At 42.5% G+C, this 230,686-nt stretch carries 201 protein-coding genes, 8 tRNA genes, 1 other RNA gene, 2 pseudogenes, 1 CRISPR repeat array and 1 riboswitch (2 of these 214 running past the window's edge); of the genes and pseudogenes, 128 read left to right on the top strand and 84 right to left on the bottom strand.

Translation table 11 applies throughout. The annotated features are described in order from the left end of the window. The 4 genes from rlmD to ACAX20_RS02780 all read left to right on the top strand — a co-directional run. Positions 1 to 341 carry the 3' portion of a 23S rRNA (uracil(1939)-C(5))-methyltransferase RlmD gene (gene rlmD / locus ACAX20_RS02765; RefSeq protein WP_371188409.1) on the top strand. 991 nt of this gene lie to the left of the window's left edge, so only the last 341 of its 1,332 coding nucleotides appear in the window; its start codon lies off the left edge, out of view; it ends in the stop codon at positions 339 to 341. Positions 342 to 429: 88 nt separating this feature from the next. Further along, positions 430 to 2,622, top strand: coding sequence for a GTP diphosphokinase (relA, locus tag ACAX20_RS02770; protein ID WP_371188410.1), 2,193 nt, complete (start codon positions 430 to 432; stop codon positions 2,620 to 2,622). After that, positions 2,622 to 3,443: a nucleoside triphosphate pyrophosphohydrolase gene (gene mazG / locus ACAX20_RS02775; RefSeq protein ID WP_371188412.1), complete on the top strand. Its 822-nt coding sequence runs from the start codon at positions 2,622 to 2,624 to the stop codon at positions 3,441 to 3,443. The genes relA and mazG overlap by 1 nt, the downstream gene beginning before the upstream one ends. 180 nt (positions 3,444 to 3,623) lie before the next feature. After that, complete coding sequence (locus ACAX20_RS02780; RefSeq protein ID WP_371188414.1) at positions 3,624 to 4,763, top strand: DUF3083 family protein; 1,140 nt, start codon at positions 3,624 to 3,626, stop codon at positions 4,761 to 4,763. 46 nt (positions 4,764 to 4,809) lie between these two features. Here ACAX20_RS02780 and ACAX20_RS02785 read toward each other — a convergent pair whose 3' ends face one another. After that, positions 4,810 to 5,229, bottom strand: a complete 420-nt coding sequence (locus ACAX20_RS02785) for a secondary thiamine-phosphate synthase enzyme YjbQ (RefSeq protein WP_371188416.1) — start codon at positions 5,227 to 5,229, stop codon at positions 4,810 to 4,812. Between the two features lie 275 nt (positions 5,230 to 5,504). Here ACAX20_RS02785 and ACAX20_RS02790 point away from each other — a divergent pair, with 275 nt between their 5' ends. The 12 genes from ACAX20_RS02790 to rpoS all read left to right on the top strand — a co-directional run bounded on the left by ACAX20_RS02790 (position 5,505) and on the right by rpoS (position 15,970). Continuing rightward, the gene (locus tag ACAX20_RS02790) at positions 5,505 to 7,142 is read left to right on the top strand and encodes a CTP synthase (RefSeq protein ID WP_371188418.1); all 1,638 of its coding nucleotides are present in this window, start codon (positions 5,505 to 5,507) and stop codon (positions 7,140 to 7,142) included. A gap of 93 nt (positions 7,143 to 7,235) precedes the next feature. Beyond that, positions 7,236 to 8,528, top strand: a complete 1,293-nt coding sequence (gene eno, locus ACAX20_RS02795; protein ID WP_371188420.1) for a phosphopyruvate hydratase — start codon at positions 7,236 to 7,238, stop codon at positions 8,526 to 8,528. Between the two features lie 228 nt (positions 8,529 to 8,756). Further along, positions 8,757 to 9,401 carry a hypothetical protein gene (locus tag ACAX20_RS02800; protein ID WP_371188422.1) on the top strand — a complete coding sequence of 215 codons (645 nt, stop codon included), beginning with the start codon at positions 8,757 to 8,759 and terminating at the stop codon, positions 9,399 to 9,401. 186 nt (positions 9,402 to 9,587) lie between these two features. Beyond that, positions 9,588 to 9,866 (top strand): cell division protein FtsB, encoded by a 279-nt coding sequence (gene ftsB / locus ACAX20_RS02805; protein ID WP_371189560.1) that lies wholly within the window; start codon positions 9,588 to 9,590, stop codon positions 9,864 to 9,866. A gap of 2 nt (positions 9,867 to 9,868) precedes the next feature. Continuing rightward, complete coding sequence (ispD, locus tag ACAX20_RS02810) at positions 9,869 to 10,579, top strand: 2-C-methyl-D-erythritol 4-phosphate cytidylyltransferase (RefSeq protein WP_371188424.1); 711 nt, start codon at positions 9,869 to 9,871, stop codon at positions 10,577 to 10,579. Beyond that, positions 10,570 to 11,067, top strand: coding sequence for a 2-C-methyl-D-erythritol 2,4-cyclodiphosphate synthase (gene ispF, locus ACAX20_RS02815; RefSeq protein ID WP_371188426.1), 498 nt, complete (start codon positions 10,570 to 10,572; stop codon positions 11,065 to 11,067). The genes ispD and ispF overlap by 10 nt, the downstream gene beginning before the upstream one ends. Next, positions 11,060 to 12,112, top strand: a complete 1,053-nt coding sequence (gene truD / locus ACAX20_RS02820) for a tRNA pseudouridine(13) synthase TruD (protein ID WP_371188428.1) — start codon at positions 11,060 to 11,062, stop codon at positions 12,110 to 12,112. Before ispF ends, truD begins: the two co-directional genes overlap by 8 nt. Then, positions 12,090 to 12,845, top strand: coding sequence for a 5'/3'-nucleotidase SurE (gene surE / locus ACAX20_RS02825; RefSeq protein WP_371188430.1), 756 nt, complete (start codon positions 12,090 to 12,092; stop codon positions 12,843 to 12,845). Before truD ends, surE begins: the two co-directional genes overlap by 23 nt. Next, positions 12,842 to 13,498: a protein-L-isoaspartate(D-aspartate) O-methyltransferase gene (locus tag ACAX20_RS02830; protein WP_371188431.1), complete on the top strand. Its 657-nt coding sequence runs from the start codon at positions 12,842 to 12,844 to the stop codon at positions 13,496 to 13,498. Before surE ends, ACAX20_RS02830 begins: the two co-directional genes overlap by 4 nt. Then, the gene (locus tag ACAX20_RS02835; protein ID WP_371188433.1) at positions 13,495 to 14,073 is read left to right on the top strand and encodes a YqaA family protein; all 579 of its coding nucleotides are present in this window, start codon (positions 13,495 to 13,497) and stop codon (positions 14,071 to 14,073) included. The genes ACAX20_RS02830 and ACAX20_RS02835 overlap by 4 nt, the downstream gene beginning before the upstream one ends. A 50-nt stretch (positions 14,074 to 14,123) precedes the next feature. Further along, on the top strand, positions 14,124 to 14,966 hold the full coding sequence (locus tag ACAX20_RS02840) for a peptidoglycan DD-metalloendopeptidase family protein (protein WP_371188435.1): 843 nt from the start codon (positions 14,124 to 14,126) through the stop codon (positions 14,964 to 14,966). A gap of 77 nt (positions 14,967 to 15,043) precedes the next feature. Then, on the top strand, positions 15,044 to 15,970 hold the full coding sequence (gene rpoS, locus ACAX20_RS02845; protein ID WP_371188437.1) for an RNA polymerase sigma factor RpoS: 927 nt from the start codon (positions 15,044 to 15,046) through the stop codon (positions 15,968 to 15,970). A gap of 73 nt (positions 15,971 to 16,043) precedes the next feature. Here the strand turns inward: rpoS and mutS are convergent, their stop codons facing one another. Then, complete coding sequence (gene mutS, locus ACAX20_RS02850; protein ID WP_371188439.1) at positions 16,044 to 18,608, bottom strand: DNA mismatch repair protein MutS; 2,565 nt, start codon at positions 18,606 to 18,608, stop codon at positions 16,044 to 16,046. Positions 18,609 to 19,028: 420 nt separating this feature from the next. Between mutS and recA the strand changes: the two genes are divergently transcribed. From recA to ACAX20_RS02870, 4 genes are all read left to right on the top strand, one after another. Then, positions 19,029 to 20,057, top strand: a complete 1,029-nt coding sequence (gene recA / locus ACAX20_RS02855) for a recombinase RecA (protein WP_371188440.1) — start codon at positions 19,029 to 19,031, stop codon at positions 20,055 to 20,057. 377 nt (positions 20,058 to 20,434) lie between these two features. Next, positions 20,435 to 21,346, top strand: a complete 912-nt coding sequence (metA, locus tag ACAX20_RS02860; protein ID WP_371188442.1) for a homoserine O-succinyltransferase — start codon at positions 20,435 to 20,437, stop codon at positions 21,344 to 21,346. A 35-nt stretch (positions 21,347 to 21,381) separates the two neighbouring features. Further along, the gene (gene metH, locus ACAX20_RS02865) at positions 21,382 to 25,071 is read left to right on the top strand and encodes a methionine synthase (RefSeq protein WP_371189561.1); all 3,690 of its coding nucleotides are present in this window, start codon (positions 21,382 to 21,384) and stop codon (positions 25,069 to 25,071) included. A gap of 137 nt (positions 25,072 to 25,208) precedes the next feature. After that, positions 25,209 to 25,595, top strand: a complete 387-nt coding sequence (locus ACAX20_RS02870; protein WP_371188444.1) for a GNAT family N-acetyltransferase — start codon at positions 25,209 to 25,211, stop codon at positions 25,593 to 25,595. Between the two features lie 59 nt (positions 25,596 to 25,654). On the opposite strand, the gene ACAX20_RS02875 is transcribed toward ACAX20_RS02870, so the two are convergent. Then, on the bottom strand, positions 25,655 to 28,948 hold the full coding sequence (locus tag ACAX20_RS02875; protein WP_371188446.1) for a S41 family peptidase: 3,294 nt from the start codon (positions 28,946 to 28,948) through the stop codon (positions 25,655 to 25,657). A 236-nt stretch (positions 28,949 to 29,184) separates the two neighbouring features. Here ACAX20_RS02875 and ACAX20_RS02880 point away from each other — a divergent pair, with 236 nt between their 5' ends. The 14 genes from ACAX20_RS02880 to ACAX20_RS02945 all read left to right on the top strand — a co-directional run bounded on the left by ACAX20_RS02880 (position 29,185) and on the right by ACAX20_RS02945 (position 39,649). Continuing rightward, a complete protein-coding gene (locus ACAX20_RS02880; protein WP_371188448.1) occupies positions 29,185 to 29,646 on the top strand; it encodes a regulatory protein RecX in 462 nt (153 codons plus the stop codon). Positions 29,647 to 29,657: 11 nt separating this feature from the next. Next, a complete protein-coding gene (gene alaS / locus ACAX20_RS02885; protein ID WP_371188450.1) occupies positions 29,658 to 32,282 on the top strand; it encodes an alanine--tRNA ligase in 2,625 nt (874 codons plus the stop codon). A gap of 29 nt (positions 32,283 to 32,311) precedes the next feature. Next, positions 32,312 to 33,523, top strand: a complete 1,212-nt coding sequence (locus ACAX20_RS02890; RefSeq protein WP_371188452.1) for an aspartate kinase — start codon at positions 32,312 to 32,314, stop codon at positions 33,521 to 33,523. 135 nt (positions 33,524 to 33,658) lie between these two features. Then, positions 33,659 to 33,853 carry a carbon storage regulator CsrA gene (gene csrA, locus ACAX20_RS02895; RefSeq protein WP_371188454.1) on the top strand — a complete coding sequence of 65 codons (195 nt, stop codon included), beginning with the start codon at positions 33,659 to 33,661 and terminating at the stop codon, positions 33,851 to 33,853. A 174-nt stretch (positions 33,854 to 34,027) separates the two neighbouring features. Continuing rightward, positions 34,028 to 34,120: transfer RNA gene (locus ACAX20_RS02900), tRNA-Ser, on the top strand. An 18-nt stretch (positions 34,121 to 34,138) separates the two neighbouring features. Then, a tRNA-Arg gene (locus ACAX20_RS02905) sits at positions 34,139 to 34,215 on the top strand. 63 nt (positions 34,216 to 34,278) lie between these two features. Next, positions 34,279 to 34,355, top strand: a tRNA-Arg gene (locus tag ACAX20_RS02910). A gap of 88 nt (positions 34,356 to 34,443) precedes the next feature. After that, a tRNA-Arg gene (locus ACAX20_RS02915) sits at positions 34,444 to 34,520 on the top strand. A gap of 61 nt (positions 34,521 to 34,581) precedes the next feature. Continuing rightward, positions 34,582 to 34,658, top strand: a tRNA-Arg gene (locus tag ACAX20_RS02920). 212 nt (positions 34,659 to 34,870) lie between these two features. Beyond that, a tRNA-Arg gene (locus tag ACAX20_RS02925) sits at positions 34,871 to 34,947 on the top strand. Between the two features lie 476 nt (positions 34,948 to 35,423). Beyond that, a complete protein-coding gene (locus tag ACAX20_RS02930; protein WP_371188455.1) occupies positions 35,424 to 35,675 on the top strand; it encodes an OadG family transporter subunit in 252 nt (83 codons plus the stop codon). A 14-nt stretch (positions 35,676 to 35,689) separates the two neighbouring features. Continuing rightward, positions 35,690 to 37,480: a sodium-extruding oxaloacetate decarboxylase subunit alpha gene (gene oadA / locus ACAX20_RS02935; protein WP_371188456.1), complete on the top strand. Its 1,791-nt coding sequence runs from the start codon at positions 35,690 to 35,692 to the stop codon at positions 37,478 to 37,480. A gap of 10 nt (positions 37,481 to 37,490) precedes the next feature. Further along, a complete protein-coding gene (locus ACAX20_RS02940; RefSeq protein WP_371188458.1) occupies positions 37,491 to 38,621 on the top strand; it encodes a sodium ion-translocating decarboxylase subunit beta in 1,131 nt (376 codons plus the stop codon). 176 nt (positions 38,622 to 38,797) lie between these two features. Next, complete coding sequence (locus tag ACAX20_RS02945; RefSeq protein WP_371188460.1) at positions 38,798 to 39,649, top strand: peptidylprolyl isomerase; 852 nt, start codon at positions 38,798 to 38,800, stop codon at positions 39,647 to 39,649. Positions 39,650 to 39,795: 146 nt separating this feature from the next. On the opposite strand, the gene ACAX20_RS02950 is transcribed toward ACAX20_RS02945, so the two are convergent. The 6 genes from ACAX20_RS02950 to ACAX20_RS02975 form a co-directional block, all read right to left on the bottom strand. Continuing rightward, positions 39,796 to 41,193: a DEAD/DEAH box helicase gene (locus ACAX20_RS02950; RefSeq protein WP_371188462.1), complete on the bottom strand. Its 1,398-nt coding sequence runs from the start codon at positions 41,191 to 41,193 to the stop codon at positions 39,796 to 39,798. A gap of 494 nt (positions 41,194 to 41,687) precedes the next feature. Continuing rightward, complete coding sequence (locus ACAX20_RS02955) at positions 41,688 to 42,953, bottom strand: AmpG family muropeptide MFS transporter (RefSeq protein WP_371188464.1); 1,266 nt, start codon at positions 42,951 to 42,953, stop codon at positions 41,688 to 41,690. 107 nt (positions 42,954 to 43,060) lie between these two features. Further along, a complete protein-coding gene (locus ACAX20_RS02960) occupies positions 43,061 to 43,396 on the bottom strand; it encodes a hypothetical protein (protein ID WP_371188466.1) in 336 nt (111 codons plus the stop codon). Between the two features lie 254 nt (positions 43,397 to 43,650). Further along, entirely contained in the window at positions 43,651 to 44,259 is a 609-nt protein-coding gene (locus tag ACAX20_RS02965; RefSeq protein ID WP_371188468.1) for a peptidylprolyl isomerase, read from the bottom strand. Between the two features lie 18 nt (positions 44,260 to 44,277). After that, positions 44,278 to 44,844 (bottom strand): YajG family lipoprotein, encoded by a 567-nt coding sequence (locus ACAX20_RS02970; protein WP_371188470.1) that lies wholly within the window; start codon positions 44,842 to 44,844, stop codon positions 44,278 to 44,280. Further along, positions 44,844 to 45,986: a methyltransferase gene (locus ACAX20_RS02975; protein ID WP_371188472.1), complete on the bottom strand. Its 1,143-nt coding sequence runs from the start codon at positions 45,984 to 45,986 to the stop codon at positions 44,844 to 44,846. Before ACAX20_RS02975 ends, ACAX20_RS02970 begins: the two co-directional genes overlap by 1 nt. A gap of 54 nt (positions 45,987 to 46,040) precedes the next feature. Between ACAX20_RS02975 and ACAX20_RS02980 the strand changes: the two genes are divergently transcribed. The 15 genes from ACAX20_RS02980 to ACAX20_RS03050 all read left to right on the top strand — a co-directional run bounded on the left by ACAX20_RS02980 (position 46,041) and on the right by ACAX20_RS03050 (position 60,331). Further along, the gene (locus ACAX20_RS02980; RefSeq protein WP_371188474.1) at positions 46,041 to 46,640 is read left to right on the top strand and encodes an alpha-ketoglutarate-dependent dioxygenase AlkB; all 600 of its coding nucleotides are present in this window, start codon (positions 46,041 to 46,043) and stop codon (positions 46,638 to 46,640) included. 41 nt (positions 46,641 to 46,681) lie between these two features. Beyond that, a complete protein-coding gene (bolA, locus tag ACAX20_RS02985) occupies positions 46,682 to 46,999 on the top strand; it encodes a transcriptional regulator BolA (protein ID WP_371188476.1) in 318 nt (105 codons plus the stop codon). 111 nt (positions 47,000 to 47,110) lie between these two features. Then, positions 47,111 to 47,680, top strand: coding sequence for a TRAP transporter small permease subunit (locus tag ACAX20_RS02990; protein WP_371188478.1), 570 nt, complete (start codon positions 47,111 to 47,113; stop codon positions 47,678 to 47,680). Further along, a complete protein-coding gene (locus ACAX20_RS02995) occupies positions 47,680 to 49,062 on the top strand; it encodes a TRAP transporter large permease subunit (RefSeq protein WP_371188480.1) in 1,383 nt (460 codons plus the stop codon). Before ACAX20_RS02990 ends, ACAX20_RS02995 begins: the two co-directional genes overlap by 1 nt. Before the next feature lie 80 nt (positions 49,063 to 49,142). Next, positions 49,143 to 50,231, top strand: coding sequence for a TRAP transporter substrate-binding protein (locus ACAX20_RS03000; RefSeq protein WP_371188482.1), 1,089 nt, complete (start codon positions 49,143 to 49,145; stop codon positions 50,229 to 50,231). Positions 50,232 to 50,351: 120 nt separating this feature from the next. Next, positions 50,352 to 51,542 carry an enoyl-ACP reductase FabV gene (gene fabV / locus ACAX20_RS03005; protein WP_371188484.1) on the top strand — a complete coding sequence of 397 codons (1,191 nt, stop codon included), beginning with the start codon at positions 50,352 to 50,354 and terminating at the stop codon, positions 51,540 to 51,542. Between the two features lie 377 nt (positions 51,543 to 51,919). After that, entirely contained in the window at positions 51,920 to 53,254 is a 1,335-nt protein-coding gene (locus tag ACAX20_RS03010; protein ID WP_371188485.1) for a Na(+)-translocating NADH-quinone reductase subunit A, read from the top strand. 2 nt (positions 53,255 to 53,256) lie between these two features. Then, on the top strand, positions 53,257 to 54,462 hold the full coding sequence (locus tag ACAX20_RS03015) for an NADH:ubiquinone reductase (Na(+)-transporting) subunit B (protein WP_371188487.1): 1,206 nt from the start codon (positions 53,257 to 53,259) through the stop codon (positions 54,460 to 54,462). Then, positions 54,455 to 55,225: a Na(+)-translocating NADH-quinone reductase subunit C gene (locus tag ACAX20_RS03020; RefSeq protein ID WP_371188489.1), complete on the top strand. Its 771-nt coding sequence runs from the start codon at positions 54,455 to 54,457 to the stop codon at positions 55,223 to 55,225. The genes ACAX20_RS03015 and ACAX20_RS03020 overlap by 8 nt, the downstream gene beginning before the upstream one ends. Then, on the top strand, positions 55,225 to 55,851 hold the full coding sequence (locus ACAX20_RS03025; RefSeq protein ID WP_371188491.1) for an NADH:ubiquinone reductase (Na(+)-transporting) subunit D: 627 nt from the start codon (positions 55,225 to 55,227) through the stop codon (positions 55,849 to 55,851). Before ACAX20_RS03020 ends, ACAX20_RS03025 begins: the two co-directional genes overlap by 1 nt. A gap of 5 nt (positions 55,852 to 55,856) precedes the next feature. Beyond that, on the top strand, positions 55,857 to 56,480 hold the full coding sequence (gene nqrE, locus ACAX20_RS03030) for an NADH:ubiquinone reductase (Na(+)-transporting) subunit E (protein WP_371188493.1): 624 nt from the start codon (positions 55,857 to 55,859) through the stop codon (positions 56,478 to 56,480). A 58-nt stretch (positions 56,481 to 56,538) separates the two neighbouring features. Further along, positions 56,539 to 57,765: an NADH:ubiquinone reductase (Na(+)-transporting) subunit F gene (gene nqrF / locus ACAX20_RS03035; protein WP_371188495.1), complete on the top strand. Its 1,227-nt coding sequence runs from the start codon at positions 56,539 to 56,541 to the stop codon at positions 57,763 to 57,765. A gap of 160 nt (positions 57,766 to 57,925) precedes the next feature. Continuing rightward, positions 57,926 to 58,957: an FAD:protein FMN transferase gene (locus ACAX20_RS03040; RefSeq protein WP_371188497.1), complete on the top strand. Its 1,032-nt coding sequence runs from the start codon at positions 57,926 to 57,928 to the stop codon at positions 58,955 to 58,957. A gap of 26 nt (positions 58,958 to 58,983) precedes the next feature. Further along, entirely contained in the window at positions 58,984 to 59,205 is a 222-nt protein-coding gene (nqrM, locus tag ACAX20_RS03045) for a (Na+)-NQR maturation NqrM (protein WP_371188499.1), read from the top strand. 547 nt (positions 59,206 to 59,752) lie between these two features. Continuing rightward, positions 59,753 to 60,331, top strand: coding sequence for a CAP domain-containing protein (locus ACAX20_RS03050; protein ID WP_371188501.1), 579 nt, complete (start codon positions 59,753 to 59,755; stop codon positions 60,329 to 60,331). A 142-nt stretch (positions 60,332 to 60,473) separates the two neighbouring features. Here the strand turns inward: ACAX20_RS03050 and ACAX20_RS03055 are convergent, their stop codons facing one another. From ACAX20_RS03055 to ACAX20_RS03065, 3 genes are all read right to left on the bottom strand, one after another. Beyond that, positions 60,474 to 62,072 carry an AbgT family transporter gene (locus tag ACAX20_RS03055; protein WP_371188503.1) on the bottom strand — a complete coding sequence of 533 codons (1,599 nt, stop codon included), beginning with the start codon at positions 62,070 to 62,072 and terminating at the stop codon, positions 60,474 to 60,476. Between the two features lie 765 nt (positions 62,073 to 62,837). Then, positions 62,838 to 63,389, bottom strand: a complete 552-nt coding sequence (locus tag ACAX20_RS03060) for a DUF4136 domain-containing protein (RefSeq protein WP_371188505.1) — start codon at positions 63,387 to 63,389, stop codon at positions 62,838 to 62,840. A 251-nt stretch (positions 63,390 to 63,640) separates the two neighbouring features. Next, a complete protein-coding gene (locus tag ACAX20_RS03065) occupies positions 63,641 to 64,441 on the bottom strand; it encodes a MaoC/PaaZ C-terminal domain-containing protein (protein ID WP_371188507.1) in 801 nt (266 codons plus the stop codon). Between the two features lie 435 nt (positions 64,442 to 64,876). Here ACAX20_RS03065 and dinB point away from each other — a divergent pair, with 435 nt between their 5' ends. From dinB to ACAX20_RS03080, 3 genes and pseudogenes are all read left to right on the top strand, one after another. After that, positions 64,877 to 65,959, top strand: a complete 1,083-nt coding sequence (dinB, locus tag ACAX20_RS03070) for a DNA polymerase IV (RefSeq protein WP_371188509.1) — start codon at positions 64,877 to 64,879, stop codon at positions 65,957 to 65,959. A gap of 168 nt (positions 65,960 to 66,127) precedes the next feature. Beyond that, positions 66,128 to 66,979 (top strand): MBL fold metallo-hydrolase, encoded by an 852-nt coding sequence (locus tag ACAX20_RS03075; RefSeq protein ID WP_371188511.1) that lies wholly within the window; start codon positions 66,128 to 66,130, stop codon positions 66,977 to 66,979. A gap of 135 nt (positions 66,980 to 67,114) precedes the next feature. Next, positions 67,115 to 68,439: pseudogene (locus ACAX20_RS03080) on the top strand (IS4 family transposase). A gap of 50 nt (positions 68,440 to 68,489) precedes the next feature. Here ACAX20_RS03080 and ACAX20_RS03085 read toward each other — a convergent pair. The 3 genes from ACAX20_RS03085 to serB form a co-directional block, all read right to left on the bottom strand. Continuing rightward, a complete protein-coding gene (locus ACAX20_RS03085; protein ID WP_371188513.1) occupies positions 68,490 to 70,757 on the bottom strand; it encodes a DPP IV N-terminal domain-containing protein in 2,268 nt (755 codons plus the stop codon). Positions 70,758 to 70,888: 131 nt separating this feature from the next. Continuing rightward, positions 70,889 to 72,250, bottom strand: coding sequence for a DNA repair protein RadA (radA, locus tag ACAX20_RS03090; protein ID WP_371188515.1), 1,362 nt, complete (start codon positions 72,248 to 72,250; stop codon positions 70,889 to 70,891). A 125-nt stretch (positions 72,251 to 72,375) separates the two neighbouring features. Further along, positions 72,376 to 73,365 (bottom strand): phosphoserine phosphatase SerB, encoded by a 990-nt coding sequence (gene serB / locus ACAX20_RS03095; protein ID WP_371188516.1) that lies wholly within the window; start codon positions 73,363 to 73,365, stop codon positions 72,376 to 72,378. A gap of 183 nt (positions 73,366 to 73,548) precedes the next feature. Between serB and ACAX20_RS03100 the strand changes: the two genes are divergently transcribed. Further along, positions 73,549 to 74,175 (top strand): AhpA/YtjB family protein, encoded by a 627-nt coding sequence (locus ACAX20_RS03100; RefSeq protein ID WP_371188518.1) that lies wholly within the window; start codon positions 73,549 to 73,551, stop codon positions 74,173 to 74,175. A gap of 208 nt (positions 74,176 to 74,383) precedes the next feature. On the opposite strand, the gene ACAX20_RS03105 is transcribed toward ACAX20_RS03100, so the two are convergent. The 6 genes from ACAX20_RS03105 to ACAX20_RS03130 form a co-directional block, all read right to left on the bottom strand. Beyond that, the gene (locus ACAX20_RS03105; protein WP_371189562.1) at positions 74,384 to 75,202 is read right to left on the bottom strand and encodes a TatD family hydrolase; all 819 of its coding nucleotides are present in this window, start codon (positions 75,200 to 75,202) and stop codon (positions 74,384 to 74,386) included. A gap of 188 nt (positions 75,203 to 75,390) precedes the next feature. Next, a complete protein-coding gene (gene argS, locus ACAX20_RS03110; RefSeq protein WP_371188520.1) occupies positions 75,391 to 77,130 on the bottom strand; it encodes an arginine--tRNA ligase in 1,740 nt (579 codons plus the stop codon). A 23-nt stretch (positions 77,131 to 77,153) separates the two neighbouring features. Then, entirely contained in the window at positions 77,154 to 78,734 is a 1,581-nt protein-coding gene (prfC, locus tag ACAX20_RS03115; RefSeq protein ID WP_371188522.1) for a peptide chain release factor 3, read from the bottom strand. 229 nt (positions 78,735 to 78,963) lie between these two features. After that, complete coding sequence (gene rimI, locus ACAX20_RS03120) at positions 78,964 to 79,416, bottom strand: ribosomal protein S18-alanine N-acetyltransferase (protein WP_371188523.1); 453 nt, start codon at positions 79,414 to 79,416, stop codon at positions 78,964 to 78,966. Positions 79,417 to 79,461: 45 nt separating this feature from the next. Beyond that, positions 79,462 to 79,977 (bottom strand): DNA polymerase III subunit psi, encoded by a 516-nt coding sequence (locus ACAX20_RS03125; RefSeq protein WP_371188525.1) that lies wholly within the window; start codon positions 79,975 to 79,977, stop codon positions 79,462 to 79,464. Positions 79,978 to 80,231: 254 nt separating this feature from the next. Continuing rightward, positions 80,232 to 80,308 (bottom strand) — tRNA-Trp (locus tag ACAX20_RS03130). Between the two features lie 375 nt (positions 80,309 to 80,683). On the opposite strand from ACAX20_RS03130, the gene ACAX20_RS03135 reads away from it, so the two are divergent. From ACAX20_RS03135 to secF, 6 genes are all read left to right on the top strand, one after another. Further along, positions 80,684 to 80,857 carry a hypothetical protein gene (locus ACAX20_RS03135; RefSeq protein WP_371188527.1) on the top strand — a complete coding sequence of 58 codons (174 nt, stop codon included), beginning with the start codon at positions 80,684 to 80,686 and terminating at the stop codon, positions 80,855 to 80,857. A gap of 428 nt (positions 80,858 to 81,285) precedes the next feature. Beyond that, positions 81,286 to 82,341, top strand: a complete 1,056-nt coding sequence (gene queA / locus ACAX20_RS03140) for a tRNA preQ1(34) S-adenosylmethionine ribosyltransferase-isomerase QueA (protein ID WP_371188529.1) — start codon at positions 81,286 to 81,288, stop codon at positions 82,339 to 82,341. 124 nt (positions 82,342 to 82,465) lie between these two features. Next, positions 82,466 to 83,593, top strand: a complete 1,128-nt coding sequence (gene tgt, locus ACAX20_RS03145; RefSeq protein ID WP_371188531.1) for a tRNA guanosine(34) transglycosylase Tgt — start codon at positions 82,466 to 82,468, stop codon at positions 83,591 to 83,593. A 59-nt stretch (positions 83,594 to 83,652) separates the two neighbouring features. Next, positions 83,653 to 83,985 carry a preprotein translocase subunit YajC gene (gene yajC, locus ACAX20_RS03150; RefSeq protein ID WP_371188533.1) on the top strand — a complete coding sequence of 111 codons (333 nt, stop codon included), beginning with the start codon at positions 83,653 to 83,655 and terminating at the stop codon, positions 83,983 to 83,985. Positions 83,986 to 83,994: 9 nt separating this feature from the next. Continuing rightward, complete coding sequence (gene secD / locus ACAX20_RS03155) at positions 83,995 to 85,842, top strand: protein translocase subunit SecD (protein ID WP_371188534.1); 1,848 nt, start codon at positions 83,995 to 83,997, stop codon at positions 85,840 to 85,842. Positions 85,843 to 85,904: 62 nt separating this feature from the next. Next, complete coding sequence (gene secF, locus ACAX20_RS03160; protein ID WP_371189564.1) at positions 85,905 to 86,816, top strand: protein translocase subunit SecF; 912 nt, start codon at positions 85,905 to 85,907, stop codon at positions 86,814 to 86,816. A gap of 80 nt (positions 86,817 to 86,896) precedes the next feature. On the opposite strand, the gene cobA is transcribed toward secF, so the two are convergent. Continuing rightward, on the bottom strand, positions 86,897 to 87,751 hold the full coding sequence (gene cobA / locus ACAX20_RS03165) for a uroporphyrinogen-III C-methyltransferase (protein WP_371188536.1): 855 nt from the start codon (positions 87,749 to 87,751) through the stop codon (positions 86,897 to 86,899). A 321-nt stretch (positions 87,752 to 88,072) separates the two neighbouring features. On the opposite strand from cobA, the gene ACAX20_RS03170 reads away from it, so the two are divergent. Then, a complete protein-coding gene (locus ACAX20_RS03170) occupies positions 88,073 to 89,023 on the top strand; it encodes a sulfotransferase (protein ID WP_371188538.1) in 951 nt (316 codons plus the stop codon). Positions 89,024 to 89,108: 85 nt separating this feature from the next. On the opposite strand, the gene suhB is transcribed toward ACAX20_RS03170, so the two are convergent. Continuing rightward, a complete protein-coding gene (gene suhB, locus ACAX20_RS03175; protein WP_371188540.1) occupies positions 89,109 to 89,915 on the bottom strand; it encodes an inositol-1-monophosphatase in 807 nt (268 codons plus the stop codon). Positions 89,916 to 90,271: 356 nt separating this feature from the next. Here suhB and trmJ point away from each other — a divergent pair, with 356 nt between their 5' ends. The 14 genes from trmJ to ribBA all read left to right on the top strand — a co-directional run bounded on the left by trmJ (position 90,272) and on the right by ribBA (position 102,526). After that, positions 90,272 to 91,012, top strand: a complete 741-nt coding sequence (gene trmJ, locus ACAX20_RS03180; RefSeq protein WP_371188542.1) for a tRNA (cytosine(32)/uridine(32)-2'-O)-methyltransferase TrmJ — start codon at positions 90,272 to 90,274, stop codon at positions 91,010 to 91,012. A 66-nt stretch (positions 91,013 to 91,078) separates the two neighbouring features. Then, a complete protein-coding gene (gene cysE / locus ACAX20_RS03185) occupies positions 91,079 to 91,885 on the top strand; it encodes a serine O-acetyltransferase (protein ID WP_371188544.1) in 807 nt (268 codons plus the stop codon). Positions 91,886 to 92,107: 222 nt separating this feature from the next. Beyond that, on the top strand, positions 92,108 to 92,623 hold the full coding sequence (iscR, locus tag ACAX20_RS03190; RefSeq protein WP_371188545.1) for a Fe-S cluster assembly transcriptional regulator IscR: 516 nt from the start codon (positions 92,108 to 92,110) through the stop codon (positions 92,621 to 92,623). 33 nt (positions 92,624 to 92,656) lie between these two features. Beyond that, on the top strand, positions 92,657 to 93,871 hold the full coding sequence (locus ACAX20_RS03195; RefSeq protein ID WP_371188547.1) for an IscS subfamily cysteine desulfurase: 1,215 nt from the start codon (positions 92,657 to 92,659) through the stop codon (positions 93,869 to 93,871). Positions 93,872 to 93,915: 44 nt separating this feature from the next. After that, positions 93,916 to 94,299, top strand: a complete 384-nt coding sequence (iscU, locus tag ACAX20_RS03200; RefSeq protein WP_371188549.1) for a Fe-S cluster assembly scaffold IscU — start codon at positions 93,916 to 93,918, stop codon at positions 94,297 to 94,299. A 3-nt stretch (positions 94,300 to 94,302) separates the two neighbouring features. Continuing rightward, positions 94,303 to 94,626 carry an iron-sulfur cluster assembly protein IscA gene (gene iscA, locus ACAX20_RS03205; RefSeq protein ID WP_371188550.1) on the top strand — a complete coding sequence of 108 codons (324 nt, stop codon included), beginning with the start codon at positions 94,303 to 94,305 and terminating at the stop codon, positions 94,624 to 94,626. A 19-nt stretch (positions 94,627 to 94,645) separates the two neighbouring features. Further along, on the top strand, positions 94,646 to 95,170 hold the full coding sequence (hscB, locus tag ACAX20_RS03210) for a co-chaperone HscB (RefSeq protein WP_371188552.1): 525 nt from the start codon (positions 94,646 to 94,648) through the stop codon (positions 95,168 to 95,170). Between the two features lie 23 nt (positions 95,171 to 95,193). Next, positions 95,194 to 97,059: a Fe-S protein assembly chaperone HscA gene (gene hscA, locus ACAX20_RS03215; RefSeq protein WP_371188554.1), complete on the top strand. Its 1,866-nt coding sequence runs from the start codon at positions 95,194 to 95,196 to the stop codon at positions 97,057 to 97,059. Positions 97,060 to 97,061: 2 nt separating this feature from the next. Further along, complete coding sequence (fdx, locus tag ACAX20_RS03220) at positions 97,062 to 97,400, top strand: ISC system 2Fe-2S type ferredoxin (protein WP_371188556.1); 339 nt, start codon at positions 97,062 to 97,064, stop codon at positions 97,398 to 97,400. Between the two features lie 201 nt (positions 97,401 to 97,601). Then, positions 97,602 to 98,858, top strand: coding sequence for a serine hydroxymethyltransferase (gene glyA / locus ACAX20_RS03225; protein WP_371188557.1), 1,257 nt, complete (start codon positions 97,602 to 97,604; stop codon positions 98,856 to 98,858). Positions 98,859 to 99,033: 175 nt separating this feature from the next. Beyond that, positions 99,034 to 99,486, top strand: a complete 453-nt coding sequence (gene nrdR, locus ACAX20_RS03230; RefSeq protein ID WP_371188559.1) for a transcriptional regulator NrdR — start codon at positions 99,034 to 99,036, stop codon at positions 99,484 to 99,486. A gap of 74 nt (positions 99,487 to 99,560) precedes the next feature. Next, positions 99,561 to 100,703 (top strand): bifunctional diaminohydroxyphosphoribosylaminopyrimidine deaminase/5-amino-6-(5-phosphoribosylamino)uracil reductase RibD, encoded by a 1,143-nt coding sequence (gene ribD / locus ACAX20_RS03235; RefSeq protein WP_371188561.1) that lies wholly within the window; start codon positions 99,561 to 99,563, stop codon positions 100,701 to 100,703. A gap of 46 nt (positions 100,704 to 100,749) precedes the next feature. Then, the gene (locus ACAX20_RS03240; RefSeq protein WP_371188563.1) at positions 100,750 to 101,412 is read left to right on the top strand and encodes a riboflavin synthase; all 663 of its coding nucleotides are present in this window, start codon (positions 100,750 to 100,752) and stop codon (positions 101,410 to 101,412) included. Between the two features lie 4 nt (positions 101,413 to 101,416). Next, complete coding sequence (gene ribBA / locus ACAX20_RS03245; RefSeq protein ID WP_371188565.1) at positions 101,417 to 102,526, top strand: bifunctional 3,4-dihydroxy-2-butanone-4-phosphate synthase/GTP cyclohydrolase II; 1,110 nt, start codon at positions 101,417 to 101,419, stop codon at positions 102,524 to 102,526. 156 nt (positions 102,527 to 102,682) lie between these two features. Here ribBA and ACAX20_RS03250 read toward each other — a convergent pair whose 3' ends face one another. The 5 genes from ACAX20_RS03250 to ACAX20_RS03270 form a co-directional block, all read right to left on the bottom strand. After that, on the bottom strand, positions 102,683 to 103,081 hold the full coding sequence (locus ACAX20_RS03250; protein ID WP_371188567.1) for a hypothetical protein: 399 nt from the start codon (positions 103,079 to 103,081) through the stop codon (positions 102,683 to 102,685). Between the two features lie 276 nt (positions 103,082 to 103,357). Then, entirely contained in the window at positions 103,358 to 104,281 is a 924-nt protein-coding gene (locus ACAX20_RS03255; protein WP_371188569.1) for a DUF808 domain-containing protein, read from the bottom strand. Positions 104,282 to 104,505: 224 nt separating this feature from the next. Next, on the bottom strand, positions 104,506 to 106,368 hold the full coding sequence (gene dxs, locus ACAX20_RS03260; RefSeq protein WP_371188571.1) for a 1-deoxy-D-xylulose-5-phosphate synthase: 1,863 nt from the start codon (positions 106,366 to 106,368) through the stop codon (positions 104,506 to 104,508). Positions 106,369 to 106,381: 13 nt separating this feature from the next. Next, positions 106,382 to 107,269, bottom strand: a complete 888-nt coding sequence (gene ispA, locus ACAX20_RS03265; RefSeq protein ID WP_371188573.1) for a (2E,6E)-farnesyl diphosphate synthase — start codon at positions 107,267 to 107,269, stop codon at positions 106,382 to 106,384. Continuing rightward, positions 107,269 to 107,514, bottom strand: a complete 246-nt coding sequence (locus tag ACAX20_RS03270; RefSeq protein ID WP_371188575.1) for an exodeoxyribonuclease VII small subunit — start codon at positions 107,512 to 107,514, stop codon at positions 107,269 to 107,271. The genes ispA and ACAX20_RS03270 overlap by 1 nt, the downstream gene beginning before the upstream one ends. A gap of 180 nt (positions 107,515 to 107,694) precedes the next feature. Here ACAX20_RS03270 and thiI point away from each other — a divergent pair, with 180 nt between their 5' ends. The 3 genes from thiI to ACAX20_RS03285 all read left to right on the top strand — a co-directional run bounded on the left by thiI (position 107,695) and on the right by ACAX20_RS03285 (position 110,424). Then, positions 107,695 to 109,158, top strand: a complete 1,464-nt coding sequence (thiI, locus tag ACAX20_RS03275) for a tRNA uracil 4-sulfurtransferase ThiI (protein WP_371188577.1) — start codon at positions 107,695 to 107,697, stop codon at positions 109,156 to 109,158. Between the two features lie 169 nt (positions 109,159 to 109,327). Continuing rightward, complete coding sequence (locus ACAX20_RS03280) at positions 109,328 to 110,023, top strand: MaoC family dehydratase (protein WP_371188579.1); 696 nt, start codon at positions 109,328 to 109,330, stop codon at positions 110,021 to 110,023. 314 nt (positions 110,024 to 110,337) lie between these two features. Next, positions 110,338 to 110,424: transfer RNA gene (locus ACAX20_RS03285), tRNA-Leu, on the top strand. Positions 110,425 to 110,668: 244 nt separating this feature from the next. On the opposite strand, the pseudogene ACAX20_RS03290 reads toward ACAX20_RS03285, so the two are convergent. Together ACAX20_RS03290 and ACAX20_RS03295 are read right to left on the bottom strand one after the other, a co-directional pair. Beyond that, positions 110,669 to 111,610: pseudogene (locus ACAX20_RS03290) on the bottom strand (tyrosine-type recombinase/integrase); the annotation flags it as partial. After that, positions 111,591 to 113,369, bottom strand: a complete 1,779-nt coding sequence (locus ACAX20_RS03295; protein ID WP_371188581.1) for a tyrosine-type recombinase/integrase — start codon at positions 113,367 to 113,369, stop codon at positions 111,591 to 111,593. The pseudogene ACAX20_RS03290 and the gene ACAX20_RS03295, both read right to left, overlap by 20 nt. A gap of 896 nt (positions 113,370 to 114,265) precedes the next feature. Here ACAX20_RS03295 and ACAX20_RS03300 point away from each other — a divergent pair. The 4 genes from ACAX20_RS03300 to ACAX20_RS03315 all read left to right on the top strand — a co-directional run bounded on the left by ACAX20_RS03300 (position 114,266) and on the right by ACAX20_RS03315 (position 119,554). Beyond that, complete coding sequence (locus tag ACAX20_RS03300; RefSeq protein ID WP_371188582.1) at positions 114,266 to 114,784, top strand: hypothetical protein; 519 nt, start codon at positions 114,266 to 114,268, stop codon at positions 114,782 to 114,784. A gap of 121 nt (positions 114,785 to 114,905) precedes the next feature. After that, positions 114,906 to 115,310: a LexA family protein gene (locus ACAX20_RS03305; RefSeq protein WP_371185648.1), complete on the top strand. Its 405-nt coding sequence runs from the start codon at positions 114,906 to 114,908 to the stop codon at positions 115,308 to 115,310. Beyond that, positions 115,307 to 116,545 carry a Y-family DNA polymerase gene (locus ACAX20_RS03310; RefSeq protein WP_371188584.1) on the top strand — a complete coding sequence of 413 codons (1,239 nt, stop codon included), beginning with the start codon at positions 115,307 to 115,309 and terminating at the stop codon, positions 116,543 to 116,545. Before ACAX20_RS03305 ends, ACAX20_RS03310 begins: the two co-directional genes overlap by 4 nt. 198 nt (positions 116,546 to 116,743) lie before the next feature. Further along, on the top strand, positions 116,744 to 119,554 hold the full coding sequence (locus ACAX20_RS03315) for a TrlF family AAA-like ATPase (RefSeq protein WP_371189566.1): 2,811 nt from the start codon (positions 116,744 to 116,746) through the stop codon (positions 119,552 to 119,554). A gap of 310 nt (positions 119,555 to 119,864) precedes the next feature. Here the strand turns inward: ACAX20_RS03315 and ACAX20_RS03320 are convergent, their stop codons facing one another. The 3 genes from ACAX20_RS03320 to ACAX20_RS03330 all read right to left on the bottom strand — a co-directional run bounded on the left by ACAX20_RS03320 (position 119,865) and on the right by ACAX20_RS03330 (position 125,565). Beyond that, positions 119,865 to 120,416 (bottom strand): recombinase family protein, encoded by a 552-nt coding sequence (locus tag ACAX20_RS03320; RefSeq protein WP_371188586.1) that lies wholly within the window; start codon positions 120,414 to 120,416, stop codon positions 119,865 to 119,867. A 250-nt stretch (positions 120,417 to 120,666) separates the two neighbouring features. Next, complete coding sequence (locus ACAX20_RS03325) at positions 120,667 to 123,756, bottom strand: immunoglobulin-like domain-containing protein (protein ID WP_371188588.1); 3,090 nt, start codon at positions 123,754 to 123,756, stop codon at positions 120,667 to 120,669. Positions 123,757 to 124,239: 483 nt separating this feature from the next. Next, positions 124,240 to 125,565 carry an IS4 family transposase gene (locus tag ACAX20_RS03330; RefSeq protein ID WP_371185183.1) on the bottom strand — a complete coding sequence of 442 codons (1,326 nt, stop codon included), beginning with the start codon at positions 125,563 to 125,565 and terminating at the stop codon, positions 124,240 to 124,242. A 414-nt stretch (positions 125,566 to 125,979) separates the two neighbouring features. Here ACAX20_RS03330 and ACAX20_RS03335 point away from each other — a divergent pair, with 414 nt between their 5' ends. From ACAX20_RS03335 to ACAX20_RS03345, 3 genes are all read left to right on the top strand, one after another. Further along, the gene (locus ACAX20_RS03335) at positions 125,980 to 127,890 is read left to right on the top strand and encodes an aminotransferase class I/II-fold pyridoxal phosphate-dependent enzyme (protein ID WP_371188590.1); all 1,911 of its coding nucleotides are present in this window, start codon (positions 125,980 to 125,982) and stop codon (positions 127,888 to 127,890) included. A 169-nt stretch (positions 127,891 to 128,059) separates the two neighbouring features. Continuing rightward, positions 128,060 to 128,557 (top strand): TIGR00645 family protein, encoded by a 498-nt coding sequence (locus ACAX20_RS03340; RefSeq protein WP_371188592.1) that lies wholly within the window; start codon positions 128,060 to 128,062, stop codon positions 128,555 to 128,557. A 362-nt stretch (positions 128,558 to 128,919) separates the two neighbouring features. Then, complete coding sequence (locus ACAX20_RS03345) at positions 128,920 to 129,441, top strand: peptide-methionine (S)-S-oxide reductase (RefSeq protein ID WP_371188593.1); 522 nt, start codon at positions 128,920 to 128,922, stop codon at positions 129,439 to 129,441. Positions 129,442 to 129,557: 116 nt separating this feature from the next. Here the strand turns inward: ACAX20_RS03345 and ACAX20_RS03350 are convergent, their stop codons facing one another. Next, positions 129,558 to 130,427 (bottom strand): EamA family transporter, encoded by an 870-nt coding sequence (locus ACAX20_RS03350; protein WP_371188594.1) that lies wholly within the window; start codon positions 130,425 to 130,427, stop codon positions 129,558 to 129,560. A gap of 98 nt (positions 130,428 to 130,525) precedes the next feature. Next, positions 130,526 to 132,373 (bottom strand): TonB-dependent receptor plug domain-containing protein, encoded by a 1,848-nt coding sequence (locus tag ACAX20_RS03355; protein WP_371188595.1) that lies wholly within the window; start codon positions 132,371 to 132,373, stop codon positions 130,526 to 130,528. A gap of 159 nt (positions 132,374 to 132,532) precedes the next feature. Between ACAX20_RS03355 and ACAX20_RS03360 the strand changes: the two genes are divergently transcribed. The 3 genes from ACAX20_RS03360 to ACAX20_RS03370 all read left to right on the top strand — a co-directional run bounded on the left by ACAX20_RS03360 (position 132,533) and on the right by ACAX20_RS03370 (position 133,520). Then, positions 132,533 to 132,682, top strand: a complete 150-nt coding sequence (locus ACAX20_RS03360; RefSeq protein ID WP_371188596.1) for a hypothetical protein — start codon at positions 132,533 to 132,535, stop codon at positions 132,680 to 132,682. A gap of 71 nt (positions 132,683 to 132,753) precedes the next feature. Continuing rightward, a complete protein-coding gene (locus tag ACAX20_RS03365) occupies positions 132,754 to 133,155 on the top strand; it encodes a hypothetical protein (protein ID WP_371188597.1) in 402 nt (133 codons plus the stop codon). Further along, complete coding sequence (locus tag ACAX20_RS03370; RefSeq protein ID WP_371188599.1) at positions 133,152 to 133,520, top strand: hypothetical protein; 369 nt, start codon at positions 133,152 to 133,154, stop codon at positions 133,518 to 133,520. Before ACAX20_RS03365 ends, ACAX20_RS03370 begins: the two co-directional genes overlap by 4 nt. 107 nt (positions 133,521 to 133,627) lie before the next feature. On the opposite strand, the gene ACAX20_RS03375 is transcribed toward ACAX20_RS03370, so the two are convergent. Further along, on the bottom strand, positions 133,628 to 134,050 hold the full coding sequence (locus tag ACAX20_RS03375) for a hypothetical protein (RefSeq protein WP_371188601.1): 423 nt from the start codon (positions 134,048 to 134,050) through the stop codon (positions 133,628 to 133,630). Positions 134,051 to 134,072: 22 nt separating this feature from the next. Further along, positions 134,073 to 134,624 (bottom strand): hypothetical protein, encoded by a 552-nt coding sequence (locus ACAX20_RS03380; protein WP_371188603.1) that lies wholly within the window; start codon positions 134,622 to 134,624, stop codon positions 134,073 to 134,075. 235 nt (positions 134,625 to 134,859) lie between these two features. On the opposite strand from ACAX20_RS03380, the gene ACAX20_RS03385 reads away from it, so the two are divergent. Together ACAX20_RS03385 and ACAX20_RS03390 are read left to right on the top strand one after the other, a co-directional pair. Continuing rightward, entirely contained in the window at positions 134,860 to 135,816 is a 957-nt protein-coding gene (locus tag ACAX20_RS03385; RefSeq protein WP_371188604.1) for a DUF4382 domain-containing protein, read from the top strand. A 203-nt stretch (positions 135,817 to 136,019) separates the two neighbouring features. Next, positions 136,020 to 137,009, top strand: coding sequence for a rhodanese-related sulfurtransferase (locus tag ACAX20_RS03390; protein WP_371188606.1), 990 nt, complete (start codon positions 136,020 to 136,022; stop codon positions 137,007 to 137,009). Between the two features lie 78 nt (positions 137,010 to 137,087). Here the strand turns inward: ACAX20_RS03390 and ACAX20_RS03395 are convergent, their stop codons facing one another. Beyond that, the gene (locus ACAX20_RS03395) at positions 137,088 to 139,265 is read right to left on the bottom strand and encodes a S46 family peptidase (RefSeq protein WP_371188608.1); all 2,178 of its coding nucleotides are present in this window, start codon (positions 139,263 to 139,265) and stop codon (positions 137,088 to 137,090) included. Positions 139,266 to 139,671: 406 nt separating this feature from the next. Here ACAX20_RS03395 and ACAX20_RS03400 point away from each other — a divergent pair, with 406 nt between their 5' ends. Then, a complete protein-coding gene (locus tag ACAX20_RS03400; RefSeq protein ID WP_371188610.1) occupies positions 139,672 to 139,902 on the top strand; it encodes a bacterioferritin-associated ferredoxin in 231 nt (76 codons plus the stop codon). A gap of 14 nt (positions 139,903 to 139,916) precedes the next feature. Here the strand turns inward: ACAX20_RS03400 and bfr (ACAX20_RS03405) are convergent, their stop codons facing one another. Together bfr (ACAX20_RS03405) and bfr (ACAX20_RS03410) are read right to left on the bottom strand one after the other, a co-directional pair. Continuing rightward, positions 139,917 to 140,390 (bottom strand): bacterioferritin, encoded by a 474-nt coding sequence (gene bfr, locus ACAX20_RS03405; RefSeq protein WP_371188612.1) that lies wholly within the window; start codon positions 140,388 to 140,390, stop codon positions 139,917 to 139,919. A 9-nt stretch (positions 140,391 to 140,399) separates the two neighbouring features. Continuing rightward, positions 140,400 to 140,891: a bacterioferritin gene (gene bfr, locus ACAX20_RS03410; RefSeq protein ID WP_371188614.1), complete on the bottom strand. Its 492-nt coding sequence runs from the start codon at positions 140,889 to 140,891 to the stop codon at positions 140,400 to 140,402. Positions 140,892 to 141,424: 533 nt separating this feature from the next. Here bfr (ACAX20_RS03410) and ACAX20_RS03415 point away from each other — a divergent pair. The 14 genes from ACAX20_RS03415 (at position 141,425) to ACAX20_RS03480 (ending at position 155,963) form a co-directional block, all read left to right on the top strand. After that, a complete protein-coding gene (locus tag ACAX20_RS03415; RefSeq protein ID WP_371188616.1) occupies positions 141,425 to 142,225 on the top strand; it encodes an alpha/beta fold hydrolase in 801 nt (266 codons plus the stop codon). Positions 142,226 to 142,307: 82 nt separating this feature from the next. Then, the gene (locus ACAX20_RS03420) at positions 142,308 to 143,156 is read left to right on the top strand and encodes an acyl-CoA thioesterase (RefSeq protein WP_371188618.1); all 849 of its coding nucleotides are present in this window, start codon (positions 142,308 to 142,310) and stop codon (positions 143,154 to 143,156) included. Positions 143,157 to 143,643: 487 nt separating this feature from the next. Then, the gene (locus ACAX20_RS03425) at positions 143,644 to 145,464 is read left to right on the top strand and encodes a fasciclin domain-containing protein (protein ID WP_371188620.1); all 1,821 of its coding nucleotides are present in this window, start codon (positions 143,644 to 143,646) and stop codon (positions 145,462 to 145,464) included. A gap of 585 nt (positions 145,465 to 146,049) precedes the next feature. Beyond that, positions 146,050 to 146,631, top strand: coding sequence for an LON peptidase substrate-binding domain-containing protein (locus tag ACAX20_RS03430; RefSeq protein ID WP_371188622.1), 582 nt, complete (start codon positions 146,050 to 146,052; stop codon positions 146,629 to 146,631). Positions 146,632 to 146,761: 130 nt separating this feature from the next. Continuing rightward, positions 146,762 to 147,391 carry a sigma-70 family RNA polymerase sigma factor gene (locus ACAX20_RS03435; RefSeq protein ID WP_371189567.1) on the top strand — a complete coding sequence of 210 codons (630 nt, stop codon included), beginning with the start codon at positions 146,762 to 146,764 and terminating at the stop codon, positions 147,389 to 147,391. Beyond that, positions 147,388 to 148,077, top strand: coding sequence for a ChrR family anti-sigma-E factor (locus ACAX20_RS03440; protein WP_371188624.1), 690 nt, complete (start codon positions 147,388 to 147,390; stop codon positions 148,075 to 148,077). Before ACAX20_RS03435 ends, ACAX20_RS03440 begins: the two co-directional genes overlap by 4 nt. A gap of 136 nt (positions 148,078 to 148,213) precedes the next feature. After that, a complete protein-coding gene (locus tag ACAX20_RS03445) occupies positions 148,214 to 149,158 on the top strand; it encodes a YbgA family protein (RefSeq protein ID WP_371188626.1) in 945 nt (314 codons plus the stop codon). A 103-nt stretch (positions 149,159 to 149,261) separates the two neighbouring features. Further along, positions 149,262 to 150,665 carry a deoxyribodipyrimidine photo-lyase gene (gene phrB, locus ACAX20_RS03450; protein ID WP_371188627.1) on the top strand — a complete coding sequence of 468 codons (1,404 nt, stop codon included), beginning with the start codon at positions 149,262 to 149,264 and terminating at the stop codon, positions 150,663 to 150,665. 103 nt (positions 150,666 to 150,768) lie between these two features. Then, complete coding sequence (locus ACAX20_RS03455; RefSeq protein WP_371188629.1) at positions 150,769 to 151,224, top strand: nuclear transport factor 2 family protein; 456 nt, start codon at positions 150,769 to 150,771, stop codon at positions 151,222 to 151,224. Then, the gene (locus tag ACAX20_RS03460) at positions 151,224 to 151,931 is read left to right on the top strand and encodes an SDR family NAD(P)-dependent oxidoreductase (RefSeq protein ID WP_371188631.1); all 708 of its coding nucleotides are present in this window, start codon (positions 151,224 to 151,226) and stop codon (positions 151,929 to 151,931) included. The genes ACAX20_RS03455 and ACAX20_RS03460 overlap by 1 nt, the downstream gene beginning before the upstream one ends. Positions 151,932 to 151,937: 6 nt before the next feature. Further along, complete coding sequence (locus ACAX20_RS03465; protein ID WP_371188633.1) at positions 151,938 to 153,191, top strand: NAD(P)/FAD-dependent oxidoreductase; 1,254 nt, start codon at positions 151,938 to 151,940, stop codon at positions 153,189 to 153,191. Positions 153,192 to 153,203: 12 nt separating this feature from the next. Next, the gene (locus tag ACAX20_RS03470) at positions 153,204 to 154,031 is read left to right on the top strand and encodes a DUF1365 domain-containing protein (protein WP_371188634.1); all 828 of its coding nucleotides are present in this window, start codon (positions 153,204 to 153,206) and stop codon (positions 154,029 to 154,031) included. Between the two features lie 101 nt (positions 154,032 to 154,132). Next, the gene (locus tag ACAX20_RS03475) at positions 154,133 to 155,368 is read left to right on the top strand and encodes a class I SAM-dependent methyltransferase (RefSeq protein WP_371188635.1); all 1,236 of its coding nucleotides are present in this window, start codon (positions 154,133 to 154,135) and stop codon (positions 155,366 to 155,368) included. Positions 155,369 to 155,525: 157 nt separating this feature from the next. Continuing rightward, positions 155,526 to 155,963, top strand: coding sequence for a hypothetical protein (locus ACAX20_RS03480; protein WP_371188637.1), 438 nt, complete (start codon positions 155,526 to 155,528; stop codon positions 155,961 to 155,963). 17 nt (positions 155,964 to 155,980) lie between these two features. On the opposite strand, the gene ACAX20_RS03485 is transcribed toward ACAX20_RS03480, so the two are convergent. The 4 genes from ACAX20_RS03485 to folX all read right to left on the bottom strand — a co-directional run bounded on the left by ACAX20_RS03485 (position 155,981) and on the right by folX (position 158,206). Next, positions 155,981 to 156,247, bottom strand: coding sequence for a DUF5062 family protein (locus ACAX20_RS03485; protein WP_371188638.1), 267 nt, complete (start codon positions 156,245 to 156,247; stop codon positions 155,981 to 155,983). Positions 156,248 to 156,336: 89 nt separating this feature from the next. Next, the gene (gene folE / locus ACAX20_RS03490; RefSeq protein ID WP_371188639.1) at positions 156,337 to 157,023 is read right to left on the bottom strand and encodes a GTP cyclohydrolase I FolE; all 687 of its coding nucleotides are present in this window, start codon (positions 157,021 to 157,023) and stop codon (positions 156,337 to 156,339) included. Positions 157,024 to 157,072: 49 nt separating this feature from the next. Then, positions 157,073 to 157,795 (bottom strand): dihydromonapterin reductase, encoded by a 723-nt coding sequence (folM, locus tag ACAX20_RS03495; protein WP_371188641.1) that lies wholly within the window; start codon positions 157,793 to 157,795, stop codon positions 157,073 to 157,075. Between the two features lie 3 nt (positions 157,796 to 157,798). Continuing rightward, entirely contained in the window at positions 157,799 to 158,206 is a 408-nt protein-coding gene (folX, locus tag ACAX20_RS03500) for a dihydroneopterin triphosphate 2'-epimerase (RefSeq protein ID WP_371188643.1), read from the bottom strand. Between the two features lie 312 nt (positions 158,207 to 158,518). On the opposite strand from folX, the gene ACAX20_RS03505 reads away from it, so the two are divergent. Next, positions 158,519 to 159,235 carry a GAF domain-containing protein gene (locus ACAX20_RS03505; RefSeq protein ID WP_371188645.1) on the top strand — a complete coding sequence of 239 codons (717 nt, stop codon included), beginning with the start codon at positions 158,519 to 158,521 and terminating at the stop codon, positions 159,233 to 159,235. A gap of 344 nt (positions 159,236 to 159,579) precedes the next feature. On the opposite strand, the gene ACAX20_RS03510 is transcribed toward ACAX20_RS03505, so the two are convergent. The 3 genes from ACAX20_RS03510 to ACAX20_RS03520 all read right to left on the bottom strand — a co-directional run bounded on the left by ACAX20_RS03510 (position 159,580) and on the right by ACAX20_RS03520 (position 162,885). After that, positions 159,580 to 161,142, bottom strand: coding sequence for a glycogen synthase (locus tag ACAX20_RS03510; protein WP_371188647.1), 1,563 nt, complete (start codon positions 161,140 to 161,142; stop codon positions 159,580 to 159,582). An 8-nt stretch (positions 161,143 to 161,150) separates the two neighbouring features. Further along, positions 161,151 to 162,491, bottom strand: coding sequence for a glucose-1-phosphate adenylyltransferase (gene glgC, locus ACAX20_RS03515; RefSeq protein WP_371188649.1), 1,341 nt, complete (start codon positions 162,489 to 162,491; stop codon positions 161,151 to 161,153). Between the two features lie 97 nt (positions 162,492 to 162,588). Then, positions 162,589 to 162,885: an isoamylase early set domain-containing protein gene (locus ACAX20_RS03520; RefSeq protein WP_371188650.1), complete on the bottom strand. Its 297-nt coding sequence runs from the start codon at positions 162,883 to 162,885 to the stop codon at positions 162,589 to 162,591. A 330-nt stretch (positions 162,886 to 163,215) separates the two neighbouring features. On the opposite strand from ACAX20_RS03520, the gene ACAX20_RS03525 reads away from it, so the two are divergent. Continuing rightward, positions 163,216 to 164,019, top strand: coding sequence for an SDR family oxidoreductase (locus ACAX20_RS03525; protein ID WP_371189568.1), 804 nt, complete (start codon positions 163,216 to 163,218; stop codon positions 164,017 to 164,019). A gap of 146 nt (positions 164,020 to 164,165) precedes the next feature. On the opposite strand, the gene ACAX20_RS03530 is transcribed toward ACAX20_RS03525, so the two are convergent. Then, on the bottom strand, positions 164,166 to 164,516 hold the full coding sequence (locus ACAX20_RS03530; RefSeq protein ID WP_371188652.1) for a DUF2750 domain-containing protein: 351 nt from the start codon (positions 164,514 to 164,516) through the stop codon (positions 164,166 to 164,168). Between the two features lie 297 nt (positions 164,517 to 164,813). Between ACAX20_RS03530 and ACAX20_RS03535 the strand changes: the two genes are divergently transcribed. Both ACAX20_RS03535 and ACAX20_RS03540 read left to right on the top strand, forming a co-directional pair. Beyond that, positions 164,814 to 165,296: an LURP-one-related/scramblase family protein gene (locus tag ACAX20_RS03535; protein WP_371188654.1), complete on the top strand. Its 483-nt coding sequence runs from the start codon at positions 164,814 to 164,816 to the stop codon at positions 165,294 to 165,296. Positions 165,297 to 165,386: 90 nt separating this feature from the next. Beyond that, entirely contained in the window at positions 165,387 to 166,235 is an 849-nt protein-coding gene (locus tag ACAX20_RS03540; RefSeq protein WP_371188656.1) for a co-chaperone YbbN, read from the top strand. 135 nt (positions 166,236 to 166,370) lie between these two features. Here ACAX20_RS03540 and msrA read toward each other — a convergent pair whose 3' ends face one another. Then, positions 166,371 to 166,910 (bottom strand): peptide-methionine (S)-S-oxide reductase MsrA, encoded by a 540-nt coding sequence (msrA, locus tag ACAX20_RS03545; RefSeq protein ID WP_371188658.1) that lies wholly within the window; start codon positions 166,908 to 166,910, stop codon positions 166,371 to 166,373. A 72-nt stretch (positions 166,911 to 166,982) separates the two neighbouring features. On the opposite strand from msrA, the gene ACAX20_RS03550 reads away from it, so the two are divergent. Beyond that, on the top strand, positions 166,983 to 167,198 hold the full coding sequence (locus ACAX20_RS03550) for a DUF3820 family protein (RefSeq protein ID WP_371188660.1): 216 nt from the start codon (positions 166,983 to 166,985) through the stop codon (positions 167,196 to 167,198). Between the two features lie 411 nt (positions 167,199 to 167,609). Continuing rightward, positions 167,610 to 167,783: a ribosome modulation factor gene (gene rmf, locus ACAX20_RS03555; RefSeq protein WP_371188662.1), complete on the top strand. Its 174-nt coding sequence runs from the start codon at positions 167,610 to 167,612 to the stop codon at positions 167,781 to 167,783. Between the two features lie 117 nt (positions 167,784 to 167,900). Here rmf and modC read toward each other — a convergent pair whose 3' ends face one another. The 9 genes from modC to moaA form a co-directional block, all read right to left on the bottom strand. After that, positions 167,901 to 169,034: a molybdenum ABC transporter ATP-binding protein gene (modC, locus tag ACAX20_RS03560; protein ID WP_371188664.1), complete on the bottom strand. Its 1,134-nt coding sequence runs from the start codon at positions 169,032 to 169,034 to the stop codon at positions 167,901 to 167,903. Further along, a complete protein-coding gene (gene modB, locus ACAX20_RS03565) occupies positions 169,031 to 169,720 on the bottom strand; it encodes a molybdate ABC transporter permease subunit (RefSeq protein WP_371188666.1) in 690 nt (229 codons plus the stop codon). The genes modC and modB overlap by 4 nt, the downstream gene beginning before the upstream one ends. An 8-nt stretch (positions 169,721 to 169,728) precedes the next feature. Next, on the bottom strand, positions 169,729 to 170,547 hold the full coding sequence (modA, locus tag ACAX20_RS03570; protein ID WP_371188668.1) for a molybdate ABC transporter substrate-binding protein: 819 nt from the start codon (positions 170,545 to 170,547) through the stop codon (positions 169,729 to 169,731). Continuing rightward, positions 170,541 to 170,996 carry a molybdopterin synthase catalytic subunit MoaE gene (gene moaE, locus ACAX20_RS03575; RefSeq protein ID WP_371188670.1) on the bottom strand — a complete coding sequence of 152 codons (456 nt, stop codon included), beginning with the start codon at positions 170,994 to 170,996 and terminating at the stop codon, positions 170,541 to 170,543. The genes modA and moaE overlap by 7 nt, the downstream gene beginning before the upstream one ends. A 2-nt stretch (positions 170,997 to 170,998) precedes the next feature. Continuing rightward, a complete protein-coding gene (locus ACAX20_RS03580) occupies positions 170,999 to 171,250 on the bottom strand; it encodes a MoaD/ThiS family protein (RefSeq protein ID WP_371188672.1) in 252 nt (83 codons plus the stop codon). After that, positions 171,251 to 171,751: a cyclic pyranopterin monophosphate synthase MoaC gene (gene moaC / locus ACAX20_RS03585; protein WP_371188674.1), complete on the bottom strand. Its 501-nt coding sequence runs from the start codon at positions 171,749 to 171,751 to the stop codon at positions 171,251 to 171,253. It lies immediately after the preceding gene. A 1-nt stretch (position 171,752) separates the two neighbouring features. Continuing rightward, complete coding sequence (moaB, locus tag ACAX20_RS03590; RefSeq protein WP_371188676.1) at positions 171,753 to 172,292, bottom strand: molybdenum cofactor biosynthesis protein B; 540 nt, start codon at positions 172,290 to 172,292, stop codon at positions 171,753 to 171,755. Next, a complete protein-coding gene (locus ACAX20_RS03595; RefSeq protein ID WP_371188678.1) occupies positions 172,293 to 172,889 on the bottom strand; it encodes a molybdenum cofactor guanylyltransferase in 597 nt (198 codons plus the stop codon). Between the two features lie 96 nt (positions 172,890 to 172,985). Further along, complete coding sequence (gene moaA / locus ACAX20_RS03600) at positions 172,986 to 173,957, bottom strand: GTP 3',8-cyclase MoaA (RefSeq protein ID WP_371188680.1); 972 nt, start codon at positions 173,955 to 173,957, stop codon at positions 172,986 to 172,988. Continuing rightward, positions 173,944 to 174,107, bottom strand: a riboswitch (molybdenum cofactor riboswitch). (Overlaps the previous gene by 14 nt.) A gap of 237 nt (positions 174,108 to 174,344) precedes the next feature. Between moaA and moeA the strand changes: the two genes are divergently transcribed. Beyond that, positions 174,345 to 175,577 carry a molybdopterin molybdotransferase MoeA gene (gene moeA, locus ACAX20_RS03605; RefSeq protein WP_371188682.1) on the top strand — a complete coding sequence of 411 codons (1,233 nt, stop codon included), beginning with the start codon at positions 174,345 to 174,347 and terminating at the stop codon, positions 175,575 to 175,577. A gap of 161 nt (positions 175,578 to 175,738) precedes the next feature. On the opposite strand, the gene ACAX20_RS03610 is transcribed toward moeA, so the two are convergent. From ACAX20_RS03610 to napE, 6 genes are read right to left on the bottom strand one after another with little or no spacing between them, the layout of a single operon-like run. Continuing rightward, complete coding sequence (locus ACAX20_RS03610) at positions 175,739 to 176,326, bottom strand: cytochrome c3 family protein (protein ID WP_371188683.1); 588 nt, start codon at positions 176,324 to 176,326, stop codon at positions 175,739 to 175,741. A 17-nt stretch (positions 176,327 to 176,343) separates the two neighbouring features. Then, the gene (locus ACAX20_RS03615; protein WP_371188685.1) at positions 176,344 to 176,823 is read right to left on the bottom strand and encodes a nitrate reductase cytochrome c-type subunit; all 480 of its coding nucleotides are present in this window, start codon (positions 176,821 to 176,823) and stop codon (positions 176,344 to 176,346) included. 10 nt (positions 176,824 to 176,833) lie between these two features. Next, positions 176,834 to 179,335 (bottom strand): nitrate reductase catalytic subunit NapA, encoded by a 2,502-nt coding sequence (napA, locus tag ACAX20_RS03620; protein ID WP_371188687.1) that lies wholly within the window; start codon positions 179,333 to 179,335, stop codon positions 176,834 to 176,836. 6 nt (positions 179,336 to 179,341) lie between these two features. Next, positions 179,342 to 179,593 carry a chaperone NapD gene (locus tag ACAX20_RS03625; RefSeq protein WP_371188689.1) on the bottom strand — a complete coding sequence of 84 codons (252 nt, stop codon included), beginning with the start codon at positions 179,591 to 179,593 and terminating at the stop codon, positions 179,342 to 179,344. Beyond that, positions 179,590 to 180,105, bottom strand: coding sequence for a ferredoxin-type protein NapF (napF, locus tag ACAX20_RS03630; protein WP_371188691.1), 516 nt, complete (start codon positions 180,103 to 180,105; stop codon positions 179,590 to 179,592). The genes ACAX20_RS03625 and napF overlap by 4 nt, the downstream gene beginning before the upstream one ends. A gap of 3 nt (positions 180,106 to 180,108) precedes the next feature. After that, positions 180,109 to 180,270: a periplasmic nitrate reductase, NapE protein gene (gene napE / locus ACAX20_RS03635; protein ID WP_371188693.1), complete on the bottom strand. Its 162-nt coding sequence runs from the start codon at positions 180,268 to 180,270 to the stop codon at positions 180,109 to 180,111. Positions 180,271 to 180,511: 241 nt separating this feature from the next. Between napE and ACAX20_RS03640 the strand changes: the two genes are divergently transcribed. Next, a complete protein-coding gene (locus ACAX20_RS03640) occupies positions 180,512 to 182,854 on the top strand; it encodes a GNAT family N-acetyltransferase (protein WP_371188695.1) in 2,343 nt (780 codons plus the stop codon). Between the two features lie 42 nt (positions 182,855 to 182,896). Here ACAX20_RS03640 and ACAX20_RS03645 read toward each other — a convergent pair whose 3' ends face one another. The 12 genes from ACAX20_RS03645 to tal form a co-directional block, all read right to left on the bottom strand. Then, positions 182,897 to 183,976 (bottom strand): ketoacyl-ACP synthase III, encoded by a 1,080-nt coding sequence (locus ACAX20_RS03645; RefSeq protein ID WP_371188697.1) that lies wholly within the window; start codon positions 183,974 to 183,976, stop codon positions 182,897 to 182,899. Between the two features lie 149 nt (positions 183,977 to 184,125). Continuing rightward, the gene (trhA, locus tag ACAX20_RS03650; protein ID WP_371188699.1) at positions 184,126 to 184,779 is read right to left on the bottom strand and encodes a PAQR family membrane homeostasis protein TrhA; all 654 of its coding nucleotides are present in this window, start codon (positions 184,777 to 184,779) and stop codon (positions 184,126 to 184,128) included. Between the two features lie 353 nt (positions 184,780 to 185,132). Beyond that, positions 185,133 to 186,394: direct repeats of the CRISPR family, unit length 37 nt; unit sequence GTTTCAGTAGCAGGTCTTTTGAGATACGATCTGTTTG. Between the two features lie 125 nt (positions 186,395 to 186,519). Further along, positions 186,520 to 188,421 (bottom strand): GIY-YIG nuclease family protein, encoded by a 1,902-nt coding sequence (locus tag ACAX20_RS03655; protein ID WP_371188701.1) that lies wholly within the window; start codon positions 188,419 to 188,421, stop codon positions 186,520 to 186,522. 8 nt (positions 188,422 to 188,429) lie between these two features. Then, a complete protein-coding gene (locus ACAX20_RS03660; RefSeq protein WP_371188703.1) occupies positions 188,430 to 189,797 on the bottom strand; it encodes a DUF4041 domain-containing protein in 1,368 nt (455 codons plus the stop codon). A gap of 1,094 nt (positions 189,798 to 190,891) precedes the next feature. After that, a complete protein-coding gene (locus ACAX20_RS03665) occupies positions 190,892 to 191,896 on the bottom strand; it encodes a hypothetical protein (protein WP_371188705.1) in 1,005 nt (334 codons plus the stop codon). A 26-nt stretch (positions 191,897 to 191,922) separates the two neighbouring features. Next, positions 191,923 to 192,858, bottom strand: coding sequence for a hypothetical protein (locus ACAX20_RS03670; protein ID WP_371188707.1), 936 nt, complete (start codon positions 192,856 to 192,858; stop codon positions 191,923 to 191,925). 57 nt (positions 192,859 to 192,915) lie between these two features. After that, positions 192,916 to 194,256, bottom strand: coding sequence for a transglycosylase SLT domain-containing protein (locus ACAX20_RS03675; RefSeq protein ID WP_371188709.1), 1,341 nt, complete (start codon positions 194,254 to 194,256; stop codon positions 192,916 to 192,918). A 15-nt stretch (positions 194,257 to 194,271) separates the two neighbouring features. Then, positions 194,272 to 194,973: an ETEC_3214 domain-containing protein gene (locus ACAX20_RS03680; RefSeq protein ID WP_371188711.1), complete on the bottom strand. Its 702-nt coding sequence runs from the start codon at positions 194,971 to 194,973 to the stop codon at positions 194,272 to 194,274. A gap of 73 nt (positions 194,974 to 195,046) precedes the next feature. Next, on the bottom strand, positions 195,047 to 195,589 hold the full coding sequence (locus ACAX20_RS03685; protein ID WP_371188713.1) for a hypothetical protein: 543 nt from the start codon (positions 195,587 to 195,589) through the stop codon (positions 195,047 to 195,049). Between the two features lie 386 nt (positions 195,590 to 195,975). Continuing rightward, a complete protein-coding gene (locus ACAX20_RS03690) occupies positions 195,976 to 196,710 on the bottom strand; it encodes a hypothetical protein (RefSeq protein WP_371188715.1) in 735 nt (244 codons plus the stop codon). A 69-nt stretch (positions 196,711 to 196,779) separates the two neighbouring features. Continuing rightward, positions 196,780 to 196,944, bottom strand: coding sequence for a DUF3545 family protein (locus ACAX20_RS03695; protein WP_371188716.1), 165 nt, complete (start codon positions 196,942 to 196,944; stop codon positions 196,780 to 196,782). A 235-nt stretch (positions 196,945 to 197,179) separates the two neighbouring features. After that, positions 197,180 to 198,133 carry a transaldolase gene (tal, locus tag ACAX20_RS03700; protein WP_371188717.1) on the bottom strand — a complete coding sequence of 318 codons (954 nt, stop codon included), beginning with the start codon at positions 198,131 to 198,133 and terminating at the stop codon, positions 197,180 to 197,182. Between the two features lie 337 nt (positions 198,134 to 198,470). Here tal and yaaA point away from each other — a divergent pair, with 337 nt between their 5' ends. Continuing rightward, positions 198,471 to 199,247: a peroxide stress protein YaaA gene (gene yaaA, locus ACAX20_RS03705; protein ID WP_371188718.1), complete on the top strand. Its 777-nt coding sequence runs from the start codon at positions 198,471 to 198,473 to the stop codon at positions 199,245 to 199,247. Between the two features lie 156 nt (positions 199,248 to 199,403). Here the strand turns inward: yaaA and srmB are convergent, their stop codons facing one another. Together srmB and fldB are read right to left on the bottom strand one after the other, a co-directional pair. Then, the gene (gene srmB / locus ACAX20_RS03710; protein ID WP_371188719.1) at positions 199,404 to 200,678 is read right to left on the bottom strand and encodes an ATP-dependent RNA helicase SrmB; all 1,275 of its coding nucleotides are present in this window, start codon (positions 200,676 to 200,678) and stop codon (positions 199,404 to 199,406) included. A gap of 68 nt (positions 200,679 to 200,746) precedes the next feature. Then, positions 200,747 to 201,277 (bottom strand): flavodoxin FldB, encoded by a 531-nt coding sequence (gene fldB, locus ACAX20_RS03715; RefSeq protein ID WP_371188720.1) that lies wholly within the window; start codon positions 201,275 to 201,277, stop codon positions 200,747 to 200,749. Positions 201,278 to 201,783: 506 nt separating this feature from the next. On the opposite strand from fldB, the gene dsbC reads away from it, so the two are divergent. The 5 genes from dsbC to ruvX all read left to right on the top strand — a co-directional run bounded on the left by dsbC (position 201,784) and on the right by ruvX (position 207,803). Continuing rightward, positions 201,784 to 202,512, top strand: coding sequence for a bifunctional protein-disulfide isomerase/oxidoreductase DsbC (dsbC, locus tag ACAX20_RS03720; protein ID WP_371188721.1), 729 nt, complete (start codon positions 201,784 to 201,786; stop codon positions 202,510 to 202,512). Positions 202,513 to 202,660: 148 nt separating this feature from the next. Then, positions 202,661 to 204,382 (top strand): single-stranded-DNA-specific exonuclease RecJ, encoded by a 1,722-nt coding sequence (gene recJ, locus ACAX20_RS03725; RefSeq protein ID WP_371188722.1) that lies wholly within the window; start codon positions 202,661 to 202,663, stop codon positions 204,380 to 204,382. A 197-nt stretch (positions 204,383 to 204,579) separates the two neighbouring features. Then, positions 204,580 to 205,677: a peptide chain release factor 2 gene (gene prfB, locus ACAX20_RS03730; protein ID WP_371188723.1), complete on the top strand. Its 1,098-nt coding sequence runs from the start codon at positions 204,580 to 204,582 to the stop codon at positions 205,675 to 205,677. Between the two features lie 16 nt (positions 205,678 to 205,693). Further along, positions 205,694 to 207,232 carry a lysine--tRNA ligase gene (gene lysS, locus ACAX20_RS03735; RefSeq protein WP_371188724.1) on the top strand — a complete coding sequence of 513 codons (1,539 nt, stop codon included), beginning with the start codon at positions 205,694 to 205,696 and terminating at the stop codon, positions 207,230 to 207,232. Between the two features lie 133 nt (positions 207,233 to 207,365). Next, positions 207,366 to 207,803, top strand: a complete 438-nt coding sequence (gene ruvX / locus ACAX20_RS03740) for a Holliday junction resolvase RuvX (RefSeq protein ID WP_371188725.1) — start codon at positions 207,366 to 207,368, stop codon at positions 207,801 to 207,803. Between the two features lie 96 nt (positions 207,804 to 207,899). Here the strand turns inward: ruvX and serA are convergent, their stop codons facing one another. From serA to ssrS, 4 genes are all read right to left on the bottom strand, one after another. Further along, complete coding sequence (gene serA, locus ACAX20_RS03745; RefSeq protein WP_371188726.1) at positions 207,900 to 209,129, bottom strand: phosphoglycerate dehydrogenase; 1,230 nt, start codon at positions 209,127 to 209,129, stop codon at positions 207,900 to 207,902. 383 nt (positions 209,130 to 209,512) lie between these two features. Next, positions 209,513 to 210,172, bottom strand: a complete 660-nt coding sequence (gene rpiA, locus ACAX20_RS03750; RefSeq protein ID WP_371188727.1) for a ribose-5-phosphate isomerase RpiA — start codon at positions 210,170 to 210,172, stop codon at positions 209,513 to 209,515. 167 nt (positions 210,173 to 210,339) lie between these two features. After that, entirely contained in the window at positions 210,340 to 210,948 is a 609-nt protein-coding gene (locus ACAX20_RS03755) for a 5-formyltetrahydrofolate cyclo-ligase (protein WP_371188728.1), read from the bottom strand. 151 nt (positions 210,949 to 211,099) lie between these two features. Further along, a non-coding RNA gene (ssrS, locus tag ACAX20_RS03760) (6S RNA) lies at positions 211,100 to 211,279 on the bottom strand. Between the two features lie 355 nt (positions 211,280 to 211,634). Here ssrS and ACAX20_RS03765 point away from each other — a divergent pair. The 10 genes from ACAX20_RS03765 to gcvP all read left to right on the top strand — a co-directional run bounded on the left by ACAX20_RS03765 (position 211,635) and on the right by gcvP (position 227,680). Then, positions 211,635 to 212,204: a UPF0149 family protein gene (locus ACAX20_RS03765; protein WP_371188729.1), complete on the top strand. Its 570-nt coding sequence runs from the start codon at positions 211,635 to 211,637 to the stop codon at positions 212,202 to 212,204. A 103-nt stretch (positions 212,205 to 212,307) separates the two neighbouring features. Further along, on the top strand, positions 212,308 to 213,660 hold the full coding sequence (pepP, locus tag ACAX20_RS03770; RefSeq protein WP_371189570.1) for a Xaa-Pro aminopeptidase: 1,353 nt from the start codon (positions 212,308 to 212,310) through the stop codon (positions 213,658 to 213,660). Between the two features lie 49 nt (positions 213,661 to 213,709). After that, positions 213,710 to 214,912 carry a 2-octaprenyl-6-methoxyphenyl hydroxylase gene (gene ubiH / locus ACAX20_RS03775; protein WP_371188730.1) on the top strand — a complete coding sequence of 401 codons (1,203 nt, stop codon included), beginning with the start codon at positions 213,710 to 213,712 and terminating at the stop codon, positions 214,910 to 214,912. 25 nt (positions 214,913 to 214,937) lie between these two features. Beyond that, the gene (locus tag ACAX20_RS03780; RefSeq protein ID WP_371188731.1) at positions 214,938 to 216,164 is read left to right on the top strand and encodes an FAD-dependent monooxygenase; all 1,227 of its coding nucleotides are present in this window, start codon (positions 214,938 to 214,940) and stop codon (positions 216,162 to 216,164) included. Positions 216,165 to 216,598: 434 nt separating this feature from the next. Further along, entirely contained in the window at positions 216,599 to 218,086 is a 1,488-nt protein-coding gene (locus tag ACAX20_RS03785; RefSeq protein WP_371188732.1) for an efflux transporter outer membrane subunit, read from the top strand. Positions 218,087 to 218,106: 20 nt separating this feature from the next. Then, positions 218,107 to 219,414 carry an efflux RND transporter periplasmic adaptor subunit gene (locus ACAX20_RS03790; RefSeq protein WP_371188733.1) on the top strand — a complete coding sequence of 436 codons (1,308 nt, stop codon included), beginning with the start codon at positions 218,107 to 218,109 and terminating at the stop codon, positions 219,412 to 219,414. Between the two features lie 3 nt (positions 219,415 to 219,417). Then, on the top strand, positions 219,418 to 222,519 hold the full coding sequence (locus ACAX20_RS03795; protein WP_371188734.1) for an efflux RND transporter permease subunit: 3,102 nt from the start codon (positions 219,418 to 219,420) through the stop codon (positions 222,517 to 222,519). Positions 222,520 to 222,874: 355 nt separating this feature from the next. Next, positions 222,875 to 223,960 (top strand): glycine cleavage system aminomethyltransferase GcvT, encoded by a 1,086-nt coding sequence (gene gcvT, locus ACAX20_RS03800; RefSeq protein WP_371188736.1) that lies wholly within the window; start codon positions 222,875 to 222,877, stop codon positions 223,958 to 223,960. Between the two features lie 263 nt (positions 223,961 to 224,223). After that, positions 224,224 to 224,613, top strand: a complete 390-nt coding sequence (gene gcvH / locus ACAX20_RS03805) for a glycine cleavage system protein GcvH (RefSeq protein WP_371188738.1) — start codon at positions 224,224 to 224,226, stop codon at positions 224,611 to 224,613. Between the two features lie 172 nt (positions 224,614 to 224,785). After that, a complete protein-coding gene (gene gcvP, locus ACAX20_RS03810; protein ID WP_371188739.1) occupies positions 224,786 to 227,680 on the top strand; it encodes an aminomethyl-transferring glycine dehydrogenase in 2,895 nt (964 codons plus the stop codon). A gap of 210 nt (positions 227,681 to 227,890) precedes the next feature. Here the strand turns inward: gcvP and ACAX20_RS03815 are convergent, their stop codons facing one another. Together ACAX20_RS03815 and nhaA are read right to left on the bottom strand one after the other, a co-directional pair. Continuing rightward, on the bottom strand, positions 227,891 to 229,222 hold the full coding sequence (locus ACAX20_RS03815; protein WP_371188741.1) for a magnesium transporter: 1,332 nt from the start codon (positions 229,220 to 229,222) through the stop codon (positions 227,891 to 227,893). 538 nt (positions 229,223 to 229,760) lie between these two features. Continuing rightward, positions 229,761 to 230,686, bottom strand: partial view of a Na+/H+ antiporter NhaA gene (nhaA, locus tag ACAX20_RS03820; RefSeq protein ID WP_371188742.1) — the 3' portion only. It continues 277 nt past the right edge of the window; 926 of the gene's 1,203 nt are visible here — the last part of the coding sequence; its start codon lies off the right edge, out of view; its stop codon occupies positions 229,761 to 229,763.

The raw sequence follows: 230,686 nt of genomic DNA on the forward strand, positions 1-230,686 counted from the left end.
CTACGGCCAATGCCCAAGCCAATAACCTTGATAATTGCTGTTTTTTCCAAGCAGATCTGAATGATGAAAATGCGCCTTGGCCTTGGTTATCCAAATTTTCATCCGGCCGTGTCAATAAAGTGTTGCTTGATCCGGCTCGAGCGGGCGCGCCAGGGGCAATTAAACGTATTATTGAGTTGAGCCCAGACAAGGTGCTTTACGTATCTTGTGATGCGGCCACTATGGCTCGAGATAGTGCGGTACTGTTGGCAAATGGGTATCGCCTGATCAAACTATCGTTAATGGATATGTTTGCCCAAACAAGACATGTCGAAAGCATGGCCTTGTTTGTAAAGCGTTAGTAGTTATCAAATGCTGCTGTCGATTTTCACAAGAAAGTGATTCGCACCTTGTGATAAGTAAGTTGGTATTACGCAATTAGGAAGAATAATGGTATCGGTTCGTAAATCACACCCCATGTCAGAACAAGGCTTTAAGACCTTGCTGCACGACTTAAAACTTAGTGAAGATAAGCATCAAGCGTTAGTAAACGTGTTTGACATGCTGAGTTCTACCTACACTGAGCATGAGTCTCAATTGCAAAAAGGCTTGGAAATGGTGCACATTTTAGCCGACCTTAACATGGATTGTGACTCGTTATGCGCTGCTATGATCGTGCCTTTGCAAGAACAGCAACTTCTATCATTAGAGGACATCGAAGCGCAATTTGGTCAGTCTATTACCACCTTAGTTCAGGGTGTGCATCAAATGGATGCCATTCGCAGTTTACAACAACCGAGTGGCACGCATCATGCGAGTGCGCAAATCGAAAATATTCGCAAGATGTTGTTATCTATGGTGGAAGATGTACGGGCTGTGGTGATTAAACTTGCCGAACGGGTATGTAATCTTAATAGTGTTAAGAATGCTGATGAAGACGTAAAAGTATTAGCGGCTAAAGAAACGGCCAATATTTATGCGCCACTGGCAAATCGTTTAGGTATTGGTCAAATAAAGTGGGAGCTAGAAGATATAAGCTTTCGTTATTTGCACCCGCAAACCTATAAAAAAATCGCCAACTTGTTAGACGAAAAACGCATGGATCGCGAGCAATATATGCTCGACTTTGTCGCCGCCGTGCAACAGCAACTGGATAACTTAGGTATTCAAGGCACAGTTTACGGTCGCCCTAAGCATATTTACAGCATTTGGAAGAAAATGCAGAAAAAGTCGTTAGACTTTGAGCAGTTATTCGATGTTCGTGCAATTCGCGTTATCGTTGATAAGCTACAAGATTGTTATGGTGCGCTTGGTGCAATTCACACCAACTGGAAGCATTTGCCAAGCGAATTTGACGATTACGTTGCAACCCCAAAACCGAACGGTTACCAATCAATTCACACGGTAGTACTTGGGCCTGCTGGTAAGCATGTGGAAGTACAGATTCGTACTCAGCAAATGCATGACGATGCTGAGCTAGGTGTTGCCGCGCACTGGCGTTATAAAGAGGGCAGCGCCAGCGGCAAAAATGGCTTTGACGAGAAAATTAATTGGTTGCGCAAATTACTGCAATGGCAAGAAGATGTGCAGTCATCTGACGATTTGGTTGAAGAACTTCGCAACGAAGTATTTGAAGATCGTATCTATGTATTTACCCCAAACGGCGATGTGATTGATTTACCTAATGGCTCAACGCCGTTAGATTTTGCTTATTATATCCACTCCAATGTTGGTCATCGCTGCATCGGTGCTAAGGTCGATGGTCGTATTGTACCGTTTACTTATAAGCTAAATACCGCTGAGCAGGTGGAAGTATTAACCAGCAATAAGCCTAATCCGAGTCGTGATTGGACGAACCCAAGCTTGGGTTATATTCACACCGCGCGAGCGCGCTCTAAAGTACAAAGCTTTTTCAAATTACTCGATAAAGATAAGCATGAACAAGCAGGCAAAGAAGCGTTAGAAACAGAGCTACACAAGCATGAATTAGCAGAGCTTGATTACAAGCCGCTATACAAAAAATTCAATGTAAAGTCCTTAGCTGATTTGCATGTTGCTATCGGTAGTGGCCACGTTAAAGTTGCTCAGGTTATTAATCAATTAAACTTTGTTGCCAATAAAGATAAGCGCAAAGATGAAATTGATCCTAAGCTGGTTATCAAACAAGAGGGCGATAAACAGCGCATTGAAAAGGACGGCATTACAGTCTCTGGCGTTGGTAACTTATTAACCCATATGGCCAAGTGCTGTCAGCCCGTACCGGGTGACGATATTGAAGGCTTTATTACCCAAGGTCGTGGTATCAGTGTACACCGTCGCAACTGCGAGCAATTAAAGCATGCACTTGAGCAGTCACCTGAGCGTCAAGTTGATGTGCAGTGGGGGAAAACCTCTGCCAGAGACTATCAAGTCGATATTCGAGTGATCACCAGTGAGCGCCAAGGCTTATTGCGCGATGTGACCACGGTGATTGCCAATGAAAAAGTCAACGTGCTTGATATGTCATCGCGATACGATGTAAAAAACCGCAACAATGAGATGCGCTTTAAGTTGCAGGTTGCCAACACCGATGCTTTATCACGGCTAGTAAATCGTTTGGATCAAATTGATGATGTGATCAGTGTAGAACGGATCAATAGCTAATGAACAATGACAATGACACGCACATGTTAGACTCGCCGGCGAGTATTGAAAAGCTGGTATGGATCATGAGTAAGCTACGCGATCCTGAACAAGGCTGCCCATGGGATTTAAAGCAGTCTTATAAAACCATTGTGCCATACACTCTTGAAGAAGCATTTGAAGTTGCTGAAGCCATCGAAAACCAAGACTATCAAGAGCTGGAAAAAGAGCTTGGCGATTTATTGTTTCAGGTGGTTTTTTATGCCCGCTTAGCTGAAGAAGAGCAGCGTTTTGCGTTTAACGATATTATTGTCGCCATTTGCGAAAAGTTGATTCGTCGTCATCCACATGTATTCGCACAAGCTGAGTTTGCTGATGAACAAGCGATCAAAGCCAATTGGGAAGAGGAAAAGGCCAAAGAGCGTAAGCAAAAAAATAGCCAAACCTCGTTACTTAGCGACATCCCCAAAGCACTCCCGGCGTTAAGCCAAGCGGCGAAAATTCAAAAACGTGTCGCCCACGTTGGTTTTGATTGGGACAATATTCATGATGTTTTGGCGAAAATTAAAGAAGAGGTTGCCGAAGTTGAACATGAGTTGGCACAAACAACGGTTAACCAACAAGCTCTTTTAGAAGAGATCGGTGATTTATTGTTTGCCACCGTAAATCTAGCGCGTCATGCTAAAGGTGATCCTGAGCAGGCGTTGCGACAAGCCAACCAAAAGTTTACTCGCCGTTTTCAATATATCGAAGCTTATCACCAACAGCACCAGCTCGATATTAAGCAATCATCACTGGCATTCTTAGAAGAGCTTTGGCAACAGGCCAAACAACAAGGCTGAGTCGCTTGCTCAGCCGTAAGACTATGAATTCAGTTTGCCTAGTGCTTTATTGCTTACATTAGCTTTGCTTTTGCTACTCTTACCGCGTCATTAAATTATCATCGCTATGTCATGTATTTGACACATTAGCTCGTTACTGTGTGCTTAATTTTTAAGCTTATAGAGTAGCGGAGAGCTATCATGTTACAACATACAAACCGTATGACTTTGATGCGTAAACGTAGTGCACATCATAAAGTATTTGTACCGAGTAACGCCCGAGAAAACCAATATCTATTGGCTGAGTTCAAGCCCAATAACGCGCTTTTGCAGTTAATTACTGGTGAGTATCAAAGTGGTGTCAGCGTTGGTGATTTTTATCGCAAGTTATCACATCACTTTTTTAAACTGTGTGGCCAGCATGGCTTTGACAATGTAAGTCTTATTGGCAAGCATAAATTAGTACGGGTAATGTATAGCGAAGAGCAGCAGGTATTGGAAACAGAGCAACAAATACTGTTTATGTATAGCCCTATACAACACGTTGGCTTAACCACATTTTTTGATGAGCAACAACTTAGCGACAAAATCCAATTGTTATTTTTAGCCACGGGCGATGATCTGCGTCATCATGCACCTAAATTTCATAACCGTGTTGCTCGCTTGTTAACTGAATTTTCACGCATGCTGAGTGTAAGTGTTGGAAGCTTTAAAATTAGAGATCACCAACACCTCACCTTTGATGTATTTGCCAAGGCCAAAGGCGAGCGTAAAATAAAAACTCACGGTTTTCGGCCTGTTGCTGAGCGCTACAAGGCGCAATCATTTTTATTACCTAAAGAAAAACAAAGCATGACGTTTGCTGTGGTTAATTTGCCGATTCATCGCGGTCTTTTGGAATTTTGCGATATTGATGAAACAGCGCCAGATCCTTACAACCCGCTTTATATGTTTGTCAGTAATCAATTTATCAAAGTCGCCAAACAGTACAATCTGAATAATTTAGCCATAATTGCCAATGGCAAAACACCAATCATCCGCTGTGACAATGAGGACTATGTCCTACCCAAGGGCGAGTTAATTTATCTTGGCTATAAGCCCGCCTCAAATGACGGAATGTTCACTAGCCAGTGGGATAGTAGAAATTTAGTCGACAGCATTAAGCTGGTATTTGTTGCTAGTGACAATGATTGCCATAAAACTGGCTATGGGCGCTTTGTAAATCATATAAGCCAAGCAGTCAAAAAATTATGCGTTGAACTCAATTATCAAGCTGAGCATGATGCCGTGATGTTGCGTTTTCATCAACATTTAATGTACACCTTGTCAAAGGCCCTGTAGCACGGCAACGCACAGTCTATCTAAAAGACGAGTGACAGCGTTTACCCTATTCCCCTTGCATGGTTGCTATAATAGAACGTGCACCACCGTGGTTGCGATGCTCACATAGGTAAATACCTTGCCATGTGCCTAACGCAAGTTGGCCATTACTAATAGGAATGATTAGCTGATTACCAATGGTGGTTGACTTGATATGCGCCGGCATGTCATCACTACCTTCATAATCGTGCTGGTAGTAAGGTGCGTTTTCAGGAACAAAGCGATTAAAATGTTGTTCCAAATCGAGGCGTACGGTGGGATCTGCATTTTCATTTATACTCAACGAAGCAGACGTGTGTTGTAAGAACAAATGCAGCAGGCCAACGCGATAATTAGCGAGCTCAGGTAACTGTAGGTAGATTTCCTTATCGATTAAATGAAAACCGCGCGATTTAGGGGGAAGTGTTAAACGTGATTGCGCCCACATGATTAGGTATTCCTATGTTGAAAATTGCTACAAACGACTATTGTTGTCTAACTTTGCATTTGTTACAATAGCGCCCCGTCCTGCTAGACTGTACTTGTTACGGTTTATGTCTAAAAACATAACAACAACTTAACTGTGATTTTACACGCGGCTTGGTTTTACCATGTCCTGCGCTACAGTTTATTTGCTAGCAATCTATCGTGATGCTTAATTTGAATTTCCTAAGCGCACAATAGACACACAATTTCTGTTAATTCCTTAATTCCGGGTTTCACATGACAACGAGATATATTTTTGTAACAGGTGGGGTGGTTTCATCCCTAGGTAAAGGTATTGCTGCGGCTTCGATGGCAGCTATATTGGAAGCCCGAGGTCTTAAAGTGACCATGCTTAAATTAGACCCTTACATTAATGTTGACCCGGGTACTATGAGTCCTATTCAGCATGGTGAAGTATTTGTTACTAATGACGGCGCTGAAACAGACCTTGACCTTGGTCACTATGAGCGCTTTATTCGTACCAAAATGACCAAGAAAAATAACTTCACCACAGGTCGTATTTACCAAGACATTCTTGCTCGTGAACGTCGCGGTGAGTTTTTAGGTGCAACCATTCAGGTTATCCCACACATTACCAATGATATTAAGCGTCGTGTTATTGAAGGCGCTGAAGGTTATGACGTGGCCATGGTTGAAGTTGGTGGCACAGTAGGTGATATCGAATCGCAACCGTTCTTAGAAGCAATTCGTCAACTAGGTGTAGAGCTTGGTCGTGAGCGTGCAATGTTTATGCACTTAACCTTAGTTCCTTACTTAGCTGCAAGTGGTGAAATCAAAACCAAACCAACGCAACACTCGGTTAAAGAGTTGCGCTCAATTGGTATTTTCCCTGATATCTTAGTATGTCGTAGTGAAGGGGTTATCCCTGCGAATGAACGTGCGAAAATCGCATTGTTCTGTAATGTTGAAGAAAAAGCTGTTGTTGCTATGCGTGACGTTGACAGCATCTACAAAATCCCAGCATTGTTAAGGTCGCAAGGTACCGACGACATCGTATGTAAGCGTTTTGGTATTGAAGCACCAGAAGCTGACTTGAGCGAGTGGGAACAAGTTCTATTCCAAGAAGCCAATCCAAAAGGTGAAGTAACCATTGGTATGGTTGGTAAGTACATTGAACTACCAGATGCATACAAGTCGGTAAACGAAGCATTAAAACATGCAGGTTTGAAAAACCAATTAACCGTGAACATCAAGTACATTGATTCACAAAACGTTGAAGCCAAAGGCGAAGAAGAGCTTGCAGGCGTTGATGCTATTTTAGTGCCTGGCGGTTTTGGTGAACGTGGTGTTGAAGGTAAAATTTTAACGGCGAAATACGCACGTGAAAACAAGGTACCTTACTTTGGTATTTGTTTAGGTATGCAAGTTGCGTTAATTGAATACGCACGCAACGTAGCCGGTCTAGAAAACGCTCATTCAACCGAGTTTGATCCGCAGTCACCATATCCTGTGGTTGGTCTAATTGAAGAGTGGTTAGACGAAGCGGGTAATGTTGAAACACGTGACGAGAATTCAGACTTAGGTGGTACCATGCGCTTAGGTTCACAACTATGTCATTTAGTCGCAGGTACCAAAGCGGCTGACATTTACGGTAGCGACAGTGTATTTGAACGTCATCGCCATCGTTACGAAGTAAACAATAACTACCGTGACAAACTAGAAGAAGCGGGTCTTGTTTTCTCAGGCTTATCAGCAGATAAGAAATTGGTTGAGATGGTCGAGATACCTGAGCACCCTTGGTTTGTTGCCGGTCAGTTCCATCCGGAGTTTAACTCCACACCGCGTGATGGGCACCCACTATTCCAAAGCTTTATTGCTGCGGCATATGAAGCGCAAAAATCAAAAAACAACTAATTACCCAAAGCCGCAGTTAGTCTTAACTTGCGGCTTTTTAAATATCAATAATAATAATTTAGCAATACAGCCAACTAATCGTTAGAGGTAAACATGTCAGAAATAATTAAGGTTATTGCTCGTGAAGTTATGGACTCACGTGGTAATCCAACAGTAGAAGCCGATGTACGCTTAGCGTCAGGTGCGTTTGGTCGTGCTTGTGCGCCATCTGGTGCATCAACAGGTTCTCGCGAAGCGCTTGAACTACGCGATGGCGACAAATCACGTTATTTAGGTAAAGGTGTATTGAAAGCGGTTGCTGCTGTTAACGATAGCATTGCTCCGGCACTACTTGGCAAAGACGCTAACGCTCAAGCTGAAATTGACCAGATCATGATTGATCTTGACGGTACAGAGAATAAAGAAAATTTTGGTGCAAACGCTATTCTAGCGGTATCACTAGCCGTAGCAAAAGCAGCAGCGAATGATAAAGGCGTTGAATTATACGAGCACATCGCTGATCTTAACGGTACGCCTGGCCAATACTCAATGCCAGTACCGATGATGAATATCCTTAATGGTGGTGAGCACGCCGACAACAATGTTGATATTCAAGAATTCATGGTTCAGCCAGTTGGCGCACCAAGCTTTAAAGAAGCGTTACGTATGGGCGCTGAAATCTTCCATCAGTTGAAGAAAGAGCTAAGCGCGAAAGGCTTGAATACGGCTGTTGGTGATGAAGGTGGTTTTGCCCCTAACCTAGCATCAAACGAAGATGCATTGGCGCTTATTGAAACAGCGGTAACAAACGCTGGTTACAAAATGAATGAAGACGTAACTTTAGCGTTAGACTGTGCATCATCTGAGTTCTACAAAAATGACGTATACGATCTAGCAGGTGAAGGTAAGCAGTTTGATTCTGAAGGTTTCGCTGGTTACCTTGCCGATCTTGCTAACCGTTACCCAATCGTATCAATCGAAGATGGTTTAGATGAAAGCGACTGGGCTGGCTGGAAAGTTCTAACTGATATGATCGGCGATAAAGTTCAGCTTGTCGGTGATGACTTATTTGTTACCAACACCAAGATCTTAAAGCGTGGTATCGATGAAGGCATCGGTAACTCAATCTTAATTAAATTTAACCAAATCGGTTCACTGACTGAAACATTAAATGCAATTAAGATGGCAAAAGATGCAGGCTTTACCGCGGTTATTTCACACCGTAGTGGTGAAACAGAAGATGCAACTATCGCTGACTTAGCGGTAGGTACAGCTGCTGGCCAAATTAAAACGGGTTCATTATGTCGTTCAGATCGTGTTGCTAAGTACAACCAATTACTTCGTATTGAAGAGTTCTTAGGCGACAAAGCGGTATACAATGGCCGCAGTGAAATCAAAGGTCAATAATACGACCTTGCGATAAAATAAAAAAACCTGCTTCGGCAGGTTTTTTTATACCTAAAATTTTATCTGCTGTATATGCTGTGGCGGGGGATGGTTTCGATTGTCAGCTAAGGTGATAGCGGGCAGGGTAAATAACAATTTTGGCTTTTTTACGATGCTAGTGTAGTCTATTATTTCATCAGGTGGTGTTTTGCCTGTATTTTCATAATCTTATTCGAGCCGTTTGTTTATATGCAAGATTTACTGAGTAATGTCATTACGCATTCTCCACAGTTCTCCGAACTGTGCAGCGCTTTATATGAGCGAGAAGTAAAGCAACTTGCAGATACCACACCGGCAAGATGTTCGGCATTACCTGCTCGCTTAAAGAGCTTACCTCACTATGTTCGTCGCACTGCTGGTTCAATGTTGGCCAGTCAATCACCGCTCAGCATCGATGTGCAAAATGCCAGTTGGAGTGAAAAACAGGCGAGCAAATTACCATTGGCAGGGCAGAGTAGTGAACAAATTCGGCAGTGGTATAGCAAACACCCTCTCCCCCTAGGCTTAGTGGTACCAGTTTTAGAACAACACGAAAATAGGCAACGGATCATTATTGATTGTATTGATCGGGTTGATACCGCGGGACAACGAATTCGCTGTAATTACAGTGGCTGGTTTGCGCTAACCTCGCAACAAATCGACGCTCAATCACAATTAGTATTACTCAAACCCAATAAAAAAGTCTTTATAGCTGCCTGCTCAGGCCATCAGTGGCGAGGCGAGAAACAGACGCAACCACAGCCTTTAACCTTGCGAGAGTTATTGTTATCTTGCCAAATCAATTGGCAAGATATGGCCAAGACATTGCCACTAAGCTCTAATGCCGTAAATTAACGACATGGTGGCACGTTGTCATTGTCTGTTCTGATGGTGGGCTAAATATTTTAGTGATCTAATCATTTTATAACATTGCTTTACTGGCTAATCCCACAAATAATCGATCAAATTGCCGTTAGCTATGGACTTGTTTTACCTGCCTTTTATAATGTGGTTATTATTGATTATCACAGCGACCATATGATGCGAATCTTAACCGCGATATTGGCTATTTTTCTGATTTTGTTGCAATACCGTCTATGGTTTGGCAAAAACAGTGTGCCTGATTATTGGCAACAGCAAAAAAGTGTCGTTGCGCAACAAGACATTAATAAGCAATTGCAGCATCGTAATAAGTTACTCTGGGCAGATATTAAAGATTTGCGTAACGGTTTAGAAGCTGTTGAAGAGCGAGCTCGCAATGAGCTAGGCTTAATCAAGGAAGGTGAAACCTTCATCCGTGTTATCCCACAAGAGAAATAACCTTGAACAAACAACCTATGATAGCAGGCTATACCATGATATTGCCTGCGGCAGGTATTGGCAGTCGTATGCAACAAGCACTGGCCAAACAATACCTTACTATCGATAACAAAACCATTATCGAGCGCACTCTGGAGCGTGTGCTATCACACCCTAAAATTGCCCACGTGGTGGTGGTGATCAGTGCCGAAGATAACACCTTTGCGTCTTTAACAATCGCTAAACATGACAACGTTAGCATCGCTATCGGTGGTAAAGAGCGTGCTGATTCAGTGTTGGCTGGTCTTAAAGCAGCTGGCGAGCAAGATTGGGTATTGGTTCATGATGCTGCACGCCCTTGCGTTACTCATACAGATATCGATGCACTGATTGAGTTTTGTGAACAAAACCAAGAAGGGGCGATTTTAGCAACCCCAGTACGTGATACCATGAAGCGAACTAACGCCAGTGGACACATAGCGATTACCGAAGAGCGTGATAATTTGTGGCATGCATTAACCCCACAAATGTTTCCACACCGCTTATTGTTATCATCTCTTGAGCGGGGCATACAAGAGCACGCTAATATCACCGATGAAGCCTCGGCAATGGAATATGCTGGTCAATCTGCTCATGTGGTGTCTGGGCGAGAAGATAACATTAAAATCACAAGACCAGCGGATTTACCGTTGGCCGCGTTTATTTTGCAACAGCAGGAGTCAGCATGCGTATAGGTCATGGTTACGATGTTCATAAATTTGGTGGTGAAGGCCCTGTAATGCTTGCCGGTGTGGCCATCGATTATCCACAGGGCTTCCTCGCCCATTCAGATGGCGACGTTGCGATTCATGCGCTGTGCGATGCCATCTTAGGGGCATTAGCAATGGGGGATATTGGTAACCATTTCCCCGATACTGATAGTGATTATGAAAACATTGACTCGCGTATTTTGTTGCGTCACGTTGTGTCACTTATGCAACAACGTGGCTATATGGTCGGTAATGTAGATATTACCATTGCCGCCCAAGCGCCGAAAATAGCGCCACATTTATTGGCGATGCGTCAGGTATTAGCCAGCGATTTAAATACTGATATTGATAATGTTAATGTTAAGGCGACAACAACAGAAAAGCTTGGCTTTGTTGGTCGAAAAGAAGGGGTTGAGGTACACGCTGTAGCCTTGTTGCTAAGCAGTGGCACTGAGGAGCAGGCTAATGACTGAACTGGCTTATGTTTACGGGAAACCTTCTGCAACAGGTGACTTACGTACTGTACCTGAAGACTTTCAGGTTATTGAGCTACTGCCATTTACGGCTAGCGGTGAAGGCGAGCATTTACTGATTCGTGTGCGTAAAACTGGCGCCAACACCATTTACGTTGCCAAACAGCTTGCTCGTTATTTTAAAGTAAAACCACATTTTGTTACTTACGCCGGATTAAAAGATAGAAACGCGGTAACCGAACAATACTTTGGTGTCCATGTTCCAGGTAAAGCAGAGTATGACTTGTCAGACTTTGACTGTCCTGGCGTCGAGATCCTATCGTACAAACGCCACAATAAAAAATTGAAGACCGGTGCTTTGCTCGGCAATCGATTTACCTTGACGTTGCGTAACGTTAGCGACGTTGAACAAGTACAAGCTCGTTGGCAACAAATTGTCGAAGGCGGTGTTGCCAACTATTTCGGTGAACAGCGCTTTGGTATCGACGGTAATAACCTTGAGGGTGCAAAACAACTGTTTGCAGGGCGTCGTATCAACGATCGTAACAGGCGCGGCTTTTATTTATCTGCCGCTAGGTCGCATATTTTTAATCAAATGCTGGCTAAGCGCATTAATATGGGCGCCTTTGATACGCCGATGAATGGCGATGTGTTTATGCTATCCGGATCTCGCTCGGTATTTGCTGAAGCGACGATTGATGAAACGATTATACGCCGTTTGCAGGAACAAGATATTAACATCACTTTACCACTTTGGGGTAAAGGTGAATTAATGACGCAAGCTGACGCTGCTGACTTTGAAGCACAAGCCGCAAGCGAACACAGCGAGTTTTGTCGTGGTCTTGAAAAGTTTGGCTTAAAGCAAGAGCGACGAGCTTGCCGTTTAACCATGACAGCACCAGCATTAACGGTTAATGACGATACGGTAGTGGTGAGCTTTATCTTACCGGCAGGCTGCTTTGCAACCACGGTGTTAAGAGAACTTATCAATTATAACGATATTAGTGCACAGGAACGTGACCATGAACATACTGATCAGCAATGATGATGGCGTTAATGCCCCTGGCATTAAAGTACTTCACCAACACTTGTCGGCATTTGCCGAACAAACTCTAGTTATCGGTCCTGACCGAAACTGCAGTGGCGCTAGTAATTCATTAACGTTATTGAATCCACTGCGTGCCGAAGTACTGGAAAATGGTTTTGTATCAGTGAACGGCACGCCAACCGACTGCGTCCATTTGGGTATTAGCCAGTTGAGTGACACGCCGCCCGATTTAGTGGTCGCTGGCATCAATCATGGTGCTAACTTGGGGGACGATGTTCTTTATTCAGGTACCGTTGCCGCAGCCACGGAAGGACGTCACATGGGGTTGCCAGCTATTGCAGTGTCGCTTGTGGGTAAAGAGCAACAACATTACGATACAGCTGCAGTGGTTGTAACACGGTTTATCGAAAAGTTACAGCAACACCCGCTTGCCAACGATCAAATTATTAATATCAATGTACCTGACGTGCCGTTGTCAGAATTAAAGGGGATTCAGGTTACTCGCCTTGGTCATCGTCATAAAGCTGAGACCATGAAAAAAATGCAAGACCCATGGAAGCGCGATATTTATTGGTATGGCACCCTAGGTGGTGAGTTAGATGCTGGCCCTGGCACCGATTTTTATGCGGTTGCCAATAACTATGCATCTGTGACACCATTAACGGTTGATATGACAGCCTACAACAGTATGGCCAACATGAAGCAATGGATTAGTGATTTAGACATATGAATGCGACTCGACGTATTGGTGGAAAATCTTCGCGAAGCGGCGAGCTGCTAGCAAGACAATTACAAGCCCAGGGGATCAAAGACGAACGTGTACTGCAAGCGATTGCGAAAAGTCCACGACATATTTTTGTCCCAGAAATACTTGCTCATAAAGCCTATGACAACACAGCGTTACCTATTGGCCAAGGGCAAACTATCTCGCAACCGTATATAGTCGCTAAAATGACCGAACTGTTATTAGCCAACAATAGCAATGAAAGCGTGCTAGAAATAGGCACTGGCTCAGGTTATCAAACGTCCATTTTGGCGCAGCTGTTCGATAAGGTCTACTCCGTAGAGCGAATCAAATCTTTGCAATTTCAAGCCAAACGTCGCTTACAAAGTATTGATTTACATAACGTACAAATGAAGCATGGTGATGGCTGGAAAGGGTGGTCAAGCAAGGCGCCTTATAAGGCAATTATCGTTACCGCGGCTGCGAGTGAAGTACCACAAATGCTACTCGAGCAATTAGCGGATGGCGGTAAGCTAATCATCCCTGTTGGACAAAATTCCCAAGTATTAAAATTAATTCAGCGTCAAGGCGATCGTTTTGACGTTAAAGAAGTCTTAGCGGTTCGTTTTGTACCGCTTGTTGCTGGAGCATTACTGTGAAAATATTTTCACCTTTATATCAATGGACTATGAACTGGGCGCAGCATAAAGCAGCACCTAAAGTATTGGCAGTGTTATCATTTGCTGAATCGGTATTTTTCCCTATTCCGCCCGATGTCATGCTTGCACCAATGGTGCTATCAAAACCTCATAAAGCCTGGCATTTTGCCTTTATTACCACTTTGGCATCCGTCTTTGGCGGCATTTTAGGCTATTTTTTGGGGTATTGGTTATTTGAGCCTGTAATTAAGCCACTACTTATCGATTTTAACTATATGGATAAATTTCAACACGCCATGGACTGGTTCCAAGAGTATGGTGTTTGGGTTGTTTTCCTCGCCGGTTTTTCGCCAATTCCGTATAAAGTATTTACTTTGAGTGCAGGTTTTCTGCAAATGATGTTTTTGCCATTTTTGTTGGCATCAGCCATCGGCCGAGGATTACGTTTTTATTTAGTCGCAGGTTTAATTAAAGCGGGTGGCGCGAAAATGGAAGCCAAAATTCGTGGCAGTGTGGATATTATCGGTTGGGCAGTGGTGTTACTTGCCATATTGCTTTATGTACTATTTAAGTAGTACTCGATAATTGCGCGCAAGCTTATTTAGGTTACATCAATAGCAAGACTATGAAACAACAAAAGGCAAGCAAACAACCTTATTTGGTACTGGCATTAACAGCCTGCTGGTTGTTACTTTCGGCTTGTGCTGACCGTACTCGCCCAGCCCCTGTGGTTAACTTGAGCAATAAAAGTGGTCCACAACAGCAACCTATTTATGAGTCGTTAGAACGTATCTCTGGCGACTCATATAAAGTCCAAAAGGGGGAAACCCTATACTCTATTGCTTTTCGTGCGGGCAGTGATGTAAAAACTTTAGCAAAACTAAATAACATCACACCACCTTATAAAATTTACCCCAATCAATTGTTAATTATCAATAACAAAGCGACGGTAACGGTAGCTAAAGGGAATCTAAAAAAAGAAAAAAATCCCCAAGTAAAAAGTAAAAAAAATGTTGCAAATGACAATGCCGAGGAGTATGGTGGCGATAAGGGTGGGAAATTCTCTGCGGTGAAAGTACCATCTTTAAAGCAGCAAGTGAAGTCGTGGAAGTGGCCAGTAAAGGGGCCTGTTATCGCCACATTTTCTACTGCTGAAAAAGGCAACCAAGGCATCGATATTGCCGGTAAACGGGGGACACCTGTTAAAGCCGCCGCCGATGGGTTGGTTGTATATGCTGGTAATGCATTGCGTGGATACGGTAACTTGATCATTATCAAACACAATGATGATTACTTGAGTGCTTATGCTCACAACGATCAGTTACTGGTAAAAGAACAAGAAACCGTTAAAGCGGGCTCGACAATCGCAAAAATGGGTAACACTGGCACAGACCGTGAAAAGCTACATTTTGAGATTAGATTTAGGGGCAAATCGGTAAATCCTTTACGCTATTTACCGAAGCGATAAGTAGTAATTAAGAAAAAGAACGAGGCAAATGTGAACAATTAACAACAACTCCGTTATAGGGGGTTTGGGAGACATCGATGGAAAAAACCAAAGAAGTAGTCACTACAAGCGAAAAGCAAACTGCAAGTGACAATACGCTAGAGAAGGTTGCTAGTGAAGAATCACCATCAAGTTTAGATGCGACGCAGCTTTATCTGAGTGAAATTGGCTTTTCTCCCTTATTAAGTGCTGAAGAAGAAGTTTTCTTTTCTCGTAAGGCATTGAAAGGGTGTGAAGCATCAAGAGCGAGGATGATTGAAAGTAATCTGCGCTTGGTTGTCAAAATCGCCCGCCGCTATAATAATCGAGGGTTGCCGTTATTGGATCTCATTGAAGAAGGTAACTTAGGCCTCATCCGCGCTGTTGAAAAGTTTGACCCTGAACGAGGATTTCGTTTTTCAACCTACGCCACATGGTGGATTCGTCAAACTATTGAACGAGCCATTATGAATCAAACCCGCACTATCCGTTTACCCATTCATGTTGTTAAAGAATTAAACGTATATCTACGTGCCGCACGCGAGTTAGTGCAGCAGCTTGATCATGAGCCAACCGCTGAAGAAATTGCCGATAAACTTGAAGTCCCTGTCGCCGATGTCAGTAAAATGCTCAAACTTAATGAACGCATTACCTCAGTCGATACCCCGTTTGGTGGTGAGTCAGATAAGGCGTTGTTAGATGTCATTGCTGATGAAAAAAGCCAAGGCCCAGAATCAGACTTACAGGATTCTGATATTCGCCAAAATATTGTTCACTGGTTAGGAGAGCTTAACTCTAAGCAACGAGAGGTGTTAGCCCGTCGCTTTGGCTTGCTTGGCTATGAGCCAGCAACGCTAGAAGATGTTGGTCATGAAATTGGCTTAACCCGTGAGCGTGTTCGTCAAATACAAGTCGAAGCATTAAAGCGATTACGTGATATTTTGTCATCACAAAACTTATCAATCGAATCGTTGTTCCAAGCATAAACCTCGTCTGATATAGACAAACAAAAGACCCGCATTAATGCGGGTCTTTTACTTTACAATGATGCCATTAGTATTATAACGATTCTTTTAGTTTATATAATAAATCCAGCGCCTGTCGCGGCGATAAATCATTCACATCAACGGCCTGTAATTGGTCAACAACAGGGTGTGACGGAGCGAATAGGTCGGCTTGTTGTACCTCGCTGGCAGGCTTGATGATCGTTGGTTTTGACTGGCTTTCAAGCTCCGCTAAGCGCTGTTTTGCTCGAGCTATAACGCCTTTAGGTACACCAGCAAGTTGAGCCACTTGCAAGCCAAAACTTTTTGAAGCCGCACCCTCTTGCACGGCATGCATAAAGACAATGCTGTCGCCGTGTTCAACGGCATCAAGGTGCACATTAGCTAGGCTTGGCATTTGCTCTGCTAATTCTGTCAGCTCAAAGTAATGACTGGCAAATAACGTAAATGCCTTAGAATTAAGTGCGAGGTACTCTGCACAAGCCCAAGCCAGTGATAGGCCATCATAGGTCGATGTTCCTCGGCCGATTTCATCCAATAATACCAATGATTTTTCGCTGGCATTGTTTAGTATATTAGCTGTTTCAGTCATCTCAACCATAAAGGTTGAGCGGCCACTTGCCAAATCATCAGATGCACCAATACGGGTAAATATGCGATCGACAATACCAATGCGTGCACTGTCGGCAGGAACAAAACAACCAACGTGAGCAAGCAGCGTGATAAGCGCCGTTTGCCGCATATAGGTTGATTTACCGCCCATATTAGGACCGGTAATAATTAACATACGGCGGTCATTGTTAAGCATGACAGGGTTAGCGATAAAGGCTTCAGTACTGACTTGCTCAACCACTGGGTGGCGACCTGCATTTATTTCTATGCCAGGCTCATTGCTAAGCTCGGGTTGTTGATAATTTAAGGTGTCGCTGCGTTCGGCAAAGGTATTTAATACATCGATTGTGGCAATGGCTTGCGCGCAGGTTTGTAAGGTATCAATTTGCTCAGCCAATATATCGAATAGCTCATCGTATAAGCGTTTTTCTAAGGCTAAATAACGGCTTTGTGCCGTTAATACCTTTTCTTCATGGGCTTTTAGCTCTTCGGTAATAAAGCGCTCGTTATTTTTTAATGTCTGGCGCCGAATGTAGTGATCCGGTACATCTTGTGATTGGTTACGAGAAATCTCTATATAGAAACCATGCACTTTGTTGTAGCCAACTTTTAGCGTGCTGATGCCAGTGGTTTCACGCTCTCGTTGCTCCATTTGTGCCAAGTAATCAGTAGCACCTTGGCTTAAATCGCGCAGTTCATCGAGCTCAGCGTTATAACCTGTGGCAATAACACCACCATCACGGATTAATACCGGCGGGTTATCAACAATGGCTTCGCTAAGTAGTTGTTGAGTATCTGGTAGTGGTTTAACTTGCTCTGCTAATGTTTGCATCAATGGCGTCTGGCAAAGTTTGGCTAACTCATGTAGTTCGGGTAAGGCGGTAAGAGCATTACGCAAACGTGCAAAATCACGAGGGCGAGCGCTTCGCAAGGCCACGCGGGAAACAATACGTTCGATATCACCCATGCTTTTTATCACATCAAAGGTATCGTCTTTAATGTCTTCGGCTAGGATGGTGGCAATAGCCTCTTGGCGCTGTTGTAACGTATCAATATCCCTGAGAGGGAAGTGTAACCAACGCTTTAATAGGCGCGAACCCATTGGGCTTGCACTTTTATCTAACACTGAAGCTAAAGTGTTTTCGTAACCGCCGGATAAATTAACGGTGAGTTCCAAATTTTTACGAGTAGCGGCATCTAAAATTACACCAGAAGCATAACTTTCTGCTTTAATCGAACGAATATGTGGCAAGGCACTGCGCTGCGTATCGGTAACGTATTGTAATAAACAACCTGCGGCACACAGACCAAGTGGGTAATCTTGTACGCCAAAACCGGCTAACTCGCTGGTGCTAAACTGTTTGTTTAAGACTTTGTTGGCGGTTGCCAGATCAAACTCCCAATCGGGACGGCGACGCGTTCCTTTAATGGAATCGATTAAGCTAACATGGTTAAATGATTCAGGATAAAGCAACTCAGCTGGATTAAGTCGTTGCAACTCTGCTTGCAGTTGCTCAGCTGTATTTGGCTCAGCAATGACAAAACGGCCACTGCTCATGTCCAAGTAGGCCACACCAAAACCCGTTTTATGTTCAAATATGCTGACTAACAGGTTATCTTGCTTGTCATTTAATAACGCTTCATCGGATACCGTACCCGGTGTAACAATGCGCACTACTTTGCGTTCAACTGGACCTTTACTGGTCGCAGGATCGCCAATTTGCTCACAAATGGCCACTGACTCACCAAGTTGCACCAATTTGGCCAAATAGCCTTCTACGGCATGGTAAGGAACACCGGCCATCGGAATCGCATTACCCCCTGATTTGCCGCGAGCGGTTAGCGAGATATCCAATAAATCAGCCGCCTTTTTGGCGTCATCGTAAAATAGTTCATAGAAATCGCCCATGCGATAAAACAATAAAATATTTTGGAACTCAGATTTAATGGTCAGGTACTGGCGCATCATAGGCGTATGATTGCCATTGTTTAAAAGGTTGTCAGTCATCTATTAGCTTTTTGTTATGGATTCGAGGTGAAATAAGTGGCAAGCAAACTATTTTGTGTGCGCCAGCAAAGGCTTATTAAATTTACCTAGAAACCTTGAATATAGGAGTAAACGTTACAATGTAATGATGTTAAAATAATCTGTGTTAAAGAGCAAAAATGATTTCTTTAAACAGAGTCAGCTTTACTGCATAAACTACTGTATATAATAATGTATCAGTTACAGTAATGTACTGTATATGATATTAAAGTGATCATGTGTAACTAACGAAGGTTTTATTTGTTTTTCAATTAAATCAGTGTGTTACTGGGTTGTTTTGCGGTTTTTTAACGATTTTTAGAAATAACTGTTGATACTGTACGATTATACAGTATACTGTCATCAATTACTGGATACATATTAAAACTTCTGGAGACATTAATGGACGCGAATAAAGAAAAGGCGTTAGCCGCAGCGCTAGGTCAAATTGAGCGCCAATTCGGTAAAGGTTCAATCATGAAACTTGGTGAGAACCGCAGCATGGACGTTGAAACCATTTCAACTGGCTCTTTATCATTAGACGTTGCATTAGGTGCAGGTGGTTTACCAATGGGACGTATTATTGAAATTTACGGTCCTGAATCAAGTGGTAAAACAACACTAACCCTAGAAGTTATCGCTGAAGCACAACGTAATGGCAAAGTGTGTGCCTTCGTTGATGCTGAGCATGCACTTGACCCTATTTACGCGGAAAAGCTTGGTGTAAATATTGATGAGTTATTGGTATCTCAACCAGATACAGGTGAGCAAGCATTAGAGATTTGTGACATGCTAACCCGCTCTGGTGCGGTTGATGTTATCGTTGTTGACTCGGTAGCTGCGCTTACTCCTAAAGCTGAAATTGAAGGTGACATGGGTGACAGCCACATGGGCTTGCAAGCACGTATGCTATCGCAAGCAATGCGTAAGTTAACGGGTAACTTGAAGCAATCTAACACCATGATGATCTTCATTAACCAAATCCGTATGAAAATTGGTGTTATGTTTGGTAACCCAGAAACCACAACAGGTGGTAACGCATTGAAATTCTACGCGTCAGTACGTTTAGATATTCGTCGCACAGGTGCGGTTAAAGATGGTGATGCAATCACTGGTAACGAAACACGCGTTAAAGTAGTTAAGAACAAAATTGCTCCACCATTTAAGCAAGCTGAATTCCAAATCATGTACGGTGAAGGCATTAACAATATCGGTGAACTTATCGATTTAGGTGTACAGCACAAGTTAGTTGAAAAAGCCGGTGCTTGGTACAGTTGTAATGGTGAGCGCATCGGTCAAGGTAAAGCCAATGCTTGTAATTTCTTAAGAGAAAACAAGGCAATGGCAAAAGACCTAGACGCCAAACTGCGTGCATTATTACTAACATCCACTGTAGTTAGTGACGAAGAAGAGACAATTGAAGCTGAATAATCTCAGTTTCTAATCTTGTATTGTAAGGCCACTCAATGAGTGGCCTTTTTTGTACATGGATGTACTTATACTCCCGCGCCATGGATGGTGCTAGGAAGTGCTTGTCATGGATGTACTTATACTCCCGTGCCATGGATGGTGCTAGGGAGTGCTTGTAGCTGATTTATACTTCCTAGCCACAGGTAGCGTTAAAGAATATCGCTAAATAGTTTGGTCACTACAGACGTTGTTTTATTTAACTTATCAGCATAAACCCCTACCTTTAATTCTTTTTATAGAGGAATCTATAATATAAACTTTAGACGTCTAGATGTTTAAAGTTGACATTCTACGATGCTCACGTACTATGAATATGTTTATGTTAATAGAATGTTGTTATGCCAATAAAGATCCCTAATCAATTACCCGCACTGGCGGTGCTAGCGAATGAAAATATTTTCGTGATGTCGGAAACCCGTGCCATCAGCCAGGACATACGGCCGATGCAGGTGGCTGTACTCAATCTTATGCCGAATAAAATTGAAACGGAAATCCAGATTTTGCGCATGCTATCAAATACTCCATTGCAAATTCATATTGATTTGGTGCGTTTGCATCTCGACCAACCGAAAAATACTCCCAAGGCTCATATGGATGCCTTTTATGTATTATTCGATGATATTAAACACAAACACTATGATGGGCTTATTGTTACCGGCGCTCCGCTTGGCCAATTAGATTATCAGCAGGTTAACTACTGGGATAAAATAGAAGAAGTATTTCGCTGGGCCAACAGTAATGTCACCTCAAGTCTATATTCTTGCTGGGCAGCTCATGCGGCGTTGTATTTTCATTATGGGTTAGAGCGGCAGTTGCGTGATGACAAACTATCAGGGATATATCAGCACAAAACCTTAGATCCGATGGAGCAGTTAACGCGAGGCTTTGACGAGCATTTTAACGTACCACATTCTCGTTATGGCGAAATACCACTGCAGGATTATCAATCTATTGAAGAATTATCGGTATTAGCACACTCAGCACAAGCAGGTGTTTACTTGGCAGCAAGTAATGATAAACGCCATGTGTTTGTTACCGGCCATCCTGAATATGACTCTTACACACTCAAAGAAGAGTATCAGCGAGATTGTGACGCAGGTATTGACCCGCAAATACCGGTCAATTACTTTGATAATGACTGTATTGATAGCGAACCGGCCAATAATTGGCGAAGTCATGGCTGTTTATTGTTTAGTAATTGGTTGAATTACTACGTGTATCAAATTACGCCATATCATTTAAATCATTAATAAGAGCATGTTTAGTGCCGTAATCCTGGAAGTATATTGTGACATCATCTAGCCATACTTTATTAGAACAACAATTATCTGAGCGTATATTAGTTCTCGATGGTGCCATGGGTACCATGATCCAGCAGCATCAATTTAGCGAAGCCGACTTTCGTGGCGAGCGCTTTGCAAAATGGCCTTGTGATCTCAAAGGCAATAATGACTTATTGGTATTAACTCAGCCCGAAGTAATCAAAGATATTCATCGCCAATACTTGCTCGCTGGTGCCGATATTATCGAAACCAATAGCTTTAATGCCACACGCATTGCGATGGCCGATTATGATATGCAAGAGATATCGGCAGAAATTAACTTACAAGCGGCGCATATTGCTCGCCAAATTGCTGATGAGGTAACCAGTTTACAGCCTGACAAGCCACGCTTTGTTGCGGGCGTTTTAGGGCCGACCAATCGCACCTGTTCTCTGTCGCCAGATGTGAATGACCCAGCATTTCGCAATATCAGCTTTCATGAGCTCGCTGCGGCGTATCGTGAATCTACCATGGCACTTATCGACGGCGGTGTCGATATAATCATGATTGAAACCATCTTCGATACCCTTAATGCCAAAGCCGCCATTTTCGCGATAGAAGACGTGTTTGCTGAGCGCCAATTGCGTTTACCTATAATGATCTCCGGCACCATTACCGATGCATCAGGGCGGACACTATCGGGGCAAACTACCGAAGCGTTTTATAATTCGCTACGTCATGCTAACCCGATTGCGATAGGTCTTAATTGTGCGCTTGGGCCAGTGGAGCTGCGCCAGTACATTGAAGAGTTGAGAAATATCAGCGATTTTGCTATTTCAGCACACCCTAACGCGGGCTTGCCGAATGCCTTTGGTGAATACGACTTTACTGTTGCCGACATGAACGCACACATTAAAGAGTGGGCAGAATCGGGATTCTTAAATATCGTTGGCGGTTGCTGCGGTACCACGCCAGAACATATCAGAGGCATTGCCGATACGGTAAAAAACATTAAACCCAGAACGATTACGGCGCAGCCTATTGCCTGTCGCTTATCCGGTTTAGAAGCGTTAAACATTGATGACAACAGTTTGTTTGTTAACGCTGGTGAGCGAACCAATGTTACCGGCTCTGCTATTTTCAAGCGTCTTATTACCGAGCAAAAATACGATGACGCTATTGCTGTTGCTTTGCAGCAAGTAGAGAATGGTGCGCAAATCATCGATATCAATATGGATGAGGGCATGCTTGATAGCCAAGCTGCAATGGTGACCTTCCTTAATCTTATCGCTGGTGAGCCTGATATTGCCAAAGTACCGGTTATGCTCGACTCGTCTAAATGGGAGATTATTGAGGCAGGCCTGCAATGCATCCAAGGCAAGGGCATTGTTAACTCGATATCGCTAAAAGAGGGCGAGCAAGCGTTTAAACGCCAAGCTGAGCTTATTCGTCGTTATGGCGCGGCGGTGATCATTATGGCTTTTGATGAAGTAGGTCAAGCTGATACCAAGCAGCGCAAAGTGGAGATTTGTCAGCGCGCTTATCATATTTTGGTCGACGAACTGAATTTTCCACCCGAAGATATTATTTTTGATCCCAATATTTTTGCTATCGCCACCGGTATTGAAGAGCACGATAATTACGCCGTTGACTTTATTGAGGCGACCAAAGAAATAAAACAAACCTTACCGCATGCGATGATCTCTGGTGGTGTGTCGAATGTGTCATTCTCGTTTCGTGGTAATAATCCGGTACGCGAAGCCATTCATGCGGTATTTTTATATCACGCCATTAAAAATGGCATGGATATGGGCATTGTAAATGCTGGCCAATTGGCCATTTATCAAGATATTCCCAAAGATTTATTGCAAGCGGTTGAAGACGTTGTGCTTAACAGCGACAACGGCGCTACTGAACGCTTGCTTACCATTGCCGAGCAGTATCGCAATCAAGCATCAGGGCAAACCAGTAAGGTCGATTTAACATGGCGCGAGTTACCGGTTAACAAACGTTTAGAGCATGCGTTAGTAAAAGGCATTAATGAATATATCGTTGCCGACACCGAAGAGGCTCGCCTCGCCGCCGAGCATCCACTGCAAGTGATTGAAGGGCCACTCATGGATGGCATGAATGTCGTCGGTGATTTATTTGGCGAAGGACAAATGTTTTTGCCGCAAGTGGTGAAATCGGCAAGAGTGATGAAACAAGCGGTAGCCCATTTACAACCGTTTATCGAAGCCTCCAAAACCACCAGTAAATCCAATGGCAAGATCTTGCTCGCAACGGTAAAAGGCGATGTACATGACATAGGCAAAAACATTGTTGGCGTGGTATTGCAATGTAATAACTATCAGGTTATCGACCTTGGTGTAATGGTACCGTGCGATAAAATCCTACAAGTAGCCAAACAAGAACAAGTCGACATCATTGGCTTGTCAGGGCTTATTACCCCAAGCCTTGACGAAATGGTGCATGTTGCTAAAGAAATGCAACGCCTTGATTTTGATTTACCACTGCTTATTGGCGGAGCGACCACGTCAAAAGCGCATACGGCGGTAAAAATCGACCAACAGTACCAGCATCCCGTGGTGTATGTTGCCAATGCCTCGCGTTCGGTGTCTGTGGTCAATGCGCTATTAAATGACAAACTTAAAGCGGATTTGGTACAGCGCACCGAAAAAGAATACGAGACAGTTCGTCAGCGTCATTCGCAAAAAGGCCCTCGTAGCGAGTTGCACTCTCTAGCTGATGCTCGTGCTAATGCCTTTGTAGCTGACTTTAACGATTACACGCCTGTTAAACCGAATAAGTTAGGTGTAACGGTACTGGATAAGCTCGACTTAAATGTGGTGCGCAACTACATCGACTGGACGCCATTTTTTCTAACGTGGCAATTATCGGGTAAATACCCAGCCATTCTTGAACACGAACTGATTGGCGAAGAAGCCAGCAAGCTGTTTAACGATGCCAACCGCATGCTTGATGAGCTAATAGCCAAAGACACCATCAAAGCGCGTGCCATTTTTGGATTATACCCAGCGGCGAGTGATGGCGATGATATTTTGGTTTACGCCGATGAGAGTAAACAGCAGGTACTTAAAAGACTGGCCCATTTACGTCAACAAACTGCAAAACCAGCAGGTCAATTTAACCGTTGCTTAAGTGATTATGTGGCAAGCCACGATTCTGGTATTGACGATTACATCGGTGCGTTCGCCGTATCGTCGGGCTTTGGTGTTGATGACTTGGTGGCAAAGTATGACGCTGAGCATGATACCTATAACTCGATTTTGCTCAAAGCCGTAGCCGATAGGCTTGCCGAAGCCAGCGCCGAATATTTGCACGAACAAGTGCGTAAACATTACTGGGGTTATAGCGCCAACGAAGACTTTGATAATGAATCATTAATCCGCGAGCAATACCAAGGTATTCGCCCAGCACCAGGTTACCCTGCTTGCCCAGAGCATACCGAAAAACAATCCCTTTGGGATTTACTTGATGTTGAAAACAACATTGGTATGGAGCTCACCTCAAGCTACGCCATGTGGCCAGGAGCCGCTGTGAGTGGTTGGTACTTTGCCCATCCACAAAGTAAATACTTTGCCGTTGCTAAAGTTGATAAACAACAAGCTGAAAGCTATGCCGAGCGCAAAGGCTGGTCATTAAGCGAAGCGGAAAAATGGCTCGCGCCAAATTTGAATTACGAGCCGTAATGATGATTAAAGGGTTAATAAGGTCATATCTTCAATTTAGATAGAATAAACAATAATTTAACTGGATGGGTTAAATAGTAGTGATGTGCAAAGTTTTAACGGAGTGCGATAAAACTCTTCTTACGAAAGTTAATAATTTGAGAAGAAAAGTTTCATTGCAAGAAAAGAGTATTCTTAAGCAAGATTGCTTTTATTTAAGTGAGTTTATATTCGATAGGTTACTGATTTTTGAACAGAACGAAAAGCTAGAAGCATATTTAACACTTAGCTCTGAGGGACCAAACTTCCCTAGTAGTGAGATACATTTGAATATTTTTGTTGATCCGGATGTTCAGAATCAGGGGCATGGCACAAGATTAATTAACCAGGCAAAGCATGTAGCTGAAGAACTTGGTAAAAATAAAATTACGATTATGGTTAAGAAATATAGACCCGAGCTATATTCATACTATGAGAAGCATGGATTTAAGTTATCTAGCGAGAATAAATTTTGCTGGAATATGGCTTTTAACCTAACAGTTTAAATCGAGACAAAATAAAAGGGCATCTATGATGCCCTTTTACATTTCTAATTTACTAGCAATTACTGAATCTTAAACACATCAGCCGCTGGGCCCGTTTTCGGCATTGGCTTAGCGTTTAATGGCGCAATTGATTCCGCTTTTAGTTTGTAATTTAGGTATTCAATACCTTTTTCTAGCTGAGCATCAAAGCCGTTAAAGGTGGCGTACGGCAGATTATCTACTTCAATATCTGGCGATACACCGGTACCTTCTACTACCCATGTGCCATCCATTGAGTACTGTGGTAATTCCGCAACACGCGCCATGCCGTTATCGGTTAAGCGGTTACGACCCGTTAACCATACACCGGCACCTGCCGTTTGCTTACCAATCAGTGGGGCTAAACCAAGCGATTTTATCGCTGCTGAGAAGGTTTCACCGTCAGAGTAGGTTAGCTGATCGGTGAGGACCACTAAGTGACCTCGGAAGGTTTGCTGCATATTGGTGTATGGCGCGCTGTCACGCTCTTGCCAAAACATCCATGCTTTACGCAACAGTTTTTCAATTAGCCAGCTGTCAATGTTACCGCCACGGTTACGGCGCACATCAATGATTAAACCGTCTTTTTCTATGTTGTCGTAAAACTCACGGGCAAAGCTGTTAATGTCGCGCGAGGTCATCGCATTCATGTGCAAGTAACCAATATCGCTGTTGGCTTTAGTGACCAATTGCTTATTATGCTCTACCCAATCAAGGTAGCGCATATTGGCATCGCTACGTGTTGTTGCCGGCACAACAACGGTTTGGTGAGTTTTGCCTTTGCGCTCTAGGGTTAACAACACTTGCTTGCCCGCTTGATTGCGCAGTGCTTTGTGCATAGCGACTAGCGAATCAACCGCTTGGTTATTAATATGGGTGATAATATCGCCTTCAAGAGCATTAACTTCGGCTTTAGCTAAAGGCGACGCAAACGATGGAATATCTTTATCGGCATCGAATATATCATCAATGCGAATACCGTCTTTCACTTCGCTAAAGCGACCACCTAAGGTACTGCCTTTCGGTGCGTTGCTATTTTTTGGCATATCGCCGCCACGCACTTGTGAGTGCAGGGCATTTAGCTCGCCCATCATTTGCGCGAAAATATCGTTTAGTTCGCTGCGTGAGGTGATGCGATCAACCAGTGGTTGATACTTTTCTTTAACGGCTTGCCAGTCTAGGCCGCGCATATTGGCATCGAATAAAAATTCACGGTGCATAAGCCACGCATCTTCAAACATTTGTTGCCACTCATCGGCTGGCGAAAACGACAGTTGCCATTGCTTTGAATTGACTTGGTGATCAGCTAATGTTTTTGCTGCTTTTTCTCCAGCAGGAAGTAAATATAATGCGGTTTCATTACCCGCTTTTTTCGCTACCAGTATGGTTTTGCCATCGGCGGCAAGTTGGTAACCACGAACATCGCTAATAAAAGTATCGGCTTTAATGTTACGGTTGGCGTTTTTAATAAACTGGATATCGCGTTTGTTGCCATTTCTAACCGTGACATAGAGGCCTTTATCATTGGCGCTTAGATCACTGTAATTACCATTTGCAACGGGTACTTGGTAAAGCTTGTCGGTAATCGCTTGCCAGTTTACTTTGGCTTTGTCGTTATCCTTATTGTCCTGGTCTTTATCATTTTTGTTTGTTTCAGACGCCGCGTGATCAAGCTCGGTTAATGTTTTAAACGGGAAACTTGCTTGATCAGTCAGTTGATAGGCATAAATTAGACCACGCTTATCAAACGCCGGGCCTAAATTACGATCGCCCCAAGGCGAGCTTGGCGATGATGCAAAGTGACGATTCGAGATAAAATACAACCAGTTACCATCAGGCGAAAACGCAGGCGAGAATGCTTCGTATTTATCAGAGGTGATAAATTGCTCGGTTTGTTCCGTTAGTGAATATAAGCGTATGCTAGTGCGTTGGCGATCGGTGTGATCACCGCTAAAGGCGATAAGATTACTGTCGCTTGACCAAACCACAGAGTTATATGCCGAAAAACCACTGCCGTTGCTGGCAATTTTTTTGTTGGCTAACGTCTCAAGGTTTAATAACCATAAATCACCGTTACGATCGTCATGGGCTAAGTATTTGCCGTCTGGTGATGGATAAAGGTTCCAGCGATAGCTATCACCATTTTTGGTTAACTGCGTGCCGTTATCAGAACCATCGGCTGCAAAGCGCCAAATTTCATGTTCGCCACTGGCGTCATTAATGGTGAAGACATATTTACCATCACTGGATAATACCGCGGCACGGTTACGGCTTTGCGCAGGCGTGTTGATTTCCACTAAACGGCTTTGGTCGGCAGCAGCGACCGCCAATTTACCACGAGCGGTAATCACCACTTTGTTACCCGCTTTGGCAACGGCGGCATTATTAAAGTAATTGAGTGGCTTGTTATCCCAACGCTCTTGGCGTTCGCTAAAATCGGAAACAAGTGAAATGTCGATGCGCTTATCGCTGTTATCATCTAGGTTAAATTGATGAATATCCGCGCCCAACTGGTAAACAACAGTATTGTTGTTATTCGATGCTAAACGAATCGACCAATCTTGGTGCTTAGTAAGCTGCTTTTTGTCGCTACCGTCAATGTTCATTGACCATAAGTTATCGCTACCGCTGGCGTCTGATACAAAGTACACCTTATTGTTGTAATACATAGGCTCACGAACAGAACCTTGGTGATCTTTGCTTAATAACATTGCTTCTTGTTTGCTATCCATTTGCCAGCGCCATAGCTGGCCTTGCGCACCACCGCGATAAACCTTGCTATTATCACCGGTTACTTGTAATCCAAAGCGAGTGAAAAATAAATGCTTACCATCACTTGATACAGCACCTTCAATGGCATCTGCCAGCGGAATCTCTTTGGTTTTCAAGGTGTTTGGATTGACGGTTTTTAATGTCCAGTAATTGGCTGGGCCAAAGCCGGCATTGGTGGCGTAAATAACTTCGCCTGATGGCGTCCAACCTTGCACACGTACGCGGGAATTTTCATAGCTAAGGCGAGTTGGTGTACCACCGTTCAATGGCATAAGGTAAGCTTCGTCGGTGCCTTCATAGTTGGCCACATAAGCGATAAATTTACCATCGGGTGAAATGCTCGCCATGGTTTCATTACTAGCATGGGTCGTTAGGCGTTGAGCTTTAGCTACGTTGCTGTTATCTGCGCTGATTTTGCTATGCCATAAGTCACCTTCGGCGGTAAATACCAATGAATCGTTGTGTAACGCAGGTGAACTAAAATAACCTAATTTTTGTTCAGCGTAAGCGTTGGTTGTCGCCAAAGCAATCATGCCGGCAAGAATCGACTTCTTTAACCTCATTCTATCCCTCATCTAATGTCTTTATTGGTGTTTATTATTGTTGTTGCTCGCCATGAATATAGTGGTTAGCGCAACATTGATGTGTTTCGATTGTAGCGTTAATACGTTATGGTTTGGGAAAAAGTTAGTTAATTTGCCAATTTTTTTCAGTTTGCTAGAAATACTGAATTATTGAACTGTATTTTTATTTTTATGTCGGTAAAATAGGCGAGTTTTCAAACATTAAAAGGTTATCCGTGACAAGCCATACAGAGCCGAGTATCAATAAAGCGGTGAAGAAGGCAGCGTACAATTATTTGGCTCGCCGAGAACATTCGCGTGACGAATTAAAGCAAAAATTACGACAAAAAGAATTTGCTGACAGCGACATTGAACTGGTGCTCGATAAGTTACAAGAGCATGATATTCAAAGCGATTTACGTTATGCAGAAAGTATGTTGCGGCAACGGGTTGCCAAAGGCTATGGCTACGCCTACATCAACAATGAATTAAAACAAAAAGGCTTACACAGCCGTGTGATCCGCCAAGCATTTGCAAGCGAAGCGGTTGACTGGTTTGAATTAGCGCAGCAGGTTTATCAAAAACGTTTTGCTGATAACGCCATTGTTGATCAAAAAGATAAAGCCAAACGCATGAGATTTTTACAATATCGCGGATTTGATTTCGAACAGATTTCAGCTGCGATGAGCTTAGATTAAGTTGGACGAAGATGATGATTAAATCCAGTGCCCAAATCAGACAGGCATTCCTAGACCATTTTGCTAAACAACAACACCAAGTCGTTGCTAGCAGTTCGCTAGTACCTGGTAATGATGCCACCTTGCTATTTACTAACGCAGGCATGGTGCAATTTAAAGATGCATTCCTAGGCGCGGAAAAACGCAGTTATACACGAGCCACATCTTCTCAACGTTGTGTGCGCGCCGGTGGTAAACACAATGACCTAGAAAACGTAGGTTACACCGCACGTCACCATACCTTCTTTGAAATGTTAGGTAACTTCAGTTTTGGTGATTACTTTAAGCAAGACGCGATTCGTTTTGCTTGGTCATTCTTAACCGAAACGTTAAAGCTGCCAGTTGAAAAACTGATGGTGACGGTTTATGAAACCGACGATGAAGCATTCGATATTTGGAACAATGAGATTGGTGTTCCAGCGGAAAAGATCGTTCGCATTGGCGACAAAAAAGGCGGTAAAAAATACGAGTCAGATAACTTTTGGTCAATGGGTGATACCGGCCCTTGTGGTCCGTGTACCGAAATATTCTTTGACCACGGCGAGCACATTTGGGGTGGCCCTCCAGGTTCACCTGAAGAAGATGGCGATCGCTTTATCGAAATTTGGAACTTGGTATTCATGCAGTTCAACCGTCACGCCGACGGTACCATGGAACCATTGCCAAAGCCTGCGGTTGATACCGGTATGGGCTTAGAGCGTATTGCTGCGATTATGCAAGGCGTGCATTCAAACTACGAAATCGATATTTTCCAAGGCTTGATCAAAGCGACAGCAGAGGTGTTAAACGTTAGTGATTTAGACAATAAGTCGCTACGTGTTATTGCCGACCATATTCGTTCATGTAGTTTCTTAATTAGCGATGGTGTGATGCCTTCAAACGAAGGTCGTGGTTATGTATTGCGTCGTATTATTCGACGTGCGATTCGTCACGGTCACATCTTAGGCTCTAAAGACGTATTCTTCTACAAGCTTGTTGGCGCATTGATTGAGCAAATGGGCGACGCATACCCAGAGCTTGAGCAACAACGCAGCGTACTGGAAAAAATCCTTAAGGTTGAAGAAGAGCAATTTAGACGTACCCTTGATCGTGGTATGAACTTACTTAACGACGTTATCGCTAACCTTGAAGGTGATACCATTGCCGGTAAAGATGTATTTAAGTTGTACGATACCTACGGTTTTCCTGCCGATTTAACGGCGGATATTGCTCGTGAAAATAACATTGCTATCGACCAACAAGGTTTCGATAGCGAGATGCAAGCACAACGTGAGCGTGCACAAAAAGCCAGTAACTTTGGTGCTGATTACAACGAGTCGTTAAAGTCAGACAAAACATCGAACTTTGAAGGCTACGACAAGCACAGCTTTAATGCGACTGTGGTTGAATTATTTAACAGCGAAGGCGCAGTAAGCACGTTAGCAGCGGGCGAAAAGGGCGTGCTGATTTTAGATGCTACGCCATTCTACGCCGAGTCAGGTGGTCAAGTTGGCGATACCGGTGTGATCAAAACTGCCTCTGGTGAGTTTGTCGTAACAGATACACAAAAATTAGGTAACGCGATTGCACATCACGGTGAAGCAAAAGCGGATATCCAATTAAACAGCAAAGCTGAAGCGGTAATCGACAGCGAACGTCGCGCTAAAATCATTAAAAACCACTCAGCAACGCATTTGCTGCACTCTGCCCTGCGCACGGTATTAGGTGAGCACGTAACGCAAAAAGGTTCATTGGTTGATGATCAAAAACTGCGTTTTGACTTCTCGCATTTTGAAGGTGTAACAGCTGCGCAACTGCAACAAGCTGAGCGCATGGTAAACGAGCAAATTCGTGCTAACCACGGTCAACAAGCAGAATTGATGCATATTGATGCCGCCAAAGAAAAAGGCGCTATGGCATTATTTGGTGAGAAGTACGAAGACGAAGTGCGTGTTATCACCTTAGGTGATACCTCGACTGAATTATGTGGTGGTGTTCACGTTAATCGTACCGGTGATATCGGTTTGTTCAAGATTGTTTCTGAAGGTGGTATTGCTGCAGGTATTCGTCGTATTGAAGCGGTAACCGCAGACGCAGCGCTTGACTATGTTGACGAGCAAGCGGCGAAACTTGATGCCATTGCTGCTTTAGTGAAATCTGACGCAGCGAACACCTTAGGCAAAGTTGAGCAGATGATGAGCAAAACTAAGCAATTAGAAAAAGACCTTGCGGCCCTGCAGCAAAAACTAGCTGCTGCTGCCGGTTCTGATTTGCTGTCAAAAGCCATCGACATCAATGGCGTTAAAGCCTTGATTGCTGATGTCGAAGGTGCCGATCCGAAAGCATTACGCGATATGGTTGATGATCTGAAGAACAAAATGGGTTCAGGTATCGTTATGTTAGCGCTAGCCAACAACGGTAAAGTTAACTTGATTGCCGGTGTAACCAAAGACTTAATTGGCAAAGTAAAAGCTGGTGATTTAGTTAAAATGGTTGCTGAACAGGTTGGTGGTAAAGGCGGCGGTCGTCCAGACATGGCGCAAGCCGGTGGTAGCCAGCCAGAGAATATCCCAACCGCACTAGCCAGCGTAGAAGCTTGGTTGGCGGAAAAGTTATAAGCGAGTAACCTCTGTATGGCGCAAATCATATGGCGATAATCGTACAAAAATTTGGGGGAACCTCTGTAGGTTCCCCTTCTCGTATCGAACAAGTGGCAGACACCATAATAGCCACCAAAAATCAGGGACATGAAGTCGTTGTCGTGGTATCGGCAATGGCAGGGGAGACCAATCGTTTACAGTCACTGGCAAATGACATTGATGATAACCCGTCGGCACGTGAGCTCGATATGTTGTTGTCATCGGGTGAGCAAGTAACGACAGCCTTGTTGGCCATGGCATTGATCAAACGCGGTTATGCGGCAATTTCATTGCTTGGTCACCAAGCGGGTATTTACACCAATAACCGTTTTACCAAAGCCAGAATAAAAGACATTGACTGTACCCGTATGTTGCAAGAGCTACAACAAGGCCATGTGGTGATTGTTGCTGGTTTTCAGGGGGTTGACCGGGAGGGTAATATTACCACGTTAGGTCGTGGCGGCTCTGATACCTCAGCAGTAGCGATAGCCGCAGCCTTGCAAGCAAAAGAGTGTCAAATTTTTACCGATGTTGACGGTGTATATACCACAGATCCGCGTATTGATAGCAAAGCGACAAAACTGAAACACATCAGTTTTGATGAAATGTTAGAGTTAGCAAGTTGTGGTGCTAAGGTATTGCAATCGCGTTCGGTGGAATTTGCCGGGCAAAATAAAATGCCACTCCGGGTGTTATCAAGCTTTGAGTCAGGCTCTGGTACACAAATACGTTATGAAGACGATATTGACAATCGCAATCCTGTAACGGCGGTAGCTGCCTTGCGCGATGAGATATTGGTGAATGTTCGTGTGAGTAAAGAGTCTGCATTAATCCGTAACCAATTATTTAATGCGCTCGCCGCTGCGGATGTTGAAATTGATATGATCAGCGATTTTGATGGTGAGAATTTTAAAGATCTGAAATTAACCATGGCTCGTAAAGATCTTCATGTGACATCGGATTTACTGAGTACTTTGCAAAGTCGCCGTATTATTGACGCATTCAGTATACGTGATGAACTGACGAAAGTGTCTATAGTTGGCAATGGTATGAAGTCGCACAGTGGTGTTGCTGCTGATATTTTTAATTGTTTGCACGATGCTGGTGTTGATATTCATTTAATATCTACCTCAGAGATAAAAGTATCAGTGTTAATTAAGCAGCAGTTTACTGACGTAGCAGTGAAGGCATTGACCCAAAAATTTAATTTAAATGCTTAATTTATTAGGAATTTTTGTTTTTTTTGCTAAATTTAACATCAAGGCGTGTAAAAAACGGTCTAACGCTATGCTTAATGCAGTGTTATTGGTAAGATAACGCCCGTTTCTGACTAAACAAACATAGGGAGCATTAGGATGCTTATTTTAACTCGCAGAGTTGGTGAAACTCTGATGGTTGGTGACGATGTAACAGTCACTGTTTTAGGGGTAAAAGGGAACCAAGTACGCATTGGTGTGAACGCACCGAAAGAGGTTTCTGTACACCGTGAAGAAATTTATATGCGTATACAGGCAGAAAAAGGCGATCCGGATACTGCTGGTAACCAATAATTTTTGTTTTTTAGAAAGGCAACTAGTGTTGATTTTTGTTAACGCTATGTTGCCTTTCTTGCGTTTTAGACCGAAAAATATTCTGTTTGTTTGAAATGTCAGCAAACAGTAAAAAAAGATAAAAAAACCCTTTGACTTATTTTTCGAATCTATTAATATGCACTCCATCGAAACGGTGAGGTGGCCGAGAGGCTGAAGGCGCTCCCCTGCTAAGGGAGTATACAGTTTGTAGCTGTATCGAGGGTTCGAATCCCTCCCTCACCGCCATTTCGATAAATCGATTGCGGACACGTAGCTCAGCTGGATAGAGTACCTGGCTACGAACCAGGCGGTCGCAGGTTCGACTCCTGCCGTGTCCGCCACTTTCTAAAGGTATAGAAAGTGGTATGCAATCAAGTGAGGTATCACTTTAAACTACCGACCGCGGACACGTAGCTCAGCTGGATAGAGTACCTGGCTACGAACCAGGCGGTCGCAGGTTCGACTCCTGCCGTGTCCGCCACTATTATCAAGGAACCGACTTTATTTAAGTCGGTTTTTTATTCCCTGAAAATCAGGGCTTGCCTAGCAAGTAAACTAGTTTCGATTGCGGACACGTAGCTCAGCTGGATAGAGTACCTGGCTACGAACCAGGCGGTCGCAGGTTCGACTCCTGCCGTGTCCGCCACTTTCTTTAAATAAGAAGTGGCATGCAATCAAGTGAGGTATCACTTAAAACTACCGACCGCGGACACGTAGCTCAGCTGGATAGAGTACCTGGCTACGAACCAGGCGGTCGCAGGTTCGACTCCTGCCGTGTCCGCCATTATTTGAGAAAGCCCGACAGTCTGTCGGGCTTTTTACTTTTTAGCTCTTAAAAATATTTAGTATTTAAACTCGCCTAGTTCACCAGGTTTAGTACCTGGCGCTAGTATAAGAGCCCAGACGGTGTGGATTCATTTCTGCCGTGTCCACCACTTTCAAAATTTTGAAAGTGGTATACAATCAAGTGAGGTATCACTTAAAACTACCGACCGCGGACACGTAGCTCAGCTGGATAGAGTACCTGGCTACGAACCAGGCGGTCGCAGGTTCGACTCCTGCCGTGTCCGCCACTATTAAAGAAGCCCGACTTTTTAGTCGGGCTTTTTGCTTTTTGTTTTTTATTTTAAATCTTAATCTTTTTTTGCTATGCAACTCACCTGGTTCGCCAGGTCTAGTGCCTGGCGCTAACATAAGAGCCCAGGCGGTCGCAGGTTCGACTCCTGCCGTGTCCGCCACTATTAAAGAAGCCCGACTTTTTAGTCGGGCTTTTTGCTTTTTAGCGCTTTTCTTTCTCACCCATGCTCGACAATATAAATCCTTTTTAAACGCTCACGCTTGTTTTTATTCTACCTGTGCATGTTGGGATAGGCTCACTCTGTGCTTTGGTTATTAATGCTATAAATCAGATATATCAGTCGCTTATTTGGCTTAAACTATCTGCTTGATACGTTTTTGTGATAACTTGTTTCCAATATGTTTACAATAATCATTGCCAAAAAGAATTTGAGTTATTATTCTAATTCTTTTTAACCAAAAAGGATCAGCTATGGAAAGTCTCTCGGATGTATTTATTGAAGCTGGCGTACTTTTGCTGGTCGGTATGTGTTTTGTCTTTGCATTTTTAACCGTGCTTATTTTTGCTATTCAAGTGCTCGCTAAAATCGGCGAGCATTTCCCCGATACCATACCTGAGCCCATGCGAGTTCAAACATCGCAACCACAAGGTGACAAACCTTCCCCTCATGTCATCGCTGCGATTAGTGCTGCAATCGCTCAATATCGAAATAAGAATAACTAAATCAGGAGCCATCTATGTCTAGTGCTAACTCTAAACTAGGAATTACCGAGCTTGTTTTACGTGACGGCCATCAATCATTATTAGCAACGCGTTTTCGCTTAGAAGATATGCTGCCGATTGCCCAAAAAATGGATGAAATTGGCTTCTGGTCTATTGAATCATGGGGCGGGGCAACGTTTGATTCGTGTATTCGTTACCTTGGTGAAGATCCTTGGGAGCGTATTCGTGAATTGAAAAAGGCGATGCCAAACACCAAGCAACAAATGTTGTTTCGTGGCCAAAATATCCTAGGCTACCGTCATTATGCTGATGATGTGGTCACAAAATTTGTTGAACGTGCTCACAAAAATGGTGTTGATGTATTTCGTATTTTTGATGCGATGAACGATATTCGTAATTTAGAAACAGCCATCAAAGCAACTGTTGATGTTGGCGCACATGCACAAGCAACCTTATCGTTTACCGAATCGCCAGTGCACACCATTGATACATGGTTGGATATGGCGAAACGCTTGCAAGATATGGGGGCACATTCACTGTGTATTAAAGATATGGCCGGCTTACTTAACCCATACGATGGCCATGAGCTGATCACTAAACTGAAGCAGCAGGTCGGGCTACCAATCTCTTTACATTGTCATGCGACCACAGGTTTGAGTATGGCAACCCACATCAAGGCAATTGATGCCGGTGTAGATGTTATCGATACATCGATTTCTTCAATGTCGATGACTTATGGTCATTCCCCGACAGAGTCTATCGTGTCGACAGTACAAGGTCGTGAGCGTGATACTGGGCTAAATATGGAAAAGCTTGCAGAGGTGGCGACATACTTTCGTGAAGTCCGCGCTAAATACGCAAAATTTGAAGGCAGCTTAAAAGGCGTCGATGCGCGTATTTTATTAGCTCAGGTCCCAGGAGGCATGCTGACTAATATGGAAAACCAACTGCGCGAGCAAGGGGCATCGGATAAATTCGATCAGGTACTAGAAGAGATACCTCGCGTACGTAAAGAGCTTGGTTATATCCCTCTCGTCACACCAACATCGCAAATTGTTGGCACCCAATCCGTACTTAATGTACTCACGGGCGAGCGCTATAAGTCGATTACCAAAGAAACCGCCGGTGTATTAAAAGGTGAATATGGTGCAACGCCAGCGCCAGTAGATAGTGATTTGCAAGCTCGCGTATTAGATGGTGGCGAGCCGATTACTTGTCGCCCCGCTGATTTACTTGAACCGGAGTTAGACAAGCTTGAAAGTGAATTATTGGCAATAGCCAAAGAGAAAAGCATTAGTTTAGCTGACGATGTCATCGATGATGTTTTAACTTATGCGTTGTTCCCGCAAATTGGTTTGAAGTTTCTTGAAAATCGTAATAACCCAGAAGCGTTTGAACCAAAACCGAGCGCAGCAGATGTTAAGCCCGCAACAGAACAACAAACCGTTAACACTGGCAAAGTAGAAAGCTACGCGGTGAAAGTTGACGGTAAAGTATATGATGTCGTCGTTGCGCCAGGTGGTGACATTGAACAAATCAGCGCCGTAACCAGTTCATCATCCGCTAAAGCAAGTGATGCCCCTGTTGTAAGATCTGGCGCTAGCATTGATGCGCCACTTGCCGGTAACGTGTTCAAAATACTGGTGGATAATGGTGATTTTGTTAATGAAGGCGATGTGGTTGTTGTTATGGAAGCGATGAAAATGGAAACAGAAATTCGCGCCACGGCCTCTGGTACGGTGAGCTCAGTTCGAGTTAAAGAAGGCGATAGCGTCGCAGTAGGCGACGCATTGCTGCAGTTATAGGGATCGCAGTATGGACTCCATTTATATTCTGTGGCAATCCACAGGGTTAGCTAATTTTGAGCTTGGCCAAATTGTCATGATGCTGGTAGGCCTGGGCTTACTGTATTTGGCCATAGCCAAAAAGTTTGAACCGCTATTATTATTACCTATTGGTTTTGGTGCCATCTTAACGAACATTCCAGTAGCTGGTTTTAGTGAAGTCGGTGGTGTGTTGCATTACATTTACTACGCAGGTATCGATACCGGGATATTCCCATTATTGATATTTATGGGGGTAGGGGCGATGACCGATTTCGGTGCGCTTATCGCTAACCCTCGTATGTTATTGTTAGGTGCGGCCGCTCAATTTGGCATTTTTGCCACCTTATTTGGCGCAATTGCTTTAAATGCTATTCCTGGCTTTGATTTTAGTATTCAAGATGCGGCAGCTATCGCTATTATTGGTGGTGCCGACGGCCCAACTGCTATCTTCTTGGCATCAAAACTTGCTCCTGAGCTACTGGGAGCGATTGCCGTTGCCGCGTATTCATACATGGCGTTGGTACCAATTATTCAGCCACCTATTATGAAAGCGCTAACCAATGAAAAAGAGCGCGCTGTAGAAATGAAGCAATTGCGTCATGTTACTAAAATCGAGAAAATCTTATTTCCACTAGCGGTTCTGATGATGACGATTTTCTTTTTACCGGCTGCGACTCCACTCGTTGGTATGTTCTGTTTAGGTAACTTAATGCGCGAGTGTGGTGTGGTGGAACGACTAAGCTCGACGGCACAAAATGAGCTGATTAACATTGTGACCATTTTCCTTGGTTTAGGTGTGGGGTCTAAATTAAGTGCCGACTCGTTCTTAAATGTCGAAACTCTAGGTATCTTAGCGCTTGGTGCCGTTGCGTTTTCTATCGGTACTGCCGCAGGCGTTATCATGGCGAAAATTATGAGTAAATTCTCGGATGAACCTATTAACCCATTAGTTGGTGCCGCAGGTGTGTCAGCGGTACCTATGGCAGCGCGGGTAGTGAATAAAGTGGGCTTACAATCAAACCCACATAATTTCCTATTAATGCACGCTATGGGCCCTAACGTTGCCGGGGTACTCGGCTCCGCTGTAGCCGCGGGTGTGTTACTTGCCTTAGTTGGCTAACCCAATACCGTATTACGGTCATTTTTAAAGGGATCGTCTATCGATCCCTTTTTTATTGACGCTGAATACTGAGATATTAACTGGCTAAAGCTTTTCATTTGTTCTCAAGTTGGTTAGCGTAGTGTTATGAGTATCCCAAATATTTTGTAAGCATGGACAATACCATTAAATTTATAATGACCACTTTAGTTGGTTTGACTTTTTCTGTTAGCGCGGTGTCTGCCGAACAAACAGTGCAACAAAAGTGGCGAACGGTAGAGCAAGATAACATCCTGTACTTGCAAACCGAACATGGCACCATGACGTTTGAACTGGCCGAATTCTTTGCGCCAAAGCATGTCGACTATATTCGCCAATTAGTTAGTGATGGTTTTTACGATGGTTTGCCGTTTTACCGGGTTATCGAAAACTTTGTGGTGCAAGGTGGTGATGCTAGCCAAAAAAGGGTAAGCAAAGTTAAACAGGAGATGATAGCAGAGCAGCAACGCGCAATTGATAAAAACACAGCGCTTAATAGCTCTGAGTTTACCCTAGTGCAAACTCCAGATTTGCTTGCTGAACAAACTGGCTTTATTAATGGCTTTGCCGTGGGGCGCTCAATTAGCGAACAAAAGGAATGGCTTGTGCATTGCCCTGGGGTAATGAATTTAGCGCGTGGTAATGATTTAAATTCTGGCACCACAGATTTTGCCATCATGTTTGGTGTTTCACCACGTCATCTTGATAGAAACATGACCATATTTGCCCGTTTACTTGATGGCTGGCAAACGCTCTATCAAGTAACGCGTACTGACTCTGTAACCGAGTCGGATAACAAGCCAACCTTAATTAGCAAAGCTTACCTTGGTTCACAGCAACCCACTAAAGAGCAACAAACATGGCTCGTAGAAGATACATCAACTCAGCATTTTAAAGATAAGCTTATCAAGCGGCGCTTATATCAGCATGATTTTTATCATCACAAAGGTAATGGCAATCTTGATGTGTGTTATCAAAAAGTAGCTGTTAAAAAAGGCTCAAACGATTAGCGCTAATCACCCGAGGGCTCAGGGATACACCGTTGCTTGTTAACGGCGTTACAATGTAAATTCGGCCTGTAACATCATTGTTTATACAAGAGTATTACAGGCCTGGTTATTTCGTATGATCAGAAAGGTACGCCTATTAAAGGCTATTAACCCGTGATGCGTCGTCCAGAGCGACCCCGATTGGATGAGTTAGAGTTGGATGAACCTGAAGAGCGTCGGCCTTTACCGCCGGTATTTTTCGCATACGGGTTGTCACGTCGGCCACCGTGTTTACGGTTTTTCGCTGGCGGTTTATGGCCTTCGGCATTAGCTCCGCTTTTTTGCCCATCTTGATGCTCTGTTTTCGGGGTTTTAGGCTTCTTAGGTTTCTTCTCTTTAAACGGTCTAATGTCGTGTGACTTAGGCACAGGGTTAGCCGCTTCAAACCCTTCAATTTCTTCTCTATCTAATAGTTTTTGTGTTAATCGCTCTATTGCGACGAGCAGTTTAAATTCGTCAAAACACACTAATGAAATAGCGTTGCCAGCCTTACCTGCGCGGCCACTGCGACCAATACGGTGAATGTAGTCTTCGGCGACATGTGGTAAGTCAAAGTTAACGACTTGTTCTAGCTCATTAATATCAATACCACGAGCTGCAATATCGGTTGCTACTAATACACGAATATCACCGTCTTTAAACTGTGCTAATGCTTTAGTACGGGCCCCTTGGCTTTTGTTACCATGAATTGCTAAGGCTTTGATACCATCGGCTTCAAGATGGCGGGTTAGGCGATTGGCACCATGCTTGGTTTTAGTGAAAACAAGTACTTGTTGCCAATTGTTATGACCAATTAAGTACGATAATAAGCGTGGCTTTTTGTTTTTATCGGTAGTGATGATTTTTTGCTTAATGGTTTTAGCTGTGGAATTAGCCGGCGTTACTGAAATTTCCACAGGATCATTGACCAAGCCTTTGGCAAGCGCTCGAATATCATCAGAAAACGTTGCTGAAAACAACAAGTTTTGGCGATTTTTAGGTAACTGCTTAATGATTTTTTCAATATCATTAATAAAGCCCATATCAAGCATTCGGTCGGCTTCATCTAACACCAGTACTTCGACTTGGTTAAACTTAACGGCATTTTGTGAATATAAATCTAATAATCGCCCTGGTGTGGCAACTAAAATATCAACACCTTTACGCAGACGCATCATTTGCGGGTTGATTTTCACACCGCCGAAAACAACATAGCTGCTTAGCGAAAGGTTTTTAGAGTACGTAGCAATGTTATCGCCTATTTGTGCGGCAAGCTCACGAGTTGGCGTTAAGATTAGGGTTCTAATATGGTTGGCTTTAACTTGTTTACCGTTATCAAGTTTTTGCAAAATCGGTAAGGTGAAACCGGCCGTTTTTCCTGTGCCAGTTTGTGCCGCGGCCATAACATCATGACCTTCTAAAACCGCAGGAATCGCTTGTTGTTGAATTGGCGAAGGGGTTTGGTAGCCTTTTTCCGTTAACGCCGAAACGATGTTGTCGGATAGGCCTAGTGCATCAAAACTCATAGAGACTCTCTTAATATATGTATAAGTGAACGAGAGCGATTTGGTTGCGAACAATAATTATTGCTGTGACCCCCCACCCTCAAGGCGAGCGCACTTTACAGTATAGTCAATATGGATGCAATGAATTGCATTGTTTCCTGCTACTAAGTTGTTATCTACCCCTGTAGTTAGGAATTGCCTTATCAAGATGACAAGGCTGCCAGCATTAAGACGTGATTTGGATCATTAACGTAAAAAATGCTACTAAGATGAGGTTAAAACAAATGATGTAAGCAAACCCTTTAAGTCCTTGCTTAGCGGTATAGTTATTTGATTTCAAATACCACCACCAAATGAGGCACATGATAATTGGCAGGATAAAGAATAATCGTAACAGCATCTACTTACCTTTTGTTTTAATTGATGTTCTTATTGTTCGGCTTTCGTTTACAGCATAGAACAAAAACGCTGGTTTTTTAACTTAAATCTTTTTTTATGACATTTATACGCAGCGGTCACCTATTTGGTTTTTCATGCCACGGTGCTACTTTGAACAGCATTAACATGCCAGGGACTGCTAACGCTGTACAAACAAAGAAAAACGACGTCCAACCAAGTTGCTCAACAATAAAGCCAGTGCTGGCGTTTGCAAATGTCCGTGGCAGTGCAGTAAGCGCAGTAAATAGGGCAAATTGCGTGGCTGCAAATGTTGGGTTGGTATTTTTAGCGATGTAAGCGGTAAATGCAGCGGTACCCAAACCAACCCCTAAATACTCAAAACCCATAGCAAAGGCGAGGGCAATATTGTTATCACCAATTACCGATAACGCGGCAAAACCCAGTATAGAGATAATTTGTACAAAGCCAAATAACCACAGCGCACGGTTTATACTTAGCTTGATCATAATGATACCGCCGACAGCTAAACCAACCGTCATCGCCACTAACGAGGCCGTCTTGGCAATCACGCCGATTTCAGTATTAGAGAAGCCTAAATCAATAAAAAACGGAGTCTGTAAGGCGGTTGCCATGTTGTCGCCAAGTTTATAAAGGAACAAAAATGACAAGATAAACAGCGCGGATTTAAGTCCTTCGCGATTAATGAACTCTCTAAATGGTAACACGACAGCGTCGTGCAGTGATTTTGGCGGATTAGCTTCGATATGCGCTTCTTTTATACACAAGGTTAATATAATGCCAATGAGCATAAACGCTGCAATAACAAGAAACACCAAAGACCACGGCATGTGGTCCGCTAAAATAAAGCCGAGGGAGCCAGGAACTAAGCCAGATAAGCGATAAGCTTGCACGTGCACCGAATTACCTAAGCCGAGTTGCTGATCGGTGAGTAATTCGCGTCGGTAAGCATCGAGGACGATATCTTGGCTAGCACTGAAAAATGCCACGGCTGCAGCTAAATAGGCGACGCTCCATATGGACATAGCAGGGTCAATATAAGCAAAAGCCGCTATTGATAATAGTAGCGCTACCTGGGTAACGAGCATCCATCCACGACGACGACCAAGAAAAGGTAAGGTATAGCGATCCATAGCCGGTGACCAAATGAACTTCCATACATATGGGATCCCAATTAGTGAAAATAGGCCAATCTCAGCTAAGCTAACGCCCTCATTTCTCAGCCAGCCTGGAAGTAGTTGATATAAGAAAAATAGCGGTAATCCGGAACTAAAGCCGGTAAAAATACAGATGAAGATGCTCTTATTGAAAACATTATCGATAATGGAGCGGTTATCCGGCGATGATTGTTCTGAAGCGGACATGGAAACACCTAGTTATTACGATATCGTTAGGCTACCAAATCATTGACGGGGATACCAAGAGAATGTGCTGATTTGCACGATATTCCCTTGGTGTTGAACTTTGGTATTTAAAATGCTGCGACAGGACGCCAACCAACACAATGTTTTGGGTAGCTTGTTTTGTCTTTTAGAAAGTCGAGACAGGTTTTAATTTCGGTTTGTAACTCGCTATTGTCTTGAACACTTGCTAACGAGGATATCTGAATTTCATGAATCAAGTGCCAAAATACGCGCTCTTTGCTGCTCCCTGGTGTGTCATCAGTGACATTAAGTTGATTCCATTCTTCAAAGCAGTCCCAAATAAACGTTTCTACTTCAGTATAATGGACAGCATTATTTAAAAGGCCATCAAGAAAATAAACCAGTTGACCAATTTTTTCGTTGATAAAGTTTTCTACTAACACGTTGCTCTCTATGTATATTCCATTATGTTTTTTGGCTGTATTCGAGCGGAACTGCTCGATGTGTGGGGGAGGGGTTAGCCAAAGATCGGTGTAATTTTTTTGTTAATTGAATATGTTAGCTCAGATATTGCCAAAAATTAAATAAAAATGAAAGGCCTTACATTTAAAGTGATTAAATAGTTTATGGTTCGTTGACCAAAAACAAAAAAAGCACCGTTTGATGCTTTTTTATACGCAATATTGTCCACTTATCGTTATTCTATTGAGTGAATATAATCCGCTGGGAGTAACGTTGCTTTTAACAAAATAATCGGCTCTTTCGGCACATCGGGCCAACCTTGTCCTTCATGAAAGTCGGTTTCTACTGCAGCCATTTTAGTCAGCACCTCGTCACCAAAGGTAACGCTACCAAATACGGTATAGCCCCAACTACGCCCTGGATCTAGCTCAGTGTTGTCACCGACATTAAAATAAAACTGGCGATTAGCACTATGTGGATCATGTTGGCGTGCCATGGCGATGGTACCTACTTCATTCTTAAGACCATTGCCGGATTCATTAAAAATAGGTTCACCTTCTTTGCGCGGGATCCAATTCACATCGTAACCACCGCCTTGTACCACAAAGTCCTCTATGACGCGGTGAAAGACCGTATTATCATAGCCCTTGGTGATCACATACCACAAAAAGTTATTAACCGCTAAAGGTGCTTTTACGCGATCTAATTCGACAATAATGACTCCCATCGACGTTTCTAGCTTAACCTGAGGGTACAAATTATTGGGATCGATGATTTTTTGTTTTGCGGCAAAACTGCTAAATGATAGGAATAGTGTACTGATTAAGATAAACAATCGTTTCATAGCGTTTTGTCCTTTGAGTTAACCTTTGATAAATTGTTGCAATTGCTGGTCTTGCATCACTTGCACGATGATTTTTCCCAATTGCTGATTAAAGTCACGCTGTAATTCATCGATATCCGCTGTTAGTGCGCCACGGGTTGTAGCTCTTAGCGTATAGGTTTTAGATAACGTTTGCTTCGCGTTCTCGGCCTCTACCTTTAATTTGATAATGGTATTGGCACGATAATCAAGTACGTCTTGATTTACATAGGTGCGAGCGCGCTCTACTTGAAACTGCAATAATAAATCGTCGCCTTCACCTAGTGTTAAGCCTTGTGACATCAGCTGCTCGCTAAACTGGCTATTTAATACTGAAGATAACGAACCATTGGCATTAATGTACACTGAAGGTTTATTTGCCGATAATACCTCAACCACGTGCGCTGTTTTACGCAAGTCATAGACGGATACCTTGGTATTCAGTTGCTGATACACCTTGTTAGCATCCATTTTAACGATAGGGTTAAGGTTAATTTTGCTTGGTTCTTGTGCGCAAGCAAATAAACACATGGCCGATACAACGGCGATCAATAGATTTTTTTTCATTACTTCTTCGCTGACAATACGACAAACTTTTTATTACTAGCGATGGTTTGGCAGTTATTAAATAACCGCTTCAATTTTATATGATAACCAAGCTGGCGATTGCCTATTATCCTTAATTCACCACCATTTTTCAAAGACTTGTAACTTTCTTTAAACATTTGCCACGCAATATGATCGGTTACCGCACTTTGCTGATGAAAAGGCGGGTTACAAAGGATCAGATCAAATTTATTATTACCACTGCTTGCTAGACAATCACCAACGGTGAACTGACATTGTTGTTCAAGCTCAGGTACATTGTTGATGATGTTGTGTTTAGCCGATGCTACGGCCATGTGTGACTCATCAAAAAAGTGCATGTCACAACCAGGATTATTAGCCAGCATCATCAAGCCTAACATGCCATTACCACAACCTAAATCGGCTACTTGCGCACCGTCGTTGACCGCTGGTAAATGGTCTAATAAAAAGCCACCGCCAATATCCATACTATCTCTGGAAAAAACATTGGCCATATTGGTGATGTCAAAATTACTGTTTGGCAAACGCCAAACTTTGCTTTGCGTTAGTGAACGTTTATTGCTTGCATCGACTTGGCTAAACACTAAACGCGCTTTTTTGACCGCCAGAGACGTGGTTGTTTCACCGAGGTGTTTAGTAAACAGTTTTAGTGTTGAGGTATGAATATCTTTTGCTCGTGCGGTACTGATGACTTTGCTCGAAGCGCTTGCAATGCGCTGAATTTGTTGCAATTGATATTCTAAATAGCTATTACTTTTGGGGATTTTTAATAAAATTAAATCAATGGGTTCGCTCGTGTCTAATTCACTAACGCTATCAAGCAAGCGGATATCATCTGTGCTGACGTTGTTTTGCTCTAAGTTGTGCAAAATACCTTGTTGCGAAATAAATGAATCATTGACTAGCTGTAGCGAGTGTTCAGCAAGGTTCACTGCCAATGCACCAAAGCTGTCGTTAAAAATGACAATGCGTTGATTTTTTGCTAGTAGGTTATGGTCTTGCAAATGGCTAAGCAGATATTCATCGGCAGCATCCCAGGCTTGCAAAGAGCGGTTTACTTGCGCTAACGGGAAACGATCTAAATGAACAGGGGCATCGTTGATGATAAAAGGGCTTAACATGCATGACTCTCAATTTGGTATAATGGCGCCCATTATCGTATTAATGGTCTGTGCATGCAATTACAAGTCGACTTAAGTGAATCACGACAGTTATTCGCTGGACAGTTATGTTATTTTCCCAACTTTCTGGCCGGCTCTGCTGATACCTTGTATCAACAGCTTGAGCAGTCGCTTGATTGGCAACAAGGGCACATTAAAATGTTCGGTAAGGTGATAGCGATTCCTCGCTTGCAAGCGTGGTATGGTGATGATCAGGCATTCTATCGCTATTCAGGAGTTACCATGCACCCCTTGCCGTGGACACCGTTATTATGGCAACTAAAAGAGTTGTGTGAGCAGACATGTCGAGCACCTTTCAACTCAACACTGGCAAACTATTATCGTCATCAGCAAGATAGTATGGGCTGGCATAGTGATAACGAAAAAGAATTAGGTAGCGCACCTGTTATTGCCTCATTGTCATTTGGGCAAGCTCGGCGCTTTTGTTTGAAACACAAAAGCAGTGGAGAACGATTCGAAATATTATTACAATCTGGCAGCTTGTTGATTATGCAGGGACAACTACAACAACAGTGGCAACATGCATTACCCAAATCAAGTAAAGCAATGCAAGGCCGTATTAACTTAACCTACCGTTATGTCTTTCCTCGCTAATTGCATGCGGTATATTCACTCAATTACAGGTAGAAAAGATTATGACTGTCGCCAGTATCATCGAAACTAAATTAAACGATTACTTTCAACCCGTTCACTTGCAAGTGATTAATGAAAGTTACATGCACAATGTTCCTGAAGGCAGTGAGTCACACTTTAAAGTGATTGTTGTATCAGATAAATTCAATGGCCAACGTTTGCTGGCACGTCACCGTCAGGTGAATGAAGTGCTTGCTGACGAGTTGGCAAACACTATTCATGCGCTAGCAATGCACACCTACACGCCAGACCAGTGGCAGGAAATGAATCCGACGATGGTGCCAAACTCGCCGGACTGTCTTGGTGGTAGCAAAAAGTAATTTTGACTTTATTTACACAAAACGCCGGATCTACGGCGTTTTGTGTATTTCCAATTCGTTAATTTTTTGTTATCAATAAGCCTCGAATAATAAAAATCATCCAGAGGCTCGATGTCCCACTCTGCTTTTTGCTCATTGCTGCTGCGCTACACCCGCTTGGTGGATACCTTTACTGAGCATCTTGGTCGCGTTATTGCTTGGCTGACTCTCATCATCGTCTTGTTAACCTTTGCTATTGTTGTATTGCGCTATGGCTTTAACCTAGGCTGGATTGCTTTACAAGAAGCTGTTTTATATGCCCATGGCTGTATTTTTATGTTGGGGGCTGCGTTTACCCTAAAACATGACGGCCATGTTCGGGTCGATATTTTTTATCAACGCTTTTCCTATCAGAAAAAGGCCTTGGTCAATTTACTGGGAACGATTTTTTTATTGCTACCTGTATGTGTTTTTATTGGTTACATCAGTTTTGACTATATTGCCTTGTCTTGGCGCATTTTAGAAAAGTCTAATGAACCCGGTGGGCTGCCATTAGTATATTTAAATAAGACACTCATTCTTTTGTTGGTTGTCACCCTTTCTTTGCAAGGCCTTGCCGAGTTGTGCCGCAATGCACATATTTTGCTTACGCGCTCACAGTCGTCTTCAACAGCGGACGATGCAACGCAGGAGGGTCGCTGATGGAATTTTTAGCCTTAGTGATGTTTGCTTGTGTTTGTATTGTGTTGTTGTTTGGCTATCCAGTCGCATTAACGTTAGCAGGGACATCGTTATTATTTGCAGGTGTTTCGACGTTATTTGGTGCATTCGATAGTGCTTTTTTATCTGCATTACCGTCACGCTATTATGGCATTTTAACCAATCAAACCTTACTTGCTGTGCCGTTATTTGTGTTTATGGGCATGGTACTTGAGCGTGCCAAAATCGCCGAAGAGTTATTAACATCAATGGCACAGTTATTTGGCAGGTTTCGTGGCGGTTTAGCTATTTCGGTGATTTTCGTTGGTATGTTATTGGCTGCGAGTACCGGCATTGTTGGTGCAACCGTGGTGACTATGGGACTGTTGTCGCTACCAACCATGCTTAAAGCCGGTTACAGTCCGCGCTTTTCAACCGGGGTTATTTGTGCGACGGGCACTTTAGGGCAAATTATCCCGCCATCGATAGCCTTAGTATTGCTCGGAGATGTGCTATCGAACTCATACCAATTGGCGCAGTTGAAGTTAGGTAATTTTAACCCTGATACCATCAGTGTCGGTGATTTGTTTGCCGCAGCGGTATTACCTGGCTTGCTATTGGTGGCCATGTACACATGTTACACCATTTTCGTGACGCTGTTTGCGAGCGAAGGAGTACCAGCGCCTGCAGAGTCGAAAATATCAGAGCAGAGCAAGATTAACTGGTTGCGATTAATTAACGCGTTAGTGCCGCCATTGTTGCTGATGGTATTGGTGCTGGGTTCTATTTTGGCCGGTTATGCAACGCCGACAGAAGCTGCAGGGGTTGGTGCTTTTGGTGCGCTGTTATTAGCCTTGATTAATGGTGCGTTAACACTTGCTAACCTGAAACAAGTAACCATTGGCACGATGAAAATCACCTCAATGGTGTTTTTGATTTTAATTGGTGCCAGCTTGTTTTCTTTAGTGTTTCGTGGCTTAGGCGGCGACGAGTTGATCCATGACTTTTTTCAGCAGCTCCCGGGTGGTGCCATATCGGCGATGTTGATTGTTATGTTGGTGATCTTTTTACTAGGGTTTATTCTCGATTTTATCGAGATCACCTTTGTGGTCATCCCCATTGTCGCCCCGATTTTATTGATGATGGATATCAACCCACTATGGCTGGGCATCATGATAGCGGTCAATTTACAGACCTCATTTTTGACACCACCATTTGGCTTTTCATTATTTTATTTACGTGGGGTTGCCGATAAGGCGATTAAAACAGGGCAAATCTATAAAGGCGTGATCCCTTTTATCGTCATGCAGTTGCTGTTATTGGCGGCGCTAGCGCTATGGCCCGAGTTGGTTACCTGGTTGCCAGAGTTAATATATTCACGCTAAATTGATAATTTACAAGTGATTTGTGTCACCAATATGATCAAATCTATAACCGACAAGATAATAAGAATACAAGGAATGCTATGAAACGAATCAAACAGCTACTTGCTATTGCGTCACTGTTGGCAATCATAACAGGTTGCGGTGAACAACAGCAGACAACTAGCCAAGTGGCACCGCAACAAACATTTAAATGGAAGCTGGTTACCTCGTGGCCGAAAAACTTTCCGGGCCTAGGTGTTGGTCCAGAAAAATTCGCTGCGCATGTGAATAAAATGAGTAATGGACGGCTAACCGTTGATGTGTTCGGTGCCGGTCAGTTGGTCCCAGGTTTTGAAGTCTTCGATGCGGTATCTGAAGGTACCGCCGAAATGGGCCATTCCGGTGCTTATTATTGGAAAGGCAAAATGCCTGCAGCATCATTTTTTGCTGCCGTGCCTTTTGGTATGAACGCGCTAGAGACTAATGCTTGGTTACATTACGGTGGCGGTTTGGAGTTATGGCAAGAGCTATACAAACCGTTTGGTATTATGCCGTTGCCAGGTGGTAATTCGGGCGCACAATTTGCCGGTTGGTTTAATAAAGAAATCAATTCTGTGGAAGATTTGCAGGGCTTGAAGATGCGCATAGGTGGTATTGGTGGTGAGGTAATGAGTCGCGCCGGTGCCGTACCTGTGAATATGCCTGGTGGTGAGATATTTTCATCGCTGCAAAGCGGCGCACTTGATGCCAGTGAATGGGTTGGCCCATATAACGATTTAGCCTTTGGTTTTTATAAAGCGGCGAAATACTACTATTCAACGGCATGGCAAGAGCCTACCGCGACCTTGGAATTTTTGATTAACGAAAAAGCTTTTAATGAATTGCCGAGCGATTTACAAGAAATAGTCAAAGTGGCAGCCCGAGCAGTGCACGATGATATGTTAAGTGAATACACTGCCCGTAATAGCTCTTCTTTAACCGCGTTAATCGAACAACACGGTGTCGAAGTAAAAACGTTTCCATCAGAGGTTATCAACACCTTAAAACAGACAACGGCGACAGTGATTAATGACATGGTCAGTGAAGATGTAAGCGTTGCCAAGGTATGGGCGTCATATAATGACTTTTATCAGCAGATAAAGCGTTATCACCAAATTAGTGAGCAAGCATATTTGCAAAACCGACAATAACATACTCAGTCTATCGCAATTAAAAATTGCTGCTCTGACCTCATTTGTTGCCAATTGAGGTACAATAGTGGCAATTTTTAGTATTTACCGTTCAATTTAATAACAACGAAGGTTTTATCTATGGTTATCAAGCCGAAGGTACGTGGTTTTATCTGTACCAATGCTCATCCAGTTGGTTGTGCACAGCACGTTCAAGAACAAATCGATTACGTAAAATCTCAACCACAAGCCAACAACATGCCGAAAAAGGTATTAGTTATCGGTGCCTCAACGGGCTATGGTTTAGCATCACGTATTACCGCTGCCTTTGGTGGTGGTGCATCAACACTTGGTATTTTCTTTGAAAAAGAGCCGACAGAAAAACGTACTGCGTCTGCTGGTTGGTATAACACTGCGGCGTTTGAAAAAGCGGCTACGGCAGAAGGTTTATACGCTAAGCACATTAACGGCGATGCGTTTTCAAATGAGTTAAAAGAAAAAACGATTGAAACCATCAAACAAGACCTAGGTCAAGTTGACTTAGTAGTTTACTCTCTGGCCGCGCCTCGTCGCACCGATCCGGTAACTGGTGAAGTCCACGCATCAGCTCTAAAGCCTATTGGTAGTGGTTTTACGACCAAGAGTTTAAACACGTCTAAGCGTATTATTGAAGAAGTTGCGGTTGAACCAGCTAATGAAGAAGAAATCGCTGGCACCATTAAAGTAATGGGTGGTGAAGACTGGGAACTTTGGATGAACGCATTAAAAGATGCAGGCGTGTTAGCTGACGGTTGTAAAACAGTAGCGTATACCTACATTGGTAAGCAATTAACGTGGCCGTTATATGGTAAAGCGACGATTGGTCGTGCCAAAGAAGACTTAGACCGAGCTGCAAGCGAAATTCGTAGCGTAACCGCTGACCTGAACGGTGAAGCGTTTGTAACGTCATTAAATGCCGTGGTAACTCAAGCGAGCTCTGCGATTCCAATTATGCCATTGTACATCTCTGGTTTGTTTAAAGTGATGAAACAAGACGGTACGCATGAGAACCCGATTCAGCAAATTCAAGGTTTATTCCGTGACAATTTGTATAGTGCAAGTCGTGATCTAGATGAACACAACCGCATTATGCAAAACCTAAAAGAACTTGAAGACGATGTACAAAACCGTGTTCAGCAAATTTGGGATAGTGTTGATACTGATTCAATCGACGAATTAACCGACTATGTTGGTTATAATCATGAGTTTATGAAGTTATTTGGTTTTGAGGTGGATGGCGTAGATTATGACGCTGACGTGTCACCATTAGCACCAATTAATAACTTAGTGTAAGCAACACCTCTGCTGGCATTGTTTGCCAGAAAAGTGTGCTAAAATGCCCAACGTGCCAAGTTGCACGCTGGGCATTTTTTATTTTACAGTTGTAAAATGTCTTTACGCTTGCCCTTTCATACCGAAAACAGCTTGTTGCTATGCGGGGTTTCAACAGGCTTTGACTATAATGAGTCACAGTTCGGAAAATGCTATTTTTGTGTTTTGATCATAGATATCACCTTGGTTTTTGTGCTAAAATTCGCGCCGGAAAATTTTTGAACTTAAAGGCTTGCCGAAAAGTCGATCGTAACTGGTTGATTTGCCGTGCAAGATAGAATGGGTCGTATGGGAAACCGTATTGGCTCTTAACTCCTTTCAACGTAGTGCATGTGTTTATGATTACAATAAAAAAAGGTCTGGATATCCCTGTAAACGGGGCTCCCCAGCAAGTAATCCATGATGGTTCGGCCATCAAAACCGTTGCGGCATTAGGCGAAGAGTTTGTGGGTATGCGCCCAACCATGTTCGTAAGAGCTGGTGATAGCGTTAAAAAAGGTCAAGTTCTTTTTGAAGACAAAAAGAATCCTGGCGTTAAATTCACATCTCCAGTTGCCGGTGTTGTTAAAGAAATCAACCGTGGTGAAAAGCGTGTTTTGCAATCTGTTGTTATTGAAATCAATGGCGACGAAGAAGAAACATTTGCTGCATACGGTGCTGAGCAATTAGCATCTTTGTCACGCGACGATGTTGAAGCAAACCTAGTTAATTCTGGTTTGTGGACAGCTATCCGTACGCGTCCATTCAGCAAATCACCAATGCTAGGTTCAGTCGCTGCTGATATTTTTGTTAGTGCGATGGATACCAACCCATTGGCTGCTGATCCGCAAGTTGTTATTGCAGAGCAAAAACAAGCGTTTGAACACGGCTTAACGGTACTTTCTCGTCTTACTGAAGGTAAGGTTTTTGTATCAAAAGCACCTGGTGCGGATATTCCTGCGGGTAACGCAGTAGTAAACGAATTCGCTGGTAAACACCCTGCGGGTTTAGTGGGTACTCACATCCACTTCTTGTCACCGGCTTCGGCTAACAAAACTGTTTGGCACGTAGGCTACCAAGACGTTATCGCTATCGGTACGCTATTTACCACAGGTAAACTTGATTCTAACCGAGTTGTTGCCTTAGCGGGCCCTGCGGTTAAAGAACCTCGTTTAGTTCGCACAATTTTAGGTACAAGCACCAACGAACTTACTGCTGGTCAGTTGGTTGATGGTGAAGTACGTGTAATTTCTGGTTCTCCATTACAAGGTCAAGCGGCGTCAGGTGTTCATGCCTACTTAGGTCGTTTCCACGTTCAGGTTGCTGCGCTTCTTGAAGGTCGTGAAAAAGAGTTCATCGGTTACATGTACCCAGGCCCGAACAAATTCTCTGTTACTCGCGCCTACATGGCACACTTCTTCAAGAGCAAGTTGTTCAACATGACAACGACCACTAACGGCTCATCTCGTGCAATGGTACCAATCGGTAACTACGAGCGCGTTATGCCATTAGATATCTTACCAACCATGTTACTACGTGATCTTGCTGCCAAAGACACAGACAGTGCTCAACAGCTTGGTGCACTTGAGTTAGATGAAGAAGATTTAGCATTATGTACCTTCGTATGTCCTGGTAAAACGGATTACGGTGTATTGTTGCGTGACGTGTTAACCACCATTGAGAAGGAAGGTTAGTCATGGGCTTGAAAAAGTTTATTGAAGACATCGAGCCGCATTTTGAAAAAGGCGGCAAACACGAGAAGTGGTTCGCTTTATACGAAGCCATTGCTACGGGTTTATTTACCCCTGGTTACGTAACCAAAGGTAAAACTCACATTCGTGACAGCATCGACTTAAAACGTATCATGATCACTGTATGGTTAGCGGTTTTCCCTGCCATGTTCTTTGGTATGTTCAACATCGGTCATCAAGCGGCTGAAGCATTAGCGGCTGGTTACGCATTAGCTGATACTTGGCAGGTGAGTCTGTTCAGCATGTTTGGTGCAGAGTTAACCGCGCAATCGGGCTGGTTCGTTAAGATGCTTTACGGTGCGTGTTTCTTCCTACCTATCTACCTGACAGTATTCATTGTTGGTGGTTTCTGGGAAGTAATGTTTGCTGCAGTGCGCAAGCACGAAGTTAACGAAGGTTTCTTCGTAACCTCAATCTTATTTGCGCTAATTTTACCGGCAACCATTCCATTATGGCAGGCAGCCCTAGGTATTACCTTCGGTGTGGTTATCGCTAAGGAAATCTTTGGTGGTACGGGTAAAAACTTCTTAAACCCGGCGCTTGCTGGTCGTGCGTTCTTATTCTTCGCATACCCTGCAGAAATCTCTGGTGACCAAGTATGGGTTGCTGTTGACGGTTTCTCTGGTGCAACCGCTCTTGCGGCAGCTGCTGTAGGTACGTTTGAGTATGCACCTATCTTCTCACAAGATTGGTTAAACGCATTCTACGGTTTCATTCCAGGTTCAGTTGGTGAAGTATCTACCTTAGCAATCTTCATTGGTGGTGCATACATCTTGTACAAAGGTATTGCTTCATGGCGTATCGTATTGTCAGTGTTTGCTGGTATGGTAGCAACGGCGTTCTTATTTAACGCTATTGGCTCAGATACTAATGCTATGTTCGCTATGCCATGGTACTGGCACTTAGTATTAGGCGGCTTTGCTTTTGGTATGATGTTCATGGCGACCGACCCGGTAACTATGTCATTTACTAACACTGGTAAATACTTCTTCGGTGCCCTTGTTGGTATCATGGTGGTTCTAATCCGTGTAGTTAACCCAGCATTCCCTGAAGGTATGATGTTAGCAATCTTATTCGCTAACTTATTCGCACCGCTATTTGACTACTTCGTGGTTCAGTCAAACATCAAACGGAGACTTGCACGTGTCTAATAAAAAAGAAACTTTTGGCAAAACCGTTGGCTTTGTTGTTGCAGTATGTTTGGTTTGTGCTGCGTTAGTATCGATCTCTGCGGTACAGCTAAAACCACTACAAACAGCCAATAAGCTACTTGATAAGCAAACTAAAATCTTAGAAGCTGCTGGTCTACTAGACACTGCTGGTAAAGATATCGTTGGTACATACAACAAATACGTTGAAGCGAAAATGATTGACGTTGCAACGGGTGAGTATGTTGAAGGTAATCCAGAAATGTTCGACGAGCGTCGTGATGCTCGTGATAATGCATTATCTTCAAAGCCTGAAAACGATATCGCTGGTATCAACCGTCGTGCTGACTCACAAGTTGTGTACTTAGTGAAAAACGATGCGGGTACTGTTGAGAGCGTTATTTTACCAATCGTTGGTTCTGGTCTTTGGGATCTTATGTACGGTTTCATTGGTTTAGATACAGACCTTAACACCGTTAAATCTGTTGTTTACTCTGACCACAAAGAAACTCCGGGCCTAGGTGCGGAAGTTATGAATCCTAAGTGGAAGGCGCTATGGCCAGGTAAAAAGCTGTTTGATGAAAACGGTGACATTGCTATCCGTTTAGTTAAAGGCGGCGCAAAAGCGGGCGACATCCATGGTGTTGACGGCTTATCTGGTGCTACTTTGACCAGTGTTGGCGTAGAGAAAACAATCCATTTCTGGTTAGGCGATGAAGGCTACGGCCCATACATTGCTAAAACTCGCGAAAAGGGGCTTAACTAATGAGTGATGTATCAACAAAACAAGTGTTAACGAAACCTATCGTTGACAACAACCCAATTGCTTTACAAGTACTGGGTATTTGTTCTGCCCTAGCGGTAACCAGCTCAATGGCTAACGCTTTGGTAATGAGCCTTGCGGTAATTTTGGTAACAGCGTTCTCTAACTTGTTTATCTCTATTATTCGTAACCACATTCCATCAAGCGTACGTATTATCGTGCAAATGGCGATTATCGCGTCATTGGTAATCGTCGTTGACCAAGTTCTTAAAGCGTTCTCTTATCAGCTTTCTAAAGAACTATCGGTATTCGTTGGTCTAATCATTACCAACTGTATCGTAATGGGTCGTGCAGAAGCGTTTGCGATGAAAGAAAAGCCAGTGGTATCTTTCATGGATGGTATCGGTAACGGTTTAGGTTACGGTTTGATCCTAATGCTAGTTGCTTTCTTCCGTGAATTATTAGGTTTCGGTACCGTATTCGGTATTGAAATTCTTCCATTGATTCAAAACGATGGCTGGTATCAAGCTAATGGTCTTCTAGTACTACCATTTAGCTCATTCTTCATCATTGGTTTAATCATCTGGGCAATTCGCCAGTGGAAACCAGAGCAAGTTGAGAAGGACTAAGCGACATGGAACATTACATTAGCTTATTTATTAAAACGATTTTTATCGAAAACATCGCCCTAAGCTTCTTCTTAGGTATGTGTACTTTCCTTGCGGTATCAAAGAAAGTTAGCACAGCTATAGGTCTTGGTGTTGCGGTAGTTGTGGTTTTAGGTATCGCGGTACCTGCTAACCAAATCATCTACCAAGCGATTTTGGCACCAGGTGCGCTTGATGGCGTATTAGGTATCACAGATCCTGCTGAGTCGGTTGACTTATCATTCTTGTCGTTCATCACTTTTATCGGTGTTATCGCGGCATTAGTACAAATCCTTGAGATGGTACTAGATAAGTTCTTCCCACCGTTATATAACGCGTTAGGTATCTTCTTACCACTGATCACCGTTAACTGTGCGATCTTTGGTTCGGTATCGTTCATGGTTGCTAAAAACCTAACGTTAGGCGAGTCAGTAGTATACGGTATTGGTTCAGGTATCGGTTGGGCATTAGCTATCGTTCTTCTTGCGGGTATTCGTGAGAAGATGAAGTACTCTGATGTACCTGATGGCTTGAAAGGTTTGGGCATTACGTTTATCACGACTGGTTTGATGGCTTTTGGCTTCTTATCATTCGGTGGTATTTCGTTATAAGGTTAATGCGGCTAGGGAGTGCAAGCTCCCAAGCAAGATGTTTTAAAGGAAAACAACTATGCAAGAAATTATTCTAGGCGTAGGTATGTTCACCGCTATCGTTGTCGCTTTGGTATTGGTAATCCTATTTGCCAAGTCGAAGTTGGTAGCAGAAGGCGATGTAACAATATCAATTAATGGCGACCCTGAAAAAGCAGTAACGACTGCTGCAGGTGGCAAATTACTTGGCGCATTAGCTGACCAAGGTATTTTCATACCGTCTGCCTGTGGTGGTGGTGGTACTTGTGGCCAGTGTCGTGTACACGTTCATTCTGGTGGTGGTGATATTCTACCAACCGAGCAAGGTCATATCACTAAGCGTGAAGCGAAAGAAGGCTGTCGTTTATCATGTCAAGTTGCTGTTAAGCAGGACATGGATATCGAAATCGAAGATGAAATCTTCGGTGTTCAGCAATGGGAATGTGAAGTTATCTCTAATGATAACAAAGCAACATTCATTAAAGAACTTAAGCTTAAGATCCCTGACGGTGAAGTGGTACCATTCCGTGCTGGTGGTTACATTCAAATTGAAGCTCCTGCGCACCACGTTAAATACTCAGAGTTCGATATTCCTGAAGAATACCGTCCTGACTGGAACCACTTTGGTTTCTTCGACGTAGAGTCAAAGGTAGACACAGATACGTTACGTGCTTACTCAATGGCTAACTACCCAGAAGAAGAAGGCATCATCATGCTAAACGTTCGTATCGCGACACCGCCTCCGGGACGTTTACATTTACCTGCTGGTAAAATGTCTTCTTACATCTGGAGCCTTAAGGCTGGCGATAAAGTGACGATTTCTGGTCCATTTGGTGAGTTCTTCGCTAAAGATACAGATGCAGAAATGGTATTCGTTGGTGGTGGTGCTGGTATGGCGCCAATGCGTTCGCACATCTTCGATCAGCTTAAGCGTCTTCAATCTAAGCGTAAGATTTCGTTCTGGTACGGTGCTCGTTCTAAGCGTGAAATGTTCTACGTAGAAGATTTCGACGGCCTAGCAGCAGAAAACGACAACTTCCAGTGGCATGTAGCTCTTTCAGATCCTCAACCAGAGGACAACTGGGAAGGTTACACAGGTTTCATCCACAATGTATTGTATGAAAACTACCTGAAAAACCACGAAGCACCAGAAGATTGTGAATTCTACATGTGTGGGCCGCCAATGATGAACGCGGCTGTTATCGGCATGTTGAAAGACTTGGGTGTTGAAGATGAAAACATCCTACTAGATGACTTCGGTGGTTAATCGAACTTATCAATAAAAAGAGCGCCTTAGAGCGCTCTTTTTGTATCTACGGGATTTTATGTGTAAGCAAGTGAGGCACTAAGGTTATTGTGTTTCACTGTCTTCTTGTTATGTTTTCGCTTATAATCCGCTCGGTTTTTATTCACTGGAATTAATAGACATGCGCGCATTCATTCAAAATATTGTCTTAGCAACGATGCTGTTAATGCTTCTGGCTTGCTCCGAAGCACCCGAGCAGGCTAAGTTGCAAGAATTGCAGCTATCAGGTCGAACCATGGGGCCTATTGTTTATACGGTTAAGCTCGTCGCCAATAAACAACAGCTTGAAGACACACAAGTTGCAGAGCAGGTTGATCAGTTATTAAAGAAAATTAATGGCCAAATGTCGACTTATGATCCTAATTCGGAGTTATCGGCATTTAATCAATATCGTGGTTTTGAAGCGCGTTCAGTATCACCAGAGTTACATAAAGTGTTAGCCGAGTCGATTAGGCTAGCAGAGATTACTCAGGGCGCGCTAGATGTTACCGTTGGCCCATTGGTTAATTTATGGAGCTTTGGCCCTGAGAAGCGCCCTGAGCGCGTGCCAAGCGATGAGTTAATTGTTAGCACTAAGCAACATATTGGCATTGAGAAAGTTCAATTGAATAACGCTATGCTGGCAAAAACTGATGCGCAGGTTTATGTTGATTTATCGGCAATCGCCAAAGGTTTTGCAGTAGACATGGTTGCCGATTTTCTCGAAGAACAAGGATATCATAGCTATCTGGTTGATATTGGCGGTGAAATGCGCCTTAAAGGACAAAAGTTTAACGATAAAGACTGGCGTATTGCGGTTGAAAAGCCAATTTCTGGGACAAGGGCGGTACAAAAGGTTATAATCCCGGGCGATAATGCCGTGGCAACTTCCGGCGATTATCGTAACTATTTTGAAGACAATGGTGTGCGTTATTCTCACACCATCGATCCTGCAACTGGCTGGCCGATTAACCATAAATTGGTTTCGGTGACGGTGGTACATCCATCGGCGATGACTGCTGATGGTTTAGCAACAGCCATTGAAGTTATGGGCCCGGAAAAAGGCTTAGCTTTTGCCCAAAAGCACCAATTTGCGGTTTACTTAATTACGAAAGACGGTGACGATTTTATCGAAACCATGAGTGATACGTTTAAGCAGTATCTGGCTGAATAATGTTTGCCAGCTAAACGAGATATATTATGACCTTATTTTTATTAACATTCGGCTTTTTCATGGTTATCGTTGTCGCGATGGCTATTGGTTATATTTTGCAGAAGAAAACCTTAGCAGGTAGCTGTGGTGGTTTAGGCTCTATCGGTATCGATAAGGCCTGTAACTGTGATAACCCCTGTGAGAAACGTAAAGAGCGTGAACGCAAAGCAGCGTTGAAAGAAAACGCCATAGATATTAAAAATATCTAAGCTAATACAGTGAATCAATGAAAAAGCCCCGATAATTAACGTTGTCGGGGCTTTTTCATTGTGACTAGAGCGTGTTGATTTTTTGAGGTTGTTTTTGCAGCAATTTATGATGTTTTTATACAAGGCAGAGCTTATGTTGTGTGGTTACTCCACATAAGTAATTGATAAAACAGTAGAAAGGCGTCATAAAAGCTGTCCTTTGGATTCGTTTAAATGCATTTTTTTCATTGTTACTTGCTCTGTGCGTAGAATAACTATGCGTATCACAAGTGCCGCGATAAAAATGCATTTAATTCGAACAAAATTTAACCCTAAAAGATCAACACGCTCTAATTAATTTATGGCAATAAACGGCGACGCTATTAAGTAAACTTAATTAACAACGATGCGTTATTTAGAACACGTCAATTTATAAGCCGGGCATCGGCTCGATAATGGCCGACTATGCTTGCTTGTTGTTTATCTTTGCGCTCGGTGTTACGGTTGTATTTGGTTGACTGACACTAAGGTTTATATGCGTCGTAAAATGATAGGGGCTTGCTGCTCGATGCTAATGATATCAACGGCAGTGGCTGAGCAGTTGCCACGTTGCGGTAACAGTGAATCAGCGGCACGCCTGTTTGCCCTTGTTGTGGATGATTCAGAGCAGCGGAGAAAGGTGATTCGTTGCAATAATACCCTAACCCTACTAGCTGAGCAGAAAGCCGCTAAAATGGCGGATTTTGGCCTCGTTGCCCATAACTTAGGTGGAAGTCCTAACGTATATTTACGAGAGAACGGTTATGAGTTGCCGAGTTATTATGGTAATACATTTAACAGTAACCAAGTTGAAGCTATTGCAGGAGGCTACAGCTCAGCTGCTGAAGTATGGCAAGCATTTAAGCGCTCAAGTCAGCATCGTCAGCATCTATTGGGGGAGCATCCGTTGTACCTTGAGCAAGATGAAATAGGTGTCGCCTTTGTTAAAGATGTTAGCGCCCCTCATGTCGAATATTGGGTGGTGTATTTAACTAAATCAGGTGTCTCAAACAATAATGATGAGCAAGCGGCTGATAGCACATCGCAACAGTCTTTCAAAAATAGTGACTCAATACCCAATAAAAATATCGCTATTTTGACTCAATAATAAGTCGTAATTGTCACTCACAGAGCAACGTGAACATTTTGTAGCCTAGTTCTTTACGATTATCGGTCTAAATTTTTTGTCCCGTCCGCAAATACAAAAGCTCGCAAACTTGCGAGCTTTTTTAATGGTCAATTGACGACTGCTAACCTGCTGGATAGAAGGTTGGTGCACCTGGGCCTACAGGCATGCCAAACAAAAATACCCATAAGTAGAAAAGTGTCGACCAACCGATGATAAAGAATATGGTGTAAGGCAACATTGTCGCGATTAAGGTACCAATGCCAAGATCTTTCTTGTAACGAACCGCTACTGCTAGGATCAAACCAAAATAGCTCATCATTGGCGTGATAAGGTTTGTTACAGAGTCGCCAATTCGGTAAGCGGCTTGAATCACTTCTGGTGAATAACCTACCAGCATTAGCATTGGGACAAAAATTGGTGCAGTGACTGCCCATTGCGCAGAAGCACTACCTAACATTAGGTTGATAAAGCCGCACATCATGATGAAGATAATAAACAGCTCTGGACCGGCCAGTCCCATTGCTTGAATTAATTGAGAGCCTTTAATCGCTAAGATAGTGCCTAAGTTTGACCACTTAAATAAAGCGACAAATTGCGCAGCAAAGAACACCAACACGATGTACATACCCATGGTATTCATGTTGTCGCTCATAGCTTTTATCACGTCGCGGTCGGTGCGCATGGTGCCGGCAAAGCGGCCATATACGTAACCTGGAATAGCAAAGGTGACGAAAATAAAGGCAACAATACCTTTTAAGAATGGTGAGTTTTTCACTTCGCCTGTTTCAGGGTGACGCAAAATACCCCATTCAGGGACGATGGTTAATGCTAAAACACCACATAAGGCGATAAAGGTTAAACCGGCCATTTTGAGCGCTTTACGCTCTTTATCGGTTACATCTTCAATCTTTTGCGCATTAAGGTCGATTGATGCTTCATCTGGGTTATATTGACCTAAACGCGGTTCGACAATTTTTTCGGTAACAAAGGTACCTACAGCGGAGATCAAAAATACCGAAATAAACATAAAGTAATAGTTGGCTTCAGGACCGACATTGTAACCCGGTTCGATCAGTTGTGCTGCAGCACTGGTGATGCCTGCAAGCAACGGGTCTACTGTACCTAACAGTAAATTAGCGCTGTAACCGCCAGAAACACCTGCAAAAGCAGCAGCAAGACCCGCTAACGGGTGACGCCCTAGGGAGTGGAAAATCATTGCTGCTAATGGAATTAGTACTACGTAACCAAGCTCTGAGGCTGTATTTGAAACAATACCAGCAAAGACAATCGTAAAGGTTACCATCTTTTTCGATGAGCCCATAACTAACGTGCGCATCGCGGTTTCAAGTAAGCCTGATTTTTCAGCGATGGCAACACCAAGCAAAGCAACCAATACCGTTCCTAGCGGTGCAAATCCGGTAAAGTTAGTGACTAAGTTGGCTACGATTTTTTGTAAGCCTTCAGCACTGAATAAGTTTACAACGCTGATCACACCATCGGCAGCGCGGCCAGGTGTACCCTCAGGTCGAGGATCGATAACGCTAAGATCAAATAAACTGGCAATACCACTGACTGTAATAATGAAAAGACAAAATAAGGCAAACAGGGTGATTGGATGTGGTAAACAGTTACCAAGCCACTCTACGCCAGCTAAAAATTTATTAAATGCAGATGATTTCTTTTCAGAATTATGCAAATTACCTAGTGCTTCATTAGACATTGAGTTTCCTATGTTTACAGCGTTAGGGGTCAGATAAAAGCCTGTTACTCGTTGGTTTTCTTATCAGCAAATACGTGTGTCTTTATTATTTTTTGTTTTATGTGGTTGCTCATATATTAACCAAACGCTTACTTTATTGGCTTTTAATAAAAATATCGAGAGAATATACAAAATCCGACAAAGAACTACAAATTAACAACATCATTGTCATCTTCGGAGAAGTAGAGGGTAGTTGGCTTGTTTTGTTGATAAAATCAGCGATGTGCGGATAATTTATTGCATAAATAGTTGCTTTGTGACCTGCTCGTAATAACCCTGTGAGCATGGTGTAAATCTTTGTTTGCAAAGGTTGTGAGTTAAATATTTAACTTTTTTAACAATATTTTGTATTTTTTTAATCCAATCCCTGACTTTATTACTTTTAAGTTATGAATACCCCAAGAAAGCCCTATAACGCTAGCAATAATTAACACGACGAGGTTGAGCTCGGATATCTGCAGACAGACAATGCCAGCGATAACCAAACTGATGAATATCGGAGCTAACACAATATGTGCGGTCAACATTAATTTGCTGAATATCGGCATGGAATAGGGGCACCTATAATGGATTGTTACTTATGGCTGAATGTTTTAATACTAAGGTATAAATGTCGCTCTAGTTATATCTATATGTTATATGTTTTTCCAGCGATGCAGGGATGGTTAGCCAAGTTGGGTAACCATAATGGCGACTCTTCACCGTAACTTGCTAAAACGCTTATCGTTATAACGGTGGGAACTGCTTTAAGATATTGGCAACAGTTTTATTGATACGCAATTGTCGCTCTTCAGGGGTATCAGATTGCGGATAACTCATTTGATCATTGCCACGCCAAATCAGCTTACTGTTTTGATACATGGCAATAGAGATTTCAAGGTAGGCGTCATCGCCACCGATAGGGATCGTAGTGCCAATGCCGATACCCGTCGACATGCGTCCACTGCGACTGCCACTACCAATGCCAATACTAATGGACGAATTTGATGGCTTGTCGGTTGAGAAGCTACTGTAGCGTACTTGCATATCCGCGTTGGTATCAACTTGGCGGAATGATTTTTTGTCGAGCTCGCTGATAATAGCGAGCTGGATGCGTTCGTTTAACAACTCGTTCTGAAGTTGTTTTAGAGAGTTTTCATTGACGAATTGATATGACGTTAACTGGCTAAAGTCAAAATTAGCTTGGTAATCGGTGTCGGCATTATTGGCGGCGCAACCGACCATGATGAGCAGAAAACCAGTTAAGCCAATGACCCTGATACTCGATAGCTTGCCCATAATCATACTCTAATGAAATCAACTTATAGTTAGAGTATAGATAATAGGGCTGATTACGAGCATATTCGATAGTTTAATCGTTTAGAAAATTTAGTGGGCTAAGTCGTATAGTGGGGGAGGTGCATTGTAATGGCGTGCCTAAATCAATTTTACCGTGCGATGGTTATTAATCGTTGCGGCACGCGCTAAGATGTACAAGTTGCTAGATTTATAGATAACAAGGAGTGTCAGTACATATTCCTAAATATCGTCTATGCTGCGATATCCTTAGATTTTATCTCGTCAAATACTCGCATAGTTAAGTGCAAATCATCACATCCCGAAAATATTTGATATTGACCATCGTTGTTAGCAAAGCCAATATCGGTAGGCAATAGACAAGGCTTCTTAAACTCAAACTTTACTCGCTGGCTATCAATCTTATTGTTATGTAACAGTAAGTGGGCAAAATACATGCCGTGCATAATGGTCCCAGGTAAACCGAATAGTTTGGCAAGGTGATTGGATATATGAATCGGGTTATAGTCGTAACTTATTTTGGCATAGGCCCTAGCAAGTTTTTCATCGACATGCATGCTAGTTGGTTCAACAAAGCATTGTAGGCCTTTGGCAAGCGTTTTAGTGTTGGAGGCTTTAAGTTTTTTCAGCATCGTATTGGTGTTGATGATGCAAACTTGCTCATCTTGAATAAAGCGTGATTCAAGCTGTACCAACTTCCCCATTGGATGACGACGATTTTGTTTCACTTTAACTTCAACTAAAAATGGGCGTTGATAATCAATATCAGCAAGCGCTTTAAACTCAGCTGCTAGGTGGATCATGCCCAGGGGTGCAAATGCAAATTGCTTGTGCGCGAGTGCTTTCATCATCGCTTTAAAACCGGCAATAAAGGCAAAGCTTAAGGGGAGTGGCGCCGTGTCGTCAATCTTATAAAAGTTACGAAAAGCAGTGATTTTTTTCGCCGATAACGCAGCAACAGGGACCTCAACTGTAAATTCGTTAAAAAATACTTTGCGTGGTCTTTTGGTTAGTAATTGTAAATAGTGATACATGCACAGCCTTATCGATGTTTGCTATCCCTGCTTTTTTGAGCGAGTGATTATACGTTAAGCAATTATCAGGGTAAATCTGACCAGTCATATTGCCAACAGCAACTCTGTGTTTGATAACATTTAACACCTTCCGTTTTCATCTAAAGCAATTCTATATCTATAACTATGACAAGAGCTGGTCAATTGAGTTCATGTTGAATTAACCGTGTTTCTCTTTTTGGCGTCTATCCGGTGCTACAGTGCGCTCTCAATCAATTGGCTTTTTCTTTGCTGAGATCCTGTGGTAAGCCCCGAAGCTGTATATAGCAGTATTTGTCTAATTGCCATTATGGTTAGGTATGGTAATATACGGGTACTGTGTTTTTGTACAGCCTTTTGCTTGTGCGGTTATCGTTGTTGTGCAATATGTATTTTGTACAGATATCGGATCTTGTTATGGCGCATCATTTATTTAACAAAAGAAAAATTATCCACGTCGATCTTGACTGTTTCTATGCTGGCGTTGAGATGCGCGATGATCCGAGCCTGCGCAATATTCCTATCGCTATTGCCGGTCGTAGCGAGCGTAGCGTGGTATCAACGTGCAATTATCCCGCGCGTGAATATGGCGTGCGCTCTGCGATGTCGGTTAAACGTGCACTGCAATTGTGCCCTCACTTGACGCTAGTGCCGTCGAGAATGGATGAATATCAAAAGGCGTCAAAGCATATTCGCGAAATATTTCGTCGCTATACGCCCTTTATCGAGCCACTATCGTTAGATGAAGCATATTTGGACGTAACAGAGTGTCGTATATTTGCTGGCAGTGCCACCTTGATTGCCGAGCAAATCCGTCAAGATATTGCCAATGAATTGCAGTTAACGGCGTCAGCAGGTGTAGCGCCTAATAAATTTTTGGCGAAAATTGCATCCGATGAAAACAAACCGGATGGACTGTGTGTGATCAAACCCAGTGAGGTTGAAGCATTTATTAAAGATTTACCGCTGAGCAAAATCCCAGGTGTTGGACCTAAAACATTGGATAAGCTTAACCGCAAAGGATTTCATACCTGTGCCGATATTCGCTCGGCAGACGTGAAAAGTTTAGTACGCCAATTTGGGAAATTCGGTAGTAGCCTGTATCGTCGCGCGCACGGTATTGACGAAAGTCTTGTCGAAACTGAGCGTGAGCGAAAATCATTGGCGCTTGAAACGACACTTATGGAAGATGCTAAGTCGTTTGCAGAGTGTGCTGATGTATTACTGCAACTATTACCTAAATTTAGCGAACGATTAGCAAAACAAAGTGACCGACAAATAAAATCGCAAGGTGTAAAAATTAAATTTGACGATTTTACGCAAACTACTGTCGATAACACAGTCGATCAATTCCAACCTGAATTACTTCACAGCCAACTGAGTAAAGCCTTAGCGCGTGGTGATAACAAACGTGTACGCTTAGTTGGCATACATGTTGGCTTTAAAAGTGAGGTGATTACTGTCGAGGCAGAGCCTCAGCTAAGTTTACAGTTACTCTAATTGATACCGCCTAATAAACGGCTATTTCATTAATTTCTTTGATCTTTTTTTCTAGTTTGCACATAGTTGTTAAGACTCATAATAATTTCGTGTCGTGCAATCAACAGATCTTACCGACAATGACCAAGCGGCAGTCGGTATCTAAGTTAGATAAACTAAGGAACTCAAATGAAGAAATTAATCACATTGGCGACAACTATCCTGTTGAGCTTTCAGGTTGCTGCAGCTCAAGACTTTTCAAACGTGAAAATCAAAACTCAGCAGGTAGCAGGTAATGTTTATATGTTAGAGGGCATGGGCGGCAATATTGGTGTTTTAGCCACTGATGAAGGCTTGGTACTGGTCGATGATCAATTTGCCGGCTTAGCCGACAAAATTGAAGCCGCAATGAAAGACATCAACGATGCGCCGTTAAAGTATGTTGTCAATACTCACTATCACGGTGATCATACCGGCGCTAATGCACACTTTGCTCGACATGCACCAATTTTTGCTCATGAGAATGTTCGCAAGCGTGTTGCTGCCAACGATAAACAAAGCAAGGCTGATTTACCCGTTGTCACGTATGAATCAGGGGTAACGATTTACCTTGCAGATGAAACCATTGAGTTAATGCATTTACCGAAGGGACATACTGACGGTGATTCAATAGTTTATTTTAAAAATGCTAACGTTTTGCATATGGGCGATTTATTTTTTCAAGGTCGCTTCCCTTATGTTGATTTAAACGCAGGCGGTACGGTTAAAGGCTATTTAGCTAATATTAAGAAAATTGCCGAAAGTTACCCTGATGACGTTAAGATTATCCCAGGCCATGGCGCATTAGCCGATAAAACAGAATTAGCGAAGCTTATCGCGATGATAGAATACTCAATCGAACGGGTACAAAAGGCGCTTGATGCGGGGCAAACGGAAGAAGCTATTTTAGCGGCGGGTATTGGCGAGCAATATCAACAATGGAGTTGGGCATTTATTAATGAAGAGCGCTGGTTAAAAACGCTAATTAGCGACTTACAATAGCACTAATCGTGTTGTCGAAATAAAAAGGCTCAGCACTTGCTGTAATGCCGATCAGTTAGGCATTATTAAAAGGATCAGTTGAACGATCCGCACAGTATGTAAAAATCCGATAAACATCGTTTATCGGATTTTTTTATGCACGTATCTCAGGCTCTAGACATCATCAACAACTTCAAGCCCAATCAAGTTGAAACATTGGCAGACATGCTGCCGTTAAAACTCATCGAAGAGGCCTATCAGCTTTCGGATACTGTGACGCTGAGAAAGCGAAAGTTAACTTTAGAATCTATGGCATGGTTACTTGTCGGTATGGCTATTTATAACGACAAGTCTATGGCAGATGTAGTAAACATGCTTGATATTGTTGATAGAGAAGGTAAGCCTTTTGTTGCTCCAAGCGCGCTCACTCAACGTCGAAAGGATTTAGGAGAGGCGGCTGCCAAAGCTTTGTTTGAATGTACGGGACGTCATTGGTATGAACATGCAAAATTACCGACGTGGAATGGGCTAACGTTGTTAGGCGTAGACGGGGTAGTTTGGCGGACAGAAGATACGCCACAGAATAATGAATCCTTCCTTAAGCCAACTAACCGTGATGGTCTTGAAACCCAGTATCCACAAGTACGTATGGTCTGCCAAATGGAATTAAGCAGTCATTTAATTACCGGCAGCGCATTGATTGTTATAGCGTGAATGAAATGGTACTGGCCCAGCAATTAATTGAAACGACACCAGATAATAGTCTGACCCTATTTGACCGTGGTTTTTACTCGCTTGGCTTGCTGCACAAATGGCAAACAACGGGGACTGAACGCCATTGGCTTATACCGTTAAAAAAGAATACTCAATATGAAGTTATACGTAAGTTAGGTCGTCAGGATAAGCTTATCAAACTGACAAGCAATCCCCGAGCGAGAAAACTATTTCCTGAGTTACCAAAAGAGCTTATTGTCCGACTGATATCCAGAACGGTAAAGGGAAAGCAATATGATGTGCTTACATCCATGGTTGACCCTATGCGCTATCCTAGTGCGGACATAGCCGATTTATATAGTCATCGATGGGAAATTGAACTTGGCTACAGGGAGCAGAAGCAATATATGCTTGGCAACAGATTGACATTGAGAAGTCGTCTACCCGAACTCGTCAAACAGGAGCTCTGGGGCGTACTGTTAACCTATAACCTCATTCGGTATCAAATGGTCCAGATGTGCTACAGTCTCAAAGGCGACTATTTACCGTATCAGCTCAGCTTTAATGGCGCGCTTGCTCATATTATGAGATTGCTAGTCGGTCTTCCTTACTCATCGCCAGGCGCAGTTCCACAGCACCTTAAAAGCTTCTATAGTATGGCTGGAAGCCTCATATTAGAACCGAGAAGACAAAGAACATTCCCAAGGAGTGTAAAAAAACGACCTAGTCGTTATCCTAGAAAAAACAATGCCGCTCACCTTAAGTGAACGGCATTACAGCACTTGCTGAGCCTTTTTGTTTGCTGTCGTTGGCAAGTTTATTGCGTTTTTAAACGACGATTAAAGAAGTCTAGAATGGCATGGTTTAAGTGCGTTTTTACCTTCTTACCACGCATACTGTGCTTACTGCCAGGGTAGGTCATTAGCTCAAACTGCTTGTTTGCGTCTTGCATGGCTTTAATTAGCTTAGTTGAGTTGGTAAACAATACGTTGTCATCGGCCATACCGTGGTATAAAAACAACGAGTTTTGCTTATCGTTAAATTGTTCAACATACGGGAATACCGAGCTTAATTCATAACCTTTAGCGTTGGTTTGTGGATGTGATAAATAACGCTCCGTGTAATGAGTGTCGTATAACAACCAATCGGTTACCGGTGCGCCACTAACACCCGCTTTGAAGTAATCGCCGGCTTTAAATAATGCCATAATCGCCATATAACCACCATAACTGTGGCCATAGATACCAATGCGTTGTTTATCGACATACGGAAGGGTATGCAGGAATTTAACACCGCTGATCTGATCATCAAGCTCTACTTCGCCTAGGTGCTTATGAATAGCAAACTCAAACGCCGTACCACGATAGTTTGAACCGCGGTTATCTAATTGAAATACCACATAACCTTGCTGTACTAAGTACTGAGTAAAGTCTAAGCCTTGCCATGTATTGGTAACGCGTTGGGCGTGTGGCCCCCCATAAACGTTGACAATAACAGGGTATTGTTTACCTAACTCTAAGTCTTTAGGTTGATAAAGTTTGTAGTACAGATCGGTTGTGCCATCGCTGGCCTTAATTGAGCCAAACTTTGGTTGTACCAACTCATCCATGTATGGATATGCAGGGTGGCCCTCATCCAACTTATTCTCTTTTAAGAACGTGATCATTTCACCATTGGCTTGATGTAAGCTCACTTGCTTTGGTGTATTGATATTAGAGAACGTATCTATGTAGCTTTGTTTGTCGCTAGCAAAAGCAACAGAGTGGAAGCCACTGCGCTTGCTAACACGAATCGCATGCTTTGGTGATTTACCGTCTAGCGTTACTTTATACAAGTGTTTTTCTAGAGGCGTATCTGCACGACCGGTGAAATAGACATAACCTTGCTCTTCATCTACCGCAACGATTTCATCAACTACCCAGTTACCTTCGGTAAGGCGAGTAATTACGTCACCATCGTAGTCGTAAAGATACAAGTGCTTGTATCCATCGCGCTCAGATGCCCAAATAAACTGTTTACGCGAATCAAGGAAGGTTAAGTCGTCGTTTAAGTTAATCCAATGCTCAGAGGTCTCGGTAATAACTGACTTGCCACGTTTGCCTTTTTGACTCTGGAACATCAGTTTCAGTGTTTGCTGGGCACGATCTTGCCATTGATAAACAATGTGTCGTGAATCTGGAGTCCAGTTAACACGGGCGATGTAAATATCTTTTTCTTTACCCAATGAATAATCTTTAATATCACCATTGCTGACTTTAACGCTGTGCAGACTAACTTCTACATTGTTGGTACCCGTAGCTGGGTAGCGTTGTTCAAATAATTTAATTTCATCGGCATAGATTTCGTTGCGTATTTCAGTGTTAACACCTGATTCGTCGACTTTTAAAAAGGCGATGTGTTTCTCATTAGGTGACCACCAATAGCCGGTCATGCGATCCATTTCTTCTTGGGCAACAAACTCGGCCATACCATTTTTGATAGTACCTTCACCGTCGATTGTCAGCTGCATTTGACGATTGCTATCAAGGTCAATAACAAAAATATCTTGCTCTTTAATGAATGATACATAACGACCTGATGGTGAGAATTTAATGTCTGTTTCAAACGCTTCGTCATTGGTTAAGCGGGTGGCTTGGGCATTAGCTAAATCGTATAGATACAGATCGCCAGCAATAGGGAATAAAATATGCTTACCGTCGCTTGATAAAACATATTCCATAATGCCTGTACCATAGACACGCATACGCTCACGGCGGGCTTTTTCTTCGTCACTTAGCTCTTCTTTACCTTGTGACAAACTGTTTGAGTCAACCAGCAGGGCATGGCTATTCTTACGGATGTCATACTGCCATAAATCGTAGCGGTTAGTATCTTCTTGCTTCGCTTTTAGGTAGGTTACTTTCGTACCATCTGGGCTGTATTTTAATTGTTTGGTGCTTGCCCCGTTTAATGACGGTGCAGAATAAATGCGTTCAATGCTCAACGCAGGCTTGGTTGGTTGTTGGTTACTGGTTTCACTATTGGCATGGGCAGTGCTCAAACCAAATGACAGTAACGATAATGACGTTAACAGAAAGGTTTTCATAGTTACCAAGGTAGAATAATTATACGTAAAATGGCTATTCTACCTTGGCAAGATTGTACTGTCGAAAGCTGATTACAAATTGTTTATGCAATTGTTGTAAAACTTGCGAGACGATACCGACACGGCGCTAGTTAAATGGCTTCGAGTGCTTCGGCAAGTTTACTTACGCCAATTATTTCCATACCATCAGGTGCGTCTTTAGGCATATTCGCTTTAGGCACAATCGCTTTTTTAAAGCCGTGCTTAGCGGCTTCGTTAATGCGCTCTTGCCCCGATGGCACCGGGCGGATTTCACCTGATAAACCAATTTCACCAAAAACGACTAAGTCCCTTGGTAAACTGCGATCGCGAAAACTCGATACCAGTGCCAAAATCAGCGCTAAATCGATACTGGTTTCACTGACTTTGACACCACCTACGACGTTAACAAACACATCTTGGTCATTCATTTGCAAACCGCCATGGCGATTTAATACCGCAAGCAACATCGACAATCGATTTTGTTCTGCGCCCACCACGACACGTCTCGGATTCGCTAGCGCAGAATAGTCAACCAAAGCTTGGATTTCCACCAACAACGGGCGAGTACCTTCCCAAAGTACCATCACCACTGAGCCAGGAGTTTGTTCATCTTGACGGGATAAGAAAATCGCCGACGGGTTTTTCACTTCTTTTAAACCTTGGCCAGTCATCGCGAAAACACCCAATTCATTTACGGCACCAAAACGGTTTTTGTGACCGCGCAGGGTACGAAACCTTGAATCGGTGCTACCTTCGAGCATGATAGAGCAATCAATGCAATGCTCTAATACTTTAGGGCCAGCTAGAGAGCCATCTTTGGTGACATGGCCAACAATGAGCATCGCGACATGATTTTGTTTGGCAAATCGCGTTAAATAAGCAGCTGATTCACGCACTTGCGAGACACTACCAGGGGCTGACTGGATATCGCTCATGTGCATCACTTGAATCGAGTCGATAACCATAATTTTCGGTTTCTCACGGTCGGCAATATTACAAATATTTTCAACCGAGGTTTCCGACAGCATTTTTAACTTATCAGTTTTCAAACCAAGTCGGTTGGCGCGCATGGCTACCTGCTGTAATGACTCTTCACCGGTTACATACAGAGCGCCCATGGTTTCGGCTAGCTCACACATAGTCTGTAATAACAGCGTTGACTTACCTGCTCCAGGCTCACCGCCAATTAATATCGCAGAACCAGGAACGATGCCGCCACCGAGTACTCGGTCAAATTCGACAAAGCCGGAGGTAAAACGTGGCAAATCGGTTAAGTCGATGGCATTTAATACTTGTACCTTTGCCTCAGTTTGTCCGGCATAACCGGAAAAGCTTTGATTCTTTGCAGGCGCTTTTGCTAAGCGTATTTCACTGATGGTGTTCCAAGCTTTGCATTCGGTGCATTGACCCATCCAACGAGGGAAATCTGCACCGCAGTCGTTACACACGTATGCGGTTTTCGTTTTAGCCATGAGATTAGTTAGATTGTTGGGTATGTATAAATGTACAGTTTATATAGAGTCGCCAAGTATGGCAAGACTCTATATACGGTTATCTGTGGCTTGTTTAGCGCAGCAAGAGAAATAGCCTTGCTTAGTTACTTCAAGTAATGTAATAACGTATCTAAACCGGTAATGTTGATTGCCGCACTGGCTTGTTTTAATACAATCGGTTTCGCTTCAAAGGCAACGCCCAAGTGAGCGGCTTGCATCATCTGCAAGTCGTTAGCACCATCGCCCATGGCAACAGTCTGAACGTTAGGAATTTGATATTGCTTGGCTAACTTCACTAAGGTGTCTGCTTTGACCTTTGCATCGGTTATATCACCTAACACTTTGCCTGTTAACTTGCCTTGCTCGATTTCAAGTACATTGGCTTGCGTGGCATCTAAATCAAGTTGCTGTTTCAGTATCTCGGTGAAATAGGTAAAACCACCCGAGGCAACGGCAACTCTCCAACCGTGTTGTTTTAATTCTTCAATCAGCGGTAATAAACCATGCATCAGCGGAATATCACGGGCAACTTGTGCCAAAATCGCCTCATCGGCGCCGGCAAGTGCTGCAACTCTTGCTTTTAGGCTCTCGGCAAAGTCTAGCTCCCCTTGCATGGCTCGTTCGGTAACGGCACTGACCATCTCGCCAACCCCTGCTAATTTGGCAATTTCATCGATACACTCTATCTGTATCGTGGTCGAGTCCATATCCATAACCAACAGGCCCGGTTCTGCGAGTGTTGGCGCATGGCTAAGAAGGGCCACTTCAAACTTATGCTCTAGCGCTAAATCGTTGATGATATCTTTGTATTGGATACATTGATCTGCTACCTGAAAACGATAGCTGCTGCGACCTGAACGATGATTTATCGCGCTAAGGGTAATTTCGTGGCAATCAATCAGTGACAATATCTGTTGGAGCTGCATCGCTGGAGTATCACTAAATAGCACTAATTCAGTTACAGAGCTGGTAGCTGACTTAGTGGTTGTTAGTGCGTCTTCTTCAACAGTAAAGCTGTGAGGTAATGCTGTAATACCATCAAATAATTGCTCAATGGTAGCGGCTTGGACAAGCTTAAGAGATAGGTTTTCCATAACGGTAAATCGTAAAAATCGACAGGTAAAAACAAAAAGTGATTCTATAATCGCAGATTACCCTCTATAGTGTATAGAGCAATGTTGATATTCTTATAACTTTTTTCGGCTTCTGGTGATTGTTAGTGAAAAGCGCTAACAACATATGTGTTATGGTTGCCGATTGATGATCAGTACGAGATTATGTACCCAAAAGTCACGCCTGTTTATGTTAAGCTGTTAGAAATTTGTGCTGCGGTGATCTTGTTGGTCGCTGTGTTGGCACTCTCTGTTGTTGGCACCGATGATGGTGCCGAGACGCTAGAGCAGCACTTTTCACGTATTGCTAATCAGCATTTAGGACAAGCCGTTCATGTTAGTAAGGTTTTGTTAAAGCAAAATGATAAAGGCTTACTGCAAAACTTTGTGCAGTCATTAACAGAATCAGAATTAGTCGAGCAGGCTCACTTGTATGATGCAAGTGGTGAAGTCATAGCACAAAGTAAAGGGGCTAGCTCTGTTAAAACCTTATATGGCTTAGATGCCGGCAGCCGCAATGAAACAGAGCGTTTTTTACCGTTTGTGCAAGAGATCCGCACCGATGAGCTACAAGGCTATTTGCGCTTAACCTTTGAGAAAGAGCAGATTATTGGTGAAGTCAAAGCGCAAATGCAGCAACAATTTGAATACTCGCGAGTCATATTGATTGCGGCGTTAGCGGTTGGCTTTTTATTGACGCGAGGTTTAAGTCGCTTTTCTCGTCATGGCGTCAGGCCTCCTAAAAAAGCCAAAGGCGAGCGGAAAAACAAGGCATCAACACCGTCACGTTAAACGCATTATTTACCGGTTTGTCATTGCTTTAGCCATTGAGCCAATCGCTTATTGCGATACGATTATGGCGATTCGGTAGCTTACATTGTTAAGACTATGTTGCTAGAAACTCTTCTTGGAAATTTTTCCTGTATTCATTAGCACACTTTTAATAGACGCACTGCTTACATGTGGCAACGCTCTTAACGTGTTTGCCTATTGCCAAACGTTAGGCGGTTAATTGGGCGCTTACTTCTGAGTTAAATTGAGTTAATTTAAATACTTGCTCAACATTCATTTCTATTTGCTTAGCCAAATCGACTTCATCTTGCTGGCGCAATTCGGCCAAGCTTGTTAATACTCGTGGTAATTGTTCAGGCGAGTTATGCTTACCTTGAAATCCGTTCAATGGCAATGCTGGTGCATCTGTTTCTAATACAATCGCTTCGATGGGTATTTTGCTCACCGCATCACGAGTTTTGGCCGCTCGTTCGTAGGTAATGGTACCGCCAATACCTAACTTAAAGCCCATATCAATATACGTCATCGCCTGTTGGTAATTACCAGAAAAGGCATGAATAACACCGCCGTGAGTTACCTTGGCTTGTTTGAGTTTCGGCGTGATCAAATGATGGCTTTTGCGGTGGTGAATAACCACAGGCAATTGTTGATTGTTGGCGATCGTTAATTGTGCGCCAAAATAGTGGCTCTGTTTGTCAAGATCATCAATTGCGCCATCAATGCCAATTTCGCCAATTGCGACGAGAGGCTCTTCAGCGGCAAATTGCTCGAGCAACCAAAGGTGTTCATCGGTCGCATCTTCGATCCACCATGGGTGCAAGCCTAGGCATGGATAAGCCTGAGGATGACGTTGACATAAGCCTAATACTCGAGGCCAACGTTCGGCGGTAATTGCAGGGATAATAAAACGCTCTACGCCTTGTTGATAACAGCGTTCGATGAGTATCTCTCGTTCTGCATCGAATTCACGAAAGTCGAGGTGGCAATGGCTATCGGTGAGGACAATTTTATCGCTTATTATAATTATTCTCTATTACGCTAAAATTCATCTTTATTGCATGGTTACTTTGAAGCTAGTTCAAAATTGTTAGTAATGCCAATAATAACAGGCGGTTATTTATCCATACTGATTTTGCTATTGATTTGTGAAAATATATATTTAGCATAAAAAAACGGTGCCGTTATAGGCACCGTTTTTTCGCGATTAAGCGTTGTTTACATGCGTTCCATCACTTCAATACCTAGCAGGTCTAAACCTTGTTGTAAGGTACGGGCGATTAACTGACATAAGCGTAAACGAGATAATTTCACTGGCTCTTCAATCCCCTCTTTTAAGATAGGGCAAGCCTCGTAGAAGCTCATATATAAGCTTGCTAGCTCATATAGGTAACTACACAGTAAGTTTGGCGTACAATCAGCGATGACTTGATCAAGCACTTCTTCAAATTGCATTAACTTAACCGCGAGTGCTTTTTCTTGCGGCGCGTCAATTAACATATCTTGGTTAATGCTTGCGGCATCGATACCTGCTTTTTTGAAGATACTTTGAATACGCGTGTAAGCGTATTGTAAGTATGGTGCAGTCGCGCCTTCAAAGCTCAACATGGTTTGCCAGTTGAAGATATAATCCGAGGTCCGGTTCTTTGATAAATCGGCAAATTTAACCGCACCAATACCCACTTTATGGGCAATTTCTTTACGCTCTTGCTCTGAGAAGTCGGCAATTTTGTCAGCCATAAGTGCTTCAGCACGTGTTACCGCTTCATCAAGTAGCTCAGCCAGTTTCACTGTGCCGCCCGTACGTGTTTTAAACGGCTTACCATCGTTGCCCATCATCATGCCAAATGGGCAGTGATCATAAGCGGTGGTTTCAGGTAAGAAACCAGCTTTGCGAGCGGTAACTTCTACTTGTTTAAAGTGCAATGATTGGCGCGCGTCCGTAAATATGATGATGCGATCAGCATTTAGCTCGCCACTGCGGTAGCGACATGCTGAAAGGTCGGTGGTTGCATATAAGTAACCGCCGCCTGACTTTTGCACGATAAATACTGACGGTTCGCCGGCTTTGTTGGCCATTTCATCTAGAAATACCACTTTCGCGCCTTGATCTTCAACGGCAATATTTTTCGCCATTAACTCATCGATGACTTTTGGTAGATCAGGGTTGTATGCACTCTCACCCATGATGTCGCTACGTTTTAAGGTAACGTTTAGTTTGTCATAGATTTCTTCAGAGTGATGGATTGAGATATCGATAAATTGTTGCCATAAGGTCAAACAATCTGCATCACCACCTTGAAGTTTTACCACGTAGTCACGGGCACGATCGGCAAAACCGTCTTCGTTATCAAAACGAATTTTGGCTTCGCGATAGAAGTTTTCTAGATCGGCTAGAGCAGTTTCGGCAACTTCATTGGCAGCTAGCTTATCGCTAAGGTGCGCTAATAGCATACCAAACTGCGTACCCCAGTCACCCATGTGGTTTTGACGAATAACCTTTTCACCGCGAAATTCAAGAGCACGTACTACCGCATCACCAATAATGGTTGAGCGTAAGTGACCAACGTGCATTTCTTTAGCAAGGTTTGGTGCGGAGTAGTCAACAACAACGGTTTTTGGCTCGCTTGCTTGGCTCACGTTTAATTTAGTGTCTTTGCTAGCGATATCGAGTTGGCTCGATAACCAGTTTTTATCTAAGTGGATATTGATAAAGCCTGGGCCTGCTAATTCGATATTGTCGGCGATGCCATCTAAATCTAAGTTATCAACAACTTTTTGTGCAAGTTCGCGCGGGTTAGTTTTCAGCTTCTTCGCTGCGCCCATAACACCATTTGCTTGATAATCGCCAAATTGCGGACGAGATGAAATACTTACCGCTGGGTTGGTATCTTCTGGTAATCCTGCAGCAATCATCGCCGCTGATACTTTTTCACTTAATAACTGACGGATGTTCATTGTCTGTTTGATCTCTATTATCTTTAATGTTCGCGAGTTTTAAGGAACTCAACCTCAGGGTAGCGCTCTTGCGTTAAGTTTAGGTTAACCATAGTCGGAGCGATATAAGTCAGGTTATCACCACCATCTAACGCTAAATTATCGTAAGCTTTCTTTTCAAATTGCGCCATGATCTTACTGTCGTTACATTGTACCCAACGAGCTGTGGCAACTGAAATTGGCTCGTAGATAGCATCAACGTTGTATTCGGTTTTCAAGCGATGTACAACCACCTCAAACTGCAGCACACCAACGGCACCAACTATCATGTCGTTGTTGGCTAATGGTCTAAATACTTGTACCGCACCTTCTTCAGAAAGCTGGATTAAGCCTTTTTGTAGCTGCTTAGCTTTTAATGGATCTCTTAGGCGAATACGACGGAACATTTCTGGCGCAAAGTTTGGAATACCAGCAAACTTCATTTCTTCACCTTCAGTGAAGGTATCACCAATTTGAATTGAGCCATGATTGTGCAGGCCAATGATATCGCCTGCAAACGCTTCTTCAACGTTGGCACGGTCGCCGGCCATAAAGGTTACCGCGTCAGCAATTTTAACGTCTTTACCAATACGCACCTGGCGCATTTTCATGCCTTTTTTGTAACTACCTGAGCAAATGCGCATGAAGGCGATACGGTCACGGTGCTTTGGATCCATATTGGCTTGAATTTTAAAAACAAAGCCTGAGAACTTTTCTTCTTGTGCTGTAACTTCGCGTGTGTCTGTTTGGCGTGGCTGTGGTGCTGGTGCCCATTGAGTCAAGCCATCAAGCATATGATCAACACCAAAGTTACCCAATGCGGTACCAAAGTAAACCGGTGTTAATTCACCGGCTAAGAACTCTTCTAAATTAAATTCGTGACACGCGCCTTGTACCAACTCCATTTCATCGCGAAGATCTTCGGCAAAGCTACCAATTTTTTCATCAAGCTCTGGGTTATCTAAACCTTTAACAACCACTTTCTCTTGAATGGTATGGCCTTGACCCGTTCTGTATAAAATGGTCTCGTCAGTTAGAAGGTTATATACACCTTTGAACTCTTTACCCATGCCAATCGGCCATGTAATTGGCGCACACTTAATTTTGAGAACTTCTTCAACCTCGTCCATAACTTCAATAGGATCACGAACATCACGGTCCATTTTGTTCATAAAGGTGATGATTGGTGTGTCACGAAGGCGAGTAACTTCCATCAGTTTAATGGTACGATCCTCAACACCTTTGGCGGTATCAATAACCATTAAACATGAATCAACAGCGGTTAAGGTACGATAGGTATCTTCTGAGAAGTCTTCGTGACCTGGGGTATCTAATAGGTTGACTAAGCAATCGGCATAAGGAAATTGCATTACTGAGGTGGTGATTGAGATACCACGATCCTTTTCCATTTCCATCCAGTCGGATTTGGCGTGTTGCCCTGATTTTTTACCTTTTACGGTACCAGCTTGCTGAATGGCTTGACCAAATAGCAATACTTTTTCGGTGATCGTCGTTTTACCAGCATCCGGGTGAGAGATGATGGCGAAAGTACGACGTTTGTTTACTTCCTGCTGCTGAATTGTCATGGTGTTAAGTTACTCTGTATTAAAGCTATTAAAACAAGTGGTTAGCGACTGTTTGTTATTCAGTTTTACGACTAACTCGCGCCGTTTATGAAAAAGCACACAAAAGCGCATTGTATAAAGGCGCAATATTATACAGAAGATAGTAGTCGAGGGCATTAGCTAAGGATAGAAAAGTGATAATTTTTTCAGGTTATTAGTGGTTAAATCGGTGGCTAAAATAGTGCTCTTGTTAGCCTAGCGATTTTTTCATCACAATGGCATCCTCTTTACCGCTAATATGAGTGGCACTCGGGTAATAGTCTTTACGTCGATAGGTTTCGACAAAACCATTTTTTTGGTATAGGTGTAGGGCGCTTTGATTGCTCGCTCTAACTTCTAAATGAATATCGATAACATCGTTTTGCCTGGCTTGTTTGAATAAATCATCGAGTAAGTGCTGACCTAAACCAAGACCTTGATGGGCTGGGTGCACACAGATTTCCATTAAGGTCATTTCGTCAATAACCCAATCTGCAATGTAAAAACCAACAATTTTGCCATGCTCGCTTTGTAATTGTCGCGTGATGTAGCGGCCGCCAATACAGCTTGCCAGTAATTTTTCACTCCATGGGTGGCTGTTACAAGCAACTTCAATGTCATAAATGGCTGTTAATGATGTTTCGTCAAAACGGGTAATATTCATTATGTTACTGCTGTGATCACTAAGATTTGCCATCAAGCGGTCTTATTACGATTGTTGATGTTGACACAAAGCTTGCCACAATTGGCGTTTTAGGTGCCATTGTTGACAGAGTATTGGCAATAATGGCGTTGTTAATATGCCATCGCGATAATCGACACTGTCATTATCATTCAGTTGCCATACGAGGCTACCCATCTTTAATTTAGGGTGCAAAGCATGTAAATCGGTGATTTCCACCTCTGTCGCTTTGATGCCTATCGATAATAATACATCGCGGATAAAACCGTCATTAAGCAACTGCTCTGCTGAGTCTTTTTGAGGTGATTTGTTCGTATCTTGTTGCGTTTGCGAACTTGGCGATGATGCTTGTGTGTTTGCTTTAGCAGTTTTATCTGCATCAAGCGTTTGAGGTTTAGCTTCGTTTACAGCCTTAAGAGGCGCTTCAGAGTTACTCAGTGACACTGTTTCGTCTGCCTTGAGATCGTCAAAAAAGCCATCCCGACGTTGCCAGACATCTATGCCCATATGCTGTAAATGAGAAAGCTGTTTTGTAGTGATCATGGTAAACAAAGTAGCGAGAAAATAACGTTAGCTCAGGTGGATAATAATGACATGCCTAGCGGTTTGACTCAATGACTATTAGCTATTTAGCGATAACTGAAATCTAAGCCTGTGAGTATTCGATATAAACATTATGACTATCTACGGGTAGCGCAAAATATGATGCTAGAAAGAATGTTTTTCTTGGCTTTAAAAGAAGTTTATCGGATTGATTAGGATATTAAATGTAGCGAGTACGCTTAGCAGAAAAGAGATGGCAGGGGTGGAGAGACTCGAACTCCCAACCGTCGGTTTTGGAGACCGCCGTTCTACCAATTGGAACTACACCCCTGCAATGGCTGTGCATTATACATATGGGTTTTTCGCTGTAAAGAGAAAATTTGCAATTTTTTTCTAAGTGGTTAAATAGTGAACCGAAAGGTGTTGTGATATATGGCTGTATGCATATATGTAGAGCGTGATAAGTCTTATGTTATCTTTGTTAAGCCCTTGCTAGGTAATGTTTTATTGGTTGTTTTGGCGGTTTTTTTCATCGTTTTCGACTTTGCACAAAATAAAACTATGCGTTTGGCGTTTTTTAGTTTGATCTCGTTGCTATTTAGGTTGAATTTTGAACGCTGGCTATTTATGATGAATTTTCGCACTAGGATCAGAGCGTATGTTTTTGCCTGAAAGTGTTAGTTGTCGCTTAAAAAGGAGTTTAACAATGAAAATTTTGCAAAAAGTGAGTCGCTGGTTTGTTAAAAGTAACCACCAGTGTGCTCAAAAAGTGGAAGTTGATCTTAATTGCGTTGATACCACTGTTGAGCAAGATAGTATATTTGGCGAATTAGAGCGCGATAAGTCGCCCTCCAGACGAACGCCTAATCAGATATCGTAAGTAAATGCCTGTGAATAGTATTTTTATCTTTAATCGCAATATTTATAGGTAATATAATTTGTCGGGCTTACTCGCCATGGTGACCTTGCCACATTGACAGGCGATTAGCGATCTTCTTATCTGCACGTGCCCAATCCTAGTCCAGTATAGAGCGACTGTATTAAGGTCGTTTTTATTGTTTACGGCTTCGTTTGTTGTCTTTCATGATTATGCGCTTTGCTAGCCGTGTGAATCCTTCACATGATCTGTTGGCTGAGGCTGTAACTTGATAAACAGACGATTCTCGGTCGATTTACCGTGAATTCGCTTGCCTTAACACCCTGCCAGTTTTAAAATTAGCCGATTTTCAACATGGTTAACGGTTATCAATAACATGACTGTTCGTAACTATGTCGCCGTTTTCCTACTATTTTTGATTGAAGGCCACTATGCGTGTTTCTGATTTTTCTTTTGAACTTCCTGATGAACTCATCGCTCGTTATCCACAAAAAGAACGTTCTGCGAGCCGTTTAATGACCGTTGATGGTAATACAGGCGAACTACAGCATCTTACTTTTAATCAAGTTATCGACCAGATTAACCCTGGTGACTTGTTGGTATTTAACAATACTCGAGTTATCCCAGCTCGTGTTTACGGCACTAAAGCGACCGGTGGTAAAATTGAAGTGTTAGTCGAGCGCATCCTTGATGATAAGCGTGCGTTAGCACACGTTCGTGCATCTAAATCACCGAAACCTGGTACGGAATTACTCTTAGAAGGCAAGGTGCCGGCAACGATGCTGGCTCGCCATGATGCGCTGTTTGAAATTGAAGTGCATTCAGACAATAGCTTTTTAGAGGTACTAGAAGATATTGGCCATATGCCTTTGCCACCCTATATTGACCGCCCTGATGAAGACTCAGATAAAGAGCGCTATCAAACGGTATACAATGAAAAACCGGGTGCAGTTGCCGCACCTACCGCTGGGTTGCACTTTGAAACTCAGTTACTCGATAAGTTAAAAGACAAAGGTGTTAACCTTGCTTTCGTTACCTTGCATGTCGGTGCAGGTACATTCCAACCGGTGCGTGTCGACGACATTAAAGATCACGTGATGCATTCAGAGTATGCGGAAGTAAGCCAAGAGGTTATTGAGCAAATAACAGCGACAAAAGCTGCCGGCAACCGTGTTATTGCCGTTGGCACCACATCGGTTCGCAGCCTTGAAAGTGCAGCTAAGCATGCGAAACAGCAAGGCAAAGAGCTATCAGAGTTTGCCGGCGATACCGATATCTTTATCACCCCTGGTTATGAATTTGAATTAATCGATGCCTTGGTAACTAACTTCCATTTATCGGAATCAACATTATTGATGTTGGTAAGCGCGTTCGCTGGTTACGACCATATGATGAACGCATATAAAGTCGCTGTTGAGGAAAAGTATCGCTTTTTCTCATACGGCGATGCGATGTTCTTAACGCGTAAAACCGACTCGCACAACTAGATGATAAATCAATAGATGGGCAACGCCACAGCGTTTCCAGCGACTTTAGTTAATACTTAGACCAATTCTAGGTAGTAACGTTAAACAATCACCGTGGCCTGTTTCGCTGCGGTAAGGATAGATAATGAAATACGAATTAATTAATAAAGACGGCAAAGCGCGCCGTGGCCGTTTGATTTTTGACCGAGGTGTGGTAGAAACGCCAGCGTTTATGCCAGTTGGTACCTATGGTACGGTAAAGGGCATGACCACCGATGAGGTTGAGCAAACCGGTGCACACATTCTTCTAGGGAACACTTTCCACTTAATGTTACGCCCAGGCACTGAAATTATCGAACAGCACGGCGACTTGCATGATTTCATGAACTGGCATAAGCCAATTTTAACCGACTCCGGTGGATTCCAAGTATTCAGTTTAGGTGAAATGCGTAAGATCACGGAAAAAGGTGTCGAGTTTCGCTCGCCTGTAAACGGTGAGAAAATCATGCTAACCCCTGAGCGCTCTATGGAAGTACAACGCAGCTTAGGTTCAGATATCGTCATGATCTTTGATGAATGTACGCCATATCCAGCAACTCACCAAGAAGCGAAAGACTCGATGGAGCTATCGCTACGCTGGGCAAAGCGTTCTAAAAAAGCTCATGAAGGTAACCCGAATGCGTTATTTGGTATTGTCCAAGGTGGTATGTACGAAGACCTTCGTGAAGTATCCGCTGCGGGTCTGCAAGAAATTGATTTTGATGGTTACGCGATTGGTGGTTTATCGGTAGGTGAGCCTAAAGAAGATATGATCCGCATTCTTGATCACACCCCTGACTTGATTCCTGAGAATAAGCCCCGATATCTAATGGGAGTAGGTAAACCAGAGGACCTTGTCGAAGGTGTGCGTCGTGGTATCGACATGTTTGACTGTGTAATGCCAACCCGTAATGCCCGCAACGGTCACTTATTTGTTACTGATGGTGTGGTGAAAATTCGCAATGCCAAAAACAAAACCGATACCGGCCCATTGGATCCAGAGTGTGATTGTTACACATGTAAAAATTACTCAAAAGCGTACTTACATCATTTAGATAAGTGTAATGAAATTCTGGGGTCGCAATTAAATACTATGCATAACTTACGTTTTTACCAGCGTGTGATGCAGGGATTGCGAGATGCGATTGAGCAAGGTAAATTAGACGAATTTGTGGCAGACTTCTACGCCCGTCGCGGTATGGAAGTGCCACCTTTAAAAGCAAAAGAAGAATAACGAGCTTTTACTGGCCTGTTTTTTTCAAATATTAAATTTAATTAAGTTAAGAGGAATTTATGGACTTTTTTATTAGTAAAGCACACGCAGCTGCGCAACCACAATCTGGTGGCGGTTTTGAAATGCTTATTATGTTACTGATTTTCGGTGTGGTGTTCTATTTCATGATTTACCGTCCACAAGCTAAGCGTGTAAAGGAGCATAAAAGCCTAATGGAATCATTATCAAAAGGTGATGAAGTACTTACACAAGGTGGTGTTGTCGGTAAAATCGTTAAAGTATCGACTGAAAAAGACTTCATCGTAGTTAGCGTCGCCGAAGGTACTGAGTTAACAGTGCAAAAAGCAGCTGTATCAGCGGTACTACCAAAAGGGACAATGAAGTCACTCTAAGGATAGGTTGTGTTAAACAAATACCCATTATGGAAAAATTTGATGGTGGTGCTTATCATCGCCATCGCCGCCTTGTACGCGTTGCCAAACTATTATGGTGAGGACCCTGCAGTACAAATTAGCGGCACCAAAGGCGTTGAGGCTAATGCCGCTACGCTGGATACCGTTGTTGAACATTTAAAAGCACAAGGTATTGGCTACTCTGCAGCTGAATTAAAAAATGGCCAAGTTTTGGTGCGCTTTGTGGATTACAACAATCAACAACAAGCAAACGAGGCTTTAGCTGAACATTTAGGTAATGAATACTCGGTAGCGTTGAACTTAACGCCTGCAACACCTGATTGGTTAGCAAACCTTGGCGGTGTGCCAATGAAACTTGGTCTTGACTTGTCTGGTGGTGTGCACTTTCTGATGGAAGTGGATATGGCTACGGCCATGAGCCGAGCTCAAGAGAACATGGTTGGTGATTTTCGTACTCAGTTGCGCAATGAAAAAATTCGCTATCGTAGTGTTAATGAGTCTGGTGACGGCGTAGAGATTATTTTCCGCAACGTTGAAGACATTGCTGCCGCTGAAGATGTTTTAAAGCGTACATACGGTGATTATGTATTCGTTGAAAATGACGATCGCATGTCGCTTAAAGTGACCATGAGCGATGCGAAAATCAAAGAAACTCGCGAGTATGCTCTACAGCAAAACATCACCATTATTCGTAACCGTGTTAACGAACTAGGTGTTGCCGAGCCCCTTGTACAGCGTCAAGGTGCAAAACACATTGTGGTTGAGCTACCGGGTATCCAAGATACTGCGCGTGCCAAGGAAATCTTAGGTGCCACAGCGACATTGCAATTTCATATGGTTGATCAAGACCACGACGTAGTCGATGCAATTAATGGTCGTGTACCGCCAGGTTCGTTTGTTGTAAATGATCAAGACGGTCGCCCGCAGTTGCTGAAAAAGCGCATTATGTTGCGCGGAGAGCACATTGTTAACGCTAAGTCTTCATTAGATCCTGAAACTAGCCGTCCACAAGTTAATATCGACTTAGATAGCAAAGGTGGTAGCCTGTTTTCAAACGCCACTAAAGACAACATTGGTAAGCCAATGGCAACGGTGTTCATTGAAAGCAAAGCCGTGGGTAAAAACCCTGACGGTAGCTTAAAATTTGAAAAAGAAATGGAAGTGATCAGCGTTGCAACCATTCAAGCTCGCCTAGGTAAAAGCTTCCGCATCACCGGCCAAGACTCACCAGCTGCTGCACATAACCTTGCTTTATTATTACGTGCCGGAGCTTTGATTGCACCTATCGCTATTGTTGAAGAGCGTACAGTTGGTCCATCACTTGGTGCTGAAAACGTTGAGCTAGGTATGCAGGCCATAACTTGGGGCTTCTTAGCCGTTCTGCTGTTTATGGTGATGTACTACAAGAAGTTTGGCTTGGTGGCAAATCTTGCTCTAGCAGCGAACTTAGTGCTTATCGTTGGTGTGATGTCGTTGATTCCAGGGGCAACATTAACCTTACCGGGTATGGCGGGTATTGTATTAACCGTTGGTATGGCGGTCGATGCAAATGTGCTGATATTTGAGCGTATTCGTGAAGAGTTACGCGACGGGCAATCGGTACAGCAATCGATTAATCGCGGTTACGACTCGGCATTCTCAACCATTTTCGATGCCAACATTACCACCTTAATCGCTGCATTGATCTTGTTTGCCGTTGGTACAGGCCCAATTAAAGGCTTCGCTGTTACCTTATCAATCGGTATCATTACGTCTATGTTTACCTCGATTGTTGGTACCCGTGCGGTGGTTAATGCCATCTGGGGCGGTAAACGCATCAATAAGCTATCTATTTAGGCAGGGGTCATATAATGGAATTTATAAAGAAGTTTTTTAAATTTGATGACGTCATTGCCTTTATGTCAATTCGTAAGGCGACGTCTATTATCAGTATCGTGCTGGTGATTGCGTCATTGGTGTCGTTATCTGTAAATAAGCTTAATTGGGGCCTTGATTTTACTGGTGGTACTTTGCTTGAAGTTGGCTTTGAACAGCCTGCTGATTTAAGCAAAATTCGTACTGTTATGGAAAACGGTGGTTACGATGATGCTGTCGTACAACTTTTTGGTAGTACTAATGACGTACTGATCCGCTTAGGTCAACGTGACAACGTTAAAGCTGAGATGTTAGGCAATGAAATCCTAACCATGCTTAAACAAGGTACCGAGCAAGAGGTTGTTATGCGACGTATCGAGTTTGTTGGTGCTAATGTCGGTGAAGAGTTAACAGAGCAGGGTGGTTTAGCTATGCTAACTGCATTGATCTGTATCTTGATTTACGTGGCATTTCGTTTTGAATGGCGATTCGCGTTGGGCTCTGTTACCGCACTTGCCCACGATGTTATCTTAACGTTAGGTTTGTTTTCGGTATTAGGTCTTGAGTTTGACTTAACGGTACTTGCAGCGGTATTAGCGGTAATTGGTTACTCGCTTAATGATACCATTGTAGTATCAGACCGTATTCGCGAGAATTTCCGTAAGCTACGCAAAGGTACGCCAGAAGAGATCATCAATATCTCATTAACGCAAACCTTATCACGTACCATGATCACCTCATTTACCACTTTCTTGGTATTATTAGCCTTGTTCTTTAAAGGCGGGGCATTGATCCATGGCTTTGCAACAGCATTGTTATTCGGTATTGTTATCGGTACTTACTCATCAATTTATGTTGCATCAACGGTTGCTTTAGGGTTAGGTATTTCAAAAGAAGATCTTATGCCGGAAGTGATTGAAAAAGAAGGCGCAGATCAAGAAGGTTTTCCCTTATAGAACACATGCGCTAACCAGCGACTTACAGTATGCAAAAAACCAGCGTTAACGCTGGTTTTTTTATGTCTGTTATAAAGCTTTTACTGAGTTACCGCTAAATCTTCATAAACCTGCTTATCAGCTGTCAGGTAAGCACCGTGCGCACTATTAACGTGATAGTCAGCTAACACATTGACGACATCGCCAACCACAATCAAGCTTGGTGAACGGATGTTATGATGAGCAATCGTGCTTGCCAATGAACACAGCTCGGTACGCCAAACTTGCTGCCCCGGCTGGGTTCCACGATGAATAATGGCGACGGGGGTTTTGCTGGGTTTACCATGAGCTCGTAGTTGCTGTTGTATCAATAACGCATTGCTGAGCCCCATGTAAAAGACTAAAGTCTGCTTACTAGCGGCGTATTCATGCCAAGGTAAGCACAGTTCATTACCATGTTTTAAGTGTCCAGTAATAAAGCTACAACTGTGGGCAACGTCGCGATGGGTTAACGGAATACCTGCATAGGTTGTTGCCCCCGAGGCTGCAGTAATGCCAGGGATAACATGGCAATTAATACCATTTGTTAATAAATATTCGACCTCTTCACTACCTCGACCAAAGATAAAACTGTCCCCACCTTTAAGGCGAACCACTTTTTCGCCTTTGCGTGCATGTTGCAATAAGGTTTCATTGATTTGTGACTGCGACACACACTGCTTGTGAAGCTCTTTGCCAACGTACAGGCGCCGACAATTGACGGGCGTTAAGTGAACAATCTCTCGACTTACTAAGCGGTCGTAAATCACAACATTAGCTTGCTGTAAAAAGCGCACTGCTTTGATGGTAAGAAGTTCAGCATCACCGGGACCCGCGCCGATCAAGGCAACTTCGCCACGGATGAATTTTGATTTTATTGGGATTGATGATGTTGCACTGTAATTCATTATCGACATGCCGTTTACTGAATGATGTGATAATAAATACTACGCGCAAATACATAACTATAAACTATTTAAATTCGATTGCATATAACTTTTGGTTATTTAAGTTTGAGAGAATTAATCAAACAACAATAATATTTCTCGACTATGCTTATTTTATTGTTGTAAAAACATGCGCTTATACAACGGGTAGAAAAATTTTTATAAGAATATATCTACAGCGATGATTTTTATTTTTTGTCACGTGGATGTTTGTAAAGCTATTTGATACTTATAATTGAGCGAACAGTAAAGCCCAGTAGTTGAACTAAATAACAAAAAAAGAGGGGAAGCATGGTTGATAATAAATTGGTATTGCTATTCGGTATGCCACGCTCAGGTACAACTTGGATTGGCAAGCTTTTGGATAGCAGCCAACATACGTACTACTTACATGAACCAGACTCTGCCCAGCCGAAAAATAATATTCCTTTGATCGCGAAAAATCATGATGCACCTTTGCTTGAGCAATCTGTTCGCGAGTGGCTAGCATCTAAAGATGAAAAAGTGATTGCATCAAGACCTTTTTTTCGTAAGTCCTATATGTCATTTCTCGACCATCAAATTTTTCTAACTTCTTCCTACCTAACAAAGTTGTCATTAAAAGTAGGGTTTCCAGGTTTATCTCCGATACGTCACCAGCAACAACCACAATTAACTGTTTGGAAAAGTATTGAGTCCCTTGGTCGTATGCCACTAATACAAAAACTGACTAACGCTGACAGTATTCATTTGTTGAGACACCCATGTGGTCATATTGCCTCAACGTTACGCGGAGAGAGTAGTAAAAAATTTTCAGGGACAATTCCGATTTATGATGACTTACCTTTATTCGAGCTTTTATTAAAGCAAGGCGATTGTGATTTATTTGATATAAATGATATCAAGAATATGTCCGATATTGAGCGTCTCGCCGTCCGTTGGGGAATTGTCAATGATTCAGCCTTACAAGCTGATTATGGTGATGGTGTAGCTATTACTCTAAAGTATGAAGATGTTTGTGGGGCGCCATTGAAAAAAATTCAAGGGGTTTATGAAAAGCTTGCTATTCCATTTGAACAACAAACCCAAAATTTTATTGAATACTCCACATCCAAAAATAGCGACTCTTATTACGATACTCAAAAGGACCCGATGATCTCTGCTAATAAATGGCAAACCCAGTTAACGGAGTCACAGCAACAATCCATTAAGAATGTTGTGAGTCAGTTTGATGTAGCTAAATATTATGCTGACGATTTTTAACGACGGAAATATAAGTTACTATGCGCAGTTTACAGGTTATAAAAAAGGCTGCAAATGCAGCCATTTAAAATACACTCACTCAGAATTATAAGTGCTTCATTGCCGGTGTTAAGTGTGGGCGAATAGTTGTTAAAATTTGCTTTAACAAACGCGCATTGGCAGCAACAGTATTGCCACTCTTCGCATGATTTGGACCACCATTAAAGTCAGTCACCATGCCACCTGCTTCAATGATCATAAGCTCACCTGCGGCTGTATCCCAAGGCTTTAATCCTAGTTCGAAGAAACCATCTACACGACCAGCAGCAACGTAAGCTAAGTCAAGCGCTGCAGAGCCAGCACGACGCATGTCAGCTGTTTTTACAAACAGTTCTTGGAACATATTTAAGTATGCTTCAGTACTTGCTTTGTTTTTAAAAGGGAAGCCGGTAGCTAATACAGTACCATTGATATCTTTCATGCTGTTAACACGGATACGCGCATTGTTTAGTTGCGCACCTTTACCGCGGCTAGCAGTAAATAGTTCACCACGAATTGGATCGTAAATAACCGCTTGGTCTAGTTTGCCTTTAACTTTTAGGGCAATAGATACGGCAAAATGAGGAATCCCTTTTACAAAGTTGGTGGTACCATCAAGCGGGTCGATGATCCACTGGTAGTCTGCATTTTCACCGTGAATAACGCCTCGCTCTTCAGAAACGATCGAGTGATCTGGATACGACTTTAAAATGGTGTCGATGATGATTTGCTCGGCTTGTCTGTCAACATTGGTGACAAAATCATTGGTGCCTTTCGCTTCAACTTCTAGTTTGTCTGTTTGCTCGAACGCGCGAGCGATAACATTACCGGCACTGCGCGCAGCGCGCACGGCGATATTAAGCATTGGATGCATTGCAACTACCCTATTTGTAGAAAGAACAATTTTGGTCGATCGCATTCGCCGACCAGGTCAAAAACGGTGGCAAATTATAGCAAACACCTAAGCAAAAAGCGATAGCAACTTAAAATTGTTAAACTGGTTATTATGTATAGTTGAGTCTGGTTAATTTGCAACTGTGAAAACCTTGTTAAATCACGGCGTTGGCGCTTACCATCAACTTATGCATTAATGCCACAAGACATAAAATATCGACCTAACGGACGCTGTTTTTTTGTTCTTTTTTGTTACCGAAGTATGCTAATTTTAACGACATAATGGCAAATCCTGTGATAAAATTCGGGCAATTTTTCTTTGTATGTATAAATAGTATGTTAGATAACGTTCGTATTGTATTAGTGAATACCTCTGATTGTCGCAATATTGGTAGTGCTGCACGCGCCATGAAAACCATGGGCTTAAAAAATTTAGTTTTAGTCGACCCTATTGAGATGCCTAACGGCCAAGCGCAAGCCTTAGCTGCAGGCGCAACGGATGTACTTGCTAACGCGAAAGTTGTATCAACCATGAAAGAAGCTATTGAAGACTGTGGTCTTGTGGTTGGTACTAGTGCTCGTTCTCGTACACTGCCTTGGCCTATGTTAGAGCCACGTGAGTGCGGTGCTAAATTTGTTGAAGAAGGTAGCAAATACCCTGTGGCATTGGTGTTTGGTCGTGAAAGTAGCGGCTTAACGAACGATGAACTGCAACTGTGCCATTATCATGTTTGTATTCCTGCTAACCCTGAATACAGCTCACTAAATTTAGCTATGGCGGTACAAACGCTTAGCTATGAAGTGCGCATGAACTTTCTTGAAGCGCAACAAGCAGGCTTTGATAAAAAAGATGTTATTGATGAAGAAGAGCAGTATCCATTAGTTGAAGAGACTGAGCGCTTTTACGATCACTTTGAATCAGCAATGCAAAAAACCGGTTTTATTCAGCCTAAACACCCAGGCATGATCATGACCAAAGTGCGTCGCTTATTTAACCGTGCACGCCCAGATGGCAAAGAGCTGAAGATGCTACGGGGTATTCTTGCATCAATTGATAAGGTTGCTGACAAAGACTAACAGTCAACAGTGATAGGGTTGTTGATAATAACACTCAATTAACAGTCTTATTATTTAAGGATTTATATGTTTGCCAGAATTAAAGAAGATATAAGCAGTGTATTTGATCGCGACCCTGCAGCGCGCAATACCTTTGAGGTGCTCACCAATTATCCGGGTTTGCATGCGATTTGGGGACACTGTATATCGCATTGGTTATGGCAAAAAAATTTAAAATGGTTGGCGCGTACGGTATCGACTATTTTACGTTGGCTTACCGGGGTTGAAATTCATCCTGGGGCGACAATTGGACGACGTTTTTTTATCGACCATGGCATGGGTATAGTGATTGGTGAAACCGCCGAAATCGGTGATGACTGTACCGTTTATCACGGTGTTACGTTAGGTGGTACCAGTTGGAACGCCGGTAAACGTCATCCAACACTAGGTAACAACGTTGTTATTGGTGCCGGTGCCAAAGTGCTTGGCCCACTAAACGTTGGCAACAACGCCAGAATTGGTTCTAACGCTGTGGTTGTTAAAGATGTGCCTGAGAGCGCCACCGTGGTTGGTATTCCCGGACGCGTCGTTAGCAATAGTAACGATCCCGAATTACAAAAGCGTAATGAACTGGCCAGTAAATATGGTTTTGATGCATACGCCGTATCAACAGATAATCCCGATCCTGTTGCCAAAGCCATCGGTCGAGTGCTCGATCACGTCCATTTAATGGATGCCAAACTTAAAGAAATGAGCTGTGAGCTCAATAAACTCGGTGGTAACGTCTGTGAAGAAGAGTTACCCGAACTTCACGTTAGCGAATTTGCTGAAGCCGAACAAGATGCTGCTAAGCGTCGGCAGTTAGAGCGAGAAAAATTCGATCCTAAAATTTAAACTTGCCGTATGGATAAAACCTGAGTAAAATAGTCGGGTATTTAATTGATTGTTTTACTCGGGTATTTAGTTGACTATTTTATGCGGATAAGTAAAATGCGCTGTGTTTTATTCAACCAGGCGATATTTTGCCACATAATTTGCGCTAAACACCCCTTAGCTTTGTAAGAAACTGTAAACGCTTGGCGTTTTGTTTAGGGGTTTTAACTTCAGGGTGAACTAATGAAATTGACTTCAAAAGGTCGTTACGCAGTAACTGCGATGCTGGATGTTGCTATCCACGCGGAAAGTGGTCCTGTGCCCCTGGCTGATATTTCCGAGCGTCAAGGCATATCCTTGTCGTACTTAGAACAGCTGTTCTCAAAATTGCGCAAACATGGATTGGTTAGCAGCGTCAGAGGACCTGGTGGTGGCTATCGTTTAGGTCGTTGCTCAGCACAGATTGCTGTTGCTGATGTCATTAATGCAGTTGATGAAAGCGTTGATGCGACCCGTTGTCAGGGACAAGGTAATTGTCAAGGCGGCCATAAATGCCTTACCCACAATTTGTGGAACGATTTAAGTGAGCGTATCGCTGATTTTTTAAGTGGTATCAGTTTAAGTGAACTGGTTAAACAAGGCGATGTGCAACAGGTATCAGAGCGCCAAGATGCGCAGTACATGAGCAACCATCAAGGGGCTCAACAAAAGACTATTGGTACCGTTATTTCAACGAAAAGTATTATGAACGATTGGTAAATTTACCAATCGGTGAATTAGAGAGAATTATTGATGAAGCTACCTATTTATCTTGACTACTCAGCAACAACACCTGTTGATAAACGTGTTGCTGAAAAGATGATGCAATACATGACCAATGACGGCTTTTTTGGTAACCCAGCATCGCGCTCGCACAAATTTGGTTGGCAAGCAGAAGAAGCGGTAGATATCGCTCGTAATGATATTGCTGACTTAATCAATGCGGATCCTCGTGAGATTGTTTTTACATCGGGTGCGACCGAATCAAACAACTTAGCGATTAAAGGTGCAGCACATTTTTACCATAAAAAAGGTAAGCATATCATCACGTCTAAAACTGAACACAAAGCCGTTTTAGATACTTGTCGCGAACTTGAACGTCAAGGTTATGAGGTTACTTACCTAGACCCTGAAGCAAACGGCTTAATTGATTTAGCTAAGTTAGAAGCGGCGATGCGCGACGATACTGTTTTGGTATCTATCATGCACGTAAACAATGAAATTGGCGTGATCCAAGACATCGAGAAAATCGGTGAATTATGTCGCTCTCGTAAAATCATTTTCCACGTTGATGCAGCGCAATCAGCAGGTAAAATCCCTGTCGACATGCAAGCGTTAAAAGTAGATTTGTTATCTATTTCTGCACACAAAATGTACGGCCCTAAAGGTATTGGTGCTCTTTATGTGCGCCGTAAGCCACGTATTCGCTTAGAAGCACAAATGCACGGTGGTGGTCACGAGCGTGGTATGCGCAGTGGTACCTTAGCTACTCACCAAATCGTTGGTTTTGGTGAAGCATGTCGTATTGCGAAAGAAGAGATGCAACAAGATCTTGAGCACGTTATCGCCATGCGTGACCGTTTATGGAACGGCATCAAAGATATGGAGCAGGTATTTGTAAACGGTGATTTTGATCAGCGTTACCCTGGTAACCTAAATGTAAGTTTCAACTTTGTTGAAGGTGAGTCGTTAATTATGTCACTGAAAGACTTAGCAGTGTCATCAGGTTCGGCATGTACTTCAGCAAGTTTAGAGCCATCATACGTACTTCGAGCATTAGGCTTGAATGATGAATTGGCACACAGCTCAATCCGCTTTAGTTTTGGTCGTTTCACCAAAGAAGAAGAAGTGGACTACGCAATTGAGTTAATCCAAAAAGCAATTAATCACTTACGTGAAATGTCGCCACTTTGGGAAATGTTCCAAGACGGCGTTGATTTAGAGAAAGTAGAGTGGGTTGCACACTAAGTCTGGCAACGGCAAGACATTAGTTAACAAGTTTGAGGTAAATTATGGCTTATAGTGAAAAAGTAATCGATCATTACGAAAACCCGCGCAACGTAGGTTCATTTGATAAAAACGACCCTTCAGTAGCAACGGGTATGGTTGGCGCACCAGCATGTGGTGATGTAATGAAACTACAATTAAAAATCGACGAGCAAGGCATTATCGAAGACGCTAAGTTCAAAACATACGGTTGTGGTAGTGCAATTGCATCAAGCTCGCTAGTAACTGAGTGGGTTAAAGGTAAGTCGATTGAAGAAGCTGCGGAAATCAAAAACACCGCCATCGCTGAAGAATTAGCATTACCGCCAGTAAAAATTCACTGTTCAATCCTAGCGGAAGATGCAATTAAAGCTGCGATTGACGACTACAAAGCAAAACAAGAAGCTTAAGCTATGGCGATTACGATGACCCCAGCGGCGTCAGAGCGCGTAAAAACGTTTTTGCTTAACCGAGGTTCAGGCGTTGGCCTGCGCCTTGGTGTAAAAACCACTGGTTGCTCTGGTTTGGCGTACGTTCTTGAGTTTGTCGATGAGCTTAATGCCGACGATGCCGTGTTCAATGTTGACGGAGTACAGATCATCGTTGATGGCAAATCACTTGTTCACCTTGATGGTACTGAGCTTGATTTCGTCAAAGAAGGTCTTAATGAAGGCTTTAAGTTTACCAACCCTAACGCCAAAGGCGAATGTGGGTGTGGTGAAAGCTTCAGTGTGTAATGGCTTCGGGACTTGACCTTTGAATTATTTTCAACTGTTTGGTTTAAAAGCCGAATTTGATATTGATAGTGCCGAGTTATCTGCCACTTATCAAGCGTTACAAAAAACGGTCCACCCGGACCGTTTTGCGCATTCTTCTGCTAAAGAGCAAATGCTAGCAGTGCAAAAATCTGCTGAAATTAATGACGCGTTTCAAACACTTAAAAATCCAATATCACGTGGCGAATATCTGTTGACCTTGCGTGGCACTGAGTTGCCTTCAGAGCAACAAAGCTTTGCTGATGTCGAATTTTTAATGCAGCAAATGGAACTGCGTGAGATGTTAGCGGACATTGAACATGCTAACGATGTTGATGCCGCATTATTTGCAGCACAAGAGTGTTTAGATGTGCAATCTCAGCATTTATGGCAACAGTTAAAAGCGCAGATAAGCAAAGATACAGAACAAGATAATACACAGGCTGCAGAAACGTTACGTAAGTTTAAGTTTTATTATAAATTGAATGTAGAACTTGAACGCATTGAAGATAACCTGTTCGATTAATAACGAGTTAAATAGACAATATTATGGCATTACTACAGATTGCTGAGCCGGGGCAAAGCAGCGTACCGCATCAGCATAAATTAGCCGCGGGTATTGACCTTGGCACCACCAATTCGTTGGTGGCAACGGTGATGAGCGGTCTTCCTAAAACCTTGGTTGACGCAAGTGGCCAAGACATTCTTCCTTCGATTGTAAGCTATCAAGCAGAGCAAACGCTTGTCGGTCTTGCTGCTAAACAGCACGCAATCAGCGATCCAGAAAACACCATAGTATCGGCCAAGCGCTTAATTGGTCGTTCATTGAGTGATATTCAAAGCAAATACCCTTCGTTGCCATATGAATTTTGTGGTGAGCCATCGCACCCATCAATTAACACCCGGGTTGGCGCGAAAAATCCAGTACAAGTATCTGCGGAAATCCTCAAGGCATTAAGCCAGCGTGCACAAATGTCATTAGGTGGTGAGTTGCAAGGTGTGGTTATTACCGTGCCTGCTTACTTTGACGATGCACAGCGTCAAAGTACCAAAGATGCGGCAACCTTAGCGGGTGTTAATGTACTGCGCTTACTAAACGAGCCAACCGCAGCTGCCGTAGCTTACGGTTTAGATAGCGGTCAAGAAGGTGTTATCGCCGTATATGACTTAGGTGGTGGTACCTTTGATATCTCTATTCTACGCCTAAATAAAGGCGTGTTTGAGGTGATGGCAACTGGCGGAGATTCTGCTCTAGGTGGTGATGATTTTGACCATGCCTTAGCGGACCATATTATTGCTCAAGCAGGGTTAACACGCCCATTGTCTAACTCGTTAGAGCGTCAAGTTCTAATGCAAGCAACAGCGGTTAAAGAAGCACTATCTGCAAGCGAAAGTACAGATTGCCAGCTAACTCTAGAGTCGGGTGATAAACTAAACTTTGCGGTTACTCGCGATACCTTTAACACGTTAATCAAGCCATTAGTGAGCCAAACTCTGCGCGCTTGCCGTCGCTCATTAAAAGACGCAGGCGTGACTGCCGATGAAGTGATTGAAGTTGTTATGGTTGGTGGTTCAACGCGCGTACCTTTAGTTCGTGAAGAGGTTGCTAACTTTTTCAAAAAGCAGCCATTAACATCAATCGACCCTGATAAAGTCGTTGCTATTGGTGCCGCCATTCAAGCCGATGTTTTAGTTGGCAACAAGCCTGACAGTGAAATGCTACTGCTTGACGTAACACCTCTGTCACTAGGCTTAGAAACCATGGGCGGTCTTGTTGAGAAGGTTATTCCGCGTAACACGACTATTCCTGTTGCTCGCGCACAAGAGTTTACTACCTTTAAAGATGGTCAAACCGCTATGGCGATTCACGTACTGCAAGGTGAACGAGAATTGGTTGACGATTGTCGTTCATTAGCGCGTTTTGAATTGCGTGGCATTCCTGCAATGACTGCCGGTGCTGCCCATATTCGCGTCACGTTTAAAGTCGATGCCGATGGCCTTTTAAGCGTTAGCGCAATGGAAAAATCAACAGGCGTTGAAGCGTCAATCGAAGTTAAGCCGTCGTTTGGTCTTGAAGAAGACGATATCATCAATATGCTGAAAGAGTCGATGAGCAATGCCAAACAAGACATGGATGCACGCATGTTAAAAGAGCAGCAAGTTGAAGCGGCTCGCGTACATGAAAGCGTTAGCGCGGCACTTGCTGAAGATGGCGAACGCTTGTTATCAGAGCAAGAGCGTCAAGACATAGCCAGCGCACTTGCCCAATTATTAAAAATCAGTCAAGGTGACGATGTAGATGCAATTGAAGCTGCTATTGCCTCGGTTGATACGATTACAGCGACTTTTGCTGAGCGCCGTATGGATGCGTCAATCCGTACCGCTTTAGCGGGTCATTCGGTAGATGAGGTTTAATCATGCCACAAGTTATTTTTCTTCCAAACGATGAACTTTGCCCTGAAGGTTTAGCGGTAGAAGCTGAAACTGGCGAAACGCTATTAGATGTTGCGCTTCGCAATCAGATCCACGTTGAGCACGCTTGTGAAAAAGTATGTGCTTGTACCACATGCCACATGATTGTTCGCGAAGGCTTTGACTCACTTGAAGAAAGCGATGAATTAGAAGACGACATGCTAGATAAAGCATGGGGTCTAGAGCCCGAGTCGCGGTTAGGTTGTCAGGCGGTAATCGCTGACGAAGACTTAGTGGTAGAGATCCCTAAGTACACCGTTAATATGGTGTCTGAAAACCACTAATCACGCTCTTCTATACGCTCATTATGCAAAGGCCCGTTCGGGCCTTTGTTGTTTTTACCCTCTTGAATTGTAAATCCCTCGGAAGCCACAAAAATAAAGGCAATTTACCGTGTACAACGTCTGCCTGATCGGGCAAAATATGCAACTATAAATATGACTAATAATTACACATCTTCATTAGATTAATCAGAGGGAAAATCCATGCTAACTCGTGATATGAATATTGCTGACTTCGACCCAGAGTTGTACGACGCAATGACCAAAGAAGTAGAGCGTCAAGAGCATCATATCGAACTTATCGCGTCAGAAAACTACACAAGTCCACGCGTATTAGAAGCTCAAGGCTCACAATTAACTAACAAATACGCTGAAGGTTACCCTGGTAAGCGTTACTACGGCGGTTGTGAGTTCGTTGACATCGCTGAAGAGTTAGCTATCAAACGTGCTTGTGAGCTATTCGGCGCAGATTACGCTAACGTACAGCCGCACGCAGGTTCACAAGCAAACTCTGCGGTATTTATGGCGCTTTGTACGCCAGGCGCTAAAGTTTTAGGTATGAGCCTAGCACACGGTGGTCACTTAACTCACGGTAGTGGCGTTAACTTCTCTGGTAAAATGTACGAGCCAATTCAGTACGGTCTACACCCAGAAACTGGCGATATCGACTACGAAGAAGTTGAGCGTTTAGCACTAGAGCACAAGCCTGAGATGATCGTTGCTGGTTTCTCTGCATTCTCTGGTATCGTTGATTGGGCGCGTTTCCGTGAAATCGCTGACAAAGTGGGCGCTTACCTTATGGTTGATATGGCCCACGTTGCAGGCCTTATCGCAGCGGGTTTATACCCGAACCCACTACCACATGCGCACGTTGTGACTACGACTACTCATAAAACATTAGCGGGTCCTCGTGGCGGTCTTATCTTATCGGCATGTGGCGACGAAGCCATTTACAAAAAGCTTAACTCAGCGGTATTCCCTGGTGGCCAAGGTGGCCCATTAATGCACATCATCGCAGCGAAAGCGGTAGCATTTAAAGAAGCATTAGCGCCAGAGTTTAAAGAGTATCAACAAAACGTATTAAGCAACGCTAAGACCATGGTTCGCGTATTACAAGAGCGTGGCTATAAAGTTGTTTCAAATGGTACAGAAAACCACTTGTTACTTCTTGATCTAATCGATAAAGATATCACGGGTAAAGACGCTGATGCAGCGCTTGGCCGCGCGTTTATCACCGTAAACAAAAACTCGGTACCAAATGACCCTCGTTCACCGTTTGTTACCTCAGGTTTGCGTTTAGGTACTCCAGCAATTACTCGTCGTGGTTTTGGTGAAGCAGAAACGGCAGAGCTTACTGCTTGGATCTGTGATATCCTTGATGACATTAATAACGAAGCGACGATTGACGCGGTTCGTGAAAAAGTTATCGAGCTTTGTTCACGCTTCCCAGTTTATGCCTAATAGCAGATAACCTCATTATCGATAAAATGGCCGCTTCATGCGGCCATTTTTGTCTCTGACGTTAATATTTTTAATTTTTGTTTGTGCTACTGGTTTTCGCTGATTAATAAAAACATAGAGCTACGTTTTTTATTTTGCTAAAGTGACGCCAAGAAACTTTATGAGCTGAAATATCATGTATTGTCCGTTTTGTGCAGCAACTGAAACTAAGGTCATCGACTCTCGTTTAGTCAGTGACGGCCATCAAGTACGCCGTCGTCGCGAATGCCTTGAATGCAAAGAGCGCTTTACCACCTTTGAAGGTGCAGAACTGGTCATGCCACGTATTATTAAGCGCGATGGTTCCCGCGAACCGTTTAATGACGATAAATTGCGCAGTGGCTTGTTACGAGCTCTTGAAAAGCGCCCAGTAAGTATTGAAAGTATTGAGCGCTCAATTAACAACCTTAAATCGAAGTTGCGTGCTACTGGCGAGCGTGAGGTGCAAAGTGAATTACTTGGTAGTATTCTGATGGATGAGCTAAAAGGCTTAGATAAAGTCGCTTATGTGCGCTTTGCTTCGGTCTATCGCTCATTTGAAGATATTCGCGAATTTGGTGAAGAAATCGCACGTTTGGGTGATGATTAACGATTCAGTCAATATAAGCTCTCTTTCACGTTCGCGAAATCAGCGAGCAAAAGCCACACTGCAAAAAACATAGCATGGTTAATACACACGAACATTTTATGCAGCTAGCGGTTCAGCTAGCAAAACATGGTTTATACACAACATCACCTAATCCTCGTGTGGGTTGTGTTTTAGTAAAAGATGGCGGTATAGTCGGCCAAGGTTACCACCTGAAGGCTGGGAGTGGCCATGCAGAAGTGAATGCGATACGTGATGCAGGAGATGATGCTCGTGGTGCTACGGCATATGTCACTTTAGAGCCGTGTAGTCATTATGGTCGTACACCACCGTGTGCTAAAGGTTTGATTGATGCCGGCATCACCCGAGTGGTTTATGGCATGCAAGATCCTAATCCATTGGTGTCAGGACGTGGCATAGCTATGCTAAAAGAAGCGGGAATCGAGTGTGTAGGTCCGGTGCTTGAACAAGCATGCCGGGAGTTAAATCCTGGTTTTATTCAACGCATGGTAACAGGAAAACCATTAGTTCGCTGTAAATTGGCAGCAAGTCTTGATGGCAAAACGGCGATGGCTAGCGGAGAGAGTAAGTGGATTACCGGCTCAGCTGCACGCGCCGATGTACAACATTATCGCGCTCGAAGCTGTGCGATTATTAGCGGCGCCGATACCGTACTTACCGATGATGCGAGATTAAACGTTAGAGCTGAACAGCTGTATTTGCATGGCGACAGTGATGCATTCAAGCTAGCTACTGAGCAAACAGTTCGTCAACCGGTTCGAGTTATTATTGATACCAAGCAACGTTTATCTCCTGATTTAGCGCTATTCTCTATAGAGTCGCCGATAATCTTGGTACGTATTGCTGGGCATAATCTTGAAAACTCAGTAGTTTGGCCTCATTTTGTAGAGCAGTTGCTGGTCAAGGAAAAAGATGGCCAAGCGGACCTTTGTGATTTAGTGAAGCAATTAGCAAAGCGTGGCTTTAATGAGCTTTGGCTAGAAAGCGGTCGAGTCCTTAGTGGGGCATTTTTTAAAGCTCAGTTAGTTGATGAGTTAGTGCTTTATCAAGCACCGAAATTAATGGCTGATGCTGCGCTTGGCTTAGTAGATATACCTGAACTCGACACACTAGCACAGGCTATTGCGTTAGAAATAAATGATATTCGCAAAATAGGCGACGATGTCCGTTTTATTTGTCATGTTAAAAATGATCAATAGCGACAAGTAACGGCATCAGATTAACGATAAGAATTTAGGAATTACTATGTTTACCGGAATTATTGAAGCGGTTGGTACGATTGGTGCTATCGATATCAATGCCTCGGGCGCACGCATTACGGTTAATGTTGGTAAACTTGACATGAGTGATGTTAAGTTAGGCGACTCGATTGCTACCAACGGTATATGTTTAACGGTAGTCGACTTCGATCAGCACAGCTATAGCGCTGATGTTTCTGTCGAGACATTAACGCGCACAGGTTTTGCCCATTACAAAGTCGGGCAAAAGGTTAACCTTGAAAAGGCCATGTTACCAACCACCCGTTTTGGTGGGCATATTGTTAGTGGCCATGTTGATGGTGTCGCACAAATTAAACAAATAAAACAGGTAGGCAATGCTGTTGAATACTGGCTAGAAATACCGAGTGAACTACGCCAGTATATTGCCGAAAAAGGTTCAGTGACGATTGATGGTACTTCGCTTACGGTGAATTCGTTGAGTGATGGTCAGTTCCGTTTAACGATAGTGCCACATACAACGCAAGAGACTATTATTAGTGGCTATCAAGTAGGCACTATGGTGAATCTTGAAGTAGATGTTATGGCGCGTTATTTAGAGCGTTTATTGTTGTGTCAAAATGAGCCAGTGCAAACAAGCTCTGGTGTTACAGAAGAGCTGCTAATGAAAAGCGGTTTTATGAAAGGTTAGGAATATGAAGTTAAATACCCCACAAGAGATCATTGAAGACATCAGACAAGGCAAAATGGTTATTTTGGTTGATGATGAAGATCGCGAGAATGAAGGTGACTTCATTATGGCCGCGGAAATGGTTACGCCAGAAGCCATCAACTTTATGGCGACACACGGTCGAGGCTTGATTTGCTTACCTATGTCACGTGAAAAGTGCGAAAAACTTAAATTACCATTAATGGTTGATAAAAATGATGCACAGTTCACCACCAACTTTACGGTTTCTATTGAAGCTGCGCGTGGTGTTACCACAGGTATTTCAGCAGCTGACCGTGCAACAACCATTTTGGCGGCCTGTGATGCGGATGCAGATCATCGCTCTATTGTGCAACCGGGTCATATATTCCCGCTTATTGCTAAAGATGGTGGTGTATTAAACCGTGCAGGTCATACCGAAGCCGGTGTTGATTTAGCCCGTTTGGCCGGTTTTGAACCTGCCGCTGTGATTGTTGAAATTCTTAACGAAGATGGCACTATGGCGCGCCGCCCTGATTTAGAAGTTATTGCCGAAAAGCATGGCGTGAAAATGGGCACGATTGCTGATTTAATTGAATATCGCAACGCAACCGAAACCACTATTAGCCGAGTAAGTGAATGTAAGTTGCCTACTCAATATGGTGAGTTTGACTTAGTCGCCTTTACCGATACGATTGATGGCATGACACACTTTGCCTTAACCAAAGGTGAAATCAAAGCGGATGAGCCTACATTGGTTCGTGTCCACTTAGAAAACACCTTCCGTGATTTACTATTTTCTACTCGAGATAGTAAAAATACTTGGCCAATTCACAACGCCTTAGAAAAAATCGGCAATGAAGGCGGGGTATTGGTGTTACTAGGTAAACACGAATCACCACAGCAGCTGCTTGAGCAAGTACGAAAATACGCCGCGCAGGATACTGGCGAAGAAATTAATGAAGTCGTTAAGCACGTTGGTTCTCGTAACGTTGGTGTCGGTTCGCAGATTTTAGCTAACTTAGGTGTGAGTAAAATGCGTTTGTTAACGTCACAGAGCAAGTACCATTCACTAGGTGGTTTTGGCTTAGAAATTGTTGAATACATTTCAGAGTAAGCTTTAGCGCTCTCAAAAAGAACTATATAAAGCCGAGTCGTTTTAGAGCGACTCGGCTTTTTCGTATATGTTATTGCTATTATGCGACTTAGTGTTACAGGACTTAGTGTTACGGTTTAGTATGTGAATGCACACAACGAAATTGTGTAGTAATACTTACCGCTGTCTGCTTGTCACGACTAGGGTTATAAGCTGTGTCGCATCATCCTGGTGTTTGGCTAGGTCGATCTTTTGCCGCACATCTTTGGGCAGCCTGTTTTTCCATGATGAAAATTTATTCAAATACTTGGCTGTGTCTGCCGCACCGTAATGGGCGGAGAAGTGAGAGATGAGCTGTCCATTGCAGTAAAGGGTGTTAACTGTATCTGATCTAGGATCGAAATCGTGATATAGCATTTTCTTTAAACCATCGAGATCATTATTACCAGCTTTGACACACATGTGTGTATAACGTGAGTCATCACCAGCAATAAAACGATATCCAACGTCATCTGCCAATACGTTAAAGCTTAAAAATAATGTGGTCACAGATACAAGAGTGCGTCGTACGTTCATAATAAATACCTCACAAAACGCGGTTCTTGATACCATCATCACCCCAAAGTTTAGTTGAAGTAAGGCCGTATAGAGCCGATAAATAGCACTAAAAAATTGATTAAAACGGCGCAATCATTGAGGGAAAAACGTTACTGTAGTGCGGCATGAGGCGATATGCTTAGCTAACTCTATGATAGGGAATGAATTTCAGATGATTAGCAAAAATCTGTAAAGTAAGATTATTGGTAAAATAGCAGGAGGAATGTGAGAAATATCCTCCTGTGATTATGTTTTTTAAGACGCTGTTTTTTTACTACGCACTTTTTCTATGACTTGTACTACCGATAAAACAATTGTACCCGCAATAATACCTGTGGTGAAGTTACTGAGCGAGCCGGTAAGCATATCCCAACCAGGAAATTTAGCGTAGAGATCTTCCACCATATGATGCAACGTTGGGATGCCATGCACGATAATGCCACCACCGACTAAAAACATCGCCGCTGTACCTACGATGGCTAACGTCTTCATTAATTTAGGGGCGAAGGCGAGTAAACCCTTACCTAAACCGGTGCTGAGTTTGCCTGCATTAGGTTTGTTTACTAAATAAAGGCCCATATCATCAAGCTTGACAATGGCAGCGACTAAGCCATAAACACCAACGGTAATTAATATGGCGATGAGGGAGATCACGCTTGCTTGTTCTATTAACGACTTATCGGTGACAGTGCCTAAGGCAATGACGATAATTTCGGCAGAAAGAATAAAATCGGTTTTAATCGCGCCTTGGATTTTGTCCTTTTCATACTCGACCATGTCTACGGATTCATCGACCAGTGCTTGCAGATCTTGCTTGTGTTCTTGCTCCATTTTCTCTTTGCCGACCAACCAAGTATGGACAAGCTTTTCTACGCCTTCATAACAAAGAAATAAGCCACCAATCATCAGTAATGGGTTGATTAACACCGGCGCAAAGGCACTTATCAGTAAGGCAGCTGGCACTAAGATGAGCTTATTAATAAACGACCCTTTAGCAACGGCCCACACCACGGGTAATTCGCGCTCTGCTCTCACCCCTTGTACTTGCTGGGCGTTTAAGGCGAGGTCATCGCCAAGTACGCCGGCAGTTTTCTTTGCTGCGACTTTAGTCATTACGGCTATGTCGTCAAGAGCAACGGCGATTTTATCGAGTAGTGTTAATAAGCTGGTACCTGCCATGTGTCCTCTCTAATTCCTTACTGCTTATTTGCTAGCTACTTAGTTTAGCGCAAGCGACTTTATAGCTAGTGTGAGAATAATAGCCTGTATCAGCCCGATTGTCAGCTTTACTCATGCTGAACGGGTAACAATATGTTTTTTGAAATGATGATAGGATTTTGTTTTATAAGAAAAAAGCCCTGAACAAGTTCAGGGCTTTAGGGAGGGATCAGCGTTAAACGCAATTAGTTTATAAAAGCATTTATTTGCTTAACAATACCTTCACTATCTAAACCGAGCTCGTGATGAATTTCATCTTGGGTGCCGTGCTTGATGAATTCATCTGGCAGGCCAATATTAAGCAACTTGCTTGTTAAGCCTTGCGCTAGCATGTACTCGTTAACAGCAGAGCCTGCACCACCAGCAATAGCATTGTCTTCAACAGTGACAAAGTGGCTATGTGTTTTGGCTAATTCAGTGATCATCTGCTGATCAAGAGGTTTAACAAAACGCATATCGACTAAGGTTGCGTTAAGCTTATCAGCCGCTTGTGTTGCCGCGCCCAACATTGTGCCAAACGATAAAATGGCAATATTCTCACCATCTCGTTTCACCACGCCTTTACCAATTTCAATGGTCTCATCGATGCTTGGTAACTCGACACCGACTGCATTTCCGCGTGGGTAGCGTACCGCCGCAGGACCATTATGTTTATGGCCTGTGCTTAGCATTAAGCGGCATTCCGCTTCATTTGATGGACACATGATGACCATGTTAGGGATGCAGCGCATAAAACTTAAATCGTATGCGCCTTGGTGCGTAGGGCCATCTGCTCCAACTACGCCGGCACGATCAATAGCAAACAATACCGGTAAGTTTTGTATTGCCACATCGTGAATAAGCTGGTCGTAAGCGCGCTGTAAAAAGCTTGAGTAGATAGCAACGACAGGATTGTTACCGCCAATAGCCAAGCCGGCACCAAAGGTAACTGCATGTTGTTCAGCGATAGCCACATCAAAGTATTTGTCAGGGAAACGCTGACTAAACTCAACCATACCAGAGCCTTCGCGCATAGCAGGGGTGATTGCTACTAGCTTGTCATCGTTGCTGGCCATTTCACACAACCAATCACCAAAAATTTTTGAGTAGGTTGGTAAGCTTGGTGCGCTTTTCGGTAAACTTTGGCTCGCTGGATCAAACTTAGGTACCGCATGGTATTTGATAGGGTCTTGTTCTGCTTGCTCGTAGCCCTTACCTTTGCGTGTCACCACATGCAAAATTTGTGGGCCTTTAAGGTTTCGCATATTACGCATGGTATCAACCAAGCCGTCTACATCATGACCATCGATAGGGCCAATGTAGTTAAAGCCTAGTTCTTCAAAGAAGGTTGATGGTACCACCATGCCTTTTAAGTGTTCTTCGGCACGTGAGGCAAGTTCTTTAATTGGCGGGATCGAATTTAAAATACGCTTCGAGCTTTCGCGAAGACCAGTATAAAGGCTACCTGACAATAGTTTTGCCAAGTGGTTGTTTAGGGCGCCGACGTTTTCAGAAATACTCATTTCGTTATCGTTAAGTACGATAAGCATATCTTTATGAATATCACCACCGTGGTTTAGCGCTTCAAATGCCATACCGGCGGTCATCGCACCATCGCCAATAACGGCAACAGTTTTACGGCCTTTACCTTCTTTTTCGGCCGCCACAGTCATCCCTAGTGCTGCCGAAATGGAGGTGCTTGAATGACCAACACTCAGTACATCGTACTTGCTTTCTTCACGCCATGGGAAAGGGTGTAAGCCATCTTTTTGACGGATAGTGTGCAATTGATCACGACGACCCGTTAATATTTTGTGTGGATAGGCTTGGTGGCCTACATCCCAAATAATATTATCAAACGGAGAGTTGTAGACGTAGTGTAGAGCAACAGTTAATTCAATTGCACCTAAACCAGAGGCAAAGTGACCACTACTTTTACTTACTGAGTTAAGCAGGTAACTGCGCAGTTCATCGCTGATCTGTCTCAAGTCTTCTTGCGCAAACTCGCGTAGCTGCGCAGGCTCGTCAATTTTTGCCAGTAATGGGTAATCAGACAAATCTATAGTCATAATTTAATAATTCTTAATGTGCACGTTTAATAATAAAACTTGAAAAATCGGCAAGGGTAGAGGTGTTAAATGGCAGGCCTTGTAAAGCTGTAATTGCTTGTTCAAATAATTGCTGCTCTTTTTTAATGGCACCATCGAGCCCTAATAAAGCAGGATACGTAGACTTATTCGCCTGAAGATCAGATCCTGCTGGTTTGCCTAAGGTTTCTTCCGTACCGGTGATGTCGATAATGTCATCATGTACCTGATAGGCTAAACCGATCTGCTGTGCAAAGTGTAGCAGACCTTGATATGTTTCCGCAGGCAAGTCTTGTCGACATGTTGCCGGCATGAGTATGGATGCTTGCAATAAAGCACCCGTCTTTAATTTATGAATGGTTTGCAAGTGTTCTAATGATACTTGCTTGTCGGTAGCAGCTAAGTCCATGGCTTGACCACCACACATGCCTTGATAACCGGCAGCTTTACTTAACATAGCGACTAAACGCACCACGGTCGCGCTGTCGATCGTTTTAAAGCTGTGGTTAGCTAAGATATCAAACGCTAACGATTGCAACGCATCGCCTGCTAATATCGCTGTCGCTTCATCAAATTTAATATGACATGTCGGCTTACCGCGACGCAGTGCATCATCGTCCATTGCTGGTAGGTCATCGTGGATTAATGAGTAGGCATGAATACATTCGATAGCCGCAGCAATAGGATCGATATCGTCAAGTTCTAGGCTTAACATGTCACCGGTAACATATGCTAAATATGGGCGCATACGTTTACCGCCAATCAGCAAGCCATATCGCATGGCTTCAAATAATTGCTCGTCGTTACGCTCAATAGAGGCAAGTTGACGCTCCAAAAAAACGTCAATTCGCTGTTGGTAGTGTGCGAGGTTTTCTAGTTGCATTAGACGTCTGTGTTATCCGCTTGGTTAAAGTCGACTAAGGTTTGTTCGCCGCCTTTATCCATAAGAATTTGGATTTTTTGCTCTGCTTTTTCTAACTTCTGTTGGCTTGCTTGGCTCAATGCCAGGCCACGCTCAAACATTTTCATTGAATCTTCTAATGACAAGTCACCCTGCTCTAGGCTAGTGACGATTTGCTCTAGTTCATTAATGGATTCTTCAAAGCTTTGATTTTCAGGCTTTTTCACGCTAACCACCTTTGTCGTATCGAAACGAAAATCGATCTACTTCATTATTAATCGGCCATTTTAACCTGTATTCACGACAAATGGTATATCCTTTAAATACTGACGTTTACATTGTTGGTAACACTTCTGTTGCTGCATAGTGTATAATGCGCCCCGATTTTTAACTGATTGGTTTTGATAATGAAATTTATCGTAAAGTTACAGCCTGAAATTACGGTCAAATCACGTCCAGTACGTAAGCGTTTTACTAAGATTCTTGAGTCGAATATTAAGAACGTATTACGCCGTGTTGATGAAGATGTCCGCACCAAAATGAACTGGGATAACATTGAAGTAACCAGCAAAAATACCTCGGAAGAAAACCGCCTAACGTTGATCAAAACGTTAAAGTGTATTCCTGGGCTTACCCACTTTTTAGAAGTGGTTGAGTTTGAGTTTGATTCGTTACACGACATTTTCGAAAAAACGTTACAAGTTCATGCCAAAACCATTGAAAATAAGTCGTTCTGTGTGCGTGCTAAACGTACTGGCCAGCATGACTTCACCTCGCTGGAGTTAGAGCAATACGTTGGCGGTGGTTTAAACCAAAACGTCGAATCGGCACGTGTGCAGCTGAAAAAGCCAGATGTAACCATTCGTATTGAAGTTAACGGCGACAAGCTATTTATTATCAGTGAGCGCCATAAAGCACTCGGTGGTTTTCCTATTCCAACTCAAGAAGACGTATTGTCGTTGATGTCTGGTGGTTTTGACTCAGGTGTTTCAAGCTATCAAATGATCAAAAAAGGTGCGCGTACTCATTTTTGTTTCTTTAACCTAGGTGGCAGCGCTCATGAAGTTGGCGTAAAGCAAGTTAGTTACTACTTGTGGAATAAATACAGTGCTTCACACAAAGTGAAATTTATTTCGGTAGATTTTGAGCCAATTGTCGCTGAGATTTTAGAGAAAATCGATAACGGCCAAATGGGCGTTGTACTAAAACGTATGATGATGCGCGCAGCGACCAAAGTAGCCGATAAATTAGGTATTGAGGCATTGGTTACTGGTGAAGCGTTGGGGCAGGTATCAAGTCAAACACTAACAAACCTAGGCGTTATTGACCGTGTAACCGAAAAGCTGATTTTGCGTCCGTTAACGGTTTACGATAAGCAAGATATTATTGATATTGCTCGCGAGATTGGCACCGAAGATTTTGCCAAAACCATGCCGGAATACTGTGGTGTGATTTCACAAAAGCCAACGGTTAAAGCAGTATTATCACGCATTATCGCTGAAGAAGAAAACTTTGATATGTCGCTTATCGATCAAGTGGTTGACAACGCTAAAGTGATTGATATTAGAGAAATTGCCAAAGAAACCGAAGAAGAAATTCAAACAGTAAAAGAAGTTGAAACTGTTGATAGCGCAGGTCATGATCAGGTGATTTTAGATATTCGCAGCCCAGAAGAAGAAGAAGCTAACCCGCTTGAAATAGATGATATCGAAGTTGAGCATATTCCATTTTATAAGTTAGCAACTAAGTTTGGTGATTTGCCACAAGATAAAACGTATCTATTGTATTGCGACCGTGGTGTTATGAGTAAGTTACAAGCCTTGTTATTGCACGATAACGGCTTTATGAACGTAAAAGTTTACCGTCCATAAGCGACGTTTTATTTGTTGTTCGATGAAGCCTTGGTTTTTACCAAGGCTTTTTTGTACCTTAATTTTGGGTATTCAGCGTACAGCTGTACTTTGTTTATACAATATTCACCAGTACAATAAAAATTAGCGTACAAAAGTACTTCCGAATCAATATAGTACACGGTGAATAATGGACATTAATAAAATAATCCAAGAGCAAAAGGAGCTGCTGCAACAGCGCAACCAAGAATTTAGAGCGAGACTCGAGCCTAAATTAAAACAGATTAAGCTCGTTGCTGACAAAATCAGTGGTACTGTTAATCACTCGCTGCAAAACACCTTAAATAGCCCATGGTTATCAAAGCTAGCGAGTGAAAAAGAGTTAACCGAAAAAGCGGAACAACCAGTTAAATTATCTCCACAAGTTGCCAAGGCCTATGATGAGCTTGTGGCAAAACTCGGTGAAGAAACTCACATTGGTGAGTGGTACACAATAGAGCAAGATTGTATTAACCAATTTGCCGATGTTACCGGTGATAACCAATGGATACACACCGATCCTGAACGTGCTGTTAAAGAGTCGCCATTTCGAGCGCCAATTGCTCATGGTTTTTTAACGTTATCGCTTATTCCCAAGCTGACCGATACGGTTAACCCTGATAATAACCCATATCCTGACGCGAGGATGGTTATTAATGTAGGTCTAAACAAGGTGCGTTTCCCGTACCCTGTTAAGGCTGGCGCGAGAGTGCGTTTTAGAACGCGCTTAATTGAAGTGACAGCGCAAAAACGTAGTATTGATATTGTTAACGAGCAGACCTTAGAGGTGGAAAATAGTAAGCGTTTGGGCTGCGTTGCAGAAACCGTATTGCGTCTGTATTACTAACAAAACGGCTGTTTAGCCAAGGTTCACTTTAACGCCTTCCGAAATAAAAAAAAGCCCCACTAAGGAGTGGGGCAAAATATGCATTTCAGGGAGGAAAACTATGAATAGTTAACGATGATAATAATAGATCCTGAGCTCTCATAAGTCTGTTAACCAGCTGTAAAATAGCGAAAGCTTTTGTTGTTGCGTTTTTGTTAACTTGAACCGGGTTGTTTAAAAAAAGTGCATTCAAACTTTTTGCACCATAAAAACACTTGCGCATCCGGTTTTCTTCTTTATAATGCCAATCATCAACGAGACGTTGAGCACGTGTTGCCGGAGTGGTGGAATTGGTAGACACGACGGATTCAAAATCCGTTGCCTTTGCGGGCGTGCCGGTTCAAGTCCGGCTTCCGGTACCATAATTAACCTGCTGATTTTAAGCAGGTTTTTTAGTTTTTGGGGTTCCCCGATTATCACATAGTCCTCAGTGACAACCTCGAAGTGAGACGATTTTTTGCCACACTCTGACTTCTTTCCCTTTTTTGACACACTATTTTTTGTCACATCTTTCGTTAATATAGTAAGCGCATTTATTTCATCTTGAATGACCTGTTTTACGTGCACGTTGTTAACGTGAGCTTTTAAGTAACTTTCATTAGGGTGAGCATATCGCTGCACCATTTCTAGCGTTTTCCAACCACCAAGCTCTTTAAGCGCCATTAGCGGGGTTTGTGCATTAAGATGTTGATGGCACCAGTTGTGACGCAGATCATGAAATCGAAACCCTTCTAGTCCGGCCTTTTTGACGATACGTTTCCACATGTAATCTTTGATATCCTGTATTGGATTATTGCGTGAGTTGAGAAACACATAAGCGCTACTATTGTGGTATATCGCTTTTAATAATCGTATCGCATCGTCCGACAGTGGTGTTGCCACACTGCTTTTTGATTTGTGTTCACTGCTACTGATGAAAACAAGCCCTTCGGCAAAGTCGATGTTGCGCCAACATAGGTTTAATATATTACTTCGCCTTAAGCCGGTAAAAAGCGCAAATAATATAACGGGTTTTAAATAATCAGGGCTGGCATGAAGTAACCTTTTTATGTCATTGCTATCGAGTTTATAAAAATCTCTCGGTGGCTCTTTGATGAGTCGTATGTTTGGGACTTTATCAATCCACTCCAGGTCGCGGTAGCAAAAGTTAAGAAAGGCTTTTATCTCGGCTAAATACCGATTTCGTGTGGCAACGGCTATGCCTTGCTTATGACTTAAAATCGATAACAAAGTCTGTGACGTGATAGCTTTGAGTGAGCAGTCGTGAAGTTTCTTTACCCACCATTCAAGTTTGGTTTTCTTCTCGGCAAGGGTTCGATTGGATTGCTTTGATTGTAGGTAAATGGGGAGGGCATCAGAACAATTATATTGGACTTTCTCTGGGCTTATGAGCTGGTCCCAAGCTTGCTGTTTAAAAGCCAACTCAACTTTCTCTGCTTCTGACTTTTTCGTTTTCTTTGTACTTTTATTGAAGCGCTTTCTGACGCCGTTGTGGGTTAGCTCGAACTTTGTGATCCAAAATTTACTGTTAGGCTTTTTGTAAAGCATTACTCTGATTTACCTCAATACTGTTGTTGTTACCTGTAACAGTAATATGAGATATGCTATTGTCCAGACTAACGGCTTCGTTGGTGGTGCGCTTACTTCTAACCTTTTCTACACCGTCTTTAGCAGTTTGTTGAATCTGGTTGTGCTTGTATCTGTTCATAGACTCTGTGCATGTCCAGCCACAAATGACTTTTATGTCTTCTATAGAAATTCCGGCATCTAAATACATTCTAACAGCGTTGTGTCTCAGGTGATGTGGCACAAATTCCTTTCCTAAACCTGCTTGTTCCGCTGCTTTTCTCACTCTTTTATAATCGATATTTAGACCGGGGAATATATAGCCTGATATAGGCGAACCTATACTTTTCCATTGTGATTCGAGTAACCTTGCCGTCAACCTACTGATAGGGATAGATATAAATTTCTGTGACTTGTTTTTGTCAGGTGCATAGGTAATCACTCGCTCTTTAAAGTTAATTTGTTCTACAGTCAGGCTTATTATCATATCTAAACGCAGGCCCGTTAGCCAAAGCAGCCAAAGAAGTCTTTTCTCCCCATTATAGCGTGCATAGTACTTAATAAATAAAGCCATAGTAAGTTGATCTACCATAATAAATCCGCGCTGATCACTCTTCATGTAAGGTATGTTGAGTTCGGATTTTATTAACCCTCGTTCATGTGCGTACGTTAGCACCTTCCGTAATTCGGTAAAATATCCACTAATCGTCGAGCCTTTAATACCATGCTTATCCATTAGGTAATCACAAATTGACAATATCATCGAAGTGTCAATTTGCTCAGGAGAAATAGGGCTCAATACATAAAACCAAAACGATAGCTTTGATTGCATGTCAGACATGGTTTTATTCTTCGCTACTTTATTTTTTAAGTACGTATCTTTAAAGCAGTGATGCCATAAATTGGATTCTTTAGTCTTTTCTATGGGTGGGTAGCCATGCTCCAAAAGTCCCTCATAAATTAACTTGTTGGCGATGTTGATAGCCTCATTTTCACACTTAGTTCCTAAGCTTTTCCTACCACTAGGGAATAGTTTCTTGAGCATATGGAGGCTATTCTTTCTGGTATCTAGGGTTAAATTTCGGCCATTGCTTGTCGTTATTTTTAAATTGTATGCCGTGACGTAATCTGGAATACCTTTAATGTTATTTTCCGCATAATCATCAAAAGCTTTGCGCTGAGATGTTCGAAATTTCACGTCGCCTTTATATTTATCGACATTATTTTGGATGATCGCTAGAGGCTCGACATCCTCAGCTTCATCGACGTGGCTTTGGGTATTCTCTAGCAATGGTGGATTGATGTCGCTTTCCTTTTGAAGTTCGTTGTCTATTAAAGGCTCACGATTCTGAGTATCTGTAGGTCCCTTTTGGGCGTTTTCAAGTTTACCGATGTCGGGACTTTCTACGTTATTTTCTATATCGCTTACTGGTGCAGGAAGTAACGTTTGCTCGCGCGATGAGTTTATAGGAGGACGGGCTGCAGTAGCGTCCGCCGCAGGGGAGACAGTAGAATTTGAGTATTGCTTTACTATTTTATTGTGCTTCCATTCTAATTGCTTGATCATATCGTCAAGAGGTGTCCCAAATAGCTTTGCTAGGTTCGCCGCGTCGAGGTGATAATCATGCTTACCATCGCTCTTCTTCCACGCAGATATTTCTTTACTTTCAATCGCCGACAGCAAACTTGGTGCAGGGACACCAAGAATGTTAACGACTTCATTAAAAGTAAAAAACGGCATATACAAAAACTAATCGGGAAAATTTTCTTGAACGATATATGCATTAACTTTTGTACTCAATTAATTGCAAATTTGGCGCACTCACATCCTTTTTAAAATTTACTAGTAATGATTATTAGGCAGTGGTTGCAGTGTTTATCTGCGTATCAGGAAAATATTAATTAGGCGCGTTTTCTGCGAGACAATCGCAGGAAGCAAGTCTTTTTCCGCGACGTCACTTGTATTACAGGCTTTATTTTCTGCGAGACCTCGCAGGCATTTCTACTTTAAAGTTTTTGGGCTATTCGTTTCTTCTGCGATATATCGCAGGCAATGCAGCCAATGCAAATGCTTGCTGTACCGCAGGAAGTAGTCGTTCCTGCGAGGAATAATATGCAGATGTGAATTTACTTTCGTAACTCAAATAATTTTTGCAAAAAGAAACTACTTGAGTATTCCACTTTGGAGGAATACAAAAAACTCAATGGGGGAAGGACAAGGATTAACACAAAACTTAAACTGCTGATGATTATATAAGGATAACCGCGGGTTCATCACGAGGAAGGTTTGAGTGTTTGGTTTATCAATGGACCACCATTGGGGTAACCCAATTCTTCATGATTTTAATTTGATAATGGGAGGTCTGTTTTGAAGTTGTTGCTCTGCCGTTTTCAGGTGGGGCAACACTATCAAAGCTTAAATAACAGAGCCATTTTGCTCAATTACACTCGGTTAATTATTTCCAGTGTATTTGTCGTGGTGAGCCATCCATCTAAAGGTATTTGAAGCGAATTAAACTGATTTGCTTAAAAAATACGTGGCTTGCTGTAAGTCGACATTGTTTTGATGTGTTTTAGAGTAAAAGCAATCCTTGCGTGTTGTACGTTGTCCACAATTCACCACTACGGGGAGATATTATGAATGTTAGCCATTTTCAAAGAATAGCTTGGACACTTTTACTCGCAACTGAAGGAATATCAATAGAGCAGTTAGAAGATTTTGGTATTTCTAAGGCAAAGGCCAGATCCTGGTTAAAGTCTATGCCTGACGAAGAACAGTTAAAACGTGCGGCATCCAAGTCGCCTAAAAAAATAAAAGGCGCGAAGAGCGAGGCCGAGACTCGTGAAAATATTGATTCAGCGATGGTGGAAGAGCCGACATATACTTCTGACGCTGAAAGCAAGGCTGACGTGAAGTCTTTAGTTACTGAAATAGAAGCTGGCGAAACATCTAACTCGAAGGTGTTGAATACATCAGCATCATTGCCTTCGCCAAAGAGTGATGAGAGCTTAGAACAAGGGGTACCTTCAGCCGCGGATAGTACATGTGTTAGCGTGACGATTAGTATCACAGTAACGAGTGGACTGCGTGAGAAGAGTAAAACGTCTCAGGAATGCGCAAACGATGACAGCACGTCACATGAGGTTAAATGTTGATGAGTGCGATTAACGTAAGTGAAGTATTGAGCATTGCTTGTCTAACGCCAATCAGTTTGAGCTTGTTAGTTATAGTGATGTTGATATATTATGGCTGTATATATATACAGTGGTGAGATAGATGAAAGTTTGTCCTTATTACATTCAAGCTGGGATTAGTGGCTTTGAAAGTCCTGCGACTGAGTATAAAGAGATAGGGTTATCGTTAGATAGTTTGCTTATCATGCATCCCAACGCCACATTTATTGGCATAGCGCAAGGTCGTTCTATGGAGCAGGTTGGGATTTTTGATGGTGATTTACTCATTGTTGATCGCTCTGTTGATGTCAATACGGGCGATGTGATTGTTGCTGCTCTTAACGGTGAGTTCGTATGCAAAATTATTCATAAGCAAAAAGCTCAGTTATTGTCGGCGTCAGCTGAATATGCGCCGGTAACCGTCACCTCTGATGATAGCTTTTCAATTGAAGGTGTCGTGGTTTCATCGATACGCCTGCACCGTCAACCAAGGGAGCTAAAGGCGTGATTGGTCTTATCGATGCAACTGGCTTTTATAGTGCTTGTGAAAAGGTCTATGACCCTCAGATACGCAATAAGCCGGTGGTTTGTGTGAGCAACAATGACGGCTGTATCGTGGCGATGTGTCCGATAGCACGAGCGTTAGGTGTCCCTAAATTTGAACCGCTATTTAAAGTTCGTAAGTTTTTAGATCAAGCAGGCGTTGTCATTCGATCGAGTAATTATGAGTTATATGCCGATTTATCTGAACGCATGATGACAGTGATCGGCCGCTTCGCGCAGCGACAACACATATACAGTATTGATGAAAGCTTTATCACCTTGCCAGACGATGCTGACCATCCACAAGTCGCGCTAGAGATCCGCAAGGCGGTTTGGCGTGAAGTGAAGTTGCCTGTTGGCGTAGGTATTGCCAATACGGCAACGCTTGCTAAAGCGGCGAATCATGCGGCTAAGCGAATAGATGGTTACCGAGGTATTTGCGTTATTGATGATGAGCAACACCGTATTCAAGTTTTATCAAAAATGGGCGTTGCTGACGTGTGGGGGGTTGGTCGCAGGTTAGCGAAGAAACTAAAGCTGTTAGATTTGACAAGTGCATTGGATTTATCAAGGCAGCCACCAAAAGATATCCGTAAACAATTCTCTGTTGTGCTCGAACGTACCGTAAATGAACTAAACGGTATAAAGGCTCTAGATTGGGACGATGTTAAGGCTCCAAAACAACAAATATTTAGTACCCGTTCGTTTGGTGAGCCGATTCGAGATATAGATCAATTAGCGAGCGCCTTTGCAACACACGGTGCTACTGTTGCCTATAAAGCGAGACAGCAAGACTCGTATATTAAGCGCTTGATAATGTTTGCCGCATCATCCCCATTTAAGGAAAGTCATTATGCAAAAACGTTATCTATCGACTTAGTAAGTCCTTCAAACGATACGCTTGTGATTAGTAATGCGATTCGTCGCGGCCTCACGAGCGTTTTTATGGAAGGCATTGACTTTATTCGCTGCGGCGTTGGCGCGGTGGAGTTGCAAACAGGCTTTGTTCAAACAGATCTGTTAAGTCCGAGCAAAGATAGCCCTGCATTAATGAGTTGCCTAGACGCGATTAACAACCGTTATGGCGCCGGCGCGTTGCATACGGCATCCACTAGACAAACCAAATGGCATATGCGGCGAGAATATTTGTCGCCACATTACACTACACGCTGGCATGACATACCGAGAATAAAATGCTAAATACGCTTCTTACTTCCTTTACAGGGAGCCAGCTAGTTTTCACGTATAATAAGTAATGCCTAGCAAATACAACACCTACCTTGCTGCTACTTTCCATGGCTTGCTAATTAATCTTTCAGTAAGTATATGCTCTAATTATCATAAACGTGTTATCTTACGAGATAACGTATTGAAAATTATAAGTTTAGGTGAAGTATGATGGGCTTGTACGAGCACGGTTCAGAATGGAGAAGATGGGATCTTCATGTTCACACCCCTGATTCAGTATTAGAGACACAATTTAAAGGTGATTGGGACGGTTACATTACTGCAATTGAGCAGTCAGATTCTGGTGTTGCTGTAATTGGTATTACTGATTACTGCTCTATATCAGGTTATGAGAAAGTTCTGGATTATAGGGGACTTGGACGGCTTAAAAACATCGAAACAGTCATCCCAAATATTGAGTTTAGAATTACCCCTACTACTGGAAAATACAAAGGGATCAACATTCATCTTCTAATAAACCCAGAAGACCCTAATCACATTGACGAAATTAAGATTGCATTGAGTCATTTGAAGATTGACTATCTCGGTCAGCCTTATGCTTGCACTGAAGACCAGCTTAGAAAGTATGGTCGAGTATTAGCACCACAAACAGAGAACTGTCGAAAAGCATCGTTAAAGGAAGGTATTAATAACTTCAAGCCATCTTATGACATTTTCAAAAAGTGGTATAACGACGAGAAATGGTTAAGGGAAAACTCAATAATAATTGCTGCAAATGGTTCTAATGATGGCGTATCAGGTATTAAAGACGGTGGATTTACAGGCGTAAAAAATGACATCTACCAGTTTATCAACATGGTATTCTCTGCCACACCAAGTGACATCAACTACTTTACAGGACAAGGCTCTAAAAGCAGAGAAGATATTGTAAGTGAGCTTGGTCGTTTGGTACCTTGTGTTCATGGTTCGGACGCACATGCAATCGACAAGTTATTTGAACCAGACCAAAAGAGATACTGCTGGATTAAAGCTGACCCTACATTCAACGGCCTAAAACAGGTCGTCTTTGAGCCTGATCGAGCATTCATTGGCGAACTCTCTCCTGAAACGAAAGCTGAATATCAGACCATCAAGAGGGTAAGATACATAGATAATTCAGGGAGCAATAGGTTTTCGAAGAAGTGGATACCGTTTAATAAAGACCTGAACACTATTATTGGTGGTAAATCTTCCGGTAAATCAATGCTTCTATACCACATTGCGAAGACTATAAACCCTAACGAAGTATCATCCAGGGTAGAGCTGTCGAAATCATCAACCTACAGCGACATTCCATATTTAGACTTCGAGGTTGAATGGTCGAATAATGAAGTATCTAAACTGTCCGATGCTGGCGACGAAGCAAAAGCTATTACATATATACCTCAACTTTACATCAACCAACTGGCTGATAAAGATGGCCGAGACGATTTAAATGAGTTGGTTTCTAAAACTCTGCTTCAAGATGAGAAATATAAACATGCCGTTAACGCACTTGAGAGCAGAATTCGTACAGTTAACTCCACTATTAATGAGAAGATTGACACGAGATTCCTACTTATTAGTGAATACCAAAAAATATTTAACGACCTGAACGAAATTGGTAACGACAAGTCTGTTAAGAATGAAATTGCAGCACTTGAAACTAGAGCAAAAGATATTCGAAACAGATCTCAGTGGACCGAAGAACAAGAGAAATATTATGCCTACCTTGTTCGTAGAAGACAGTGCGTTATCAGGGCCAAAGATAGGATCACTTATATTCAGTCTGGTTTACGAAAGTTCAAAGAGAGTATTGATAACCGACAAAAGAAATGGATTGATACTATTCAAGATCAACTGCAACAGGACTCAGGATTAATTGCACAATCAACTGTCCTCAAAGGCTTGCTAGACTCGATGCAAGATGAGTTGGTAGCTGGATTTAATGCAACTAAGAATAAAGCCAATCAAAAACTGCAGTCGATTCCAGGAAGGTTGGCAGCTTTAAATGATAAGCTAGATGGAATAGAGCGTGAGCTGAATCCTTTAGAAGAAGGTGTGAAAGACAAAGCCGCACTAGAACAACTGAACAAACAACTCAAGGTTGAACGAGAGAAACTTGCAAGAATCAATGTCAAACAAAAAGAGCTTGAAGCAATAACCCGGAAAGGTGAAGAGTGCATTAAAGAATTAAATAACCAGTTCATCTCTCTCATAAACCTGTACAAATCTCACTGTGTTATAGTCCGTGATCATCAAATGGATGACGACATAAATATAGAGGCAAAAGTTGTTGTCGATGCTGGCAAGTTTGATTCATTCGTTAGTTGCTACCATAAATCAGGGGCAATTGGCGCGGTCGTTAGTGATGTTCGAGATGAGAATGGTAACTACCATTTTGACATTGATACTCTGGCTGTGTTTGTATCGGAGACGGCTAACAAAATTAGAGGTAGTCAAGCTCCGAACTTACGCAAGAACAAGAGCCTAAAGGACGCATACAAGTTTTTATACGCTGATTACTTTGGGATCGACTTCATTGTTACCTACAAGAATGACAGCATTGAACATATGTCTCCGGGTAAACGTGGATTGGTCTTACTTAGTTTGATGCTTGAGCTGAGTAATTCAACGCACCCAATATTGATTGATCAACCAGAGGATAACTTGGATAACAGAACGATTTACTCAGAACTTAAAGACTTCGTCCGTAAATGTAAGAGTAAGCGACAGATTATCATGGTGACACACAACGCAAACCTAGTGGTTGCAGCAGATGCAGAGTGTATTGTTGTTGCTGACCAGCGAGGGCAGTCAGAAATAGCAGGTAAACATCAATTTGAATATCTTGGCGGTAGCCTAGAGCATAGCTTAAAATCGGATAACAGCTACGACTACCAATCACTTGATGAGTTGGGTATTCGACAGCATGTTTGTCATATCCTTGAAGGGGGGATCAATGCTTTCAAAGAGCGGGAGCAGAAGTATAACCTTCTTTGATTCTTAGATTTTAATTGGACATACAGCGAAAACCGCGGCTTAGGAAAGCTTCGATGCTCGGGCTTGCCCAAATTTAGCTACTCGACATCAGGTCTAAATTGAAAGACTTAAAATGAGGTTTGACGACGGAAGGACCCTCACGAATGAGCCGGAATTAAAGTTGTTGTAGCCTAGTGATATTTGTTTTCTATAAAGCACTATGGCAGTGGATTCGTTACATTTTTGCGGTGCCTGTAGAGGGGTAGTCGTACAAACATTTGAGGTAATCTATATTAGAACAATTGAAAGGACACGAATCTAAAATTGCAATCTATTGGGTAAGCCCCTTTGCAACACTATACACCGTAGTTCTGCTACATTTTAGCTGCTTGGCTATGCTGTGTTTAGAAATATCAGACTTAAGTAATTCAGCTATTTTTTTTCTTAGCTCTATATTTTTGTGGCGCCCAAGGTGCTTACCTTCGGCTCTCGCCTTATCTTGGCCTTCTTGTCGGCGTTGGTTGATCCGTTTTCGTTCAAGCTCGGCAAATGTCGACATGACGGTGAAAATGACATGGCCAAGGTCGCTGTTTATATCGATGTCACCCAAGTCTAGTAGTTTAAGACCGATGCCGGCAGTCTTTAGTTGTTGAGCAATGTTGAGAGCATCGATGGTATTCCGTGCTAGGCGATCAGTTTTGGTCACTATAACGGTGTCGCCTTCGCGGGCAAAACTCATGAGCTCCTTTAGCTTTGGTCGATTTAACGACTTGCCAGATACTTTTTCAGAGAAGATTTTTTCGCAACCCAAATCAGTAAGCTGATTAATTTGGAGTTTCAGATCTTGGTCGTTGCTGCTGACACGGGCGTAACCGATTTTCATCAGATATATCCTTTTTACTGTTCGTTATGTATTTAGGCTTAGCGTGTACAGTACACGAAAGCCGAAACAATACTTTTTGAACAACGTTACCGAACTTTTGAAAGCTGTCCAGTAAGGTACACCTTTTTGGACATCGATCTGTTTTTAAAGGGAGGGTTACACAATCACAACAATGTACTTTAGCTACATAGCGTAAGCTTACCTAACGAAATGAAGCGGCATATTGTATGCCGCTTCATGTTTGAAGGTGCTAGTTGATATCATCCCCTTGATAGTAAGAAATTAATCGTTTTGAATTTTCTTGTAGATCCCTGCCACCGACAAGGTAAACTCTCCCTTTGTATAGGAATGAATCTAAATATGTTTTTGCTGGGAAATCTAAAAGGTAGGTTTGCCAAGTATCTAGCTCTGTATCGTACTTAGCCATAGTTGTTTGGTTGTTGTTGTCTGAAACAGTTACTTGAGCAATGTGTCCATTGGTTACTGCGGTATCCATAGAACTGCCAAGTTGACTATTTGATGCGATGAAGTCCCAAGTATCAGTTGAAGGATCATATACTTCGTTGATACCTCTAGCGTAATTCCCACTAAAAACATATAGTTTTCCATTAATTGCTGCAGTGGACGCTCCATATCTCTTGTTCTTTAAGTTGGCTTTTGTGCTCCAAGTACCAGATTCAATGTCATACGCTTGTACAATTGTGGAAGCATATTCATTTTGAGTATTTCCTGCTACAACATAAAGCTCACCATCTATAACTTGAAGTTCAGATATCCACTCTAGCCATGTCGGCGAGTCTGAAAGAGCTTCAAATTCAAGGGTATCTTGGTTAACCTTGTATAAAGTTCCGCTGTTGTAGTAGTAAACTTGACCATCGTAAACGACAGCATCTCCAAAATAGTCACCAAGGGATGGGAAGAATGACGATGAAAAATTACTTGTTTCTGTAATCAGGTTATATCGATCGAGAGAAGTACCACCTAAGACCCACATAGTGTCATCGATTACACCAACACTTGGGGAAAGGATATGCTGTGGTATATCCGCATGAGTATATGTGGTTGTAGTTTCATCCTCTATAGTGATAGTTAATGAATGAACTTCTGCTCCTGTTGAGTCTAAGAACACAATATCAAGGTATTCAGAGCCTTCAAGGTTATCGTCATCAATGATTTCAATTTCGATAAAACCTTTAGTGCTACCGCTAGGAATTAGTGACTCTTGGTTTAAAATATTATAGTCAGAGCCTTCCGAAGCTGTTGATGTATCAGTAACTACGTAGGTTAGTTTTCGAACAACAGGCAGTGTCTCGTTCAGAGTGAAGTGGAACTTGTGTTTATAGTTCGCTTCGTAAAGCGTTGTATCTGGGTCGTTGAGTGATAAGCTACTATCTGGGTTAATAACGTTAACTGTTCGTGAAATGGTGGATACGTTATTGTTTTGATCCGTTACAGTGTACGTAATTAGATACGTACCAGGTACAGATGTATCTAAGGTAGATTCAACAACCAATGAGTCAGCGATGTTGTCATCCACATCATCAGTAACAGTTACCCCGCTTTCAATATATTCTTGATATAGGTAAATATTAACTTGATATTCGCCATTGAGTTTAATTGTTGGTGGTAAATCAATAATTTGTACATTTCGATAATCGGTTGTTGAGTTACCACTCGAATCAGTTGCCGTATAAGTGATGGTTTGCCAACCTAATTGGTAGGTATCTACTTCTCCTGATACTGTAACGGCAATATTGCCATCAACGTTATCCGTTGCTGTTGCGCCCTCGTCTATGTACTCTTTGCTAAACGTAACGGTGACATCTTTCTCACCGAGAATAGATATTACGGGCGCAATGGTATCTACTACATGAACTGTCCTTTGAGCGCGAGTGATATTCCCAGATGAGTCTTCGGCTGTGTAAGTTAGCGTATAAGTGCCTACGCTAAATGTATCGACAGTGCCCATTGTAGTGACGGTTATGTCGTTGTCGACATTATCGATAGCATTTGCGCCAGGATCATTAAAAGTTGAGCCATATTCAACGGTTATAACACTGTCACCTACAAGTGTTATAACCGGTGGAAGGCTATCAATGACGTTAACCGTACGAATAGTAGAAGATACATTGCCGGCAGCATCGACCGCAGAGTAAGTGATTGTGTATGTACCGATGGCGTTTGTATTAACTGAGCCGGAGGTTGTGACCGTAACTTCACCGTCAACGTCATCTAATGCTGTTGCGCCAGGGTCTTCGAATATTGCTCCGAATTCTATAGATATAACCAAGTCGCCCTGCACGGTAATTTGTGGAGGAGTGTTGTCAAAAATTCGTACAGTTCGAGTTATTGAAGACTTGTTACCTGCATTATCTGTTGCTTCGTACTTGATTAGGTACTCACCTATTTGAGATGTGTTAACTTCACCTTCAATGACAACTTCCACAGTACCGTCTAGGTCATCTAAGGCAGTTGCCCCTTCTTCAATATAAGCAGAATTTAGAGGTAGCTCTATATTCATTGCGCCATTTAGTGTGATGATAGGTGCAGTTTCATCTTTAACGGTAACCTTTCTGTTTTTTGTTGATTTGTTTCCTGAGCTATCAACAGCAATATAGGTTAGGGTATATTCACCAATAGTCGAGTAGTCAACTTGACCTTCAAGGGTAATATCGACTTCACCATCAACATCATCTAATGCTTCTGCACCCATATCGATATATTCAGTCAAAAATGTATGAGTGAGTGAGGGCTCCCCGAACAGTGTTATTACGGGGGCGGCAGTGTCAATAATGGTAACAGTTCGAGTTATTGAAGATGTATTGCCAGCGCTGTCGGTGGCGGTGTACGTAAGAAGGTATTCGCCAAGAGATGTATTATCGACACTTCCTTCAATAGTGACATCAATCTCACCGTCAACATCATCTAATGCTGTTGCACCATTTTCGATATATGGTTCATTAAACGAAAGTCTGATTTCAGCATCACCGTAAAGTTTAATGGTAGGTGGCATAATATCTTCAACGTAGACAACCCTAGTAGCATAGCCTGTGTTCCCCGATGAGTCGGTTGCTGAGTAAGTGATTTCATACTCACCGATCTGTGACGTATTTACACTGCCTTCAGATGTTACACTGACGTTTCCATCTACATCGTCGACTGCAGTTGCTCCTGCATCCTCATATATCTCGCCAAAGCCGATAGTTAGTGATTGATCGCCGATAATATTGACAATGGGTACAGTTGTGTCAGGTGTATCCTGAGGTTCACTGGCCCCGTCGCTTCCGCCACAGGCGATAAGAGATAGTGACAGGAATGGTACAGATAAGATTCTTAACATTCTAGCTCCTAAGAAAATTGTTGTTTTAAGAGTGAGAGGTGCTCAAGAATAGATGGCGCTTCCATGCATTTCAAAAACATCTCCGTGTTCTGATAATTCCGATATAAGGCTGATTGATCGAACCTCAGTATGGAAATTCATTTTACATTTTTTATTTTGATGTTCAATATTTTCAATTTGAAGGGAAATAAGTCGGTCAGCACACTGTGACTTGTAGATTTAACTATTTAACCCTTCGTGGAAAAAGCGTCAAAAATCACTGAAAATGATAGGGCAAGTCGCTAGTATTTACGTGAGACAATTTTTCGCCACTGTGACAACATAATGACATGGTTGAAACTGTGTCATTGATAATAAAATCAATAGCTTGAATCGTTTTCTGACTTCTTGGTCAAGTTCAAAATCCGTTGCCTTTGCGGGCGTGCCGGTTCAAGTCCGGCTTCCGGTACCATAATTAAGACCTAGCTATTGCTATAATGCCGTTCACTTAAGGTGAGCGGCATTGTTTTTTCTAGGATAACGACTAGGTCGTTTTTTTACACTCCTTGGGAATGTTCTTTGTCTCCTCGGTTCTAATATGAGGCTTCCAGCCATACTATAGAAGCTTTTAAGGTGCTGTGGAACTGCGCCTGGCGATGAGTAAGGAAGACCGACTAGCAATCTCATAATATGAGCAAGCGCGCCATTAAAGCTGAGCTGATACGGTAAATAGTCGCCTTTGAGACTGTAGCACATCTGGACCATTTGATACCGAATGAGGTTATAGGTTAACAGTACGCCCCAGAGCTCCTGTTTGACGAGTTCGGGTAGACGACTTCTCAATGTCAATCTGTTGCCAAGCATATATTGCTTCTGCTCCCTGTAGCCAAGTTCAATTTCCCATCGATGACTATATAAATCGGCTATGTCCGCACTAGGATAGCGCATAGGGTCAACCATGGATGTAAGCACATCATATTGCTTTCCCTTTACCGTTCTGGATATCAGTCGGACAATAAGCTCTTTTGGTAACTCAGGAAATAGTTTTCTCGCTCGGGGATTGCTTGTCAGTTTGATAAGCTTATCCTGACGACCTAACTTACGTATAACTTCATATTGAGTATTCTTTTTTAACGGTATAAGCCAATGGCGTTCAGTCCCCGTTGTTTGCCATTTGTGCAGCAAGCCAAGCGAGTAAAAACCACGGTCAAATAGGGTCAGACTATTATCTGGTGTCGTTTCAATTAATTGCTGGGCCAGTACCATTTCATTCACGCTATAACAATCAAATGCGCTGCCGGTAATTAAATGACTGCTTAATTCCATTTGGCAGACCATACGTACTTGTGGATACTGGGTTTCAAGACCATCACGGTTAGTTGGCTTAAGGAAGGATTCATTATTCTGTGGCGTATCTTCTGTCCGCCAAACTACCCCGTCTACGCCTAACAACGTTAGCCCATTCCACGTCGGTAATTTTGCATGTTCATACCAATGACGTCCCGTACATTCAAACAAAGCTTTGGCAGCCGCCTCTCCTAAATCCTTTCGACGTTGAGTGAGCGCGCTTGGAGCAACAAAAGGCTTACCTTCTCTATCAACAATATCAAGCATGTTTACTACATCTGCCATAGACTTGTCGTTATAAATAGCCATACCGACAAGTAACCATGCCATAGATTCTAAAGTTAACTTTCGCTTTCTCAGCGTCACAGTATCCGAAAGCTGATAGGCCTCTTCGATGAGTTTTAACGGCAGCATGTCTGCCAATGTTTCAACTTGATTGGGCTTGAAGTTGTTGATGATGTCTAGAGCCTGAGATACGTGCATAAAAAAATCCGATAAACGATGTTTATCGGATTTTTACATACTGTGCGGATCGTTCAACTGATCCTTTTAATAATGCCTAACTGATCGGCATTATAGCTATTGCTAGGTTTTTTTATGCCCTAAATAAAATATTCTAATCTGTCCTTTCTATTAAATTTCTTATCTAGGCTTTGTGTAAATCCCATATACTTACAGCAACTGGCTTACTTTTTAGTGAAGCTTATAGTTTTTGAATATAAGCACTGAATATTTTGCAGTTCTGCAAGCGAGGCTATTGAGCGCTATTTGTAGTGGTAAAGTTAAATTGACTTCGATTTATTACGATTAATTTCGTGTTTGTGAAGTATTCATTTCCTAACTTTCAGCTATTTGTATATGCTAATAAATACTGTATAAATTTAAATTAACATTGCTATGTTACCTCTCCTTCGAATTTTGTTAATCGAACAGAATCAAATCGTTTTACAAGAGCTTTCAACGAATCTATCCAAAACAGTGCCTAACTTTGAACGTCAGGATATTGATATCGATATTATTGAGTGTCTCGATTTACCAAAGGCACTGGAATATGTCACCGAAGATGGTGATATTCAGGCTGTAGTTTTAAGTTGGGATATTCATAATAAGAGTGGCGAACGTATTTACAGTCGCTTTATCGAACAGCTCAAGGACATTCGTATTGAGTTACCCGTTTATGTTATCGGCGATGATACTAAAGGGCTAGAAATCGTCAACGAATCCGAAGATATTGAGTCTTTTTTCTTTAAGGATGAGGTGATTTCTGATCCTGAAGCAATTTTAGGCTACATGATCAACGACTTCGATGATAGGTCGGAAACCCCATTCTGGACGGCATATCGCCGTTATGTTGGTGAGGCTAATGACTCCTGGCATACACCCGGTCATAGCGGTGGTTCTAGTTTTAGGAATTCACCTTATATCAAAGACTTTTATCAGTTTTACGGGCGTAATGTCTTTGTCGGTGACCTTTCCGTTTCGGTAGACTCACTAGGATCATTATCGGATAGCACCAATACCATAGGCCGAGCCCAAGAATCTGCGGCCGCGACGTTTGAAGTTAAGCGTACTTATTTCGTCACAAATGGTTCTTCAACCTCAAATAAAATCATATTACAAACACTGTTGCGTAAGGGCGATAAAGTTATCATAGACCGCAATTGCCATAAGTCGGTGCATTATGGCATTTTGCAATCAGCCAGTTTCCCTATCTATTTGTCGAGTATTTTAAACCCCAAATATGGGATCTTTGCACCACCATCGTTGGCTGATATCAAAGTTGCGATAGAACAGAATACCGATGCCAAATTACTGGTACTCACGGGGTGTACATACGATGGACTGCTAAGTGATCTGAAGCAAGTAGTAGATTTTGCTCATCAACATGGCATTAAAGTGTTTATAGATGAAGCCTGGTTTGCTTACTCGTTATTTCATCCTAGTTTCCGCTATTATTCTGCGATTCATGCAGGGGCAGACTATGTCACTCATTCTGCTCATAAAGTTGTATCGGCGTTTTCTCAAGCTTCATATATACACATTAACGATCCCGATTTTGATGCTGATTTCTTTAGAGAAATTTACAGTATCTATGCCAGTACATCGCCAAAGTATCAACTTATAGCGTCTCTTGATGTTTGCCAAAAGCAATTGGAGATGGAAGGCTATAAATTACTGAATGCGTTATTGAATCATGTGGAAGAATTTAAACAACACATGGCGTCACTGAAGAATATTAAAGTGCTAGGCAAGAAAGATTTTAAGAAAATGTTTGAGCATTTCAGTGATGACAATATGGGGCATGATCCGTTAAAAATACTCATCGATATTAGTGAACTGCCTTATTCGTTAAAGGATATTCACAAATATTTGCTGGACGAAATAGGCCTAGAAATAGAAAAATATACTCATAGTACCATCTTGGTTTTATTGACCTTAGGTGGCACTCGCTCGAAAATCATCCGTTTATATAATGCCCTGAAAAAACTAGACAACGGTAAGGCCAAACTGTCGAAATCGACGCGCAGAACCCGCTTACCTGAAAGTTTGCCTGCTATAGACTTGGCGTGTATTCCAAGTGAAGCCTTCTATGGTGAAAGAGAGTCGCTACCTATTGATAAGTGTAACAACCGCATTTGTGCCGGTTTAGTCACACCGTATCCACCGGGTATTCCTCTGCTGGTGCCGGGCCAGAATATTACCCAAGAGCATATCGAGTACTTAAAAGAGCTAGCAGGACAAGGCTTGACTATTCAAGGCAGTTTTGACGGTGAAATATATGTTTTGAAAGAGAATGCTTACAAGTAAAAAGCGCTATGTCATTGGGTTGTTAAATCTTTTTATACAGTAATATGCAGTGTTTTGTTGCCATCAAGCGATGAAGTTTCGGCAGTAATAAAAAGAGCGGCGTCTTGTCAGTCGGACTAAGTCAGATTATGATTCGATGAGTCAATTTAATTAGGATATTTCATTAATTATGAATCTAGAAAAAATGATCGAACGCTTTATGTATGCTTCTCGCTGGCTGTTAGCACCAATTTATTTTGGCTTGAGTATTGCCCTTGTCGCGTTAGGCATAAAGTTCTTTCAAGAGATTTTCCATATATTTCCGCAAATACTCATTATGAAGGAAATGGATCTTGTGTTGATGGTGCTATCTTTGATCGATATCGCGCTGGTATCAGGACTAATCATTATGGTGATGTTTACCAGCTATGAAAATTTCGTTTCGCGGATCGATATCGATGAAAATACTGAAAAGTTGTCTTGGCTTGGTACGCTAGATACCAACTCGTTAAAAAGTAAAGTGGCCGCTTCCATTGTTGCCATTTCTTCGATTCATTTGTTAAAAATTTTTATGAACGCCAGTAATATTGATAATGATAAATTGCTTTGGTACGTCATCATTCATCTGACATTTGTAATTTCGGCTTTTGCTATGGGCATGTTAGATAAAGCAACTCGTAAGCCTTAAGTGGTGATCTGTTGTTGCAGACGATCCGTTCAGGTTCGATTTTCTGTATTATTTAAGGCCTAGCTTTTGCTAGGTCTTTTAGTTTCTGCGCTAGTATGCTTTCGGTAACTAATCGGATTGAGCTACTTCTCTTGCTCGTATTTTAAACCTATCCTCGTAGTCCTAGAAAATTATTAAGCTATGAAATTTACAGTATATTCTGAAAATAGGATGATCACCGCAGCGCACTGCTTATAGGCTTCTAATTGTCACTTTAACAAAGAACAATTATTTATCACTGGTCCACTTTGACTCTAGATTCATTTTTGATTACATTCATTGCCGCATTTAATCCGAAATGTACTAACCTCGATTGATATATTATGAGCAAAGCAACTACCGTAAACTCTCACTCCGATGCAAACCCAGAAACTGACGTAATTTATTTTGCAGGTGGCTGTCTTTGGGGGGTGCAAGAGTTTTTAAAACACTTGCCAGGGGTGAAACAAACAGAAGCTGGTCGAGCGAATGGTACAACGCAATCTACAGCAACGCCTTACGATGGCTATGCCGAATGCGTCAAAGTTGAGTTTTACCCTGAACAAGTGAGCATTCATTTACTGATGGACTATTTTTTTGAAATCATAGACCCCTACAGCCTGAATAAGCAGGGCGATGATATAGGCGAGAAATATCGAACGGGCGTATATAGCCAAAACCCTTCCCACCTTAAGCAAGTGAGTCAGTATATTGCTGAGCGTGAAGATAGTGAGCAAATTGTCGTCGAAGTTTTACCATTAGTTAATTACGTCAAAAGCGATGAGGAGCATCAAGATAGATTGACTCGTTTTCCTCAAGATTATTGTCATATTCCTATCGACTTATTACACAAATATAAGCGTTAACACATACGGCGTAATATGGTGCGATAAGATGAAAAGAAAAACCCTAATGTGATATAACATTAGGGTTTTTTAATAAATGGAGGAGATAAAGTTGCGTTCTTAAAATCAAGCGCTATCTAGCGACCCTTTACGCGGTTACCAATCATCAGTGCTATAACAATGGCAAATGAGCCAATGGCAAGTTTAGTTAAGTCTTCAGCCGAGACAGCATCAGCTTCACCAAACACGAATAGTGATGCAAACATGGCAAGTGGTACAACCGCATTGTTAAAGGCCGACAAGGTGCCTACGGTTGTTTGGGTGGCGCCTTTATTCCAAAAGAAGAAACCAAGCCCTGAGGCAATTAAACCAAGGTAGATAAGTACAGCCCATTGCTTGGCACTTGCCTCCATGGGTACCGGAGATTGTTTAAAGACAACTAAGGTGACAAAGGTTGTAAAGAGTAACGCGCCAATATATAACAAGCCGAAAATAGCACGGTCATTAACCTCAGGTCTAGACTCTCGCCAGTTTCGGTAATAGACCTGACCAAAGGCAAATGACAAATTAGCGATTTGCATTAAAGCAAAGCCTAACCATATGTCTTCTGCAGCAAATTGTTCTGCCTTTATTACCGCAGCTCCGATCACAGATAGTGACGCAGCAAACAAGTACCAAGGCGTAAACTTACGTTTGCTTAAATCGTAAATAATGACCACATACAAGGGCGTTAGCACACTAAATAGCGCCACTAAATGCGATGGCAAGTAACGAAACGCTAACATGTAACAGGTATACATAACCCCATACTGTACAGCCCCTAAAGCCATCAGTTGGACTTTTTCTTGTGTGTTGGTTTGATTAAGTTTTAAAAACGGTAAAAACACAATCGCCGCCAGCAACAGGCGTATATCAGCAACTTGCATCGGATCTATGCCTTTGAGCGTATTACCGATAAGGCCAAAGGAAAATGCCCAAATTAGCGTTGTTATTATCAAGTACAGCATTTAAGTATTTATTCTCTTAATTTTCTTTGGTTAGTTTGGCTCGAAACGAACAGCCAATCCTATCATTGTTTCAGCAACAATAGGATCAGCTTATATCATTACCAGCTGTAATTAACCGTGAATGAAAATTGCTCACCTCGTCCTGGGGTACCAGGGATTTCTTCAAATGATTCATCCCATAAGTTATCTGCTGCTAATACAATATCTAGTGTATTAAAGTGAGCAGGTGAGTAGGTTAGCGTTAAATGGGTAAATAGCGCGCTATCATCGCCATTTCGTAACACATTGCCTTCTTGTTTACGCCACTCGTTATCAATTCGAATTTCTAACGTTTCGATTGGCGACCAAACAGCACCTAAGGTAATACGGTGTGGCGGATAATTTAACGCGTAAAAGCTGGCATCAATGTTCTCTGCAAGATAATTTTCAGACTTGTCTAAGAATGTGTAACTTGCAACAAGCGTCGCGCTATCTAACGATTTAATGGCGATCAACTCAAACCCTAAGGTTTCAATATCGACTTGATTAGCTGTTCGCGCTGAAGTTGAATCAAAGCTGTATGTCCAATCGGTCAGTTCATTATCCCAACGATAAAAAATAGCCGAATCTAAGCGCCAATCGAGTTTATCTAAAGACAGGCCAAGCTCTAAATTTTGACTGCTTTCTCGTTGTAGATCGTGGTTACTTCTAAATAATCCCCCTGTTTCACTGCCACCAATCGCTGAATAGCCAGCGACTTGAGTCGCTTCTGCGTATGAGAGGTAGAGCTTGCTGGTTGAGTTATCAGCATGGACGGTGAACAAAGACATATCACTGATCACGGAAACGTCTGAGTCATCTCGGTTACTGTCGTCAAAAGCACCGCCTAAGCGAAATGTTAGACTTTGATTATCTGCAAGTTGTTTACTGTATTGTGGAACAATGCTCAACTTGTAGTAATCTCGAGAGGTAAAATTATTCTCAAGTGACGTTGATTCAATCGAGTCAGCCATCAATTGACCCGCATAGTTAATCGCAACCTCGCTATTTACCTGATGGCTGCCTGACCATGCCAATGATTTTACTTCTGTTTGATGAAAGGCTTGAAAAGCTTCAGGGTTTTCCCTTGAAAAAATGTAGTGATCATTGTGCTTTCGATAATAAGCCGATAGTTCGAAACTGCTGTCTTTCGCGTACGTTTGTGTATGATTTAACATCAGCAATCGAGTTCGTAAGTCTTCGGTTTCGTTGACATTAAACGGGGTGTACATGTTCGGCCAAGCAAAGAACTTTTCTTGATAACCGAAAAACAGGTCTGTTTGCGAATCGGCGCTAATGTGTTGAATACGACCAGATGCACGCTCAAATTGATGATCACCGTTTTCGATTGTTCCATCACTTTCTGAACGAGAGTATTCGCCTTCGATTCCCCAGTTGTCATTGTTTGAATCACTCGGCCATCTATAAGCGTTATAAATGCGCTGGATATTAAAGCCATTATTGCCCGCGCCAACAGATAAGCCGCCACCCGTTTGGATAGGTTTCCATTGGTATGATACCGAGCCTACTGAGCTATTTACGCCATATAAGGCATTATTTGCACCGGTTAAAATAGCTGCTGGTGTTAACATTTCAGGAGCAATAGGAATTTCGGCAAAATAGTGTCCCGTTTGTGGGTCATATAAGGTTGTGCTGCCGACTCTGAAGCCTGTATTTTCAAATATTCCACCTCGAATACTGATGTCAGCCTGAGCCTCAGCCATGTTGCGCGATTGCAAATCAACACGTGGATCATATTCTAGATTGGATATTGGCGCGGCAAATGTGCCAACAGGAACCGTATTTGCTGTTGCTTTGCCTTCTACGGTGATATTTTCAATATCGTCTGATTTTGTCTCTGCATTAGTAGATGCCAAAGAGGCCATTGAGATTGTAGTTAATAATACAGCGTTAATAGCTCGGAGCATTGCATTTCCTTTTACACTATTTTTGATTAGGTTTTTGTTTTGTCTGCCTTATGCTCAGTGAACAACGTAGCCTTAATTACAGCGGAAACAGCAAGACAAAGTATTGGGTAAGCGTTGTTTTTTTTGCTAAAACGGGCGGATTATACGGACTTGAAACAAATGAAAATACAGCGTCCGCACAAAAGGTTAACAAGTGGCTTGTTTTTAACCTGTGGTCGTAATGCTTATTGGTCATGTGTTGGTGAAAATCGTGAAAACGTCGCATTATCTCAAAAGGAAAGTTGGTTAGTACCCGTGACGTTTGCTTAATTTTATTTGCTCATCTAGATTTAATACACGAATTTATTCACCTTTGCTTTGAAAAAAGCATGGAGAAAAAAATGCATAAAATCTCATTGTTATTACTCGGTTCTCTCTCGTTATTGATCTGCTCAGCCGTGTTAGCTGATGAGCCAACAAATAAAACCAAAGCTGAATTAGCGGTATTAAATCGCATCGGCTTAGAAACCAATGTTGATCAAGGGCTAAAGAACTTTGGTTATATTTCTGGTTTGGCGCTTGGTTGTGTAGCGAAAGCACAAAAAGTCGAATTAGAAAAAGAAGTGTTGGATATTAATGGTGATATAAATAGAACATTAGGTGCCGATAGGGCGTTTTTATTTGCAGCGGCATTTGGCTATGGAACCAACATCCAACTTGAACAAAGTGAATGTAAAGAAGTGCTTGATAGCTATGAGAAACAAGTTGACGCATTTAAACAAGGGGCAGGAGATATGCAATGAAGCACTTTAGCTATATATCAATTGCATTATTGTTCAGTACGTTGTTAATGCCAACTGTAGCTGAAGCTGGGCGATATGAAGTACGCAAGGAAATTCGAGAGGGTTACATTGAAGTGAATCGAGAAAAGCGCGAAGCAGCAAGAGAAGTTCTGCGTTGTAAAACTCGTCGCTGTGCTGCTCGAGAAATACGTGAAGGTCATAGAGAGGTGGCTAGAGAAAAACGAGAGGCACGTCGTGAAATTCGTCGTGCGATTCGTAAAAATCGCTATGACAAATGGCAACATCGAGATGACTTAATTGGTGGCATCATTGTTGGCGGTACCATAATCGGCGTCGTTGATGCGATTGCCAATAATGATGACTAATTTATAACATTGATAAGCTCATGGTGCTAATCACTTATTACGGTTATGTGATAATGGAGTGACTATGCGAAAGAGCTGTTAGGTCTTGAGCAAACTCATTTATAGCATTAATTGTCACCGATATAATACGACACGACATTTTGTGTATTCTCGGTGTCGTTAGTCCCCCCGATAAGGTATGTTCTACCTTTGTATATAACGGTATCTTTATAGGCGGTTGATTCTGTGTTTATGGTGAATACTTGCCAAGAATCATTCAAAGTATTATATCTAAGCACTAAAGAATTCTCAGTGATTTGTGATATGACAACATCGATAAACCTTCCATTTACCACGGCTGTATCAAATCGATCGCTTAGTTTCGAGTTGCCGGTGATTTCTTGCCAAGTATCAGTAGTTGGGTCATAAACTTCGGCTGTGTCAGCACTGTAGTTACCAGCAAAAACGTACATCTTGTTGTCAACAACGGCAGTCGCTGCACCATAACGACCATAAGTTAGCTCTGACTTAGTTGACCACGTCTTAGTCAAGGGGTAACTGCAAAGTTGTGGGCTAAGTGATGCTTTTAGGGTGGGAACTCAAAGAATTAATCGTATCTCTTAAATCATTGAGGGCATCAACAGCAAAGCCTTGGTCGTAAAAGTAAATAATCATACCTTTTTCATCAAGCAGTATGACCCTGGCATTCGTTGGGTTCTCGGTTCCCGTTAACTGCGTGATTTTGTTTGCATCATCAAAGACAGTGATGACGCCACCCCACAGTGATTTAGGTATCCCTTTACGCATACCATCGTTAATAAATGGCTCAAACATTTGCGGTAACATTCCGAAAATTGTTGGAATTTCGTAAGCAGTAACGTTGGTTTGTGTCATATCAAGGGCTATTAACCAGCGGTCAATGTCAAATTGACTTCGCTCTTTATAACCCACTAACAGCAGCTTTAGATCGCCAGCTAAATCGTTGGGAAGTTCTACGTTTTCATCGTTTAAATTTGTGCCTGAAATAAGCGGAAAGGGCTCATTGATAGGTGAACGATTTTGGATTGGGCTGCTGCAAGCAGTTATTAAACTTAGCATGAACAGGGTTAGGAGTAATTTAAACATTCTTTTCCTTATTAAAATGTCTTATAGATAACCTCTTACGCATTGTCTTTAAGAATCGTTCACTGCTACGCGCTTTTTTACGGCAAACTAGTAGCCATTAATGTTAAGTAATAGATATTTAGTCGCCCTTTGTGGTTTAATAACCTTTTCAAGTTAAGTGCTTTTTCAGCGCTTATAAAAATAATAATTTTATCAATCACAGCCTCATGAGCATGTGACCGTTTAGGGGAAATGTATGAAACGTATCTTGCAAAAATCGTTAATAGCCTTATCAGTTTTGGCCGTTGTTGGTTGTGGTGGCTCTGATGACGACAAAGCTAAGTTTTCTTTAGGTATCAGTGATGCACCAGTGGATAACGCTGAGGCTGTGGTTATTGAGCTTGATGCAATCCGTTTAACTAAAAGCAACACCGACGGTAGCAGTGATGAAATACTTGTTGATGTATTTACTGATGAAAATGGTGATACGGTTGAGACCGTGCAAGTTAATTTATTGGACTTCCAAGGCTCATCACAAATAAAAATTGTTGATGAGGCACAAAACATAGAGTTAGACAATGGCACTTATGACATGGAGTTAACCGTAGTTGATTCGGGCTCTTATGTGCTGTTTCACGACGATGCCACGGAGCATCCGATTAAAGTACCAAGTAGCCGTTTGCGTTTAGGTGAATTTCCTGTAAGTAATGAAGCGGTACAAATCAATGACGAGCCGGCGTATACCATCGAATTTGATTTACGCCAATCGCTTGTTCAGCGTGGTAATGCTAACAACAATAATGGTTATATTATCAAACCACATGGTGTGCGAGTTGTCAGCTTAGCAGGCCATATCGAAGGTAATGTAGACTCTAATTACACCAATTTAGGGCAATGCAGCGTTTACTTATACGGCAAAGAGGTTACCGAATACGGTGATATGTTTGACTCAGCCGACAGCAACTTTGCTCAACCGGACGGCGATATAACCGCATCAGCGCCACTGGCTACCGCTGTTGTTGATGAAACAGGTATGTACAGCATTGGTTTTGTTCAAGCGGGTAGTTATCAGTTGGCATTAATGTGTGGTACACAAGTTGATGATAACGTTCAATTTGACGGCTTAACCATCCCATCTGCTGCTGATATCACACCTGATGTCGCGGTTGTTGAGGTAGTTTCACAGCAAACGGCCAATATTAACTTCGACTAATCTCTAATTTAAGAGCTTGTTAATTTAAGGTCAGCGTTGCTGGCCTTTTTACTATTCGAAGATAAATTTTCGATTCAGCTATTTTATTTCGTCTGGAGTGAATGTTGCTAATTGATAACATTTAGGCAGTGAATTGCTATATAATAGCGCCGAATTACTAACCTAGCGCCAGATTTACGTTCTGGACAGCATGAGGAAAAACCATGTCACAATATGTTGTATGTGCACTTTATAAATTTGTCCGTTTGGAAAATTTTGAACAATTAAGAGAGTCTCTCTATCAAACCATGCAAAACAATGACGTTAAAGGTACGTTATTGTTAGCGCTTGAAGGCATCAACGGTACCATCGCCGGAACTCGTCAAGGAATTGACAATGTCTTGGCATTTTTACACGCTGATGAACGTCTTGCCAATATCTCGTATAAAGAATCTTACGCTGAACAAGCACCATTTAAGCGCTGTAAAGTGAAGTTGAAAAAAGAGATCGTGACTATGGGCGTAGAAGGTATCGACCCACGCCAAGTTGTTGGTACCTACGTTAAGCCAAAAGATTGGAATGCGCTTATTTCCGATCCAGAGGTGTTTTTGGTTGATACTCGTAACGATTACGAAGTTGAAATTGGTACCTTTAAAAATGCGGTCAACCCAAATACCACCACATTCCGTGAATTTCCTGATTATGTTGCTAAAAACATGGATCCTAGCAAGCATAAAAAAGTAGCAATGTTTTGTACCGGCGGTATTCGCTGTGAAAAGTCTACAGCTTACATGAAAGAGCAAGGCTTTGATGAAGTTTACCACTTAGAAGGCGGCATATTACAATACCTAGAAGATGTCCCTGAAGCAGAGACTATGTGGGAAGGTGATTGCTTTGTCTTTGATGATCGCGTTACCGTAAACCATCAACTTGAAAAAGGTCACTATGATCAATGCCACGCTTGTCGTTTACCGATAACTGAAGAAGATAAGTTACGTCCCGAGTATCAAAAAGGCGTAAGTTGTCATCGTTGTATCGATAAAGTAACAGACGAGCAACGTGCACGTTATGCTGAACGTGAAAAGCAAATTAATCTTGCGAAACAACGTGGTGAAGATCACATTGGTGGTAATGTGAGTGACGTTATCGCTAAGCGTCGAGCTGATAAAAAAGCGCAACTTGACCGCCAACGTCAAGAAAAATCAGCTAAATAAGTCTCTATCTGATTTATATAAGCCATGAAAAAGAGCCGCTATAAGCGGCTCTTTTGCTATGTATAGTAGCTATGAGAGCTATTTTACAATCGTCATTTCATCAACAATGTTTTGTGCACCGTCAATATGCTCCATGGTCCAAAGCATAAATGGCACACTAGTGTGAATTGCGCGGTTCAATTTAGGATCGTAATCCCAGTCACCAATAATGGACTCGTAAACCCCATCAAATACCAAACCAACAAATTCACCCTTGCCATTTAATGTTGGCGAACCTGAATTACCGCCGGTAATATCTAGCGTCGATAAGTAATTCACTGGCACAGAGCCTAAGCTTGGGCGCGCATAGTTGCCGTAATCTTTGCTTGCGATTGCACTGCGGATATTTTCGAATAAATCAAATTCGCTATCACCAGCGATGTATTTTGCAAGCATGCCTTCAAGCGTAGTAAATGGTGTTGCCACTAACCCATCTTGTGGTGAGTAGCCTTTAACATTACCATAGGTAATGCGTAACGAGCTGTTGGCATCGGCGTATACTGGCTCACCTTTACTTTTCTTAAAGGCAATCATAGCTTGCATAAACGCAGGACGAGCCTGAGCTAGCTTACCGGCAAGCTCTTCAGCTTGTTGTTCAAGTTTACGGTCATTTTCATATTGCGATACGGCAAATTGAATGTATGGGTCATTGCTGTTTTTAAATTCTTCAACAGATTTATCCATCCATGCTAAACGTACCGCTTCTTGATCAAGTTGGGTGTTTGCGTGCATGTCATCAAGCTGCTTGGCTAGTTTGCTAGCATCAAAGCCTTTATCGATGCCAAAAAAGGTATCGAATGTCGCGTTACGTTGTGACGCTGGGAAGTTTGCATATTCAGCAATAAAGTGAGTCAATACTGCTTTTTCCACATTAGCATCATAACGACGATTAACGCGTTTCATCGCTTGCGTGAAACGGTTCATATCACGATCTTGATAACCTTGTTTACGCTCAGCATCGGGTTTAGCTTTTTCATTGGCAAGGCGATATAAACGTTTGGCTACACTCATCATCGTTGTACGACCTATGTAGCTTAAAATAAGCTCTCGCTCCTGGTTTTCTTGGCTTTGTGCCACTAAAACATTAAGCTCATCAACCGCTTTACTGTATTTTTGTTTACGTTCAGCTGAAGCGTTAATCCAAGCTTGAAGCTCTTTCAGTTCTTGTTGCTTACGCTCTAGCATGTCGCCCTTGTTGAAGCTCTCCACCATAGAACCATAATTTTTAGCGTAGTTAGCCAACCCTGCTAATGTGCTCTCATACTTGATACGCGCGTCGCTACCGGTAGGTGCTGCCTCTTTGATGATATCAATAAATTCTTCACGATAGCGCTTGGCTGTTGGGTAAACCCATGTAAATTGGTTTTCAACTTCGCTAGCAACTCTGTAGCGGTTTGTGCGACCAGGGTAGCCAAGTACCATGACATAGTCGTTTTCTTCAACACCGTTCGCATTTACTTTTAAAAACGCTTCAGGCTCAAATGGGACGTTATCTTCTGAATAATCAGCAGGTTGACCATCTTTGTTGACATAGGCACGATAAAATGCCCAATCGCCGGTATGACGAGGCCACATCCAGTTGTCGGTGTCACCACCAAATTTACCAATACTTGACGGTGGTGCGTAAACCAGTCGTACATCACGCAGAGCCAATTGTTTTATGAGAAAGTACTCGGCACCACCATGGAAACTATAAACATCACAACGATAATCTTGTGATGTCTCACATTCAGCGACTAATGCTTTTTCATTTTTCTCGATTGCATCGTAGTATGCTTTGCCGGTTACACTGCTGTCTATTGAACCGGTAACTTTGTCGGTAACATTAGTCAGTGATTCCGTGACATAAACACGAGAACCCGGTGCTGCAGGTAATTCATCGGCTTTTGTTTTAGCAACGAAGCCTTGCTTTAATAGGTTGTTATCTTCAGATGAATTGTATTGAATAGAACCGTATGCGCAGTGGTGGTTGGTGACAACTAATCCTTGCTCTGATAAGAAGGATGCTGTACAGCCGCCTAAGCTGATAATCGCATTCATGGGAAATTGACTTAAGTTGGCCATTTGGCTCGGTTCAAGTTCTAAACCGGCTTTTTTTAGTTTATCACTAATCTCTTGCAGTTGATGTGGTTGCCACATGCCTTCATCAGCAACTACGCTGCTACTAGCAACCGCTGCCGTTAAAGTTAATGCGGTTAATGCTTTTTTTGATATCATCGCTTTACCTTGATGTTAAAATTTTGTCATTGTAATGTGTGCGTAGATTTAATAGCGCAAACACCGGGCAAAGTAAACGTTTTTACGATATTGCTAACATAAATAGCGATAAGATTCAGAAATAGAATAAATTCAACGGATTATTTTTAATTTTCGAAGCGGATTTCAAATCAGCTAACGTGTTCAATTCATCGATACAAACCGGTTTTCTGTTTTATTAATGTCTTTTATTAACAGATATGAGTAGGGCGATGCGCCTTGTTGATAGTTTTGTTGATAGGTTTTTCACTACTTAATTATTGACCTCTTACACGCTTTGCTACAAATCGGCAACACAAATGGTATTGATAATGATTATCATTTGCACTATTATTGGCGTATTAATTGGTAATTGAATAAATTACTAATGACTGCATTATTCAATATAAAGGTAGGTAACGGTATGTTTGTGTGTATTTGCTACGCCATTACAGAAAATGATATTCAACAAGCCGTAGCGAACGGTGCGAACAGTATGCAGCAGTTACGTAGCCAACTTAACGTAGCTAATCAATGCGGTAAATGCACACAGTTTGCTAAGCAAGTACTTGAACAGTCGATTACATACGACTATGAGTTAGCGAGACAAGTCGCCTAGCGAGCTATTTGGTCTTAGTCATCTCCCATTTGAGTTTGTAAATAGTTTTTGATACCTGATTTTTCAATCAAATACTTTTGTGCTTCAAGCCAATCTATTTGCTCTTCACATGATTCAAGCAGATTTTCTAACAAATCTCTACTGATATAATCCTGTGCTTTTTCCATGTGGGCTATAGCATTAATTAACGTATCACGAGCCTGCAACTCTAACGCTAAATTAGCGTGCATTATCTCTTCAGTATGTTGGCCGATGCGTAAGCGACCTAAATGCTGTAGATTTGGCAATCCTTCTAGAAACAATACTCGTTCGATTATGTGATCGGCATTAATCATCACTTTAATAGAGCGTTTATAATCCGCCTCGTTTAAGCCGCTTAATCCCCAATTTTTAAACATGCGGGCATGCAAAAAATACTGATTAATAGCGATTAACTCATTCGCAAGTGCATTGTTTAGGTGCAAAATAATTTCTTTATCTGCTTTCATTTTTTACTCCTAAGCTTGTGCGGGGGCGTCGGCACGCATCTGCATTTGGATATAGTTTTCAAGTCCAATTTTTTCGATTAGTCCTAACTGTTGCTCTAACCAATAAACATGATCTTCTTCCGTGTCATAGAGGAGCTTTTCAAGGATCTCTCTCGTTTGATAATCTTGCTCTTGTTCACAGGTTTTAATCACATCGCGAACGGCTTGTACAACTTCCAATTCAAGAGTTAAGTCGTTTTGCATCATTTCTGTCACATTGGAGCCAACAATAAGCTCACGACGTTTAGTTAAATTGGGTGTGCCTTCAAGAAATAATATCCGCTTGATCAACCAGTCTGAATGTTGAGTCTCTTCTTCCCGTTCGTGATCTAAGCGCTGATACAGGGCATCAAGTCCCCAGTCTTCATACAGGCGAGAATGAATAAAATACTGGTCTATGGCTGCCAGCTCATTGGCTAACAGTGCGTTTAAACTATCAATAACTTTGTCACTGCCTTTCATAACCTATTCTCTCTTTTGCTGTTACGGTGATTGTCTGCTAATAAACGCTAGTGAAGCACCAATTACGATTGATAATGAGTCGTATTTTCTCTACGTTCGATAGCAAAACAGCGGCAATAAGCCGCTGTTTAATCGTCAGTTGTCAATTGTTGAGTGATTAATTGAACACGCTCTTGAGTATAGTCATGGGATTGCGAATTTGCTTAACATTGGTTGAAACAAAAACACCTAGATTCATGACAAAGGGGGACAACTATCGAAATACTGGATGAGAGGTTAACATCTGTGATTAAAGTAAAGGTCTTAACTTAGTCCCTGATTGTGAAGCCAAGAATTCAAATTCATTATAATTTACACACATGTCAATGCTCAGCGACGAATGTGAAGCCATAATTGCTTTACATGACGATCCGCGAAACGTTTACAAGCGTATTGACTCATGAGAAAATCGTTTTATATGCGTAGGCTTTGGACTTTGAGGAGAACTGAGTCGTGCGTTGTTCCTCTTGTTATGAGTAAATTGTTAGTATTATATGTCTTCTGCCCCATTACTTTTTCATAAAACCGTACTACATCCACACAGTTCAGAGTGGGTTGTATTTGTGCATGGTGCTGGTGGTAGCTCATCTATCTGGTTTAAACAGTTAAAAGAGTACAAAAAGCATTTTAATTTGCTGTTTATTGACTTACGCGGGCATGGAAGATCCAAACCGATTCCGCTCAAGCAGCTGTGGCGACAAGGATATACCTTTAACGATGTTACTCACGACATCATTAAAGTACTGGATCATTTAAAGATCAACGTTGCTCACTTCGTTGGTATTTCACTGGGTACCATACTGATTCATAAGTTAGCAGAGCTTGCCCCCTCAAGAGTCAAAACCATGGTACTTGGTGGCGCGGTAACACGCTTTGATTTTCGCTCAAACTTCCTAGTCAAAGTGGGCGACTTAAGTAAGCATATCATCCCCTACATGTGGTTATATCGGTTATTTGCGTTTATTTTGATGCCGCAAAAAGGACAACGAGAATCGCGGCATATGTTTATTCGCGATGCGAAAAAGCTGTGTCAGCAAGAGTTTAAACGCTGGTTCAAGCTGGCATCTGATGTTAACCCTCTGATGGCCTTTTACAAAAAGCACCAAAGTAACAAACCAACATTGTACTTAATGGGTAAAAATGACTATATGTTTTTGCGCCCTGTAAGGGAAATGGTCAATAGCCAGTTGCAAAGTAAATTAGTTGAAATCGATGACTGTGGCCACGTATGTAACGTTGAAAAGCCTCATGAATTCAACAAACAATCTATTGATTTTATTAAACAGCACACCTAAACTGGAACGCTTTCTGGTATGACCTGTTAGTGTTGAGTCGCACAACCGTCATAGCAAATGGGTTATTCTATTTGGGGACTGTATGCATATAGATGTTCTTTTAAAGCAAGTTATTAGCCAGCTAAGCGTTGATAAAACGCAGGGACATAACGCTGCTACCGATACGTTGCGCGCTGATATTGTTATCGATAAAAGCTGGGCGCAAGGGCGTACTGTTTTTGGCGGATTAACGAGCGCGATTGCTTATCAAGCCATTGCTTGCCAAGTCACAGATGGTCGCTTGTTGCGTTCGCTGTCCATTAATTTTATCGCACCAATTCAAGTGGGTGAATCGTTAAAAATTTACGTTGAGCAGCTGCGTCACGGTAAAAACGTATCACAGTATCAGGCGCGGATTATGCAAAATGAGCAAGTATGCTTATTAGCCATGGCGAGCTTTGGGGTAGAGAGAGTATCCTCTATCACTGTCACCAATACTGATCGCCAAATAATGGCCCCTCCGAAAAAGCCAAGTTTTTTACCACCTATTCCAGGAGTTGTCCCAAAGTTCTTGCGACATATTGATTTGGCCCTCGTTGATAGTCGCCTACCATTTACCAACAGTAAACGCTCAGATTTAAGAGGTTGGATGCGTTTTAGCGAAGCTCCACAGTCCATCACCGATGCTCATATCATAACCTTGATAGACAGCTGGCCTCCAGCGGTGTTGCAAATGCTAAAATGGCCAGCGCCAGCAAGCACCATGAGCTGGAATATTGAATTTATTCACCCGCATCGTCGAATCAACCCGAGCAATTGGTTTGCCTATCAGGTGCAGACTCGGCAAGCGGCAGATGGCTATGCACATACTGAAGCAAACGTATGGGATAGTTATGGTGAGCTGATTGCAATTTCTCGACAAGTCGTTACGGTATTTGACGGTAAGTCTTAGTGACTCATCAGAACCATTCAAATAAATCGCCTGACCAAGGGGGCAGGCGTCTACCTAATAAAAACTCAACCAGCGCTCTAGCGCCGGTTGAGCTTTGTTTGTATTTTCTGCAATGAGTTACTGCTGTTATTTTTATTAACATTAACTGGCTTAGTTTTTCTCAAAATAAGCATATATTCCTGACCTGTATGCGCTTTCACCATTTAGTGGCCGTATAAGGTATATCGGCATGCTTTTTGCCACCTTGGTCAATATAAAAGCACCTTCAATTTTGTTAGCAAGCGAGCAAATTCGCGACTAGCTAAATATCAGAGAGGTATCTCTAATTGGTGGCTTTAAGACGTTGAGCAATTTTCTTGATTACTGCTATGTTTAGAAATAAATACTTATAAATCTGAAGTTTATGAATAGTTTTTAGGTGAGATGATCCCTTTCAAATGCATCGCCGTAGAACTCATTGCGACATAACTTCTATGAGGAAAATCAAATGAAAAGGATCATTAAGATCATTTTACCGCTATTTCTTGTCTCTGTCATCTCTGCGTGTGACAGCGACAGTGACCCTAAAGTTGAACCAACCACTGAACCTGTGACAATTGTCGATGCAGCAACAGGCGATGGCAATTTCACCACCTTAATAGCTGCACTTGAAGCGACTGGGCTCGATCAAGTCCTTGCCGACCCATCAAGTACCTACACGGTATTTGCGCCGACGGACGCTGCGTTTGAGTTACTGGGTGAAGATGCCATCAACGAGTTACTCGATGATCCAGCTCGGCTTGAAGCTATTCTTCTTTACCACGTTTTGGCTGGCGAAGTACCTGCAGAGGACGCTTTGGCTGCTGCAGGTTCGACAGTTGCTACAGCAAATGGTGCCTCAGTCGGACTGTCACTAAGTGGTGATGCGTTACTCGTCAATACAGCGACCGTAACAACAACAGATATTATGACGGACAATGGTATCATCCATGTAATTGATGCTGTGCTTATGCCACCCGCAGCAATGGGCGAACCAACCGAAAATATCGTTGACACGGCTATTGCTTCAGGCGCTTTCACTACCTTGGTAGCGGCACTGCAAGCAACAGGACTTGATGCTACGTTAGCTGACGAATCGAGTCAGTTTACTGTGTTTGCGCCAACCGATGCCGCGTTCGACCTTATTGGTGAACAGACCCTTAATACCCTACTAGCAAACCCCGATGTATTATCGAGCATTTTGCTCCAGCATGTTATTGCTGGCGCAGCTGTTGATTCGGTAACGGCATACTCTCTAAACGGCACATCACCTGAAATGGCATCTGGGGCAATGATACCGTTAAACATCAATGCTGATTCAGATACCCTCACATTTGGTGGTGCCAATGTCATTATGTCAGATATTTACACCAAAAACGGTATTATCCATGTCATCGATGCTGTTGTTGTTGCCGATGTACAGGTACCAGCCCCAGCTATGACGATCGTCGATGTCGCAGTGGATAATGGCAATTTCACAACGCTCGTTGCTGCCCTACAAGCGACAGGCTTAGATACCGTACTTGCCGACAAAAATGCTACTTATACGGTGTTTGCTCCAACGGATGCGGCATTTGATAAATTACCTGAGGGTACCGTAGATGCGTTATTAAACGATACAGATGCGTTAAGCAATATCCTTTTGTACCATGTGTTTGAGTCACAAGTGCTCGCTGATGCAGCCATATCGGTTGCGCAGTCTGCCGATAACCAAGTGACCATGGCAAATGGTGATAATGCCGCCTTATCTATTGTTGATAGTACGTTGTTCATCAATGGTGCAACGGTGAGTAGTGCAGATGTCCTCGCTGACAATGGTGTGATTCATGTCATCGACAATGTCATCTTGCCAATTGATGCTGAAGCGGCAACGGGCACGATTGCTGATATCGCTGTAGGTGATGCTGATTTTTCGACATTAGTAAGCGCATTAACCGCGGCTGGGCTTGTTGATACATTAGCCGACGAGACCGCGACATATACGGTGTTTGCGCCAACTAATGCAGCATTTGATAAAATTCCAACTGCCGATTTAGATGCCTTATTAGCTGATAACGATGCATTAACTGCGGTATTGTTGCAACATGTAGTGGGTGATGTTGCGCTATCATCTATTGATGCCTATGGTGCTAACGGAAAAGCGGTTGACACCGCCGGTGGTGGCGCTGTCAATGTCAGTATTGATGCCGAAACGGGGATGCTAATGATTAATGGTGCTAAGGTAACCGTGACCGATATTCAGGCTACCAATGGTGTGGTTCATGTGATTGACACGGTTATCCTAGATTAACTAGAGCGTGTTGATCTTTCAGGATTAAATTTTGTTCGAATTAAATGCATTTTTATCGCGGCACTTGTGATACGCATAGTTATTCTACGCACAGAGCAAGTAACAATGAAAAAATGCATTTAAACGAATCCAAAGGACAGCTTTTATGACGTCTTTCTACTATGTTATCAATTACTTATGTGGAGTAACCACACATAAGTAAGCTCTGCCTTGTATAAAAACATCATAAATTGCTGCAAAAACAACCTCAAAAGATCAACACGCCCTAATACATTAGTAAGTCAGAGTCACTAACTCTGCAGTAAGTGCTTTACTGTGTATCTCTTTAAAGGTGCCTGGGCTAACACGCTTTAAACCCAGGCACTTTTTGTGATTTTAAGAGGTCGGCACTTATTTTTTATATAGCTTACTGATTTTAGCTTTCTCGAATTCCTGTTTTATTCAACGCTTAAATTTTATTGCTCGCTTTTTTTGCAAATTGATATTTGCTAATTGCTGGTGATTTCCCCCTCTGTTTTAGTGATCAGTTACATCATCTAATACGTATTAGCCATAAAGATTCTATGGATTATTTGAAAAGGTTTTATGAAGATTCCGGTGTTTCCCTTACCCATTTATTTGTTACCTGGCGGTATAACGCGACTGCGTATTTTTGAACAGCGTTATTTGAATATGGTGAAAAATGCGCATAAAACCAACGGCTTTGTGATCAGCTTGCATCGCCCTGAGATGCCACAACAAGTCGGAGATTGGGGGAGCTGGGTTGATATTATCGATTTTCAAATGGGCGAGGATAACTTATTGATTATCGATGTTAAGTGCCGCACTTTGGTTAGGTTGTCAGAGCTAGAGCGAACGGAGGAAAACTTACTGTTAGCAAGTTTCCGTGAAATGCCACATTGGCAACCGATTAAACAGTCCGAGAATACCCGAGAATTTAGTCGTAAATTGAAAAGTGTTTTCACGGCTAATGAGCAATTGGCAAAGCTTTATCAAGGTGAATTTAACAATGACCCTAATTGGGTTTGTGCGCGTTGGTTGGAGCTATTTCCAATTAGTTTTGACGACAAGGATCATTTTGCGAAAGCGGGTAGTGAACAAGATGCTGTTGATTTTCTAACCGCGATTATTGTTGAGCAGCGTCAATCTGACAGCTTACTCGGCTAGTTGTTAGTCAACACGTTGTCTTTGTTAATAAATTTTTTGATAAAAATAACCAACAAAGTGATCTTTTGGTCTTACTGTTGCGTAATTTGCTCAACGATGAGGATATTTCGAGGTTTCAATGGCTTTAACTATGACATCAGGTGAGCTAACATCTGCTACATCGAAGCAAATGCAAAGGTATGCAAATAAAACGATGTCTTCAGAGATAGATCACAAGCAACTCGTTGAATGGTTACTCGCGGTGGCAAACGACCGCAGTAAAGTAGCCTTTACTCACTTGTTCAAGTTTTTTGCGCCGAAAATCCAGCGTATTGCTGCGAGTAAATTCACTAATGAAGCGATGGCTTCAGAAGTTGTCCAAGAAACAATGACCAATGTGTGGCGCAAAGCGCATCTGTATAGTGCCGACAAAGGGGCGCCGACAACCTGGGTTTACACCGTGATGCGTAATGTGACATTCGATATGCTTCGCAAGTTGAAAGCCAAGAAGGAAGACAATGTCAGTGATGACATTTGGCCGATCATCGATGGCGCGCAAGCTGAGGACATGGAGTTCGATGATCATCTGCAAAACAAAAAGTTACTTGAATACTTAGATACATTGCCGGAAAACCAGAAGCAGGTAATTAAGGGCTTTTATTTTATGGAGATGTCGCAAGAGCAACTTGCAGAACATCTTGATTTGCCATTGGGTACCGTCAAGTCGCGCTTACGTTTGGCATTAAATAAGTTAAGACAGCAAATTGGAGAGCAGGAATGATTAAACATCACCCAAATAAAGAATTATTGCAAGCGTTTGCATGCGGTGATCTACCAGCGTCTATGTCTGCTGCTATCGCTATGCACAACGAAATGTGCCCAAATTGCCAAGGTGCGGTGACGTCGATCACCGAGCAACACGCGGAATGCAGTTTCGAACTGACCGACAGCAATGTAATTGCAGACGGATTTGCCAACAGTGACCATGCCAGCATGTTGGGTTTCGATATGGACGCGATGATTGATTCGATAACCACAGACTCGCGAGTAGACTCCATTGCCATTCGCAAACCGGTTACAGCGACGGTAAACGGTAAGATATACCAGTTGCCGCGCGCATTGCAAAGTATGGATATCAACCGCTGGATCAGCATCGGTAAGCTTAGCCGAGCACGCGTTGAATTAAATGAAGGAGAGGTCCATTCAAGCTTATTACATATTGAGCCTGGTGGTACGGTTCCTGAACATACTCACAATGGGTATGAGGTGACGCTACTTCTTGACGGTAGCTTTAGTGATGATATGGGCGAGTACAGCAAAGGCGATTTTATTGTTTTAGATGGCTCCCATAAACACCAGCCAGTCACCAAAGAAGGCTGTCTGTGTTTCACTGTTGCTAATGATGCCTTACATTTCACGCAAGGTCTTAATAAGTTATTGAATCCATTTGGTAACCTTATTTACTAGAGCTTTAACGCTTGACAATGTTTCACGCAAAGGCTCACCTAACGCTTGGCTAAGGTGAGCCTTTTTTATTTTTAACTAATCCATCAGTGATCAAGTCGCGTATATCCTTATGAGTATTTATTTTGAGGATTACGTTATGTCAGCTCCTATTACTATTGGCATCAGTGCTTGTTTAGTAGGTCAAAACGTTCGTTTTGATGCAAGCTCTAAAACCTCTAAGTTCTGTGTGAAAGAGCTTGGTAAGCATGTGCAGTATCGAGCGTTTTGTCCCGAAGTGGCTGTTGGCATGCCTGTTCCTCGTCCGACGATACGTCAAATCAAAAAAGATGACATGATCATTGTCGCGCGCCCCGATGGTAGTGGAGATGTCACCGAGGCGTTAGCCGAGTACGGTAAACGAGTCGCCAAAGTGGCCGAAAAGTTTAGTGGCTATATCTTCTGTGCCAAAAGCCCAAGTTGCGGTATGGAACGCGTTAAGGTCTACAGCGAAGACGGTAAGGGCTCAACCTCAGATGGTATCGGTGCTTTTGCAAAAGAAGTTATGCGAGCAAACCCTTTATTACCTTGCGAGGAGAATGGTCGTTTAAATGATGCGCTTATTCGCGAAAATTTTGTGGCGCGTGTCTTTGCCTATCGAGACTGGCAAATGCTGCTAAAATCAGGAGCGACAAAACACAAACTAATGCAGTTCCACGCGCGGTATAAGTACACGCTAATGAGTCATGACTTGGTTGCTTACAAGCGCTTAGGGCGTTTATTGGCAAGTACAGAACTCGCTATACAAGACATGGCTGATAAGTACATTTTGGGTTTGATGACCGCCATGAAAAAAATTGCGACCCGCAAGAAGCATGCGAACACACTACAGCACTTGCAAGGTTACTTTTCGAATGAGCTGAGCGCCGAAGAGAAACAAGAATTGGTTGCTCATATTGATGATTATCGCCAAGGCTTGGTGCCCTTGATGGTACCACTCACAATGATTAAACATTATCAAATGCAATACCCTAAACCGTACTTAGCACAGCAGTTTTATTTGGATCCCTATCCACAAGATTTGCGTCTCAGATACGGCTACTAACAACCAGCCAAAGCTTGCCGTAAATATCGGCAAGCTTTGAGCATATGAAGCACACATCAAGTGCTGATGGTTACCACTCCTCATACACTACAAAGAGCGTTATATGGATATTCTTTGGTTTCGCAACGACCTACGTGTTATTGATAATCCCGCTTTGCTTTATGCCCGCCAACAAGGTGTCAGTAAAGCTTTATTTTTTATAACCGAGCAACAATGGCAGCAACACGATATGGCAGCAATAAAGGTGGACTTTATGCTTCGCCATGTAGCGTTATTGCAAGCGCAACTCGAACAAATAGGCATATGCTTAGAGGTTGTTGAAGCCATCGACTTTAACGCTCAGGTTGATTACTTCAATACGTTAGCAAAACGTTTGAAAGGCGAAGGCCAGCCTCTTAGATTATTCGCCAACCAAGAAGTGGAATTAAACGAACAGCGTCGCGATCAGCAGATTATTGCTTCAGGTGTTGAACTGAGGTTATTTGAAGCGGATGTGGTTGTTGCTAAAGGTAGCGTTGTTACGAACCAAGGGCACATGTATAAGGTGTTTACACCGTTTAAGCGAGCTTGGTTAAAGCACGTTGCGGAACGTGGCTTTGAATTTATCGTTGAATCTGCGGATGGCATCCGTGCTGTTGATAGTAACACCTTGGCGAAGATACCTCATAACTACCCATCTGCCGATTCTCGTGCATGGCCATTAGCAGACTACGTACAGCAGCGTGTTATTGCCACATTTATTCAAGATAAAATCGATGATTATGACGACCTTCGCGATTTTCCTTCAGTAAAAGCAACATCTGGCTTATCGCCATATCTAGCGATTGGCGCTATCAGTCCTCGTTATTTATTGCACCTGCTACTAAATCAAAACCCGGATCTGCTCACAACACAACGTGGTGGTATGTTTACGTGGTTAACAGAGTTGATTTGGCGAGAGTTTTATCGTCATCTACTACATCACTTTCCAAGGCTTTGCATGGGCGTTAATTTTCAAGAAAAATATGAACATTTGGTTTGGGAGAATAACGCCGATAACTTGCAAGCATGGCAACAAGGGCGTACCGGTTACCCTTTGGTTGATGCCGCCATGCGCCAACTTAATAACACCGGTTGGATGCACAACCGTTTGCGCATGGTCGTTGCAAGTTTTCTGACCAAACATTTGCTTATCGATTGGCGATATGGCGAGCAATATTTTGCTAAGCATCTTATTGACTGGGACCTAGCCGCAAATAACGGCGGTTGGCAATGGGCTGCCAGTACAGGGTGTGATGCACAACCGTACTTTCGTATTTTTAATCCTATTAGTCAAAGTGAAAAGTTTGATCCGGACGGCAAATTTATCCGTAAGTACTTACCAGAATTAGATAAAGTGCCTGACAAACATATTCATTTTCCGCATGAATATATTGAGCAGCACAACCTTGAGTGTTACTGGCCGGCGATTGTCGATCATAAGCAAGCAAGATTGAGAGCGCTAGCGTTCTATAAACACACAGGGTGAGTACTGATATTAGCTTACGGTGAGTAAAGTTGTTTTTTGTCATCGTTGCTAACTTGTAAGTCACTGTTTTTATGTTAAATTGAGTAATGTTATGGAAAATATAATGCACCTACAAGATGCTCAGCCGGCAACCACTAATGTGTTGTGGTTACAGCACTTTATTGACGTTTATCAGCGGTTAGGAACCGACAATTTACACTTATTACGAGAGATATATCATCCACAAGTTAAGTTCGCAGATCCAATGCATGAGTTGTCAGGCTTTAGCGAATTACAGCGCTATTTTGAAGGGCTGTATACCAATTTGTCATCATGCGATTTTAAGGTGACGCATACCATTGTGGAAGGCAATCAAGCGGCGATATATTGGCTGATGACGTATACCCATAACAAGCTTAATGGTGGCAAGCCGGTGAGTGTTGAAGGGCACAGTCATTTACGAGAGCGTGATGGCAAGGTTGCCTATCATCGTGATTATGTCGATTTAGGGGCAATGATTTACGAGCAAATTCCAATGGTCGGCAAACTCATTCATTTAATTAAACGCAGAGCGGGCTAATGAAAGTCTTAATCACAGGTGCCACATCCGGCATCGGGAAAGCGCTAGCGGAGCGATACCAACAAGGCAGTCATCACGTTATTGCTTGCGGTCGAAACCAGCAAGCGCTTGATGAAGCGCAGCAAAAAGGTATGCAACCGCTACGCTTTGATATCACTGATAAGCAAGGCACTGCTCAGGCGTTAGCAAAGATAGATAACGTCGATGTCGTGGTTATTAATGCAGGCGATTGCGAGTACATAGACGATGCCATGCAATTTGATGCAGAGCTGTTTAAACGCATTATCGATATTAATATTGGCGCGGTGGGATTATTACTGGAACAGTTATTACCGAAAATTAAAGCAGGTGGACAACTTGTTTTTGTCTCGTCCAGTGTAACGAAACTACCATTGCCAAGAGCCGAAGCTTACGGCGCCTCAAAAGCAGCGATGGACTATCTTGCCAACAGTTTACGTATTGATCTGGTTAAACACAACATCGATGTGACGCTGGTTCACCCTGGGTTTATCAAGACACCACTTACGGACAAAAACACTTTTTCGATGCCGTTTTTATTGTCAGCCGAAGACGCCGCTGAGCGTATGTATCAGGGCATCGCTAAACGCAAAAATTACCTTCAATTTCCGAAAAGATTGACCTACTTATTGTCGTTATTGGCGCTATTGCCCACACGACTATGGACAAAAATTGCTTGCAGGAGCTAAAGCATCATGAAAAAAATCGCTATTATTGGGTCAGGTATTTCAGGCTTGACCTCAGCTTGGTTGCTATCGCAAAAACACCAAGTCAGCGTATTTGAACAAAATAATTATATTGGCGGTCATACCGCAACGGTAGATGTCAATGTCGATGGCAAAGATTATGCGATCGATACAGGTTTTATTGTTTATAACGATAAAACTTACGATAACTTTCTCAAACTGCTAGCCAATATAGGCATGTCGCGTCAAGAAACAGAAATGAGCTTTTCGGTTCATAATTTGGCGACAGGCTTAGAGTATAACGGCCATAATTTAGACACCTTGTTTGCTCAGCGACGGAACTTGTTACGTCCAAAATTTTGGCATTTAATTCGCGAAATATTGCGTTTTAACAAAGCCTGCAAAATGGCCTATGAATCCAATGATCACGATTTGTCATTAACTTTGGGCGAGTTTTTAACAAACAATAAGTTTAGCGAGTTTTTCGCAGAGCATTACATTTTGCCAATGGGGGCTGCGATATGGTCAAGTTCACTGGCCGAAATGCAAGCTTTTCAATTTCATTTCTTTGTCCGCTTTTTTCACAATCATGGACTGCTCAATATTGCCGATAGACCTCAGTGGTATGTTATTCCAGGTGGTTCACGTAACTACATTGAGCCACTGATTGAACCTTTTAAAGAGCGAATTTATTTGAATGCACGTATTGAGAACATAACTCGCGATGCCGATAAAGTGCAGTTACACATGGCCTCAGGAGAGGTGCAAGAGTTCGATGAACTGATACTAGCGTGTCATTCGGATCAAGCGTTGTCATTACTCGCCGATGCCACCGATAACGAGCAAGCCGTGCTTGGTGCTATCCCTTACAGTGCTAATGATGTGGTGTTGCATACCGACATTAATTTATTACCCAAACGTCGTAAAGCTTGGGCAAGTTGGAACTATCAATTGTCGAGCGACAGGGCAAGGCCTGCGAGTGTCACCTACAATATGAATATATTACAGGGGCTAAGCAGCGATACCACCTTTTGTGTGACCTTGAACCAAAATGATGCGATAGATGATGCTAAGATATTGAAAAAATTCGTTTATCATCATCCTGTTTTTAACGTTAAAACAATGCAAGCACAACAACAACGTCACCTTATTTGCGGTCATAATCATACCCATTTTGCGGGGGCGTACTGGTACAATGGTTTTCATGAAGACGGTGTGAAAAGTGCTGTTGATGTGGGTAAACGTTTTGATTGCCATTTATAGCATGGAATTGTGATGGAACAGGTTAATCTATCAACCAGTCAAGAGTTGCGGAGCAGAGTGTATACCGGCACGATTCGTCATCGCCGTTTTTTACCTAAAAATCATCATTTCAATTATCGTTTGTACATGCTGGCATTAGATGTCAGAGAAGTGTCCGAACAACGTTCATTTGGTGGGATTTTTGGCTACAAATGGTACAACCCGGTGCGCTTTGTAGAATCTGATTATGTTATCAATGAGCAAGATAGTCAGCCTTTATCCTTGCAGCAGCGTATTGTTAGCAAAGTAAATGAGTTGGGTGGAGATTACCAAGACCACGATATCGTTATGCTGGTACAAGCTCGTTGTTTTGGTGTTTATTTTTCTCCTGCGAATTTTTATTTTTGTTATCAACAAGTGCAAGGGCATCGTATTTGTCGCTATATGTTGGCAGAAGTCAGTAATACGCCATGGAATGAGCGGCATTATTATCTTATCGATATGCAAGGGGATATGTGCGTTGATAAAGATTTTCATGTGTCGCCATTTATGGATTTGGCGATGCAATACCATTGGCGCATAAATCCACCGCGTGAAAACAACGATAATTTACTGATTCATATCGCAAACAAGCGAGACTCTGGTGACAAATTATTCGATGCCACCTTAGCATTATCGCAACAACCTCTTACGGCAAAAACGATGATGTCGGTTTGGTTGCAATTACCGGTGATGACCTTAAAAGTGGTGGCGGGCATTTACTATCAGGCGCTTAAACTATTTTTTAAAAGGTTTAAGTTTGTACCTTATCAGCAGGGTGGAAAATTGGCGGCAAAAACCAATAAAGCGGTACGTAGGTAAGCTTAAAATTAAACTAACAAATAAACGACAAGCAAACGCGTTAATAAACATAAAGACGTTTGCGTTAATCATGACATTTTAGCAAAGCAGGGAGAAATGACGTGGAAAACATCGTCTCCAAACAACAAATAAATACCTTAACTTGGTGGCAAAAACGATGTCGTCAAATTTTATTTTCTATACTGGGTAAGTTGCAGGTAGGCCAGCTGCAAATACATGAAGGTGATCAGGTTTATCGTTTTGGCCATCCATCTTCTGGTGATGGTAAACCGATTAATGCAGTTATTCACATTAATGATGTTGAAGCCTACTCTCGCTTTGTTCGTGGCGGTGATATTGGCGCTGCAGAAGCATTTATTGACGGCTTGTGGTCAAGTCCAGATTTAACCGAAGTGATCCGTTTGTTTGCCAAAGCGCAAGGGCATATGGATCAAATTGAGGGACGCGTTGCGTGGTTGAACAAAGTCAAAAATAAGCTGTTTCACCGCCGTAACCGCAATTCTAAGCAAGGCTCGAAAAAGAATATTTTAGCGCATTATGATCTGGGGAATGAGCTTTATACCCGCTTTTTGGATCCGTCGATGATGTACTCGTGTGCGATTTTCAGTGATGGAAATACCGACTTAGCACAAGCACAGCAACAGAAGCTACGCACGATTTGTGAGCGATTAGAGCTAACGACCGATGATCATTTAATTGAAATAGGCACAGGCTGGGGCGCGTTAGCTATTTATGCTGCCGAGCATTACGGTTGTAAAGTCACCACGACCACAATTTCGGAGCAGCAATTTAAGCACGCACAAGCGCTGGTAAAAGAAAAAGGTCTAGAGCAACAAATAACCTTGCTTAAAGAAGACTATCGCAACCTTACTGGTCAATACGACAAACTGGTGTCGATAGAGATGATCGAAGCGGTTGGCTATGAATATATGGATAGCTTCTTTAGCCAATGTAATGCCTTGTTAAAACCGCAAGGTAAAATGCTAATCCAGGCCATCACCATTGCCGATCAGCGTTTTGATTATTACTTAGCGAACGTTGATTTTATTCAGCGTTATATATTCCCTGGTGGCTTTTTGCCGTCAATAGAGTTAATGACCAAAAAATTACGCCAACGCACATCAATGGTGCTCGAACAGCTTGATGATATTGGTTTAGACTACGCGAAAACCTTAGCTTGCTGGCGAGAAAAGTTTTTACAAAACTGGTCACAGCTACCGCAGTTTGGTTATGATGAAACCTTTAAGCGCTTATGGTTATATTACTTTGCTTATTGTGAAGGCGCCTTCTTGGAGCGTTCTATCTCTACGGTTCATTTTGTTGCCGTAAAACGCTAAAACAACCAATATTTGCGATGGTTGACATTAACCGCTAAAAAGCGTGGTTCCTATCACGCTTTTTTGTCTTTATAATTAAGCTACATTTACAATGGTTTTTGGTCGTGGCGAGCCTAGCAGCCTAACACTGTGATCAGATATAGTTCGGTGATTCGTTATGAAAACGTTTAAAAATCTTATTTTAGCTTGTGGCTTAGTATCAGCCTCAGCTCTTGCTTGTGACAATCATGGCGCGGGCTTTGACCCTATGTTCGGTCATTTTAATGCCAGCCAATTTAACGACCCAATGTTTTCGAAACCGAGCATCAGTTTAGATTATCAACAGCAAGTACGGTTGACGCCTGATTTACCAGGTGAGGTCAAAGTTGGTTATCGAGTGCCAGCTGATAGCAGCGATGTGAAAGTGTTATTCAATACGTCGAGTAAATTAGCATTATTGATTGATGAAAGTATGCCTATAGAACAACAAAATGGCACCTTGAACATTGCTGTTTTGCCAAAAGGGCAGGGCTATCACACCTTAACGGTTGTGGTTGAAGCTTTGGTAGCAGGCGAACGACAAAGTCGTACGCAAAATATCTATATTAATTTATAACAGGAGCTTGCGTCTTATTATGACGCAAGCGGATGATCTTTAGGTAATTGCTTACTGATCCAAATCGCCAGTTTATGTCTCATCATAGGCTGGCTTTCTTGATCTTCGGGTACCGCAACCACCAGCTTATCGTGCACTAATAAGCGATACAGAGCTTCAATTTTTTGTTTGGCATTATCGGTTGCTGCAAAAGTATTAAATCCACGCTTTACCGCATAGCTCTCACCAACACGCAATGCGATCTTCACTAATTCGCTTTCATTTTTAATTTTTTTTATGGCCACGTTAGTCTCCTCATGGCTATGCAGATTGCTTTCTTAACGAGTTTAATCAAGCATAGCATTAACAGCGAGCCATAAGCAGTAACTTTCGTTTACGTTGTTAAAAACTCGCTACGACTAGCAGGGTTACTTTTAAAGCAACCGCTTAGGGCGGTGGTTGACGTGGTGGAGTTGCTGTCCATTACACCTCGCGCTTTTACGCAGTAGTGTTTGGCGTTAATGCTTACAGCAACGTGCTCAGTGTTTAACAAGGTTTTTAAAGCAATAACAATTTGCTCGGTTAAACGCTCTTGTACTTGAGGTCTGCGGGCAAAAAAGCGCACAATGCGATTAATTTTACTTAGACCAATAACTTTATCACTTGGTATATAGGCAACTTTGGCAATACCATCAATGGTCACAAAATGGTGTTCACAGGTGCTGATCACTTCAATGTCTTTTACCACCACCATTTCGTCGATTTGCATTTTATTATCAATGACTGTGATTTTAGGAAACTGACGATAATCAAGACCGCTAAAGATTTCATTAACGTACATTTTGGCAATGCGATGTGGGGTTTCTTGTAAACTATCATCATTAAGGTCTAAGCCAAGCGTTTCACAAATTTCGGTGAACGAAGCTTTGAGTTGTTGGTATTTATCTTCCGTAGCTACTTGCTTGTCGAGCATAGGCGTTTCCAGCCCAGCATCAATTAATGCTTGTCGTACGGCTTTCGCTTCATTACTGATTTGCATGTCGTCCTGATAAAGTGTTACTGCGCTATTTTGTGTACTCATAGTATTCCTAGCTTTGACCCTGTACTGATATTCAGTCTTTCAACGTAAGTTATTTTAGGTGTCTACCGCCATCTAAGTTTAAGGTTCGGCCGTTGAAGTAGCGACTATTTAAAATAAACTCTATTGCTTCAACACCTTCTTGCTCTCCAGGAACAATACCAAGCAAAGACTTTTTCATGGTCTTTTCTCGATAGGCATTGTCGTCCCATTCGTTAAACATAAGCAGAGAAGGCGCGACACTGTTTACCTTAACCTTCGGCGCTAATTTACTGGCAAAAGACAGAGTGAGGTTGTCTAAAGCGGCTTTACTAGCAGCGTAAGCGATATGTTTGTGACTGCCTTTCTCTACGATGTAATCGGTTAAATGGATTATGTCAGCGCATTGATTATTTTTAGCATGATATGTCTCCAAGGCCTCACTCATGGCTAAATTGATTTGGTATGGCGCTTGAACATGCACTTGCATCATTTGTTGCATCAAGTCGGCGGCGGGCTGATTGTCATTTTCTGGGTGCCAATCGGAGGCGTTGTGGATAATGGCGCGAATGTTGTTGTATTGACTTAGTACGCTATCAATAAAGCTACTAATGCCTTGGTTTGTGGCAAAGTCAGCTTGAATACAGTCAGCGCCACGTTGTTGTAATTCAACGATGCCAGGCTTTAAGTGACGGTAGCTGACAATAAGGTGATAGCCTTGCTTGAGCAGTGATTTGGCAAGAGCCAAGCCGAGGCGTTGGCCTGCGCCAGTAATGATGATGTTACCTTTGCTCATGCTTTATCGGCTTGCACTGAGTGTTAACGATACCGAATCGGCGAAGCGCAGCGCATGAGGCTTTTCAACGGTGACTTTAGCGCGACTTACCGAAGGGTGTTGCATACAAATTTCCAACAAATCTTTGGTGAGCTTTTCGAGTAACTTAAAATGTCCCTCTTCAACATGATGAATCATCGCTTTGGTAATGGTTTTATAGTTTAGCGCTTGTGATTCCTCGTCGGTTTTACAGGCGTCGTCAGCGGGGTACTTAATTTGCGCGTTAATAATAATGTCTTGTTGCTTAGTGAGTTCTTCAGGATTAAAGCCAATGTATGTGCGTAGTCGCAAATTGATGATGTCGATAGTCGCCTCATCGAGGGTCAATGAAGACTGTTCTGTTTGGTTGTTAATAGCTTGCACGTTTTCCATTGTTATCTCTATGTGATCGTTATTAGTATTGTTATCGTTAAATTTTTGCTGTTAAGTATGCTTACAGACACGACCATATTAGGCATATGGCAGTGTCTCTTATTAAAGAGTATTTGAGTAACGAATGCTAGCTTATACGCAGTAATAGCGAAAAACGATGACTTACTTATTCAGAGTTTTGCGTTAAAAAGGTTGGCAAGGTTATGGATTGATGTATAATTTAAAGATGTTTAGACGTCCAAACGTCTAATTTTGTAGTGAGAAAGTAATAAAGCTTTCTCGATAACACTTCGCTGTAGGTAATAAAAATATATGCGCTTATTCGATATTCTTGGTGTTTTGTACGAACCAATTAATGTGCTTGATAATCATGAGCACCTACTCACGTACATAGAGCCTAAATTAAATGACGACGGGACTTGTCCTATTTTCAAAGAGCCAGGAAATACCTATGACCTAGCACAGTATGTCGCAGATGTTGAAGGTATTAGCGAAGCTGAACAACGCGCAAATTTACTCGATTTATTGGCTCGTTTAAGCCGCTTGGTGCGCTGGATTCACGTTAAAACCGACGTTGCTTGGTTTGGTATTTACTTACGACACGGTGATAAGTTGGTTAAGTATGTTTATAACGGTGAGATGAGTAAGGCGGAATTTGAAATTTCAGAAGCGTATTTAGAGAAGTCTATTAATACCCGCGTGATTATGGAAAAACGCCCATATTATATCGCTGATGTCGAGACTTACACTGGGCCGTACTATCGATGTGATGCAAAGGTGAAGTCAGAGTTATGTTGTCCTATTTTTGCTCCAGATGGGCAAGTTATCGGTATTTTTGACAGTGAAGATCATCGTAAAAACTTCTTCGATGACAAAATTGACTTTATTTCTATGAAAGTGCGTCGCGCTATTGAGATTTTTTTAGAAGATCACCCGTACATCACTCATTCAAAAGCCTTTAATATTGCGGATGATGTATTTTCAAATAGCATCGATATGCAAAAGGTCACTTCAAGTTTACACGTGTAAATATCGTTTACATTGTTTATGCCAACAACATGTTTGTATATGTTGTTGGCATTTTCGCTTTCTAGAGCGTGTTGATCTTTCAGGGTTAAATTTTGTTCGAATTAAATGCATTTTTATCGCGGCACTTGTGATACGCATAGTTATTCTACGCACAGAGCAAGTAACAATGAAAAAAATGCATTTAAACGAATCCAAAGGACAGCGTTTATGACGCCTTTCTATTGTTTTATCAATTACTTATGTGGAGTACCCACACAACATAAGCTCTGCCTTGTATAAAAACATCATAAATTGCTGCAAAAACAACCTCAAAAGATGAACACGCTCTAGTGAAGTTATTACCGTTACGATGCCTGAATTTGATATAGCTCGCTAATGTACTGTTTTATGCATGCATCCCAGTAAAATCGCTGTGCCTTTGCGTGTTTACACATTTTGGCAAAATCAGCAGGGCTGTTTTTAAACATCTGCAACGCCAGCTCTACTTGTGTTAATAAGTCATCTGTTTGTTCGATGATGGAATTTCCGGAAAACAAAAAGCCAGTATCGAGATGCGTTATGGTATCGTTAAGACCGCCAATTTGATGAGCGATAACCGGCATACCTGCGCGCATGGCTTGCATTTGCGAAATACCACAGGGCTCGAATGAGCTTGGCATAAAAAACACATCGCCATTAACATATAAATGTTCAGCCAAACCGGCACAAAAGCCATTAATAAATAAAAGGTTATTATGACGTTGCATAACCTGAGTCATGCGTTGTTCAAGCTGACTGTCTCCCGATCCTAATACGATCATACGGCCACCAAATTTCGCTAAGAGCTTTAATACATCGTCAATAATGATGCCTTGATGTCCCGGTTCAAACAACAATTGAACTTTTTGCCCTGTTAAACGCCCGACACTGATGACCAGTGGCCCTGTAGTTTTTTGCGTTTGCCAATCTTGGCAGCGTTGCTCTGCTAAGTAATGAGCGGCTTTCACGTACTCATCGCTACCGTGTAAACGTTGTAGCCGCTGAAGAATTAGCGTTATTAACTCTTTGCTAGAAACCGGCTCTGGAAATGTAGAGTCATAGTCACAGCCATTTAAAATGCCCACCAAACGATTTTGCGCAGCAGCATTTTGCAGATCCGCTTCTAACCCCTCGCCACCGATAAAACCACGACTCGGATCACTGGCTAGCATCACTTCTTGGCGATACGTTGGCGACACCACGTGCACACTGTCAACTAAATTAATGGCTGCTCGCGTTGGATTTAAGCAATCAATATAACGAGGATCGGCAATGAGTTCACTGTCGTAGCTTAGCGTTGGAAACCAGCTGTGTAAGGACGATTGTGTTGCGTGTAATGGACGGATCCCTTGAATCGCTAAATTATGAATAGAATAAACGCTGCGGATATCTTTTATAGACTGATAGCGCGGTTCGTAGTGGCTTAAAATAGCAACTAAGGCGCTATGCCAGTCATGTAAGTGCAGCACGTCATATTGCTCATGCCATGCATCAATCAGTAGTTCACAGGTTGCTGCGCAAAACAGTGCGAACTTATTGGCATCGCTATAAAATGGCTTGTCATGGCCATCATCGTGATAAATTTTACCTGGCGTATCGGTGCAAAATAACTTACTTTCCAGTACAAAATGACGCACATTGTTATCACCAACTTCGGTTAGTTGGTATAAATCTACCGCTTCAATACTTTCTCGAAACGGTACATACAGGGTGTGTAAGTGTTTGCTTGGGTTATTAAATGCATGGTATTGATAGCCAGGAGTAATGACATCAACTTGCATACCTTGCTTTACTAAAAATTTGGGGATGTCACGAATGACATCACCAATACCGCCGACTTTACCGCGCGGTAGTGCATCATTTTCAGATGCCACCATCAAAATACGCATAGTTATTATTATATTTGCTCTAGTTGTTCATCACGTTTTGCTTCAACTTGGCTTGTTGCCTGGGCTGCAACTTGTTTTTTCAGTTGCTTTTCTAGGTAGTTACTGATCATATCACGGGTAACGAGTACGACGCCTTTTTCCGTAACGCGAAAGCCATTCTCCCTATCTTGCTCATGATTAATGCCAATTTGTAGACCCTCAGGGACATTAACGCTACGATCGATGATGGTTTTTTTAATGGTGCAATTTCTGGCGATTGTGGCACCTGGTAGAATCACTGCTTGATCGATGTCACAGTATGAGTTTACCCGTACATGTGAAAATAACACCGAATTTTTTACGGTAGAACCCGACACAATAGCGCCACCTGATACGGTTGAGTTAATCGCTGCACCGACGCGTCCATCTTCATCAAACACAAATTTAGCCGGTGCTGTTTGTTCTTGATAAGTCCAAATAGGCCATGCAGCATCATACATATTTAATTGCGGCTCTGGCTCTACCAGCTCCATATTTGCTTCCCAGAATGAATCTAGTGTACCTACATCACGCCAGTAGGGTTGACCGCCTGTTTGCGAGTCAACAAATGGGAATGCATATACTTTATGCGATTTAATAATGGCAGGAATGATGTCGTGACCAAAATCTTTACTGGATGACTCTTTGGCATTGTCTTTGCGAAGTTGTTCAAATAAAAACTCGGTATTAAATACGTAGTTACCCATAGACGCTAACGCTACGCCTGGCTTACCTGGTACTTCATTGGGTTGGGCTGGCTTTTCATCGAAGCGTTTTACACGGTTTTGTTCATCGACTGTCATCACCCCAAACGAGCCTGCTGCTTCTTCGGTAGGGACTTCAATACAACACACCGTCATATCGGCGCCTGTTTCAACATGCTTAGCGATTAAATCACCGTAATCCATACGGTAGACATGATCACCTGATAAAATCATCACGTATTTTGGGAGTTCATGACGAATGATATCAATATTTTGAAATACCGCATCAGCGGTACCAGTATACCAGCTATCACCGTAGCGTTGCGATGCCGGTAATATTTCTACTGATTCACCTAATTCTTTTTTAAAGTGGCCCCAGGCGCGATTGATATGGCGAATTAATGAGTGAGACTTATATTGTGTTGCAATGCCAACGCGACGAATACCAGAGTTGATGCAATTTGATAAAGGGAAATCAATGATGCGGAACTTACCACCAAAAAATGTTGCTGGTTTTGCGCGCCAATCCGTTAACTCATGCAATCGAGAACCTTTGCCGCCGGCGAGGATTAATGCATAAGTATCCCGAGTTAGGTTACTGATATAACGATGAGAAGTAATTGGCATAGCGTATCCTTTTATAAGAGCTTTTCGATATTGGAAATGTTTACATAGTTAATATTACGAGAATTGGCGAGTGTATATAACGGCTCGCCATAATGGTTTATCCACGAGTTGACACAACAGAGTTTTCAGAGCCGTATTCATTGGCTAAATAGTTATCTGCTTTGTAGTCGTTTTCCCACTCGTCGCCATTTAACAGATAGCGAAATTCAAATTGTTGATCTTTGGGTAAACGAACTTTTGCTCGAAATACCTTGGCGCTTTTCACGTATTTCATGTTGATTGGTTGCCAGTCGTTAAACTCGCCGACCAATGCCGCAGACTCTACGTCATCACGTGAAAAGTCGAATGTTATTTCTGCTTCATCTTTTGTTTTAAAAAATTTTTTAGTAAGCATTATCTATCTCCCTACGTTGCATATTCAAAGTGCAATGCATCATCTTGTTTGCACAAAAATGATGCGTTTGTTGTGTGGCAAAGCCTCAACGCAGTAAACTCAGCATATTTTATGCCTAGTTTTTATGCAACCGTGTTTTTTACAAAAAATACGTAAAAAACAGACGGATATATGATGGACAGAGGTTAGTGTAGTGATAAGCTAGGTTGATGATATCGAATCGACAAGTGTTGTTTAATAGCGTACTTACGACATACTTAATGTAGTTATCGATATCGATTCGTTTTTAGTTGGCAAGACGTCGAAAAGGCGAGTAAGGGAGTGAGTAACATGCAAAGGCTAACCAATAAAATTGCCTTAGTCACAGGTGCAGCGAAAGGGATAGGGCAAGCTATCGTCGAACGATTTGTCGCAGAGGGGGCAACGGTTATTGCGACTGATATTGACGATGAACTTGGTATGCACGTGTGTCAGGCGTTAGGTGATGCCGTTGAATACGTAAGTCTGGATGTTTCAAACGAGCAAGCCTGGGATGACATGTGTGGCTATTTGTTTGAACGGTATGGCCGACTTGACGTATTGGTCAACAATGCTGGGATAACAGGCTTTAATGAAACACCAGGGCCATTTGATCCTGAGCATTTTGATTTACAGAGCTGGCACCGAGTTCATCAAGTCAACTTAGACGGTGTGGCGTTTGGTTGCCGTGCAGCCATTAAGCTGATGAAATCCTCACCTGCGGCCAGTATTATTAATATTTCCTCTCGCTCTGGTATGGTGGGCATTCCTGGTGCTGCAGCGTATGCGTCAAGTAAAGCGGCGGTTCGCAATCACAGTAAAACCGTGGCTTTGTATTGTGCCCAACAAGGCTATCCTATTCGCTGTAATTCTATTCATCCTGGCGCTATTTTAACGCCATTATGGGATTCAATGTTGGGGCAGGGAGCTGAACGCGAAGCCGCGATATCGATGATATCTAAAGACATACCGTTGGGCCATATGGGGGATACGGATGATGTTGCTTATGCGACTGTTTATTTAGCATCTGATGAGTCGAAGTATGTCACCGGTAGTGAACTGGTTATCGATGGTGGTATCTTGGCGGGCAGCAGTGCATCACCCACCAATAAGTAGTCACTATTGTTAGATTGATTTAGCTTAGAGAGTAGTGAAATAGAGTCTTATCTGGATATCAAGATGAGGACTATCATCATAGTCCTCAAAAAAACATGCGTTAGAGCATATCACGCGTTTATATTGCGCGGATGCGTTGGCAGTCTCTAAAACGCTTTAACCAGTAATTTGGCAAATTCGATGGCATCCATTTCCTCTGCATTTTCATCTAGTTGCCAATTCACACCGATAAGCACGCCATCATCATTAAGATCACTGACCCACTCTTCAAGAAATGTTTCTAATGGAATTTCTGCAACTTGATAGTCGGCCCATTCATCGACGCAAAATTTATTTGCATCTTCTGCACTGCCCCACAAAGGCATAACATCGGCGTCTTCGTAAAAAGCTGAGTCACAAACAACCCATTCACCGTCTTCTGCCTGCAAGGCAAATAACTTTTCTTCTTCGTTTACCATATCGACAAATGGGGTAAACTGCTCTGTTTCGTTGCTCATAAAGTTTCCTACTGTATAGCGAGGGTTATTTATCGGCAATAATAGCAAATAAACGCTAGGGCGTGTTGATCTTTGTTGGTATTTTCTACAATCAGCGATGTATTGTGATTGCAAATAAATACTGCTTTAGATTGTTGTCGTTAATATTATGACCGTGAAGTTGAGCTGATACTCTTTATCATTGTTCTAGATGATTGATAATATTGGTAAATAGGGCTTATTGACGTAAGCTAAAGAATAACACCTGTACACTTTTGTTAAGTGTGCCACCATAAATTGTACCAACAGGGCGTTGTAGTGATATACCAATTAAATCAAAAGTTCTTTTCGCTCACTGATAAATATCAAATTCTTGATGCTGATAAGCAAGTGGCGTATCAAGTCGATGGTCAGTTCTTCAGCCTTGGGAAAACGTTACACTTATATGACGCCAACGACGCATTACTAGCGACCATCAAACAAAAGTTATTGGCGTTTAGGCCAACCTTTTATGTGCACTTTAGTAATGGTGTAACAATGAAGGTGATGAAAATGTTTACGCCAATATTTAAAAGTCGTTTTATGGCTTATCTTGGCGAGCAGCAAATCACTATTGTGGGCGATTTTTTAAGCCATGAATTCACCTTAAGTGATGGAGAACAGGTGCTAGCGCAAGTAAGCAAAGCTTGGGCTAGCCTCACGGATCATTATGCATTGGAAGTTGAACAGCAACTGGCGCCCGTTGCTATTTGTATTTTAGTGATCATTGATGCGGTTCATCACAGTGGGCAAAGTAGTTAATGACCAATCAATACTTTAACCGCTCGTCACCCTTGTAATCAGTGTATAAGCCCTTATGTTAATAATAAATTATTCAAATAGAGAAATATCATGTCTGAATCCGTTGTTGCACTAACCCCAGAAAACTTCCAGCAGGTCGTGCTTGAGCAGTCTCAGCAAAGTTTAGTGCTCGTTGATTTTTACGCCGAGCAAATGCCAGAGAGTGTTGAATTAAGAGATAAGTTGATACAAAAGCTACAAGGCTTCGAGAGCTTTGTAACCTTAGCGACGGTAGACTGTGTGAGTCAACAAGCAATTGCTCAACAGTTTGGTATTCAATCGTTACCGACTGCGGTTATGGTGAAACAAGGTCAGCCTATTGATGGTATCGCTGGTCCGCAAACCGATGAGTCGCTCAATGAATTTCTAAGTAAGTATTTACCAAAACAAGAAGATATTTTGCTATCTAATGGCCAACAATTGCTCGAACAAGGTAATGCTGCTGATGCCTTGGCTCCGTTAGCTCAGGCATATCAATTAGATGGCGGGCGCGGTGATATCAAAAAAGCGCTTGCCGATGTTTACTTACAGTTAGGTAAATTAGACGATGCTAAGGCGCTGCTTGATAGTGTGATGATGGTGGATCAAGATCATTATTATCAATCACTATTAGCAAAACTAGAACTCGCTGAAAAAGCCAGTAACTCACCTGAAATTCAAGCGTTAGAAGCAAAAGTTGCTGATGAGCCAGACAACAGCGAATTAGTTCGCGAGTTAGCTGTGCAGTATTCGCAGGTGAATCGTCAAAGTGAAGCCTTGGAATTGCTATACGGTTTGCTATCAAAAGATCGCAGTGATGCTGATAGTAAAAAGTTATTATTAGATGTGATTGCCGGTCTTGCTGATGGTGATAAGTTAGCAACGACTTATCGTCGAAAATTATTCGCTATGATGTACTAACCAATCATGGTTGTTTAAGCCGCCTTGGTAATCTAAGTCATTCTAAACGCAGAGTCACCTAACTAAACCACGAGTGAAATTTAGAATTAATTAGGCTGCGTTTAGATAGACTTTTATCAGCCAAACCATTAGATATTATTTTTTCAAGTAATCAGCAAATAAGCTTTGTAGTTTTTCTAGCTTTGGGGCAATGATGATTTGGCAGTAGGGTTGCCATGGATTTCGATCAAAGTAGTGTTGATGTGCCTCTTCTGCTGGATAAAACGTTTGCTGTGGCTCTAACGTGGTGACAATAGGGCGTTGATATTCACCACTTTGTTTGAGTGCATCAATGACCTGTTGTGCCGTGTGTTGTTGTTCGGTGTCTTTGTAAAATATGGCTGAGCGATATTGTGTGCCAATATCATTTCCTTGACGGTTCAGTTGCGTTGCATCGTGCATACTGAAGAAAATCAATAACAACTGTTGGTAACTGAGAACATCGCTGTCGTATTCAATCTCAACGACTTCGGCGTGCCCGGTTGAGCCTGAGCAAATGTCTTGATAGGTTGGGTTGGCAGTCTTACCTCCCATGTAACCACTAATGGCACGCTCTACACCGGCTACACGCTGCAATGGCGCTTCAATACACCAAAAACAGCCACCAGCTATATACGCTTTATCTAATTTTTTCATCACGGTATTTTCTTTTTCAGTCAAATCTGAATAATAGCTATCTTCTGTCAATATACTACGAGTTTACCTTTCATGGATCAAAAAGCCTTATTAGCCGCGATTAATACCACCATGCCGTTTGGCAAATACGCAGGGCGTAAGCTATTGCTATTACCTGAGCCTTATCTTGTTTGGTTTCATAGTACTGGTTTTCCTGCAGGCAAGTTAGGTGAGCAGTTAGCATTGGTTTATGAAGTCAAGCTTAATGGCTTGGAGTCGATGCTGATGCCATTACTAAATGATCGGTAATCGCAACAGGCACTAGCGCTCTTTAACCGACAAAATATCATCGGATTGTCGTTGAAATATTTCAATGTTAAGTGATTTTTTAATCACTTTTTTCAATTAATAAAATACCTGCTACGTGGCAGTGTCTTTTTCACGTTATTGCAACGGCAAATTAACGTGATGTTTTTATTACAGATAAATGACAGCATTATTGGCGCTTATTTATCGCCAGCTTATTAACGCACTTTACTGCACGTTTATGGTTAAAACGCTTTCACCATGGTTGGTTTTTGGTGTGATGTTTTTGCCTAGCTTAGGGGTTGCATAGCCGATCTAATTATGTCTATATTAGTAGGGTCGATGCTGTATTTTTCGACCACCTCAAAATAACATTTCAGGTTATTTATAAATCAAAATATAGAGGAGTCATCTATGAAAAGACAAAAACGAGATCGTCTAGATAGAGCGCATTCTAATGGTTATCAAGCGGGCTTGAGTGGTAAAAATAGAGAAAACTGTCCTTATCAAAATACAGAAGCAAAAATGCACTGGCTCGGTGGCTGGCGCGAGGCGATCAATGATCGCAATATGGGGTTATTTAAATAACGAATTCATCGCAACTAAACATATAGAAAAATGCCCTCGCTATGAGGGCTTTTTTCTATATGATAATTTATGAGTAGCATGATTAAGCTGCGGTTATAGCCGTTAGGTCAACACGCCCTAGTAATGGCGTATAGCAGATGCCTTAAATTGAATATACACGGCACAGCCAACATTCAACGCCAATTTCTCAACAGAATAGCGTGAGATGGTAATTTGAAAGTCGCTATCTAACACCCGTACCGAGACTAAAGCAAGGTTATTGTTGAGGCGCTGGATCTTGCCTACATGGCCAGCAATGATATTGTTAATGGAACTGTGATTTACCTTCTCAAGGGTTATTGATATATCACTAGCAAGCACGTATGCACGTACTGTATTACCCAAAGGCTGGTTAATGAGGTTAGCAAATAGTGTCAGCTTATTTCCCTTGCCATCGACTAACGCCAGTTGCGTGAGACCAAAATTAAACAAGTGTTGCTGAACCGTCAATTGCAACGATGTTTGTTGTGCAAACTCACTGGCAATGGATTGATCAAGGTGGTTGAGTACTTGGTGTACGTGACCGTGCTGAATAATTTCACCTTGACTCATGACTAATACGTGATCTGCTAGCTGCTGAATTTCTGTTAACGAATGACTTACGTAGATCATTGGGATATTGAGTTGCTGATGAATATCACGTAATAAGTTGATCAACTCGCCTCGGCTTTTAGGATCTAATGAACTTAGAGGTTCATCTAGCAGCAGTAATTTAGGCGAACCTAACAACGCTCGAGCTAGGGCTACGCGCTGCTTTTCTCCTGCTGATAATTTTGTAACATCGCGATTTAGCAGAGGGGTAATGTGCGTTAATTGACAAATTTCGTCTAACGAGACAGACGTTGTATGACAGCGCTTTTGCGCAAAACGCAAATTATCAAGTACGTTGAGGTGGACAAATAAACGAGCGTCTTGGAAGACAAAACCGATGTGTCGTTGTTCGGCAGGGATATTGTATTGTTCGCCAAGTAAAACACGATTACTGAGCTTAATATCGCCACGCGCATCACGGTTAAGGCCGGCAATACAACGAAGCAAACTGGTTTTTCCTGATCCCGAGTGGCCGAGAATACCAGTAATTCCTTGCAAATCAAACTCATGTTGGCAACGCAAATGAAACTCTGGGTAAGATAACAGAATATCGACAATTAACACCATGCTCGAGTTGTCATTAACTGTTTCACGAACCTTTGATTGAGCACAGTGATTCATCGTACAACCTTAACTTTTCGTTCAACACGAAAATTGAGTAAATAAATTAAAGCCAATAACACTAGTGAGCCAATCAGCAAGCCTGCAGCTAATGCGTGAGCCGCTTGGTAATTCATCGCTTCTACTTGGTCAAATAGGGCAATAGAAAGTACCCGTGTTTCGCCAGGGATATTACCGCCTATCATCAATACCACGCCGAATTCGCCAACCGTGTGCGCAAAGCCAAGGCTAGCTGCGGTAATAAACGATGCTTTGGTCATCGGTACCACAACGTTAAAAAAGCGGTCAATAGGCCCAGCGCCAAGCATTGCTGCGGCTTCAATATGGGTATCGCCAATTTGCTCAAAGGCCTTTTGTAATGGTTGCACCACAAACGGTAATGAATAAATGATCGAGCCAATAACAATGCCTGTGAATGAAAATGCCAGAGAATAGCCACTAATCGATTGCAAAAACGCGCCGCTGGCGGTATTAGGAGAGAACAACAGTAACAAGTAAAAGCCTAAAACCGTTGGTGGTAACACTAGGGGCAGCGCCACAATAGCCTCTAGCACGACTTTGACACGGGAGCGCATACGACTTAAATACCAAGCCATAGGTGTGCCAATAATCAGCAATATTATGGTGGTTATCGATGCCAGCTTTAAGGTAGTCGCAAGCGCTAAATATTCGTTGTAACTTTCCATTATCACGTCTACTTATTAGATTGCTGATTGACCATCTGATGATGAGCGGTGCTAGCTGTCGCCGCAGAATTTGCATCAGTGGTGATGTGCTTGGCCGGTAAGTAACCGGACTCAGTGATCAGTTGTTGTCCTGCATCGGATAATACAAAATCAAAAAATGCCCTCGCTAAGTCATGGTTTTTCGCATTCTTCAGTACCACCATTTGTTGCTCAATCGGTTGGTGTAAACGATGATCTATTAATACACCATGACCTTGATTGGATCTTAATAACTGGCTATAGCAAATGAAGCCGTATGCAACCGCACCAGTTAAGGTTTGCTGGTACGTTTGATTTACGTTATGACCAGTGATCAGTTGATTATGATACTTAGACCATAAATTTTTATTAAACAATACCTGCTTCGCCGCTAGGCCGTATGGGGCGATATGTGGTGCCGCAATCGCGATACGCCCGCGGTAATCAGTTAGCTTATCTAAGCTGATAGGACTTTGTTCGGTGTTTGACCATAAAGCCAATTGACCATAGGCATAGGTATGGCGATAAGACTCGTCAATTAGCTGTTGTTGTTCAAGTAATTGGGCATGGCGAACATCGGCGGAAAAAAATATATCAAAGGGTGCGCCGTGACGAATTTGTTGATAGAGCACACCTGTTGCAGCTGTTGATATTTTCGCACGGTGAGGATGCTGTTTAGCAAACTCCTTGGTCAGCGCCTGAAGTGTATTGCTAAAGTTTGCTGAGCTAGCAATACGTAAGGTATTAGCTTGAGCAAAGCCTATCACTGTCCAGTAACAGCAAACAGCGAAAAACCAAGTTTTTACCATTTAGCCGCCTCATCATTATCTTGTTGCTTGGCACTAAGCCAACGCTCTCCCTGTGCGGTTAGCTCTTTTTTCCAAAACGGTGCAGCAACTTTTAAGTAATCCATAATAAATTGATTTGCTTGATAAGCGCTTTGTCGGTGCTTGCTAGTTACGCCAACAAAGACGATTTGCTCACCTAGGGCCAAATCACCGTAGCGATGAATGATGGTTACCTTGCCTAGCGACCATTTGTCACGCGCTTGAACAGCAATGTTTTGTAATGCCTTTTCTGTCATGCCTGGGTAGTGCTCAAGGTGCAGTCCTAAGACCTGCTGTCCATCATTATGGTTTCGCACTCGACCAACAAAAGTAACCGTAGCGCCATCACAGACATTATCGGCTTCTAATTGAGCGACTTCGTCTGCAAAATTAAAATCTTCGCGCTGCACTTTTACTAACGTATTGGTCATAGCTAGCCTCCGGTGACCGGCGGGAACAACGCCAGTGTGTCACCATCGTTTACTAGGCTATCATCGTTATGGCACATAACTTCGTTAATCGCTGCCAGTAACCTTTTATCATGGATAGCCGAGTAAAAGGGTTCACCTTGGCCGATTAAATGCTGCTTAACGTCAGCGACAGTAGCAATGTTATCGCTACTTATTTGCATATTTGCAAGCTTGAGTTGTTCGCGCAGCGAGGCAAAAAACAATACGTTTATCATTTATATCTCCTTTGCCGGTGCGTAGTAAGCTCCAGATTTACCACCGTGTTTTTCTAATACTCGAATGTCGCCAATTTGCATGCTTTTATCGACTGCTTTACACATATCAAATAGTGTTAGCAAGGTAACGCTACAGGCGGTCAATGCTTCCATTTCAACCCCAGTTTGACCGGCTAATTTACACATTGTTTCAACCCGAACCTGCTGACATTCATTGAGGATTTGAAAATCGACTTGTACCTTAGACAGCATGAGAGGGTGACATAAAGGAATAAGATCACTACATTTCTTTGCTGCTTGAATGCCCGCAACACGCGCGACGGCAAACACATCGCCTTTGGCATGTTTGCCTTGTGTTAATAGAGTAAGGGTTTCTTCGCTCATGCTGATAAAACCCTCTGCGCGAGCGACACGTGCTGTTATTGGTTTTTCGCTGACGTCAACCATATTGGCTTCGCCTTGGCGATTAAGGTGACTAAATTGTGGTATTGATTCACTCATCCTAGCCTCGACTATCACACTCATTGGTTCGGTTTAAATGCGGTGCAAAATTACATGGGCGATGGCTAGCATCCAGTTGCTCTTTAATGACTTTACGCCAAGCGGTTTTGCACGCATTGGTTGAGCCAGGCACGCAGAAAATAACGGTTTTATTGGCCATACCGGCAAATGCTCGAGATTGTATGGTCGATGTACCAATTTCTTGGTATGAGATATAGCGAAACAGTTCGCCAAACCCTTCTACTTGCTTGTCAAACAACACGCTAATAGCTTCTGGTGTGTTGTCCCGTGCTGTGAAACCGGTGCCGCCGGTAGTGATGATGGCATGAATGTTATCGTCTGCTATCCATTGGCTGACGATAGCACGAATTTGATAGATATCGTCTTTGACAATGGCTTTTTCAGCCAATTGATGGCCTGATTCGACTAATTCATCCGCTAACGCGCGACCCGATGTGTCGGTTTGTTCATCACGCGTATCTGAAACCGTTAAAACGGCGATATTTAACGGCGAAAATTTATTTATCAAGTGCTTAGCCATTTAGATACGTCCTTTCATTTTTTGTTGCTTTAATTGCGTTAGTGCTTGTTGCCATTGCTCTGGCGTGTTGGTGTTAACCAGTGCTTGTGGTGAATCAATATCAAGATCGATAACACTTGTTCGAGCAAAAGCTTGTTTAAATGACGGTCCTTTACCATGTTGGACAAACTGTTCACTGGCAAACGAGCGTTCGAGGTAGTCAAGTAAAGGAGCCGAAACGGGGATATAAGCGGGTAAACTTGAATGCTGATAGCGCGTCACCTTATTTGCAAGTGAGCCTTTTAGTTTCAGTTTTTGCAAGTGGTGTTGCTCGATAAATGGCATGTCGATAGGTAGCACGAGCAGGCTGCTTGGCCGATATTGTTGGATCACCGAGTAAATACCTGCCAAGGGACCTGCATTGGCGACCACATCGGCGATACCACCGTTATTGGCACCTGATATGACGACTTTGCTGACATGGCATTGTTGCAATAGTTGTTGACAGTGGTTGAGCATGGTTTGCTCACCTAATTTAAGCTGCGCTTTATTACGGCCCATCCGCGATGATCGGCCACCAGCAAGTACAACACCAATACATTCTAAACAATTATTCATTTGTTATTTTTCTTTATTATTGAGATTTGCACCATAGGCAATCCCTAACGAAACGAAGCAGCACACAGCTTGCACTGTTCGTTATGATTTCACTTTCTAGCCACCGAGCATGGACAAATGCTTGGTGGCACCAGTCAACCCTTCATGCAAATAATGCGAGACTTTTTTATCTTGCAAAAGTTGTTGCAAATGCTGCTGCAATGGTTGGCTGTTATCATCTTGTAGATACTGTCTTATATCTAAACCTTGCTCGCTAAACAGACATAAATGTAGTTTACCTAAGCTACTCACTCGTAGTCGATTACAGGTGCTACAAAAATCTTTGGCGTACGGCATGATGAGGCCAATACTACCTTGGTAGTCAGAATGTTGATACACCTGGGCAGGGCCCGCTGTTTTATCGCGAATAGCTTCTATCCAGCCATTGGCGAGTAACTGGTTTTTAATATGCTGCCCACTTACGTGTTGTGCCTCATAAAACGCTTTATTATCGCCAGTTTGCATGAGTTCAATAAAGCGCAGGCTGATCGGTTTATCTTTTACGTAGTGAAAAAATTGCGCCAAATCGTTGGCGTTATATTCACGCATCAACACGGTATTTATTTTGATGTTTTTAAACCCTTTAGACAAGGCGTTATCAATGGCCGATAAGATGCTATCGAGTTTATCCTTACCGGTAATAGCTTGAAATTGACGAGGATCGAATGAATCAATCGATACATTCAATGCGTCGAGGCCAGCCTCTAGCCAGTTGTCTAGTTGCGAGTCCATATTAAACCCATTGCTGGTCATAGCTACGGTGCGAATGCCTGGTGTTTGTTTACATTGCTCTATGATATTAGGTAAGTCTTTACGCAACGCCGGTTCGCCGCCGGTAATACGGATCTTCTCGGTGCCAAGTTGAGCAAAGCCTCGAACGATTCGCGAAATTTCTGGCAATGTTAAAAATTGCCTATCATGATCACATTGATAGCCATCAGGTAGGCAATAATCGCAACGAAAATTGCAAACGTCGGTAATGGAGAGACGCAGGTAATAAAACCTACGACCAAATAAGTCTTGTAACATGTCACCTTTCCAAGTTCGGGAGGCCAGCGCGTTTCCACGATGACCCTGGTAATAATGAGCTTACTGAGCGACCATTATTACGGCCTGATTATCATACAAAGACGATTAAAGCGTTTGCTTAGACAGCCAGGCTCGGCGATTTATTGGGGCTAAACAGAGTCTAACCATTGCTAATAAGCCTAACACTTATTGCCAAAATGTGCCAAAAATAAGGCCGTTAACGGCGTTGTAAGTGTGTTTTAGTCAGCATAGTTACAACTATGCTGACTCATTACTCTGGTTTTTCGACAAAGTTCACGTAATGAAAACACTAACATCAATACAATGAATGAGTTACTCTTTATTTTAAATGTGAAAACAATAGTAAATTGATAGTAAGAGACGGTGATGATAGACCCTTGTGCTAATCCAGAGTTGATGCCATTTAGCGATGCGAAGCAACAGTTGTTGGCGTCAGTGAAACCAATCAAGAAAACGCAAATGCTGGCAATAAATGATGCGCTGGGCCGGGTATTAGCAATCGATGTGCAATCAACGCTTGCTGTTCCTGGTCACGATAATTCCGCAATGGATGGTTATGCGTTTTATTTAGACAAGCAACCGAGTTGTACATCACTCAAGGTTGTTGGTAAGTCGTTTGCTGGCAATCCATATAAGGGAGAAGTCAACTTAGGTGAGTGCGTGCGTATTATGACTGGCGGCATCATTCCTGACGGTTGTAATACGGTGGTGATGCAAGAAAACGTCACCGCGAGGGAAGATCATATTGTTATCAATCACTGGCCACAAGCAAAGGCAAACGTTCGATATGCTGGCGAAGATATCGCGCTAGGCGCAACAATATTTAAATGCGGGCATCAGCTTACAGCGGTCGATATAGGCATGCTGGCATCGCTCGGCATTACTCATGTTGATGTGTACAAAAAAGTCAGCGTAGCGATTATGGCGACAGGGGATGAATTAAAAAGCCCTGGCGAGAGATTAACAGCTGGTGATATTTATGAAAGTAACCGTTTTGCTCTGCATGCTTTATTAAGCAAAATGAATGTCGATATTATTGATTTAGGTATTATTGGCGATGATGAACAAGCACTTGCTGAGGCGTTTTTGCTCGCTAATCAACAGGCCGATATAGTTATCTCGAGCGGCGGTGTGTCGGTTGGCGAAGCGGACTACACCAAGCAGGTATTAGAGTCGTTAGGTGAGATAACTTTTTGGAAAATTGCTATGAAACCTGGAAAACCATTTGCTTTTGGCCGCTTATCTGAGAGCCTGTTTTGTGGTTTGCCGGGTAATCCTGTTTCATCGGTGGTGACGTTTTATCAGCTCGTTGTTCCGGCTATCGAGAAAATGCAAGGTAAACATCCGACTGAGCGCCCGCGGTTTTTGGCTAGCTGCCAAGGCCCTTTGAAAAAGCGCCCTGGGCGGATGGATTTTCAACGTGGCATATTAAGTTACCCTAATGGGCAACCCATTGTATCTAGCACCGGTGGGCAAGGTTCGGGGATATTGTCGAGTTTTGATCAGGCGAATTGTTTTATTATTCTGGCGAGAGAGCAAGGTGCGGTGGCTGATCAAGAGCAGGTTTGGGTTGAGCCTTTTGATTATTTGCTCAGCTAACACCCCAGCTAACACCCCACATTGTTAGCGAAATGGTTCGTAAACAGATAACTCTTCGCAAAATAAACTTAAGTGAAAACTAACCTTAAGTGGCAATGAGTTATCTGTTCTGCTCTGAGGGATAGTGACGCCGATCACTCTTTACACCCGCAATGTTGTCATTACCAACCTTCGACACCTTCCATATCGGGTAGCTGATGGGCAATACCTTTATGGCAATCAATACAGGTTTTTTCGCCGTTAGCGAGCGAGGTTGAGTGTTGGTAACTGGCTCTAGGGCTCTGGGCGGTAAAGTCCATGTAATTGAAGTTGTGACAATTACGACATTCTAAGGAGTCGTTAGCTTTTAATCGAGCCCATTCGTGTTCAGCTAAGGTGCGGCGTTTCGCTTCAAATTTTTCTGGGGTATTAATGGTGCCAAATACTTTACCCCAAACTTCTTTCGAAGCTTGCATTTTTCGGGCAATTTTGTCGGTCCACTCATGCGGTACATGGCAGTCAGGGCAGGTAGCCCTTACACCAGAGCGGTTAGTAAAGTGAATGGTGGTTTTTAGCTCTTCATACGGGTTATTTTCCATTTCATGGCAACCAATACAAAATTCTTCAGTATTGGTTAGCTCTAGCGCAGTGTTAAAACCACCCCAAAAGATCACCCCCGCGAAGAAGCCGCCCATCACTAATGCGCCTAAACTGTAATGGACACTAGGGCGTAGCAGGGTCTTCCACATTCTTACAATTTTATCTTTCATACAGGTTACCTCTCACCTTATGGTTTTTCGGTCTTTTGATTTGCCTGTTTTGCCTTAATTAAGGTGTGCATATCGACAAATTCATTCGACACCAATGGCTTGTTCTCGTATTGAGGAACATGGCATTGATTACAAAAATATCGTCTTGGTGATATTTCTGCTAAAAAGTTGCCGTCGCGGTCCATATAATGGGTAACACTGACCATAGTCGCTTGCGATTCTTCGACTCGATTTCGTGCGTGGCACGACATACATTTGTTGACTTTCAAGTCGACTTGGTAGTTTTCTATTTGATGCGGTATCAACGGTGGTTGCATCGGATAAGCACGTCTTTGCTTGATACTGCTGTTGTTCATCGGCATTATCGCCGATGGCTTTTTCTGGGAATCTATTGGTTCGAAATCCCTTAGCGTTGCGACTTCGTTCGCAATACCTTGCAACGCGAAGAAGCCACCGATAAATCCCAAGGTGAGTAGAATGAGTTTAGGTGATTTCATGATCTTCTCCTTAGGCTTTTTCAAGTCGAACCGCACATTTTTTGAAGTCGGTTTGCTTAGATAATGGATCGGTTGCGTCTAATGTTACTTTGTTAACAAGTCGACTCGCATCGAACCAAGGCATAAAGACAAGACCCTTAGGTGGCTTATTGCGGCCACGTGTTTCTACTCGGGTTTGTACTTCTCCTCTACGTGAAATAACCTTAATGAGATCACCTCGGCGCATGCCGCGTTCCTTAGCATCGTCAGGGTGCATGTACAGAACGGCATCCGGAACTGCCTTGTAAAGCTCAGGGACTCGTTGGGTCATTGAACCTGAATGCCAATGCTCTAGTACACGTCCAGTTGATAGCCACATATCGTATTCATCATCCGGTGCTTCGGCTGGTGGTTCGTAAGGTAGAGCAAAAATAACCGCTTTGCCATCTGGGTGACCGTAAAATTCAAAATCAGAACCAGGTTTTACATAAGGATCCGATCCTTCTTTAAATCGGCGCAAGGTTTCTTTACCGTCGACCACTGGCCAGCGCAAACCGGCTACTTTGTGATATTCATCGTATGGTGCCAAGTCGTGCGCCTTGCCACGACCAAAGCTAGCGTACTCTTCAAATAAGCCTTTTTGTATGTAAAAACCAAAATCACGAGCTTCTTGGTTAAGTCTATCGTCGGGGACTTCATCAAGCGAGTATTTATCGACTTGGCCGTTGGCGAACAATACATCGTATAAAGTCTTATCTTTGTATTTGGGGTTTTTATCTAGTAACTCTTGGGGCCAAACTTCATCGGTTTTAAAGCGTTTTGAAAACTCAACTAATTGCCATAAATCAGATTTTGCCTCGCCAGGAGCAGACACTTGTTGATACCAAGACTGAGTGCGTCGCTCAGCATTGCCATAAACGCCTTCTTTTTCAACCCACATAGCCGCAGGCAAAATGAGATCGGCCGCCTGGGCTGTTACCGTAGGGTATACATCGGTGACAACAATAAAGTTTTTCGGATTACGATAGCCAGGGAAACCTTCTTCATTGATATTGGCGGCACCTTGCATATTGTTATTACATTGCACCCAATAAAAATTGAGTTTGCCGTCTTTTAACATACGGTTTTGTTGTACCGCATGGTAGCCTGGTTTCGCGGGGATGGTACCCGCTGGGAGTTTCCATTTTTTCTCAGAAAATTCACGATGCTTGTCGTTAGTTACCACCATATCGGCCGGTAAACGGTGTGAAAAGGTGCCGACTTCTCGGGCGGTACCACATGCAGATGGCTGACCCGTGAGTGAAAACGGACTGTTACCAGGTGTGGATATTTTACCTGTGAGCAAATGAATATTGTAAACCATGTTGTTGGCCCAAACGCCACGGGTGTGTTGGTTAAAGCCCATGGTCCAAAATGACGTAACTTTGGTATTTGGATCAGCGTACATTTCGGCTAATCGCTCAAGGTTCTCAATAGGAACCCCAGATAGTTTAGAGACATAATCAGCGCTGTAAGCACTGACAAATTCAGCGTATTCGGCAAAAGAAATATCTTGTGCGCCACCAGCTTTGTCAGCGTTTTTAGCTTTTTGTTGCAACGGATGTTCGTCGCGTAAGCCATAACCAATATCTACATTACCGAGTTTGAATTTGGTATGTTTATTAACAAAGTCTTTATTTACTTTGTTATTTTTGATGATGTAATTGGCGATATAATTGAGAATCGCTAAATCGGTTTGTGGTACGAACACCATCGGATTATCGGCGAGTTCAAAACTGCGATGCTTAAAGGTGGATAGTACGGCAACCTTAACGTGTGGTGCACTTAATCTTCTATCAGTGACACGAGTCCATAAAATGGGGTGCATTTCTGCCATATTAGAACCCCATAAAACAAAGGCATCTGCGCTTTCAATGTCATCATAGCAACCCATCGGCTCATCAATACCAAAGGTGCGCATAAAGCCAACCACCGCAGAAGCCATACAATGTCGGGCATTGGGGTCGATATTGTTTGAGCGAAAGCCTGCTTTATATAATTTGGCTGCAGCATATCCTTCAAAAACTGTCCATTGCCCGGAGCCGAACATCCCGACGCCAGAAGGGCCATGTTCTTGAAGTGCAGCTTTCGCTTTTTGCTCCATAATATCGAAAGCTTGTTGCCAAGAGATTGGTGCGAAGTCGCCGTTTTTATCGTACTGGCCGTTTTTCATCCTTAATAACGGTTGTGTTAAACGGTCTTTACCGTACATTATTTTTGATAAAAAATACCCTTTAACGCAGTTTAAGCCTTTGTTTACCGGCGAGTTTATGTCGCCATGGGTGGCGACAACCTTGTTGTCTAATGTGCCGACATTGACGCTACAACCGGTACCACAAAAGCGACACGGTGCTTTCTCCCATTTTAAACGAGTAATGTTGGAGCTAGTAATCAAATTAGACGCACTAGCGGGTACCGCGACACCGGCAGCACCCGCGGCGATTGCTATGGCATTAGCTTTTATAAATTCGCGGCGATTGAGTTTGATAGCCATCGATGCTTACTCCTGTAAATATTGATGATAAACGGGGGCAACGGTTAATATCCCCGGTTGTAATTTAAGTTCGTCGGCAAATTGACCGATAACGCGGTGGTTGTCAGCTTCGATAGTAAATACCACTTTACCGGTTTCACTGGTGATGTGAATTTCAGCGCCAGGAATAGACTCTATGGCCTCGGTTGCCTGTTGCTTCGCACCAGGATCAATTTGACTCACAAAGCTTGCGACATGATATTCTTTGTTTACGTTCATGACGGATTACTCTCTAGTTTGAGCAGTTCAATGGATTGACTTGGGCAGACGCTAATACATGCACCACATGCGTTGCAGTTGTCTTGATTTATTTCGGGGGTTGGAATAGCACTGCGATAAACAAAGCTTATCGCCTGTTGTTCACAGCTATCTTGACAGCTTTGACATAAGATATTGTTGCTGGCTAAGCAATTGTCTTTGATATTGAGGTGCCCTTGCCAGGGAGTGGTTTCACTAGGTGCGGTAAATAATGGTTGTTGGCACACATCAACACAGCGCTGACAAAAGGTGCATTCACCTTGAAAAAAATCGATTTTAGGGAAGCCATCGTCATCTTTGCTAATGATTTTTTCCGGGCAGCTGCTAATGCAATCGCCACATTGAGTACACCCTTGCAAAAATATTGCTTCATTGAGCACCCAAGGTAAGCGAAAGTTAGGTGTCGATAACATCTTTTTACCGCGAAAAAAATTTCGCCGAGAAATGCTGATTGACTCGCGTGCGTCGCTCATTAGCTATACACCAGGTGGTCCAAAAATCATTTGGCTTATCCATATAATAAAGCCATAGCCACCAACGACCATCACGGCAAGGATTGGGGCAAGAAAAACCGCTAAAAAAATAAAACTGTGACGTTCATCCCTTTTGGTCACCTCTGAGTAACTTTCGTTCGTCATAATACACCTAGCAAATTTGCTGTTAACGACGCCGTACAAGTTGGAGATTGTTGCACAGCGACGACGAGCGCTATTCGCGCCACTGCTTTTAAGTGTAGACGTTGGCGGTTATTTAGCCATAAAATGCTATCGTCAATTTAACCATAATCTGATGCTTTTTATCGGTTAATGTTATTTGCTAAAATGCCATCGTTTAATTATCAAAATACAGGTGTAATTTATCGTCTCCGTTAATCATTGTGTGCAAGCGATTGCCCAACAAGTTGCCATAAAAAAACAACGATTGTTGCTATTTGCAATAGGCGATTCAACATGGCACAAGGCTATTTGCGATGACATCCTGAACGCTCAGATGCTTACATCTAAGCCGTTTGAAGTTTGTATTTATGATGAAACATTGCCAGACGCCAAGACAGGATTACACAACGGTTCGACAGTCAATGTATCAGCTAGTGCTCAAAAGTCAGCTCTTACGCGCCATGTTAGCGATAAAACTTATCGACAAAGTTTAGGACGTGAATGTCAGCATTTATTTTTTTATGCAGGGGACGATTTCCATGTCGATGCTTTTGCAGCGTTATCTGGCACGGTAATGCAAGGTGGTTTAGCGATCATCTTGATAAGTCCTAAGGCAATTAACGACAGTTGTTTTTTGCAGTATTTGCTAGAATGTTGCCAACACCATAACGGTGCAGAACTTATTGAACAGCAACCGAAATTCTCAAAAGCAGTATCTCAGTTTAAAGATGATATATCTTTGCCGGTTGCCTCAATCCCGCAAAAAAACTCTCTTCTATTACCTTCATCATCGGCACCAATATCATTGACTGAGCAACAAGAGATTGTTGCCCGTTGGTGTATCAGTGATGAGCAATATTATGCGGTGCAATGCATTGTTAACTGCGTTAATAACAATAACACTGAACATAGACGTTATAGAGAACAACGATATGCGCCCTTGGTTGTTACTGCTGATCGCGGTAGAGGCAAGTCATCAGCATTGGCAATAGCGTGTGCTCAGTTGGCGTTAACCAATATGCACCATGCTCGAGTTGCAAATATCGTTGTCACCGCACCGCACACTGATAACTTGCAGGTGTTTTTTCGCCAACTTAATCTATGCTTTCCTAAACTTACATGGCAAAGTTGGCAACTGGAATATGGACAAACAACGATTCAATTTGTACCCATTGACGTATTGCTCCGCGAGCCGAGAGCCTGTGATTTACTGTTAGTTGACGAAGCTGCAGGCATACCTGTTCCTATGCTAAGTGAACTGGTTGAAGGCTATAAACCAGTGGTGTTTTCCTCGACGATTCATGGTTACGAGGGAGCCGGACGTGGCTTTAGTCAAAAATTTTTAACCTCATTACGCGAGCGTTTTGCTACGCCTCAATTGCTTCACCTTAAACACCCGGTGCGCTGGGCCAGTAATGATTTACTTGAGCAGTTTTGTTTTGATGCCTTATTGCTAAATGCCGATGTTAACGACGACGTTAACAAGCAAATCCCACAGAGCAGAGATATTGTTGAGATGCCTGGTGAGCACTTACTTAATGATGTTGATTTACTGCGCCAAGTGTTTGCCTTGTTGGTTACCGCACACTATCAAACCAAGCCCAGCGACTTAAAAATGTTACTGGATAATCCTGATGTCTATATTCAACTATTGCGTACTGGTAAGCAGGTTGTGGCCGTATCACTGATTTTAGTCGAAGGTGACATAGATAATAACTTGGTTGAGGACATTAAACGGGGAGTCCGGCGTCCAAAAGGGCATTTATTACCGCAGTCACTATTAACTCATTGTGGTTTTCCACAAGCTTTTGAATATCGTTATGCTCGCATTGTTCGTATCGCTGTCCACCCTAGCTTGCAGCGCCAAGGGCTTGGTCATCAGCTATTAAAGGCAAATCAAGAATATGCCAATCGACTGGGAGCCGATGTCCTTGGTTCTAGCTTTGGCATAAACGAAGAGTTGGGGAATTTTTGGTTTGATAACCGCTTTTCTCTAGCTCGCATCGGATTTACCAAAGATAAGGCCAGTGGCGAGCATTCGGCGATGGTCATAAAAGGACTTACTGCAAGAGGTAAACAATTTTGTCAGGCGGTACAACATCAATTTGGCGAGGATTTTGATTTTTATCTCGGTGAAGAGCTAATAGGCTTGCAACCGGAGGTACAACAGTTAATTGCAGATGTGTTGGCACAGCAAGCTAAGCAAACGATGCTATCTATGCGAGCCTGTCAATCAGCTTCATTAAGCGATAACGCTGATGTACAACAAAATGATGAAAACGCGTATCGGCGCGATACCAAAGCGTGTATTGATTTTATTAACGGTGCCCGAGTTTATTCAAGCTGCGCCCCTGCAATGTACCGACTGCTATCAAAAGCCATTAACGAACAGTTGCTAATCAATCTAAACCAAACCGAGCAAGATATTCTCGTTGCCAAGCTTATCGACAGAAAAAGCTGGCCAGAGCTAAGTAAGATGTTTAATTTACCGGGAAGGAAGGCTTGCATAAAGGCGTTGAAATTGGCTTGTCAGTCATTGCTGGCGCAAAATAACAAAGGCATATAAGTTGTTATATGCCTTTGTTTGGAAACACTTAATTGATGCGCTTTATTCTTGATTTTGCAAACAATGCTCACGGGCGATGGCCGTTAATTCTAACGCCGATTTATCACACTGTTGTTCGCTTTGCTCATAGTCATTGATAGGCGTCACTCGCTCACCCCATTTTATGTAGGCAGCAGCCCATGTTAGGCCCGCACCAAAAGCAGCGCTCATAATATTTGCACCTGGGGTAACTAGACCTTGCTCAACAGCTTCGCATAGGGCGATTGGGATGGTCGCGGCAGAGGTGTTACCGTATTTATCGATGTTGACCATGACTTTATCATCGGCCACTTTTAATTGCTTTTGTAGCGTTTCTATAATTCGCGCATTAGCTTGATGTGGCACTAATACATCAACGTCGTCAACGGATAGGTTAGCCGCTTGTAACACGTGCTCTGTTGCTCTGCCCATACCTTTAACGGCACGCTTAAATATCTCCGGACCTTGGAAACTTAGATCAAGAGCACCTGGTGGGTTCACATAGCGATCCATGTCTGTGCCGAAATTATTCACCGCTAAAATATCGCGAGCTGATGAATCACAGCCAATCTTTGACTGTAATAAGCCTACTGGTTTGTCACTTGCTTGCACAACTACCGCACCAGCACCGTCACCAAACAATACCGCCGTATCACGACGAGCCCAGTTAATAAACCAGCTCATGCGCTCTGCACCAATAACCAGAGCGTTCTTCGCCATGCCCATACGCACTTGTGCCGTTGCCGATTGCAAGCCATACAAAAAGCCAGAACATGCTGCGCTGATGTCATAACATGCAGCGTTATTTGAACCGAGTAGCTGTTGTACTTTAGAGGCCGTATTAGGCACTAAAATATCTGGAGTACATGTTGCAACAACGATCATATCAATATCATCAGCACTTAAGCCCGCACGCGCTAGAGCTTGTTTGGCTGCTAATGATGCCATTTCAGCGGTATTAATATGCGAAATACGACGACTCTTTATGCCGGTGCGTGAGGTTATCCACTCGTCACTGGTATCCATAAAGGTGGTTAAATCATGATTGCTTAGTTCGCTTGGTGGCGTATATTTGCCCCAGCCGGTGATTTCTGCAAATTGCATAAAGTATCCTGATTATCGCTCACTCACATCATTGATGTTGAGTGACTGTATTTGATGAAATAAGTATAGAGGCAGTTATTCGGCGATTCTTGCCTGCTAACGTTGCCGTGATGTAATAGCCTTAAGTCACTGTTTTATAATTACAAAGATCAGCCTATTACGTAAAGGTAAATAGCTAAAAAGTGGCATATACTGCCAGCAAGAACAAACACGTGCCAAATGGCATGATTAAATGGTAATCGTTTGAATGCGTAAAAAACGGCACCTAAGGTGTAGGCAGCGCCACCACTGGCCAACAAAATTAGCCCGCCTGTAGCCACATTAGCTAACATTTGTGGCGCGGCAATGATCACCAACCAGCCCATCGCTAAGTAGGTTGTTAGTGATACCTTGGGAAAACGTTGCTTAAAAGTAATCTTAAAACCAATACCGACAACCGCTAAGGTCCAGACAACGGACAATAGCGCATAACCCCAAGCACCTTTAATACTAATTAGCATAAACGGCGTGTAAGTACCGGCGATTAACAAATAAATAGCACAATGATCCACCAACTTGAGTACTTTTTTGGTGGGCTGATGGGTTATGGCGTGATACAAGGTTGATGCTAAAAATAGTAGTACCATAGACGTACCATATACAATGGCACTGGTCATTTCAAAGGCGTCATTGGCAACAATGATCATTAAGGTTAACGCAGCAACGCTCAATAAAGCGCCTACGCCATGGGTGATCGAGTTGACGAGTTCTTCAGCAAAAGAATAGCCTTGAGCCATTCGAGACGAGACATTAGCGACAGTCATATAAAAAACCTAGTAAAACCAAAATTGCCGATAAATTTATAGTGGGTCTATGGATGACAAGTATGACCAGTTGCAAGTTAAACTGCAAATATTTAATCAGTGGGATCCGTCATTCAATATGAGAATCTCAGTCAATAAAAAAGTTAACAGAAATTTTTGAGATACGATCTGTTTTACAAACTTAGCTAGTTGTTTATTCGACCTTAGAGACGGTTTCATTAGCAGGTCTTTTGAGATACGATCTGTTTGGATTATACGGTATTATAAATTAACATTTCGTTAACAGTTTCAGTAGCAGGTCTTTTGGATACGATCTGTTTGCAAACACCCTCGCCCCACGTTGTCGGAAATGTGTTTCAGTAGCAGGTCTTTTGAGATACGATCTGTTTGCGTAAAGAGTACGCCGAGTTTATCATTGAGAAGTAGTTTCAGTAGCAGGTCTTTTGAGATACGATCTGTTTGTTAATGTGTCGCGCCACTTTGGTCGATAAGGATGCGTTTCAGTAGCAGGTCTTTTGAGATACGATCTGTTTGTTAATGTGTCGCGCCACTTTGGTCGATAAGGATGCGTTTCAGTAGCAGGTCTTTTGAGATACGATCTGTTTGTTAGTAGAAATGATAGTTAGTTGTCTGGAACTTTAGTTTCAGTAGCTGGTCTTTTGAGATACGATCTGTTTGTTAATAACCTGGCCCTATATGATGGCCTTATATGGGTTTCAGTAGCAGGTCTTTTGAGATACGATCTGTTTGTTTGAACCACCACCAAACATCAACGCTGTTCCGTAGTTTCAGTAGCAGGTCTTTTGAGATACGATCTGTTTGCATGATGGCACAGGCCGAAAGGTTAACGGAGTTTAGTTTCAGTAGCAGGTCTTTTGAGATACGATCTGTTTGCACATCAGCGTATTCATCGACCAAACGAGTGCCAGTAGTTTCAGTAGCAGGTCTTTTGAGATACGATCTGTTTGTCGAGCAATACTGCAAATAGACCAGTTGGATCTAGGTTTCAGTAGCAGGTCTTTTGAGATACGATCTGTTTGCATAGACGCCGCCTCTATCTAACTCAGCTTGATAGTTTCAGTAGCAGGTCTTTTGAGATACGATCTGTTTGTCTGACGATCAGATTAAAGCGTTGACGTTACACCGTTTCAGTAGCAGGTCTTTTGAGATACGATCTGTTTGTCCGCTGTAGCGGAGGAGCTGGGCATAGATACTTAGTTTCAGTAGCAGGTCTTTTGAGATACGATCTGTTTGTCGCAATAGAGCGCACGGGCAAGCCAGAGCCAAGGTTTCAGTAGCAGGTCTTTTGAGATACGATCTGTTTGCCTTAGATTGATTGCCTAATTCGTCCACAATTGAAGTTTCAGTAGCAGGTCTTTTGAGATACGATCTGTTTGTATTATTATCGCTAATCGTATGTAAACTAATGCCTGTGTTTCAGTAGCAGGTCTTTTGAGATACGATCTGTTTGATTCTAGGCTTTTATTTTGTAACTCAGGTTATCAGGTTTCAGTAGCAGGTCTTTTGAGATACGATCTGTTTGCAGTAAATGTTCGGCTATCAATAGCTCGCAGGCTTGTTTCAGTAGCAGGTCTTTTGAGATACGATCTGTTTGTCAATATGAGAATCTCAGTCAATAGATAAAAGTCTCTTTTGATTAAATCTAGCTACCCAAAACTTGGTATGTAGTGGTCAAGTTAAATTGGCCACTACACTAGTTAAATCCTTCGATTCAGAGTGTTATCTAGCCTCCACCTGGTCTTCATAAACATATTGCTGCATTGAAAAATCATCAGGGTGTTTTTTTACAGCCAAAGCTTTAATTTCTTGCTGAATTGCCTCTTTATCCATAAATTCCTTTGCCTCAACTTGTTCTTCATATACATATTGTTGCATTGAATAATCACTTGGATACTTCTTTACGGCAAAAGCTTTAATTTCTTGCTGAGTTGCTTCGATATCCATGAACTCCTTTGCCTCAACTTGTTCTTCATATACATATTGTTGCATTGAATAATCACTTGGATACTTCTTTACGGCAAAAGCTTTAATTTCTTGCTGAGATGCTTCTCTATCCATGAACTCCTTTGCCTCTACCTGTTCTTCATATTCATATTGCTGCATTTCGACATCGTTGGGATATTTATTGATTGCAAATAGTCTGATCTGATTAGTTTTTTGTGGAGAACCACTCTTAGACTTTGTTTCTTTCTTTTGTTGCTTTTCTTTTACGTTTTCTTGTTCTTTTACAACGTCATTGTGCTCTTTCTTTTTGTTTTTTTGGAAAGTGGCGATAGGTGTATTTACTGGCGTTAGTTCTGCGCATTTTTTATTAGAGCGTAACTCAACTGGTTTAGTTAATGATTCATTGGGCGATTTCATTTCACCTTTACACTTGATAGCTTCAACATTAAATAATTCAATCTCAACAGGCTCATTATACTCTTTCAGTTCCTCTAAAACCTCCGAAGGTGAGACTGTAAAAAACTCTTTTCGATTATTCACTAGGTTGACTCTTTGTTCTGAAAACGTGTTGTGAAGATGCTTCTCTAACGACGGTGCATCATCGCTAAAAGCGAAAGCGTGTACCTCAAAGAGTTCAGGTACAGATGCGTCTCCTAACTCCTTGACGCGATCATTTGGATCTGCACGGCGTGTCATGCCAATTTTTACAACACCTTCGCCAAATGAAGTCGTATTTGAAATAATGTACACATAACCAGCACGAGTTGTTTGGGCTAAGGAGATAGCTCTTTTCTCTTTTTCTTTTAACTCTTCTAGCTGTTGCTTATGAAGTTCGTATAAGGCTTTTTGCTCTGCAGAACTCGACTCCAGTTTGGCCAACTCTTTTGCAACGAGCTTTTCCATTAATTTGCGATCTTTCTCAGCTTTTTCAGCAGCAGCCTTTATTCGTTTTTCTTCCCGTTCCGCCTCCCGTATTAAACTAGCTTCTTCTCGCTCAGCTTCTTTAAGGTCCTGTTTAGCTTCATTTAGTTCGTAGGTTAACCTTAACTCTTCAATTTTCAGTTTCAAATACTGATCTTTAAGGTAGGTTTGTACTATCGCACCCGATGCATTGATTTCATTGAACGTTTCTTGGGTTCTCTGAATGAGTCTATTAACATTATTCCAGTCAACCAGAGCTTTTGCTGCTTTAAACTCATTATCCAAGCAACGAAGACGTAGTTTAATTTCTCGATTAAATAACTTTTTTGCTTCAGATTTTTTGCCATTTACAACAACATCTTTACCCATACTACAGACACAGGCTTTCTTTTCGCTAATTAGACGTTTTAGCGAAGCTTTGACGTCTTGAAGTCGGCCTTCTATGTCACCAATATCATGGTCCTTAGCTAGCTTTCTATATGAAACAGAGTCAGTGGTTCCTACGCCTAAATAGTAATGGGATAAACGCTTTTCGCTTGTTCTCAAGTTAGCTAATTTTTCCTGATAATCAGACTGTAACTTCTGATACTCACTTGTTAATTCAGCCAGTTTTTTCTCTTCACGAGATGCAGGTTCGTATGTTTCTTCAACCCTAGCATATTGTATTTTAAGCTCATTTAATTTTGACCGTGAAGTCAATAAAAAGTATATCGAAATTGAAATTAGTATCGATAAACCAATAGTAATATACATCATAGACTCCTTTAGATTGACTCTGGCAGTTTGTTAGAAACAGTTTTGGCTTGAGATGATTCTTGTTTTAGCGCCTCTCTTATTAGCAGGCTTTCTCTATATTCCTTAGCCTCAACATCAAAATACCAATCGCATTCAATACCGAGCTCTTCCATTGCGTCAGATACCTCTTGTGGAGTCACTTTAAAGAATTCTTTTCGGTGGTTTTCAACATTTACGCGTCTATCATTGAATTTACGATGAAGTGTTTTTTCTATTCGAGGGGCATTATCAACAAACGTTAATGTATGAACGTCAAACTTAAAGGGGACACTGGCGTCACCAAGCTCGTTTACTCTGTCCATTGGCTCTAATCGACGTGTCATGCCAATTTTTACTACGCCTTCACCAAAACTACCAATATTAGATATGACATAGATGTAACCGGCTTTTGTGAGCTGAGCTTGTGAAGTTGCTCTTTCAAATTGAGTCTCTAGCTTTTCTATTTCTTTTTGCATACGACTAATCTCATGTTCCATGGCTGTAGCGCTAGCACCGTGCATTTGCTGAGCAAGTTTTTGAGCCTTTCTCAAATCAGATTTACGGTAATAAATATCATCTTCAAGTTCTTCAGTATCACCGCCTGCCTGTTTAGCTTGTTGACGCAAGATAGCTTGTTGTTTCTTCTTTTCTTGCGTTAAGTCTTCTTTATGTTTTAGTTCATTATGCCAAATGCGGAGCTCTTCTATTTTCAGGTTAAAGTACTCATGTGATATAGCTACATTCGCTGTCTCACCGAGTTTTTCTAGTTGCTCGTCAAGTCGATATAATTTCTTGATTGCGGTGTCGTAACTTGAATGTCGCATCTGCTTTCTAATAACGTCAAACTCTGCATTAAACGCTTTAAGTAGCAGGCTCTGGTACGCATTAACCATTTGGGTACCTTTGCTTTTGCTGCCAAACCATTCCCAATCAGAATACGCAGTAGTGGCGCCGCCGCGTTTTATTACATTAAACTGATTATCAAGACATTCGCCAATTTTTTCTTTTAGCGACTCGCGGTCATCAAATTTATAGGTAGGAGGTAACAATCCAACATCAATATAGTTGAGTTGTTCTTTTTTTTGCTTCAATGATTCAGTCAACTGCCTAAATATAGGTTTTCCCGCAACAATTTTCTGTTCAATCTCTTTATACGATTGTTGCAACTCACTGACAATGTCATCTACAGACTTGTTTTCAAGCGCTTTTTCTTTGCGCTCAATTTCACTTATAAGCTCATTTCGTTTCCGTGACGTTGAATACACTATAAAAAGCGTTACAGCAGTTAAAACAGCTAAAATTAGAGAGGTTAATTGGTATAGTTCAAGTTCCTTAAACATCATTTGCTCCATGGTCATAAAACATTGCTAATGTGAACCTTCAGTTCAATAAGAACAGGCACACTTAAACATTGTTTTCTAATATCGCAAATATCAAATACAGTTGAAAGCTTATTTATGATTGGTAGTCAGTTGTAGCAAATAAAATAGCTATTTTATTTGGCAAAACATTAGGTTTCTTCATAGAAATCACGCTATCTTGCCAGAATAGACTCTAATTAGTATCTTCCTAAAGCTAATTTCTCCTCCATCAAACATAGGTAGTTCTGTGATGATTAATCTCGGAGGAAATATGAAAAAATCACAGAAATGTCATATGGGATCCGTCATTCAATATGAGAATCTCAGTCAATAAATAAATTTACAAAAATCTGGCAGAAGTGCATAAAAATAGGATACTGATTTGTTAAGGGCGCGAGCAATAACAGAATAAGACGTTATAAAGCTATTCAATATATTTAGTAGCAGGTTCTTTGAGATACGATCTGTTTGTTTTACAGTGCATCAGCACTAGCGAGGGCAAAACGTTTCAGTAGCCGGTCTTTTTAGATACGATCTGTTTGTCATTTATTCAACAAATTAAACCAACTTAACTTCGCAATGCCTTCCCAAGAAATTTGCTCACCACATATAATTTGTTATTTATAAGGATTGGTGTGCTGATTATTCATCACTCGTCGTCTTTTTGAATTAGCGCATTAGTTTCATTAGCAAAAAGACATCAATCAAGAGCTGTCGTAAATAATGAGATTATTGACAATAATTCTCACTAGGAAGGAAATATTTTTTCAGAGTACTTCTCTGCAGCGCATACTATACAAGAACTCTATTGACCGAGATTCTCATATTGAATGACGGATCCCAATTGGATGGTGACGAGCTCTTTCTTCTAAAGTCGCCGGTAATGGGGGGCTATATTCAAAGAAATCCGTAATCAGTTCTCTGATTACGGATTGTGCATGATGATTTGGAGCGATTAACCTATTATCAAAGTTGATCGCAATACAATGAAAAAGAGCCCAAACAGTTTCTGGAAATCAAAAAGACACCATTAACTTTAATTACGCCATAATATGGTCATAGGCTCTTTATTATTTTAGTGCAACAATAAATTATAAGTTGCCCAAGCCTGTTTTGGCGTCTTTAACGATGGTGTCTAAGCAACCGAACATGCCTTCACAGCCTCCGGAAGCTTTTACGATCATACCTTTTTTGATGGCAGGAACGACATCTTCATCCACATAAACAAACGAGCGTTTTTGCAGAACATTTTTGTCGTCCAAAAGCTCACCCTCAGCAATCTCAATCAAATCGCCGTCAATTAATTGGTAGATTTTCACATCCAACTTCGCTTTAGCACCTTTGGTACGACCTAAAGTGGTTTCAAAGTAGGTACGACCTTCCGCGGTACGTGCACCAACGATATTGCCTTGTGCACCGACGAATTTAACCAAGTTTTGGTATTCGTCTGTCCCTTGCACCATTAAGTCATTAACCGCTGAATTCATCGCACCTAAGGCATAGCTTTTCACATCACAAGAACGACTTGCTGGGTTGTCTTGGGTGCTTATATCGCTACCTTCTAGCTGCTGGTAAGAAACACGTTCCATGGAAGGTAGAGAGCGAATGGTTAGTGTACCTTTGGCACTGGCTTTGTAACTACAGTAAGGAGCACTGGTATGTGATTTACCGTCTTTGTCGGTCCAGCTTCTGGCTGGTTCATATTCGCTAGACCAACCTACTGAAGTGACATCGGCAATAATCACGAAATCTGCAACTTGCTCACCAGTGTAAGGCTTGGCTTTGGCACCAGCATTTTGCTGGGCAAATTCAATTTCTTTTTGCAAACCTTTAGCTAGGTTACGGTCAACGGTTTCAGAACCAGATGTGTTGATGATGTTTTCAACATTAGATACAAACAAGTCCGATTTATGTTTGGTGCTGGTTACCAATATTTGCAGGTTTTCTGAATTAGCCTTATCGTCGCTCCAAGTCGATAAAGCTGGAATGTTGGTAATTGGCGCTGTTGGCAGGGCGATTTTAGGTGTCGTTCCACACGCAGTAATTAAGGTCGCTAATGCGGTGAGTGATGCTATTTTTATTATTTGTTTTTTCATTTTTTTTCTCCATGAAATGAATATTATTATGTTCCCAATAATTGAGTTTTCACATTTTCTAATAGTTGCTTTTGGGCCATGGCTTGGGCGCCAGCTGTATTAGAAAATGATACCCCACGCGATGTAATGGTTTGCTGTTGCAATACGCTGCCATGCTCATCAAGTAATGATATATTAGCTTCGTAATTCGCGTAGTATTGACTAAAGGCAACGTCGGTTGACATCGTTAGTACAATTCTGACCTCTCCAGTGCGGCTTTTGCGGTTGGTGAGCTGTATTTTTGAGCCTTGCAATTGTTCCCTGAGGCTGGCAGTTAATTTGGCGTTACTGTCGCCAACTATGTTTAGGCGATAAAGGTTGCGCTTTTGGCATTTTTTAAATAATTTGGCAAAGCTTGCGACAGTCGACTTGGCTTCTTGTACTTGGTCTTCAGAGCCACCGTTGCCCAGATAGGCACCAATAAGCCCGGAAAGATTGGATTGATCGGTAGAGGTATTAGACAGTTCAAACCAACAGGCAGGGCCAGGCGCATCAATGAACTCTTCCATCATCCAGCTCAGTTCTTCGGCACTCTCATGTACTTGATTTAGTAGTGATTGAGACAGTTGGGTACGGTCAATTTTGATTACCACCCACCAACGATTATCCACCTGTTCTGATTGGATAATGTCGACCCGTGGAAATTGAATAGGAATGGTTTTTGATCGGGTTCTAAACACGGTTTTGTCAGAAACATGGTGATTTTCCTTGACGATATGCAGCTCAGTGTCGACCTGGTTTTTGGAATACAGCTTTTGCGATACGTCGGCAAAGGCCGCTTGTTTGGCCTGTTCATAGACACTGTCCGAACCAACACCATAGATAAATACGTCGGTATCTAAAGGTGGTTGGATGTCTTTGACATAGGCGTTCGTGACGAATGACACCGTTACAATGATGGTCGAAAATAATGTTTTCATCATGGCTTTTGTGATCCCTAAATAAAAGTTTATAGAGTTTGAGTACTGATCGAATCCTAGCTACAAACTCTGAACTTTCTCGGCAAAATATTGCTTACTGTTTAGCACTTTCACCAGGTAACGCTGGGTTTCTGTGTGAGTACGTTTTTGAATGACCTGATACACTTCATCGGGCGTTAGAGTATTGATCACGGCAATGGCTTTTTTACGGTTTTTATCGCCTTTGTTAAAGGCACGAGCTAGGTTGCCTATGCCAGTGTTGTAGGCTGCTATGGCGCAATAAAGACGACTTACGGGATTTTTTACTTCGTTTAAATAACTGGTCAATAAGATGTTGAGATAAGCGCTACCAAACTTAATGTTCTCGGTGCTGTTAAACAAGGTGGCTTGCGAGGGCTTATTATTGTCTTGGAACTTACGGCGATTCACATCTAGGCCAGCAGTTGAGGGCACTACTTGCATTAAACCAAAAGCTGGAATAGGCGATTGTGCCACCGGGTTAAAGCTACTCTCAGTTTCCATGATCGCCAAAATTAATTCTGGATCCAGTTGCCATTTGTTCGCGTTGTTTTTTACCGATGCCAGAAAATGCTCCGCCCGCTTCACACGAGCCCCGTCCAACGAAATGCGATAGGTTTTCATGTTTTTGCCTAATAAGGCATTCACTTTATCGGCATCGGCGGTGGTCAATGTTTCTTTTTCTTTTTCCAGCTCGGTGATCAAGTTTTTGGCATCGGCCATTTCGTCTTTTTGTCGCATGCGCTCTTTAAGATTTGCATGGCTGACTTGCTCAGTGTAATGCTCAAGCTGTTGAATTTGTTGTTCAAGTTTTCCAACATTTTTGTCAATAAGTGCCTGGCCCGGATTAGGAGGTGTGACTAATATCGCCTTTTGTGACAAGATTTGTGGACTGGTGCTGATATCCGACGATAAGTAATCTAGCAATGTGTTGTTTGCTGCTGCCAGTGGACTGCTTGGTGCTTTGGGGAGAGCAGAGAGCACCGGATCGGCTTTTACCACCTCATCAATAGGCTTATCCAAACTGAGTGCTAATGTCTGTTCTATTTTTTGACTGATCTGCTGTTCGGATAAGCCCTCTGTATCTAATATACTTACTTCGACAAAATCATTTTGAAAATCGCCAATGAGTTTCACGTTCATATCGTCTGAGTAATGAATAAATTCAGATGAGGAACTAACATCGGCGACCCCCCATTTTGCTCTGACTTCGGCCTTAAATTGCTGATATCGACTTAAGTATTCATTTTTAAAAGTATGATATTCTTTCAGTCGCTTTTTTGAAAACTCAGCGAATGTCGGCTTTCCATTGGACGACGCTTCGGCGGCAATCGGGTGTACTGTCAACAATCCTAGGGCTACGGACAGAGCAATGGTTTTCATAAATTAATCCTTTAATTAGTGACTTTTAGTGTAAAGAAGAAATTCAAATTCGGTTAATACAGAATCGGCGATGACAGACAGTTCCAATTCCCCCACGCCATATAAATTAGTTTGGGTTTTGGCCATAAGCTTAGCTAAGCGGTCATTGATTTGGGCCGGATCTTCCACGTCCATTTCCAATGCATCGTATATCGACTTGACTTCAGTTTTATTCAATGCTGATATGCCATCGTAGCCAATCGAACCGAAATACTTGTTGATGTATAGGTTTTCTCGCCCTTGCTGCTCTCTGATCAAGAGGTAATCAACGTTATTGTAATCTAGGGTGTAATCGTCAATTTTTGCAGTTTTACCATTTAAGGCTTGGCCTGCGATCGAGGTTTCTTTATTGAGCAGATCTAATGGCACAAAATCGTCTTCTAGTGACGTAATGGTGTAACCCATAACTCGATTTTCTTTACCCACTAAAGTCAGTAAGAATTTGTCGTTAAAATAATAATAAAACTTTAACGTATCCTCATACTTCGAGGCTTTTACAAACTGTGGGGCACCAAAAAACTGCTCAACGTAATTAATATTGTTGCCAACATTTACCTTGGCCAATTGTTGATATTCGTATTCGTGGGTGAATTCAGATTTCACCGTAACATACACATCGGCTAACACTTCTTTGGTGTCACCCCATTGCCCAAGCGCAATAAGGCTACCTAGGATCACTAAAGAGCCACTTTTCAGCCTAGCTGGTAGATCCTTAAAGGGAAATAAGGAGATCATTTCGAACCTATTTGTATTAGTTATTTAATGTTTCGCGAGTGAATTCCAGCAATAAGTTGGATTCATCTTCTGGGCTTAAGGTTAATGGCGCTTTGGCGATAACTTGCTTTTTCATGCGCTCGAAATCCGCTGGTGCCATGCCTACTTGGACACAGAAGTTACGCACACCGTTAATGTCAGCATAATCACGCTGGATGATGCGGGTACCACGCAGTGATGAGCTGGTGATGCTTTTGGTGTCGGATTGGAACTTTTCGGTGGAAAAGGTTACGCCAGCTTCAGTAGCTTTATCAGCGATGTTTTTCTGTAAGTTGCTTATCATCATGTCCAGCTCGGTAGATAATTCAGCCCGCGCCATGGTGGCGGCTTGTTGCGAGTCAATGTTGAAACTGCTTGATGCTGGTACACACGAGGAAACACTGCCTTCTGGCGGGGTTAATACCCACTTAGGCATGGACATCCCCATGTTTTGTGCTTGCGTATCTGGGGTGGTGCTACAGCCGGTCAATAATACGGCAGAAGTAATGGCAGAAAGTGCCAATAGATTAAACTTGCGCATGTAAATACCTTTATTATTTTTGACAGCGGGAAACGCGCTGTTTAGTGAAATGCTACTTCGTTTTGTGGTAGAGCAACTTACCGATTTCTTAAGTCGGATAAAGCTCGTTAGCAATGTTTTTTCATATTAATAACATTTTTAATAATTAAATGAAATATTTTTTTACAAAGTGTTGTTGGTGTTTACATTTTTTTAAGGCTGGATTCGTGCTTGTTTGAAAAGAAGTCTGTCACATTTGTTTAATTGTTAGGCGTTGTGTTACGGCGTATTTGCAATCAGTCGATGTTATAAGTTTTACAGCTATTTTGATGAGCATGGTGGGATAGTAGATATTTTGCATCGTGTTCAGGTTGTAACGGTCATGTAACGGTCAGATCTAGTACACTTTATGCTCGAACACCATAATTCACCTTACATTTTTTAATTGAAGGATTATTACTAAGAGGCTTTAGTGAAGTGATGTGAACTTTACCTATTCTATCGGTAGCTTCAGTCACTTCAACTTCAAAATAGTAATTAAAATAGGTCGGCTTGTTTTCCAAAAGGATATAGGGGTAACTTGTAATTGACCATGCACCTTTTAGCTTCTGGTTGCCTTTTTCGAAGGATTTGAACGTACCATTAGGCATTAAATCTATGGCAATATCCGTTTCGCATAGTGACGATTCATAACGTTTTGCTAAATCCGCTACATTCTTTCCACTGTTGACGGTAACACCCTGAGGAACAATAAATAAGCCCAGTGTATTTTGCGTGTACCAATGATTAGACGAAAACAATGAATTGACGTTATCTACGTTAATATTGAGCTCACGTAAGGCTTCTTTAACAGTATCTACAATTTGCTCATCACGTACGAATGGTGAATAAACGATACTTGTCGAGGTTATATCTGCAGGATACTCGTGTTGATTTATTTCAACATTAAAACCTTGTTTCTCTAGCTTAGCTTGAATAGAAAGAGCCAAATTTTCATTTAAATATAGTCGATTTAAATGGACCGTTGGTGCAGAAGAGCAGCCGACGATTATCACGCAAAGTATCGCGGCTGTTAGCTGATAGAGTTTCATCATATTTGTTGTTGTTAATCGACGCGGTACCGCTTTGGTTAAGTTTCTCATTCATTGTGCAATGCCACTAAAATAAAAAACCTGCTTATTGCAGGCTTTTATCTATGTAGCACAACGTGATTAGTCTTCTAGTAGCGCTTCGAGTTCACCTTCATAAAAGGCTAACTCTTTTTCCAATTCCATTTGCTCTTTTAGTTGCTCAATCTCTCGCCATTTACGTTTTGGTTTTCCCTTTGACTTGGGTTTGCCTTCAATGATTTCCATAATGCTTTCAATTGTATCCATGATAAAGCTCCCTAGTTGTTCTTCTACGTCAATAAAGCAGAGCTCAATAAAGGTGTAGGTTATTGTTCAACCGCTTTCTGTTCTTTAATAACACAATAGATTTGTTTGTGAAACATTTTTTTTACACTAACTGGTGGCTAGAGAGGGGGATTTTCGGCATAAAAAAAGAGACAACGCCTTGTTGTCTCTTATTGGTGCTAGATGTTAGCTAAGGTTGAAATTAATTCATCTATTTTTACAGCATCTTGGTAAGCTTTTCTTCAAGTTTGATTTGGTCAACGGTAAAGCCACGAATACCTTCAGCTAGTTTTTCGGTCGCCATAGCATCTTCGTTCATTTGCCATCTGAATTCTTGCTCTGTAATAGCAGTAGGGCGCTCACCGCTAGCCATGCTGGCATCGAGTTTACGGATAACCTCGCCATCAGCTTGTTCAAGCTCATCAAGTAGCTGCGGACTAATGGTTAGGCGATCACAGCCAGCCAGCTCTAAAATCTCTTCTTTATTTCTAAAGCTAGCACCCATTACGATAGTGTTGTAACCATACTGTTTGTAGTAGTTATAAATATTGGTCACAGAGACTACACCAGGATCTTCTGTAGCTGGGTAGCTGTCTTTGCCGGTCGATTTTTTGTACCAATCAAGAATTCGGCCAACAAAAGGTGATATCAAATAAACCCCAGCTTCAGCACACGCTTGTGCCTGAGCAAACCCGAACAACAGCGTTAAGTTACATTGAATACCTTTTTGCTCTAATATTTCAGCAGCGCGAATACCTTCCCAAGTTGACGCCATTTTAATCAGAATGCGATCTTTACTCACGCCGTGCTGTTGATACAGGTCGATTAATTTTTCCGCTTTTTCCACTGTGGCTTGTGTATCAAATGACAGTCGAGCGTCAACTTCGGTAGATATGCGACCTGGAATTTCTTTTAATATCTCTAAACCGATTAAAACAGATAACATATCGGCAGCATCAACGACTTGTTGCTGCTTATCGTTACTTTGATTTTTACCATAGGCGACAGCTTGCTCGATAAGCGGCTGGTAATTGTCTAATTCGGCCGCTTTTAATAATAAAGACGGATTGGTGGTTGCATCAATCGGTTTGAATTTTGCTATCGCTTGGACATCACCAGTATCGGCGACAACGGTAGTCATTTCTTTTAGTTGGGCAAGTTGCGAAGTCATAACAGCAGCAATCCTTAATTAGGTGTTAGAATTTGATGAAAAAAAACATCAAGGCGAATGGTTTTTACCTTGGTTACGCTTAATTAGCGTTATCTTATTTATATATGTAGTAAAATTAGCAAATTTAAATGGTCCGCTCTAGATTTTTTTCACCACCGTTACTTTTGTCGGCGCAAACAATCACCACAAATTTCCGAGTTTGAGGGAGTTTGCATCGATTTTTGGGATTTGTGTTATCAGAAAATTTTATCTTCCCACCTCTGAATATAGTCGCATTTACGTGATATAGTTGCCTTATCTGCATAAAAACTAAAATTCAATTTAGAAAGAGCAACTTATGTTAATTGTCGTATCTCCCGCTAAAAATCTGGACTATGAAACTCCCCTTGCAACCGAGCAATATACTCAGCCAGAGCTGCTTGAGCATAGCCAAGAGCTCGTTGATGTATGTGTCAAATTAACACCCGCACAATTGTCATCATTAATGAGTATTAGTGACAAACTTGCCGGTTTGAATGCGGCGCGCTTTGCCGAGTGGGCACAACCTTTTACACCAGCTAATGCTCGACCTGCAGTGCTTGCGTTCAATGGTGATGTTTACACAGGGCTTGATGCACCGTCTTTTAAAGCTGAACATTTTGACTTTGCACAGCGTCACATGCGCATTCTTTCTGGGCTTTATGGGGTTTTAAAACCACTTGATTTAATGCAGCCATATCGACTTGAAATGGGCACTAAGTTAGAAAACCCACGTGGCAAAAACTTGTATGAGTTTTGGGGAAACATTGTTACTGATCACATAAACCAAGCACTTGCATCACAAGGTGATGACGTGTTGATTAACCTTGCATCAACTGAATACTTTAAATCAGTTAAGAAGAAACAACTGAAAGGCAAAATTGTTACCCCTGCGTTTAAAGATTGGAAAAATGGTCAGTATAAAATGATCAGCTTCTACGCTAAAAAAGCGCGAGGTTTGATGGCACGTTACATTATCGATAATGAAATCACCGACGTGCAACAGCTAAAGCAGTTTGATGTTGATGGCTATCAGTATAACGACGCGCTATCGACCGCGAATGAGCCGGTATTTACCCGTAAGCTTGAAGCATAGTTGTTGGCGTTATTTGCTAGAGCTAATGTAGCGCTAATTTTGCGGGGTTCTTAAGTTAGCTAAGTCATTGATTAATAAACTCAAATTTAGTGTGTAAAAAAGGCTGCCTAAGGCAGCCTTTTTTAATGTTACTTAGCGTGTGAATTACCACAGTGACTATTTCTGGGCTTTCTTTCTCGCTTTTTTCTCTTTTTTCTTTTTCTTCGCCAGTTTTTGTTGGCGCGTTAAACCTGCGCTTTTCTTTGCCTTAACTTTCGCTTTAGGCTTTTTCTTCGCAGGTACTCGCGCTTCTTTATGTAGCGGGCGCAAACCTTCAATCACGCGACGAGGTAGTTTTTCCTCAATATAGCGTTCGATTTTGGCAATGTATGCCATGTCATGTGCTTCAACTAATGAAATTGCCGTACCTTTTTTACCGGCACGACCGGTACGACCAATACGGTGCACGTAAATATCGGCTTTGCGTGGAATATCAAAGTTAATCACGTGAGTCACATCATCAATATCCAAACCGCGGGCTGCAACATCGGTAGCAATCAAAATATTGACATGGCCATTTTTAACGCGAGCAACGGCGCTGTTACGCTTATCTTGTGGCATTTCACCTTCAAGCCAGGCGTTTGGTAAATCTTCACTTTGCAATTTACCCGACAGATACTGCACCGTTTCACGCTTGTTGGCAAATACCACAACGCGCTTTGCACTTTCGTCTTTTAGCAATGCCGTTAATAACTGGAACTTGTGCTCTTTACTGTCAGCAAGGTGGACCCACTGATGTGTTTTGGCTTTTTCTTTACGTGATGGATCAGACTCTAAAAACACTGGGTCGGTTAAGATCTCTTTCGAAAAGCGAATAATACCAGCCCCAGCTAAGGTTGCCGAAAATAGTAGGGTTTGCTTACGCCATCTTGCTTCGCCGGCAATGCGGTTAATGGATTCGCTAAAGCCCATATCGAGCATACGATCGGCTTCATCTAATACTAAGATTTCAATTTCGCGCGCATCGAATTGTTCGGTTTCAATGTACTCAAGTAAACGACCCGGCGTGGCAATTAGCATATCGGTGTTTTTGGTTAAGATCTCTTTGTGCGAGCCGTAGTTAACGCCACCAGTGATTAAGCCAATTTTAATGTCCGTATGTTGGGTGAGTAATTCTGCTTGCTCGAAAATTTGTGTCGCAAGTTCACGGGTTGGCGCAAGCACTAATACACGCGGGAAACCTGGTTTGGTGCGAGGATAATCCAATAAGTGTTGCGCACAAGGAAGAATAAATGCCGCAGTTTTACCCGTTCCAGTGGGGGCCGATGCTAAAACATCTTTGCCTGCCATTGCTTCTGGCAAAACCAACTGTTGAATGGAAGTGGGCTTTTTAAAGCCGGCTTTATCGCAGCCGCCTACTAAAGCATCATCAAGATCAAATTGTGCAAACATGAATGGAGTGTACCTTTGTTGTTGCTTTTACAGAGTATATCGTAAATATCAATGAAGACGCCGATTTTTTAACCGGCGTTATTTAGAATGTCGTTAATTTCGCTGAGGATTTGTTCACACCAATCCTTAATGCGTTGTTCGGTTAAGTCGTATTGGTTTTCATCATCAAGACTCAAGCCTACAAAAAATTCGCCGTCCTCGGTTAGGGCTTTGGATGCTTCAAATTCGTAACCTTGATTTGGCCAATAACCGACGATGGTTGCCTGGTGGGCAATAACCTCGTCGTGCAACATGCCTAACGCATCTTGGAACCATTGACCGTAGCCTTCTTGGTCACCTAAACCAAATAGGGCAACAATTTTATCGTCAAGCTTTAAACTGGCGATGTCATCCCAAGTAGACTCCCAGTCTTCTTGCAGTTCACCGAAGTCCCAAGTAGAGATACCAAAAATGACAATATCGTACGCTTGGCAATCAGCCAATGGCGCATCCTTTATATTAATGGTGTCGACTAAATCGGCACCGATTTCAGCCTGAATTTTTTCAGCTGCCATTTCGGTGTAACAGGTTGTCGATCCGTAAAATAAGCCTATTTTCATTACCGTGCGGGCACCGTTAGATAATTTGCGGCGATTCTACCGTAAATTACAACAAGATACTAACCTAAAGTCGCTTGATTAGCGTATTGCTGTTAGGCAATAACTGCAGTGTAACATTGTTGCCCTATGGGGTTTACTTATCGGTGATATTCACCGGTAAGATTTTATCAGTTACTGTTGTTTACTAAGCACCGATATTAGCTAACCGCATTGGTCATTATATTTGCGCGTTAGCGGTTATACTTAACACGCGAGTTAGCTGTTAAGGGGTCTGTTAGCTGTACTGCGTTGAAGTAATTGGGGGTTTACCTTGCATTTACATCAATAAGGCAGTAATTTTATCGGCCGTTTGTTGGTCTAAATGATGGAATGAGTATATTGACGAGCTTTAAGTTTGCTTTAATGTCGTCATTTTGACCGAATTAAGCTGAAGCCATTGTGATATCGTAGCCTCGGTTTGCTATTGATTTATATTGTTGGTTAAGAAGTTTTCAAAAAGGTTTTTTATGAAGTTAATTAAAATTGTGGCAGGTCTCTGTGCAGCCACCATGTTCTCCCTAAGCGTTTATGCGCAAGACATTAATGCACAAATCAAAACCAACCTGCAACGTGTTGGCTTAAAAGTTGAGTCAATCAAACCGTCAAAGATGGCCAATCTTTACGAAGCATTCACCGACCAAGGGTTGTTTTATACATCGGCGGATGGCAAGTTTTTGATCCAAGGTAAGCTGTATCAAATGAGCGATGAGGGTATCAACTCGTTAACCGAAGAGTCGCTATCTGCAGAGCGTGTTGCTGGCATGGAACAGTTTAAAGAGTCGATGATTGTCTTCCCTGCCAAAGAGGAAAAATACCAAGTAACGGTGTTTACTGATTTAACCTGTGGTTATTGTCGTCGCTTGCATGAGCAAGTTGATACCTTTAATGAGTTAGGTATTACTGTGCGTTACTTAGCGTTTCCGCGTGGCGGTATTGCCAGTCAAGGCTACCGTGATATCCGCAGTGTTTGGTGCAGTGAAGATCAACAAACCGCGATGACAACAGCAAAAGCCGGTAAACAAGTCGATAAAAAAGTGTGTAATCAGCCGGTAGCTGAACAATACGACTTTGGTAAAAAAGTAGGGGTAACAGGCACACCAGCGATTATGTTGGACGATGGCCTAATGATCCCAGGCTATAAGTCAGCAGAAGATATGCACGAAATTTTACAAATGTATTCGGCGCGTAAAGGTTAATCGAAACTTATCAGCGTGTGACACATGTTAATTAAGGCGCTATCAAGCGCCTTAATTGTTTTCAAGCCTTTGCTGTTACGCTACCCTTAGAGCATTGTTATATCATCACCTAGGGTCGACAGACCTTAGCCAACGTCAGATTATACGCATGGACAAGCAAATTCGCCGTCGTCACAAGGTTGACGATTCACACCTAAATAGCACAATACACCCTGTTTTAAAGCAAGTTTATGCAAGTCGTGGTATCTCTGATAACGCTAAGCTAGAGCAAACATTGCAAGTGATGTTAGCTCCTACGTTACTCAAAGGAATCGAACAGGCTAGCCAGTTACTTGTCGAGGCGATTGCCAAGCAGCAACGCATCATCATTGTTGGTGACTTTGATGCTGATGGCGCAACCAGTACAGCTGTGATGATGCAAGGCTTATCATTACTTGGTTCAAGTAATCATGATTTTATCGTTCCTAATCGTTTTGAATATGGCTATGGGCTAACCCCGGAAATCAGTGATTTAGCCAAGCAAACTGGGGCTGAGGTGATTGTTACCGTTGATAACGGCATTAGTGCGGTTGAAGGCGTTGCCCGAGCGAAACAACATGGGTGCCAGGTTATTGTTACCGATCATCATTTACCGGGTGAAAAAATACCAGATGCCGACGCCATTGTTAACCCGAACCAACACGGTTGTGAGTTCCCCAGCAAATCACTTGCAGGGGTTGGTGTCGCGTTTTATTTAATGCTGGTGACACGACAACATATGCGTCAGCGCAATTGGTTTGCAGAGCGACATATCGCAGAGCCAAACCTAGCGCAACTGCTAGATTTAGTGGCTTTAGGTACTGTTGCCGATGTGGTTAGTCTTGATCAAAACAACCGAATATTAGTCGCCCAAGGTTTAAAACGTATTCGCGCAGGTGCAACTCGCCCCGGTATTGTTGCCTTAATTGAAGTGGCTGGGAAAAATCAGCAAAAGCTCACCGCAAGTGATTTTGGTTTTGGTTTAGGGCCACGATTAAATGCCGCAGGGCGACTTGATGATATGAGCCTTGGTATTAAGTGTTTACTGGCTGATGACATGTACCAAGCGCGATTAATCGCTGCCGAGCTTGATGATCTCAATAAAGCGCGTCGCGAAATAGAGCAGGGCATGCAAATTGAAGCCGAGCAAATCCTCAAGCAATTGCAATTTTCAAACGATAATATCCCGAGCGCTTTGGCGTTGTATCAAGACGATTGGCATCAGGGGGTCATTGGTATTGTTGCTGGCCGCATTAAAGAAAAATACCACCGTCCGACCATCGTTTTTGCTGATGGCGATGATGGTGAAATCAAAGGCAGTGCCCGTTCAATTCCCGGCTTACATATCCGTGATTTACTCGAGCATATTGACAGTCAGCACCCTGAACTTATCGTTAAATTTGGTGGTCACGCTATGGCCGCAGGGCTAACCATTAAGGCAAATCAATTTAAACGTTTTGAGCAGCTGTTCGCAGAATATGCCAGTAAACAACTGACCGACGATTTATTGCAAGGGGTGATACTTACCGATGGTGAGTTACCCGCAGAATGTTTTAGTGAGGAGTTTGCTACGCTGATTAAGGGTGCAGGCCCGTGGGGACAGAGCTTTCCTGAACCTGTTTTTGATAATCATTTTCAACTTGTACAACAGCGTATTGTCGGTGATAAACATTTGAAGATGGTTCTCCAATATGGCGACGTAGTCGTTGATGCCATAGCCTTTAATGTCGATGTGCAGCAATGGCCAAATCCGCAGTGTCAATGGGTGCATGTGGCGTTTAAATTGGATATCAATGAGTTTCGCGGCCGACAAAGCTTACAGCTTTTGATTGATTATCTGAGCGCAGCTTAAACGTTACTTATCGACAATTATTCTCCCTTATATCGGCCATTTACTTAACTCTAGCTCGTCTATACTTGGCTATAGTTAAGTAGGTGCTCTGTTTGGCTAGTTTTTTTTGCGCAAAACGGCTGTTCATTCTGTATTCTGCGTGATAGATACGCTACAATGCGCGATTATTGTCAACAATGCGATTTTTGTAAGTTTTGATGTTTGAAATCAATCCCATATTAAATCAAATCAAAGATATTCAAGCTCGTACCGAAGTGTTACGTGGCTATCTTGATTATGAGCTAAAAGCTGAACGTTTAATGGAAGTTAATCGCGAACTTGAGCAACCTGATGTTTGGAACGAGCCTGAACGCGCGCAAGCGTTAGGTAAAGAGCGTAGCTCTTTAGAGTTAGTGGTTAAAACCATTGATGATATGGACGCCGGTTGTGAAGATGTTGAAGGTTTAGTTGAGCTGGCGGTTGAAGCCGAAGACGAAGATACCTTTAACGAAGCGATTGTTGAGCTAGAAGGCCTTGAAGCACAGTTAGCCAAACTTGAATTTCGCCGTATGTTTTCCGGTGAACAAGATGGCAATGATTGTTACCTTGATATCCAGTCAGGCTCTGGTGGTACCGAAGCTCAAGATTGGGCGAGCATGTTAATGCGTATGTACCTTCGCTGGGGCGAGGCACATGGCTTTAAAGTTGAAGTGATGGAAGAAACCGATGGTGACGTGGCTGGCATTAAAGGCTGTACCATTAAGTTTTCTGGTGAATACGCATACGGCTGGCTACGGACCGAAACAGGTGTCCACCGTTTAGTGCGTAAATCACCGTTTGACTCAAATGCGCGTCGCCACACATCGTTTGCTTCAGCGTTTGTTTACCCAGAGATTGATGACAATATTGATATTGATATTAATCCGGCCGATTTACGTATCGATACGTTCCGCGCGTCAGGTGCCGGCGGTCAGCACGTAAACAAAACCGACTCAGCGATTCGTATAACCCATGAACCTACCGGCGTGGTAGTGCAATGTCAGGCGGATCGTTCGCAGCATAAAAACAAAGCGCAAGCGATGAAAATGTTGCAAGCAAAACTGTACGAGCTAGAAATTCAAAAGCAAAACGAAGATAAGCAAGCATTAGAAGAAGGCAAGTCGGATATTGGCTGGGGTAGCCAAATTCGCTCTTATGTGCTTGATGACAGTCGCATTAAAGATTTACGTACTGGCGTTGAATCACGCAATACTCAAGCGGTACTCGACGGTGCGTTAGACCCATTTATTGAAGCCAGCTTGAAATCTGGCCTGTAATGAACGAGATATAAAGATGACAGAACAAGTTAAAGACGAAAACAAGTTAATTGCCGAGCGTCGCAGCAAGCTGGAGAATATTCGCCAGAATTGCTCTGCAAACGCACACCCAAACGATTTTATTCGCGAGCACTATGCTGCGGATATCCAAGCAAAACATGGTGAGCAAGATAAAGAAGAGCTAGAAGCTCAAGCGCACACCTACGCTGTTGCAGGTCGTGTTATGGCAAAACGTGGTCCGTTCTTGTTATTACAGGACATGAGCGGTCGTATCCAAGCTTACGCGAGCAAAGATGTACAAAAAGATATCAAAGCACGCTACGGTGTACTAGACATCGGTGACATCATTGGTGTTAAAGGTGTATTAAGCAAGTCGGGTAAAGGCGATCTTTACATCGACATGCAAGAGTACAAGTTACTAACCAAATCACTGCGTCCGTTGCCAGAGAAATACCACGGTTTATCAGATCAAGAAATGAAATACCGTCAACGTTACGTTGATTTGATCATTAACCAAGAAACTCGTAAAACCTTTGAAGTGCGCTCAAAAATCGTTAGCGGTATCCGTAAGTTTTTAACTGATCGCAACTTTATGGAAGTGGAAACGCCAATGCTACAAACCATCCCAGGTGGTGCAACGGCAAAACCATTTGAAACCTACCATAATGCGCTAGACATCGATATGTTCTTGCGTATCGCACCAGAGCTTTACTTGAAGCGTTTGGTTGTTGGTGGCTTTGAGCGTGTATTCGAAATTAACCGTAACTTCCGTAACGAAGGTTTATCGACCCGTCACAACCCAGAATTCACCATGATTGAATTCTACCAAGCGTACGCGACTTACGAAGACTTAATGAACTTAACTGAAGATATGTTACGCACATTAGCGGAAGATATCTTAGGTGATGCGGTTGTTCGCAACACCGTAAAAGATGCTGATGGTAACGTGGTGGAAGAGAAGTTCTACGACTTTGGTAAGCCATTTGCACGTTTATCAATGATGGATGCCATCATCAAGTACGCACCACACCTTGATGAGGCGGTTATCCGTGATCCGGAAAATCGTTTTGACGAGCTAAAAGCCATTGCTAAGCAAGTTGGTGTAAAAGAGCCTGAAGGCGACAATGTTTGGGGCCCAGGTAAGTACCTATGTGAAATTTTTGAAGAAGTGGCTGAGCATCAGCTTGACCAACCAACCTTCATCACCGAATACCCATGGGAAGTATCGCCACTAGCTCGTCGTAATGATGAAAACCCGTTCATTACCGACCGTTTTGAATTCTTCGTTGGTGGCCGTGAATTGGCCAACGGCTTCAGCGAGCTTAACGACGCTGAAGACCAAGCAGCACGCTTTAGAAAGCAAGTGGAAGAAAAAGACGCTGGCGATGATGAAGCAATGCACTACGATGAAGATTACGTGACCGCACTAGAGTATGGCTTACCGCCAACGGCTGGTGAAGGTATTGGTATTGACCGTTTGGTGATGTTATTCACTGACTCACCAACGATTAAAGACGTTATTTTATTCCCGCACATGCGTCCGGTAGCTGAGTAATCTGCATATATCGACGTAATATGTGATATTAAAAGCCGCTTATAAAAAGCGGCTTTTTTGTCGTTTAAATTTTTCTGTTGCGACTAGCAGCTAGGCTATAATTCGCGACAGCAGATCTTAACAATAGGTTTATATGAACAGTAAAACAGCTATTGGCAAGCGAACGCTGATGGGCTTTGACTTTGGTACGGCGCACATCGGCATTGCTATCGGTCAAGAATTCACACAAAGTGCACGTGGCTTAAAAGCGATTAAAGCGCGAGACGGTATTCCTAATTGGGATGACATCCAACGATTAATTAACGAGTGGCAGCCGGATGTTTTAGTGGTTGGTCTGCCGTTGAATATGGACGGTACTGAGCAACCGTTAACAGCGCGAGCGCGCAAGTTTGCCAACCGCTTGCATGGTCGCTTTGGCATTGAAATGGCATTGCAAGATGAGCGTTTAACGACAGCCGATGCCAAAGCACAGTTATTTGACGATGGTGGTTATCGTAATTTACAAAAAGATAATATCGACTGTATGTCGGCAGCCCTTATTGTCGAGAGCTTTATGGCAAGTCAGCAGTAAAATAGTATCTACTTGCTAATCATAGGTAAAACAAAAATGCTCACCTCGGTGAGCATTTTTTTATGGCCAAATAGATGATAATCAATAGAGTGTTGGCTAGTGAATCAAACGAGCACGGATGGTGCCGTCAATCTGGCGCAGTTGTTGTAATGCGGTTTCACTGTCTTTCGCTTCCACATCAATAACGACGTAACCAATTTGATCATCAGTTTGTAAGTACTGCGCGTTGATGTTGATATCACGATCGGCAAAGGCACGGGTAATTTGGTTTAAAATACCTGGCTGGTTTTTGTGAATATGGAATAAGCGTGAGCTGCCAGTGTGCTCTGGTAGCGATACTTCTGGGAAGTTAACGGCTGATAAGGTCGAGCCGTTATCAGAGTATTTAACGATCTTACCAGCTACTTCACGGCCAATGTTTTCTTGTGCTTCTTTAGTTGAACCACCAATATGCGGTGTTAATATCACATTATCAAAGCCACGTAATGGTGAGATAAATTCATCATCATTGGTTTTTGGCTCAACAGGGAATACGTCAATCGCTGCACCGCCGATGTGCTTGCTTTCAAGCGCTTCAGCAAGGGCTTGAATATCGACGACAGTCCCGCGTGATGCGTTGATGAAGATTGCACCTTGCTTCATTTGTTCAAACTCAGCAGTACCAATCATGTTTTGCGTTTCACGTGTTTCTGGTACGTGTAAAGAAATCACATCGGCGGTATTTAATAGTTCGGTTAGGCTATTTACTTGTTCGGCATTGCCAAGCGGTAGTTTGGTTTCAATATCATAAAACTTAACGCGCATACCAATATGCTCAGCCAAAATACCTAACTGTGTACCAATGTGACCGTATCCAACGATACCTAACGTTTTGCCACGCGCTTCAACAGAGCCTGCTGCCGATTTATGCCAAACGCCACGGTGGGCTAACGTGCTTTTTTCAGGCACGCCTCTAAATAGCAGTAATAACTCGCCCAATACTAACTCAGCAACCGAACGAGTATTTGAAAATGGCGCGTTAAACACAGGAATACCGCGAATTTGCGCCGCAGGTAATTCTACTTGGTTGGTACCAATGCAAAAACAACCAATAGCCGCCAGTTTATCGGCATGTGCAAGTACTGATTCGGTAATTTGCGTGCGTGAGCGAATACCTAAAAAGTAAACCCCTTTGATTTTCTCTTTCAGCTCAGCGTCGCTAATAGAGCCTTTTAAATATTCAATGTTTGAGTAACCATTGGCTTTTAGCACCTCGAGTGCTGATTGGTGCACACCTTCTAACAGTAAGATTTTGATTTTGTCTTTATTGAGAGAGTTTTGTTTCATGGTTTACTCGTATCGCAACGTCTTTGAAATGATAGTGGTAATCTGATGAATTTTATTTTGTAGATCAGATTGGTAAGCGCCTAAATTAGCATATAGAGCTAAAACTCGAAAGTAATATTTACAGCAATTTTGCTTCATCGTAACCAGTGTAGAAAGCCTGATAACTAAAGGGCTTTCAGCGGTTAATGGTCTGTGATGGCTTGTTTAAATTATAATCGGTGAAAATCTCTTTTGTTGTTGGATGTGCTAAGTTTTATTGGTTTTTCGAATATTATTCGGAGGGGGCGTTGAGAATGATTAATCAGGGGGAAGTGGTGGTTGTTAAGGACAAAAAAGCAATCCGCTAGGAATTGCTTTTAAATAATGACTTTAGTTGTTGGTGCTTAGGGCTTAATGACTTTAGCGCCATTTGGCGTGCCTAGTACCAAAACATCCGCACCGCGATGGGCAAATAAACCATTGGTTACCACGCCAACAATGCCGTTGATTTGGCTTTCGAGTTCTTTCGGGTTAACGATGCTCATGTTGTAAACATCTAATATAACGTTGCCATTATCGGTAACCACGCCTTGACGGTATACCGGGTCCCCTCCTAGTTTGACTAATTCGCGCGCCACGTAACTGCGTGCCATTGGGATCACTTCAACAGGCAGAGGGAAGTCGCCTAATACTCCAACTTGCTTACTTTCATCGCAAATACAAACAAAGGTTTTTGCTACGGCTGCAACAATTTTTTCGCGGGTTAATGCCGCACCACCGCCCTTGATCATTGCCATGTGCTCGGTAATTTCATCGGCGCCATCAACATAAACAGACAGATCATCAACACTGTTTAAATCGAACACTTCAATGCCATATTGTTTTAAGCGCTCTGTTGACGCTTCTGAACTAGAAACGGCACCAACAATTTTATCTTTGATGGTGGCAAGTGCATCGATAAAGTGGTTTACCGTAGAACCGGTACCAACCCCAACAATGGTATCGTGCTCAACAAAGTCTAAGGCACGGATGGCGGCCTGTTTTTTCATTTCATCTTGTGTCATTGATGTTCCTAGCAAAGAGTTGCAATCAGCGGTTGTTAGCGTGATTTATTTTGTTGTTAGAAGACGTTACAGCGTCGACGAAATTATAACTGTCTTGCCTATGAATACCAAGCAAGGGGTTGCTAATTTATGACAATATTGAGGCGAATGAGGCCGATAATGTATGCTTAAACGGCGAAGGTGTCCGTCAATGGCATATCCCACGCTTCAATAGGAATGCTATCCACTTGCTGACATCGATGGGCGACACCGATTCGAGCGACAACAGGCGGGTTTGCTTGCTGAGTTCGTTGTTTCGATGTAGCAATCGCAGCAAAGGTCCTATCATAAAAGCCACCACCCATGCCCATGCGGTTACCTGCGTTATCAAATGCAACCAATGGCGTGATAATGACATCAAGCTGGCTAGCGGGCAGAACTTGAGTAACATTTAATGCTGGCTCAGCGATACCATAGTGGTTGGCTTGTAATTTGGTCGTTGACTGGTAATGCAAAAACAGCAAATGTCCTTTCGCAAATGGGTGAATAACAGGTAGGTAAACGTGCTTACCTTGTCGCCAACACCAGTCAATAAATAAGCTCAGATCAAGCTCACCATCGTTAGCAAGATAAACGGCAATGTGCTGCGCGGCACCGATATGTCGATTATTAGCTAACTGCTTGACTATCTCGCGGCTGGCCGACTGTTGCTGGTTGGCGCTCAAGGCCTTACGCTTTTGCCGAATCTGTTGTCGTAATTGCTGACGAGCGTTTTGTTTGTTATTTGCTAAGGTCACTGTACGTTCTATATTATTGCCTTTGCAGCGATTATATCGTTTATTTGCTGTTTATCGCAAAGTAAGTAAAAAGAGAGCGTGTATCATACAAGGGACTGGCTGAACGCCCTATACATGACTTGCAATCGATAGCAGTCGTGTAAGAGAAGTGGTGTTCCCCAAGGTGCCGTTATCAACGTCAGCCCTTGAACACCGTGTGTTCAAGGCGGAGACCGTGTAATCACCGTAGGCTTCCCATCATGTGGGCCTGCTCAATAGTAACTACGGGGCCCCCTAAAGAAAGAATTATCGGCTCAGGGACATAGTTAATTAACTAACACCCCAGGGAACATAGTGCTTCGCTAATCTGGTTAGCGACAGGTTGCGAGCTACACCACAACCTTTCTTTATTATACACGTCACAGTTTTAATCTAAACCTAACTGCACAATAAAATGTTAATGCGCGAGCATTTCTATAACGAGATGAGTCAACCGTTGAGTGCTTATACAATGATAATGCAGCGCTTGCGGTTAACGGCGCGCACTCTACTAAAAAGGGCCGCTGTTAATCAATCACTTTTTTGCCCAATCCCCCTACAAGCAGATTAACTGTCGCATTATTGTGCAAATCGCGACAAATGTGGTGAAACCTTGCTGCAAGTGGTAGTATTTGCAGTTAATAATAATGTATTTGATGATATGTCATATGGCTAACAATCCTACAATCGATTTTGCTCAAGTAACCGCTGTAATGGGGGGGGAAAACTTTTCTGCCCACGCATCGGAAATTCACGGCCTACTGACTGGCGTTATCTCTGCCGGTTTTCCATTTGAAGACGAAAGCTTTCTTACTTTAATTAGTGACTTTTTCAATAATGGTGAAGGGCTAGGTAAAAACCTTAAAGACTTGCTCAAGTCAATGTATGCCGATATTTGGCAAGCAATGATTGATGACAGCTTTGGTTTTCAATTATTGATCCCTGATGATGATGAATCACTAACCGAACGCGGCCAAGCGTTAGGTCTATGGGTGCAAGGTTATAACTTAGGTTTTGGTTTACAGCAAAAAGACAATAAAGACTTTTCTGCCGATGTGAAAGAAATCATCAATGATTTTGCCAATATAGCCAATTTGTCGACCGAGATGGACGATGATGAAGAAACCGAGAACGCCTACTTTGAATTGCTCGAGTACGTGCGTATATCGGCGCTATTGTGCTTTGCTGAACTCGGAGCAAAACCGGCCCAGCGTAGCGGAAAAAACACCTTACATTAATCACACTGGTAAAGGCTTTATCAGGCTAAAAAGAATTATTAATATTGAATCAATATGGCCATGACTGGCTGTACATGCAATATCCAAAGAGTATGAAATCATGATGAAACACACCCGTATTGATGTGGCTGAATTTATTGAACGTCGCGAGCGCGTGATGGCGCAAATGCCAAACAACGCTGTTGCTTTGATCCCAGCTAATAAAGAAGTGACCCGCTCGCGTGACACCGAATTTTTATTTTGCCAGGACAAAGACTTTTACTATCTAACCGGGTTTCATGAGCCAGATGCGCTATTGGTACTAGTGAAAATTGATGGTCAGCAAGAGTCGATCCTATTTTGCCGCGATAAAGACCCACAGCAAGAGGTGTGGCATGGTCGCCGTGTAGGCGCAGAAAAAGCTGAAGAAGTGTTTAAATTCGATCTAACGTACACCTTAGACGAGCTTGAACAAGTATTACCTATGTACATTAATGGTCGTGATACCTTGTTATTTGCCCAAGGTGCACAGCCTGAATTTGATTCTATGGTGTTTGCTTGTTTAGATATTTTACGAAACGGCTTTAAGCAAGGTTTCACTGCGCCGACAACCATTATCGATATTCGCCCGATTATCCATGAGATGCGTTTAATTAAATCAGCGGCAGAAATTGAAATCATGCGTGAAGCGAATGTGATTACTGGCAATGCTCACACGCGGGCAATGAAATTTACCAAGCACGGTGTGTTTGAGTATCAAGTTGAAGCCGAGATCCTGCACGAGTTTGCATCAAATGGCGCGCGCACAGCTGCTTATGGCTCGATTGTCGGTGGTGGAGAAAATGCCACTATATTGCACTATACCGACAATGACGAAGTACTTATCGATGAAGAATTACTGTTAATTGATGCTGGCGCTGAATTAAGTGGTTACGCCGCCGATATTACCCGTACATTTCCTGTAAGTGGTAAATTTAATACCCATCAAGCGGCATTGTATAACGTGGTACTTGATGCACAAAACGCCGTTATTGAGCAGATTAAGCCTGGTATAACCTTTGCGGCGTTGAACGATGTTGCTTGTGAAGTACTAACTAAAGGTTTGTACGAGTTAGGCATTCTTACTGGCGACTTAAATCAGCTAATCGCTGAAAAAGCCTGTAAGCAATACTTTATTCACGGTTTAGGTCACTGGTTAGGCCTTGATGTGCACGATGTTGGTGATTATCAGATGAATGAAGATAAGCAACAAATGCGCGCCTTCGAGCCGGGCATGGTATTAACTATTGAACCTGGTTTGTACATTGATGCCGAAGCCAATGTTGATGAGAATTACCAAGGTCTCGGTATTCGTATCGAAGACAATATCTTGGTCACCGAAACGGGACATGAAAACCTATCGGTGAACGTCGTGAAAACGGTTGAAGATATTGAAGCCCTAATGTATCAAGGGTCTCAAGCAGCGCAAAACGCTTAACGAGTAACATAGTCGAGACACTTTTGAGTTACCAATAGTCGCCATTGATATGGACAATAACATAAAGCCATTTGATGTCATTATATCGGGTGCCGGTTTATCTGGCGCTACGATGGCTTTGGCATTGGCGAAATTACAAAAAAAGGATGGCAGCCGTTTATCGATAGCAGTCATTGAGAACCTAGCCATCGATGATAATTTGCCATCAAGCTTTGATGCCAGAGTGATTGCTCTGGCCAATGGCAGTGGCCAATACCTACATCAGTTAAATGTTTGGCAACACATTCAGGCCGATGCGATGGCGATAGAGACGATTCATATCTCTGATCGTGGTCATTATGGCAAAGCGCGTATGTATGCCCAAGATTACGATGTTAACGCACTTGGTTATGTGGTCGAGATGCAAGCGATTGGCAATGGCCTATTCAAAGCCTTAAAGAGTTATGACAATGTGCAGTTCTTCTCGCCAGAATCAATAACCGATATTACTTGGCAGCGGGATTCTGTTAACGTGACGTTAGCTTCAAATACAAAGCTGCAAGCATCGCTGCTTATCGCCTGTGATGGCGCGCAGTCGCAGTGTCGTCAATTAGCGGGTATTGAATGCGATCAATACGATTACCAGCAAGTGGCGATTATTGCCAATGTTAGTACCGAGTTAGCCCACCAAGGTCGAGCATTTGAACGCTTTACCGACACCGGGCCAATTGCCATGCTACCGATGACCGATAACCGCAGCTCATTGGTGTGGACGGTATCACCAGAGCAAGTCGACAGATTAATGGCCCTCAACGATACTGAGTTCGCTACTGAGTTACAGCAAGCGTTTGGCCATTATTTAGGTACCATCAACAAAGTAGGGACACGCTTTAGCTTTCCGCTACGTTTGCTTAGGGCACGCGAATCTACTTATCATCGCATGGCATTAGTAGGCAATGCCTCACACACCTTACACCCTATCGCTGGGCAAGGCTTTAATTTAGGTGTCCGCGATGTTGAGCAATTGGTTCATGTTGTTGCTAATGCGTTAGCTCATGATGAAGATATAGGCTGTTTTAACACCTTGCAAGGCTATGCTGACGATCGTGATGTTGATCATCAACAAGTGATCAGCTTAACCGATTCTTTGGTTCACTTATTTTCAAACAATTACCCGCCATTGGCACTTGCCAGAGGCGTAGGTTTAAAAGCGCTTAATTATTTGTCGCCGCTAAAACAGCTGTTGGCGCATAAAACAATGGGTCATCGCTAGGGCAAGGAAAGGGGATAATAATTACATGCAACATTTTGACGTTATTATTGTTGGTGGCGGTATGGTGGGCTTGTCTGCAGCGCTTGCTATTCGTGTTGAAACTCAATTAAATGTCGCCGTTATTGAGCCTAAACCATTAAATGCGATTGAAGAGTCGCCGCAGCTTCGTGTTAGCGCCATTAATGATAGCTCGCAAAACTTATTGCGTAACATCGGCGTTTGGCAGCAGATCAGTGAACAACGCCATTGTTCTTATACGCACATGCATGTTTGGGATAAAGACGGTTTTGGTCATTTAGATTTTGACAGCCAACATTTACCGAAAATGGCTAAACAGAAAAACGATATCGGTCACATTATTGAAAACGACATCATCCGCAATAGCCTTCACCATAAAGCCGAGCAAACCGAGGGTATTACCATTATTAGCGACACCATTACCAATTTGGCGATGGGCGAGTCGGAAGTGTTTGTTAGTCTTGCTGGCGGCCAGGCGCTATTGGCAAAACTGCTGATAGGTGCAGATGGTGCTAATTCTTGGGTGCGTAAACAAATCGATATGCCGGTCACGTTCCGTGATTACGACCACCATGCGTTAGTGGCAACGGTTAAGGTTAATGATCACCAACGCACCGCTTGGCAAGTGTTCCTCGATACCGGACCTCTGGCATTGTTACCTTTGTATCAATCAAATTTATGTTCGATTGTTTGGTCATTGCCACCAGAGCTCGCGGCTGAGTACCAACAACTTGATGACGATGAGTTTAATAAGCGTATTACCACGGCAACCGATGGTAAGTTCGCTAACGTACAATTACAAAGCAAACGTGTCACCTTTCCATTAACCATGCGTTTAGCGCGAGACTTTGTAAAACAGCGTGTCATTTTAATTGGTGATGCAGCGCATACAATCCACCCATTAGCTGGCCAAGGCGTGAATCTAGGTTTGGTTGACGTGGCGGCGCTTGTGCAAACCTTGCAACAGATAATTAGCGACGGCAAAGCGCTTGATGATAGCCAAGCTTGGAATGCCTTTAGTCGCTGGCGTAAAAGTGATGCCAGTGAAATGATGGTGGCGATGGAAGCCATTAAGCAAGGTTTTGCATTGCAGCAAAAACTACCTAAGTTTATTCGCGGCATGGGCATGTCACTAGTCAACAACATTGCCCCAGCCAAACAATTAATGATTGCTAAAGCGATTGGTCAGCGCAGTGACTTACCTGCGCTTTGTAAATATCAGCAGCAGCTTTAAGCTTTATCGCGCCTCTTTGAAATTAGCACTTTTTAATTTTCTCCGGTTTTATATTTCTAACCGCTTAACAGCATGATGTTCTATGCAATGTCATGCTGTATTTATTACTGAATCTCGCTTCCCAATCACCAGTTAAAACTGTCAACGTCGTCATGGATTTTTAGCCAATGTCTTTTATTTAATGCTTTGGCATTTCGCTTTTATCGTTTATTTATAGCGATTTGTCGCATTCTTAATTTCTATTTATATTCAACATTCTCGTAACATGTTATTGATTGCTATCATAAGAAGTAATGGTCTTATACGTATAGGCAGAAGCCTATGTAAAGCTATGTAAATAACATTGTGATAACAATTAAAAAATCTAAAATGCAATGCTGAGCGTACGACTTACTTCACCAACACAATAATTAACAATATTAACGACAAGCATTATGCCTATATTACCTAATCAGATAGCCAGAGCATGGCAGATAGCCGTTGCAACTATGCTACTGTCTGCATGCCAGACACCTTCGGCTATTGATGATTCAACTGTGGCACTGGATGTGCCTGAAAACTTTGTCGCGGTCCCAAAAACTGCGATAGCTCAGCTTGAGCAACAAAACTTACTTACCTTAAATCGCTGGTTAGCAAACGTTGATAATCAAGCGTTAGGCGAGATTATCAGTAAGGCTATAGCCGATAATAGACAGTTAAAAATTACTCGTTTGCAGTTACAGCAAGCCGAGCAAGGTTTGATCATTAGCGGCGCGACAGATTGGCCAGAATTATCGTTAAACGTTAACCAAGCTCGACGTAAAAATGTTCAAGGAGAGCAACAAAATTACACGAGCTCAGCCGAATTAAGTGTTGATTTGAGTTATGAACTGGATGTTTGGGGCAAGCTATCGGCACAGCAGCAACAAAGTCAGTTGCAGTTTAAAATCGCCAAAGCAAACTACGCGCAAGCACTTGCCAACTTAACCGCTGATATTGTCAGTAAGTGGTACACGCTTGCAGAAGCACAGCAATTGTTATCACTTTATAGCGAGCGAGCAGAAAACTTACAGGCAAACCTTGAACAAATCAAAGCCTCTTATCGACTCGGCTTAAATCAGGCGTTAGATGTTTATTTAACACAAAACGATGTCAGCTCTGAGCTTGCTCGCCTAGCTCAGCAACAACAGGCGGTGAACGAAGCAAGTCGAGCGTTGCAGTTAGTGTTAGGCGATTACCCATCGGCATCTTTGCGCAGCGATGCTCAGTTGCCTGATTTAACCGCTGATAGTTATGTTGGTATGCCTTCTGATTTAGTCACTAGACGTTATGATTTGAATGCCAGTTGGTTCGCTCTGCTAGAAAAAGATGCCGCCTTAGCGGTTGCGCATAAAAATCGTTTCCCGCGTTTTGCTATCAGCGCCAGTGGCGGCACCAGTGCTAGCGCCTTAGATGAGTTACTCGATGGAAGTTCGTTAGCATGGTCGTTGATAGGTAACATTAGCCAACCTATTTTTAACGCAGGACGTCTCGAAGCACTCGAGCAGCAAGCGTTTAATGATGTAAAAATTGCTGAGCAACGTTATTTAGACAATGTATATCAAGCCTTTAGTGAAATCGAAAACGGCATTGAGCGTCAATCGACGTTAACCGAGCGCTTACAGCATTTTACCGATGCCAGCGAAAATGCCAGTGCCGCTGAAAAGCTTGCTTTTGATCAGTATTTGAAAGGTATCGTTAGTTACACAACCGTTTTAGAGTCACAGCGCCGTGCGTTTGATGCGCAAACGGCGTTAATCCAACTTAAAGCACAATTATTACAAAACCAGTTGGCGCTAGCGTTATCGGTAGGTGGCTTTCAAGCCGACAATTACGATAACTCTCGCTCGTTTCCTTCTTCTTTAGCTCGTTCGACGCAACAGTCATCGCAACCAAGCTATTAAAACAGAGAAAGATTAAGATTATGAAAAAATTAATACCTTTTGTTGTCCTGTTCGGTTTTATTGTGGCAGCTTACCTGGTAATGAACAACCCGCCAGGCTCACAGCGTGGCCGACCTAGCGCTACGCCACAATTGCAAGTTGAAGCGATACAACTACAAAACCAAGCATTTACCATTAATGTTGATAGCTACGGTGTGGTGCGCCCGCGTACGCAAAGTATGCTTTTTCCGCAGGTGTCAGGGCAAATTGTCGCCATTGATGATGATTTTCGTGATGGTGGTTTTTTCGAAAAAGGTGATGTGCTGGTGCAGCTCGATGCAAGGGATTACCTCGCGGAAGTGAAAATTGCTGAGTCAAATTTGTTATCGGCACAGCGTGCGTTAAGTGAAGAAAAAGCGCGAGTTGAGCAAGCCAAACAAGACTGGACTCGTTTAGGAAACAGTGAAAAAGCGCCGGACTTGGTATTACGTAAGCCGCAGCTAATGGCCGCGGAAGCTGCCGTTTATTCAGCGCAAGCGGGTTTGGACAAAGCTAAGCTTGCACTAGAGCGCACCCGTATTGTCGCTCCTTATACTGGGCGTATTTTGAAAAAACACGTTGATATTGGCCAAGTGGTGTCCTCAGGTACGCAGTTAGCTGAAATGTTTGCTGTTGATTACGTCGAAATTCGTTTACCAATCAAAAACAGTGATTTGCGTTACATGCAATTACCCGAAAGCAGCCGTGTAAAAACGGTATCCAAAGTCGAGCAACCACAGGTCACGTTTACCTCTGATTTGACTTCACAAACATGGCAAGGTCGGGTGGTGCGCACCGAAGGTGCTTTTGATACGCAATCACAGCAGTTGTTTGTTGTCGCGCAAATTGACGATCCTTACGGTACGGCGATGGGCGATAAAATGCCAATTAAAATTGGTCAATATTTTAGCGCAGCCATTAAAGGAAAAAGCATTCGTAACGCGCTAGTGATACCCAATAAGGCGATTTATCAAGGCAGCTATGTGTACTTGGTTGAAGACGGTAAATTAAAACGTCAGAACGTCAACATTGCTTGGCAAAACAATGAGCAGGCATTGATTGCATCTGGCTTAGCAGCAGGGCAAATGCTTGTGACCACTCCATTGGGGCAAGTTAACTCGGGTACTCGCGTGGCAATTTTGGGAAAAAATAAAGGTGATGGTGAAGCAGCCGTCGCCAACAAACATTCACCCCAAGATGATGATAAACAGAAACCAACGGCTGAGCGTGACGAGCGCAAAGCAGAAAAATCGCAAGAAAATAATAATCGCGCTCAAGTTGCAGGAACTCAAACAGGACAGGGAGTGTAAATCATGATTGCTTGGTTTGCTCGAAATCATGTTGCCGCTAACTTGTTGATGATATCAATACTACTAGCGGGTGTATTATCGATTAATACTCGTATCCCTTTAGAGGTCTTTCCGTCGTTTGAATTCGATGTGGTGAATGTGCAAGTGTCATTACGCGGTGCAACTCCTGAAGATGTTGAACAAGGCGTGGCGATTCGTATTGAAGAGGCGGTACAAGATTTACAGGGTATTGAGAAAATTTACAGTACCTCAACCGAAGGCAACGCCTCGGTGCGTATTGAAGCTGAAAGTGGCTATGATGTGCGGGAATTACTCGCCGATGTAAAATCCCGTGTCGATGCCATTAACACCTTTCCAGCCGATGCTGAAAAAGCGGTGATATCGACTTTACAACGTAAGCGAGAAGTCATTGCTGTGACGGTATCATCGGTATTTGGTGAGCGTGAAATCCGTGAGTTTGCTGAAACGGTGCGCGATGAGTTATTGCGTTTGCCACAAGTCACACAGGTGTCATTAGACGCGGTGCGAGATTACGAAATCGCCATCAATGTTAATCAAGATAAATTGCAGCAATATCAGTTAACCTTGAGTGAAATATCTAGCGCTATTCAAAATAGCTCCATCGATATGTCGGCTGGTAACATTCGGACCGACGGTGGCGATGTGTTAGTACGCAGTAAAAACCAAGCCTACCGTAAAGATGATTTTGAAAATATTGTCATTCGAACCAATACCGACGGAACTCGTTTATTAGTGCGCGATATTGCCACGGTAAATGATGGCTTTGAAGAAACGCCAATTCGTGCCCGCTTTAACGGTCAGCAAGGTGCATTAATTGAGGTGTACCGTATTGGTAATCAAAGCGCCATTGAAGTAGCTGATGCGGTGAAAGCGTATATTGAAAACAGACAAGACTCGTTACCCGAAGGCTTTGCCATTAGTTACTGGGATGACGACTCGCAAATTGTTAAAAACCGCTTAAATACCTTGATCAGTAATGCCCTGCAGGGTGGCTTTTTGGTGTTGCTGTTACTGACCCTATTTTTGCGTCCAAGCATTGCTTTTTGGGTGTCTGTTGGTATCCCGGTAAGCTTTATGGGGGCGTTTATTTTCATGCCGATGATTGGCGTGACATTAAACATCATGAGCTTGTTTGGTTTTATTTTGGTGCTTGGTATTGTTGTTGATGATGCCATTGTCACCGGTGAGAATATTTACCGCCATAGCCAAAGCGGTGTGCATAGCAGTGGTATTAATGCGGCGATTAAAGGCACTCAAGAGGTCGCCACACCAGTTACCTTTGGTATTTTAACTACTATTGCAGCATTCTTGCCGCTCGGTTTTATTGAAGGTTTTCGTGGGGCTATCTTCGCTCAAATCCCGGCGATTGTGATCCCTGTTTTGTTGTTTTCACTGATTGAGTCAAAGTTTGTATTACCGGCGCATTTATCGTCGCTAAAACTTCGCAGTGAAAAGAAAAAACAGTCGAAATTAAGTTTATGGCAGCAGAATTTTGCCGATGGCTTTGAAAACGCTATTTTACGTTACTACAAACCGGTATTAGCAAAAGCATTGCGACATAAAGGCACAACCCTTGCCTTATTCATAGGCGTGTTTGTGTTGATTTTATCGTTTATTGTCAGTGGTTGGACTAAGTTTATCTTTTTCCCGCGCATTCCAAGTGAAACAGTTCGTGCCGATGTTACCATGCCAATAGGTAGTAGTTTTGAGGTGGTTGATAACTACACTGTACGTATGGCTAATGCCGCGCAGCAATTACAAGATAAATACCGTGATGATGACGGAGGCAGCTTAATTTTGAATATTCTAGCGACCACCCAAGGGAATCAATCACGAGTGCGTTTTGAAATTATTCCTGCTGAGCAAAATACCACAGGCATAGGCTCTCGTGAATTGCTGGGTGAATGGCGTGAATTGATTGGCGAGTTACCTGGTGCAGAAAGCTCGACCTTTAGAGCTGAGATTGGCCGTGGTGGCGACCCGATTGATATTCAATTAAGCGCAACTGATCTGCGTTTGTTGCAACAAGCCGCGGACGATATCAAGCAACGCTTGACCACCTACCCAACGGTGTTTGAGATCAGCGACAGTTTATCGAACGGTAAAGAAGAGCTGCAGTTAGAGCTTACCAAGCAAGGGCATGCGTTGGGTATGTCAACCACACAGTTAACGCGTCAAGTGCGAGATGCCTTTTTTGGCGCCGAAGTACAACGTATTCAGCGTGGCCGTGATGATGTGCGAGTCATGTTGCGCTTCCCTCTAGAAGAGCGCGCATCGGTAGCGAACTTGTCGAATATGTTGGTAAGCACGCCAACAGGCGATAAAGTACCGTTGTCACATGTTGCGCAGTTAATCCCAGGTAAGAGCCCGTCGTCGATTAACCGCATTGACCGTTATCGTACCGTTAATGTAACTGCTGACGTTGAAAAGCAAAATACCAACATGACCATATTAAACGCAGAGCTTAAAGAGTATCTCGAACAGCTAGTACAGCAATACCCTGGGGTGAGTTATTCACTTGAGGGCGAAGCTCGGGAGCAAGCGGAATCGTTTGGCAGTTTATTCTGGGGCTTGATTATTGTCTTCTTTACCATTTACTGCTTACTGGCGATCCCATTTAAGTCATATTTGCAGCCGATCATCGTTATGTCAGTGATCCCATTTGGCGCAATCGGTGCAGTATTAGGACATTGGATCATGGGCATGGATTTAACCATCATGAGTATGCTTGGCTTAATGGCGCTCATTGGCGTTGTGGTTAACGACTCGCTGGTCCTTGTTGATTTTATCAATAAACGCCGAGAACAAGTACACGATGTGATGCAAGCGGTATTAGAAGCGGGGCAAGCACGATTTAGACCGGTTATGCTAACGTCGTTAACCACCTTTATTGGTTTAATGCCATTGTTGTTTGAAACCCAAACTCAGGCGCAGTTTTTAATTCCAATGGCGGTGTCATTAGGTTTTGGTATTTTATTTGCCACCTTTATCACCTTGGTGCTTGTGCCAGTTAACTACCTACTTGTTGAAGGCTTAAAACGCCGAATGGGCATTCAAGTGACAGCAAAACCAGCAACAGCCTAGGGTGTTCAACAACAAAGGTCTTTGTTATTGAACACGATATTTTTAACGAAAACGGCGATCGCTTATGTAGTGATTGCCGTTTTTTTAGCAAAATCATACAAAGCAAAGTTATATTCGAAATATAATTTAGTTTTTCCTGTTAATGTGAAATTTAATTCTGCTTTGGCTCGCATAGCTGTCTTTTGTTTTAATTTGCGTGATTTTAAAATTGAAAGGGTAAAACCTTTTCAGTATAATCCGCGGTAAAATTTTTTAACGCTTTGGTAGCACTCCCGTTACCATTTTCGTTTGCGCGTTAGCAGGCTTTTTTACTGATTAAATACGCCATAGCTAACCCCTTGAAAAAGTGAAAATTATGACAAATAAAACCGTCCTTCATGCCAAGCACATAGAAGCTGGCGCCAAAATGGTAGACTTCCACGGCTGGGAAATGCCAATCAACTATGGTTCACAAATTGAAGAGCATCATGCGGTTCGTAACGACGCAGGTATGTTCGATGTATCACACATGACTATTGTTGATGTGAACGGTAGCCAAGCGAAAGCTTTTTTACGTCGTTTAGTGATTAACGATGTGGCTAAATTAGAGGTTGCGGGTAAAGCACTTTACACAGGTATGTGTAATGAGCAAGGCGGCGTGATTGACGATTTGATCATTTACTTCTTTACCGATACTGATTACCGCTTAGTGGTTAACTCAGCAACGCGTGAAAAAGACTTAGCGTGGATCAACAAGCAAGCCCAAGCGTTTGATGTGACCATTACTGAACGCCCAGAGTTTGCCATGATTGCCGTACAAGGCCCACAGGCGAAAGCAAAAGTTGCGACACTATTAAACGGTGAGCAAATTGCTGCTGTTGATGGTATGAAACCGTTCTTTAGCGCACAAGCTGGTGATTTATTTATTGCGACTACAGGTTACACCGGTGAGTCGGGTTACGAAATTGCTATGCCAAGCGATATGGCCGCTGATTTTTGGCAGCAACTACTCGACGCTGGTGTAGCACCATGTGGTTTAGGTGCGCGTGATACTTTGCGTCTTGAAGCGGGTATGAACTTATACGGCCAAGATATGGACGAGTCAGTAACGCCACTAGCGGCAAACATGGCTTGGACTATCGCTTGGGATGAAGAGCGTGACTTTATTGGTAAAGACGCATTGGCGGCACTTCGTGAAGCAGGCACTGAGCCAAAATTAGTTGGTTTAGTGATGGAGCAAAAAGGTGTATTGCGCGGTGGTTTAAAAGTGATCACCGAACACGGTGAAGGTGTAATTACCTCTGGTACGTTCTCGCCAACATTAGGTCATTCTATCGCGATGGCCCGTGTACCACGTGCAACGCAACTTGGTGATACGGTACAAGTTGAAATGCGTAAAAAGCTAGTAGACGTGCAAGTGATTAAGCCAAGTTTTGCTCGTATGGGCAAAAAAGCATTTTAATTGACGTTAGGCGCGTCTGCGTAACAACTGTTCGCGTCTCAAGGTTACAGAAAAGCGCTGTAAAACGATTGTCAACTCGCTGTAGATAATCTAAAAAAGAATATTTTACAGGGCTTTTCATCTGATAATTTTTGACTAAAATGAAGTTTGCTCAACTGGCTTGGCTCGATCCATTGCTCGGTCTTAGCAGCAACATAGACAAAGATTTCAGCACAACAAAAGAATTAATTAATATTTAATCTATATATTTCAGGAACAAGAAAATGAGCAACATTCCTTCTGAGTTAAAATATGCATCTTCTCACGAGTGGGTTCGCGTTGAAGGCGACGGTACCGTTACTGTGGGTATCACTGAGCACGCACAAGAACTACTTGGCGACATGGTATTTGTTGAACTACCAGAAGTTGGTGACGAAGTAGCAGCTGGTGACGATGTTGCCGTAGCTGAGTCAGTAAAAGCAGCGTCTGATATCTACGCACCAATCGGCGGTGAAATCATTGAAGTGAACGAAGAGCTAGAAGACTCTCCAGAGCTAGTTAACTCTGACGCATTCGGTGACGGTTGGATGTTCAAAATTAAGCTTAACGACGAAGGTGAATTAGATTCACTATTGGATGCTGAAGGCTACCAAAACGTTGTTGACGACGAATAATTTCGTATAAACAAGTATGTATAAACCCTGAGTTGAAACTCGGGGTTTATTGTTTCTTACCAAGGGTATTGCAACGGTTAGCGCCTAGCAGTGTACCAAGTGCCTTGTGGGTAGCTACCTAAAACGGCGTACCCTTGGTATCAATATTTCAAAGAAAGTGAAGTAAAAGTCTATGTCTACGCAAACTTTGAGTCAGTTAGAGCAAACTGAAGATTTTATCCGTCGCCACATTGGCCCGGATGCAGAACAAACTGCCGCCATGTTACAAGAAATTGGCGCTGATAGTGTTGACGCATTAATTGATGAAATTGTTCCTAAAAACATTCGTCTTGATAACTTACCAAACATTGGTGAGAGCAAGAGCGAAGTAAAAGCGCTAAGCGACTTAAAAGCAGTAGCGGGTAAAAACAAAGTATTCCAATCAAACATTGGTTTAGGTTACTACCCAACGTTAACGCCAAACGTTATTTTACGTAACGTATTGGAAAACCCAGGTTGGTACACAGCGTACACACCTTACCAGCCAGAGATTGCACAAGGTCGTTTAGAGTCACTGCTTAACTACCAACAAATGTGTATGGACCTAACCGGTCTAGACTTGGCAAGTGCGTCGCTACTTGACGAAGGTACTGCTGCCGCTGAAGCAATGGCATTAGCTAAGCGTGTTTCTAAAAACAAAAAGTGCAATAACTTCTTTATCGCTAACAATGTTTACCCACAAACCATTGACGTTGTTAAGCAACGTGCTGAAATGTTTGGTTTTGATATCATCGAAGGTGATGCAGCGGATGTTGTTAATCACGATGTGTTTGGTGCGTTATTACAATACCCAGGCGCAGAAGGTGAGATTGTTGATATCGCACCATTGATCGCTGCGGTACAAGCCAACAAAGGTGTTGTTGCGGTAGCTGCCGATATTATGGCGTTAACGCTATTAAAAGCACCGGGTGAGCTAGGCGCAGACGTAGTAATTGGTTCAAGCCAACGCTTTGGTGTACCAATGGGCTACGGTGGTCCACACGCGGCATTCTTTACTACCAAAGATAAGCACAAGCGTTCATTACCAGGCCGTATCATCGGTGTATCAAAAGATACCCGCGGTAAAGATGCCTTGCGTATGGCGATGCAAACGCGTGAGCAACACATCCGTCGTGAAAAAGCTAACTCAAATATCTGTACAGCACAGGTGCTACTAGCGAACATGGCTGCCTTCTACGCGATTTACCACGGTCCAAAAGGCTTAAAAACTATTGCTAACCGCATTAACCGTTTCGCTAACATTTTAGCGTTAGGTACTGCGCAAAAAGGTTTGCCAGCATTACACGCTAACTTCTTTGATACGCTAACGTTCGCAGTAGAAAACAAAGACGCTATCGTTGCCCGTGCATTAGCGGCGAACGTTAACTTACGTACAGACGTTGACGGTAAAGTATCTGTTTCTTTAGATGAAACAACAACACGTGAACACGTAGCCAAACTATTTGATATCTTACTAGGTGAAGGCCACGGTTTAGACGTTGCAGAGTTAGACGCTGCTGTTATCGCTAAAGGTGAGTCGTCAATTCCAGCAGAATTAGTACGTGAGTCTGCGATTTTATCGCACCCAGTATTTAACTCGTACCACTCTGAAACAGAGATGCTACGTTACATCAAAAAGCTTGAGAACAAAGACCTTGCATTGAACCACTCAATGATTTCACTAGGTTCTTGTACCATGAAGCTAAACGCAACGGCGCAAATGATCCCAGTATCATGGCCTGAATTTGCCAATATGCACCCGTTTGCACCACTAGACCAAGCGCAAGGTTACTCAGAAATGATTAACGAGCTTGGCGATTGGTTAGTTGAGCTTACAGGCTACGACAACATCTCAATGCAACCTAACTCAGGTGCACAAGGTGAGTACGCAGGTCTTATCGCGATTCACAAGTATCACGAGAGCCGTGGTGACAGTCACCGTAACATCTGTTTGATCCCATCTTCAGCGCACGGTACTAACCCAGCTTCTGCGCAAATGGTTGGTATGAAAGTGGTTGTTACAGCGTGTGATAAAGACGGTAACGTTGATCTAGAAGATCTTCGCGCTAAAGCGGAAGAGCACGCTGAAAACCTATCGTGTATCATGATCACCTACCCATCGACACACGGTGTTTACGAAGAAACCATCACCGAAGTGTGTGAAATCATTCACGCTAACGGCGGTCAGGTTTACCTAGATGGCGCCAACATGAACGCTCAGGTTGGTATCACTAGCCCAGGTTTCATCGGTGCTGACGTATCTCACCTTAATCTACACAAAACCTTCGCTATCCCTCACGGTGGCGGTGGTCCAGGTATGGGCCCAATCGGTGTTAAATCTCACCTTGCGCCATTCTTACCAGGACATGCGTTAGTTGAGTTTAACAGCGACCTTAACGGCAACGGTGCGGTATCAGCAGCGCCATTTGGCTCAGCGGGTATCTTATGTATTTCTTACATGTACATTGCTATGTTAGGTAAGAAAGGTGTGACTGATTCGACTAAGTACGCAATCACCAACGCTAACTACTTAGCGCACAAACTAAGCCAGCACTATCCAATTTTATACACGGGTAACAATGGCCGCGTAGCGCACGAGTGTATCGTTGACCTTCGCCCACTGAAAGAAGCCTCTGGCATTACCGAAATGGACGTTGCTAAGCGTTTAATGGACTACGGTTTCCATGCACCAACGATGTCATTCCCAGTTGCTGGCACACTAATGATTGAGCCAACTGAGTCTGAAAGCAAAGTTGAACTTGACCGTTTCGTTGAAGCGATGACCTCAATTCGCGCTGAAATTGCCAAAGTTGAATCTGGTGAGTGGACTGTTGAAGATAACCCACTTCACAACGCACCACACACCTTAGCGGACATCACTGATGCTAACTGGGATCGTGCGTACAGCACAGCGGAAGCCGTATTCCCAGTACCAGCAGCCGCGGCTAACAAGTTCTGGCCAACCGTTAACCGTATCGATGACGTATACGGTGACCGTAACCTAATTTGTTCATGCCCAGCAGTTGAGACGTACGTAGACGCTGAATAATTGTTGTTGTCACTTTCGAATAAAGTTTGAAAGTTAAACTTCGAAAAAACGAGCTCAATAGAGCTCGTTTTTTATGTTTTAAACATTGTAATAAAACCAAATATCCCAGAAACTTAATCCTGAAAACATTCCGGTTGAGGTATACAAAATGCGATAACAAGCCAAATCGCAATATCTTGATTCATATTATAAAAACTTTATAACCCACTATTACAATAAAATCAGGGTGCCTAAACCTAAAAACACAACAAAGCCGACGATATCGGTTACAGTCGTTAATATTACAGAACCAGATAATGCGGGATCGATTTTAAATTTATCTAGGGCGACAGGCACAACAACACCAGCTAAGGCCGCTGCTAAGATGTTTAAACAAATCGCGACAGCAATAACAGCACCGATCAGGCTGTCATTAAACCAAAACATTGCCAGCAACCCAATAACCACGGCCCAGACCACCCCGTTTAATCCACCGACTTTAAGCTCTTTTTTTAATAATGCCCCAAGGTTCGCCTTTGTTATTTGATTTAATGCCAAGCCCCTAATTATTAGAGTTAATGATTGGCTGCCTGCAATTCCTCCCATACTCGCCACTATGGGCATTAACACTGCGAGTGCGACAACTTGCTGTATTGTAGCTTCAAATATGCTAATAAAAGCACTGGCTAATAAGGCCGTTATTAAGTTAATACCTAACCATAGCGCGCGGCTTTGAGCGCTTTTTTTCACAGGTGAGAATAGATCTTCATCTTCATTCATACCTGCGCTGGCCATTAACTGCCGTTCGTAGTACTCACTAATCAAGTCGGAGGCAGCCAAGGCATCTAGTCTTCCTATCAGCTTCATATTTTCATCTATAACAGGCAACGCACTATAGCCAGAATGGTGAACATTAGTTGCGGCTTCGTGAGTTAATGATGTTGCTTCTAAGACAGGAAATTCTTCAATAGTTAAGTCGGCTAATGGAATGTGCTCGGGTTGGCCGTATATATCTACGATTGAAATGGCATCAGAAAAATGACCAAATCGATTAACCAAAAATATCGTGTCGCAAAGCTTTGGCACATCTCTACGTAATAATCTATTTGCATCCCTTACACGAGCGTTAATAGGAAGAATTAAAAAATTATGATTAACCCAATGTCCAACTTGATCTTCGGGAAATTCATTGGCTTTTGTAAAGTAAGATTTTTGTACTTTATCCAGAGCATTATATGCTTGTTCCATCAACTCATGAGGAAAGGAGCTGGCTAATTCTAGTAAGTCTTCCGCATTGATCTCTTGAAAAATTTCTGCCCACTGTTCTTCATCAGTTGCATTAACTAACACCTCACGAGGGTCACCGCGCATATCTATCAGCACATTAAGCTTTTTGTTTACCGGGATTTTTTCCCAAAGAGATATGCGCTCTTCTATTGGTAACGATTCAAGTAAAAGAGAAAGTTCACTCGCATCCGTCTGAATAACAACATCACTTGCAATATCGGCGTTTGTGTCTTTGTCTAATATTTCTTTAATTAAATCGGGTAATGGCTCAGTCATTGAAGCTCTCATTTTTATGCTTGTATTTATCGGCGTAGCGTTAAGTCAACGTTTTAAGGTTTAACTTATAATTTGGTCATCTGGTTTTCTTGGTGGTATCGAGATAACTGGAAAACTATATATAAATCTACGCTTCAAGAACAATGGAAATGGGCAGTAAAAATAAAACAGCTATTATATTTCATTGCCTTACTACAGTTGAATGGTGAAGATTAACAGTTTATAACGTTAGCAAACCCCAAGCAATTAGATTGTATGAGGCTTATACAGAGGTAAGGCATTTCTTTAAAGAAAAAATTGTAACCCTCCCTTAAATTCAGAATCGCTTTTATAGAGTTTTCCGTTTACTGTTAACCTAACGGAGACAACAATATGAAAATCAACGATTCACGGAAACACAAATCTTCGCCATTTTGAAAGAAGATGAAAGGGGCGGATTAACGGTACTCTATTTAAATCGTAAGCACGGAGCATCTATTACCAGAGGAAGTCCCAATACGGTGAAATGAAGCAGTTGATACTCCTCTTAAAGTCTTGCTCATTCTATAGAGCTTTTTTGAGGCCGACTTGAGAGATAGAGAACTATAACACCCCATAAGGCAGATAAGATTGATCCTAAAATAATTGCCAATCGATCAATTCTAGCTTCACCTGCACCGCCATGAGCAAAAGCCAATGAAGCAATAAATAGACTCATTGTAAAACCAATACCACATAATACTGACGTTCCATAAAGCTGTCCCCAATTACTTCCTTGAGGCAACTGACAAAGCTTGAGTTTAATGGCGATAAAACTGAAGCTAAATACGCCCAATTGCTTACCGATAAAAAGCCCCAATACAATACCGGCAGGCACTGATGTAAATAGATTACTCAAATTCGTAGTATCGAGTTGAACCCCGGCATTAGCAAATGCGAATAGGGGTAACACACCTATTGCTACGTAAGGATGTAAGTTGTGAAGCAGTTGACTGAGCAGGCCATTTTTATGATCTGTTTTTCCTGCTTTGGAAAGCGTTAAAGGAATAAAAAAGGCGTTAACCACACCAGCAATGGTGGCATGAACACCTGACTTTAAAAAACAAATCCAGATAAAAATACCAACTAACAAATAAGGCGCTATTCGATTAACACCAGTTCGATTGAATGTGAATAGGATAAGATAACCAATACTTGCCAAAAGTAACGACAGCCAAGAAATAGAATCGGTATAGAAAAAAGCGATAATAATAATGCCAGCCAGATCATCTAGAATAGCTAACGTCATCAAAAATAATTTTAGGCTCGTTGGCACCCGATTTCCTAATATCGAAAGTACTGCTAGGGCAAACGCAATATCTGTTGCCGTAGGTATTGCCCAGCCATGAGCTGATAGTGTGTTGCCCCAGTTAAGGGATAAATATATTAATGCAGGAACCAGTACTCCACCTAAAGCTCCTACAACGGGTAACATCAGCGTGCGTC

The organism is Thalassotalea sp. Sam97, from assembly GCF_041379765.1.
GTDB classification, from domain to species: Bacteria; Pseudomonadota; Gammaproteobacteria; order Enterobacterales; family Alteromonadaceae; genus Thalassotalea_A; species Thalassotalea_A maritima.

Coding starts and splice junctions, on each gene's coding strand:
- relA (WP_371188410.1), top strand. CDS start 430: ATGGTATCGGTTCGTAAATCACACCCCATGTCAGAACAAGGCTTTAAG.
- mazG (WP_371188412.1), top strand. CDS start 2,622: ATGAACAATGACAATGACACGCACATGTTAGACTCGCCGGCGAGTATT.
- ACAX20_RS02780 (WP_371188414.1), top strand. CDS start 3,624: ATGTTACAACATACAAACCGTATGACTTTGATGCGTAAACGTAGTGCA.
- ACAX20_RS02785 (WP_371188416.1), bottom strand. CDS start 5,229: ATGTGGGCGCAATCACGTTTAACACTTCCCCCTAAATCGCGCGGTTTT.
- ACAX20_RS02790 (WP_371188418.1), top strand. CDS start 5,505: ATGACAACGAGATATATTTTTGTAACAGGTGGGGTGGTTTCATCCCTA.
- eno (WP_371188420.1), top strand. CDS start 7,236: ATGTCAGAAATAATTAAGGTTATTGCTCGTGAAGTTATGGACTCACGT.
- ACAX20_RS02800 (WP_371188422.1), top strand. CDS start 8,757: ATGCAAGATTTACTGAGTAATGTCATTACGCATTCTCCACAGTTCTCC.
- ftsB (WP_371189560.1), top strand. CDS start 9,588: ATGCGAATCTTAACCGCGATATTGGCTATTTTTCTGATTTTGTTGCAA.
- ispF (WP_371188426.1), top strand. CDS start 10,570: ATGCGTATAGGTCATGGTTACGATGTTCATAAATTTGGTGGTGAAGGC.
- truD (WP_371188428.1), top strand. CDS start 11,060: ATGACTGAACTGGCTTATGTTTACGGGAAACCTTCTGCAACAGGTGAC.
- surE (WP_371188430.1), top strand. CDS start 12,090: ATGAACATACTGATCAGCAATGATGATGGCGTTAATGCCCCTGGCATT.
- ACAX20_RS02830 (WP_371188431.1), top strand. CDS start 12,842: ATGAATGCGACTCGACGTATTGGTGGAAAATCTTCGCGAAGCGGCGAG.
- ACAX20_RS02840 (WP_371188435.1), top strand. CDS start 14,124: ATGAAACAACAAAAGGCAAGCAAACAACCTTATTTGGTACTGGCATTA.
- rpoS (WP_371188437.1), top strand. CDS start 15,044: ATGGAAAAAACCAAAGAAGTAGTCACTACAAGCGAAAAGCAAACTGCA.
- mutS (WP_371188439.1), bottom strand. CDS start 18,608: ATGACTGACAACCTTTTAAACAATGGCAATCATACGCCTATGATGCGC.
- recA (WP_371188440.1), top strand. CDS start 19,029: ATGGACGCGAATAAAGAAAAGGCGTTAGCCGCAGCGCTAGGTCAAATT.
- metA (WP_371188442.1), top strand. CDS start 20,435: ATGCCAATAAAGATCCCTAATCAATTACCCGCACTGGCGGTGCTAGCG.
- ACAX20_RS02875 (WP_371188446.1), bottom strand. CDS start 28,948: ATGAGGTTAAAGAAGTCGATTCTTGCCGGCATGATTGCTTTGGCGACA.
- alaS (WP_371188450.1), top strand. CDS start 29,658: ATGATGATTAAATCCAGTGCCCAAATCAGACAGGCATTCCTAGACCAT.
- ACAX20_RS02890 (WP_371188452.1), top strand. CDS start 32,312: ATGGCGATAATCGTACAAAAATTTGGGGGAACCTCTGTAGGTTCCCCT.
- csrA (WP_371188454.1), top strand. CDS start 33,659: ATGCTTATTTTAACTCGCAGAGTTGGTGAAACTCTGATGGTTGGTGAC.
- ACAX20_RS02930 (WP_371188455.1), top strand. CDS start 35,424: ATGGAAAGTCTCTCGGATGTATTTATTGAAGCTGGCGTACTTTTGCTG.
- oadA (WP_371188456.1), top strand. CDS start 35,690: ATGTCTAGTGCTAACTCTAAACTAGGAATTACCGAGCTTGTTTTACGT.
- ACAX20_RS02940 (WP_371188458.1), top strand. CDS start 37,491: ATGGACTCCATTTATATTCTGTGGCAATCCACAGGGTTAGCTAATTTT.
- ACAX20_RS02945 (WP_371188460.1), top strand. CDS start 38,798: ATGACCACTTTAGTTGGTTTGACTTTTTCTGTTAGCGCGGTGTCTGCC.
- ACAX20_RS02950 (WP_371188462.1), bottom strand. CDS start 41,193: ATGAGTTTTGATGCACTAGGCCTATCCGACAACATCGTTTCGGCGTTA.
- ACAX20_RS02955 (WP_371188464.1), bottom strand. CDS start 42,953: ATGTCCGCTTCAGAACAATCATCGCCGGATAACCGCTCCATTATCGAT.
- ACAX20_RS02965 (WP_371188468.1), bottom strand. CDS start 44,259: ATGAAACGATTGTTTATCTTAATCAGTACACTATTCCTATCATTTAGC.
- ACAX20_RS02970 (WP_371188470.1), bottom strand. CDS start 44,844: ATGAAAAAAAATCTATTGATCGCCGTTGTATCGGCCATGTGTTTATTT.
- ACAX20_RS02975 (WP_371188472.1), bottom strand. CDS start 45,986: ATGTTAAGCCCTTTTATCATCAACGATGCCCCTGTTCATTTAGATCGT.
- ACAX20_RS02980 (WP_371188474.1), top strand. CDS start 46,041: ATGCAATTACAAGTCGACTTAAGTGAATCACGACAGTTATTCGCTGGA.
- bolA (WP_371188476.1), top strand. CDS start 46,682: ATGACTGTCGCCAGTATCATCGAAACTAAATTAAACGATTACTTTCAA.
- ACAX20_RS02990 (WP_371188478.1), top strand. CDS start 47,111: ATGTCCCACTCTGCTTTTTGCTCATTGCTGCTGCGCTACACCCGCTTG.
- ACAX20_RS02995 (WP_371188480.1), top strand. CDS start 47,680: ATGGAATTTTTAGCCTTAGTGATGTTTGCTTGTGTTTGTATTGTGTTG.
- ACAX20_RS03000 (WP_371188482.1), top strand. CDS start 49,143: ATGAAACGAATCAAACAGCTACTTGCTATTGCGTCACTGTTGGCAATC.
- fabV (WP_371188484.1), top strand. CDS start 50,352: ATGGTTATCAAGCCGAAGGTACGTGGTTTTATCTGTACCAATGCTCAT.
- ACAX20_RS03010 (WP_371188485.1), top strand. CDS start 51,920: ATGATTACAATAAAAAAAGGTCTGGATATCCCTGTAAACGGGGCTCCC.
- ACAX20_RS03015 (WP_371188487.1), top strand. CDS start 53,257: ATGGGCTTGAAAAAGTTTATTGAAGACATCGAGCCGCATTTTGAAAAA.
- ACAX20_RS03025 (WP_371188491.1), top strand. CDS start 55,225: ATGAGTGATGTATCAACAAAACAAGTGTTAACGAAACCTATCGTTGAC.
- nqrE (WP_371188493.1), top strand. CDS start 55,857: ATGGAACATTACATTAGCTTATTTATTAAAACGATTTTTATCGAAAAC.
- nqrF (WP_371188495.1), top strand. CDS start 56,539: ATGCAAGAAATTATTCTAGGCGTAGGTATGTTCACCGCTATCGTTGTC.
- ACAX20_RS03040 (WP_371188497.1), top strand. CDS start 57,926: ATGCGCGCATTCATTCAAAATATTGTCTTAGCAACGATGCTGTTAATG.
- nqrM (WP_371188499.1), top strand. CDS start 58,984: ATGACCTTATTTTTATTAACATTCGGCTTTTTCATGGTTATCGTTGTC.
- ACAX20_RS03050 (WP_371188501.1), top strand. CDS start 59,753: ATGCTAATGATATCAACGGCAGTGGCTGAGCAGTTGCCACGTTGCGGT.
- ACAX20_RS03055 (WP_371188503.1), bottom strand. CDS start 62,072: ATGTCTAATGAAGCACTAGGTAATTTGCATAATTCTGAAAAGAAATCA.
- ACAX20_RS03060 (WP_371188505.1), bottom strand. CDS start 63,389: ATGGGCAAGCTATCGAGTATCAGGGTCATTGGCTTAACTGGTTTTCTG.
- ACAX20_RS03065 (WP_371188507.1), bottom strand. CDS start 64,441: ATGTATCACTATTTACAATTACTAACCAAAAGACCACGCAAAGTATTT.
- dinB (WP_371188509.1), top strand. CDS start 64,877: ATGGCGCATCATTTATTTAACAAAAGAAAAATTATCCACGTCGATCTT.
- ACAX20_RS03075 (WP_371188511.1), top strand. CDS start 66,128: ATGAAGAAATTAATCACATTGGCGACAACTATCCTGTTGAGCTTTCAG.
- ACAX20_RS03085 (WP_371188513.1), bottom strand. CDS start 70,757: ATGAAAACCTTTCTGTTAACGTCATTATCGTTACTGTCATTTGGTTTG.
- radA (WP_371188515.1), bottom strand. CDS start 72,250: ATGGCTAAAACGAAAACCGCATACGTGTGTAACGACTGCGGTGCAGAT.
- serB (WP_371188516.1), bottom strand. CDS start 73,365: ATGGAAAACCTATCTCTTAAGCTTGTCCAAGCCGCTACCATTGAGCAA.
- ACAX20_RS03100 (WP_371188518.1), top strand. CDS start 73,549: ATGTACCCAAAAGTCACGCCTGTTTATGTTAAGCTGTTAGAAATTTGT.
- argS (WP_371188520.1), bottom strand. CDS start 77,130: ATGAACATCCGTCAGTTATTAAGTGAAAAAGTATCAGCGGCGATGATT.
- prfC (WP_371188522.1), bottom strand. CDS start 78,734: ATGACAATTCAGCAGCAGGAAGTAAACAAACGTCGTACTTTCGCCATC.
- rimI (WP_371188523.1), bottom strand. CDS start 79,416: ATGAATATTACCCGTTTTGACGAAACATCATTAACAGCCATTTATGAC.
- ACAX20_RS03125 (WP_371188525.1), bottom strand. CDS start 79,977: ATGATCACTACAAAACAGCTTTCTCATTTACAGCATATGGGCATAGAT.
- ACAX20_RS03135 (WP_371188527.1), top strand. CDS start 80,684: ATGAAAATTTTGCAAAAAGTGAGTCGCTGGTTTGTTAAAAGTAACCAC.
- queA (WP_371188529.1), top strand. CDS start 81,286: ATGCGTGTTTCTGATTTTTCTTTTGAACTTCCTGATGAACTCATCGCT.
- tgt (WP_371188531.1), top strand. CDS start 82,466: ATGAAATACGAATTAATTAATAAAGACGGCAAAGCGCGCCGTGGCCGT.
- yajC (WP_371188533.1), top strand. CDS start 83,653: ATGGACTTTTTTATTAGTAAAGCACACGCAGCTGCGCAACCACAATCT.
- secF (WP_371189564.1), top strand. CDS start 85,905: ATGTCAATTCGTAAGGCGACGTCTATTATCAGTATCGTGCTGGTGATT.
- cobA (WP_371188536.1), bottom strand. CDS start 87,751: ATGTCGATAATGAATTACAGTGCAACATCATCAATCCCAATAAAATCA.
- ACAX20_RS03170 (WP_371188538.1), top strand. CDS start 88,073: ATGGTTGATAATAAATTGGTATTGCTATTCGGTATGCCACGCTCAGGT.
- suhB (WP_371188540.1), bottom strand. CDS start 89,915: ATGCATCCAATGCTTAATATCGCCGTGCGCGCTGCGCGCAGTGCCGGT.
- trmJ (WP_371188542.1), top strand. CDS start 90,272: ATGTTAGATAACGTTCGTATTGTATTAGTGAATACCTCTGATTGTCGC.
- cysE (WP_371188544.1), top strand. CDS start 91,079: ATGTTTGCCAGAATTAAAGAAGATATAAGCAGTGTATTTGATCGCGAC.
- iscR (WP_371188545.1), top strand. CDS start 92,108: ATGAAATTGACTTCAAAAGGTCGTTACGCAGTAACTGCGATGCTGGAT.
- ACAX20_RS03195 (WP_371188547.1), top strand. CDS start 92,657: ATGAAGCTACCTATTTATCTTGACTACTCAGCAACAACACCTGTTGAT.
- iscU (WP_371188549.1), top strand. CDS start 93,916: ATGGCTTATAGTGAAAAAGTAATCGATCATTACGAAAACCCGCGCAAC.
- iscA (WP_371188550.1), top strand. CDS start 94,303: ATGGCGATTACGATGACCCCAGCGGCGTCAGAGCGCGTAAAAACGTTT.
- hscA (WP_371188554.1), top strand. CDS start 95,194: ATGGCATTACTACAGATTGCTGAGCCGGGGCAAAGCAGCGTACCGCAT.
- fdx (WP_371188556.1), top strand. CDS start 97,062: ATGCCACAAGTTATTTTTCTTCCAAACGATGAACTTTGCCCTGAAGGT.
- glyA (WP_371188557.1), top strand. CDS start 97,602: ATGCTAACTCGTGATATGAATATTGCTGACTTCGACCCAGAGTTGTAC.
- nrdR (WP_371188559.1), top strand. CDS start 99,034: ATGTATTGTCCGTTTTGTGCAGCAACTGAAACTAAGGTCATCGACTCT.
- ribD (WP_371188561.1), top strand. CDS start 99,561: ATGGTTAATACACACGAACATTTTATGCAGCTAGCGGTTCAGCTAGCA.
- ACAX20_RS03240 (WP_371188563.1), top strand. CDS start 100,750: ATGTTTACCGGAATTATTGAAGCGGTTGGTACGATTGGTGCTATCGAT.
- ribBA (WP_371188565.1), top strand. CDS start 101,417: ATGAAGTTAAATACCCCACAAGAGATCATTGAAGACATCAGACAAGGC.
- ACAX20_RS03250 (WP_371188567.1), bottom strand. CDS start 103,081: ATGAACGTACGACGCACTCTTGTATCTGTGACCACATTATTTTTAAGC.
- ACAX20_RS03255 (WP_371188569.1), bottom strand. CDS start 104,281: ATGGCAGGTACCAGCTTATTAACACTACTCGATAAAATCGCCGTTGCT.
- dxs (WP_371188571.1), bottom strand. CDS start 106,368: ATGACTATAGATTTGTCTGATTACCCATTACTGGCAAAAATTGACGAG.
- ispA (WP_371188573.1), bottom strand. CDS start 107,269: ATGCAACTAGAAAACCTCGCACACTACCAACAGCGAATTGACGTTTTT.
- thiI (WP_371188577.1), top strand. CDS start 107,695: ATGAAATTTATCGTAAAGTTACAGCCTGAAATTACGGTCAAATCACGT.
- ACAX20_RS03280 (WP_371188579.1), top strand. CDS start 109,328: ATGGACATTAATAAAATAATCCAAGAGCAAAAGGAGCTGCTGCAACAG.
- ACAX20_RS03295 (WP_371188581.1), bottom strand. CDS start 113,369: ATGCCGTTTTTTACTTTTAATGAAGTCGTTAACATTCTTGGTGTCCCT.
- ACAX20_RS03300 (WP_371188582.1), top strand. CDS start 114,266: ATGAATGTTAGCCATTTTCAAAGAATAGCTTGGACACTTTTACTCGCA.
- ACAX20_RS03305 (WP_371185648.1), top strand. CDS start 114,906: ATGAAAGTTTGTCCTTATTACATTCAAGCTGGGATTAGTGGCTTTGAA.
- ACAX20_RS03315 (WP_371189566.1), top strand. CDS start 116,744: ATGGGCTTGTACGAGCACGGTTCAGAATGGAGAAGATGGGATCTTCAT.
- ACAX20_RS03320 (WP_371188586.1), bottom strand. CDS start 120,416: ATGAAAATCGGTTACGCCCGTGTCAGCAGCAACGACCAAGATCTGAAA.
- ACAX20_RS03325 (WP_371188588.1), bottom strand. CDS start 123,756: ATGTTAAGAATCTTATCTGTACCATTCCTGTCACTATCTCTTATCGCC.
- ACAX20_RS03330 (WP_371185183.1), bottom strand. CDS start 125,565: ATGCACGTATCTCAGGCTCTAGACATCATCAACAACTTCAAGCCCAAT.
- ACAX20_RS03335 (WP_371188590.1), top strand. CDS start 125,980: ATGTTACCTCTCCTTCGAATTTTGTTAATCGAACAGAATCAAATCGTT.
- ACAX20_RS03340 (WP_371188592.1), top strand. CDS start 128,060: ATGAATCTAGAAAAAATGATCGAACGCTTTATGTATGCTTCTCGCTGG.
- ACAX20_RS03345 (WP_371188593.1), top strand. CDS start 128,920: ATGAGCAAAGCAACTACCGTAAACTCTCACTCCGATGCAAACCCAGAA.
- ACAX20_RS03350 (WP_371188594.1), bottom strand. CDS start 130,427: ATGCTGTACTTGATAATAACAACGCTAATTTGGGCATTTTCCTTTGGC.
- ACAX20_RS03355 (WP_371188595.1), bottom strand. CDS start 132,373: ATGCTCCGAGCTATTAACGCTGTATTATTAACTACAATCTCAATGGCC.
- ACAX20_RS03360 (WP_371188596.1), top strand. CDS start 132,533: ATGAAAATACAGCGTCCGCACAAAAGGTTAACAAGTGGCTTGTTTTTA.
- ACAX20_RS03365 (WP_371188597.1), top strand. CDS start 132,754: ATGCATAAAATCTCATTGTTATTACTCGGTTCTCTCTCGTTATTGATC.
- ACAX20_RS03370 (WP_371188599.1), top strand. CDS start 133,152: ATGAAGCACTTTAGCTATATATCAATTGCATTATTGTTCAGTACGTTG.
- ACAX20_RS03380 (WP_371188603.1), bottom strand. CDS start 134,624: ATGTTTAAATTACTCCTAACCCTGTTCATGCTAAGTTTAATAACTGCT.
- ACAX20_RS03385 (WP_371188604.1), top strand. CDS start 134,860: ATGAAACGTATCTTGCAAAAATCGTTAATAGCCTTATCAGTTTTGGCC.
- ACAX20_RS03390 (WP_371188606.1), top strand. CDS start 136,020: ATGTCACAATATGTTGTATGTGCACTTTATAAATTTGTCCGTTTGGAA.
- ACAX20_RS03395 (WP_371188608.1), bottom strand. CDS start 139,265: ATGATATCAAAAAAAGCATTAACCGCATTAACTTTAACGGCAGCGGTT.
- ACAX20_RS03400 (WP_371188610.1), top strand. CDS start 139,672: ATGACTGCATTATTCAATATAAAGGTAGGTAACGGTATGTTTGTGTGT.
- bfr (WP_371188612.1), bottom strand. CDS start 140,390: ATGAAAGCAGATAAAGAAATTATTTTGCACCTAAACAATGCACTTGCG.
- bfr (WP_371188614.1), bottom strand. CDS start 140,891: ATGAAAGGCAGTGACAAAGTTATTGATAGTTTAAACGCACTGTTAGCC.
- ACAX20_RS03415 (WP_371188616.1), top strand. CDS start 141,425: ATGTCTTCTGCCCCATTACTTTTTCATAAAACCGTACTACATCCACAC.
- ACAX20_RS03420 (WP_371188618.1), top strand. CDS start 142,308: ATGCATATAGATGTTCTTTTAAAGCAAGTTATTAGCCAGCTAAGCGTT.
- ACAX20_RS03425 (WP_371188620.1), top strand. CDS start 143,644: ATGAAAAGGATCATTAAGATCATTTTACCGCTATTTCTTGTCTCTGTC.
- ACAX20_RS03430 (WP_371188622.1), top strand. CDS start 146,050: ATGAAGATTCCGGTGTTTCCCTTACCCATTTATTTGTTACCTGGCGGT.
- ACAX20_RS03435 (WP_371189567.1), top strand. CDS start 146,762: ATGACATCAGGTGAGCTAACATCTGCTACATCGAAGCAAATGCAAAGG.
- ACAX20_RS03440 (WP_371188624.1), top strand. CDS start 147,388: ATGATTAAACATCACCCAAATAAAGAATTATTGCAAGCGTTTGCATGC.
- ACAX20_RS03445 (WP_371188626.1), top strand. CDS start 148,214: ATGTCAGCTCCTATTACTATTGGCATCAGTGCTTGTTTAGTAGGTCAA.
- phrB (WP_371188627.1), top strand. CDS start 149,262: ATGGATATTCTTTGGTTTCGCAACGACCTACGTGTTATTGATAATCCC.
- ACAX20_RS03455 (WP_371188629.1), top strand. CDS start 150,769: ATGCACCTACAAGATGCTCAGCCGGCAACCACTAATGTGTTGTGGTTA.
- ACAX20_RS03460 (WP_371188631.1), top strand. CDS start 151,224: ATGAAAGTCTTAATCACAGGTGCCACATCCGGCATCGGGAAAGCGCTA.
- ACAX20_RS03465 (WP_371188633.1), top strand. CDS start 151,938: ATGAAAAAAATCGCTATTATTGGGTCAGGTATTTCAGGCTTGACCTCA.
- ACAX20_RS03470 (WP_371188634.1), top strand. CDS start 153,204: ATGGAACAGGTTAATCTATCAACCAGTCAAGAGTTGCGGAGCAGAGTG.
- ACAX20_RS03480 (WP_371188637.1), top strand. CDS start 155,526: ATGAAAACGTTTAAAAATCTTATTTTAGCTTGTGGCTTAGTATCAGCC.
- folE (WP_371188639.1), bottom strand. CDS start 157,023: ATGAGTACACAAAATAGCGCAGTAACACTTTATCAGGACGACATGCAA.
- folM (WP_371188641.1), bottom strand. CDS start 157,795: ATGAGCAAAGGTAACATCATCATTACTGGCGCAGGCCAACGCCTCGGC.
- folX (WP_371188643.1), bottom strand. CDS start 158,206: ATGGAAAACGTGCAAGCTATTAACAACCAAACAGAACAGTCTTCATTG.
- ACAX20_RS03505 (WP_371188645.1), top strand. CDS start 158,519: ATGCGCTTATTCGATATTCTTGGTGTTTTGTACGAACCAATTAATGTG.
- ACAX20_RS03510 (WP_371188647.1), bottom strand. CDS start 161,142: ATGCGTATTTTGATGGTGGCATCTGAAAATGATGCACTACCGCGCGGT.
- glgC (WP_371188649.1), bottom strand. CDS start 162,491: ATGCCAATTACTTCTCATCGTTATATCAGTAACCTAACTCGGGATACT.
- ACAX20_RS03520 (WP_371188650.1), bottom strand. CDS start 162,885: ATGCTTACTAAAAAATTTTTTAAAACAAAAGATGAAGCAGAAATAACA.
- ACAX20_RS03525 (WP_371189568.1), top strand. CDS start 163,216: ATGCAAAGGCTAACCAATAAAATTGCCTTAGTCACAGGTGCAGCGAAA.
- ACAX20_RS03530 (WP_371188652.1), bottom strand. CDS start 164,516: ATGAGCAACGAAACAGAGCAGTTTACCCCATTTGTCGATATGGTAAAC.
- ACAX20_RS03540 (WP_371188656.1), top strand. CDS start 165,387: ATGTCTGAATCCGTTGTTGCACTAACCCCAGAAAACTTCCAGCAGGTC.
- msrA (WP_371188658.1), bottom strand. CDS start 166,910: ATGAAAAAATTAGATAAAGCGTATATAGCTGGTGGCTGTTTTTGGTGT.
- ACAX20_RS03550 (WP_371188660.1), top strand. CDS start 166,983: ATGGATCAAAAAGCCTTATTAGCCGCGATTAATACCACCATGCCGTTT.
- rmf (WP_371188662.1), top strand. CDS start 167,610: ATGAAAAGACAAAAACGAGATCGTCTAGATAGAGCGCATTCTAATGGT.
- modC (WP_371188664.1), bottom strand. CDS start 169,034: ATGAATCACTGTGCTCAATCAAAGGTTCGTGAAACAGTTAATGACAAC.
- modB (WP_371188666.1), bottom strand. CDS start 169,720: ATGGAAAGTTACAACGAATATTTAGCGCTTGCGACTACCTTAAAGCTG.
- modA (WP_371188668.1), bottom strand. CDS start 170,547: ATGGTAAAAACTTGGTTTTTCGCTGTTTGCTGTTACTGGACAGTGATA.
- moaE (WP_371188670.1), bottom strand. CDS start 170,996: ATGACCAATACGTTAGTAAAAGTGCAGCGCGAAGATTTTAATTTTGCA.
- ACAX20_RS03580 (WP_371188672.1), bottom strand. CDS start 171,250: ATGATAAACGTATTGTTTTTTGCCTCGCTGCGCGAACAACTCAAGCTT.
- moaC (WP_371188674.1), bottom strand. CDS start 171,751: ATGAGTGAATCAATACCACAATTTAGTCACCTTAATCGCCAAGGCGAA.
- moaB (WP_371188676.1), bottom strand. CDS start 172,292: ATGGCTAAGCACTTGATAAATAAATTTTCGCCGTTAAATATCGCCGTT.
- ACAX20_RS03595 (WP_371188678.1), bottom strand. CDS start 172,889: ATGAATAATTGTTTAGAATGTATTGGTGTTGTACTTGCTGGTGGCCGA.
- moaA (WP_371188680.1), bottom strand. CDS start 173,957: ATGTTACAAGACTTATTTGGTCGTAGGTTTTATTACCTGCGTCTCTCC.
- moeA (WP_371188682.1), top strand. CDS start 174,345: ATGATAGACCCTTGTGCTAATCCAGAGTTGATGCCATTTAGCGATGCG.
- ACAX20_RS03610 (WP_371188683.1), bottom strand. CDS start 176,326: ATGAAAGATAAAATTGTAAGAATGTGGAAGACCCTGCTACGCCCTAGT.
- ACAX20_RS03615 (WP_371188685.1), bottom strand. CDS start 176,823: ATGAAATCACCTAAACTCATTCTACTCACCTTGGGATTTATCGGTGGC.
- napA (WP_371188687.1), bottom strand. CDS start 179,335: ATGGCTATCAAACTCAATCGCCGCGAATTTATAAAAGCTAATGCCATA.
- ACAX20_RS03625 (WP_371188689.1), bottom strand. CDS start 179,593: ATGAACGTAAACAAAGAATATCATGTCGCAAGCTTTGTGAGTCAAATT.
- napF (WP_371188691.1), bottom strand. CDS start 180,105: ATGAGCGACGCACGCGAGTCAATCAGCATTTCTCGGCGAAATTTTTTT.
- napE (WP_371188693.1), bottom strand. CDS start 180,270: ATGACGAACGAAAGTTACTCAGAGGTGACCAAAAGGGATGAACGTCAC.
- ACAX20_RS03645 (WP_371188697.1), bottom strand. CDS start 183,976: ATGCAATTTGCAGAAATCACCGGCTGGGGCAAATATACGCCACCAAGC.
- trhA (WP_371188699.1), bottom strand. CDS start 184,779: ATGACTGTCGCTAATGTCTCGTCTCGAATGGCTCAAGGCTATTCTTTT.
- ACAX20_RS03655 (WP_371188701.1), bottom strand. CDS start 188,421: ATGATGTATATTACTATTGGTTTATCGATACTAATTTCAATTTCGATA.
- ACAX20_RS03660 (WP_371188703.1), bottom strand. CDS start 189,797: ATGACCATGGAGCAAATGATGTTTAAGGAACTTGAACTATACCAATTA.
- ACAX20_RS03665 (WP_371188705.1), bottom strand. CDS start 191,896: ATGAAAAAACAAATAATAAAAATAGCATCACTCACCGCATTAGCGACC.
- ACAX20_RS03670 (WP_371188707.1), bottom strand. CDS start 192,858: ATGATGAAAACATTATTTTCGACCATCATTGTAACGGTGTCATTCGTC.
- ACAX20_RS03675 (WP_371188709.1), bottom strand. CDS start 194,256: ATGAAAACCATTGCTCTGTCCGTAGCCCTAGGATTGTTGACAGTACAC.
- ACAX20_RS03685 (WP_371188713.1), bottom strand. CDS start 195,589: ATGCGCAAGTTTAATCTATTGGCACTTTCTGCCATTACTTCTGCCGTA.
- ACAX20_RS03690 (WP_371188715.1), bottom strand. CDS start 196,710: ATGAGAAACTTAACCAAAGCGGTACCGCGTCGATTAACAACAACAAAT.
- ACAX20_RS03695 (WP_371188716.1), bottom strand. CDS start 196,944: ATGGATACAATTGAAAGCATTATGGAAATCATTGAAGGCAAACCCAAG.
- tal (WP_371188717.1), bottom strand. CDS start 198,133: ATGACTTCGCAACTTGCCCAACTAAAAGAAATGACTACCGTTGTCGCC.
- yaaA (WP_371188718.1), top strand. CDS start 198,471: ATGTTAATTGTCGTATCTCCCGCTAAAAATCTGGACTATGAAACTCCC.
- srmB (WP_371188719.1), bottom strand. CDS start 200,678: ATGTTTGCACAATTTGATCTTGATGATGCTTTAGTAGGCGGCTGCGAT.
- fldB (WP_371188720.1), bottom strand. CDS start 201,277: ATGAAAATAGGCTTATTTTACGGATCGACAACCTGTTACACCGAAATG.
- dsbC (WP_371188721.1), top strand. CDS start 201,784: ATGAAGTTAATTAAAATTGTGGCAGGTCTCTGTGCAGCCACCATGTTC.
- recJ (WP_371188722.1), top strand. CDS start 202,661: ATGGACAAGCAAATTCGCCGTCGTCACAAGGTTGACGATTCACACCTA.
- prfB (WP_371188723.1), top strand. CDS start 204,580: ATGTTTGAAATCAATCCCATATTAAATCAAATCAAAGATATTCAAGCT.
- lysS (WP_371188724.1), top strand. CDS start 205,694: ATGACAGAACAAGTTAAAGACGAAAACAAGTTAATTGCCGAGCGTCGC.
- ruvX (WP_371188725.1), top strand. CDS start 207,366: ATGAACAGTAAAACAGCTATTGGCAAGCGAACGCTGATGGGCTTTGAC.
- serA (WP_371188726.1), bottom strand. CDS start 209,129: ATGAAACAAAACTCTCTCAATAAAGACAAAATCAAAATCTTACTGTTA.
- rpiA (WP_371188727.1), bottom strand. CDS start 210,172: ATGACACAAGATGAAATGAAAAAACAGGCCGCCATCCGTGCCTTAGAC.
- ACAX20_RS03765 (WP_371188729.1), top strand. CDS start 211,635: ATGGCTAACAATCCTACAATCGATTTTGCTCAAGTAACCGCTGTAATG.
- pepP (WP_371189570.1), top strand. CDS start 212,308: ATGAAACACACCCGTATTGATGTGGCTGAATTTATTGAACGTCGCGAG.
- ubiH (WP_371188730.1), top strand. CDS start 213,710: ATGGACAATAACATAAAGCCATTTGATGTCATTATATCGGGTGCCGGT.
- ACAX20_RS03780 (WP_371188731.1), top strand. CDS start 214,938: ATGCAACATTTTGACGTTATTATTGTTGGTGGCGGTATGGTGGGCTTG.
- ACAX20_RS03785 (WP_371188732.1), top strand. CDS start 216,599: ATGCCTATATTACCTAATCAGATAGCCAGAGCATGGCAGATAGCCGTT.
- ACAX20_RS03790 (WP_371188733.1), top strand. CDS start 218,107: ATGAAAAAATTAATACCTTTTGTTGTCCTGTTCGGTTTTATTGTGGCA.
- ACAX20_RS03795 (WP_371188734.1), top strand. CDS start 219,418: ATGATTGCTTGGTTTGCTCGAAATCATGTTGCCGCTAACTTGTTGATG.
- gcvT (WP_371188736.1), top strand. CDS start 222,875: ATGACAAATAAAACCGTCCTTCATGCCAAGCACATAGAAGCTGGCGCC.
- gcvH (WP_371188738.1), top strand. CDS start 224,224: ATGAGCAACATTCCTTCTGAGTTAAAATATGCATCTTCTCACGAGTGG.
- gcvP (WP_371188739.1), top strand. CDS start 224,786: ATGTCTACGCAAACTTTGAGTCAGTTAGAGCAAACTGAAGATTTTATC.
- ACAX20_RS03815 (WP_371188741.1), bottom strand. CDS start 229,222: ATGACTGAGCCATTACCCGATTTAATTAAAGAAATATTAGACAAAGAC.